This window comes from Streptomyces lomondensis, from assembly GCF_014651035.1.
GTDB classification, from domain to species: Bacteria; Actinomycetota; Actinomycetes; order Streptomycetales; family Streptomycetaceae; genus Streptomyces; species Streptomyces lomondensis.
This window is the reverse complement of sequence record NZ_BMWC01000002.1, coordinates 55,381-284,852: the sequence shown is the minus strand read 5'-3', so window position 1 is coordinate 284,852 and position 229,472 is coordinate 55,381. Positions and strand designations below refer to the sequence as shown.

At 71.3% G+C, this 229,472-nt stretch carries 213 protein-coding genes, 2 tRNA genes and 4 pseudogenes (2 of these 219 only partly in view); 149 read left to right on the top strand and 70 right to left on the bottom strand.

All coding sequences use genetic code 11. The annotated features are described in order from the left end of the window. A protein-coding gene (locus IE255_RS08720) for an Nramp family divalent metal transporter (RefSeq protein WP_190049607.1) crosses the window boundary here: on the top strand, window positions 1-1,181 show its 3' portion. Its footprint begins 136 nt before the window's first position; the window shows 1,181 of its 1,317 coding nt (coding positions 137-1,317); its start codon lies beyond the left edge, outside the window; the stop codon is at window positions 1,179-1,181. Window positions 1,182-1,194: 13 nt separating this feature from the next. Here the strand turns inward: IE255_RS08720 and IE255_RS08715 are convergent, their stop codons facing one another. After that, window positions 1,195-1,521: a hypothetical protein gene (locus tag IE255_RS08715; RefSeq protein ID WP_229906326.1), complete on the bottom strand. Its 327-nt coding sequence runs from the start codon at window positions 1,519-1,521 to the stop codon at window positions 1,195-1,197. Beyond that, complete coding sequence (locus IE255_RS39880; RefSeq protein ID WP_267974151.1) at window positions 1,518-1,649, bottom strand: hypothetical protein; 132 nt, start codon at window positions 1,647-1,649, stop codon at window positions 1,518-1,520. Before IE255_RS39880 ends, IE255_RS08715 begins: the two co-directional genes overlap by 4 nt. Window positions 1,650-2,342: 693 nt before the next feature. Between IE255_RS39880 and IE255_RS08705 the strand changes: the two genes are divergently transcribed. The 19 genes from IE255_RS08705 to IE255_RS39075 all read left to right on the top strand — a co-directional run bounded on the left by IE255_RS08705 (window position 2,343) and on the right by IE255_RS39075 (window position 20,975). Then, window positions 2,343-3,176, top strand: coding sequence for a hypothetical protein (locus IE255_RS08705; RefSeq protein ID WP_190050084.1), 834 nt, complete (start codon window positions 2,343-2,345; stop codon window positions 3,174-3,176). A 79-nt stretch (window positions 3,177-3,255) separates the two neighbouring features. Then, window positions 3,256-3,963, top strand: coding sequence for a Flp pilus assembly protein CpaB (gene cpaB / locus IE255_RS08700; protein WP_190049606.1), 708 nt, complete (start codon window positions 3,256-3,258; stop codon window positions 3,961-3,963). Window positions 3,964-3,972: 9 nt separating this feature from the next. Then, complete coding sequence (locus IE255_RS08695) at window positions 3,973-5,223, top strand: CpaE/TadZ family protein (RefSeq protein ID WP_190049605.1); 1,251 nt, start codon at window positions 3,973-3,975, stop codon at window positions 5,221-5,223. Window positions 5,224-5,288: 65 nt separating this feature from the next. Next, window positions 5,289-5,612 (top strand): pilus assembly protein, encoded by a 324-nt coding sequence (locus tag IE255_RS08690; protein WP_229906364.1) that lies wholly within the window; start codon window positions 5,289-5,291, stop codon window positions 5,610-5,612. Continuing rightward, window positions 5,584-5,967: a TadE/TadG family type IV pilus assembly protein gene (locus IE255_RS08685; RefSeq protein ID WP_190049603.1), complete on the top strand. Its 384-nt coding sequence runs from the start codon at window positions 5,584-5,586 to the stop codon at window positions 5,965-5,967. The genes IE255_RS08690 and IE255_RS08685 overlap by 29 nt, the downstream gene beginning before the upstream one ends. Before the next feature lie 25 nt (window positions 5,968-5,992). Next, a complete protein-coding gene (locus tag IE255_RS08680; RefSeq protein WP_190049602.1) occupies window positions 5,993-7,330 on the top strand; it encodes a TadA family conjugal transfer-associated ATPase in 1,338 nt (445 codons plus the stop codon). A 9-nt stretch (window positions 7,331-7,339) separates the two neighbouring features. Next, window positions 7,340-8,284 carry a type II secretion system F family protein gene (locus tag IE255_RS08675; protein ID WP_190049601.1) on the top strand — a complete coding sequence of 315 codons (945 nt, stop codon included), beginning with the start codon at window positions 7,340-7,342 and terminating at the stop codon, window positions 8,282-8,284. A gap of 18 nt (window positions 8,285-8,302) precedes the next feature. Then, the gene (locus IE255_RS08670) at window positions 8,303-9,190 is read left to right on the top strand and encodes a DUF5936 domain-containing protein (RefSeq protein WP_190049600.1); all 888 of its coding nucleotides are present in this window, start codon (window positions 8,303-8,305) and stop codon (window positions 9,188-9,190) included. Window positions 9,191-9,847: 657 nt separating this feature from the next. Next, window positions 9,848-11,044, top strand: coding sequence for a sensor histidine kinase (locus tag IE255_RS08660; protein WP_190050083.1), 1,197 nt, complete (start codon window positions 9,848-9,850; stop codon window positions 11,042-11,044). Between the two features lie 27 nt (window positions 11,045-11,071). Beyond that, the gene (locus tag IE255_RS08655; protein ID WP_190049599.1) at window positions 11,072-12,046 is read left to right on the top strand and encodes a response regulator transcription factor; all 975 of its coding nucleotides are present in this window, start codon (window positions 11,072-11,074) and stop codon (window positions 12,044-12,046) included. 145 nt (window positions 12,047-12,191) lie between these two features. Further along, entirely contained in the window at window positions 12,192-12,425 is a 234-nt protein-coding gene (locus IE255_RS08650; RefSeq protein WP_190049598.1) for a hypothetical protein, read from the top strand. Next, a complete protein-coding gene (locus IE255_RS08645; protein ID WP_190049597.1) occupies window positions 12,425-13,042 on the top strand; it encodes a pilus assembly protein TadG-related protein in 618 nt (205 codons plus the stop codon). Before IE255_RS08650 ends, IE255_RS08645 begins: the two co-directional genes overlap by 1 nt. Window positions 13,043-13,058: 16 nt before the next feature. After that, entirely contained in the window at window positions 13,059-13,643 is a 585-nt protein-coding gene (locus IE255_RS08640) for a hypothetical protein (protein ID WP_190049596.1), read from the top strand. Between the two features lie 7 nt (window positions 13,644-13,650). Then, window positions 13,651-14,298 carry an OmpA family protein gene (locus tag IE255_RS08635; protein WP_190049595.1) on the top strand — a complete coding sequence of 216 codons (648 nt, stop codon included), beginning with the start codon at window positions 13,651-13,653 and terminating at the stop codon, window positions 14,296-14,298. A 50-nt stretch (window positions 14,299-14,348) separates the two neighbouring features. Continuing rightward, window positions 14,349-15,425: a hypothetical protein gene (locus IE255_RS08630; RefSeq protein ID WP_190049594.1), complete on the top strand. Its 1,077-nt coding sequence runs from the start codon at window positions 14,349-14,351 to the stop codon at window positions 15,423-15,425. A 170-nt stretch (window positions 15,426-15,595) separates the two neighbouring features. Next, complete coding sequence (locus tag IE255_RS08625) at window positions 15,596-16,843, top strand: hypothetical protein (RefSeq protein ID WP_190049593.1); 1,248 nt, start codon at window positions 15,596-15,598, stop codon at window positions 16,841-16,843. A gap of 158 nt (window positions 16,844-17,001) precedes the next feature. After that, window positions 17,002-19,458, top strand: coding sequence for a Flp family type IVb pilin (locus tag IE255_RS08620; RefSeq protein ID WP_190049592.1), 2,457 nt, complete (start codon window positions 17,002-17,004; stop codon window positions 19,456-19,458). Window positions 19,459-19,496: 38 nt separating this feature from the next. Then, complete coding sequence (locus IE255_RS08615) at window positions 19,497-20,219, top strand: hypothetical protein (protein ID WP_190049591.1); 723 nt, start codon at window positions 19,497-19,499, stop codon at window positions 20,217-20,219. A 471-nt stretch (window positions 20,220-20,690) separates the two neighbouring features. Beyond that, window positions 20,691-20,975: a hypothetical protein gene (locus tag IE255_RS39075; RefSeq protein WP_229906324.1), complete on the top strand. Its 285-nt coding sequence runs from the start codon at window positions 20,691-20,693 to the stop codon at window positions 20,973-20,975. A gap of 143 nt (window positions 20,976-21,118) precedes the next feature. Here the strand turns inward: IE255_RS39075 and IE255_RS08605 are convergent, their stop codons facing one another. Beyond that, on the bottom strand, window positions 21,119-21,496 hold the full coding sequence (locus tag IE255_RS08605; RefSeq protein ID WP_190049590.1) for a DUF192 domain-containing protein: 378 nt from the start codon (window positions 21,494-21,496) through the stop codon (window positions 21,119-21,121). A gap of 309 nt (window positions 21,497-21,805) precedes the next feature. Here IE255_RS08605 and IE255_RS08600 point away from each other — a divergent pair, with 309 nt between their 5' ends. From IE255_RS08600 to IE255_RS08555, 10 genes are all read left to right on the top strand, one after another. Then, window positions 21,806-22,462, top strand: coding sequence for a hypothetical protein (locus tag IE255_RS08600; protein WP_190049589.1), 657 nt, complete (start codon window positions 21,806-21,808; stop codon window positions 22,460-22,462). Next, on the top strand, window positions 22,450-23,478 hold the full coding sequence (locus IE255_RS08595) for a hypothetical protein (protein WP_372487520.1): 1,029 nt from the start codon (window positions 22,450-22,452) through the stop codon (window positions 23,476-23,478). The genes IE255_RS08600 and IE255_RS08595 overlap by 13 nt, the downstream gene beginning before the upstream one ends. A gap of 111 nt (window positions 23,479-23,589) precedes the next feature. Next, window positions 23,590-23,907, top strand: coding sequence for a hypothetical protein (locus IE255_RS08590; RefSeq protein WP_190049588.1), 318 nt, complete (start codon window positions 23,590-23,592; stop codon window positions 23,905-23,907). Next, window positions 23,904-25,259, top strand: coding sequence for a putative T7SS-secreted protein (locus tag IE255_RS08585; RefSeq protein ID WP_190049587.1), 1,356 nt, complete (start codon window positions 23,904-23,906; stop codon window positions 25,257-25,259). Before IE255_RS08590 ends, IE255_RS08585 begins: the two co-directional genes overlap by 4 nt. Window positions 25,260-25,353: 94 nt before the next feature. Then, window positions 25,354-25,950, top strand: a complete 597-nt coding sequence (locus tag IE255_RS08580) for a hypothetical protein (protein WP_190049586.1) — start codon at window positions 25,354-25,356, stop codon at window positions 25,948-25,950. A gap of 21 nt (window positions 25,951-25,971) precedes the next feature. Beyond that, window positions 25,972-26,661 carry a hypothetical protein gene (locus tag IE255_RS08575; protein WP_190049585.1) on the top strand — a complete coding sequence of 230 codons (690 nt, stop codon included), beginning with the start codon at window positions 25,972-25,974 and terminating at the stop codon, window positions 26,659-26,661. 196 nt (window positions 26,662-26,857) lie between these two features. Further along, entirely contained in the window at window positions 26,858-27,736 is an 879-nt protein-coding gene (locus tag IE255_RS08570) for an LLM class flavin-dependent oxidoreductase (protein ID WP_190049584.1), read from the top strand. A 37-nt stretch (window positions 27,737-27,773) separates the two neighbouring features. Then, entirely contained in the window at window positions 27,774-28,235 is a 462-nt protein-coding gene (locus IE255_RS08565; RefSeq protein ID WP_190049583.1) for a GNAT family N-acetyltransferase, read from the top strand. 18 nt (window positions 28,236-28,253) lie between these two features. After that, window positions 28,254-28,823 (top strand): nucleoside deaminase, encoded by a 570-nt coding sequence (locus tag IE255_RS08560; RefSeq protein ID WP_190049582.1) that lies wholly within the window; start codon window positions 28,254-28,256, stop codon window positions 28,821-28,823. 47 nt (window positions 28,824-28,870) lie between these two features. Then, window positions 28,871-29,686: a class I SAM-dependent methyltransferase gene (locus tag IE255_RS08555; protein WP_190049581.1), complete on the top strand. Its 816-nt coding sequence runs from the start codon at window positions 28,871-28,873 to the stop codon at window positions 29,684-29,686. 30 nt (window positions 29,687-29,716) lie between these two features. On the opposite strand, the pseudogene IE255_RS08550 reads toward IE255_RS08555, so the two are convergent. Then, window positions 29,717-30,623, bottom strand: a pseudogene (locus IE255_RS08550) (DNA glycosylase AlkZ-like family protein). A 714-nt stretch (window positions 30,624-31,337) separates the two neighbouring features. Here IE255_RS08550 and IE255_RS08545 point away from each other — a divergent pair. From IE255_RS08545 to IE255_RS08530, 4 genes are all read left to right on the top strand, one after another. Continuing rightward, window positions 31,338-32,111 carry an isoprenyl transferase gene (locus tag IE255_RS08545; RefSeq protein ID WP_190049580.1) on the top strand — a complete coding sequence of 258 codons (774 nt, stop codon included), beginning with the start codon at window positions 31,338-31,340 and terminating at the stop codon, window positions 32,109-32,111. A gap of 381 nt (window positions 32,112-32,492) precedes the next feature. Further along, a complete protein-coding gene (phoH2, locus tag IE255_RS08540) occupies window positions 32,493-33,818 on the top strand; it encodes an RNA 5'-3' helicase PhoH2 (RefSeq protein WP_190049579.1) in 1,326 nt (441 codons plus the stop codon). 418 nt (window positions 33,819-34,236) lie between these two features. Further along, a complete protein-coding gene (locus IE255_RS08535; protein ID WP_505016473.1) occupies window positions 34,237-34,938 on the top strand; it encodes an aggregation-promoting factor C-terminal-like domain-containing protein in 702 nt (233 codons plus the stop codon). Between the two features lie 135 nt (window positions 34,939-35,073). Further along, entirely contained in the window at window positions 35,074-36,381 is a 1,308-nt protein-coding gene (locus tag IE255_RS08530) for an AI-2E family transporter (protein ID WP_190049577.1), read from the top strand. A gap of 79 nt (window positions 36,382-36,460) precedes the next feature. Here the strand turns inward: IE255_RS08530 and IE255_RS08525 are convergent, their stop codons facing one another. After that, complete coding sequence (locus IE255_RS08525) at window positions 36,461-36,994, bottom strand: alkyl hydroperoxide reductase (RefSeq protein WP_190049576.1); 534 nt, start codon at window positions 36,992-36,994, stop codon at window positions 36,461-36,463. Between the two features lie 6 nt (window positions 36,995-37,000). Further along, window positions 37,001-37,555 carry a peroxiredoxin gene (locus IE255_RS08520; RefSeq protein ID WP_190049575.1) on the bottom strand — a complete coding sequence of 185 codons (555 nt, stop codon included), beginning with the start codon at window positions 37,553-37,555 and terminating at the stop codon, window positions 37,001-37,003. A gap of 139 nt (window positions 37,556-37,694) precedes the next feature. Between IE255_RS08520 and IE255_RS08515 the strand changes: the two genes are divergently transcribed. Continuing rightward, window positions 37,695-38,639 (top strand): LysR substrate-binding domain-containing protein, encoded by a 945-nt coding sequence (locus IE255_RS08515; protein ID WP_372487522.1) that lies wholly within the window; start codon window positions 37,695-37,697, stop codon window positions 38,637-38,639. A 786-nt stretch (window positions 38,640-39,425) separates the two neighbouring features. Here IE255_RS08515 and IE255_RS08510 read toward each other — a convergent pair. The 5 genes from IE255_RS08510 to IE255_RS08490 all read right to left on the bottom strand — a co-directional run bounded on the left by IE255_RS08510 (window position 39,426) and on the right by IE255_RS08490 (window position 44,299). Further along, the gene (locus tag IE255_RS08510; RefSeq protein ID WP_190049573.1) at window positions 39,426-41,762 is read right to left on the bottom strand and encodes an ABC transporter permease; all 2,337 of its coding nucleotides are present in this window, start codon (window positions 41,760-41,762) and stop codon (window positions 39,426-39,428) included. Next, window positions 41,759-42,448 (bottom strand): ABC transporter ATP-binding protein, encoded by a 690-nt coding sequence (locus IE255_RS08505; protein WP_190049572.1) that lies wholly within the window; start codon window positions 42,446-42,448, stop codon window positions 41,759-41,761. The genes IE255_RS08510 and IE255_RS08505 overlap by 4 nt, the downstream gene beginning before the upstream one ends. After that, entirely contained in the window at window positions 42,445-42,969 is a 525-nt protein-coding gene (locus IE255_RS08500) for a PadR family transcriptional regulator (protein ID WP_190049571.1), read from the bottom strand. The genes IE255_RS08505 and IE255_RS08500 overlap by 4 nt, the downstream gene beginning before the upstream one ends. 128 nt (window positions 42,970-43,097) lie before the next feature. Then, entirely contained in the window at window positions 43,098-43,367 is a 270-nt protein-coding gene (locus IE255_RS08495; protein ID WP_190049570.1) for a type II toxin-antitoxin system antitoxin, read from the bottom strand. After that, window positions 43,364-44,299 carry an SPFH domain-containing protein gene (locus IE255_RS08490; protein ID WP_190049569.1) on the bottom strand — a complete coding sequence of 312 codons (936 nt, stop codon included), beginning with the start codon at window positions 44,297-44,299 and terminating at the stop codon, window positions 43,364-43,366. Before IE255_RS08490 ends, IE255_RS08495 begins: the two co-directional genes overlap by 4 nt. A gap of 261 nt (window positions 44,300-44,560) precedes the next feature. Here IE255_RS08490 and IE255_RS08485 point away from each other — a divergent pair, with 261 nt between their 5' ends. Continuing rightward, window positions 44,561-46,864, top strand: coding sequence for a transglycosylase domain-containing protein (locus IE255_RS08485; protein WP_190049568.1), 2,304 nt, complete (start codon window positions 44,561-44,563; stop codon window positions 46,862-46,864). Window positions 46,865-46,929: 65 nt separating this feature from the next. Here the strand turns inward: IE255_RS08485 and IE255_RS08480 are convergent, their stop codons facing one another. The 4 genes from IE255_RS08480 to IE255_RS08465 form a co-directional block, all read right to left on the bottom strand. Beyond that, a complete protein-coding gene (locus tag IE255_RS08480; protein WP_190049567.1) occupies window positions 46,930-49,050 on the bottom strand; it encodes a SpoIIE family protein phosphatase in 2,121 nt (706 codons plus the stop codon). Between the two features lie 301 nt (window positions 49,051-49,351). Next, the gene (gene fomD / locus IE255_RS08475) at window positions 49,352-50,044 is read right to left on the bottom strand and encodes a cytidylyl-2-hydroxypropylphosphonate hydrolase (RefSeq protein ID WP_190049566.1); all 693 of its coding nucleotides are present in this window, start codon (window positions 50,042-50,044) and stop codon (window positions 49,352-49,354) included. A gap of 83 nt (window positions 50,045-50,127) precedes the next feature. After that, window positions 50,128-51,531 (bottom strand): class II fumarate hydratase, encoded by a 1,404-nt coding sequence (locus IE255_RS08470; RefSeq protein WP_190049565.1) that lies wholly within the window; start codon window positions 51,529-51,531, stop codon window positions 50,128-50,130. Window positions 51,532-51,608: 77 nt separating this feature from the next. Next, window positions 51,609-53,279 (bottom strand): fumarate hydratase, encoded by a 1,671-nt coding sequence (locus IE255_RS08465; protein WP_190049564.1) that lies wholly within the window; start codon window positions 53,277-53,279, stop codon window positions 51,609-51,611. 167 nt (window positions 53,280-53,446) lie between these two features. On the opposite strand from IE255_RS08465, the gene IE255_RS08460 reads away from it, so the two are divergent. Continuing rightward, on the top strand, window positions 53,447-54,142 hold the full coding sequence (locus IE255_RS08460; protein ID WP_190049563.1) for a DUF1707 SHOCT-like domain-containing protein: 696 nt from the start codon (window positions 53,447-53,449) through the stop codon (window positions 54,140-54,142). 174 nt (window positions 54,143-54,316) lie between these two features. Continuing rightward, window positions 54,317-54,694, top strand: a complete 378-nt coding sequence (locus IE255_RS08455; RefSeq protein WP_190049562.1) for a WhiB family transcriptional regulator — start codon at window positions 54,317-54,319, stop codon at window positions 54,692-54,694. A 185-nt stretch (window positions 54,695-54,879) separates the two neighbouring features. Here IE255_RS08455 and glpX read toward each other — a convergent pair whose 3' ends face one another. Beyond that, window positions 54,880-55,914, bottom strand: coding sequence for a class II fructose-bisphosphatase (gene glpX / locus IE255_RS08450; RefSeq protein ID WP_190049561.1), 1,035 nt, complete (start codon window positions 55,912-55,914; stop codon window positions 54,880-54,882). Between the two features lie 128 nt (window positions 55,915-56,042). On the opposite strand from glpX, the gene IE255_RS08445 reads away from it, so the two are divergent. Beyond that, window positions 56,043-56,567: a DUF4245 domain-containing protein gene (locus tag IE255_RS08445; protein WP_190049560.1), complete on the top strand. Its 525-nt coding sequence runs from the start codon at window positions 56,043-56,045 to the stop codon at window positions 56,565-56,567. A 91-nt stretch (window positions 56,568-56,658) separates the two neighbouring features. On the opposite strand, the gene IE255_RS08440 is transcribed toward IE255_RS08445, so the two are convergent. The 3 genes from IE255_RS08440 to xseA all read right to left on the bottom strand — a co-directional run bounded on the left by IE255_RS08440 (window position 56,659) and on the right by xseA (window position 58,837). After that, on the bottom strand, window positions 56,659-57,249 hold the full coding sequence (locus IE255_RS08440; RefSeq protein ID WP_190049559.1) for a malonic semialdehyde reductase: 591 nt from the start codon (window positions 57,247-57,249) through the stop codon (window positions 56,659-56,661). 112 nt (window positions 57,250-57,361) lie between these two features. Continuing rightward, complete coding sequence (locus IE255_RS08435) at window positions 57,362-57,619, bottom strand: exodeoxyribonuclease VII small subunit (RefSeq protein WP_190049558.1); 258 nt, start codon at window positions 57,617-57,619, stop codon at window positions 57,362-57,364. A 9-nt stretch (window positions 57,620-57,628) separates the two neighbouring features. Then, window positions 57,629-58,837 (bottom strand): exodeoxyribonuclease VII large subunit, encoded by a 1,209-nt coding sequence (gene xseA / locus IE255_RS08430; RefSeq protein ID WP_190049557.1) that lies wholly within the window; start codon window positions 58,835-58,837, stop codon window positions 57,629-57,631. Between the two features lie 160 nt (window positions 58,838-58,997). Here xseA and IE255_RS08425 point away from each other — a divergent pair, with 160 nt between their 5' ends. Both IE255_RS08425 and ppgK read left to right on the top strand, forming a co-directional pair. After that, entirely contained in the window at window positions 58,998-60,023 is a 1,026-nt protein-coding gene (locus IE255_RS08425) for a 4-hydroxy-3-methylbut-2-enyl diphosphate reductase (protein ID WP_190049556.1), read from the top strand. A gap of 47 nt (window positions 60,024-60,070) precedes the next feature. After that, window positions 60,071-60,817, top strand: coding sequence for a polyphosphate--glucose phosphotransferase (ppgK, locus tag IE255_RS08420; protein WP_190049555.1), 747 nt, complete (start codon window positions 60,071-60,073; stop codon window positions 60,815-60,817). Between the two features lie 65 nt (window positions 60,818-60,882). On the opposite strand, the gene IE255_RS08415 is transcribed toward ppgK, so the two are convergent. After that, on the bottom strand, window positions 60,883-61,467 hold the full coding sequence (locus tag IE255_RS08415) for a DUF6542 domain-containing protein (RefSeq protein ID WP_190049554.1): 585 nt from the start codon (window positions 61,465-61,467) through the stop codon (window positions 60,883-60,885). A gap of 170 nt (window positions 61,468-61,637) precedes the next feature. Between IE255_RS08415 and ychF the strand changes: the two genes are divergently transcribed. Next, window positions 61,638-62,726 carry a redox-regulated ATPase YchF gene (gene ychF, locus IE255_RS08410; RefSeq protein WP_190049553.1) on the top strand — a complete coding sequence of 363 codons (1,089 nt, stop codon included), beginning with the start codon at window positions 61,638-61,640 and terminating at the stop codon, window positions 62,724-62,726. A 112-nt stretch (window positions 62,727-62,838) separates the two neighbouring features. On the opposite strand, the gene IE255_RS08405 is transcribed toward ychF, so the two are convergent. After that, on the bottom strand, window positions 62,839-64,059 hold the full coding sequence (locus tag IE255_RS08405; RefSeq protein WP_190049552.1) for an MFS transporter: 1,221 nt from the start codon (window positions 64,057-64,059) through the stop codon (window positions 62,839-62,841). A gap of 137 nt (window positions 64,060-64,196) precedes the next feature. Then, a complete protein-coding gene (locus IE255_RS08400) occupies window positions 64,197-65,441 on the bottom strand; it encodes a cytochrome P450 (RefSeq protein WP_190049551.1) in 1,245 nt (414 codons plus the stop codon). 635 nt (window positions 65,442-66,076) lie between these two features. Between IE255_RS08400 and IE255_RS08395 the strand changes: the two genes are divergently transcribed. The 16 genes and pseudogenes from IE255_RS08395 (at window position 66,077) to IE255_RS08325 (ending at window position 81,713) form a co-directional block, all read left to right on the top strand. Then, on the top strand, window positions 66,077-67,030 hold the full coding sequence (locus IE255_RS08395; RefSeq protein WP_190049550.1) for an ACP S-malonyltransferase: 954 nt from the start codon (window positions 66,077-66,079) through the stop codon (window positions 67,028-67,030). Window positions 67,031-67,072: 42 nt separating this feature from the next. Then, on the top strand, window positions 67,073-68,374 hold the full coding sequence (locus IE255_RS08390; protein ID WP_190049549.1) for an NAD(P)/FAD-dependent oxidoreductase: 1,302 nt from the start codon (window positions 67,073-67,075) through the stop codon (window positions 68,372-68,374). Next, entirely contained in the window at window positions 68,371-69,444 is a 1,074-nt protein-coding gene (locus IE255_RS08385; protein WP_190049548.1) for an amidohydrolase family protein, read from the top strand. Before IE255_RS08390 ends, IE255_RS08385 begins: the two co-directional genes overlap by 4 nt. Continuing rightward, window positions 69,441-69,770, top strand: coding sequence for a Dabb family protein (locus IE255_RS08380; RefSeq protein ID WP_190049547.1), 330 nt, complete (start codon window positions 69,441-69,443; stop codon window positions 69,768-69,770). Before IE255_RS08385 ends, IE255_RS08380 begins: the two co-directional genes overlap by 4 nt. Beyond that, window positions 69,767-70,510 carry an SDR family NAD(P)-dependent oxidoreductase gene (locus IE255_RS08375; RefSeq protein WP_190049546.1) on the top strand — a complete coding sequence of 248 codons (744 nt, stop codon included), beginning with the start codon at window positions 69,767-69,769 and terminating at the stop codon, window positions 70,508-70,510. Before IE255_RS08380 ends, IE255_RS08375 begins: the two co-directional genes overlap by 4 nt. Beyond that, a complete protein-coding gene (locus IE255_RS08370; protein ID WP_190049545.1) occupies window positions 70,503-71,516 on the top strand; it encodes a class I SAM-dependent methyltransferase in 1,014 nt (337 codons plus the stop codon). The genes IE255_RS08375 and IE255_RS08370 overlap by 8 nt, the downstream gene beginning before the upstream one ends. Before the next feature lie 11 nt (window positions 71,517-71,527). Beyond that, window positions 71,528-72,787 (top strand): beta-ketoacyl-[acyl-carrier-protein] synthase family protein, encoded by a 1,260-nt coding sequence (locus tag IE255_RS08365; protein WP_229906323.1) that lies wholly within the window; start codon window positions 71,528-71,530, stop codon window positions 72,785-72,787. Then, window positions 72,784-73,980: a beta-ketoacyl-[acyl-carrier-protein] synthase family protein gene (locus tag IE255_RS08360; protein ID WP_190049543.1), complete on the top strand. Its 1,197-nt coding sequence runs from the start codon at window positions 72,784-72,786 to the stop codon at window positions 73,978-73,980. Before IE255_RS08365 ends, IE255_RS08360 begins: the two co-directional genes overlap by 4 nt. A 26-nt stretch (window positions 73,981-74,006) precedes the next feature. Beyond that, entirely contained in the window at window positions 74,007-74,237 is a 231-nt protein-coding gene (locus tag IE255_RS08355; RefSeq protein ID WP_190049542.1) for an acyl carrier protein, read from the top strand. Between the two features lie 29 nt (window positions 74,238-74,266). Then, window positions 74,267-74,764: an aromatase/cyclase gene (locus IE255_RS08350; protein ID WP_190049541.1), complete on the top strand. Its 498-nt coding sequence runs from the start codon at window positions 74,267-74,269 to the stop codon at window positions 74,762-74,764. Further along, window positions 74,764-75,531, top strand: a complete 768-nt coding sequence (locus tag IE255_RS08345) for a cyclase family protein (protein WP_190049540.1) — start codon at window positions 74,764-74,766, stop codon at window positions 75,529-75,531. The genes IE255_RS08350 and IE255_RS08345 overlap by 1 nt, the downstream gene beginning before the upstream one ends. 28 nt (window positions 75,532-75,559) lie before the next feature. Further along, window positions 75,560-76,189 (top strand): annotated as a pseudogene (locus IE255_RS39070) (TIGR03086 family metal-binding protein); the annotation flags it as partial. Between the two features lie 132 nt (window positions 76,190-76,321). Then, window positions 76,322-77,605, top strand: coding sequence for an adenosylmethionine--8-amino-7-oxononanoate transaminase (locus tag IE255_RS39065; RefSeq protein WP_229906363.1), 1,284 nt, complete (start codon window positions 76,322-76,324; stop codon window positions 77,603-77,605). A 178-nt stretch (window positions 77,606-77,783) separates the two neighbouring features. Beyond that, window positions 77,784-79,346, top strand: coding sequence for a phytoene desaturase family protein (locus tag IE255_RS08335; protein ID WP_190049538.1), 1,563 nt, complete (start codon window positions 77,784-77,786; stop codon window positions 79,344-79,346). A gap of 58 nt (window positions 79,347-79,404) precedes the next feature. After that, the gene (locus IE255_RS08330; RefSeq protein WP_190049537.1) at window positions 79,405-80,064 is read left to right on the top strand and encodes a class I SAM-dependent methyltransferase; all 660 of its coding nucleotides are present in this window, start codon (window positions 79,405-79,407) and stop codon (window positions 80,062-80,064) included. A gap of 317 nt (window positions 80,065-80,381) precedes the next feature. Next, window positions 80,382-81,713: a cation:proton antiporter gene (locus IE255_RS08325; protein WP_190049536.1), complete on the top strand. Its 1,332-nt coding sequence runs from the start codon at window positions 80,382-80,384 to the stop codon at window positions 81,711-81,713. Between the two features lie 195 nt (window positions 81,714-81,908). Here IE255_RS08325 and IE255_RS08320 read toward each other — a convergent pair whose 3' ends face one another. Continuing rightward, window positions 81,909-82,397: a MarR family winged helix-turn-helix transcriptional regulator gene (locus IE255_RS08320; protein WP_190049535.1), complete on the bottom strand. Its 489-nt coding sequence runs from the start codon at window positions 82,395-82,397 to the stop codon at window positions 81,909-81,911. Between the two features lie 620 nt (window positions 82,398-83,017). Between IE255_RS08320 and IE255_RS08315 the strand changes: the two genes are divergently transcribed. Next, window positions 83,018-83,356 (top strand): VOC family protein, encoded by a 339-nt coding sequence (locus IE255_RS08315; protein WP_190049534.1) that lies wholly within the window; start codon window positions 83,018-83,020, stop codon window positions 83,354-83,356. Window positions 83,357-83,578: 222 nt separating this feature from the next. Continuing rightward, complete coding sequence (locus IE255_RS08310; RefSeq protein ID WP_190049533.1) at window positions 83,579-85,156, top strand: S8 family peptidase; 1,578 nt, start codon at window positions 83,579-83,581, stop codon at window positions 85,154-85,156. Window positions 85,157-85,175: 19 nt separating this feature from the next. Here IE255_RS08310 and IE255_RS08305 read toward each other — a convergent pair whose 3' ends face one another. Further along, complete coding sequence (locus tag IE255_RS08305; protein ID WP_190049532.1) at window positions 85,176-86,393, bottom strand: serpin family protein; 1,218 nt, start codon at window positions 86,391-86,393, stop codon at window positions 85,176-85,178. 95 nt (window positions 86,394-86,488) lie between these two features. On the opposite strand from IE255_RS08305, the gene IE255_RS08300 reads away from it, so the two are divergent. The 6 genes from IE255_RS08300 (at window position 86,489) to IE255_RS08275 (ending at window position 93,076) form a co-directional block, all read left to right on the top strand. Beyond that, window positions 86,489-87,637 (top strand): DUF4190 domain-containing protein, encoded by a 1,149-nt coding sequence (locus IE255_RS08300; RefSeq protein ID WP_190049531.1) that lies wholly within the window; start codon window positions 86,489-86,491, stop codon window positions 87,635-87,637. Window positions 87,638-87,784: 147 nt separating this feature from the next. Continuing rightward, on the top strand, window positions 87,785-88,537 hold the full coding sequence (locus tag IE255_RS08295; RefSeq protein ID WP_190049530.1) for a GntR family transcriptional regulator: 753 nt from the start codon (window positions 87,785-87,787) through the stop codon (window positions 88,535-88,537). Window positions 88,538-88,878: 341 nt separating this feature from the next. Next, entirely contained in the window at window positions 88,879-89,076 is a 198-nt protein-coding gene (locus IE255_RS08290; protein ID WP_190049529.1) for an SPOR domain-containing protein, read from the top strand. Window positions 89,077-89,172: 96 nt separating this feature from the next. Beyond that, a complete protein-coding gene (locus IE255_RS08285; protein WP_190049528.1) occupies window positions 89,173-89,607 on the top strand; it encodes a (deoxy)nucleoside triphosphate pyrophosphohydrolase in 435 nt (144 codons plus the stop codon). 136 nt (window positions 89,608-89,743) lie between these two features. Further along, window positions 89,744-90,175 (top strand): ATP-binding protein, encoded by a 432-nt coding sequence (locus IE255_RS08280; protein WP_229906322.1) that lies wholly within the window; start codon window positions 89,744-89,746, stop codon window positions 90,173-90,175. A 252-nt stretch (window positions 90,176-90,427) separates the two neighbouring features. Continuing rightward, complete coding sequence (locus tag IE255_RS08275; protein WP_190049526.1) at window positions 90,428-93,076, top strand: SpoIIE family protein phosphatase; 2,649 nt, start codon at window positions 90,428-90,430, stop codon at window positions 93,074-93,076. A gap of 4 nt (window positions 93,077-93,080) precedes the next feature. Here the strand turns inward: IE255_RS08275 and IE255_RS08270 are convergent, their stop codons facing one another. After that, the gene (locus IE255_RS08270; RefSeq protein WP_190049525.1) at window positions 93,081-94,052 is read right to left on the bottom strand and encodes an ArsR/SmtB family transcription factor; all 972 of its coding nucleotides are present in this window, start codon (window positions 94,050-94,052) and stop codon (window positions 93,081-93,083) included. A 136-nt stretch (window positions 94,053-94,188) separates the two neighbouring features. Between IE255_RS08270 and IE255_RS08265 the strand changes: the two genes are divergently transcribed. The 3 genes from IE255_RS08265 (at window position 94,189) to IE255_RS08255 (ending at window position 96,783) form a co-directional block, all read left to right on the top strand. Then, window positions 94,189-94,569 carry a hypothetical protein gene (locus tag IE255_RS08265; protein ID WP_190049524.1) on the top strand — a complete coding sequence of 127 codons (381 nt, stop codon included), beginning with the start codon at window positions 94,189-94,191 and terminating at the stop codon, window positions 94,567-94,569. 115 nt (window positions 94,570-94,684) lie between these two features. After that, the gene (locus IE255_RS08260; RefSeq protein WP_190049523.1) at window positions 94,685-95,791 is read left to right on the top strand and encodes a glycoside hydrolase family 18 protein; all 1,107 of its coding nucleotides are present in this window, start codon (window positions 94,685-94,687) and stop codon (window positions 95,789-95,791) included. Continuing rightward, entirely contained in the window at window positions 95,788-96,783 is a 996-nt protein-coding gene (locus tag IE255_RS08255) for a phosphotransferase family protein (RefSeq protein ID WP_190049522.1), read from the top strand. Before IE255_RS08260 ends, IE255_RS08255 begins: the two co-directional genes overlap by 4 nt. Here the strand turns inward: IE255_RS08255 and IE255_RS08250 are convergent. From IE255_RS08250 to IE255_RS08235, 4 genes are read right to left on the bottom strand one after another with little or no spacing between them, the layout of a single operon-like run. Next, window positions 96,758-97,534 (bottom strand): succinate dehydrogenase/fumarate reductase iron-sulfur subunit, encoded by a 777-nt coding sequence (locus tag IE255_RS08250; protein ID WP_190049521.1) that lies wholly within the window; start codon window positions 97,532-97,534, stop codon window positions 96,758-96,760. The two genes, IE255_RS08255 and IE255_RS08250, sit on opposite strands and share 26 nt — an antisense overlap. Next, window positions 97,531-99,471: a fumarate reductase/succinate dehydrogenase flavoprotein subunit gene (locus IE255_RS08245; protein ID WP_190049520.1), complete on the bottom strand. Its 1,941-nt coding sequence runs from the start codon at window positions 99,469-99,471 to the stop codon at window positions 97,531-97,533. The genes IE255_RS08250 and IE255_RS08245 overlap by 4 nt, the downstream gene beginning before the upstream one ends. Further along, window positions 99,471-100,307 (bottom strand): succinate dehydrogenase subunit SdhC, encoded by an 837-nt coding sequence (sdhC, locus tag IE255_RS08240; RefSeq protein ID WP_190049519.1) that lies wholly within the window; start codon window positions 100,305-100,307, stop codon window positions 99,471-99,473. The genes IE255_RS08245 and sdhC overlap by 1 nt, the downstream gene beginning before the upstream one ends. A 57-nt stretch (window positions 100,308-100,364) precedes the next feature. Continuing rightward, a complete protein-coding gene (locus IE255_RS08235) occupies window positions 100,365-100,655 on the bottom strand; it encodes an Rv0250c family protein (RefSeq protein WP_190049518.1) in 291 nt (96 codons plus the stop codon). Window positions 100,656-100,943: 288 nt separating this feature from the next. Here IE255_RS08235 and IE255_RS08230 point away from each other — a divergent pair, with 288 nt between their 5' ends. The 9 genes from IE255_RS08230 (at window position 100,944) to IE255_RS08190 (ending at window position 112,997) form a co-directional block, all read left to right on the top strand. After that, the gene (locus tag IE255_RS08230; protein WP_190049517.1) at window positions 100,944-103,133 is read left to right on the top strand and encodes an ABC transporter family substrate-binding protein; all 2,190 of its coding nucleotides are present in this window, start codon (window positions 100,944-100,946) and stop codon (window positions 103,131-103,133) included. Between the two features lie 98 nt (window positions 103,134-103,231). Further along, window positions 103,232-103,906, top strand: coding sequence for a hypothetical protein (locus IE255_RS08225; protein WP_190049516.1), 675 nt, complete (start codon window positions 103,232-103,234; stop codon window positions 103,904-103,906). A 235-nt stretch (window positions 103,907-104,141) separates the two neighbouring features. Further along, window positions 104,142-106,049, top strand: a complete 1,908-nt coding sequence (gene typA / locus IE255_RS08220) for a translational GTPase TypA (protein WP_190049515.1) — start codon at window positions 104,142-104,144, stop codon at window positions 106,047-106,049. 589 nt (window positions 106,050-106,638) lie between these two features. After that, the gene (locus IE255_RS08215; protein ID WP_190049514.1) at window positions 106,639-108,279 is read left to right on the top strand and encodes a peptide ABC transporter substrate-binding protein; all 1,641 of its coding nucleotides are present in this window, start codon (window positions 106,639-106,641) and stop codon (window positions 108,277-108,279) included. A gap of 142 nt (window positions 108,280-108,421) precedes the next feature. Beyond that, window positions 108,422-109,348, top strand: a complete 927-nt coding sequence (locus IE255_RS08210) for an ABC transporter permease (protein WP_190049513.1) — start codon at window positions 108,422-108,424, stop codon at window positions 109,346-109,348. Beyond that, window positions 109,341-110,309 (top strand): ABC transporter permease, encoded by a 969-nt coding sequence (locus IE255_RS08205; protein ID WP_190049512.1) that lies wholly within the window; start codon window positions 109,341-109,343, stop codon window positions 110,307-110,309. The genes IE255_RS08210 and IE255_RS08205 overlap by 8 nt, the downstream gene beginning before the upstream one ends. Before the next feature lie 11 nt (window positions 110,310-110,320). Then, the gene (locus tag IE255_RS08200; RefSeq protein WP_190049511.1) at window positions 110,321-111,379 is read left to right on the top strand and encodes an ABC transporter ATP-binding protein; all 1,059 of its coding nucleotides are present in this window, start codon (window positions 110,321-110,323) and stop codon (window positions 111,377-111,379) included. Continuing rightward, window positions 111,372-112,520, top strand: coding sequence for an ABC transporter ATP-binding protein (locus IE255_RS08195; RefSeq protein ID WP_190049510.1), 1,149 nt, complete (start codon window positions 111,372-111,374; stop codon window positions 112,518-112,520). Before IE255_RS08200 ends, IE255_RS08195 begins: the two co-directional genes overlap by 8 nt. Window positions 112,521-112,586: 66 nt before the next feature. Next, window positions 112,587-112,997: a VOC family protein gene (locus IE255_RS08190; protein ID WP_190049509.1), complete on the top strand. Its 411-nt coding sequence runs from the start codon at window positions 112,587-112,589 to the stop codon at window positions 112,995-112,997. Window positions 112,998-113,119: 122 nt separating this feature from the next. Here IE255_RS08190 and IE255_RS08185 read toward each other — a convergent pair whose 3' ends face one another. Next, the gene (locus tag IE255_RS08185) at window positions 113,120-115,243 is read right to left on the bottom strand and encodes a S9 family peptidase (protein ID WP_190049508.1); all 2,124 of its coding nucleotides are present in this window, start codon (window positions 115,241-115,243) and stop codon (window positions 113,120-113,122) included. 179 nt (window positions 115,244-115,422) lie between these two features. On the opposite strand from IE255_RS08185, the gene IE255_RS08180 reads away from it, so the two are divergent. Continuing rightward, window positions 115,423-115,617, top strand: a complete 195-nt coding sequence (locus IE255_RS08180; protein WP_030842840.1) for a hypothetical protein — start codon at window positions 115,423-115,425, stop codon at window positions 115,615-115,617. 143 nt (window positions 115,618-115,760) lie between these two features. Then, window positions 115,761-115,904, top strand: a complete 144-nt coding sequence (locus IE255_RS08175) for a hypothetical protein (RefSeq protein ID WP_190050125.1) — start codon at window positions 115,761-115,763, stop codon at window positions 115,902-115,904. 10 nt (window positions 115,905-115,914) lie between these two features. Here the strand turns inward: IE255_RS08175 and IE255_RS08170 are convergent, their stop codons facing one another. Genes IE255_RS08170 through IE255_RS40320 form a run of 3 tightly spaced genes read right to left on the bottom strand, consistent with a single transcriptional unit; the run spans window position 115,915 to window position 116,821 of the window. Beyond that, window positions 115,915-116,124, bottom strand: a complete 210-nt coding sequence (locus IE255_RS08170) for a DUF397 domain-containing protein (RefSeq protein WP_190049507.1) — start codon at window positions 116,122-116,124, stop codon at window positions 115,915-115,917. Window positions 116,125-116,160: 36 nt separating this feature from the next. Next, window positions 116,161-116,346: a Scr1 family TA system antitoxin-like transcriptional regulator gene (locus IE255_RS40325; RefSeq protein WP_373309566.1), complete on the bottom strand. Its 186-nt coding sequence runs from the start codon at window positions 116,344-116,346 to the stop codon at window positions 116,161-116,163. Continuing rightward, a complete protein-coding gene (locus IE255_RS40320; protein ID WP_373309574.1) occupies window positions 116,321-116,821 on the bottom strand; it encodes a Scr1 family TA system antitoxin-like transcriptional regulator in 501 nt (166 codons plus the stop codon). The genes IE255_RS40325 and IE255_RS40320 overlap by 26 nt, the downstream gene beginning before the upstream one ends. Here IE255_RS40320 and IE255_RS40315 point away from each other — a divergent pair. The 10 genes from IE255_RS40315 to IE255_RS08120 all read left to right on the top strand — a co-directional run bounded on the left by IE255_RS40315 (window position 116,777) and on the right by IE255_RS08120 (window position 126,756). Beyond that, window positions 116,777-117,178, top strand: a complete 402-nt coding sequence (locus IE255_RS40315; RefSeq protein WP_372487523.1) for an ATP-binding protein — start codon at window positions 116,777-116,779, stop codon at window positions 117,176-117,178. The genes IE255_RS40320 and IE255_RS40315 overlap by 45 nt on opposite strands. A gap of 226 nt (window positions 117,179-117,404) precedes the next feature. Next, window positions 117,405-118,358, top strand: coding sequence for a helix-turn-helix domain-containing protein (locus tag IE255_RS08160; RefSeq protein ID WP_190049506.1), 954 nt, complete (start codon window positions 117,405-117,407; stop codon window positions 118,356-118,358). 52 nt (window positions 118,359-118,410) lie between these two features. Then, on the top strand, window positions 118,411-119,028 hold the full coding sequence (locus IE255_RS08155; RefSeq protein ID WP_190049505.1) for a Uma2 family endonuclease: 618 nt from the start codon (window positions 118,411-118,413) through the stop codon (window positions 119,026-119,028). Between the two features lie 119 nt (window positions 119,029-119,147). Then, entirely contained in the window at window positions 119,148-120,008 is an 861-nt protein-coding gene (mshB, locus tag IE255_RS08150) for an N-acetyl-1-D-myo-inositol-2-amino-2-deoxy-alpha-D-glucopyranoside deacetylase (protein WP_190049504.1), read from the top strand. After that, window positions 120,005-120,415, top strand: coding sequence for a DUF6113 family protein (locus tag IE255_RS08145; protein WP_190049503.1), 411 nt, complete (start codon window positions 120,005-120,007; stop codon window positions 120,413-120,415). The genes mshB and IE255_RS08145 overlap by 4 nt, the downstream gene beginning before the upstream one ends. Window positions 120,416-120,571: 156 nt before the next feature. After that, window positions 120,572-123,184: a hypothetical protein gene (locus tag IE255_RS08140; protein WP_190049502.1), complete on the top strand. Its 2,613-nt coding sequence runs from the start codon at window positions 120,572-120,574 to the stop codon at window positions 123,182-123,184. 149 nt (window positions 123,185-123,333) lie between these two features. Continuing rightward, window positions 123,334-124,245 carry an ABC transporter ATP-binding protein gene (locus IE255_RS08135; protein ID WP_190049501.1) on the top strand — a complete coding sequence of 304 codons (912 nt, stop codon included), beginning with the start codon at window positions 123,334-123,336 and terminating at the stop codon, window positions 124,243-124,245. Continuing rightward, window positions 124,242-124,982, top strand: coding sequence for an ABC transporter permease (locus tag IE255_RS08130; protein WP_190049500.1), 741 nt, complete (start codon window positions 124,242-124,244; stop codon window positions 124,980-124,982). Before IE255_RS08135 ends, IE255_RS08130 begins: the two co-directional genes overlap by 4 nt. After that, window positions 124,979-126,145 carry a sensor histidine kinase gene (locus IE255_RS08125; protein ID WP_190049499.1) on the top strand — a complete coding sequence of 389 codons (1,167 nt, stop codon included), beginning with the start codon at window positions 124,979-124,981 and terminating at the stop codon, window positions 126,143-126,145. Before IE255_RS08130 ends, IE255_RS08125 begins: the two co-directional genes overlap by 4 nt. Continuing rightward, window positions 126,142-126,756 (top strand): response regulator transcription factor, encoded by a 615-nt coding sequence (locus tag IE255_RS08120; RefSeq protein ID WP_190049498.1) that lies wholly within the window; start codon window positions 126,142-126,144, stop codon window positions 126,754-126,756. The genes IE255_RS08125 and IE255_RS08120 overlap by 4 nt, the downstream gene beginning before the upstream one ends. A 112-nt stretch (window positions 126,757-126,868) precedes the next feature. Here IE255_RS08120 and IE255_RS08115 read toward each other — a convergent pair whose 3' ends face one another. After that, window positions 126,869-127,720 (bottom strand): transglutaminase family protein, encoded by an 852-nt coding sequence (locus IE255_RS08115; protein ID WP_190049497.1) that lies wholly within the window; start codon window positions 127,718-127,720, stop codon window positions 126,869-126,871. A gap of 30 nt (window positions 127,721-127,750) precedes the next feature. Continuing rightward, window positions 127,751-128,767, bottom strand: coding sequence for a GNAT family N-acetyltransferase (locus tag IE255_RS08110; RefSeq protein ID WP_190049496.1), 1,017 nt, complete (start codon window positions 128,765-128,767; stop codon window positions 127,751-127,753). A 140-nt stretch (window positions 128,768-128,907) separates the two neighbouring features. Here IE255_RS08110 and fdxA point away from each other — a divergent pair, with 140 nt between their 5' ends. Continuing rightward, window positions 128,908-129,228, top strand: coding sequence for a ferredoxin (gene fdxA, locus IE255_RS08105; protein WP_018089397.1), 321 nt, complete (start codon window positions 128,908-128,910; stop codon window positions 129,226-129,228). Window positions 129,229-129,349: 121 nt separating this feature from the next. Next, window positions 129,350-130,441: a bifunctional succinyldiaminopimelate transaminase/glutamate-prephenate aminotransferase gene (locus IE255_RS08100; RefSeq protein WP_190049495.1), complete on the top strand. Its 1,092-nt coding sequence runs from the start codon at window positions 129,350-129,352 to the stop codon at window positions 130,439-130,441. Between the two features lie 76 nt (window positions 130,442-130,517). On the opposite strand, the gene IE255_RS08095 is transcribed toward IE255_RS08100, so the two are convergent. Beyond that, a complete protein-coding gene (locus tag IE255_RS08095; RefSeq protein WP_190049494.1) occupies window positions 130,518-130,964 on the bottom strand; it encodes an ATP-binding protein in 447 nt (148 codons plus the stop codon). Between the two features lie 347 nt (window positions 130,965-131,311). After that, window positions 131,312-132,295 carry a heavy metal transporter gene (locus tag IE255_RS08090; protein ID WP_190049493.1) on the bottom strand — a complete coding sequence of 328 codons (984 nt, stop codon included), beginning with the start codon at window positions 132,293-132,295 and terminating at the stop codon, window positions 131,312-131,314. A gap of 85 nt (window positions 132,296-132,380) precedes the next feature. Between IE255_RS08090 and dapE the strand changes: the two genes are divergently transcribed. Beyond that, the gene (dapE, locus tag IE255_RS08085) at window positions 132,381-133,460 is read left to right on the top strand and encodes a succinyl-diaminopimelate desuccinylase (protein ID WP_190049492.1); all 1,080 of its coding nucleotides are present in this window, start codon (window positions 132,381-132,383) and stop codon (window positions 133,458-133,460) included. Between the two features lie 118 nt (window positions 133,461-133,578). After that, window positions 133,579-134,337, top strand: coding sequence for an LOG family protein (locus IE255_RS08080; protein ID WP_190049491.1), 759 nt, complete (start codon window positions 133,579-133,581; stop codon window positions 134,335-134,337). A gap of 47 nt (window positions 134,338-134,384) precedes the next feature. On the opposite strand, the gene folP is transcribed toward IE255_RS08080, so the two are convergent. Then, the gene (folP, locus tag IE255_RS08075; RefSeq protein WP_190049490.1) at window positions 134,385-135,245 is read right to left on the bottom strand and encodes a dihydropteroate synthase; all 861 of its coding nucleotides are present in this window, start codon (window positions 135,243-135,245) and stop codon (window positions 134,385-134,387) included. Between the two features lie 144 nt (window positions 135,246-135,389). Between folP and IE255_RS08070 the strand changes: the two genes are divergently transcribed. Together IE255_RS08070 and IE255_RS08065 are read left to right on the top strand one after the other, a co-directional pair. Continuing rightward, entirely contained in the window at window positions 135,390-135,779 is a 390-nt protein-coding gene (locus IE255_RS08070) for a DivIVA domain-containing protein (RefSeq protein ID WP_190049489.1), read from the top strand. Next, entirely contained in the window at window positions 135,776-136,360 is a 585-nt protein-coding gene (locus IE255_RS08065; RefSeq protein ID WP_190049488.1) for a DNA-3-methyladenine glycosylase I, read from the top strand. Before IE255_RS08070 ends, IE255_RS08065 begins: the two co-directional genes overlap by 4 nt. Before the next feature lie 67 nt (window positions 136,361-136,427). Here the strand turns inward: IE255_RS08065 and chcB are convergent, their stop codons facing one another. After that, a complete protein-coding gene (gene chcB, locus IE255_RS08060; protein ID WP_190049487.1) occupies window positions 136,428-137,231 on the bottom strand; it encodes a 2-cyclohexenylcarbonyl CoA isomerase in 804 nt (267 codons plus the stop codon). Window positions 137,232-137,616: 385 nt separating this feature from the next. On the opposite strand from chcB, the gene IE255_RS08055 reads away from it, so the two are divergent. Continuing rightward, window positions 137,617-137,784, top strand: a complete 168-nt coding sequence (locus tag IE255_RS08055; RefSeq protein ID WP_003966491.1) for a DUF3117 domain-containing protein — start codon at window positions 137,617-137,619, stop codon at window positions 137,782-137,784. A 118-nt stretch (window positions 137,785-137,902) separates the two neighbouring features. Here IE255_RS08055 and IE255_RS08050 read toward each other — a convergent pair whose 3' ends face one another. Next, on the bottom strand, window positions 137,903-138,601 hold the full coding sequence (locus IE255_RS08050; protein ID WP_308280866.1) for an O-methyltransferase: 699 nt from the start codon (window positions 138,599-138,601) through the stop codon (window positions 137,903-137,905). A 234-nt stretch (window positions 138,602-138,835) separates the two neighbouring features. On the opposite strand from IE255_RS08050, the gene sigE reads away from it, so the two are divergent. The 5 genes from sigE (at window position 138,836) to IE255_RS08025 (ending at window position 144,237) form a co-directional block, all read left to right on the top strand. After that, a complete protein-coding gene (sigE, locus tag IE255_RS08045; protein WP_190050080.1) occupies window positions 138,836-139,534 on the top strand; it encodes an RNA polymerase sigma factor SigE in 699 nt (232 codons plus the stop codon). Beyond that, a complete protein-coding gene (locus IE255_RS08040; RefSeq protein ID WP_190049486.1) occupies window positions 139,531-140,580 on the top strand; it encodes an anti-sigma factor family protein in 1,050 nt (349 codons plus the stop codon). Before sigE ends, IE255_RS08040 begins: the two co-directional genes overlap by 4 nt. A 134-nt stretch (window positions 140,581-140,714) precedes the next feature. After that, entirely contained in the window at window positions 140,715-142,706 is a 1,992-nt protein-coding gene (locus IE255_RS08035; protein ID WP_190049485.1) for a trypsin-like peptidase domain-containing protein, read from the top strand. 194 nt (window positions 142,707-142,900) lie between these two features. Beyond that, complete coding sequence (locus tag IE255_RS08030; RefSeq protein ID WP_190049484.1) at window positions 142,901-143,341, top strand: sec-independent translocase; 441 nt, start codon at window positions 142,901-142,903, stop codon at window positions 143,339-143,341. A 227-nt stretch (window positions 143,342-143,568) separates the two neighbouring features. Further along, window positions 143,569-144,237, top strand: a complete 669-nt coding sequence (locus IE255_RS08025) for a hypothetical protein (protein ID WP_190049483.1) — start codon at window positions 143,569-143,571, stop codon at window positions 144,235-144,237. A gap of 132 nt (window positions 144,238-144,369) precedes the next feature. Here the strand turns inward: IE255_RS08025 and IE255_RS08020 are convergent, their stop codons facing one another. From IE255_RS08020 to IE255_RS08010, 3 genes are read right to left on the bottom strand one after another with little or no spacing between them, the layout of a single operon-like run. After that, entirely contained in the window at window positions 144,370-145,503 is a 1,134-nt protein-coding gene (locus IE255_RS08020) for an Mrp/NBP35 family ATP-binding protein (protein ID WP_190049482.1), read from the bottom strand. A 43-nt stretch (window positions 145,504-145,546) separates the two neighbouring features. Then, window positions 145,547-146,131: a DUF1003 domain-containing protein gene (locus IE255_RS08015; protein ID WP_190049481.1), complete on the bottom strand. Its 585-nt coding sequence runs from the start codon at window positions 146,129-146,131 to the stop codon at window positions 145,547-145,549. Beyond that, a complete protein-coding gene (locus tag IE255_RS08010) occupies window positions 146,121-147,407 on the bottom strand; it encodes a magnesium transporter MgtE N-terminal domain-containing protein (protein ID WP_190049480.1) in 1,287 nt (428 codons plus the stop codon). The genes IE255_RS08015 and IE255_RS08010 overlap by 11 nt, the downstream gene beginning before the upstream one ends. Window positions 147,408-147,608: 201 nt before the next feature. Between IE255_RS08010 and IE255_RS08005 the strand changes: the two genes are divergently transcribed. Next, window positions 147,609-148,364 (top strand): hypothetical protein, encoded by a 756-nt coding sequence (locus tag IE255_RS08005; protein ID WP_190049479.1) that lies wholly within the window; start codon window positions 147,609-147,611, stop codon window positions 148,362-148,364. Between the two features lie 4 nt (window positions 148,365-148,368). On the opposite strand, the gene IE255_RS08000 is transcribed toward IE255_RS08005, so the two are convergent. Further along, the gene (locus IE255_RS08000) at window positions 148,369-148,881 is read right to left on the bottom strand and encodes a hypothetical protein (RefSeq protein WP_190049478.1); all 513 of its coding nucleotides are present in this window, start codon (window positions 148,879-148,881) and stop codon (window positions 148,369-148,371) included. A 23-nt stretch (window positions 148,882-148,904) separates the two neighbouring features. Next, complete coding sequence (locus IE255_RS07995; protein ID WP_190049477.1) at window positions 148,905-150,020, bottom strand: magnesium and cobalt transport protein CorA; 1,116 nt, start codon at window positions 150,018-150,020, stop codon at window positions 148,905-148,907. A gap of 459 nt (window positions 150,021-150,479) precedes the next feature. Here IE255_RS07995 and IE255_RS07990 point away from each other — a divergent pair, with 459 nt between their 5' ends. Further along, entirely contained in the window at window positions 150,480-151,064 is a 585-nt protein-coding gene (locus IE255_RS07990) for a suppressor of fused domain protein (protein ID WP_190049476.1), read from the top strand. Between the two features lie 30 nt (window positions 151,065-151,094). On the opposite strand, the pseudogene IE255_RS07985 reads toward IE255_RS07990, so the two are convergent. Beyond that, window positions 151,095-152,110, bottom strand: a pseudogene (locus IE255_RS07985) (MFS transporter); the annotation flags it as partial. Between the two features lie 93 nt (window positions 152,111-152,203). Here IE255_RS07985 and IE255_RS07980 point away from each other — a divergent pair. The 3 genes from IE255_RS07980 (at window position 152,204) to IE255_RS07970 (ending at window position 154,561) form a co-directional block, all read left to right on the top strand. After that, window positions 152,204-152,845: a DUF6758 family protein gene (locus IE255_RS07980; RefSeq protein ID WP_190049475.1), complete on the top strand. Its 642-nt coding sequence runs from the start codon at window positions 152,204-152,206 to the stop codon at window positions 152,843-152,845. A 174-nt stretch (window positions 152,846-153,019) separates the two neighbouring features. After that, entirely contained in the window at window positions 153,020-153,880 is an 861-nt protein-coding gene (locus IE255_RS07975; RefSeq protein ID WP_190049474.1) for a PHP domain-containing protein, read from the top strand. Between the two features lie 75 nt (window positions 153,881-153,955). After that, the gene (locus IE255_RS07970) at window positions 153,956-154,561 is read left to right on the top strand and encodes a MarC family protein (RefSeq protein ID WP_150482878.1); all 606 of its coding nucleotides are present in this window, start codon (window positions 153,956-153,958) and stop codon (window positions 154,559-154,561) included. Window positions 154,562-154,570: 9 nt separating this feature from the next. Here IE255_RS07970 and IE255_RS07965 read toward each other — a convergent pair whose 3' ends face one another. Continuing rightward, window positions 154,571-156,688, bottom strand: a complete 2,118-nt coding sequence (locus IE255_RS07965; RefSeq protein WP_190049473.1) for a trypsin-like serine peptidase — start codon at window positions 156,686-156,688, stop codon at window positions 154,571-154,573. Between the two features lie 138 nt (window positions 156,689-156,826). Further along, a complete protein-coding gene (locus tag IE255_RS07960) occupies window positions 156,827-156,979 on the bottom strand; it encodes a DUF8834 family protein (protein ID WP_094057445.1) in 153 nt (50 codons plus the stop codon). A 228-nt stretch (window positions 156,980-157,207) separates the two neighbouring features. Between IE255_RS07960 and IE255_RS07955 the strand changes: the two genes are divergently transcribed. Further along, the gene (locus IE255_RS07955; RefSeq protein ID WP_190050079.1) at window positions 157,208-158,101 is read left to right on the top strand and encodes an NYN domain-containing protein; all 894 of its coding nucleotides are present in this window, start codon (window positions 157,208-157,210) and stop codon (window positions 158,099-158,101) included. Here IE255_RS07955 and IE255_RS07950 read toward each other — a convergent pair. Continuing rightward, a complete protein-coding gene (locus IE255_RS07950; protein ID WP_190049472.1) occupies window positions 158,098-158,970 on the bottom strand; it encodes an alpha/beta fold hydrolase in 873 nt (290 codons plus the stop codon). The genes IE255_RS07955 and IE255_RS07950 overlap by 4 nt on opposite strands. Before the next feature lie 102 nt (window positions 158,971-159,072). Next, on the bottom strand, window positions 159,073-161,793 hold the full coding sequence (locus tag IE255_RS07945) for a DEAD/DEAH box helicase (RefSeq protein ID WP_190050078.1): 2,721 nt from the start codon (window positions 161,791-161,793) through the stop codon (window positions 159,073-159,075). Window positions 161,794-162,270: 477 nt separating this feature from the next. On the opposite strand from IE255_RS07945, the gene IE255_RS07940 reads away from it, so the two are divergent. Continuing rightward, window positions 162,271-163,023 carry a ferritin-like fold-containing protein gene (locus IE255_RS07940; protein WP_190049471.1) on the top strand — a complete coding sequence of 251 codons (753 nt, stop codon included), beginning with the start codon at window positions 162,271-162,273 and terminating at the stop codon, window positions 163,021-163,023. Between the two features lie 274 nt (window positions 163,024-163,297). Here IE255_RS07940 and IE255_RS07935 read toward each other — a convergent pair whose 3' ends face one another. The 4 genes from IE255_RS07935 to IE255_RS07920 form a co-directional block, all read right to left on the bottom strand. Continuing rightward, window positions 163,298-163,567, bottom strand: coding sequence for a hypothetical protein (locus tag IE255_RS07935; protein ID WP_190049470.1), 270 nt, complete (start codon window positions 163,565-163,567; stop codon window positions 163,298-163,300). Window positions 163,568-163,761: 194 nt separating this feature from the next. Continuing rightward, window positions 163,762-163,989 (bottom strand): DUF3107 domain-containing protein, encoded by a 228-nt coding sequence (locus tag IE255_RS07930; RefSeq protein WP_031114311.1) that lies wholly within the window; start codon window positions 163,987-163,989, stop codon window positions 163,762-163,764. 134 nt (window positions 163,990-164,123) lie between these two features. Continuing rightward, complete coding sequence (locus IE255_RS07925) at window positions 164,124-164,771, bottom strand: TetR/AcrR family transcriptional regulator (RefSeq protein WP_190049469.1); 648 nt, start codon at window positions 164,769-164,771, stop codon at window positions 164,124-164,126. Between the two features lie 207 nt (window positions 164,772-164,978). After that, window positions 164,979-165,203, bottom strand: coding sequence for an Rv3202a family protein (locus IE255_RS07920; protein WP_190049468.1), 225 nt, complete (start codon window positions 165,201-165,203; stop codon window positions 164,979-164,981). Window positions 165,204-165,465: 262 nt separating this feature from the next. Between IE255_RS07920 and IE255_RS07915 the strand changes: the two genes are divergently transcribed. The 7 genes from IE255_RS07915 (at window position 165,466) to moeZ (ending at window position 174,860) form a co-directional block, all read left to right on the top strand. Next, window positions 165,466-166,659: an alpha/beta fold hydrolase gene (locus IE255_RS07915; protein ID WP_190049467.1), complete on the top strand. Its 1,194-nt coding sequence runs from the start codon at window positions 165,466-165,468 to the stop codon at window positions 166,657-166,659. An 8-nt stretch (window positions 166,660-166,667) separates the two neighbouring features. Continuing rightward, complete coding sequence (locus IE255_RS07910) at window positions 166,668-168,467, top strand: DUF3152 domain-containing protein (RefSeq protein ID WP_190049466.1); 1,800 nt, start codon at window positions 166,668-166,670, stop codon at window positions 168,465-168,467. A 248-nt stretch (window positions 168,468-168,715) separates the two neighbouring features. Beyond that, window positions 168,716-170,476, top strand: a complete 1,761-nt coding sequence (locus tag IE255_RS07905; RefSeq protein WP_190049465.1) for a DUF3492 domain-containing protein — start codon at window positions 168,716-168,718, stop codon at window positions 170,474-170,476. After that, on the top strand, window positions 170,473-171,801 hold the full coding sequence (locus IE255_RS07900) for a hypothetical protein (RefSeq protein ID WP_190049464.1): 1,329 nt from the start codon (window positions 170,473-170,475) through the stop codon (window positions 171,799-171,801). Before IE255_RS07905 ends, IE255_RS07900 begins: the two co-directional genes overlap by 4 nt. 120 nt (window positions 171,802-171,921) lie before the next feature. Continuing rightward, window positions 171,922-172,881, top strand: a complete 960-nt coding sequence (locus IE255_RS07895) for an NAD-dependent epimerase/dehydratase family protein (RefSeq protein WP_086560583.1) — start codon at window positions 171,922-171,924, stop codon at window positions 172,879-172,881. Next, on the top strand, window positions 172,869-173,618 hold the full coding sequence (locus IE255_RS07890) for a spherulation-specific family 4 protein (RefSeq protein ID WP_190049463.1): 750 nt from the start codon (window positions 172,869-172,871) through the stop codon (window positions 173,616-173,618). The genes IE255_RS07895 and IE255_RS07890 overlap by 13 nt, the downstream gene beginning before the upstream one ends. Window positions 173,619-173,681: 63 nt before the next feature. Further along, on the top strand, window positions 173,682-174,860 hold the full coding sequence (gene moeZ / locus IE255_RS07885) for an adenylyltransferase/sulfurtransferase MoeZ (protein WP_190049462.1): 1,179 nt from the start codon (window positions 173,682-173,684) through the stop codon (window positions 174,858-174,860). Between the two features lie 71 nt (window positions 174,861-174,931). On the opposite strand, the gene IE255_RS07880 is transcribed toward moeZ, so the two are convergent. From IE255_RS07880 to IE255_RS07870, 3 genes are all read right to left on the bottom strand, one after another. Then, complete coding sequence (locus IE255_RS07880) at window positions 174,932-176,401, bottom strand: alpha/beta hydrolase (protein ID WP_190049461.1); 1,470 nt, start codon at window positions 176,399-176,401, stop codon at window positions 174,932-174,934. 135 nt (window positions 176,402-176,536) lie between these two features. Further along, on the bottom strand, window positions 176,537-178,081 hold the full coding sequence (locus tag IE255_RS07875; protein ID WP_190049460.1) for an alpha/beta hydrolase: 1,545 nt from the start codon (window positions 178,079-178,081) through the stop codon (window positions 176,537-176,539). A 97-nt stretch (window positions 178,082-178,178) separates the two neighbouring features. Continuing rightward, window positions 178,179-180,908 (bottom strand): lysylphosphatidylglycerol synthase domain-containing protein, encoded by a 2,730-nt coding sequence (locus IE255_RS07870; RefSeq protein ID WP_190049459.1) that lies wholly within the window; start codon window positions 180,906-180,908, stop codon window positions 178,179-178,181. A 186-nt stretch (window positions 180,909-181,094) separates the two neighbouring features. Here IE255_RS07870 and IE255_RS07865 point away from each other — a divergent pair, with 186 nt between their 5' ends. From IE255_RS07865 to IE255_RS07840, 6 genes are all read left to right on the top strand, one after another. Then, window positions 181,095-181,484, top strand: coding sequence for an MGMT family protein (locus IE255_RS07865; protein WP_229906321.1), 390 nt, complete (start codon window positions 181,095-181,097; stop codon window positions 181,482-181,484). A 266-nt stretch (window positions 181,485-181,750) separates the two neighbouring features. Further along, window positions 181,751-185,068, top strand: coding sequence for an ATP-dependent helicase (locus IE255_RS07860; RefSeq protein WP_190049457.1), 3,318 nt, complete (start codon window positions 181,751-181,753; stop codon window positions 185,066-185,068). Window positions 185,069-185,159: 91 nt separating this feature from the next. Beyond that, a complete protein-coding gene (locus IE255_RS07855; RefSeq protein WP_190049456.1) occupies window positions 185,160-188,768 on the top strand; it encodes an ATP-dependent DNA helicase in 3,609 nt (1,202 codons plus the stop codon). Window positions 188,769-188,778: 10 nt separating this feature from the next. Further along, window positions 188,779-190,182, top strand: coding sequence for a dipeptidase (locus tag IE255_RS07850; RefSeq protein ID WP_190049455.1), 1,404 nt, complete (start codon window positions 188,779-188,781; stop codon window positions 190,180-190,182). A 156-nt stretch (window positions 190,183-190,338) separates the two neighbouring features. Next, entirely contained in the window at window positions 190,339-191,283 is a 945-nt protein-coding gene (gene nudC, locus IE255_RS07845; RefSeq protein WP_190049454.1) for an NAD(+) diphosphatase, read from the top strand. A 15-nt stretch (window positions 191,284-191,298) separates the two neighbouring features. After that, a complete protein-coding gene (locus tag IE255_RS07840) occupies window positions 191,299-191,916 on the top strand; it encodes a class I SAM-dependent methyltransferase (RefSeq protein ID WP_190049453.1) in 618 nt (205 codons plus the stop codon). Between the two features lie 227 nt (window positions 191,917-192,143). Here IE255_RS07840 and IE255_RS07835 read toward each other — a convergent pair whose 3' ends face one another. Next, complete coding sequence (locus tag IE255_RS07835) at window positions 192,144-192,386, bottom strand: mycoredoxin (RefSeq protein WP_003992805.1); 243 nt, start codon at window positions 192,384-192,386, stop codon at window positions 192,144-192,146. Between the two features lie 127 nt (window positions 192,387-192,513). On the opposite strand from IE255_RS07835, the gene IE255_RS07830 reads away from it, so the two are divergent. From IE255_RS07830 to IE255_RS07810, 5 genes are all read left to right on the top strand, one after another. Further along, complete coding sequence (locus tag IE255_RS07830; protein WP_229906320.1) at window positions 192,514-194,766, top strand: ATP-dependent DNA helicase UvrD2; 2,253 nt, start codon at window positions 192,514-192,516, stop codon at window positions 194,764-194,766. Window positions 194,767-194,930: 164 nt separating this feature from the next. After that, window positions 194,931-195,257 carry a hypothetical protein gene (locus IE255_RS07825; protein ID WP_190049451.1) on the top strand — a complete coding sequence of 109 codons (327 nt, stop codon included), beginning with the start codon at window positions 194,931-194,933 and terminating at the stop codon, window positions 195,255-195,257. Between the two features lie 173 nt (window positions 195,258-195,430). Then, window positions 195,431-195,799, top strand: coding sequence for a WhiB family transcriptional regulator (locus IE255_RS07820; protein WP_190049450.1), 369 nt, complete (start codon window positions 195,431-195,433; stop codon window positions 195,797-195,799). Next, window positions 195,796-196,119 (top strand): putative WhiB-interacting protein, encoded by a 324-nt coding sequence (locus tag IE255_RS07815; RefSeq protein WP_190049449.1) that lies wholly within the window; start codon window positions 195,796-195,798, stop codon window positions 196,117-196,119. Before IE255_RS07820 ends, IE255_RS07815 begins: the two co-directional genes overlap by 4 nt. 195 nt (window positions 196,120-196,314) lie before the next feature. Further along, the gene (locus IE255_RS07810; RefSeq protein ID WP_190049448.1) at window positions 196,315-196,533 is read left to right on the top strand and encodes a hypothetical protein; all 219 of its coding nucleotides are present in this window, start codon (window positions 196,315-196,317) and stop codon (window positions 196,531-196,533) included. A gap of 74 nt (window positions 196,534-196,607) precedes the next feature. Here the strand turns inward: IE255_RS07810 and IE255_RS07805 are convergent, their stop codons facing one another. Together IE255_RS07805 and IE255_RS07800 are read right to left on the bottom strand one after the other, a co-directional pair. Beyond that, window positions 196,608-197,978: an ABC1 kinase family protein gene (locus IE255_RS07805; RefSeq protein ID WP_190049447.1), complete on the bottom strand. Its 1,371-nt coding sequence runs from the start codon at window positions 197,976-197,978 to the stop codon at window positions 196,608-196,610. Next, window positions 197,971-199,185: a TOMM precursor leader peptide-binding protein gene (locus IE255_RS07800; protein WP_190049446.1), complete on the bottom strand. Its 1,215-nt coding sequence runs from the start codon at window positions 199,183-199,185 to the stop codon at window positions 197,971-197,973. The genes IE255_RS07805 and IE255_RS07800 overlap by 8 nt, the downstream gene beginning before the upstream one ends. A gap of 270 nt (window positions 199,186-199,455) precedes the next feature. Here IE255_RS07800 and IE255_RS07795 point away from each other — a divergent pair, with 270 nt between their 5' ends. The 4 genes from IE255_RS07795 (at window position 199,456) to IE255_RS07780 (ending at window position 203,438) form a co-directional block, all read left to right on the top strand. Further along, complete coding sequence (locus tag IE255_RS07795; protein ID WP_190049445.1) at window positions 199,456-200,064, top strand: M48 metallopeptidase family protein; 609 nt, start codon at window positions 199,456-199,458, stop codon at window positions 200,062-200,064. Window positions 200,065-200,206: 142 nt separating this feature from the next. After that, window positions 200,207-201,973: a TerD family protein gene (locus IE255_RS07790; RefSeq protein WP_190049444.1), complete on the top strand. Its 1,767-nt coding sequence runs from the start codon at window positions 200,207-200,209 to the stop codon at window positions 201,971-201,973. Between the two features lie 11 nt (window positions 201,974-201,984). Then, window positions 201,985-202,665 (top strand): AIM24 family protein, encoded by a 681-nt coding sequence (locus IE255_RS07785; protein ID WP_190049443.1) that lies wholly within the window; start codon window positions 201,985-201,987, stop codon window positions 202,663-202,665. A 17-nt stretch (window positions 202,666-202,682) separates the two neighbouring features. After that, entirely contained in the window at window positions 202,683-203,438 is a 756-nt protein-coding gene (locus tag IE255_RS07780; protein ID WP_190049442.1) for an AIM24 family protein, read from the top strand. 168 nt (window positions 203,439-203,606) lie between these two features. Here IE255_RS07780 and IE255_RS07775 read toward each other — a convergent pair whose 3' ends face one another. Further along, on the bottom strand, window positions 203,607-204,134 hold the full coding sequence (locus tag IE255_RS07775) for an NUDIX hydrolase (RefSeq protein WP_190049441.1): 528 nt from the start codon (window positions 204,132-204,134) through the stop codon (window positions 203,607-203,609). Further along, window positions 204,131-205,582 (bottom strand): zinc-dependent metalloprotease, encoded by a 1,452-nt coding sequence (locus tag IE255_RS07770; RefSeq protein WP_190049440.1) that lies wholly within the window; start codon window positions 205,580-205,582, stop codon window positions 204,131-204,133. Before IE255_RS07770 ends, IE255_RS07775 begins: the two co-directional genes overlap by 4 nt. A 192-nt stretch (window positions 205,583-205,774) precedes the next feature. Here IE255_RS07770 and IE255_RS07765 point away from each other — a divergent pair, with 192 nt between their 5' ends. From IE255_RS07765 to IE255_RS07750, 4 genes are all read left to right on the top strand, one after another. Next, the gene (locus IE255_RS07765; RefSeq protein ID WP_190049439.1) at window positions 205,775-206,896 is read left to right on the top strand and encodes an SDR family oxidoreductase; all 1,122 of its coding nucleotides are present in this window, start codon (window positions 205,775-205,777) and stop codon (window positions 206,894-206,896) included. A 94-nt stretch (window positions 206,897-206,990) separates the two neighbouring features. Next, a complete protein-coding gene (locus tag IE255_RS07760; protein ID WP_190049438.1) occupies window positions 206,991-207,452 on the top strand; it encodes a molybdenum cofactor biosynthesis protein MoaE in 462 nt (153 codons plus the stop codon). 140 nt (window positions 207,453-207,592) lie between these two features. Beyond that, window positions 207,593-207,757: a hypothetical protein gene (locus IE255_RS07755; protein ID WP_190049437.1), complete on the top strand. Its 165-nt coding sequence runs from the start codon at window positions 207,593-207,595 to the stop codon at window positions 207,755-207,757. A gap of 101 nt (window positions 207,758-207,858) precedes the next feature. Then, window positions 207,859-208,944, top strand: coding sequence for a YlbL family protein (locus IE255_RS07750; RefSeq protein ID WP_190049436.1), 1,086 nt, complete (start codon window positions 207,859-207,861; stop codon window positions 208,942-208,944). Window positions 208,945-208,959: 15 nt separating this feature from the next. Here IE255_RS07750 and IE255_RS07745 read toward each other — a convergent pair whose 3' ends face one another. After that, the gene (locus IE255_RS07745; RefSeq protein WP_190049435.1) at window positions 208,960-209,502 is read right to left on the bottom strand and encodes a PPA1309 family protein; all 543 of its coding nucleotides are present in this window, start codon (window positions 209,500-209,502) and stop codon (window positions 208,960-208,962) included. A gap of 163 nt (window positions 209,503-209,665) precedes the next feature. On the opposite strand from IE255_RS07745, the gene IE255_RS07740 reads away from it, so the two are divergent. From IE255_RS07740 to IE255_RS07725, 4 genes are all read left to right on the top strand, one after another. Then, window positions 209,666-212,614, top strand: a complete 2,949-nt coding sequence (locus tag IE255_RS07740) for a UPF0182 family membrane protein (protein ID WP_229906361.1) — start codon at window positions 209,666-209,668, stop codon at window positions 212,612-212,614. Window positions 212,615-212,670: 56 nt separating this feature from the next. Continuing rightward, window positions 212,671-212,744 (top strand) — tRNA-Met (locus IE255_RS07735). Window positions 212,745-212,978: 234 nt separating this feature from the next. Next, the gene (locus tag IE255_RS07730) at window positions 212,979-214,802 is read left to right on the top strand and encodes a tetratricopeptide repeat protein (protein WP_190049433.1); all 1,824 of its coding nucleotides are present in this window, start codon (window positions 212,979-212,981) and stop codon (window positions 214,800-214,802) included. 142 nt (window positions 214,803-214,944) lie between these two features. Further along, a tRNA-Met gene (locus IE255_RS07725) sits at window positions 214,945-215,018 on the top strand. Window positions 215,019-215,143: 125 nt separating this feature from the next. Here the strand turns inward: IE255_RS07725 and IE255_RS07720 are convergent. Continuing rightward, window positions 215,144-215,560 carry a Fur family transcriptional regulator gene (locus tag IE255_RS07720; protein WP_031114367.1) on the bottom strand — a complete coding sequence of 139 codons (417 nt, stop codon included), beginning with the start codon at window positions 215,558-215,560 and terminating at the stop codon, window positions 215,144-215,146. 96 nt (window positions 215,561-215,656) lie between these two features. Between IE255_RS07720 and IE255_RS07715 the strand changes: the two are divergent. Further along, a pseudogene (locus tag IE255_RS07715) lies at window positions 215,657-216,806 on the top strand (catalase). 73 nt (window positions 216,807-216,879) lie between these two features. Here IE255_RS07715 and IE255_RS07710 read toward each other — a convergent pair. Next, the gene (locus tag IE255_RS07710) at window positions 216,880-217,272 is read right to left on the bottom strand and encodes a CBS domain-containing protein (RefSeq protein WP_190049432.1); all 393 of its coding nucleotides are present in this window, start codon (window positions 217,270-217,272) and stop codon (window positions 216,880-216,882) included. Between the two features lie 111 nt (window positions 217,273-217,383). Then, the gene (gene hisN, locus IE255_RS07705; protein ID WP_190049431.1) at window positions 217,384-218,184 is read right to left on the bottom strand and encodes a histidinol-phosphatase; all 801 of its coding nucleotides are present in this window, start codon (window positions 218,182-218,184) and stop codon (window positions 217,384-217,386) included. A gap of 262 nt (window positions 218,185-218,446) precedes the next feature. On the opposite strand from hisN, the gene IE255_RS07700 reads away from it, so the two are divergent. Continuing rightward, window positions 218,447-219,055 (top strand): TetR/AcrR family transcriptional regulator, encoded by a 609-nt coding sequence (locus tag IE255_RS07700; protein ID WP_190049430.1) that lies wholly within the window; start codon window positions 218,447-218,449, stop codon window positions 219,053-219,055. A gap of 7 nt (window positions 219,056-219,062) precedes the next feature. Here IE255_RS07700 and IE255_RS07695 read toward each other — a convergent pair whose 3' ends face one another. From IE255_RS07695 to IE255_RS07680, 4 genes are all read right to left on the bottom strand, one after another. Further along, entirely contained in the window at window positions 219,063-219,386 is a 324-nt protein-coding gene (locus tag IE255_RS07695; RefSeq protein WP_031114375.1) for a DMT family transporter, read from the bottom strand. A gap of 119 nt (window positions 219,387-219,505) precedes the next feature. Further along, complete coding sequence (gene rsgA / locus IE255_RS07690) at window positions 219,506-220,516, bottom strand: ribosome small subunit-dependent GTPase A (RefSeq protein WP_190049429.1); 1,011 nt, start codon at window positions 220,514-220,516, stop codon at window positions 219,506-219,508. 17 nt (window positions 220,517-220,533) lie between these two features. Then, a complete protein-coding gene (aroA, locus tag IE255_RS07685; protein ID WP_190049428.1) occupies window positions 220,534-221,850 on the bottom strand; it encodes a 3-phosphoshikimate 1-carboxyvinyltransferase in 1,317 nt (438 codons plus the stop codon). A gap of 119 nt (window positions 221,851-221,969) precedes the next feature. Further along, on the bottom strand, window positions 221,970-222,692 hold the full coding sequence (locus IE255_RS07680; RefSeq protein ID WP_190049427.1) for a M50 family metallopeptidase: 723 nt from the start codon (window positions 222,690-222,692) through the stop codon (window positions 221,970-221,972). Window positions 222,693-222,742: 50 nt separating this feature from the next. Here IE255_RS07680 and IE255_RS07675 point away from each other — a divergent pair, with 50 nt between their 5' ends. From IE255_RS07675 to def, 8 genes are all read left to right on the top strand, one after another. Beyond that, window positions 222,743-223,558, top strand: a complete 816-nt coding sequence (locus IE255_RS07675) for an SOS response-associated peptidase (RefSeq protein WP_190049426.1) — start codon at window positions 222,743-222,745, stop codon at window positions 223,556-223,558. Between the two features lie 22 nt (window positions 223,559-223,580). Continuing rightward, window positions 223,581-224,225, top strand: coding sequence for an alpha/beta hydrolase family protein (locus IE255_RS07670; protein ID WP_190050077.1), 645 nt, complete (start codon window positions 223,581-223,583; stop codon window positions 224,223-224,225). Between the two features lie 256 nt (window positions 224,226-224,481). Continuing rightward, window positions 224,482-225,168 carry an RNA polymerase sigma factor SigR gene (sigR, locus tag IE255_RS07665; protein WP_031114384.1) on the top strand — a complete coding sequence of 229 codons (687 nt, stop codon included), beginning with the start codon at window positions 224,482-224,484 and terminating at the stop codon, window positions 225,166-225,168. Then, on the top strand, window positions 225,165-225,476 hold the full coding sequence (gene rsrA / locus IE255_RS07660) for a mycothiol system anti-sigma-R factor (RefSeq protein WP_059416550.1): 312 nt from the start codon (window positions 225,165-225,167) through the stop codon (window positions 225,474-225,476). The genes sigR and rsrA overlap by 4 nt, the downstream gene beginning before the upstream one ends. 153 nt (window positions 225,477-225,629) lie before the next feature. Continuing rightward, on the top strand, window positions 225,630-226,997 hold the full coding sequence (locus IE255_RS07655) for an HD-GYP domain-containing protein (RefSeq protein WP_190049425.1): 1,368 nt from the start codon (window positions 225,630-225,632) through the stop codon (window positions 226,995-226,997). Further along, entirely contained in the window at window positions 226,994-228,241 is a 1,248-nt protein-coding gene (locus IE255_RS07650) for an HD-GYP domain-containing protein (protein WP_190049424.1), read from the top strand. The genes IE255_RS07655 and IE255_RS07650 overlap by 4 nt, the downstream gene beginning before the upstream one ends. Before the next feature lie 114 nt (window positions 228,242-228,355). Then, window positions 228,356-229,336 (top strand): tetratricopeptide repeat protein, encoded by a 981-nt coding sequence (locus IE255_RS07645; RefSeq protein ID WP_190050076.1) that lies wholly within the window; start codon window positions 228,356-228,358, stop codon window positions 229,334-229,336. 133 nt (window positions 229,337-229,469) lie between these two features. After that, window positions 229,470-229,472, top strand: the 5' end (the start) of a protein-coding gene (def, locus tag IE255_RS07640) for a peptide deformylase (protein WP_190049423.1). The gene runs 648 nt beyond the window's last position; only the first 3 of its 651 coding nucleotides appear in the window; the start codon lies at window positions 229,470-229,472; the stop codon falls past the right edge of the window.

The window sequence follows — 229,472 nt, the reverse complement described above, 5'->3', positions numbered from 1 at the left end:
CGCTCATCGCGGGCAGCAACTTCGGCTACACCCTCCTGTGGGCCGCGATCATCGGCTGCCTGGTGAAGATCTCGCTGGCCGAGGCGGCGGGCCGCTGGCATCTGTCCACGGGCCGCACCCTGTTCGACGGCTGGGCGAGCCTCGGCCGTTGGACGACGTGGTTCTTCGCGGTCTACGTCGTCGTCTGGGGCTTCGTCTACGGCGCCGCGGCGATGTCGTCGAGCGCGCTGCCGCTCCAGGCGCTGTTCCCGGACGTGATGGACCTGAAGTGGTGGGGCATCGCCTGCGGTCTGGTCGGGCTGGTCTTCGTCTGGTTCAACAAGTACGCGGTGTTCGAGAAGGTCATGACGGTCCTGGTGGGCGTCATGTTCGTGGTGACGGTGTACCTGGCGATCCGGGTCACGCCGAACATCCCCGACGCCTTCGCCGGGCTCCTGCCGGTCCTGCCGGACGAGAAGGACTCGATCCTCAACACACTGGGCCTGATCGGCGGCGTGGGCGGCACGATCACGCTCGCGGCGTACGGCTACTGGGTCAACGCCAAGGGCTGGACCGACACCGGCTGGATGAAGGTCATGCGCCTGGACAACCGCGTCGCCTACGCCACCACCGGCATCTTCGTGATCGCCATGCTGTTCGTCGGCGCGGAGCTGCTGCACTCGGCGAACGTCGCGATCGCCAGCGGCGACAAGGGCCTGATCCAGCTGGGCGACATCCTGGAGGAGGAGTACGGCACGGCGACGGCGAAGTTCTTCCTGATCGGCTTCTTCGCCACGTCCTTCACCTCGCTGATCGGCGTCTGGCACGGCGTGAGCCTGATGTTCGCCGACTTCGTGGCCCGGCTGTCGGGCCGGGGCCAGGCCAAGGGCGAGGAGGTCGCCTCGGGCGAGCGCGAACGCTCCTGGCCGTTCCGCGGGTATCTGCTCTGGCTGACCTTCCCGCCCATGATCCTGCTCTTCGAGGGCCAGCCCTTCCGTCTGATCATCATCTACGGCGTGCTCGGCGCGGCCTTCTTGCCCTTCCTCGCCGGCACGCTGATCTGGCTCCTGAACTCCCCCCGCACGCCCCGCGAGTGGCGCAACGGCCCGGTGAGCAACGTGATGCTCGCCGTCGCGGGGCTCCTGTTCCTGATCCTGTGCGTGAAGCAGATCTGGGATCAGCCGTGGGCGGAGTTCTTCTAGGACGCCCTGGGGGTTAGGGCAACCCGTGCACGTGCGGGCCCACCGCGTTGGACCACGCGTTGCCCGCCGTCGCGTCCTCGCGCCGGCCTGTGCCGACGACGCACGCCGCCGCCAGGTGCCGCACCGGCATCTCCCGCCACGGCTCCGGATGCACCCGCGCCGCCGCCCAGGTCGCGAGCACGACACACGCCAGGTTCGGCAGATGCACCAGCGCCAGCGCGGCCCCGAACGACCCGACTCCCTCCGGGCCGACCAGGGGGTCGTACACCAGTGTCATCTGGACGTACTCGGCGACGACCAGCACCACGATGCCGACGGCCCAGCAGCGGAAGAGCGTCATCCATGGCCCCCGGTGATCTGGAAGCAGAGCAGGACCGCGAAGCCCAGCGCGGCCATGCCGCAGCCCGCGACCAGGGCCGGCGACTGGAGCACCGGAGACCAGCTGCCCCGGCCCGCCACCGTCGCCATGCCCCCAGGGTCGCCTTGGGGCCCGCCTTGTCGGTGACGGAGGAGACCTGGCACAGCGCCGGCTCGAAGTCGGCGTCGGTGAGCGGCTTGCCCCGGCCGGTCCCGCCCGGGCCGCAGTCCCCGCCGCCGGCGACCTCGCAGATCTGCGCGGCGAGCTTGTCGTGGACCAACTGGCCGACGCCGGTGGCCGAGACGGCCGGCACGATCGCCGCGCTGACGACGACCATGCCGAGGTACTCGGTGCCCGTCGCGCCCCGGTCGTCGAAGACCGGTCTGTGTCCGTACGTCCGTATGCCGCCCCCGCCAGCCATACGGCACCCTCCTCGCCCGAGCCCTGTGCCTGTGGACGGCGAGCGTAGGGACGCGGCGCTCCGGGGCGCGTGGGCCTCAGGACCCAAACGGGGGCCCACCGTCAACACCGGGCCCTCTGGGCCCACCGCCCGGGACCGCCCAAGCCCCCGCCGACGACCGGCAAGATGCTCAACCTGCCCCGATTTGGCGCATCTTGTGCAACGACAGTTGCTCCTCAGCTACACAAACGCTGTTCTCCGGTCACAGAGCCGTGGATACAGTGCTGAGGTAGTCACGCAGTGAAGTCGACACGGCGCGCCGGAGTGACACCCGGCGTTCCGACGGGCATGGGGAAACGGGGAGCTGCGCGTGCCAACTGCCATTGCCGTGACCAGCGCCGACATGGCGCTGCCGCCACAGGACGAACGCACCCTGCCCGCGGTCGTGCTCCGGGACGTCGAACGGCGCCCCCTGGAGCAGGTGCTGGCCGACATGCAGGCCCTGGTCGAGCACCACGGACATGTGATCGTGGTCTGCTCACAGGCCGCGCCCACCGCCGTGCAGCGACGGCTGCACACCCTGCGCTCCCTCATGGAGACCGACCGGATCGCCCTGTTCCGGCCGGATCTGCCGCCCCTCGGACTGGCCGTCCTGGCCCGCCAGTTGCGGCAGCTCGCCTCCTGCGACATCAGCCCCGGCGTGCTCGCCTCGGCCGGCCGCCTCCTCGTCCACTACATCCACGCCGGGGCGCTGCTCAACTCCGTCGCCCGGCTCGACCGCGTCCCCGTCGGCCTGAGGTCGCACGCCAAGTCCTGGGTGCCCGGCAGCCAGTTCGGCGTCCTCGCCCATCCCGAGCCCCAGCTCGTCCGCATCACGCCCGAGGCCGCCCTGCCCGGCCCCGAGTTCGGCACCTGGATGCTGATCGCCAAGGGGCAGCTCCAGTCCGACTGGGTCACCGGCACCCTCGCCCCCTCCTGGAAGGTGCAGGGACTGCGCGAGACCCCGCTCCCGGCCGAGTCGGCCCGCTGGTGGGGCACCGGCAAGCTGATCGAGTTCTGCAGCTACCTGCCCGACCTGTCGGTCCTCTACCAACTGGTCACCTCCGTACGGCGCAGCCGCTGCCACTGGTGCGGCATCGACGTCATCGGCGACCGCTGCGTGTTCTGCTCGGCCACACCACCCGTCTACGACAGCCCGCCCCTCAGGCAGCTGGAGAACCGAACGGCCGTCGGGTGAGCCCTGACAGCCCTGACACCGCTCGTCAGCACTGCTCCGATCCCGCTCGACCGATATCCCCAACGAGGTTGTACGGTTCATGAACTCCCGTCAGCGCCGCGGCGTGATTCTCCTGCTCCTGTCGGTCGTCTGCGCCCTGGGCGCCTTCACCGGTGTGCTGTCCGTCATCAGCGACGTGAAGTCCAAGGTCGGCCCCGAGGTCACCGCCTACCGGCTCAAGTCCGACGTGCCGCCCTACACCACCCTCAGCACGGGCCAGTTCGAGAAGATCAAGATGCCCGAACGGTGGCTGTCGGACAACGCGGTCACCGACCTGCGCGAGATCCAGGGCAAGATCGCCGTCACGACGCTGCAGGCGGGCTCCCTGCTGCAGTCCGACATGATCGTCCAGCAGCCGGCCCTGCGGCCCGGGCAGCAGGAGGTCGCCATCATGGTCGACGCGGCGACCGGCGTGGCCGGCAAGATCACCCCGGGCGCCTCGGTCAACGTGTACGCCACCTTCGAGGGCGAGCGCGAGGGCGACCCCGACCAGTCGAAGATCATCGTGACCAACGCCAAGGTCCTCGACATCGGCGACATCGCCGCGCTGAAGCCGGACGAGAGCAACCGCACCCAGCAGCCCACCGACGCCGTCCCGATCACCTTCGCGCTGTCCGCCCTGGACGCCCAGCGCATCACCTACGCCGAGTCGTTCGCCAAGCGCGTCCGCCTCGCCCTCGTCGCGCCCGGCAGCGACACCACCGTCCCGGAGCAGGACCGGACGTACGAACTCGCGAAGGACAAGTGAGAGGCTCGCATGCCCACGAGGATCCTCCCGGCAGTCGGTGACGCGGACGCCGTCCGGTCCGTCACGACGCTGCTCAGCCAGCTCCCGGACGCCGAGCCGGTCGCCCCGGTGGTCGACTCCACCCAGCTCATCGACACCCTCGCACGCCTGGCCGCCGAGTCCGTCGACGAACTGCCCGAGGTCGTGGTCGTGCACGAGCGGATCGGCCCCGTCCCCGCCCTGGAGCTGATCCGCGAAGTGGCCCTGCGCTTCCCGGCCGTCGGGGTCATCCTCGTCACCTCCGACGCGAGCCCCGGCCTCTTCCAGGCCGCCATGGACTACGGCGCCCGCGGCCTGGTCGCCCTGCCCCTCAGCTACGAGGAACTCGCCAGCCGCGTCCAGGCCGTCGCCCAGTGGTCCGTCGGCGTACGACGGCACCTGGGCGCCGGCGGCGACGTCTTCACCGGCGTCGGCGGCACCGTCGTCACGGTCAGCGGCGCCAAGGGCGGTGCCGGCGCCACCCTGACCGCGATCCAGCTGGCCCTGGCCGCCCAGGCCTCCGGCCGCGGCACGGCCCTGGTCGACATGGACCTCCAGACCGGCGACATCGCCTCCTACCTGGACGTCCAGTTCCGCCGCTCCGTCGTCGACCTGGCCGCCATCACCGACATCTCCCCGCGCGTCCTGGCCGACGCGGTGTTCCGCCACGACACCGGCCTCGCCCTGCTGCTCGCCCCGGCCGAAGGGGAACGCGGCGAGGACGTCACCGACCGCGCCGCCCGGCAGATCGTCAGCGCCCTGCGCTCCCGCTACGAGGTCGTCGTCATCGACTGCGGCGCCCAGCTGAACGGAGCCGGGGCGGCGGCTGTGGAGATGGCGGACCGGGCCCTGCTGGTCACCACCCCGGACGTGGTCGCCGTACGGGGCGCCAAACGGGCGGTGCGGATGTGGGACCGGCTCCAGATCCGCAAGGCCGAGGAGACCACCGTCGTCGTCAACCGGCACTCCCGCGCCACGGAGATCCAGCCGCCCCTGATCCAGAAGATCACCGGCACGCCGGTCGCGGCCACCGCGATCCCCGCCAACTTCAAGGAACTCCAGAGCGTCGTGGACGCGGGCCGCATCCACGAGCTGGAGAACAAGAGCTCGGTGAAGCAGGCCCTGTGGGGTCTGGCGGGGGAGCTGGGCCTCGTCAAGGTCCCCGAGGGCGCCCAGAAGGGGGGCCGGTTCCGGGGCGGTGACCGGGGATCGGTGAGCTTCCGGCGGCGGAGGGAGGGATGAGCGTGTCCTTGAGCGAGCCTTTGAGCGAGCGAGACCGGGGCCAGGTCACCATCGAGTTCCTCGGCATGACCCCGACGATCCTCGTGACGCTGATCGCGCTGTGGCAGGTCGTCCTCGTCGGCTACACCTTCACGCTCGCGGGGAACGCCGCGGACGAGGCGGTACGGGCGGGCACGGCGGCCGAGCCGGGGGCGCGGCAGGCCGCGTGCGCGGAGGCAGGGCTCAGGCACCTGTCGGAGGCGTGGCGCTCCGGTGCCGACGTGACCTGCGGCGGCTCCGGCTATGTGACGGCCGACGTCAGGCTGGAGGTCCCGATCCTCTTCCCGGGCACGCTGTCCTTCCCCTACGCCGTCAAGGGCCATGCCGGCGCAGTCGAGGAGGCGGACTGAGATGGGTCGTCCCCGCAAGGGCCGCGACCGCGGCCAGGTCGCCATCGAGTACATCGGCTTCCTGCCGATCCTGCTGCTCGTCGCCCTGGCGGCCGTGCAGCTCGGCCTGATCGCCTACACGGCCCAGCAGGCGGGCACGGCGGCCCGGACGGGGGCGCGCAGCGCGTCGCTGGAGGGGCCGTACGAGGCGGACTGCCGGGCGGCGGTGAGCGACTGGCTGGATGTCACGGGTTGCCCTGCCTCCTACGGCGGGGACGAGGTCACGGTCACGGCCACCGTGCGGATCCCGTCCCTCGTGCCGGGCTGGACGTTCGACCCGGCGGTCAAGACCGCGACGATGCCGCTCGACCACTGAGCGACGAGCTAGGAGCACCGGACTCATGAGCCTGCGAGCACGCATCAACACCCCCGAGGAGAACGGCAACCGGGGCGAGGACGGCCACATGGTCGCCTCCTACCGGGCCAAGCTCCTGGAGGAGATCGACCTCGCGGAGATGAGTTCGCTGGCCGCCGCCGAGCGCAGGGCCCGGCTGGAGCGGGTGCTCGGGCACATCATCAGCCGCGAGGGCCCGGTCCTGTCGACGGTGGAGCGCTCGCAGCTGATCCGCCGGGTGGTCGACGAGGCACTCGGCCTCGGCATCCTGGAACCGCTCCTGGAGGACGCGTCCATCACCGAGATCATGGTGAACGGCCCGGACGCGATCTTCGTGGAGCGCGGCGGCCGGGTCGAGCAACTGCCGTTGCGCTTCGCCTCCAACGACCAGCTGATGCAGACGATCGAGCGGATCGTCTCCACGGTCAACCGCCGCGTGGACGAGTCGAACCCGATGGTCGACGCCCGCCTGCCCTCCGGCGAGCGCGTCAACGTCATCATCCCGCCGCTGTCCCTGACGGGCGCGACCCTCACGATCCGCCGCTTCCCGCGCTCCTTCACGCTCCAGGAGCTGATCGGCCTCGGCTCGCTCGACGAGCACATGCTGTACCTGCTGGCGGGCCTGGTGCAGGCCAAGTTCAACATCATCGTCTCGGGCGCCACGGGCACCGGAAAGACGACCCTTCTGAACGCGCTCTCCGGCCTCATCCCCGAGGGCGAACGCATCATCACCATCGAGGACTCCGCCGAACTCCAGCTCCAGCAGCCGCACGTGATCCGCCTGGAGTCGCGGCCCCCCAACGTCGAGGGCAAGGGCCAGGTCACGATCCGCGACCTGGTCCGCAACTCCCTGCGCATGCGCCCCGACCGGATCGTCGTGGGCGAGGTCCGCGGCGGCGAGTCCCTCGACATGCTCCAGGCGATGTCCACGGGCCACGACGGCTCCCTGGCCACCGTCCACGCCAACAGCGCCGAGGACGCGCTGATGCGGCTCCAGACCCTGGCGTCCATGTCGGACGTGGAGATCCCCTTCGTGGCGCTGCACGACCAGATCAACAGCGCGGTGGACGTCATCGTGCAGCTGACGAGGTTCGCGGACGGCGCCCGCCGCATCACCGAGATCGCGCTGATGGACAGCCACGGCAGCGACCCGTACCGGCTGGTCACCGTCGCCCGCTTCAACGCGCAGCCGATGACCTCCGACGGCCGTATCCACGGCGCCTTCGAGTACTTCCCCCTCCCACGCCGCACCGCCGACCGCCTCTACATGGCGAGCCAGCCCCTCCCGCAGGCCTTCGGCATCGCCCGGTCCGTGGACCAGCTAGCCACCCGAGAAGCCAGGTAGGACCGACCGATGGAACTGCACACGCTCATCACGCTCACCACCGGCATCACCCTGCTGACGTGCGTCCTCGCGGTCGCCGGCCTGCACTCCTACGCCACGGGCAAGGCCCAGCGGCAGGCGCTCGTCGACCGGCTGTCCGCCACCGGCCAGATCCCGGCCGGCGGCCGGCGCCGCCACTTCCGGGGGATCGACCGCCGCCTGCGGCGCACCAAGCTCGGCAGGAAACTGGAACTCCGCCTGGCGGCGACCGGCCTGGACATCACGCCGGGTGAGTTCTTCGTCTACATGCTGGCCACGGTCGCGGGCCTGTGGCTGATCGGGCAGGCGGCCCTGGCACCTTTCTTCGGCCCGCTGGCGGGCCTGCTGGGCATCGGTGTCGCCGTCCAGTTCCTGAACTGGCAACGCCAGAAACGCATCGAGAAGTTCATCAACCAGCTCCCCGAAATGTCCAGGATCCTCGCCAACGCGACCCAGGCGGGACTCGCCCTGCGGACGGCGATCGGCATGGCGGCGGAGGAGATGGAGGCCCCTGCGGGCGAGGAACTGGGCAAGGTCTCCGCCCAGCTGGCCGTCGGCGCGTCGATGGACGACGCGCTGAGCGAACTGGCGGACCGCCTCCCGTCCCGCGAACTGGTCGTCCTGGTCACGACGCTGGTGTTGTCGAATCGGGCGGGTGGGCAGGTGGTGAGCGCGCTGCGGAATCTGACGGAGACGCTGGAGGAGCGGAAGGAGACGCGGCGGGAGGTCCGGACGCAGTTGTCGCAGGTGAACATGACGTCATACGCGGTGCCGGTGCTGGGCGTGGGCTCCCTGTTCCTGATGAACGGGGTGAAGGACGGCGCCCTGGACCGCATGACCGGCTCCCCCTTCGGCCAGGCGGCGGTCATCATCGCCTTCTCCCTCTACGCCGTCGGCTTCGTCCTCATCCGCCGCCTGTCCCGCATCGACGTCTGAGAAGCACGGAGGCAAACCATGGGACTGCTTCTCGCCCTGCTGATGGGCCTCGGCGTCTGGGGCATCTTCGCCGGCATCCGCATGTACCGCGCCGAGGCCAAACTGCCCGGCGACCTCGCGCTGGCCCTGGAGGTCGGCTCCACCCGCACCGGCGCGGTCGACTCCCTCATCGACCGCATGGGCATGCGGTACGCCCCCGCCGTGCTGCGCCTGATGGGCCCCAAGCAGGTGGCGAAGTACCGCCGCAAGATCGACCTGGCGGGCAACCCGGGCGGCCTGACGATCGACCGCTACGCGGCGCGGCGGGCGGTGTACGGGGCCCTGGGCGGCGTCGGCTTCCTGGTCTTCCTGATGCGGGGCCAGCTCCTGGTCGCCCTGCTCCTGCTGGCCTTCGGCGCGTTCTGGACCGAGGTCGGCATCTGGTCCGCGATCCGCATCCGCAAGGACGTCATCGAGCGGACCCTGCCGGACTTCCTGGACGTCCTGGCGGTCGTGGTGAGCGCGGGCCTCGGCTTCCGCCAGGCGCTGGACCGGGTCGCGTCCAAGTACGAGGGCCCCTGGGCCGACGAACTGCGCATCACCCTGCGCCAGATGGACCTCGGCATGAGCCGCCGCCAGGCCTTCGCGGAACTGCGGCGCCGCAACGACTCGGAGCAGGTGGCGATGTTCGTGACGGCGTTGCAGCAGGGGGAGGAACTGGGCGCGCCGATCGTCGACACGCTGGTGGCCCTCGCCAAGGACATGCGGCGTACGGACGCCCAGAACGCCCGCCGCAAGGCCGCCCGGGCCGTCCCCAAGGCCACGATGATGATCACGACCTTCATGGTCCCGGCCACGATGCTCCTCCTCGGCGCCGGCCTCATCCTCGGCTCGGGCACGGACTTCGGCTCGGTGACGGGCAAGTAGGGGGAGGGGGCGACCACAGTGTCGATGACAGGGGAGCGGAGCGGGCTGCTGGGCCGTCGCCGCCGCCGCGTGGAGAAGCCGCCGGAGATCACGACGCCGCCGGCGGGGACGGTGCTGCCGGCGCATGTCCGCACCGGTGCGCCGGATGTGCCGGTGACGTCGGTGACGCCTGCGCTGCCGCCGGGGTGGGAGGCGGTGGGCGGTGAGGCGACGCTGCGGATCAAGGGCGGCGGGCGTCAGGAGGTGGTGCCTTGGGAGACCGCGGCCGATGCCCCTCCTCAGGGCCCGACGCCGACGGCCGCGAGCAGCGAGCCGGCGGGGGACGTGACACATGGTTGGGAAGGGCCTGCGAACGTGGGTCCGACGCCGACGGCCGCGAGCAGCGAGCCGGCGGGGGACGTGACACATGGTTCGGAAGGGCCTGCGAACGTGGGTCCGACGTCGACGGCCGCGAGCAGCGAGCCGGCGGGGCACGCGACACACGGCCCGGAAGGCCACGCGAACGGCCGGTCGGCCGCCGACGGCGCTCAGCCCCCGCAGGGGCCACCACCCGCACCCGACGACGAGAGCCACCCGGCCGGTACGGGCGGGAACCCCATCCCCGCCGAAGGCCGGGCGAACCCCGCCATCGACATCCAGGTCAACGCCCTCCAGGCCATGTGCCGCCAGGTCTTCGGCTTCCGCCTGGCCATGATCGCCCTCGCCACCCCCGCCGCCCTGGTCAACGCCAACGAGGGCCTCCCGACCCGCCTGGTCGGCGCAGCCGTGGTCGTCACCTTCATGACCTCCTACGTCCTGTTCAGAGACTGGGAACGCTTCGGCCCCCTCCTCCTCCGCCACCCCACCCTCCTCGCCGCGGACACCCTCTTCGGCGCCCTGCTCCTCATCTCCGCGGGCCCGGACAGCACCCTCGCCTACGTCAGCGTCTGCACCCCCCTCCTGGCCGGCCTCGTCTACGGCTGGCGCGGCGCGGCCGTCTTCGCCTCCCTCCAGGCCCTGCTGCTCCTCCTCATCCACGCGGCTCAGGAGAACCCGAACCCCGGCGGCCTCGCCGAGTCGACCCTCCTGCCCGGCCTCTGCGTCATCGCCGGAGCCGTCGGCTCCAGCCTGCGCAACCTCATGCTCCGCTTCGGCGCGGCCACCCAGGCCCTCACCACCGTCCAGGCCCGCCTCGCCGTGACGGAAGCGGTCAGCGCCGAACGCGCCCGCCTGGCCCGCGAGATGCACGACTCGGTGGCCAAGACCCTGCACGGCGTCGCCCTGGCCGCCGACGGCCTGGCCGGCTCGGCCGGCGCGGACCGGGTGGACGCGGCCCTGGTCAGACAGCAGGCCGCGCTGGTCGCCCGGTCAGCCCGCCGAGCCGCCGCGGAGTCCCGTGAACTCCTGGCCGACCTGCGCCGTGAATCGGACCCCTCCCAGGCCACGGACGTCCTGGTCGAACTGGCAGCCCGCACACGCGACTTCAGCGCCCGCACCGGCCTGCCCGCCGTCTACCGCCCCACCGGCGACCACGCCGTCCCGCCCGTCCCGCCGGCCGTGGCCCGCCAGCTCCTCACCATCGCCTCGGAAGCCATGGAGAACGCCCACCGCCACGCGAGACCGACCCGCGTCGACGTCCACGCAGGCGTCCACGGGGACCTGCTCCGCATCAGCGTGTACGACGACGGCCGCGGCCTCCCCGCGGGCACCACCCTCGAACAACTCCGCCGCGCCGGCCACTTCGGCCTGGTCGGCATGGTCGAGCGGGCCGCGTCGGTGGGCGCCCGCATCCGCATCGGCCGCGGCGGCCACCCCAAGGGCACGGAAGTCCGCCTGGAACTCCCCCTCGCGGCCCTGACCACACCCACCGCCTGACCCCCACGACCGGAGAGGAGGCACCCGATGCCGGACCCGACGCCCCACCACACCGGCGCACCACAGCCGCCGCCACCACCGCCCCAGAACCCGTTCGCCGACCTCCCGCACCCCGCCGCACCGAGCCGCGGCCTCCGGGTCGTCGTGGCGGACGACAACCCCGTGGTCCGGGCGGGCCTCACCGCCCTGCTCTCCGGCCGCGCCGACATCACGGTCGTAGCGGAGGCCGCCGACGGCCGCCAGGCCTACGAGGCCGCCCACCAGCACCGTCCGGACGTCGTCCTCCTCGACGTCCGCATGCCCGGGGTCGACGGCATCTCGGCACTGCCGTACCTGGTCCAGATCGCCCCGGTCGTGATGCTGACCTACAGCAGGGAGTCGGAGATAGTCCAGGAGGCCCTGCGCCGAGGAGCGGGCGGCTACCTGGTCCACGGCGAGTTCACGGCCGACCAGCTGGTCGATGCCGTACGGGACATCAAGGAGGGCCGGGCCCACTTCACTCCCTCGGCGGCGGGCGCCCTGCTGGCCCAGCTCCGCCAGAGCCAGGGCTCGGCGCCTGTGTCCCTGCCTGAGGGGCTTGGGCAGTCATCGAGTGCGACTGCATACGGAATTTCCGCCTCCGAGCAATCGCATATCGAACCCCAACGGACGTCGCCATCAGCGAATTTCACCCTCCCGCACATCCTGCCGCCATCTACTTCTTCGGAAAACCTTTCGCAAGTGCAACCGGATGTGGGACAGTCTTCGTCTGGGTGGACGAGTGGCCGACCGGCCGCTCCCGACAGGTCGCGGTTCCAACTGAGCACGAGGGAGGCGGAGATCATGGACCTCATCGCGTCCGGCATGAACAACCAGCAGATCGCCGCCACGTGCTTCATCAGCGAGAAGACCGTCAAGAACCACATCAACCGCATCTTCGCCAAGCTCCACAGCACCAGCCGCTCCGAGGCCGCCGCGAAGTGGATCGGCACGGCACCGGACTCACACCGAGGACTGGGGTGAGCATCGGTGACGGTCTGGGGGGACAGCCGGTTGGGCCCGTGCGATTGGGCCCGGAATTGGGCCCTGGGGCCCTCTGGCGGACAGCAGGTTCCGCCGTACGTTCCTCGTGTCGAAAGCGCCACAGCCGCAACCGGAGGGGAACACCATGAGCGACCTGATGCTGAAGACCGCCGTCGCGACCAAGGTCCGCGTGAACGGCTGGAAGAACACGACGGTCGAGGCGATGCAGCGCCGCGCGGGCGACAGGGGTCAGACGGCGGTCGAGTACCTGGGCATCATCGCGGTGGTGGTGGCGATCGTGCTGGCGATCACCGGCACGAACATCGGCCAGACGATTCTCAACAAGATCCAGGCGCAGATCGCCAAGGTCGCTCCTTGATGCGACGTCGCCGCTACGGCGACGCTGGGCAGGCCTTCCCCATCTACATCACGGTGGTGGGGGGCCTGCTCTTTCTCGCGTTCGCCTACTTCGCGGTCGGCCAGGCCGCGGCGAACAGGAACGGCGCCCAGACAGCCGCTGACGCGGCGGCTCTCGCGGCGGCTCAGGACAAGCGGGACCAACTCGCGGGCGCGTGGGTGAAGGACGTACTCGACCCCACCAAGTGGCAGGCCATCTTCGAGGGCACTGCCGAAGGGATCACTCCTTCGTGCTGGCGCGCGCACGAACTCGCCGCTCGGAACGACGCCCGAGTGAACATCTGCGACCCGCAAAGTCCGCTGCGTTTCACGGTCGAAGTCGAAACCAACAAGTCCGTCGGCGAGTCCATCGTGCCGGGCTCGGAAGCCCACCAGTCCAATGCGTCCGCCACCGCCGTCATCGAGGCGCGCTGCGACTTCGAGCCCTTGGCCGAGGACGCCGGTCCCGACGTATTGCCGAAGCTTTCGTGCGGCGAGGGCGGGGACTGGGAACTGGACCCGGACGACCTCGATGTTCTGCCGGAACCCGAGGACCTCTTCGACGTCCACCTGGCCGACCCACAAGCGAACGACGAGTGATGAAGGAAGCGGAGAGATGAGCATTCGGTTCACTGCGAAGGCCCGCAGGGGGATGGTCGCGCTGACCCTCGCGGCCGGACTGGCCCTCGGCGTGGCCGGCTGTGGCGGCGGTGGCGACGGCGAGGATAAGAAGCCGAACTCTTCGACGTCGCCTTCAGAGGGGCGCGGATCCCAGCCGAGTGCTCAGGAAGGACAGTCCGACACACCCCTGGCCGAAGTCAAAGGCACTGAAGGGCTCCTTCTTCAGATCACCTCTGCCACGAGGGATGCTGGTGGGTTCGTCACTGTGAGCGGCAACCTCAAGAATGATGGGGCGAAGTCGGTAGTCATTCCCTCCCAGATGAGCGGCGACGAAACCGAAGTCATCAAGCATGGACCCTCACTGGGTGGCGCCACCCTCGTGGACTCCAAGGGGAAGAAGCGCTATTACGTGCTGCGTGACACGGATGGACGGCCATTGACCACAACCGGCTTCGGAACCCTTGATGCCGGCCAGACTCTCCCGGTCTTCATGCAGTTCCCTGCCCCACCCGCGAGCACCACTGACGTCACCCTGCAAGTACCGACGTTCTCCAGCGGCACCATCAAGATCTCCGGGTGAGGCCACCATGACCCCTACCCACACCCGGACGGCGACTCCACGCCTCGCCCTGGTCCTCGCCGCCGCCACCCTCATGGTCGCCACGAACATCTACGGCGCCGTGTCGGCCCACGCCGACGAAACCCCCGGCGTCCCCCCTGGCACCGAACCCTCCGCCTCCGCCCCCGTCGAAGTCGACCCCAACGACCCCGACCTGAAACTCCCCGAAGGCGCCACCCTGGCCACCCCCAAAGTCCTCGACATCAAACAGGTCGTAGAAGACCAAAGCGGCGACGAACGCCGAGAAGACACCAACGCCGACGTCAAGTTCGCTCTCCAGGCCGAAGTCCTCTTCGGCAAGGACAGCGCGAAACTCAGCGCCGAGGCGAAGGCCCGTATCTCCGCGATCGCCGAGGAGATCAAGACGCAGAACGCGACGAAGATCCGCGTCTTCGGCTTCACGGACAACCTCGGTTCCTCCGCCCACGGCGACGTCCTCTCCAAGCAGCGCGCCGACGCCGTACAGAACGTCCTGGACCAGGAACTGAACGACTCCGGCGTCACCTACGAGGTACGCGGCTACGGCGAGCAGTACCCGATCGCCGACAACTCCACGGAATCCGGCCGCAAGAAGAACCGCCGGGTCGAGGTCTCCTTCCCCCGCTCGGAGAGCTGAGGAACGAGACCTCGACGCGACGAGGACGCGACGAGGACCTGGAGGAACCCGTGGGCGAGTGGCGCCTGACACGCTCACTGCCGGGTCCGGCCGCCGAGGCCGGACTCGGCGCGGTCCGGCGCGTGCACCACGCGCGCTGGTCCTGGCGAGCCCTCCTGATCGCCAAGCTCGTGCTCGACGCCGCGATGGTCCCGCTCATCGTCCGGTCCCTGTCCGAACTGGACGCCGACCCGGGCGCCAGACCCTTCGCCGTGTTCGGCTGGCTGCTGGCCTCCTGGGCCGCCCTGGCCTACTGGATCCTGGTCCGCGGCGGCAGACGCAGCTACGCGGTCTGCGACGGCGGCCTGCTGATCCTCGAAGACGGAACGGGCACGACCCGGACGATCGCCATCCCCTGGCACGCGGTGGAGAGCGTCAGCCCGCACCCACACCGCCTCCACTGGCTCGACGGCGGCAAACAGCGGTACGTGACCCTCCGCACCGTCACCGCCCGCGACGCCCTGATCGAGTCCGTCGAGTCCCGGCACCCGGTACCGGCACCGCCCGCCCAGCGCCTCCTCACCGGCGCCGGGTTCACGGCCGTCGCGGCGATCCTGATCTGGGCGCTCACTCTGTCACCGTTCGCCGGCATCGTCATGGCCGACCGCGCCTACTACCTCAAGGACTTCGCCAGCCTCTGCGCGAACACCGGCACCTCGTACCCCGAGTCGGCACCGCACACCACGACCGGCCCCCACCCCGCAGCCCTCTTCGCCGAGGAACACGGCACCGACCCGGTGGTCACATCCACGGGCGACGGCAAGGCCACGGCCGCGCCGGACCCGGACGACGTCCAACTCGTGGCGTGCAGCCGTGTCGTCCGGCGCCAGGTCGACATGATCTGCACCTACGACGGGGGCGAAGCGAGTCTGACCTTCTACCGGGCCCGCTACCGCATCGACGTGTACGAAGCGCGCACCGGCCGCAGGATCGGCGCCGGCCACACCGTGGACGCCGACGACACCGACTCCTGCCCGAACTGGCTGGTGCTCAACGGGAAACGCGGCCGCGAGGAGGAACTCGCCGCTCCGGCCGAGGAGGAGTACCAGAGCATCATCGACGGCGTCGCCGCCGGCCGGCCCGCGTAGCCGGCGGGGGCGGCGGGGGCGGCGTCCGAGCGGCCGAGAACGTTCCCCGACGACCCACCCGACCCCCGTCCCCCGTCCCCCGTCCCCCGTCCCCCGGCCCCCGGCCCCCGGCCTCCGACCCTGGCCCCTGACCCTGACCCTGACCCCTGGCCCGACCCTGGAGGGCGACCGTGTGGCTTCCCCGTTTCCTGTTGCACGCGCTGCTGGCCCGAGCCGCCCGGGACAGCATGCGCGTCTACCCACTGCATGACCTCCTGACCCGGGCCGCACGCGACCACGGCACCCGCGACCACACGCAGACCATCCTCGACTGGTCGGCCCGGCAGGAGGAGAGGCGGCGCCACGACCGGGCGCTGACCGGCTACCGCGTGGCCGCCGGCCAGGGCCGCAACCACGTCGACCTACGGCTGACGGCGACCGAGGGCATCCACCGCGTCCTGCGCGCCATGGCCGCCGACGGCCCCGCCAAGCCCGCGCTGATCGAGAGTGAACTGTCCCGCGCCCGCCTCGACCTGGCGGAGGCGCACCTGGCACGGGCCCGCCACCTGCGCGCCCGCGGCGACCTCGCCGAGGCCCGGCGCGCCTTCCAGGCGCTGATCGACGAGCGGGTCGGCACGGTCTCCGGCAGGGCCGCGCACGAACTCGCCGAGATGATCGACGACGCCCGCGGGAACCGGCGCGAGGAGCGTTTCCCACCCGAGCCGGTCAGACCGACTCAGCCGTGGCTCGGCCAGGACCCCGTACTGGTCCGCGACCTGTCCGCCGACGACACCAAGGCCCGGCCGGACCCGAGCCGCGACCTCCCCGCCCTCGGATACACGACCGAGTCCGAGGCCCTCGCCGACGCGATCGCACTGTGCCGGACCGCGCTCCGGCTCGGCACGGCCATCACCCGCACGGGAGTGTCCGCGCTCCTCGCGCAACTCCTGGAAGACCAGGGTGACCTGGCCGGTGCGGCGGTGGCCCTCGCGCACCTGGACATCCCGGCACTGCTGAACGAGGCGGCCGACGCGTCCCGCTACTTCGGCGGCGGCCGCTTCGAGCGCGACTCCGACCACTCCCGACCCACCCTCGCCGAGCTCTGCGCGCCCCGGCTGGTCGCGAGCCTGCGCCCCACCGAAGTCGTACGCCACGTACGGCCCTCCAGCCTGCGCCGGCCTCTGGAACCGGACCACTGGCAGCGGGGCGGCTTCCTGGCCCTGACCGACGAACGCCTGCTCTTCGTCGACGGCGATACAGCACCTCCCGACGGCCCGGAACTGGCGATCGACCGCAGGTCCGTCCTCGGTGTCAGCCCGCCCCGGCAGGACGAACACGGGCGCACCTGGCTGGACATCCGGTCGAGTGAGGAGGGGGAGGTGAGTGTCGGAGTGGACGAGGTCCCCGACGCCTGGCTGACCGCCCTCCACAGCAGGTGACCGGCCTTCCCCGCATGGCGTACGGCGTGCCCCCGAGCGACGAACTCTCCGGCCTGGGCCCGGATTTGGGGCCCGTTTTGGGGCCACGGACCCATCCCGCCCCGCCTGCCCCTCCCTACCCTCGGGCCGTGTCGTAGTCCGAGGGCGAAGGAGGGGGCATGACCTCGATCGGGGGAGTGCCGGGGGCCGGCGCCGCATGGCCGCCGGGCCCCGGCGGGCGCCGGAACATGCCCGGCTCGCTCGCGACCGCGCTCGCCCTCGTCCACGCCCTCTTCGCGATCACGGTCCTGGGCGGCCTCGGCGTCCTGCTCACCGCGGCCTCGTACGACGCCGTCGACGGCGGCGTCCTCGCCCTCACCGCCTACGCGGCAGCCCCCGGCGTCCTGGGCTGGTGGCTCGCCCGGCGCACCTGGCAGGGCGGAACGAGAACCCGCGCCGGCCTGATCGCCGTACAGGCCTGGCTGATCACCGGCGCGATATCCAACATCACCGACGGATCACCCCGCGGCTACACCCAGCTCTTCCTCCCCCTCCTCATCCTCTACATCCTCACTCGCGCGGACAGCCGCGACTGGTACCGCCTTCCCGCCCTGGACCGCGCCGAACGCCGCCCGTTCTCCCTGCCCCGGATGATCCGCTGGCGCCGTGACGAAGGCCAGACGGCGGTGGAGTACGCGGGCCTGATCGCCGTCGTCGTGGCGGTCATCACCGCTCTCCTGGTCAGCGGCCTGGGCACCCAGATCCTCGGCGGCCTCCAGTCGGCGATCTGCAAGGTCACCGGCACGGCCTGCCCCGCCCCGGCCGGCGACGGCGGCGGTACGGACGTCACAGCCCGCCGCGGTACGGGAAACAGCGCGGAAACCAGGCCCGAAGCCGACGAGGTCGAGCAGCCCGAGAGCCGGCAGAAACCTGAGGACGACGGCGAGAAGGGCAAGGAGGAGGAGGACGATGGCTGCTTCTCCGGCGTCGGCGCCTTCTTCGGCTGCACCGGCGACCAGCTGAAGCAGGTCGGCGAAGGCCTCTTCGTGGACGGCATCGGCGGCGAACTCCAGGGCATCTGGGACACGGTCACCAACCCGCTCGACACCCTGGACGGCCTGAAGGACTACGGCGGCGTCATCGCCGACCAGTGGTCGCGGGACGCCAAGGACGCCGGCGGCAAATGGGCGAACGGCGACTACCTCGACGCGCTCACCGACTGGGGCGGCGCGACCCTGAACTCGGGCGGCAAGGTCCTCGACGACATGTTCATCGGGGAGGAGGTCCGCGACCAGTGGAACCAGGGCAACGAGACCCGCGCCGCCACCACGGTCGTATGGAACGTCGGCTCCCTCTTCATCCCCGGCTACGGCGAGGCCAAGCTCGTAGGAAAACTCGGCAAGCTGGGCGAACTCGGCAAGCTGGGCGATCTGGCCAAGCTCACGGACAACGCCGCCGACGCGGCCGAGGACGCCAGGAAGGCGGCCGGGGCAGGCGACGTCAAGGGCGCCGAGCAGGCAGCGAAGGAGGCCGACGAGGCGGCGGACGAGGCCGAGAGGAAGGCCCGCGAATCCGGCTGCACCCTCGCCGCCCCGGTCGGCAGGATGCCGTACGGCGACACCCCGCATGAACCGGCGCCCCTCACCGGCTCCTCCGGCACGGGTACCACGGTCCTCGCCGCCGGCCCCTCGGCCGCCCACGTCGTACGCGCCGGGGACAGGTCGTACGTGGTGCTCGCCGAGGACGGCTGCGACGAGGAGGCCAGGCAGCAGGCCGAGGAGGCCCGGAAGAAGGCGGACGAGGCGGAGCAGCAGACGCTCGAGGCCCGTGCCGAGGCGGCGAAGGCCGCCCTGCGGGAGCAGGGCTCCTCCGTGCCCGACGACCAGATCGACGGGCTCGTCGACCGGGCCAAGGACGACCCGGACCCGAGCAAGGCCGAGATCGGCAAGGAGGACGTGGCCGGCGCACTCGACGAGATCGCCGACCTGGCGCGCCGCGAGAACGTCAACGGCGACGCCGCCGCGGCACTGGAGGGCAAGGTCGCGAACGCCCCGGACGCCAACAAGCTGGCGGAAGCGCGTGCCGAGGTGAACGCCGTGCGCCGCGCCGCCGACGACGCGGCCCCCGGCACCCGGGTGGACGCCGGTGTCGGCGGCAAGATGAACCGGAAGGAGGCCGACCTGGGCAACGGGGAGAGGGTGAATCTCGACGAGATCCCCGACGCCGACGTGGTCTACAAGGACAGGAGTGGCACCGTCCACGTCAAGGAGGTCAAGAACGCCGGTTCGGCCACGCGCAAGGCGGACTTCGCCAATCAGGTCGAACGGCTCAGGAAGTGGGCGGGCAAGGAGCCCGGCCGCAAGGCCACCGTGGAGATCGAGACGACGGATCGCTGGACGTCGATCTTCAGTGAGTTCAAGCCCGCCCGGAACGGCAGGCCGGCGAAGGACACCCGGACGGCGGCCGGAGAGATGGCGAAGAACGACGTCGAGGTGAGGGTGGCGGGCCAGAGCCTGTCCGCCGGCCAGCTCGGCAGGATGCAGCGTGCCATCGACGAACGGACCGCGAACGGCACGATGGACTGGTCGAAGATGAAGGACCCGGAGAGCGCCAAGGCGTACCTGGGGATCAGCTGAGCGGACGACGGAGGCAAGACTGTGGTGGGACGGCAGGGATGAGTGAGTCGGGCACGGAGCCGAACGCCGAGGAGACGTGGGACCCGCAGGTCGCGCGGTGGCACGATCCGGAGGGTGACTACGTCCTGCCCCGCGCTCTGCGGTCCCTGCCGCAGCCCTGGGACGAGTGCGACTGGAGCCGGATCGCGGAACTGCCCCGCACCGACGAGCGGTTGGCGGAAGCCCGGCGCGTGGTGACCGTACTTCTGGAAGACCCGGAACTGGCTCCGCGTGTGCCTCAGCCGCCGTCGCCCGGCCTGCTGTGGCATGTGTGGGAGGAGTTTCACCAGGCCGTGGGGGAGAGCATGCCCCGCGCGAGCCAGGTGACATGGTCCGGTGTGGACGAGCTGGTCCGCACGTGGCGGGGCCGGCCGCATCTGGATCCGCTACGGCGGCACGTCGTGCTGCACGTCGAAGCGGCGATGCTCGCCATGATCCCGGTGCTGCGGGACGACATCACCGACTCGGTGTTCCGCTGGCTGGCTCTCGACCCCGACCCGGGTCGCTTCGCCGACTGGGCGGTGGGCCTGGCGGAGCGTTGCGTGACGGCAGACATCGGCGCAGACTCCGCCATCGAACTGCTGGGCGCGATGGGCGGCCCGGACGCCAGGGCGGCACTGGAGCGCCTGTCGGTCAAGCCGGGCGGCCCGGCACGTTGGGAGAACGCGGAAGCGGCACAGAGCACGCTCTTCGACCTGGAGAGCGAAGGCCCGAGCCACTGACAGCCCGCAGCCCTTCTGCCTGAGAACCCGAGGTGACGCGCGCAGTGCTGATCGCGAATCTCTTCATCGTCGCTGAGCTGCCCCCGGAGAGCCTGCGACGGGCCCTGGCGGACCTGCTCGCGATCCGCCCCGAGGCCGTCGACGTCGCCGACGCGGACGGCGACCAGGAAGGACGGCACTGGGACGCCCCCGTGCTCTGCACCTGGCGCCTGCTGCCGCCCGGCGACCTCTCCCTCGAACTGGACATCACCGTGGAGGACAGGACCGCTACCGACCACACGGAGAAGGACCTGGCACTGGGCCTGGCGGCCAGGACGGGAACCTCCGTCCTCCACCCCTCGGATCTGGACCTGCCGAGCGCCTACTGGGTCGCCGTACCGGACGGACGCTCCGTCAGATGCCGCCACCCCCGTCTTCGACGCCCTTCTCGCCGCCTTCCCGAGGGACAAGGCAGGGAGCGCCGAAGACCACGTGCGCTACGACCTGTACGTGTGGGAACGACTGGTCCGCCGACTGGAGACCGACTGGGCCCCTTGCGGGCGGTACAGGGAAGACCTGTTCCACCGTGACCTGAAGGCCCGTGACGCACTGGAGCAACTCATCCGAGAGGCCGGCGAGGCGTACGCCGGTGCCCTGCGGGAGGTGGTGACCCGACTGGACAGGATCTTCACCGCGTACACGGACACGAAGCCCGTACGAGACGAGGAAAAGGGACGCTGGTGGTGGAACCGGGTCCCCCGCCGGACGCCATGGTGATGACCGGATCACGGCGAGCACTGGCCACGGGGCGCCGACGTGGCCCAGCAGGGCAGGAGCGGCACCACGGCAAGGACCGACGGGTGGTCCCACCGGCGAGAGGACCTCTGACCGCGAGGGCGTCAGAGCCTGGAACGGCACGCCTAGCTTCCCTCCACGACAACCTCGAGCCGCACATTCGCCCGCACCCCCCACTCACGCATCACCCCGGCCCGCGCCTCCACCACATGCCGAGCCCGCAGCCGAGGCATCCCCAGCCGCCCCGGCGGCATGGTCCGCACGGCGATGACCCGAAGGTCGCGATCGAGATAGGCCACATCGATCGGCATGCGCATCCGAAAGGTGTGCACGCTGTTGGCGGGCGAGAGCAGAATCGCCCCCTCGACGGAATCCCGCCCCAACAGCCCTTTCGTACGGGCCCGATAGGAGGTGGCGATCTCCAACGGCACCCGCACGCCCGGCCCCCCGCCACTGCCGTGCACGACCAACTCCCCGCGCCCGTCCCGCCACCGCCGCCCCATCCAGGCCCCTCCCGCCGTGCCACCGTTTGTCCGAACCGAACGTATCCGTACGCGAGTAGTCCCCACATAGGCCCACGGGCCCATGCGCACGTCCGATGCCGCCCTTTGCTGGTTCAGGACTGAAACGCCCCCGCTCCTGACGAACCGATTGGCGTGTTACGCAACCGTTACGGCTCAAACTGGTCGGCGAATCGCCGATTCCTCCCCATACACCCCGCCGGTCGACAAGCTTCACTCTGGTGCGGCTCCACACCGCTGGATAGCTTTGGTTCGCTCAAGAGAAGCCTCGCCTCTTACCGGGAGCCGACCGTGAACCGCCGCCCCACCCTCCTCGCAGCGCTCACGCTGACCGCTGCGGCCCTGACGCTGTCCGCGTGCGGGAGCGATGACAGCTCCAAGGGCAAGGACAGCGACAAGATCGCGGGTGCCGAGACCGAGGACAAGGCATCGCCCTCGCCCAGCCCGAGCGAGGCGGACGCGGGCGGCCGGCCCAAGATCGAGCTGCCGTCGGACGTAACCTACAAGTTCGAATGGAAGAAGACCGGCGACACCGAGAAGGACGCGGTGCTCAGCGACGCCGAACAGCGCATCAAGGCTGTCGACATGGCAATCGCCAGGCAGGATCCGCTCGACAAGGCCTATCGCTTCTATTCGGAAGGCACGGCCGCGGCCGAAAGCCAGAAGTACATCCAGGAGTTCGTCGACCACAAAGCCCGCACCACTGGTCTGACCCGCTATTACAACGAGAGCGTGACCGTCAAGGACGATGGCACGGCCGCACTCGTGTACTGCGAGGACCAGAGCAAGGCGTTCAACAAGTTCCTGGAGACCGGCAAGACCGATGTCACGCCCGTGACGAAGGACAGCTACGTCGTCTACGCCGGCACCCTGCGCAAGAACGACAACGGCGTCTGGGTCACCGAGCGACTGATCTCGCAGCGGGGGAGTGCGAAGTGCCAGCCCTGATCCGTACCGGAAGACGCCTGCTCTTCACTTCGGGACTCATAGCCGTCGTCCTGGCTGCTGCCGGCCCCGCCCACGCGAAAAAGGGCTTCGGCGGCACGGACGGCGAAACACAGGAGGCCAACACCGGCAAAGACGGCACCGTCTCCGTAACCGTCGGCGGCGTCGTCTTCGACCGTTCGAAGAACGGCAGCGGCAACTCCGCCGGCGCCCTCACGTCTTCCACCTCCTGGACCCCGCCGCCCTGCTGGTACGCCCCCAAGTACACCCCGGAACAGCTCCAGAAATCGCTGGAGCCGACCTGGGAAGCCGGTTCGACGGGCTACGAGTGGGATGCCGAGCAGCGCGACCGCTACGTCAACGGGCACCCGTACAAGGACTTCAACAAGGACAAGACCGGCGAGGGCTACTTCTGGGACTCCTTCGTCAACGAGGACTTCCCGCCGGGATGGGACTCCTGTGACGAGCCCCCCTTCTGGGTGGACCTCGGAGACCCCCCGCCCGCCAACGTCGAGAACGCCGTCACGCCGGAGATCCTCGCCGAACTCGCCTACGCGGAGATCCGCGTCCCCAGCACCGAGGTGACCCTGGCCCCCGCCGCGGCGACCAAGGTCAACCTGCCGACCTGGGCCTGGCTGGACGCCGCCGACTTCAAGCCGGTCTCCGTCACCGCCTCGGTACCGGTGATCGGCATCGAGGCGACCGCGACCGCGGAACCCGTGGCGCTCAGGATCGAACCGGGCACCAAGGACGCCGTGACCTACCCGGCGTCGGGCGTCTGCGAAATCAACAACGGCCGCATCGGCGAGCCCTATGCCAAGGGCAAGGCAAACCGGACACCGCCCTGCGGAGTGAAGTACCTGCGTTCCTCGGGAGACGGCACGTACCCGCTCCAGGCCACCGTCACCTGGAAGATCGAGTGGACCGGCAGCGGCGGCGCGGGAGGCGACCTTCCCGACGGCACGTTCGGCGCCACCCAGGACGTGGTCGTACAGGAGATCCAGGCTGTGAACCGCTGAGCCCATCCACGGTGGCCACTCTTGTGGGTGGCCGCCCGTCCGTCTCGTGAGCGGAACGCTAGAGTCACTTACTCGGGAAAGCTCCAGGCAGGGGGAGGGGAACACAGTCGCATGGCGGAACGGCTTGCCGTTGACGGTGACGAGCTTGCGCACTTCATGAAGATGCTGAGGAAGTCCACGAGTTCACTCGAGGGCGTGCGCAAGGCACTGCTGGATACGAACGTGACCGGGCTCGGCACGGACGACTTGGACTCCGCATGCGAGCACTTCCAGGACGAGTGGCGATACGGGACTGAAGAGATCGGCAAGCAGACAGAGGATCTCGCCGACATCATCGGGAAGAGCAAGGACAGCTACTTCGAAGTCGACAAGGCGCTTGAGGAAGCCCTGAAGAAGGCCAGGGAAGGCAAGAGCGGGAGCAACAAGTGACCGTCACCCCTGGAACCGACCGTACAGGTGCGGCCCTGGACCCTCAGTCGCGGGCGGATTACGACAAGCCTCAGGGCCTGAAGTCGGCACCTCGCATCCCCAACCCGGACTATCCGCACCTGGGGTTCAATCCGGTGCCGGGTGATACGGAAACAGTTCGAGCGCTGCACAAGAAGCTCACTGGCTGCGCGAAGGTCCTCGAAGACACGCATGACCTGGTCACCAAGCTGCTCGACGGCAGCTACTGGAAGGGGGACGCTGCCGTCGCGTTCCGCGAGCAACTCGATGGCGGTCCGCTGCCGCTGAACCTGAAGAACGCGGCGCACTCCATACGCAAGGCAGCCAAGCAGCTTGGCCATTGGGAGGCGGAACTCGACGACTTCCAGCGCCGTGCCAAGCGTCTCGAGCAGGACGCCAAGGACGCCCAAGACGCCTTGGACGCTGCGAAGGGTCGCGCGGGTAAGGCCGAGAACGACCCTGACATGGACGAGAAGGGCGCTCGCCACGAAGAGGCGCAGAAGGCGCTGACGCGCGCGAACTCCGCCGTGGACGAAGCTCAGGCTGAACTCGACAAGGTCATCGCCAAGGCCAAGAAGCTTGCCGAGGAGCACGAGGAGAAGGCCCAGCACCGAGCCGGCAAGATCCGTGACGCGACGAAGAAGCTTGCTCCTCATGAGCCGGGATGGTTCGACGAGGCGCTCGACTGGCTCGGCGACAACCTGCCGGACATTCTCAGTTTCGTCGCAGGGGTCATCGGCGTTGTGGCGATCATCTTTGCCGGCCCCCTGGGGATCGCGATGGTGGCGGCGCTGATGCTCACGGCGTCCGCGCTGAGCGCGACCGCTCTCGGCGTGAGGCTCTTCGCCAATCCTGAGACCTTGGAGTCCTTGAAGGACGGCTTCCTGAAGGGTGAGTTCGACGCGGACTTCTGGAGCAACCTGGTGTCGGTAGGAGCAGACGCCATGGGGGCTGTCCCGGGCCTTGGAGCCACCGTCGCCGGCGTCAAGGGGACGGTGAGTGCGCTGCGGGCCGGGAGCGAAACGCTCTCCCTCGCGCAAAAGGCTGCGCTGTTCGGCACCAAGACCGTGGACAGCATGCAGGGCATCGCGAGGCTGGACAACCCATTGGTCATGCGTGCGGTTCGCGGACTCAGCAACCCGGACGCCGCTGCGAAGACAGTGGCGGTCACGTCGGGTCTGGTCGGCGTGGGCACCGGTGGCTTCGGCCTGTACAACAAGCTGGTGGACGCAGACGATGACGGAATCAAGGACGGCACCGTCGCAGGGATCGATGGTTCACGTCTGATTCTTGACAACGGTGGCATCCTCGACCTTGTCCAGTTTGTGCGCTGATGTTTTTCTGCAGGGAAAGAGGGAGCCCGTGAACCCGGCAGACCACTCCGTCGCCTGGGACCATCCACCTACTCGGCGGTCCTGGACGGCACACATGTTCATGAACGTCCTCGGATTCTTCGGATGGATCGCAGCCTGGATCGGCCTGCTGTACGTCTTGGTAGTTTTTCTGTCCCCGGGCTTCGGCTTCCTTTTCGTGTTGCCGCTCTGCTATTGCGTTTATCGGGCAGTGGTGCAGTTGCGGTACTTTCCCCCTGCGCTGCGCATGCGACGCATCATGCGGGCCTATCCATGGCAGGTTCTCCAACGAGTTCCACATGGGCTGACAAGTCATCCAGATGTCTCGGAAAAGCATCACGGATGGTTCGAGTTCCCCAATCCTGCTCGCCCCGAACAGCGGCTCGCGCTGGTCTTTGCACGGCATCTCCGTACGGAGTGGTGGCATCGTAGAATGGCTCCCCGTGCGAAGCCGAAGTTGAAGGCGCAGATCGAAAGCATCTGGTTCGCTGGAGACCCACGCTTCATCGGCCTCATCGCCGTGGGCGGGCGTGGAGGCACCGTGCCTCGTCGCCTACACGTACTTGAACAGTGGGCAGACTCGCGGAACGGCCAGCGGTTGTCTGACTGGGGCGTGACGGCAGAGGACATCGAGCGCGGTAGACGTGTGGGCGTTTATCCGGCCAGCCCCTGAACCTGTGAACGGACACTTCCTGTGGACACCCCCACGATCTCCTTCCACGACTCTTTCAAAGACCCCCACGCAGAACTCTGGTTCGGTGAACCCGCCGGCTACACAGCTCTCCCTGTCGACGCTCTGCTCCCCGCGCCGGACTCTCCGGATGCAGACAAGCTGCGTGCCTCAGTCGCTCCATTTCTCGATTCCCTGCCCGACGAGATGGTCCGTCAGCAGTTCATCGCACAATTCGCGTATGGCCAGCGACTGGTGGCGGCGCTTTGCGATATCGGCACGGTCCACTGTTCAATCGGCCTGCACCGTGACGACGTGGAGGACAGAGGGGCAGACATCGGCCCGCCCTTGCTCTCCCTCTTCACCATTTCCTGGCATGACACCAAACCTGCCCCCCGCGGTGTCACAGCTGCGCGCGCGGTCACAGCCACCGGAAACCACGCCCACATCGAATTTTTGGAACTCTCCTGTGGTCCAGCCGCTTTCAGCGAGACCATGCTGACGGCATCGGCTGACAGTGACCTTTCGCAGCAGCCTCTGCTTCAGATTCACGCCCATCTGCCGCACCCTGACTGCAAGCGCTTGGCCGTCCTCACAGTCAGCACCACAGCTGTGTCTCGCCGCGAGGAGTACCGCGAGATCCTCCGCCAGATCGCCGGGACGGTCAGCTTCACCAACCCCTTGGAAGCCGAACCAGGCGACGACATTGATTGAGTAAGCGTTGATCGCCGTTACACACGAAACGGATGAGGGAGCGCTGATGACCCCGCCGTTTCCACCGCTTCCCTGGGCGTCGCACCCCGCTGTCAACCACCCGCCAACCCGACGCGCGATTCGTCGCCCGGCTGGTCCGGCAGGCGGTCATCCTCTTCGCGGTGTGGCCCGTGCTTGTCCGGGATAGGTAGCACCCATGACCGAACTCGGCGCAGTGTTCCGCCCCCAACTCGCCCCCGAACGACTCCGATCCGTAGCCCAGCTCGCCGACCAGGCAGGGCTCGAAGAGCTCTGGCTCTGGGAGGACTGTTTCAGAGAGGGCGGTATCTCCACCGCCGCCGCGGCGCTCGCGTGGACCGAGCGTGTGCGGGTCGGAGTCGGGCTGTTGCCCGTGCCGTTGCGGAACGTCGCCATCACCGCCATGGAGGTCGCCTCGCTGCACCGGATGTTCCCGGGGCGGGCGATCGTCGGCGTGGGGCATGGTGTGCAGGACTGGATGGGGCAGGTGGGAGCCCGGGTCGAGTCGCCGGTGACGTTGTTGCGGGAGCATCTCGTCGCGCTGCGCGCTCTGCTGGGCGGGGAGCGGCTGACCACCGACGGGCGGTACGTCAAGCTCGACGACGTCGCCCTCGACTGGCCGCCGGCGGGCGGTGGGGGCGAGGTGCTGGCCGGCGCCACCGGGCCGCGCACGCTGCGGCTCACCGGGGAGGCCGCCGACGGGACCATCCTCACCGCCGCCACCAACGCCGAAGGCGTGCGGAAGGCGCGGCAGCTCATCCAGGAGGGGCGGCAGGCGGCCGGCCGCGGGGACGGGCCGCACTCCGTCGTCGTCTACCTCCTCACCGCCACCGGGACCGACGCCGACGCCCGGCTGCGTGCCGAGCTGGTCGCCGAGGGGTTGGAATCCGTTCCGGACCTCGGGGTCGCCGGGGACGCGGGTGCCGTCGCCAAGGCCGTGGAGCGGCTGGCCGAGGCCGGGGCCGACACGGTGGTGCTCCAGCCGACGGGAGACGAGCCCGACCCGGAAGGGTTCGTGCGGTTCGTTGCGGAAGAAGTGCGTCCGCTGGTTCGCTGAGGGCCCCGTTGTCAGTGGCTGCTGACACACTCCCGGCATGAGCGATGACGACCTGGACGTCCGGCTGCGCGACGTCGTGGAAGCCGACCTGGAGTTCTTCCTGGCGTACGAGCACGAGCCGGAGGCCGTCCGGCGGTCGAGGTTCACGCCCCGCCCGCGCGAGGCGTTCCTGCGGCACTGGAAAGCCAACGTCCTCGGTGACGACACCTGCTTCGTGCAGACCGTCACCGTGGACGGCGCCGTCGCCGGCAACATCGTCGCCTGGTGGGACGGGGACCGCCGCTTCCTCGGCTACTGGCTCGGACGCCCGTACTGGGGACGCGGCATCGGCAGCAGGGCCCTCGGCCTCTTCCTGGAGCGCGAGGAGAACCGGCCCCTGTACGCCGACCCCGTCAGTGGGAACACCGGCTCCGTCCGCCTCCTCGAGAAGCACGGCTTCCGTCGGACCGGCACCGTCCGGCACGGCGAGGACGAGCATGTCCTGCTCGTCCTCGCCTGAGCGGCAGAGAGAGGTTCTGTGACCGGACATCCCAGTTCACTTCCCCTTCCCTGGCACCTGCCCTTCGAGCTCGCCTGGGAAGCCCTGCGGGCCGGTAGCCGGCCTGTCGGCGCTGTCCTCGTCGATGCCGACGGGCGAGTCGTCGCCGCCGGGCGCAACCGGAGCGAGGAGGCCTCCGCCCCGCCGGGGCAACTCGCCGGTACGGCCATCGCGCACGCCGAGGTCAACGCGCTCGCCCAGCTCCCCACCGGTGCCCGTGCCGACGACGGCCTCCGGCTGTACACCACCCTCGAACCCTGCCTGCTGTGCAGCGGCGCGCTGATGCACAGCCATGTCCGCCACGTGCTGTACGCCGCGCCGGACCCGCAGTGGCGCGGCGTGGAGAACGTGCCGGGAGTGGGCGGACTCATCGCCGAGCGGTGGGCCCGCCGCGAGGGGCCCGTCGGCGGACCGCTCGCCGCCTTCAGCCGGCTCCTGATGGACAGCTGGGCGATGGCGCGTGCCTCCGCCGCCCCCGCCGCCGCCCCCGACCTCCTCGACGCCCCCACCGTCCACGCGGCGTACGCGGCGCTCCTGCCGCACCTCTGACCGACGAGCACTCACCCGCCCCGCACCCAATGAACCGGATGAACCGGATGAACCGAGCGCAACCGCACCGACCCCACCGCTCCTTCGAAGACCTCGTCACCGAAGGCGCCTCCGTCCCCACCGAAGGCTGGGACTTCTCCTGGTTCGAGGGTCGGGCGACGGAGGCGCGGCCCTCCTGGGGGTACGCCGTGTCGATGGCCGAGCGGCTGGGCCGGGCGGGAGCCGCCCTCGATGTCCAGACCGGCGGCGGGGAGGTGCTGGACTTCGCCCTCGCCAGGGCCCCGAAGCGGCCCCCGCTCACCGTCGCCACCGAGGGCTGGCCGCCGAACGTCGCCAAGGCCACCGCGCTGCTCCGCCCGCGCTCAGTCGCCGTCGTCGCCGTCCCCGAGGACGATCCGCTGCCCTTCGCCGACGGTGCCTTCGACCTGGTCGTGAGCCGTCATCCCGTCCGCCCGCACTGGGACGAGATCGCCCGCGTCCTCCAGCCCGGCGGGACGTACTTCGCCCAGCACGTGGGCCCGGGCAGCGTCTTCGAACTCGTCGAGCACTTCCTCGGGCCCCAGCCGGACGACGTGCGCGGTGCCCGCCACCCCGACCGGGAACGCGCCGACGCCGAGGCTGCCGGGCTGGACGTCGTCGATCTGCGGGCGGAGCGGCTGCGCATGGAGTTCCACGACATCGGGGCGGTCGTGCACTTCCTGCGCAAGGTGGTGTGGATGGTCCCCGGCTTCACCGTCGAGGCGTACGAGCCGCAGCTCCGCGCGCTGCACGAGCGGATCCGGGCAGCAGGGCCCTTCGTCGCCCACAGCACCCGTCACCTCTTCGAGGCACGCAAGCGGGAGACGCACGCGGACCGCGCCTGACGCACCCACAGGCCGAACACCCACGCCGGATCACGCGTGCGGCCCCACCGTCACCTCTCCCACCACCAACTCCGCCGTCGCCTCCAGCGCCTCTCCCACCCGCTCCACCTGCTCGCCCAGCTCCCGTTCCTGCCGTGCCGTCAGCCGGTCGAGCGGCTCGACCGTGACGGTCGTACGACGGCCCCGGCGCCGCTGGTGCCACACCCCGGCCACCACCCCGTCCACCAGCAGCACGGGATAGTTGCCGGCCTGCCCACCCCCGAGGGCGCGCCGGTACGCCCTCCCGGGGAACAGCCGCTCCCGGGGCTGCGCGGCGATGACGTACGCGTCGAAGTACGGCAGCAGCCGCACACCCCGCACGGGACCCTCCGGGAAGTCGGTGTCGCCCGCCGCCACCCAGGCCGGCGTCCCCTCGAAGTCGACCTCCTCGACACCGCCCGCGGCGGCCAGCTCACGGAACAGCGCCGTGGCCCAACCGGGCGGCGCCCCCAGCCACCTCGCGAAGTGCTGCGGAGTGGCCGGCCCGTACGCCTGCAGATAGCGGCGCACGAACAGCTCCAGCGCCCCGCCCAGCCCGCCCGGTGCATCACCTGCCGCCAGCGCGGCCACAGAGGTCCTGGAACGCCGGCATCACCCGGTCCCCGGCCCACGGGCCCGTACGGGCGACGACCTCCTCGGTCAGTTCGTCGAGGGTCAGGAACCTGCCGTCGAGCGCGTCGCCGATCGCCGTCACGACGTGGTCGGCCTGCTCGTCGGTGAGCCGTACCCCGGTGGGAACGGGTCCTCCCACAGCGCGGCCTACGTCCGCCCGCGTCACCCCGCTCGCCCGCATCCCGACCGACACCTCGGCCGCGGACAGCACCTGCGCGTGCGCGCCCGCCATCGCGACAGATCCCGTCCTAGCCGCCCTGAGGTGCCGTTCACTCGTATCACCCACTCACCACAGGCACCTCCTGCACCTCGCGACGAGAGTTTTCACATCGTTATCGCCGACGGCTCGCCTCCGTGCCGCCGCTCGCATAGGTTCAGACCAAGGTGATTCGCGTGAGCAAAGCGCTGCGCGGGCGGTACCGCGCAGTGGAGGGGGCTGCGCGGTGCCAGGGCCTCCTTGTCCGTCAGCATTGAGTCGTCATCGAGCCGGCCTCGGGCCGCCGCCGGGGTCAAGCGGGCGTTCGCAGTCGGGGTCACCCATCGGAGGGACGTCGGGGACAAGTCGCCGAGCGGGCCCCAAGATGCGGCAAACCCTCTGGATCCCGCCTCAGAGCCCACGATTCCCCTGCACGGCGGCCCCTTTTCGGCCAGGGAAGAGCCAGGAACGCGGGGTTCCGCAGGCACCGCCGCGTCGCCGGGCGGCTCCGGAGAGTAATTGTGGCACGCCGATGCACGCAGCATCACTTACAAAGGGTTATGGTGGAAGCCCCCCCTCGGGCCGGTCCGTCTCCCCCCCACGGACCGGCCCGTTTTCTTTTGTGCGCCGGGGGCGCGTCGGGCCCCGGCCGGAACCCTTCGTTCCGCACCCGTTGGCGGGCCCACGGCGGTACCGGGGGTAGGCTTCGCCCCTGGGGACTTCCAACGGGCAGGGACCGCCCGCGGCCACGACCGGGCCGCATGCCGCGGCCTGTCCGATCCGTACGGAGGGGCTGACAATCTCGTGAACCTGCGCGACAAGCTGCGTGGCCTGCTGGTCAGGCTGTACGCACGCCGGGTGGAAGGCCACCTGGACCACGCTCAGGTGCCCAAGCACATCGGCGTCATCATGGACGGCAACCGGCGCTGGGCGAAGGCCGCCGGTTCCAGCACCGTCCACGGACATCGGGCAGGTGCCGAGAAGATCGAGGAGTTCCTCGGCTGGTGCACCGAGACCGATGTCGAGGTCGTCACCCTCTGGCTGCTGTCCACGGACAACTTCGACCGGCCGCAGGAGGAGCTCGTCCCGCTGCTCGGCATCATCGAGGACGTCGTGCGCACCCTGGCCGCCGACGGCCGCTGGCGCGTGCACCACGTGGGCACGCCCGACCTGCTGCCGTCCGGGATGCAGACGGTCCTGAAGGAGGCCGAGGAGACCACCGCGCACGTCGACGGGATACTGGTCAACGTCGCCATCGGCTACGGCGGCCGCCAGGAGATCGCCGACGCCGTGCGCTCGATGCTGCTCGACGCCCAGGACAAGGGCACCTCGCTGGAGGAGCTCGCCGAGGCCGTCGACATCGACATGATCGGGCGTCACCTCTACACCAGCGACCAGCCCGACCCCGATCTGGTCATCCGCACCAGCGGCGAGCAGCGGCTGTCCGGATTCATGCTCTGGCAGACCGCGCACTCCGAGTACTACTTCTGCGACGTGTTCTGGCCGGCCTTCCGCAAGGTCGACTTCCTGCGCGCCATGCGCGACTACGCGGCCCGCCACCGGCGCTACGGCGGCTGAGGCGCACCTCGCCGCACACCGCGGACGTGCGACGTCCCACGTCGCAACACCTCCTGGTACCCCTCCGAAGACGCGTGTAACACGGAGTTCACCGGCCCGCCGTCATATGCCGTGGCATGGCGACGCTCGTTCGAGGGCATAAGCCAGTCAGGTCGACGCCCGAACCACGGGTGTCGGATCTCAGCGGACGGCACGGGGCCGTCCGCCCGGGAGGCCCTTTGCACCAGCCCGATCGTGCGGTCACAGCACGGACGAAGAGGCGGAGGGCCGGTTCTCGGCCCGCGCAGGGCGGCCGACGACCGGTCGGGATTTTTCCCACCCCTCCCGGCCCAGCTTCCACTCCGTCGCTCCCCGACCTCATCCGAGGGGGTACGTCCTTCCGTGGTGACCAGCACAAAGCGCCACAAGCCCGACCGGCGCACCTACGTACTCGACACCAGCGTCCTGCTGGCCGACCCGAACGCCCTGAGCCGCTTCGACGAGCACGAGGTCGTGCTTCCCATCGTCGTGGTGACGGAACTGGAGGCCAAGCGGAACCATCCCGAACTCGGCTACTTCGCCCGGCAGGCCCTGCGCCTGCTCGACGACTTCCGGGTGCGGTACGGCCGCCTCGATGCCCCCATCCCGACCGGGGACCTCGGCGGAACCGTCCGTGTCGAGCTCAATCACTCGGACCCCAGCGTGCTGCCCAGCGGTTACCGCCTGGGCGACAACGACTCCCGCATCCTCGCGGTCGCCCGCAACCTCCAGGCCGAGGGGTTCGACGTCACCGTCGTGTCGAAGGACCTCCCGCTCAGGATCAAGGCGTCCTCCGTCGGACTCCTCGCCGAGGAGTACCGCGCGGAACTCGCCATCACGGACTCCTCCGGCTGGACCGGAATGTCCGAACTGACCCTGGCCGGCGAGCAGGTGGACATCCTCTTCGAGGAAGGGCACGTCTACGTCCCCGAGGCCGCCGACCTGCCGGTGCACACGGGCCTGATGATCCAGTCGGAGCGCGGCAAGGCGCTCGGGCGGGTCACGCCCGAGGGCAACGTCCGTGTCGTACGCGGGGATGGTGAGGCGTTCGGCATCAAGGGCCGCAGCGCCGAGCAGCGGATCGCGCTGGACCTGCTCCTCGACCCGGACATCGGGATCGTGTCGATGGGCGGCCGGGCCGGCACCGGCAAGTCGGCGCTGGCGCTGTGCGCGGGTCTGGAGGCGGTGCTGGAACGCCGTCAGCACCAGAAGGTGATGGTCTTCCGTCCGCTGTACGCGGTGGGCGGGCAGGAGCTCGGCTATCTGCCCGGTACCGAGGCGGAGAAGATGAGCCCCTGGGCGCAGGCGGTGTTCGACACGCTGTCGGCGGTCACCAGCCGGGAGGTCATCGAGGAGGTCACCGCGCGCGGGATGCTGGAGGTGCTGCCGCTCACGCACATCCGCGGCCGCTCGCTGCACGACGCGTTCGTCATCGTCGACGAGGCCCAGTCGCTGGAACGGAACGTACTTCTTACCGTTCTGTCCCGGATCGGGGCCAATTCACGGGTGGTCCTCACCCACGACGTGGCCCAGCGGGACAACCTCAGGGTCGGTCGCTACGACGGTGTCGTCGCCGTCGTCGAGAAGCTGAAGGGGCATCCGCTGTTCGCGCACGTGACCCTGACCCGATCCGAGAGGTCCCAGATCGCTGCCCTTGTGACCGAAATGCTCGAAGACGGGCAGATCTGACCACCCTGCCCCAAGCAGGGGTGGTTACGCGCTAGTTGGCGCCGTCCGGAAAGGCGAAGAGCCTAGCCGGGCGGCGCCTTCGTGTGTGGGTGTTTCTGTGAATCTCCGACGTCAAACGGGATGTGAGCTTTCACACGCAACGTGGAATTGCCTTGCCCCGTCGGGTTACGGCAGAGTCTCACTCCTGTCAGGCCCCGCATACGACACACCTGTACCCCCAGCGGTACGGCACCACAAAAGCAACAGCGTCAACTGCATAGCGATGTCGTATGCCGCCCGAGCACCACGCGGCACTCCCCCCGGGGAGTTGCCCACCGGGCCCGTGCCTCCCGTGACCCCGCAGTTGGGGAGGCCAGTGCCAGGGGCACGATTGCGTCCGCGAGGGTCACCGAAGCGGGCGATGCTGGAAGGAAACCGTGTGAGCCGGATCTCGGTCCGGGGATTCGCAGTGGCCTCGGCCACGGCGGTCACCGCTGTCGGAAGCGTCGTCGGCGTTGCCTCGGGCAGCACCGCGCAGAACAACGACGCGGAGGCGACGGCAAGCGGCGCCACGCTGCTCGCGGACATCCCCGCGGGCCAGCAGGCCCAGGTGCAGACGGCGTCGCTGACGCAGCAGGCCGACGCACAGGCCATCGCGGCGGACGTGAGCGCGAAGAAGGACGCCGAGGAGGCCGCCCGCAAGGCTGCCGCCGAGACGGCCATCGCCAAGAAGAAAGCCGCCGAGAAGGCTGCCGAGGCAGCCGCCAAGGAGGCCAAGGAGCGCGCGGAGGCCAAGGAGGCCGCCAGCCGCTCCAAGGACATCTCCGACTTCCCCGTCGCGACCTCCTACACCATCGCCCAGATCCAGGCGATGGCGCGGCAGATGGTGCCGGCGGGTCAGTTCCAGTGCTTCAGCAACATCGTGGACCACGAGTCCGACTGGAACTACAAGGCGGTCAACCCCTCCTCCGGCGCTTACGGCATGTTCCAGGCCCTGCCCGGTTCCAAGATGTCGTCCGTCGGCGCCGACTGGCGGACCAACCCGGCCACCCAGATCAAGTGGGGCCTGAACTACATGAACGACCGCTACGGCAGCCCCTGTGACGCCTGGTCTTTCTGGCAGGCCAACCACTGGTACTGAGCCGACCGGCCCACGGCCGATCACATCCTTCGCGAGCCCCGCACCGTTCCACGGCGCGGGGCTCGCGCCATGTACGGTCGGACGCGGACGACTTCGGGGGAAGTGGTGCGCGGAGACGGGGGAAAAGGACGGATCATGTCGCGAGTGCCAGGGTGGCTCGGCCGGCTCGGTGCCGGACTGACCGAGATGAGCGAGCGGTGGAACGAACGCCGCGCCGAGGCCGAACGGGAGCGGGACGACACCGAGTCGAGGACGCGGTCCGACGAGCACGTGCCGCCGCCCCCGGACTACGCGCCCGACGTCCCGGCGCGGCCCGATCCCGCGCTCGCCGTGCCGTGGGGGGTGCGGGTCGCGGCCGAGGCGGGCTGGCGGCTGCTGGTCCTCGCGGGCACGCTGTGGGTGCTGATGCGGGTCATCAGCGCCGTCCAGCTGGTGGTGCTCTCGTTCGTCATCGCGCTGCTCATCACGGCGCTGCTCCAGCCGACCGTGGCGCGGCTGCGGCGGCACGGGGTGCCGCGCGGGCCGGCCACGGTGCTGACGGCGATCCTCGGGTTCGTCGTGATGGGCCTGATCGGCTGGTTCGTGACCTGGCAGGTCATGGAGAACATCGACGACCTCTCGGGCCAGATCCAGGACGGCATCGACGAGTTGCGGAACTGGCTGCTGAACAGCCCGTTCCACGTCACGGACAAGCAGATCAACGAGATCGCCAAGAACCTGCGCGAGGCGGTCGGCGCGAACACCGACCAGATCACCTCGGCGGGGCTCGAGGGCGTCACGGTCGTCGTGGAGGCCCTGACCGGGATCCTGCTGGCCGTGTTCTGCACGCTGTTCCTGCTCTACGACGGCAAGCGGATCTGGCAGTGGACGCTGAAGCTGGTGCCGGCGGCGGCGCGGCCGGGGGTGGCGGGGGCCGGGCCGGCGGCGTGGCGGACGCTGACGGCGTATGTGCGGGGCACGGTGATCGTCGCGCTGATCGACGCGATCTTCATCGGGCTCGGGATCTACTTCCTCGATGTGCCGATGGCCGTGCCGCTGGCGGTGTTCATCTTCCTGGGCGCGTTCATCCCGCTGGTGGGTGCGGTGGTGTCCGGGGCGCTGGCGGTGGTCGTCGCGCTTGTCACCCAGGGGGTGTTCACGGCTGTCATGACGCTGGTGGTCGTGCTGGCGGTGCAGCAGATCGAGGGGCACATCCTCCAGCCGTTCATTCTGGGGCGGGCCGTGCGGGTGCATCCGCTGGCGGTGGTGCTGTCCGTGGCCTGCGGGGGAATGGTGGCCGGGATCGGGGGCGCGGTGGTCGCCGTGCCGCTGGTGGCTGTGACGAACACGGTGGCCGGGTATCTGCGGGCGTATTCGCGGCAGTCCGCGTATCGCCATGCGGTGCGGCCGCGGGGGGTTACGGCGGTGAGTGGGGAGCCTGCTGCGGAAGTGCCCTCGGAGTAGGTGGGAGAAAAGGCGAACAGCAGGGCCCCGCCCACCTGTTGGTGGACGGGGCCCTGCTCGGTGAGGCCGGTGTCGAGGGTTACTCGGACAGGACCGCCTCGGCGTCCAGCGTCACGCCGACCGCCTGGATCACGGACGCGATCTTGAACGCCTCCTGGATGACCTCGCGGTCGAGGCCGGCCTTGCGCAGGACCTGCTCGTGGGAGTCGAGGCACATGCCGCAGCCGTTGATCGCGGAGACCGCGAAGGACCACAGCTCGAAGTCGACCTTGTCGACGCCCGGGTTGCCGATGACGTTCATCCGCAGGCCCGCGCGCAGGGTGCCGTACTCGTGGTCCGACAGCAGGTGGCGCGTGCGGTAGAAGACGTTGTTCATCGCCATCACCGCGGCGGCGGACTTGGCGGCCGTGTACGCCTCCGGCGACAGGTTCGCCTTCGCCTCCGGCTCCAGCTCGCGCAGCACGATCGGGGAGCGCGAGGCGATCGCCGTCGCCAGGACCGTGCCCCACAGCTGCTGGGCCGGCAGGTCCGAGTTGCCGATGACCGAGCCCAGATTGAGCTTCAGGTCCTTGGCGTAGTCCGGTATCGCGGACTTGAGCGCGTCGAGGGACATGTCAGATCACTCTCCGGAGAGCAGCGCGACCGGGTCCAGGGTCTCGTCGCCCTTCGACCAGTTGCAGGGGCACAGCTCGTCCGTCTGGAGCGCGTCCAGGACCCGCAGGACCTCCTTCGGGTTACGGCCGACCGAACCCGCGGTCACCATCGAGAACTGGATCTCGTTGTTCTGGTCCACGATGAAGACCGCGCGCTTGGCGAAGCCGTCCTCGTCCTCGATGCCCAGCTCGCGCATCAGCTCGTGCTTGGAGTCGGCCATCATCGGGAAGGGCAGGTCGCGCAGGTCGTCGTGGTCCTTGCGCCAGGCGTGGTGGACGAACTCGGAGTCGCCGGAGAAGCCGAGGACCTGGGCGTCGCGGTCGGCGAACTCCTCGTTCAGCTTGCCGAAGGCGGCGATCTCGGTCGGGCACACGAAGGTGAAGTCCTTGGGCCAGGCGAAGATCACCTTCCACTTACCCTCGTAGGTCTTGTGGTTGATCTTCTCGAACTCCTTGCCCTTTTCCAGCGAGACGCAGGCGGTCAGTTCGAACTCGGGGAACTTGTCACCGACAGTGAGCACACGCTCTCCTTGCAGCGAAGAAATACCCGGATTGCGGGCGTTTCCCATGGGTTGGACGGTGTTGATGTTGGCACAGGCTCGATTGATTACGGAAATAGCTACACTCGGTCGAGTTGATCGGAGGTAGTTATCAGTGACTGTGGGTAGTAAGCGCAGGCAGCCCAGCCTCGCCCAGCTGCGGGCCTTCGCGGCCGTCGCCGAGCACCTGCATTTCCGGGACGCCGCGGGGGCGATCGGCATGAGCCAGCCCGCCCTCTCGGGTGCCGTCTCGGCGCTGGAGGAGACACTCGGAGTGACGCTCCTGGAGCGTACGACGCGCAAGGTGCTGCTCTCGCCCGAGGGTGAGCGGATCGCCGTACGGGCCAAGGCGGTGCTGGCCGAGGTGGGTGCGCTCATGGAGGAGGCCGAGGCGGTCCGGGCCCCGTTCACGGGGGTGCTGCGGCTGGGGGTCATTCCGACCGTGGCGCCCTATCTGCTGCCCACCGTGCTGCGGCTCGTGCACGACCGGTATCCGCACCTCGACCTCCAGGTGCACGAGGAGCAGACCGCCAACCTGCTCGACGGCCTGGCCGGCGGGCGGCTCGACCTGCTGCTGCTCGCCGTGCCGCTGGGTGTGCCGGGCGTGGCCGAACTGCCGCTGTTCGACGAGGACTTCGTGCTCGTCACGCCGCTCGACCACTGGCTCGGCGGCCGCGAGGGCATTCCGCGCGAGGCGCTGCGCGAGCTGAACCTGCTGCTGCTGGACGAGGGGCACTGCCTGCGCGACCAGGCCCTCGACATCTGCCGGGAGGCCGGCCGCGACGACGTGCCGGTCACCACGACCGCCGCCGGGCTGTCCACGCTGGTGCAGCTCGTCGCGGGCGGCCTCGGCGTCACGCTGCTGCCGCGCACCGCCGTCAAGGTCGAGACCTCCCGCAGCAACCAGCTCCTCACCGGGTACTTCGCCGACCCGGCCCCCACCCGCCGCATCGCCCTGGCGATGCGGGCGGGGGCCGCACGCGGCGCCGAGTACGAGGAACTCGCAACGGCCCTGCGCCAGGCACTCCGCCCCCTGCCCGTACGGGTCCTGGACCGGGACGCCTGACGCGGTCCGGCCACGCGGCCGTGGCATGTATGGGTCTTGGACCGGGGCGTCTGGCGCGGTCCGCCCGCGCTGTCGTGGCCCGTACGGTCTTGGGTCAGGTCCCTGACGTGGTCCTGGCCGGGGGCCCATGAGTCTTGGGCCTGGTGCGGACGTCGGAGCGGGGTCGCCTCCGACGCCTGCACCACCCGGTCGGCAGGTCCCCGCCGGAGGCGTCGGCCGCCGCCTCGGCCGCGGCCTGCACGCGGCGAGCCGCTTCGGGGCCCGGCTGAACCGGGGACGCCTGACGCGGCCCGCTCATGCGGCCGCAGCCTGTATGGATCTTGGGCCGAGACGCCGACGGGCCCCGTTCACGCGGCGTTGCCCGTACGGGTCTCGGGCCAGGCGCCTGACAGGGCCCTGACCGGGGCCCACGCGGAGGCAGGCCATACGGGTCCTGGCCCCCAGGTCCCTGACGCGGTCCGACCAGGGGCTCACGCGGCCGCAGGCCGTACCGGTCCTGGACCAGGACACCTGACGCGGCCAATCCCGGAGGCCCACGCGGCCGGTGCCCGTATGGGTCCTGACCCAGGTCCCTGACGGAGTCCCTGACCGGGGCCTACACGGTCGCAGGCCCGTACGGGTCTTGACCCAGGTCCCTGACGGAGCCCTGACCCGGGCCCACGCGGTCGCTTGCCCGTACGGGTCCTGGCCCAGGTCCCTGACGTGGTCCTGGCCGGGGCCCACGCGGACGCAGGTCGTACGGGTCCTGGCCCAAGCCCCCATCGCAGTCCTGGCCGGGCCGTCGTCCTACTCGGTCCGTAGGCCGTCCGGTCGTGCCATCTTCAGTAGCGGTGGCAGGCTCAGGAGGGTCACCGCCAGGACGACCCCCGCGCCGATGCCGGTCATCGACAGCACGCTCGGCCAGACGACCCGGACGGACGTGTTCGCCATCCGCAGCAGGACCGCGCCCAGGGTCATGCCCACCGCCGCGGCGAGCAGCAGGCCCAGCCCGATCGGGATCGCCGTCTGCCACAGCACCGACAGGCTGAGGGTGCGGCGCCGGGTGCCGAAGGCGACCAGCGACGACAGCAGCTTGCGGCGCTCGCGCAGCTGCTCCAACTGCGAGACCAGCAGGCTCGCCCCGATCAGCGCCAGCACGCACGCGGCACCGACGGACAGGCCCGTGCGGATGGTGTCGTAGCGGTCGTTGCGCTCGCTGACTTGCCAGGTCATCGGCTGGGACGTCGGGTCCAGCCGGGCGGCCGTGTTGCGCACGTACTCGTGCGCGTCCGGCACGGAGGGGTCCAGGCTCAGGAAGAGCCGCGTGGCGGTGAACGCCCCGAGCTTCTCCGGCAGTGCGCCGGGGGTGATCAGGAGGCCGCCGCGCTCGTACCCGGTGGGGTCCTCGCGGGACCGGGCCTGCCGGACGTCCTGCGGCACCGTCCAGGAGACCCACCGGCCGCCGGAGCCCGGGTGGCCGTCCGGGTCGGCCCACAGGGTCGTGCCGGGCTTGGCCAGATGGGCGGTCTCGCTCTCGTACTGCGAGCCCCGGACGGCGAAGACGTCCCCGTCGCGGCAGGACCGCAGCGTGGCCACCTCGCCCAGCGACGCGCAGTCGGCCACGGTGATCTGGACGTACGTGTCCGCCTCGCCGCGCCGGTCGCCGAGGTGGACGTCGGACAACGCGGTGGCCTCGCGCACGCCCTCGGTGTCGCGGTACTCCGCGACGGTGGACGCGGTGTCGGCGCCGTCCGCCACGTCCACGCTCATCTGCGCCCGGGAGACGTCGTACGGCGAGGCCGCGGTGTAGTCGTCCTCCACCCCGGCGAACAGCATCTGGAGCGCGATCGCCCCGGCCACCGCCACCGCGATGCCGTTGACCATGCGGGCCGCCGCACCGCTGCTCAACTGGAGTCTGCGCACGGCAAGTTGCCAGGCGATCCCGCCGGAGCCGAGCCGGGACACGACGGCCTCCACGACCCAGGGCAGCAGCGCCGTGACGCCGACGAGCAGGAGCATGACACCGCCGACGACGAGGTACTGGTTGAAGGTCCCGTCGTCGTTGCCCTGCCCGACCATCGGGAACAGCAGCGCGAGGCCGCCCAGCGGCAGCAGCAGCCGCCACCACAGCCGGCGCCGCGCGGGCTTGGCCGTGCGCACCACGCCGAGCGGCTCGATGACCACCCCGCGCAGGGCGAGGAGCGTCACCAGCACCGCGGCCGTCGGCACCGCCACCGCGACCAGGGCGGCCAGCAGGGGAGAGGGGTTCAGGTAGCTCGGGAACACGCTGACGCGGAACACCTCGAAGGAGGCCGCCAGCTGACGTCCGAGCAGGAAGAACCCGGTGCCGAGGACCAGCCCCAGGACGGAGCCGGCCAGCGCCTCGCCGGCGGCGATCCGCCGGGTCATCCGGCTGTCGGAGCCGACCAGCCGCAGCGCCGCGAGCCTGCGGTCGCGCCGCTCGCCGCCGAACCGCACGGCCGCGGCGATGAACACGGCGACCGGCATCAGCAGCACCACGAAGACGACCAGGACCAGCAGGAGCAGCACCGGGTCCCAGGGGTCGGACCTCCCCAGGTCTGGGTTGCCGAAGCTGTCGATGCGCGCCCCGGAAGCGGAATCCAGCCGGTCGGCGAGCCCCTTGCCGCCCGCGAAGTAGGCGAGTTCCTGGGAGCCGACGAGCCCCTGCTCGCCGACGGTGCCCGTGACCCGGTAAGGCAGCCGCTCGCGCAGCAGCCTGCTGTCGTCGGAGGCGAGCAGTTCCTTCAGGGCGGGGGAGACGACCATCTCGCCGGGCCCCGGGAACGCCGAGACCCCCGGCGGCAGCGGAGCCTTCGGGCCCTCCGCCTCCAACAGGCGCCCGCGGATGTCCCGGTCGCGGAAGGCGGTGTCGGCGTCCAGGACGATCAGGGTGTCGTCGGCCTTCGGTATCTTCTGCTGGCTGAAGGTGTGGTCGCTGCGCGCCTGCTCGCGCCGGTGCCGTTCCGCCAGCGCGTTCGGGATGGCGGTGGTGAGCAGCAGCAGCACCACCCCGAGCCCCACGCCGACGGCCGTGAGCAGCGCCCGGATCCATCCCTCGCGCCCGCCCGCGAAGGCGAACCGCGTTCCCATCGCCAGATCCCTGCGCCACTGCCGGGCACTCATACGACGCGCTCCATGTCCCGGGACTTCCCGTCCCGTACGACGATCTCGCGGTCGGAGTAGGCGGCCACCCGGGCCTCGTGCGTGACGAGCACCACGGCGGCGTTGGCGGACCGGGCGGCGTCCGTGAGCAGCTCCATCACGCGCTCGCCGTTGAGCGAGTCGAGCGCGCCGGTCGGCTCGTCGGCGAACACCACACGCGGGTTGGTGACCAGCGCCCGCGCGACGGCGACCCGCTGCCCCTGACCGCCGGACACCTCCCCGGGCCGCTTCCCGCGCAGCTCGTCGACCTCCAGCCGCTCCATCCACGCCAGGGCGGTCCGCTCGGCCTCCTTGCGGGACGATCCGCTCAGCCGCAGCGGGAGCGCGACGTTCTCCACGCAGGTGAGTTCCGGCACGAGCTGCCCGAACTGGAAGACGAACCCGAACTCGGAGCGCCGCAGCGCGCTGCGCGCGGCGTCGCTCATCGAGGTCACCTCCCGCCCGTCGTACGTGATCGAGCCCGAGTCGGGCGTGATGATCCCGGCGAGGCAGTGCAGCAGCGTCGACTTGCCCGACCCGGAGGGGCCCATCACGGCGACGACCTCACCCGGGTGGATGGAGAACTCGGCGCCGTCGAGCGCGGTGGTCGGCCCGTACGCCTTGCGCAGGTCCCGGGCGGTGAGCAGCGAACCAGCGGGAAACGTCACCGGGTCACCGCCTCGCGGAGCTTGTCCAGGCGCGCCGCGGTCAGTTCCAGCCAGCGCAGGTCCGCCTCCAGGTGGAACAGGGCGTGGTCGCAGACGAGCTGGTCGGCCAGGTCGCCCTTGCGCTTGCGGTCGGTGAGGATCCGCATGCTGCGCAGGTGCTCGGAGCGCTGGGTGTCGAGGATGTCGGCGGCGTCCCGGTGCGTGAGCAGTGCGAGGACGACCTTGGTGTAGAGGGTGGACTGGAGGTACGGCTCCGGCTTCTCGGGCGTGGCGAGCCAGCGCTCGACGTCGGTGATGCCGGCCTCGGTGATCGCGTACCGCTTGCGCTCGGGCCCGCCGCCCGCCTCGATGCCGTCGACCTCGACGAGCCCGTGCTTCAGCAGCCGGGACATCGTCGAGTAGACCTGGCCGTAGTGGAGCGGCCGGTCGTGACCGAACTTCTCGTCGAAGGCCCGCTTCAGGTCGTAACCGTGCCGCGGGCCGGACTCCAGGAGCCCCAGGAGAGTGTGACCGATGGACATGACCAGGACTGTACACGTGGTGTATACGCGGCATGTATACGCCGAGTGTGTAGATCATGGCGGGGGGCGTGGGAGCGCAGGTCGGGCGTGGTTGTCACAGTTCTGCAACGCCCCGGCCCGCCGGTACATCAGGCCGACGGGGGTCCCGGGGCGGAGCCCCCGGTAGACCCGGGAGGCCGCCCCCGCCGAGGCAGCGGCCCCGCATCCCGCGGCAACCGCCCCGCCTCCGCCAGCGCCCGCCGCAGCAGGAACTCGATCTGCGCGTTGGCGGACCGCAACTCGTCCCCGGCCCACCGCGCCAGCGCCTCGTACACCGCCGGGTCCAGCCGCAGCAGCACCTGCTTGCGCTGCTGCTGCGGCCGGCGCTGCGGGCCCGGACCGTCGGAAGGGGCGGTCACTGGTAGAGGGACCCGGTGTTGAGGACCGGCTGCGCGGCGCGGTCTCCGCACAGCACCACCATCAGGTTGGAGACCATCGCCGCCTTGCGCTCGGAGTCCAGTTCCACGATGTCCCGCTCGGTGATCCGGGCGATCGCGGCCTCGACCATCCCGACCGCCCCGTCCACGATCTGCCGCCGCGCGGCGACCACCGCTCCGGCCTGCTGCCGCTGGAGCATCGCCGAGGCGATCTCGGGGGCGTAGGCGAGGTGCGTGAAGCGTGACTCGATGATCTGCACCCCGGCCGCCTCCACGCGCGCGTGCAGTTCGACCGCGAGCTTCTCGGTGATCTCCTCGGCGTTGCCGCGCAGCGAGAGGCCGTCCTCCTCGTGGGCGTCGTAGGGGTACTCGATGGCGATGTGCCGCACGGCCGCCTCGGTCTGGGTGGAGACGAACTCGATGTAGTCGTCCACCTCGAAGACCGCCTGGGCGGTGTCCTCGACGCGCCACACCACGACCGCGGCGAGCTCGATCGGGTTGCCGTAGGCGTCGTTGACCTTCAGGACGGCGGTCTCGTGGTTGCGGACGCGCGTCGAGATCTTCGTGCGCGAGGTGAGCGGGTTCACCCAGCGCAGGCCGTCCTGCCGGATCGTGCCCCGGTACCGGCCGAAGAGCTGGACGACCCGGGCCTCGCCCGGCGCCACCATGTTCAGTCCGCACATGGCGAGGAACGCCGCGAGCGCGACCAGGATGCCGCCGATGATCAGGCCGGCCTTCGCGCCGGTCGCGTCCACCGAGGTGGCGGCCGCGATCAGGCCGGCGCCGGCCAGCAGTCCGAGCAGGCCGAGCAGCAGGGCGAGCCCGCCGCCGATGCTGTGCGCGGTGAACTCCCGCACGCGTGGCACCGGCATCTCGGGCACGTCGGCCGTGACCTGCGTGTCTTGTGTGGTCATGGGTGATCCCCCGTTCTCGATGGGAAGCCGCTCCTGCCTAGCTTCCTTCTATCTAAGTGATATCACTTTACGGCGTCCTGGCAACCCTCCGCGTGTCTCGTACGTCGGTTCCGTTGGGATGGGTGCTGATTGTCACGTCCGCAAAGGGCCGGATCGGCAGCCCTTTCTCTTATCTCCCGGTGTTAGCTTTCTGAGCTGACCTGAGCGGCGAACCTGTGTGACATGTGAGCACACACGAACGAAGCGGAGCGGATCGGACCGATGGGACGAGCGGAAGAGAGACGCGCCCGACAGCGCGGTGGGCGCCGGGCGGCGCCCAAGCGCCGCCGTTCGTCGGGCGCGGCCGGGAAGAGCGGCATACGCAGGCTCTTCACCTTCAAGAAGATCCTCGGCACCTTCTTCGGCCTGTGCCTGCTCGGCATGGGGGCCTTCATCGTGCTGTACATGGTGATCGACATCCCCGAGGGGAACGCCGACGCCAAGCGGCAGAGCAACATCTACAAGTACAGCGACGGCGCGATCATGGCCCGCGATGGCAAGGTCAACCGCGAGGTCGTCGACCTGTCCAGGGTCCCCAAGGACGTGCGGCTGACCTTCGTCGCGGCCGAGAACAAGACCTTCTACAAGGACGCCGGCGTCGACCTCAAGGGCACCGCGCGCGGCCTGTTCAACACACTCGCCGGCCGGGGCGCGCAGGGCGGTTCGACGATCACCCAGCAGTACGTCAAGAACTACTACCTGACGCAGGAACAGACCGTCTCGCGCAAGCTGAAGGAACTGGTCATCTCGCTGAAGCTGGACCGGGAGAAGTCCAAGGACTACATCCTCGCCGGCTACATCAACACCAGTTACTACGGCCGCAACGCCTACGGCATCCAGGCCGCCGCCCAGGCCTACTACCGCACCGACGCCGAGAACCTCACGGTCGCGCAGGGCGCCTACCTCGCCGCGCTGCTCCAGGCCCCGAGCCAGTACGACTGGGCCGTGGCGTCGGAGACCGGCAAGAAGCTGGTGCAGGCGCGCTGGAACTACGTCCTGAAGAACATGGTCGAGGAGGGCTGGCTGAGTCAGTCCGAGCGCGACTCCATGAAGTTCCCGGTGCCGAAGGAGCCCAAGCCGGCCCCCGGCATGGAGGGCCAGAAGGGCTACCTGGTCAACGCGGCCAACGCGGCCCTGGAGAGGCAGCTCGTCGCCGAGGGCATCGCCGGCAGCACCAAGGAAGCCGAGGCGTTGGTCAACGCCGGCGGCTGGACCATCACGCTCAACATCGACAAGAAGAAGCAGGCGGCGCTGGAGAAGTCCGTCCGGCAGCAGCTCACCAGCAAGCTCGACCCGGAGAAGCGCGAGGTCGACCGGGACGTCCAGGCCGGTGCCGCGTCCGTGAACCCGAAGACGGGCGCCGTGGTCGCGATGTACGGCGGCGTGGACTACTTCAAGCACTACACCAACAACGCCACCCGCTCCGACTACCAGCCCGCCTCCACGTTCAAGCCGGTCATCCTGGCCGCCGCCCTGGAGGAGCAGGCCGAGACGCAGGACGGCAAGCCGATCACCGCGAACACGATCTACGACGGCACGAGCAAGCGCCAGGTCGTGGACAACGGCAGCAAGGTCGGCTTCGCCCCCGAGAACGAGGACGACGAGGACTACGGGAAGATCACCGTCCAGACGGCGATGAACAAGTCCGTCAACTCCGTCTTCGCGCAGATGGGCGTCGACGTCGGCATGTCCAAGGTGGTGGAGGTCGCCGGCAAGCTGGGCATGGACACCGAGAACATGGAGGCCGTACCCGCCCAGACCCTGGGCAGCATGGGCGCGAGCCCCCTGGAGATGGCCGGTGTCTACGCGACCCTCGCCAACCACGGCAAGAAGGTCACCCCGGCCCTCGTGAAGTCCGCGGAGCACCTGAACAAGACGGTCACCATGCCCGACCCGGTCGGCGAGCAGGCCATCGGCCGCGAGGCCGCCGACTCGGTGACCTCGGTGCTGACCGGCGTGGTCGACGACGGCACCGCCCAGGCATCCGTACGCAACAACCCCAAGCGCGACGGCCAGCAGGTCGCGGGCAAGACCGGCACGTCCGACAACAACAAGTCGGCCTGGTTCACCGGCTACACGCCGAACCTGGTCACCTCGGTGGGCCTGTTCGGCGAGGACGACAAGACCCACGCCCAGGTACCGATGTACAAGGCGGGCGGGGAACCCCGGGTCAACGGCGGTGGCTTCCCGGCGCAGATCTGGGCGGCGTACACCTTCGGCGTGATGGGCGACGTCACCAAGTTCGACCTGGAGACCCAGCAGGGCGCGGCCGTCCAGCCGACGTGGACGCCGACGCCCACGAAGGAGCCGACCAGGGAGCCCACGCAGGAGCCAACGACCAAGGAGCCGTCGTCGTCCCCGCCGCCGACGTCGGAGAAGCCCTCGTCGTCCCCGCCGCCGACCCCGACGACGTCACCGCCCACCTTCACACCGCCCACGGCCCCGGAGACGACACCGCCGGCCGACGGCGGCGGCGGTGGAGGAGGAGGACCGATCGACCCGATCCAGCCGGGCGACGAGGAGTAGGAGCGCGCAGGCGCCCGGTGAACACCGGGCGCCCTGCGGCTTGTTCGTACGTGTGCGTACGGCTCTCAGCTGCGGTTGAGCTCGAACCAGACGACCTTGCCCGTGCTGAGCCGGGTCGCGCCCCAGCGCCGGGCCAGCCGGTTCACCAGGTACAGCCCGCGTCCGCCCTCGTCCGTGGCGCGCGCCTGCCGCAGCCGCGGCAGCTGCGGGACGTCGTCGCCCACCTCGCACCGCAGGACGTCCGTCCGCAGCAGTCGGAGCGTGACCGGCCGGGAGGCGTACCGCACGGCGTTCGTCACGACCTCGCTGACCAGCAGCTCGACCGAGTCGCTGAGCTCCTCAAGGCCCCAGCGCTGCAGGGCGCGCCGGGCCAGGCGGCGGGCCCGGCCGGGGGCCGCGTCCTCCGGCTCCAGGAACCAGTACGCCACGTCACTCGGCGCGATGCCGTCGAAGCGGGCGGCGAGCAGCGCGATGTCGTCGTCCCGGTCGCCCGGGCCGAGCATGTCGAGCACCTCGTCGCACAGCGCCTCCAGGGGCGGCGGATGGTCCGGCCCGGTGAGCTGCGCGGTCGCGGCGAGCTTCTCCCGCAGCTGCTCGATGCCGGTCCACACGTCCCTGAGGCGGGACTCGACCAGGCCGTCGGTGTACAGCAGCAGGGTCGCCCCGGCGGGCGCGTCCAGCTCGACGGCCTCGAAGTCGACGCCGCCGACCCCGATGGGGGCACCGGCCGGCACGCGCAGCACCTCCGCGCGGCCGCCCAGGTGGAGCAGGACGGGCGGCGGATGGCCGGCGTTGGCGATGGTGATGCGGTGCGAGACCGGGTCGTAGACCGCGTAGAGGCAGGTCGCCATGCGGTCCACGCCGAGGCGCTGGGCCTGCTCGTCGAGGTGGTGCAGCACCTCCTGCGGCGGCAGGTCGAGACCGGCGAGGGTCTGGGCGGTCGTGCGCAGCTGGCCCATGATGGCGGCCGACGTCATGGAGTGGCCCATGACGTCACCGACGACCAGGGCGACCCGGCTGCCGGGCAGCGGGATCGCGTCGTACCAGTCGCCGCCGACCCGGGCGGTCTCCGCGGCCGGCAGATAGCGGGAGGCGAGCCGCACGCCCGTGGGGCGGGGCAGCGTCTCGGGCAGCATGGTGCGCTGCAGCTCGTCCGCGATGTAGGCCTCGCGGCCGTACAGCACGGCCTTGTCGATGCCCAGGGCGCTGTGCGTGGCGAGCTGTGCGGCCACCAGCAGGTCGTCCGGCTCGAACGCGATGCGCTCGGGACGGCGCAGGAACAGGGCGGCACCGATCACCCGGCGCCGGCCGCGCAGCGGCGCGAGGATCGCGCGCTGTCCGTCCGGTACGGCGAACTCGCCGCCCTCGCCGAGCAGTTCGGGAAGTGCCGCGCGGGCCGCGGGCGCGTCGGTGAAAACCGGGCGCACGCCCCGCAGGACCTCGGCGAGCGCGCTGCCGGGCCGTACCTCGCACAGCTCGGCGCCGACCGTGTCCAGCTCGTTCGGCTCGGGCTGCGCGGCCGGCAGGAAGCCGTTCTCCGTGTCGCGCTCCGCCGGTATCCGGTCGGTGCGGCGCAGCCGCAGCACCAGCGGGCCGGTGGGCCGCTCGTCGCCGACCGGCAGCGGGTCGCGCAGATAGACCAGGATCGCGTCGGAGAAGGTGGGCACGGTGGCCCGGCACAGCCCCATCACGATCTCGTCGAGGTCGATGCCGCGGGCGATCCGCCGGGTGGCGGCACCGACGAACCTGAGCCGGTCGCCATCCCGCCGCATCGGCGTGGGCCGGCCCGGCGGCAGGGCCTGGCCGGAACGGCGCTCCTGCCCGTCGGCGCCCGCCGCCGGCCGGTCCTGTTCGTCGGCCGGCTGCAGCGGAATGTGCTCGGGGGCCGGGCGCGGCCGAGGGGTCTCGCGCTCGGCGGTCTGCTCGGCACCCGGCTGGGAGTGCTCGGAGGCGGGGTCGCTCACGGTGTCCTTGCCCTTGCCGAACGGCGTGGAGGTGCCCGGCTCCGACGTGCCCGGGGCGTTGACTTCGCCGCCGGAGCGGCTCTGTGCCGGTAAGGCGCCCGCGCCGGGCGCACGTGCCGGTGTCGAGGTATGCACGAGCGCCCCGCGGGGGTCCGCGGGGTCGACGCCCGGCTGCGGGCGCTCGAAGGAGGTCGGCTGCTCCGTCACGCGTGTCGAATCCATCCGTCCGGGGCTGCGCGCCGCGCGCGCAGTTGGTCCCGCCGAAACTCCGATACCCGGAATGCGTGCCCCAGGAACGGAATTCCCGCGTGGTCAGAGGTTGTTCCTGTGCCACCGGCGGACCGTCTGCGGCCCGCGGAGCCTGTACCGCAGGCCCTGCCGGTGTTGCCCTCGTACCCCTCGCTCACGTCCTGCCGCCCCTCGGTGACGATCGGTCAAGCTCAGCGCGTGCTCCGGTAGTTGCCGCCGCGCGCCCTTGCGGAGGACGATCCTACGTTTCTTGCCCGGGGTCGCATCAAGGGTCTCATGAGGACAGATGCGCGGGCGTACGGTCCCAGTCCTCCGGCAGTGACGGTACCCCCCAGGACGGATCCGGGCGCCAGTGCTGCCAGCCTTCCGAGAACGGCGGCCTCCAGGCGCGGATCACCTCCACCGCGGCCCGCCCCGCCGCCCGTACCTTTTCGACCTGTTGGTCGTCCATCAGCCCGTCCCTCCGGGCCTGGGCGAACTCGTCCTCGTCGCGCCAGTGCCAACTGCGGTCGGGATGCACGGAGATGTCCAGGAAATGGTCCTCCGAGTCGACGCCGCCCGCCCAACGGGACAGCGGCGCCTCCAGGTTCACGTACCAGTTCTTGAACTGCCAGCCCGGCTCCCAGAACAGCCACACCGACCAGGGCTCGCCGGGCCGGGCGAGCTTGAGGACCCCCGTGCCGAACCAGCGGTCGCGCTGCACGGTCCGCGGCTTGGTGTAACGCGTCTGAAGCGGCTCCAGGTGCACGGGGGTGCCGTCGGCGAGCACCGGCTTCACGCACTCGGTGCCGGGCGCCAGCCACACGGCGAGCAGCTCCGCGTCGTCCCGTACGACGGTGACGGGGCGCGCGATGTGGACGTGCGCGCCGCCGTTCTCCCGGTACCGCCACAGGATCCGGCTCCCGGGGGCCCAGAAGCCCGCCGCACCACCCGTTTCCACGCGTCTCACCGCTCCGCCCTCTGCCATGCACAGATATTAGGTGCCGTAGGCATACGACGCTGCGGCGCGTGTCACGGTTCACGCGCCGGGCGTACGTGCTCCGCGAAACGTCACGGGTGCGTCATCCGCAGGACATCCAGCGCCTCGTCGAGCTGCTCCAGGGTCAGGTCGCCGCGCTCCACGTACCCGCTGTCCAGGACGACCTGACGGATCGTCTTCCGCTCGGCCAGCGCCTTCTTGGCGACCTTCGCGGCCTCCTCGTACCCGATGTACTTGTTGAGCGGCGTCACGACGGAGGGGGAGGACTCGGCGTACTCCCGCGCCCGCTCGCGGTTGGCGGTGATGCCGTCGACGGTGCGGTCGGCGAGCAGCCGCGTCGCGTTGGCGAGCAGCCGGATCGACTCCAGCACGTTCTTCGCGATGACCGGCAGCATCACGTTGAGCTCGAAGTTCCCGGCGGCGCCGGCGGTGGCGACGGTGGCGTCGTTGCCGACGACCTGCGCGCACACCATGAGCACGGCCTCCGGAATGACCGGATTCACCTTGCCCGGCATGATCGAGGAGCCGGGCTGGAGGTCGGGCAGGGCGATCTCGGCGAGCCCCGTGCGCGGCCCGGAGGACATCCAGCGCAGGTCGTTGGCGATCTTCGTCAGCCCGACCGCGATGGTCCGCAGCTGCCCGCTGGTCTCGACGACGCCGTCCCGGGCGCCCTGCGCCTCGAAGTGGTTCCGCGCCTCGGTCAGCGGCAGCCCGGTCGTCCGGGCGACCTCCTCGATCACGGCGGCCGAGAAACCGGGCGGGGTGTTGATGCCGGTGCCGACGGCCGTGCCGCCGAGGGGCAGTTCGGCGAGCCGGGGAAGGGACGCCTCCAGCCGCTCGATGCCGTACCGCACCTGGGCCGCGTACCCGCCGAACTCCTGCCCCAGCGTCACGGGCGTGGCGTCCATCAGGTGCGTCCGCCCGGACTTCACGACGTCGGCGAACTCCTCGGCCTTGCGCTCCAGGGAGCCGGCGAGATGGTCCAGGGCCGGGATCAGGTCGCGCGTCACGGCGGCGGTGGCGGCGATGTGGAGGGAGGAGGGGAAGACGTCGTTGGACGACTGGGAGGCGTTGACGTGGTCGTTCGGGTGCACGGGGCGCCCGAGCCGCTCACTGGCCAGGGTGGCGATGACCTCGTTGGTGTTCATGTTGGACGAGGTCCCGGACCCCGTCTGGAACACGTCGACGGGGAAGTGCTCGTCCCACCTGCCCGCGGCGACCTCCCCGGCCGCCTCCTGGATCGCCCCGGCGATGTCCTTGTCCAGGACCCCCAGCTCGGCGTTGACCTTGGCCGCCGCGCCCTTGATCCGGGCCAGCGCCTCGATGTGCGCGCGCTCGATGCGCTGCCCGGAGACCGGGAAGTTCTCCACCGCGCGCTGGGTCTGAGCACGCCACTTGGCGTGGGCGGGCACCCGCACCTCGCCCATGGAGTCGTGCTCGGTGCGGTACTCGGTCCTGTCCTGCTCGTCGGTCATCGACGATCACCTCCACGTGTCACAGCGTCCGCGCCGCGACCACTGTTCCCCGTGGAGGCGATTCGTCACCGCCCTCGTCAGGCGAGTCCGGGACCCCGTACCGGAATGGAGGTGAACGTGGGGGCCGGGGCCGGGTCCTGGAAGAAGTCGTTGCCCTTGTCGTCGACGACGATGAACGCCGGGAAGTCCTCGACCTCGATCTCCCAGACGGCCTCCATGCCGAGCTCCTCGTACTCGACGACCTCGACCTTCTTGATGCAGTCCTGGGCGAGACGCGCGGCCGGGCCGCCGATGGAGCCCAGGTAGAAGCCGCCGTGCGCGGCGCACGCGTCCGTGACCTGCTTGCTGCGGTTGCCCTTGGCCAGCATCACCTTGGAGCCGCCCGCCGCCTGGAACTGCTCGACGTAGGAGTCCATCCGGCCGGCCGTCGTCGGGCCGAAGGAGCCGGACGCGTAGCCCTCGGGCGTCTTGGCCGGACCGGCGTAGTACACCGGGTGGTCCTTCAGGTACTGCGGCATCTCCTCGCCCGCGTCCAGCCGCTCCTTGATCTTGGCGTGCGCGATGTCGCGGGCGACGACCAGCGGGCCGGTCAGCGAGAGGCGGGTCTTCACGGGGTACTTGGTGAGCTCGGCGAGGATCGTCTCCATCGGCTGGTTCAGGTCGATCTTCACGACGTCCGAGGACTCGTCGAGGTGCTCGTCCGTGGTCTCCGGCAGGAACCGCGCCGGGTCCGTCTCCAGCTGCTCCAGGAAGACGCCCTCGGCGGTGATCTTCGCGACGGCCTGGCGGTCCGCGGAGCAGGAGACGGCGATGGCGACGGGGCAGGAGGCGCCGTGCCGGGGCAGGCGCACCACGCGCACGTCGTGGCAGAAGTACTTGCCCCCGAACTGCGCGCCGATGCCGATCTTCTGCGTCAGCTCGAAGACCTTCTGCTCCAGCTCCTTGTCCCGGAAGCCGTGCCCGAGCTCCGAGCCCTCGGCCGGGATCTCGTCCAGGTAGTGCGCGGAGGCGTACTTGGCGGTCTTCAGCGCGTACTCGGCGGACGTACCGCCGACCACGATCGCCAGGTGGTACGGCGGGCAGGCCGCCGTACCCAGCGAACGGATCTTCTCCTCCAGGAACTTCATCATGGAGGCCTCGTTCAGGACGGCCTTCGTCTCCTGGTACAGGAACGACTTGTTGGCCGAGCCGCCGCCCTTCGCCATGAACAGGAACTTGTAGGCGCCGCCGTCGGTCGCGTACAGCTCGATCTGCGCGGGGAGGTTGGAGCCGGTGTTCTTCTCCTCCCACATGGTGAGCGGAGCCATCTGCGAGTAGCGCAGGTTCAGGTTCTGGTACGCGTCGTAGATGCCGCGGCTCAGCGCCTCCTCGTCGCGGCCCTGGGTCAGCACGTTCTGCCCGCGCTTGCCCATCACGATGGCCGTGCCCGTGTCCTGGCACATGGGGAGGACGCCCGCGGCCGCGATGTTGGCGTTCTTCAGCAGGTCCAGCGCCACGAACTTGTCGTTGGACGACGCCTCGGGGTCGTCGATGATCCGGCGCAGCTGCGCGAGGTGGGCCGGGCGCAGGTAGTGCTGGATGTCGTGGATGGCCTCCTCGGCGAGCTTGCGCAGCGCCTCCGGCTCCACCTTGAGGAAGGTCCGTCCGTCCGGGCCCTCGACCGTGGAGACACCCTCGGAGGTCACCAGCCGGTAGGGCGTGGTGTCCTCTCCCTGGGGGAGCAGATCGGTGTACGCGAACTCAGGCATCTCAGCCCATTCCTCACTCGGCAGACGGCGGCCCGCCTCCTTCGGCGAGCGCCCACCAGACTAGAACCTGCCGCTGACGGCGACCTTGTGAGGTAAGGCTCAGTTCGTCACGGTCGGCCGCGACACAGGGGGTGTCGCGATCTATCGTGTTTGGGTACGCTGCTGTCGTGGACCTTCAGAAGCAGGACCTTCACCCGCAGGCCGCGCCCGCCGTCTCCGAGTTCCGCGCCTCCGACGCCGAGCGCGACCGCATCGCCGACCTCCTGCACGACGCCCTCGCCGAGGGCCGTCTCACCGCCGACGAGCACGCCGAGCGCGTCGAGGGGGTGCTGCGCGCGAAGACGGTCGGCGAACTGGAGGTCTTCATACGGGACCTGCCCGCCGCCCACCGCCAGGGCCCCGGCCCGGCTCCGGCCCCGTACCGCCCCACGGCCGGCGCCATCCCGATCGACCCGGACGACAACGTGGTCGCGATCTTCAGCAGCGCCGTCCGCAAGGGCCGCTGGCGCGCGGGCCGCCGGATCCACGCGTACGCGATCTTCGGCAGCGTCGAGATCGACCTCAGCGAGGCGCTCTTCGACCACCAGCAGGTCGTCGTCAAGTCGTTCGCGCTCTTCGGCAGCGTCGAGATCCGCGTCCCGGAGAACGTGTCGCTGCGCGGCATGGGCGGCGGCGTGCTCGGCAGCTTCGAGGTGGACACCCTCGACTCGGGCGAACCGGAGGCCCCGGTCGTCTACATCGACGGATGGGCCCTCCTGGGCAGCATCGAGGCGCGGCCCCGGCGCGGCAAGGTCGTCGCGGACATCCTGGACCGGGTGCAACGCAAGGTCGACAAGGGTTTGCGCAAACACCTGGGCCATTGACAGTCGCGAATCCGGCCGAGGCCCGGGGCAAATCGGTCTCCGGTGACGCCACCCCACGGACCCCGAAAACGGGGGCGAAACCAGCGGTTCGGAACTCAGTGCATAGGCGCGCGCACAGCGGGTAGGCCTTGCTGCATCGTCTCTCGCTCGCGAAGCCGTCGTCAGGAGTAGACCGTGCTGCAACCGCCGCATTCGTCCCTGCAGGTAGCTGCCGTTCCGGCCCCGCGGGTGCCAGCGCGAGACAGGGACCAAGACGCCCCGTGGCACACCGAGGCGGTGTGCCGTCGTGACGAGGCCGGCCTGTTCTTCGCCCCCTCCAAGGAGCCCACCGCCGCGCGGCTCTCCCGCGAGGAGGCGGCGAAACGGGTCTGCGCCCGCTGCCCGGTCATGGTCGAATGCCGCGAACACGCCCTGCTCCAGCCCGAGCCCTACGGCGTCTGGGGCGGCCTCACCGCCGCCGAACGCCGCGTGGTCCTGGCCCGACGCCGCCGCCGCGACCTGGAACTGAAGAAGGCGGCCCGAGCGACAGACCGCATAGCAGCAGCGGGCTGACAGCCGAGCAGCACGAAAGGGCGTCCCCACCGCACCGGGGACGCCCTTTACTTTTCAGCAGACTTCAGGGGCCGCACCTTCAGGGGCGCGGGACTGTGTTGGATTTGCGGCTCCGCCGCGTGGGCGCGACCAGCCACATCGTGCCCGCAGCCGCCCGACAACCCGCACCCCCCGCCCGACAGGCGCTACTTCCCCTTGTCGAAGTCGATCGCGCTGTAAGCCCGCAGCTTGCTCAGCCGATGCTCGGAATCGATCCTCCGCACCGTGCCCGACCGGGACCGCATCACGATCGAGTCGGTCGTAGCGGTCTCGGCCCGGTACCGGACCCCCCGCAGCAACTCCCCGTCCGTGATCCCCGTCGCCACGAAGAACACGTTCTCCCCGGTGACCAGGTCCTCCGTCGTCAGCACCCGGTCGAGATCATGCCCCGCGTCGATCGCCCGCTGCCGCTCCTCGTCGTCCTTGGGCCACAGCTTGCCCTGGATCGTGCCGCCCAGGCACTTCACCGCACAGGCCGAGATGATGCCCTCCGGCGTACCGCCGATGCCGAGCAGCAGATCGACACCCGTGCCCTCGCGCAGCGCCAGGATCGAGCCGGCCACATCGCCGTCGGAGATCAGCTTGATGCGCGCACCGGTCTCCCGGATCTCGTTGATGATGCCCTCGTGCCGCGGCCGGTCGAGGATCACCACCGTCACGTCCTCCGGCGCGGACCGCTTGGCCTTGGCGACCCGGCGGATGTTCACCGACACCGGCGCGTTGATGTCGACGAAGTCGGCCGCCTCGGGCCCGGTGACGAGCTTGTCCATGTAGAACACGGCGGACGGGTCGAACATGGACCCACGCTCGGCGGCGGCCAGCACCGCGATCGCGTTGGTCATGCCCTTCGCGGTCAGCGTGGTGCCGTCGATCGGGTCGACGGCGATGTCGCACTCGGGCCCGGTCCCGTCGCCCACGCGCTCCCCGTTGAACAGCATCGGGGCCTCGTCCTTCTCGCCCTCGCCGATGACGACGACGCCGTTCATCGAGACGGTGGAGACGAGGGTCCGCATGGCACGCACCGCGGCACCGTCGGCGCCGTTCTTGTCACCGCGTCCGACCCAGCGGCCCGCGGCCATCGCCGCCGCCTCGGTCACCCGGACCAGTTCCAGGGCGAGGTTGCGGTCGGGGGCCTCGGAGGGCACATCGAGTTCGGACGGCAAGTGATGATGCTCGGTCATCGGAGCGCACCTTTCTGTACGACGACGGCCGGATGAGGGTGTTGTTCGACCGACTCTATCGCCGAGGCGGCAAAATGAGCAGGGGCCCCCACGGATGAGCGCGGCGGAGACCTGCGACGATAGGGGGCGTGGCAGGTACGAACGGCAAGCAGAAGACGGCGCGGGACATGATCCTCTCGATGGGGGTCATCGTCCTCGTGGCGGGCGTCATATACCTCTTCATCCCGCACGACGACAGCCCGCCCGACCTCAAGCGCGTCGACTACCGGGTCGAGCTGCTCACGGCACGCCGCGCCGCCTCGTACCCCATCGCCGCGCCCCAGGGCCTGCCCGACACCTGGAAGGCCACCTCCGTCCGCTTCCAGGGCGACGACTTCGACGCCTGGCACCTCGGCTTCCACGACCCCGAGGGGGAGTACGTGGCGGTCGAGCAGTCCACTCAGCGGCGCCCGGTCTTCATCGACGAGGCCACACAGGGCGCGCGGGAGACCGGGAAGACCGAGAAGATCGACGGCAGGACGTGGACCCGCTGGGAGGGCGGCCGGTACGACGCGCTGGTCCTGGAGGGCACCGAGGGCTCGACGACGGTCGTCACGGGCACCGCGTCGTTCGCGCAGCTGACGAAGATGGCGGACGCGCTGAAGACGGAGTGAGACCCCGTACCCATGGAGGTACCCATGGAGAAGGCCCCCGGCGTGTACCGGGGGCCTTTCTCGTGCGCGTCGGTCAGACCGTGCGCGTCGGTCAGACGGTCGTGACGACCTGGTCGAACTCCAGGCGCGGGGAGCGCGGGAACCAGGCGTCCGGGCCCGGCCGGCCGATGTTGACGACCATCAGCGGGGTGTGGTCGTCGTCCAGGAACTCCTTGCGGATGCCCTCCAGGTCGGCGCCCGTCATGGGACCGGCGGCCAGACCGGCCGCGCGGACGCCGATGATGAAGTAGGCGGCCTGGAGGGTGGCGTTCAGCGCGGCGCTGTTCTCGCGGACGGCCCGCTCGCCGAAGAAGGCGTCCTTGGCCTGCGGGAAGTGCGGGAAGAGCGCGGGCAGCTCCTCGTGGAACTCGTTGTCCGCGGAGAGGATCGCGACCAGCGGGGCGGCGGCGGTCTTGGCCTGGTTGCCCTCGGCCAGGTGCTGCACCAGGCGCTCGCGGGCCTCGGCGGAGCGGACCAGCGTGACGCGCAGCGGCGACTGGTTCATCGAGGTCGGGCCGTACTTGACCAGGTCGTAGATCGCCTGCACCTGCTCGTCGGTCACCGGCTCGTCGGTGAACGTGTTGGCGGTGCGGGCCTCGCGGAAGAGCAGGTCCTGGGCGGCGGGGTCAAGGACGAGAGACATGAAGGAACCTTCTCGAGCGGGTACGGCTGATGTCTTCGACCGTACGGGAATGAAGTTCAACGTTCAATCAAATCTGGCGTGTCGTGTCGCACCTCACAGTGAACCGTCCGTGCTACTCCGCGTCCGCTCGGTCCCCGGACTCCTCCGCGGCCTCCTCCGCCAGCGCCGCGTCGAGCCGCGCCCGGGCCCCCTCCAGCCAGCGCCGGCACACCTTGGCCAGCTCCTCGCCCCGCTCCCAGAGCGCCAGCGACTCCTCCAGCGTCGTACCGCCCGCCTCCAGGTGCCGGACGACCTCGATCAGCTCGTCCCGCGCCTGCTCGTACCCGAGCGCCTCGGTCCGGCCCGGCGTCTCATCAACCTCGCTGGTCATCCACTCACCCTATGTGTCCACTCGTACGGAGAACTCACCCTCGGAGACCCGGGCGCGCAGGGCCTCGCCGGCCGTCACCTCGCCGGGGTCGCGGACGGCGTGCCCGTCCGCCTTCTGGAGCACGGCGTACCCGCGCTTCAGGGTCGCGGCGGGGGAGAGGGCCACCACGCGCGCGTGTGTGTGCGTCAGCTCGGAGTCGGCCCGGTCGAGCTGGTGCCGCAGACAGCGCCGGCCCCGGTCGAGCAGGTCCGCCACCTGGTCGGCGCGCTCGTCGATCATCCGGTGCGGATCCTCTATCGAGGGCCGGGCGAGCGCGTGGGCCAGCCCGCGCTCCTCCCGCTCGACCAGCGCCGCCACGCACCGCCGCGCCCGGTCCCGCAGCAGCCGCACCCGCTCGTACTCCTCGCCGACGTCCGGCACGACCTTCTTGGCGGCGTCGGTCGGCGTGGAGGCGCGCAGGTCGGCGACATGGTCCAGCAGCGGGTTGTCGGGCTCGTGCCCGATCGCGGACACCACGGGCGTACGGCACTGGGCGACCGTGCGGATCAGCTGCTCGTCGGAGAACGGCAGCAGGTCCTCCACACTGCCGCCGCCCCGGGCGACGATGATCACGTCCACGTCGTCGATCGCGTCGAGCTCCTTCACGGCCTGCACGACCTGCGGCACGGCGTGCACGCCCTGCACCGCGACGTTGCGCACCTCGAAGCGGACGGCGGGCCAGCGGTGCCGGGCGTTCTCCAGCACGTCCCGCTCGGCGGCCGAGGCCCGCCCGCAGACCAGGCCGATCAACTGCGGCAGGAACGGCAGCGGCTTCTTGCGCTCCGGCGCGAACAGGCCCTCCCGCGCCAGGGCCTTCTTCAGCTGCTCCAGGCGCGCGAGCAGCTCACCGACGCCGACCGGCCTTATCTCGGCGGCCCGCAGCGACAGCTGCCCGCGCGGGGCGTACCACTCGGGCTTCGCGAGGACGACGACCCGGGCGCCCTCGCTCACCACGTCCGCGACGGCGTCGAACACCTGCCGGTAGCAGGTGACGCTGACGGAGATGTCGTACGACGGGTCCCGCAGCGTCAGGAACACGACACCCGCGCCCGGCCGCCGCGACAACTGCGTGATCTGCCCCTCGACCCACACGGCCCCGAGCCGGTCGATCCACCCCCCGATGAGCCGCGACACCTCACCGACGGGCAGCGGGGATTCCGCGGACGTGTTCACAGCCATGCCCGCGAGCGTAGTGGGCGCCGCCGACATCGGGGGCCGCCGTCCCGGCCCTGGCCGTCGCGCCTCCGCTCCCGCGTCCCGTCACTCACGTCACGCCCTGTCAGTCTTCCCAGGGACTCCACAGCGGCGTGATCTCCGACCCGCCGAACGCGGCCTTACGATGGGACGCATGTCTGCTTCGCCTGGCCGCCGTGTCCTGCTCGCCGCCCCCCGTGGCTACTGCGCGGGTGTGGACCGCGCCGTGATCGCCGTCGAGAAAGCGCTGGAGCAGTACGGCGCTCCGGTCTACGTCCGCCACGAGATCGTCCACAACAAGTACGTCGTGCAGACCCTGGAGAAGAAGGGCGCGATCTTCGTCGAGCAGACGGAAGAGGTCCCTCCGGGCAACATCGTCATGTTCTCGGCGCACGGGGTCGCCCCCGTCGTCCACGAGGAGGCCGAGCGCGGCCGCCTCGCCACCATCGACGCCACCTGCCCGCTGGTCACCAAGGTCCACAAGGAAGCCGTCCGCTTCGCGAACGACGACTACGACATCCTCCTGATCGGCCACGAGGGCCACGAGGAGGTCATCGGCACCTCCGGCGAGGCCCCCGACCACATCCAGCTCGTCGACGGGCCGGGCGACGTCGAGAAGGTCGAGGTCCGCGACCCGTCCAAGGTCGTCTGGCTCTCCCAGACCACGCTGTCCGTCGACGAGACCATGGAGACCGTCGACGCACTGAAGGAGAAGTTCCCGCAGCTCATCTCCCCGCCCAGCGACGACATCTGCTACGCCACGCAGAACCGCCAGCTGGCCGTGAAGCAGATGGGCGCCGAGTCGGACCTGGTGATCGTGGTCGGCTCCCGCAACTCCTCCAACTCCAAGCGGCTCGTGGAGGTCGCCAAGCTCGCGGGCGCCCGCGCGGCCTACCTCGTGGACTTCGCCGACGAGATCGACGAGGCCTGGCTGGAGGGCGTGACCACCGTCGGCGTCACCTCGGGCGCCTCCGTCCCGGAGGTCCTGGTCGAGCAGGTCCTGGAGTGGCTCTCCCAGCGCGGCTTCGAGGACGTCGAGATCGTCAAGGCGGCCGAGGAGTCCATCACGTTCTCCCTGCCCAAGGAGCTGCGCCGCGACCTGCGCGAGGAGGCGGCGGCGCTGGTCGCCGAGCGTGGCGGGGCCGGGACCGGTGAGGATTCCGGGGAGTGACCTCCCGGCAGGCTATGACTGTCAGTCGTACGTCGTAACGTAGGGCCATGCAGATCTTCGGCGTGGACATCGGCGGATCCGGGATCAAGGGCGCCCCGGTCGACCTGGACAAGGGCGACCTCGCGCAGGAGCGCCACAAGGTCCTCACCCCGCACCCGGCCACGCCCGACGGGGTGGCCGACGGCGTCAGGCAGGTCGTCGACCACTTCGGCTGGACGGGCCCGGTCGGGGTCACGTTCCCGGGCGTGGTCACCGACGGAGCCATGATCCGTACGGCGGCGAACGTCGACGACAGCTGGATCGACACCGACGCGCGCGCCCTGCTCGGCGAGCGGCTGGGCGGGCTGCCCGTGACGGTGGTGAACGACGCGGACGCGGCGGGCGTCGCCGAGATGCACTTCGGCGCCGGCCGCGGCCGCCGGGGCACGGTCATCGTGCTGACGTTCGGCACGGGCATCGGCAGCGCGGTCTTCACCGACGGCGTCCTCGTCCCCAACACCGAGCTGGGCCACCTGGAGCTGGACGGGCACGACGCGGAGAAGCGGGCCTCCAGCAAGGCCCGCGAGGACCACGAGATGACGTGGGAGCACTGGGCGGCGCACCGCGTGCGCAGGTACCTCGCCCATGTCGAGATGCTGTTCTCGCCTGACCTGTTCATCATCGGCGGCGGCGTCAGCCGCAAGTCCCACAAGTTCCTGCCCCACATCGAGGGCATCAAGGCGGAGATCGTCCCGGCGCAGCTCCAGAACAACGCGGGCATCGTGGGCGCGGCGATGCGGGCGGCCGGACACTAGGGGGTGTCTGCCGGCGCCCCGAGGGCCCAGCGCGTGTTACACCGGCGTGCGGGCCCCGGTGCCTGTCACGCCGGCGTGCGGGCTCCTGCCGTGCGCCGCCGGTGCACCAGCCTGATCCGCCGGACGATCACGATCAGCCCGGCGATCAGGGTCCCGCCGTACAGCCACCCGGCCTGCGTGGCGAGCGCGGTCACCAGCCCCATCAGCTTGCCGCCGACCCCTCCGTCGCCCTCGGCCACCGGCAGCAGACCCACGGCGAAGGCGATCGGCACGACCACGGGCGCGGTCATCAGGTCGCCCCGGCGCACCCAGAGGGCGGTCAGCACGCACACCGGCAGGAACAGCACGCCGTACGCCGTCAGCGACGCCCCGAACAGCGCCGCGCACAGCGCGCCGAGCAGAAACATCACCACCGCGCAGAACAGCCCGCTGCCCAGCCCGGTCAGCCGCGGGTTCGGCAGCCGCCCCGCGGTGGGCGCCGGCACGGGCGCGGGCCGCCGGACCGGCGCCGGACGGCGCTGCGGCCCCGGCGGCCGGGCCGTCCGTACGGGCCCGCCGCCCGCTCCCCGTTTCGCCTGGGGCGGCAGGGGCGGCCTCGGCCGGTCGCGTCGCGGTGCGTACTGGGCAGGTCGCGTCCTGTATTGCTCCACTGCACCAACTTAGGTCGTTCAATATGCAGAATCGCCCCTCAGACACGCCGTGGGCCGAGGCTTGGCCAAGCGTTCGATATGCCGCCGGGGCGATCGGGGGCACGCCGTAGACTGGTGGATCGGCCGGTCTCCTGGCCCCCTGGCCCTCTCCACTCACGGGAAGTCGCAACGTGTCGCTCACGATCGGAATCGTCGGTCTGCCGAATGTCGGCAAGTCGACCCTGTTCAACGCCCTGACCAAGAACGACGTGCTGGCGGCCAACTACCCGTTCGCCACCATCGAGCCGAACGTCGGCGTCGTCGGCGTCCCCGACCCGCGCCTGGCCAAGCTGGCCGAGATCTTCCATTCGGAGCGGGTCCTGCCGGCGACGGTCGACTTCGTCGACATCGCGGGCATCGTGCGCGGCGCGTCCGAGGGTGAGGGCCTGGGCAACAAGTTCCTGGCGAACATCCGCGAGTCCGACGCGATCTGCCAGGTCATCCGCGCCTTCAAGGACGAGAACGTCGTGCACGTCGACGGCAAGGTCTCGCCCAAGGACGACATCGAGACGATCAACACCGAGCTGATCCTCGCCGACCTCCAGACGATCGAGAAGGTCCTGCCGCGCCTCCAGAAGGAGTCGAGGATCAAGAAGGACATCGCGCTGAAGGTGAAGGCCGTCGAGGAGGCCAAGGAGATCCTGGAGAAGGGCGACACGCTCTTCGCGCACGGCATCGTCCAGGACAGCGAGCGCGCGGAGCTGCTGCACGACCTGCACCTGCTGACGACCAAGCCCTTCCTCTACGTCTTCAACGTCGACGAGGACGAACTGGTCGACGAGGACTTCAAGAACGAGCAGCGCGCCCTGGTCGCCCCCGCCGAGGCGATCTTCCTCAACGCCAAGCTGGAGGCGGACCTCGCCGAGCTGGACGAGGACGAGGCCCTCGAACTCCTCCAGTCCGTCGGCCAGGAAGAGCCCGGCCTCGCCACGCTCGCCCACGTCGGCTTCAACACCCTCGGCCTCCAGACCTATCTGACGGCCGGCCCCAAGGAATCCCGCGCCTGGACCATCAAGAAGGGCGCCACCGCCCCCGAGGCCGCCGGTGTCATCCACACGGACTTCCAGAAGGGCTTCATCAAGGCGGAGGTCATCTCCTTCGACGACCTGGTCGAGACCGGGTCGGTGGCGGAGGCCCGCGCCAAGGGGAAGGCCCGGATGGAGGGCAAGGACTATGTGATGCAGGACGGGGACGTGGTGGAGTTCCGCTTCAATGTATGAGGCCGGCGGCGCCGGGTTGGTTCAGCGGGCGCCGGCCGATCACTGTCGCCTCTGCGGCGGCCTCGAGAACGAGGCCGCCCCCCTGGCCCCCTGACGTCGCATCAACGTCGGGTCATCGGCCGGCCGGTGCTGCTTCCGGCGAGGTTTCCGTCCTGGCCCTCTTCCCGTGGACGACGGTGAGCGTGGTGGCGACCAGAGCCAGGACGGCTGCGGGAAGACCGAGCGACGTCACCGGCAGCCAGTCCTGTGCGATGCCGCCGAGTCCGCCGCCCAGAGCCACGCCCAGGAAGACTGCGGAGGAGTTGAGGCCGAACAGGACTGGCGCTGAGGCGGGAGCAAAGCTGACCAGCCGATATTGTTGGATCACTGATGGGGCTCCGTCTGTTACGCCCCAGATTGCGGCCCACACGATGACGACGGCCAGGTTGTTGACCGCGAGAGGGCTGATGGCGAGCAGGACTGTCGCGGCAGCGAGTGCCGCAACCGCGACGCGAATCGTGGGAAGACTGTCCACGAGGTAACCGGCGAGCAGATTGCCGACCACCGCGCCGATACCCCACGCCAGCAGAATCAGGGTCAGTGCCTGGGTGAACGTCCCGGCGGTGGCATCCGCCGTCACCGCTCCGATGTAGGTGTAGACCATATAGTGTCCGCCCATCACCAGCAGGGTCGCCAACAAGGTGACGATCATCCTGGGCTGACGGAGCGGCGCCAGGCGCGCGCCGAGGCTCGTGGCGGGCAGCGTGATTTTGGGCAGACCCACCGATGTCCCGATTGCTGCGATGACTCCGAGAGCAGCCACTGCCCAGAGCGTAAGGCGCCAGTCGACATGGCCGATCATGTTGCCGAACGGCATACCCAGTGCTGTGGAGACGGTGAGTCCGCCGATGACAAACGCCATCGCACGCCCTCGCCGTTCCTCCGGCGTGACCGCCACCGCGGCGCTGGAAGCCGTGGCCGTAATGGTGGCTGCCCCGACAGCTGTGAGGACACGGGAGAACAACGCCAGTTCGTAGTTGGGACTCAGCGCGGTAACCGCGTTGCCCACGGTGAACACGACCAGTGCCAGCTGAAGTGCTGTGCGACGGTCCAGCGGGCTCAGTAACCAACCAAGAACCGGTGCGGTAACAGCGAACGTCAGGGCAAATGCTGTCACTAACTGGCCGGCAGCCGCGATGCTGACGTCGAAATCGGCAGCAATGGCGGGTAGCAGGCCGGCGATGACGAACGCGTCGGTGCCGACCGCGAAGGTGGCCAGGGCAAGGGGAAGTAGGGGCTTCATGAACTGGCCGGAAGCCTTCCGTCCGGGTTCACTGACCTCTGTGGGATTCACTCTTGTCCTCGTTCCTGTGTGGCGATCAGACTGAACTTCGCGCGCCGTGGTCTGGTGTGATGCGCCGGAAGTCCCGGTCTTGAGTCTCTCGGTGGCTGTCGGTGTCTGCTGGAGCGTTCTTTTTCGTGCGCGTCACACTAGGCAGGCGTCAGGTGGACTCGAAGCCCCTGGAGCCCGTGCAGGGTCAAGGACTGCTTCCACACCGGTTCCGCGGCGAGTTCGATTCGGGAGAACTTGCGTGTCAGTCCCTGTAGGGCAAAACGACCTTCGAGCCGGGCAAGGGCTGCTCCCAGGCAGAAATGTATGCCGCCCCCGAAGGAAACCGGCTTGACATCGGTCCGGCGCACGTCCAGGCGATCGGGGTCGCGGTATCGGCTCGGATCACGATTCGCTGCGCCGAGCAACGCCACGATCGATTCGCCGGCCGGGATCGTGACGTCGCCGAGCTGGAGATCGTTGCGCGCTGTCCGGGGACTGAGCTGCACTGAGGCGTCATACCTCAAGAGCTCCTCCACGGCCCCTGCCGCCAGGTCCGGTTCGCGACGCAGGGCGAGCATCTGATCGGGGTTGCGAAGCAGGGCCAGGAGGCCGTTGCCGATCAGGTTCGTCGTGCTTTCGAAGCCGGCACCGAACAGGAACTGAACCAAGCTCATGAGCTCACGGTGACTCAACTGTTCACCATCGTCCTCCGCCGCGAGCAGTGTCGAGACGAGGTCGTCCTCCGGGCGCTTGCGCCGCTTGGCGATCAACTCTTCGAAGTAGTCGTCGATCGCTATTGCCGCGCTGTCTGCGGTGGCCAGCTGCGCCGGGCTCGGACGCGGCTCCATCGCGAGCGTCACGTCCCGGAAGAGCTGCTGGAATCGAGGCCAGTCTTCCCGGGGCACTCCGATGATCTCGCTGATCACCGAGGCCGGCAGCGGGAAGGCGAACTCACGGAGAATGTCCACCTCTCCCGCGTTCTCGGCGAGAGGCGTCAAGAGCTCGTCGACCAGTTGCTCGATCTTCGGCTCCAGCTTGGCGATGGAGTGAGCTGTAAAACCCTTGCTGATCAGCTTTCGCTGCCGCGTGTGCTTCGGGGGATTCGACCATATGAGGTGCTCTAGTACGCGTGTGTAAGACGGGTGGTCCGCCCAGTCCTCGACGCCTTGAGCGCGGATGAAACTCTGCACGTCTTTGCCGACCTCGGTCGATCGAAGAACATCGACGACCTGGGCGTACCCGCTCAAGACCCAGTGACCAGCTTGGCTGCGAGCCACCGGCGCGACTTCGCGCAGGCGATGATAGGTCGGATACGGGTCGGCGGCGCACGCCGGGTTCGTGAACAACTCGCCGAGTATGCTGTCGACTTCGGCCGCCGACGCCTGCTGGGTGTAGGAACTCATCATTTCCTCATGACTCGTGAACCAAGCCGCACGATCACGTACTCACCACGTGGCGGTTCAGTTCCGACGGATCGAGAAACGCCCTCAAGCCCTCGTCCCGCCCCGGTGACCGCGAGCAACTCGATGAAGTCCGCTCGACCGGTACAGCCGGGTCTTTGACGTTGGCGTCGCGCGGCTAGGTCACACCGGGCCCTCCTGCGTCGTCCGAACACCTCGGGGGCGCGGCATTGCCGCTTAGTCAGTATGACTGATGATTTGCGTTGTTGTCAATCTTGGATGGCGATGATGGATCCGGCGGAAGGTGATGGTGTGTGCAGCGCCCCGGCGGCGTGCAGCAGCTCGCGGGCCCGGGCTGGAAATCGTCCTCGAGCGGGCTGAGTCCGAGGCTCCGATCCCGGACCGGGTCGGTCCGTTCAGGTGTCGGGTTCATCAGGAAGACCAGGTCAGGCGGCGTCCGGCAGTCCGAGGCCTCCGGCCGGCGCGCCGGTGCCGGCTCCCCGCGGGGGCGGCCGCCGCGGCGGCGGCGGGCTGGCTCAATCGTATCTGCCACTGATCATCAGTAATGCCTATTGACAGGATAAAAGATAATCTGTAAAGATGATCGACGCATCAGGAGTTAACGGGGGAGAACTCAGATGTCGATCCAGACCGCATTCGTCTATCCCGGCCAGGGGAGTCAGGTCGTCGGGATGGGGGCCGACCTGATGCACGACCGGCCTCGGATGACAGAGGTGTTCGAGCACGTCGAGGCCGTCACGGGTCGTCCTGTGATCGAGCCGATGGTGCACGGTCCGGAGGACCGGCTACGCGAGACGGGGACGGCCCAGCTCGTCCTGTTCACCTTCGGTGTCGCAATGACCCGGGCCCTCACCGAGGAAGGCGTCGTACCCCAGCTGGTCGCGGGTCACAGCCTCGGCGAGTTCACCGCCCTCGTCGCCGGCGGCTGGCTCGATCTGGACGAGGCCGCCGCGACCGTGGTGCGGCGCGCTCACGCCATGGCCCGCTGCTGCCAGGAGCGGCCCGGTGCGATGGCGGCGGTGCTGGGCATCGACTCGGACGAGGTCGCCCGGGTCCTGGCGCAGCACCCCGGGCGACGCGACGACGGGCGCCCGGGCACCGCCGTCATCGCCAACTACAACTCTCCTCGGCAGACCGTCATCTCCGGCGACGCCGCGACCGTCGAGGAGATCAGGGAGGCGATCCGTGCGGAGTCGATCGCCGTCTCTCGGCCCCTGCCCGTAGCAGGCGCGTTCCACTCGCCGCTCATGCGGCCCGCCGAGGACGAGCTCAGGGCCACGATCGCCGCCCTGCCGCTGCGCCGTGGTCACACGCCGATGATCAGCAGCGTCACCGGCGAGCTGGTCACCGACCTCGAGCGCTACCGCGACGTCCTGGCCCACCAGATCACCGCACCCGTGCACTGGACGCGGACGGCCCGTCGGATCGTCGCCCACCGGCCGAGCCGGATCGTCGAGGTCGGCCCCGGAACCACATTGCGCAGCTTGATCCGCAAGGTCGATCGCGGACAGGAGATCCATCCCTGCGGCGACACGACCCACCTGCGTGCCCTCACCGGCACGCGCGGCTGAGACACGACCGGAAGTTCCACGGAACAGAAGGAGACGTCCGACATGACCCGTACTTACGACGCCATCGTCATCGGTGGAGGCCCCTCCGGAGCCACCACGGCCGGACTGTTGGCCAAGGCCGGGCACGACGTGCTGGTCCTGGAGAAGGAACAGTTCCCCCGCTACCACATAGGTGAGTCGCTCATACCTGGCCTGAACACCGTCATCGACGAGCTCGGCGTCCGGGACGCCGTCGATGCCGCCGGTTTCACCCGCAAGGCGGGTATCTCGCTGCTCTGGGGAGCCGAGGGCAAGCTGTGGAGCATCGCGTTCGGGGAGAGCGGCCCCTACGACTACACGTGGCAGGTCAAGCGCGCTGATTTCGACCTCATATTACTTGAGCACGCACGCAAGCTCGGAGCCATGGTCGTCGAGCATGCGTCGGTGCGCGAGGTACTGACCAGCGATGGCCGGGCCACCGGCGTGACGTACACGGTCGGCCGCGGGACGGAGCCGATCCGGGCGGAGGCCCGCTACATCGTCGACGCCTCCGGCCAGGCCAAGATTCTCGGCCGGGAGTTCGGGCTGGTCGAAATGCACGACGACCTGAAGAACCTGGCCGTGTGGACCTACTACCAGGGTGGCCGGCGGCTTCCGGACGAGCTGTCCGGCAACATCCTCGTCGAGAACCACCCGGACGGCTGGCTCTGGGTCATCCCGCTGTCCGACGGCACCCAGAGCGTGGGATTCGTAGGCCCGAACGACCAGATCGCCGAGGACACACGGCCGAATCTGGAGCTGCTCGAAAGCAAGATCGCCACGTCGCGCGAGGCCAAGCAGCTGCTGCGGGACGCCACCCAGGTGGCGGGATGCCGCACGGCGAAGGACTGGTCCTACACCTGCTCCCGGTTCTACGGACCCGGCTACCTGATGGTCGGCGACGCCGCGGCCTTCATCGACCCGCTGTTCTCCACCGGGGTCACGCTCGCGATGAAGGGCGCCAGCTCGGCCGCGGCCACCATCTCCGCGATGCTGCACGAGCCTGCCCGCGAGGACGAGTTCGCGCAGGCCTACGACGAGGGCCTGCGCGACTTCCTCGGCACCGTGCTGTCCTTCGTGCGCTTCTTCTACGACGCCAGCAAGGACGTCGAGGCGTACTGGGCCAAGGCGAAGGATCTGATCGACCCGATCGGCCGGATGACCGCCCGGGACGACTTCATCATCATGGTCTCCGGCCTCAACGCCGAGCTGGCCGTGATGCAGCCGCACCACGACGCGGCACCGGACGGCGTCGCGGAGGGCCGCCTGGCCACGAGCCGCAACATGGGCATGCCGTGGGCCCACGTCGAGACAGTGAAACGATGACGGTCGTCGACGCGCACGCGCACGGGTTACCACCGTGGGTCCAGTCGGCGTTCCTGGAGTGGCTCGCCGAGTCGGGTTCGACGGCCGAAGGGCCCCCGGGGCTCTGGTCGTCCCCGGCGTTCGACGGCCCGGAGCGGCAGGTGGCCGACGCCGATCTGCACGGGATCGAGACCACCGTACTGACGCACAGCTCGAACGCCGTGGCAGCGCTGCACGCGGCCGCACTGCGCGGCGAGCGGCGGCGAGGGCCGGCCGACACCATCGCCACGGTCAACGACGAGATGCGGGCGTGGGCCACGCGGACCGGTGGGCGTCTGCAGGCCGCGCGTTGGGTGGACCCCCGGTTCGTCGACTCGGCCGAGACCGAGATCGAGCGGGCGGCCACGGACGGAGGCATCCCCGCGATCTCGATGAACAGCGCTTACCTGGAGCCCTCGACCGGCCGGCTGCGGTTCCTCGACGACCCGGCGTTCGCCCCGGTGCTGGCCGCCGCCGAGGCGAGCGGCGTCGTCCTGTTCGTCCATCCCTCGGCGAAGTTCCACCTCGGGTCCGAGCCGCCGCTGCCCGGACGCGCCGAACATCTGCTGACCGGCGCCCTGTCCATGCTGGTCGAGACGACCCTCTGCATCACCCGCCTGGTGCTGAGTGGCAGGCTCGAGCAGCACTCCGGGCTGCGGCTGGTGTTCGGCCAGCTCGGTGGTGTGCTGCCGATCGCGCTCGGCCGGTTCGACCTGATCCACCGGCTCCTCGCCGGTGCGGACGCTGACGCCGCGCGGGCCTCCGGCGCGTTGCGCCACCTGCGCGACTACGCCGGCAACATCTACGCGGACACGCACTCCGCCGACGCCACCGGGCTGCGGTGCGCCCTCGAGGCGCTCGGGGAGGAGCGGATCCTGTTCGGCAGCGACTTCCCGGTGACGCCCGGCGAGCTCGGGCGCGCCGGCGCGCTGGAGGTGCTGCGGGGGGCCTCACTCCCGACGGCGACGCTCCACGCCATCGAATCCGGCAACGCCCGGGCGTTACTCGGGCTGGGTGAGCCGCTGACCGTCCGCGACAAGGGAGCAGCATGATCGCGCATGTCGTCCTCTACCGATATCCGGAATCGATGTCCGAGACGGATCGGGCCCGGTTCCGCGACGAGCTCGCCGAGGCCACCCGGAGGACGGGCGTGGTCGAACGGTTCACGGCGGGTCGGCACGTCCCGCTGCCGGCCGACGACGCGGCGACCGAGTCGCTGTACTCGGTGGCCGCACGGTGGGAGTTCACCGATCTCGAGCAGTTGCGCGCCTTCTCCGTGCACCCCGCCATGAGCGACGTGGTGGACGTCTGGGTCCGCCGTCTCGGCATCGGCGTCGCTTTCGCCAACACCGCAGACGAACAGGAAATACGAACATGACAGTCTTAACAGACAGGGTCTGCCTCGTCACCGGCGCCGCATCCGGGATCGGCCGGGCGACCGCCCGCGTTCTCGCGGACGCCGGAGCGTCGGTGATGGCCCTCGACGTGGACGACGTGGGCCTGAAGTCCCTCGCCGAGGAGACCACCCTTCTCGGCGTCCGCCATCTCGACGTGGCCGACTCCGACGCGGTGCGCGACGCGGTCTCCGAGGTCGTCGCGCGGGCCGGCCGGATCCACGCGTGCCTGACGTTCGCCGCCGTCGTCGACAACTGGGGACCACCGGCCGAGCTCGACGACGAGCTGTGGACGAGGGTGCTCGACGTCAACCTACGAGGGACCACGGGCGTGTGCCGCGCGGTACTGCCCTCGATGTCCGCGGGCGGATCGATCGTGACCTGCTCAAGCATCGCGGGCGGGCTCAAGCCGAGCCCGTCCCGGGCGCCGTACACCGCGGCCAAGGCCGGGATCGTCGCGCACACCCGGGATCTCGCCGTCGCCTACGGTCCGGCGGGGATCCGGGTCAACACGATCATCCCGGGATTCATCGACACCCCGATGTCCCGGAAGCTGGTGCGGGGACACGAGGAGCAGGCCGAGGCGGAGCGGGGACGCATTCCGCTGCGCCGACTCGGCACCGCGCACGAGGTCGCGGACGTCGCCCGCTTCCTCGTGTCCGACGCGTCCTCCTACGTAACCGGCGCCACGCTCGTCGTGGACGGAGGGCTGAGCCTTGTCTGAGCAGTCCGTCACCACACCCACACCAGCCCGTATCCACGATTTCGCCTGGGGGCTGGGGCGTACGGCCACCCTGGTCACGGCGCTCGACCTGGACGTCTTCACGGCCATCGCCGAGGGCAACGACACGCTGGAGGATCTGGGCCGCCGCACCGGTGCGAGCAGGCGGGGCCTGCACGCGCTGCTCACCGCGCTGCACGCGTCGGAGTTCGTGCATCGCGAGGGCGACCGCTACCGACTGGCCGACGACGTCGCGACGTACCTGGTCCGCGGCTCGCGTGCCTACCTCGGGGACATGCGGCACATCCACCGGGAGCTGAACTACCGGATCTGGCCCCAGCTCACCGAAGCGGTGCGCAGCGGCATTCCGTGCAAGGAGATCTTCGCCGACCGGGCGGACGATGTCTGGGGCAAGATCACGCCCTATCTGGACGCACTCGGGGTGGGCGCCGGGCGATGGATCGCCGGCGCCGTCGAGGGCCTGGTCCGGCCCCGGCCCCGGATCCTCGACGTGGGGTGCGGGTACGGCGGCACCGGCCGCGCTCTGACGGAGAGCTGGGGTGGCACGGTCGTCGGCATCGACCGGGAGATCTCGGTGTCCGAGGCCCGTAGGCTCGCCCGTGACGCGGGGTTGGGGGACCGGGCCGAGTACCGGTCCGGGGACCTGTTCACCGAGCCCTGGGGCGGGCCCTACGACGTGGTGCTGCTGGGCAATCTGCTGCACGGGTACCCGCCCGCGCAGGTGCGCGAGATTCTGCGGCTGTCCGCGGCGGCGCTGGCGGACGACGGCGTGCTGCTGCTCTACGAGATCGTCCCGGACGACACGGAGACCGATCCCGTCGGCGCGTTCTTCTCCCTCCAGATGCTGATGACGAGTGAGGGCTCGGCACACAGCCTCGACGACTACGGCCAGTGGCTCGCCGAGGCGGGCCTGCCGGTCCGCCGACAGCTACGGTCGCCGACCGGGCCGGGCACGCTCGTGGCCGCTACGCGTGGGGCTGTGTCGTGAGGCGGGTCGCCGTGACCGGGCTCGGAGTCCTGTCCCCCAACGGCATCGGGACCAAGGACTTCATGGCCGGGCTCTGCGCCGGCCGCTCCGGGGTGATCGCCGCCCGCGAGTTCGACACGTCCGGGCTGGCCTCCCGGATCTACGGGACGCTGCCCGAGTGCGATCTGCCCGGCCTCTCCGTCGATCACAGCGCCGGCGACGACCGGGTCGTCCGGATCGCCATGCGAGCTGCCCAGGAGGCCATCGCCTCGGCCGGCCTGCTCGACGACGACATCGCCCCGGAACGGGTCGGTGTCGTCATGGCCAACGCGATCGGCGGAACGAAGTTCATGACCGAGCACTTCCCGCGGATCACCGGCGGCGGCACGTCCGCGATCGACGTGGCCGCGGCCCACCCACGCCTGCACGTCGCGGCCACGTTCAACCGGCCCGCGGCGGCGATCGCCGACGCGCACGGGATGCGCGGCCCGGTGACGACCCCGGCCACCGGATGCACCGGGGGCAACGACGCGGTCGGTTTCGCGCTCGACACGATCCGCCGCGGCGAGGCGGACGTGATGGTCACCGGCGCCGCCGAAGCTCCGCTGACCCCGTTCGTCGTCGCCTGCTTCGACGTGATCGGTGCCCTGTCCACGCGCAACGACGATCCGGAGGGCGCCTCCCGGCCGTTCGACGCCGATCGGGACGGGTTCGTACTCGGCGAGGGTGCCGGTGTGGCCGTGCTCGAGGAATGGGAGCACGCCCGCCGCCGAGGGGCGCCGATCCTCGCCGAGGTCCTCGGCTTCGGGAGCACGTCGAACGCGTTCCACATGACCGATCTGGCCAGTGACGGAACGCACCTCGCCCGTTCCTTCCAGCTCGCGCTGGACGACGCCCGGCTTCCCGCCACGAGCGTCGACTACGTCAACGCACACGGCAGCTCGACACCGCAGAACGACGTGTGCGAGACCAACGCGATCAAGACGGTGCTCGGGGCACACGCCTACCGGGTCCCGGTCAGCTCGATCAAGTCGATGGTCGGCCACGCGCTGGCAGCGGCGAACGCGCTGGAGCTCGTGGCGTGCGTGCTGGCCCTGGGCGACGGCGTGATCCCACCGACGATCAACCACCACACTCCCGGCGATGCCTGCGACCTCGACTACGTGCCCAATGAGGCACGGGAAGAACCGGTAGAGGTCATCGCCAGCCTGTCCAGCGGCTTCGGGGGAATCCACTCCACGGTCGTACTCGGCAGCCCGCGCAGGACCGGCTCCGGGGAGAGCGGACGATGACCGGCACGGTGATCACCGGAATCGGGCTCGCCCTGCCCGGTGCCTCGGACGCCGACCAGCTCTGGCGTTCGGTGACCGAGGGCCGGAGCGCCGTGCGGCCCATCGAGCGATTCGCCACGGACTCCTACCCCTGCCCGAACGCCGGCTTCCTGGCCGAGGAGACCGAGCGGGAGACCATCGGCACGTTCACCCCCAGGGTGCGCAAGCGGATGGACCGCTTCTGCCAGCTGGCGCTCTCCGCCGCCCGATCCGCCAAGGGCGACGCCGGGCTCGCCCCGAGCGCGGACGCCGATCGGACCGGCGTGTACATGGGCAACATGTTCGGTGGCTGGGAGATCACCGAACCGAGCCTGCGAGGCTTGCAGCAGCGGGGCTACACCGCGGTCAGCCCGCACATAGCGTCGGCGTGGTTCCCGACGGCGCCGCAGGGTCAGATCACCATCGGAAACGGTCTGACCGGCTTCAGCAAGACCCTCGTGGCGGACAGCGCGAGTGCCGCGCTGGCCATCGGCTACGGGGCCCGGGCGGTGGCGGAAGGGCGGGCCGACGTGCTGCTCGCGGGCGGCGCCGAGGCGCCCGTCACGCCGTACACGTACACGTTCTGTACCACCTCGGGCCGGCTGTCGCCCACCGGGACCTACCGCCCGGGGGACGATCAGGCGGACGGGTTCTGCGTCGGTGAGGGTGCCGTGATGCTCGTCCTCGAGCGCGACGAGACGGCCCGGGCACGCGGCGCGGTCCCGCTGGCCCGGCTGGCCGGCTTCGCCGTCCGGCACGTACCGGAGGACGAGGTGTTCGGGCCGTCCGGCTCGTCGGCGCTCGCCGCGGTCCTCACGGCAGCGCTCGACGAGGCCGGCACCGACCGCGTCGACTGCGTTGCTCTCGATGCACAGGGAACCTCCGACGCGGACGAATCCGAGCTGTCCGCGATCCGCTCGGTGCTCGGGCCGGTACCGCTCACCACGGCCAAGCCGGTGACCGGCAACCTGCTCGGCGCGGCGCCCGCGGTGGACGCGGCGGTCGCCCTGCTGTGCCTGCGACACGGAACGATCCCGCCGGTGGCGGGCTGCCGGCACCCGCGGGACGCGGACATCGTCGTCAGCACGCCCCTGGAGACGCCCGTCCGCACCGTCGCCCTGCTCGCCAGGGGCGCCGACGGCACGATCGCCGCGAGCGTGCTGCGGGCCATCTGATCCATTCGCCGTTTGAAGAAGGTGTCATGGCCACCACCAAGAGCACATACGACCAGGTGTTCGACGTCCTTGTCGAGGTCGGCCTGGAGCCGTCGGAGATCACCAGCGGGGCTGTGCTCCGCGGCGACCTGGGTGTGGACTCGGCCGAGCTCGTCGAGATCGTCAACCAGCTCGCCCCGGGCAAGGCGGACGGAAAGGCGCTGAAGTCCGTGGAGACCGTCGCCGACCTGGTCGCCTTCCTGGAAAACCTGGCCTGAACGAGCCGAACATCTCACGAGGGAGCCCCATGGAGCACACCGAGCACACCGTGACCGCGCAGGCGCCGCAGAGTGTCGTCTGGGAGGTGCTGGCCGACATCGAGAACTACCCGAACCTCTTCGAGGCCACCAAGTCCGCCGTCATCACAGAGCGAGGGGACGGCTACGAGATCGCACGGCTCGAGGTGGACGTCAGCGGGCAGCTCCAGGCGTGGACCACCCGCCGCGACCTGGACCCGGAACTGGGCGTCGTCGCTTACCGCCAGCTGGAGACCGCGCCGATCGTGGAACACATGAGCGGGGAATGGCGGGCGCTGCCGTACGGACCGGACCGCACCCAGATCGTGCTGACCCATGACTTCGCCGCCCGCGCGGAGGGGGCGGACGGAAAGGTGGCCGGCCAGTACACCCATGCCGAGGCCCACGAGATGCTCGCCGGGGCCATCGAGCGCAACAGTACGGCGCATCTGGCCGCCGTCCGCGACGAGGCGGAGCGCCGTGCCGCGAAGGCCAAGAGGGTCGTGTGATGGCCACGTTGATCGACCTCAGCGTGCCGACCGGCCCGGCCGCGAGCGAAGCGACTCCGGTGCACATCGACACCCTCACGCACGAGGAGGGGCCGAAGGTCCTCGGACTGAGCCCGTCCGACTTCCCGGACGGCATCGCCATTTCGAACGAGACGATCACGCTGACGACGCACACAGGGACCCACATGGACGCGCCGTTGCACTACGGCCCGCTCAGTGGCGGCAAACCGGCCCGGAGCATCGACAAGGTTCCCCTGGAGTGGTGCATCGGTCCGGGTGTCCGGCTCGATCTGCGACACGTCGGAGCCGGTGAGGAGATCAGCGAGGACGATGTGACCGAGGCACTGGGCGTCGCCGAACACACGCTCGGCGACGGGGACATCGTGCTGCTGTGGACCGGCGCCGACCGGTTGTGGGGAAGCAGCGAGTACCTGACCACCTATCCCGGCCTGTCGGGTGGCGCCACGCGGTTCCTGGTGGAGCGGGGCGTCCGGGTGATCGGCATCGACGCGTGGGGGCTGGACCGGCCGATGGCGAGCATGATCGCGGACTACCGGCGCAACGGGGACCCGCGAACGCTCTGGCCGGCGCACGTGTATGGGCGGGAGCGCGAGTACCTGCAGCTGGAGAAGCTGGCCAACCTCGACCGGCTGCCCGGTCCGACGGGATTCACCGTCATGTGCTTCCCGATACCGGTGGCGAACGCCGGGGCCGGGTGGACCCGGGTCGTGGCGGTGACCGGCAGGTTCGTCGAGTCCGACCGGTGACGGCCCGGCCCCGGGCCGCCCGATTCGTATGACGCCACGTAAGGGTTGCGCACCACGAGAAGGAGTCGAATCCATGAGCAACGCCGCAGCTTCCGCGCCCGTCCGGACCGGTGCGCCGCCAGACATCGTCACGGCACTCGCAGAGGCGGTGAGTCTGTTCGACGCGACGCTGACGGGAGTTCCGGACGACGCATGGGACACCGAGTCCCCGTGCTCCGACTGGTCCGTCCGGGACGTCGTGGGACACGTGATCGGCACCCTGGGCAAGATCGTCCTGATCGCGCGTGGCGAGCCCACGCCCCCCGCGCCGTCACAGCCCGGTGATGCGGCCGCGGTTGATCCGGCGACGGCGTGGCGGGACGCGGCGGCGGCGGCGCGCACGGCCGTCTCCGCGGCCGATCCGGATCTGAAGGTCGACACGCCGACCGGGCGCCAGAACCTGGCCAGGGCGCTGGCGTTCCCGGTCGCGGATGTCGCCGTACACGCCTGGGACATCGCGGCCGCGACCGGCCGGCAGATCCGGCTGCCAGACACCCTGCTCGCCCACATCGCGCACACCTGCGCGCAGGTACCGGAGGCGGCGCTGCGCGGTCCAGGGCGGATCGGTGAGGCGCTGCCGCCGGCGGCCGGAGCCGAGGACACCACGCGGATGATGGCCTGGCTCGGCCGGGACACCCAACGGTGGGCGACTCCGGGCGACGCCAGGACTCACGCGAGCCGGGCCGCGGGAACGGACTCCGCCGACCTGCTCGCCCTGGACCGCGCCCACGTGTGGCATCCCTTGCGCCCCATGCCGGGCGTGGACGAACCGCTGCTGGTCGCCGGAGCTGAAGGTGTCCGGCTGACACTCGCCGACGGCCGGGAACTCATCGACGGGATGTCGTCGTTCTGGGCTGCCATCCATGGCTACCGCAACCCGGTGCTGGACAAGGCACTGGCCGATCAGGCGAGTCGATTCGCGCACGTGATGTTCGGTGGCCTGACCCACGAGCCGGCGATCCGGCTCGCGAGGACGCTGGTGGAGCTGACGCCTGACGGCCTGGAGCACGTGTTCTTCTGCGACTCCGGGGCGGTGTCGGTCGAGGTCGCGCTGAAGATGTGCCTCCAGTACTGGAGTGCGTCAGGCCGCAGCGAGAAACGACGGATACTGACCTGGCGCCGTGGGTACCACGGCGCTACTTTCCACGCGATGAGCGTGTGCGACCCGGACGACGGGAGGCACGCGTCGTGGCGGGGCCTCCTGCCCGAGCAGGTATTCCTTCCGGCGCCGCCCGCGTCGTCGTCCACGAGCCTGCTGAACGCCACCGACCCGGCAGGGACCGACAACGAGCAGCTCGACTCGGCCTATGTCGACACCATGGCGCGGGCCATCGCGGAGCATGCCGACGAGCTGGCGGCAATCATCGTGGAACCGGTCGTGCAGAGCGCCGGGGGGATGCGCTTCCACGATCCCGGATACCTGCGGGTGCTCCGCGACCTTGCCGACGAGCACGACGTGCTTCTGGTCTTCGACGAGATGGCCACCGGATTCGGCCACACCGGTGCCATGTTCGCCGCCGACCACGTCGGCGTCACGCCCGACGTGATGTGCCTCGGCAAAGCGCTCACCGGCGGCTACATGTCCATGGCCGCGACGCTGTGCACGCCGCGCGTCGCGGCCGGGATCCGCCAGGGGGATCCGCCGGTGCTGGCGCACAGCCAGACCTTCATGGGCAACCCGCTGACGGCGGCCGTGGCCAACGCCTCGTTGGGTCTGCTCGCCGCCGGCGACTGGCGGAGTGACGTGACCCGGATCGAGAGGGCGCTTCGCCAGGGACTGCGGGCGGCAGTCAATGTCGACGGTGTCGCCGACGTCCGGGTTCTCGGCGCCATCGGGGTGATCGAACTCGACCACCCCGTCGACCCGCGGACGGCCGACGCGGCAATCAGCGAAGGCGTGTGGCTGCGTCCCTTCCGGAACCTGATCTACTGCCTGCCGCCCTACCTCTGCACGGACGATGACATCGCCCAGATCTGCGCCGCGATGGTCGCCGCCGCAAGCGTCGGGGCGGACCCGAAACAGCCACAGCACTAGGTATGTCCGACGAACACGCGGTTCCGCCGTTGCGCCCGCGTTCGGCGGTGGCCTGCGCGGCCGGCCGCCGGGATGCCGACGCCGTCCCCGCTCGTCGCCGGAGATGTCGAACCCCGCGCTGCTGGACCGGGATCCCGTCGGTCCGGCCGGAACGACCCCACTCGAGAAGGAGCGATCGATGCCAGACCATGATGTGATCGTCGTCGGCGGCGGCCACAACGGGCTGACGGCCGGTGCCTACCTGGCCAAGGCCGGGCTCGACGTCGTCGTGCTGGAGGCGACCGACGAGGTCGGCGGAGGGGTGGTGACCAAGGAGGTCACCCTGCCCGGGTTCAAGCACGACCTGCACGCCATCGCCCATGTGTTCGTGCAGCTCAACCCGCTGATCCGGGACGACGAACTGGGCCTGCGCTCGCGGTACGGACTCGAGTACGTCTTCCCGGACCCGGCCATCGCCGTGGCCTTCCCGGACGGCGACCACATCGCGTTCTACCGGGACCCCGCCCGGACCGCGGAGACCATCGCCACGATCTCGCCCGCCGACGCGGAGAACTACCTGCGCTTCCACAAGTTCGCCGACAGCCTGCTGGACATGCTGGTCGACGCGATGTTCTCGCCACCGCTGCCGATGGGCGAGTTCTTCGCCCTGCTGGGCCGGACGGAGGCCGGGCGGGAGATGACGCGCCTGCTGATGATGAGCTACCTCGACGTCATCGACGAGTGGTTCGAACACCCGAAGATCAAGGCCGCGCTCGCGCGGTGGGTGTCCGAGCTCATCTGCGCTCCGGAGGAGGGCGGCACGGGCGCGTTCCTGCTGGCGATGGTGCCGACGTTGCACCGTCACGGCGTGGGGTTCCCGGTCGGTGGGTCCGGCGCCCTCTCCTCGGTTCTGGCCAGGGCCTTCGTCGACCTGGGCGGGACGATCCGCACCGGCGTCCCGGTGGACCGCTTCCTGTTCGACGGCGAGCGGGTGACCGGCGTGCGGTTGGACACGGGCAAGGAGGTCACCGCGGCCCGGGCCGTCGTGGCGGACCTCAACATCAGCCAGATCCCGGCGATGGTCGACCACAGGTTCGGACGCGAGTGGGACGCGAAGGCCTTGCGCGGCAAACGGACCGCCTTCAGCTGTCTGGTCGGCCACCTCGCGCTGAGCGAGGCTCCGGTGTTCGCCGCCGGCGAGGAGGTGACCCGCGCCGGGATCCAGGAGTTCGCGCTGCCGCTTCCGGAGCTGCGCCAGGCGTTCGACGGGCTGAAGTACGGCACGCCGGCGGTCGGCATGCCGAGCGCCGTCGTCGCGAGCGTCTGGGACCCGACACGTGCCCCCGACGGCCGGCACACCCTGTACCTCCTCGGGTACGCCCCCATGGAGTTGGACGGGCAGAGCTGGGACGACCGCAAGGAAGAGATCTTTGACGAGATCTTCAAGACGTTCTGCGAGCTGACCACGAATATGGACTCGACGAAGGTTCTGTCCCGCAGCATCGAGTCACCGCTCGACGCGGCCCGGTTCAACGCGTCCTGGCCCAGCGGCGATGCGAGCCACCTCGGGCAGCAGATCCACCAGTACCTGGGGAACCGGCCGATGCCGAACATGGGGTACCGGCTGCCGGCCGACGGTTTCTTCCTCGTCGGACCGTCGACCCACCCGGGCGGCGGGGCGAACTGCGGAGCACGCGCCGGGGTCCAGGCGATCCTCGCCGACCTCGGCATCGACCCGGGCCCGGTGCTCCGACCGAGCTGATCGACGCCCCACCCACGTCCGAGGCGACTCGCGCCGACAACCGACAGGAGAATCCGTCATGCAGCACAAGACCAACTTCGACGCCGTCTACCAGGGCCGGGAGTCCGCACAGAACGTGCCCTGGGTGCCGTGGAACATCGGGGAGCCCCAGCCCAAGCTCGCCGAGCTCGAGCCGCAGGGGGTGTTCCGCAGCGATGTCCTGGACGCCGGCTGCGGCATCGGGGACACGAGCCTGTTCCTGGCCCGGCGGGGGTACACGGTCGTCGGGCTCGACTCGGCGCCGTCGGCCATCGCGACTGCGAAACAAGCGGCGGCGGACCACGACCTTCCGGTCACGTTCGACGTGGCCGACCTGACCACGCTGCAGGGCTACGAGCGGCGCTTCCGCGCGGTCGTCGACTCGGGGACGATACCGGCCATCTCGGACGACAAGCGTGCGGACTACCTGGCGTGCCTCGCCCGATCCACCACCGACGACGCGACGCTCTCGATCCTCACCTTCTCCCGGGACGCGCGGTCGGTGATGCCGAAGGGGCCGACCCTCTTCAGCGCCGACGAACTGGGGACGCTCGTGGAGAAGGACTGGGCGATCGACCGGCTGGAGGCGTCCACCATTTCGGCGCGGCTGGCCCCGGAACTCAGCGAGGCGGCTCTCGGGACCGATGAGAAGGGCCGGGTACTGGTCCCGGCGCTGCTGCTCGTCGCACACAAGCGGTAGTCGGGTCGTTCCCGCACCGGCCTCGCACAGGTGGCGTGGGCCGGTGCGGGGAGGACAGTCCCGTCCGCGCCGTCCCGCGCGACCGGGCCCGGTTCGCCGCACTCGGTGGTAGGTGGTGAGATCCGCACCGCGGGTCAGGAACGGCGCATCCGGGCGCAGGCCGCGTGCCGGGGGAACACGCGGCGCTGTCCTTCGCCAAGAAACTCTCCGTTCTTCGCGCGCCGCACTCGACCGATGACCAGGACGCGGTGCCCGGCTGCCGGAGCTGCTCTTTTCTCGCCCACGCGAAGGACGGCACCTGTGCAGAAGGAGTGCCCATGACCACCCACCAAACAGCCATGATCATGGTCGGTTTGGCGTCGATACTCGCGCTCGCGCATGTGCTCGGGCGCCTCGCGCGGTGGTGCGGTCAGCCGGCGGTCATCGGCGAGATCCTCGCCGGCATCCTGCTCGGTCCGACCCTGTTCCACGGCGCCCTGTCCGAAACGCTCTTACCTCTGGACATCCGGCCGATGCTCACCACGCTCGGCAACCTCGGAGTCGCGCTCTTCATGTTCCTCGTCGGCCTCGAACTCGACTACCGGCTCCTGCGCGGGAACGGGCGTGCCACGGCCGGGGTGTCCATCGGGTCGATCGTCTGCGCGTTCGGACTCGGTGTCCTGCTCGCGCTGCACCTGTGGAATGACCACCCGGTCGGACACCGGCTCGGCTTCCTGCTGTTCATCGGCGCGGCCATGTCCATCACCGCGTTCCCGGTACTGGCCCGCATCCTCACCGACCGGGGTATCCAGCACACCAGGATCGGCGCGCTGGCTATGGCGAGTGCGGCCGTCGGGGACGTCGCCGCCTGGCTCCTGCTCGCCGCCGTGCTCACCTTCACCGGGAGCCAGAACTCCTGGCAGGTCCTGCTGGTCGTGCCGTACGCCCTGGCCATGGTGGCGGTGGTACGGCCGTTGCTCGGCAGGCTCCTGGCCGCGTCGGCGCGGGCCCGAGGAGACCTCGAACGTGGGGCTGGGGAGCACGGGAACGGAACCAGGGCGCTCGGTGCGCTGACGGTGCTGCTGCTTGTCTCCGGCGCGCTGAGTGAGTGGTTGGGACTGCACTTCATCTTCGGTGCGTTCCTCGCCGGCGCGATCGTGCCACGGCGTGGCACGGAGAGGCTGCGCGCGGCGATCAGGGACCGGTTTGCGACGATCACCTGGATGCTGCTGCCGGCGTATTTCGCCGTGGCAGGGCTGAAGGTGGACCTGTCCACGGTGGGCGGCGACGGACTCGGCGAGCTGGGGCTGATCCTTCTCGTGGCGATCGGCGGCAAGTTCGGCGGCGCCTATCTCGGAGCACGGGTCGCCGGCCAGTCCGGGCGATCGGCCACGACGCTGGGCATCCTCATGAACACCCGCGGCCTCACCGAACTGATCATCCTTGGCATCGGCCTGCAACTGGGGCTGCTCGACACGGACCTGTACTCGCTGATGGTGGTCATGGCCCTCGTCACCACGGCCATGACCGCACCGCTGCTGCGCTGGGCCTATCCGAGCCAGATGATCGACGCGGATCTGCGCGAGCTGGCCGAGGAGTGGATGGGGGAGCCGAAGCACACCAAGCTCGCCCGGCCCGTGGGCCCGAAGCCGCCTGAGACGAGGCGATGACACGCTGTGCGTCACCGTGCGCGCATCGCCGTCCGAAGTGTCCCGGCGGACCGACATCGCTGCGCTCGCCGTCGATGCTTGAGGCGGTGCGATGGGCGGGGCTTTCCCGCGCCGGCGGCCTGCCTGACTGGCTCGCCGCAACCCCGGGCGCCGGTGGCTGAGCCCGCGTCGGGCGTGCCGACGCGGATCGGTCCGTCAGCCGGCGCCCGGCGGCGTGATGCCGTCAGGTGCGACCAATGAGATCAAGATCGAGACCAAGCGCTCGCGGTCCTGTTCGCTGATGCGTTCGAGGAACCGGTCCGTCACCTTGTCCTCCACCGAGTCGAGGCCACTGCGGAGCTGGCGCCGCCCGTACTCGGTCAGCGTCACGGCGTAGCGCCGGCGGTCGTGCGGGTCGCGCAGCCTGACGACGTAGCCCATCCGCTCCAGCTCGTCGACCAGGTTCACCATCGTCGACCGGTCGATACGCAACTGCTCACCGATGGACTGCTGCGACTGGTTGCCGTTGACGTCGATGAACCGGAGGACTCCCCAGTTCCGCGCGCTGAGGCCGTACGGAGCGAGCTCGCTCTCGAACTGCGCCGTGAGCAGCTGCCCGGCCTTGTTCAGCAGAAATCCGATGGATTTCGCGAAGTTCGGAGGCAAGGTCGGAGATCCGTCGGGGTTGGTGTCCGGTCGGTTCATGTCACCCATCGTCAGCTCTGTCTACGCTCAGTTGCTTGATTGTGGTAGGCCGCGACTTTCAGCCACCGGAACGAGCGTAGCGTCTACCTGCTTTGACGAGCCCGTTGCGTCCCTCGCTTGGTCTTGGGTCGTCCGGGCCGCGGTGCCGCGACTGGCCATGACCGGCTTGATCCCGACTCCCTCAGTATGCGTCGGCACTTGTCAGAGTCGTAACCCCCGCGAACAGCTCACGTGGTCCTCTGGCATGGCCGCTAATCGTCTATAGTCCTGATTGACAAGACGCCTGATCAACTACAGTATGGATAGTGGAAGCCAGCGACCGTCAGCATATATGAGGATATTGTTCGATGTCGAGCACCCGCGCCCCCGGGGCCGAGGTTCCACGCCGGCCGGGCCGGGGCGAGTCGCTGTTCCGATGCGCGTGATGTCGGACGCCCGTCCGGTCGCGTTGCCGCATTGCGGGCGTGCGCCATCGACGTTCCCGAGGACTTCCCGACGACGGTGGCCCGATTCGTGCCGGCCGTCGAAGCCGACCGCGCCAGGTCGAGGCCCCGTTGTGAAGTGACGCAACCGTCGGCCGATCCATATCAGTGCACATCACCACGTATGAGGAGAGCGCCATGAGTGGAGACATCGTCTTCTTCGACCTGCCTGGAAAGGACGCCGAGGCGACGGCGAAGTTCTGGCAGTCGCTGTTCGGGTGGGAGTTCAAGGAGGGGAACTTCCCGGGCTACTCGATGATTCACGGCCCGAACCCGATGGGCGGCACCTCGCACGGGGACACGTCGCAGTTCCCGCGCGTCTACTTCAGCGTCGACGACGTGAACGCGGCCATTGAGCGCGTCCGTGAACTCGGCGGCACGGCGGGGGAGCCGGTGACCATCCCCGCTGGAGTGTTCGCCAACTGCGTCGATGACCAGGGGGTCGAGTTCAGCATCTTCCAGACGGTCAACGAGTAGGCATCCGGGGCGACCGGGGGGCGAGGGACGTGGCGTCCCTCGCCCCCCTGTGTTGCCCCGGCCCGTGCGTGCAGGGCCCTTGTGCAATTCCTGTGGAGGCCTCAATCTTTCGGCTGACGCACAGGAGTCACCCAAGGTTGACATGACCATGACTCCACGGGTGGCTTCGACGGGCGTGCACCACACCCCACAGCGCACCACCGATTGAGGAGGACCCCTCAGATGGCAGTGATGCGTACTCCCCAGAGACCGACCCGGCGAAGACTGGCCGCGCTCGGCGCGACGGCCACCGCGGCGCTCGTCGCGAGCCTCGTCTCCGCCCTCCCCGCCGGCGCGGCCCCGGCCGCCGAAGGGCGCATCCAGTACCAGGGCGCCGCGAACGCCGTCGCCGGCAGCTACGTCGTCACCCTGAAGACCGAGAAGGCGGGTTCCGCCGAGGGCCGTGCCCTCGCGCACAAGTACGGCGCCGACATCGAGCGGACGTACACCAAGGCCCTGAACGGCTACGAGGTCGAGGCCTCCGAGGCCGAGGCGAAACGTCTCGCCGCCGACCCGGCCGTCGCGTCCGTCGTCCAGAACCGGACGTTCTCCATCACCGCGACGCAGCCCAGCCCGCCGTCCTGGGGCCTGGACCGCATCGACCAGAAGAACCTGCCGCTGAACAGCTCGTACACCTATCCGGACAAGGCGGGTGAGGGCGTCACCGCGTACGTCATCGACACCGGCGTCCGCATCACGCACAGCGACTTCGGCGGCCGCGCCTCCTACGGCTACGACGCCGTCGACAACGACAACACCGCCCAGGACGGCCACGGCCACGGCACGCACGTCGCCGGCACCGTCGCCGGGAGCGCCTACGGCGTCGCCAAGAAGGCCAAGGTCGTCGGCGTCCGCGTGCTCAACAACTCCGGCCAGGGCACCACCGCCCAGGTCGTCGCCGGCATCGACTGGGTCGCCCGGAACGCCGCCAAGCCGGCCGTCGCCAACATGTCCCTCGGCGGGCCCGGTGACACGGCCATCGACACGGCCGTGCGCAACGCCATCACCTCCGGCGTCACTTTCGTCGTCGCGGCCGGCAACGAGACCACCAACGCCTCCACCCGGTCCCCGGCCCGCGTCACCGAGGCCGTCACGGTCGGCGCCACGACGTCGAGCGACGCCAAGGCGAGCTACTCAAACTACGGTTCGGTCCTGGACGTGTTCGCGCCCGGCTCGTCCATCACCTCGGCCTGGAGCACGAGCGACTCGGCGACCAACACCATCTCCGGTACGTCGATGGCGAGCCCGCACGTCGCCGGAGCCGCCGCCCTGCACCTGGCCGACAACCCCGCGGCCACCCCGGCGCAGGTCTCCGCCGCGCTGACGGCCGCCGCCACCACCGGCGTCGTCACCAGCCCCGGCACCGGCTCGCCCAACCGCCTCCTGAACGTCGGCGGCGGTACCACCACCCCGCCCGGCCCGCGCTTCGAGAACACCGCCGACCAGGCCATCGCCGACAACGCCACCGCCGAGTCCCCGGTGACGGTCTCCGGCGTCTCCGGCAACGCGCCCTCGACCCTGGGCGTCGAGGTCCACATCGTCCACACCTACATCGGCGACCTCCAGGTCCAGCTGATCGCCCCCGACGGTACGGCGTACACGCTGAAGGCGTACGGCACCGGGGGCAGCGCGGACAACATCGACACCACGTACTCCGTGAACGCCTCCTCGGAGGCGGCGAACGGCACATGGAAGCTGCGCGTGAGCGACAACGCCCGCTACGACACCGGGCGGATCGACGCCTGGGCGCTCCAGTTCTGACCTGGCCCCTGACCGACCGTCAGTCTCCTGACGTGTCCAGCACGTAGGCGTCCTCGTCCTCCGGGAAGGGCTTCGGGTCGGTGACCCAGCCCGCCGCGAGGACGAGGCGCGTCTCACGGTGAACGGCGAGAAACCCGAAGGGGCGGTCGAAGACCGCCATCGCCCTGGTCGTCTCGTACGGCGGCTCCTCCGGCGACTTGCCCTGGTAGACCGCGCTCAGCGTGGTCACCGCCGTCGCCTTGAAGCCCTGCGCGCCGAACGTGGCCGTCATGTCCTGGCGTGCGGAGTGCAGGGCGACCGGCGCGGGGCTCATGCCCGGGAAGGGAACGGCACCCCGGGTGCGGCGGGCGGCCGTGGTCAGGCCGAAGAGCGCGCGCGACGCCAGCAGGTCGTGCGCGGCCCGCAGCGTGAACTCCACGGTGAACAGCGTGAGGGACGGCGGCTCGGGAGTGTGGGTGCGCCGCTTGAAGACGGACAGGCCCGGACCGACGGCGCCCTCCGGGAGGCGGCTCCCGGGCACCGCGTCGAGCGTGCCCGCCAGCAGGTCCGTCCCGGCGCCCAGCACCTGACCCGGCGCCATCCCCTGCGCGCCGAGCAGCAGATGGACGTCGACTCCCGTGACTCCGCGCACGACCACCAGCGTGACGGCTCCCGCGCCGGTCCGCGCCAGCGCGACGCCGTCGAGGTCCGGCACCTCCCGCACCAGCCCCGCCCGGTCGTGGCGGCCCAGCCAGCCGCCGAAGTGCCCCTCGAACGGCACCTCCCAGTCCGTCCGCAGCTCCAGCGCACTGGCCAGCACCAACTCCGTGAGCGGCGTGAGCTCGACGGGCATTCGCCCGATGGCCCCGCCCGTCCGCCGCGCGGCCCACGCGTCCAGCGCCCGCCCGTCGGCCAGCGGATCCCCCGTGAGCACGCCGTGCGCCGCCACGGGCAGCCCCGCCGCCCACTCCGGGCGCAGTTCCACCGTCCGTGCCGTCCACAGCCCCAGCGCGGAGGCCAGCCCGTCGATTTCCGCCAGCACCGCGAGCACCTCCCGCCCCGCCGCCCCCGCCCGGTCCGCCGGCAGCCCGAGCGCCTCGGACAACTCCTCGCGCGCCGCGCCCGCCGCACCGTCCGCGAGGAGAGCCAGCAGCGGCCAGACCCCCGCCGCCGAGAACACCGTGCCGTCGCCGGTCTCCGGCGCCCAGCGTGCCGTGAGGCCGTTCACCGCCCGTATCGCCGTGTTCGCCGCCCGCATTCCGCCCCCGTCCCTCCGCCGCTTACGATGCGCGCAGCCGTACGACGGACCCCCGCGCACCCCCGCCCACCGCCCCAGCCAGGAGCACCGTACCCGTGTCGATACCCCCGCCCCCTGGGAACCAGCAGCCCCCGGACCCGTACGGCCCGCCGTCGGCGAACTGGCCCCAGGGGCCCCAGGGTTACGGGCCGTACGGCCCTGGCGGGCGCCCGTACGGCGCCCCGGTCTCCGTCAACGCCCTCGCCGTCGCCGCCCTCGTGCTCGGCGTGCTCTGCTTCCTGCCCGCCGCGGGGCTCGTCCTGGGCCTGATCGCGCTGCGGCAGATCAGGCGGTCCGGCCAGAGCGGCCGGGGCCTGGCGATCGCCGGGTCGGTGCTGTCCACCGTCGGGATCGTGCTGTGGACGGCGGTCCTGGCCACGGGCGCCGCGTCCGACGCCTGGGAGAAGTTCAAGGACGGCGCGCAGGGCAACGAGAGCCTGGTGCTGCGCAAGGGCGACTGCTTCGACGCGCCGGGCGGCCTGGAGGGCGACACCTACGACGTCGACAGGGTGCCGTGCGAGGGCAGGCACGACGGCGAGGTCTTCGCGGTCGTCACGCTGCCGGGCGGCGCCTTCCCGGGCGATGCCGAGATCACCGACATCGCCGACGAGCGGTGCTACGCGCTCCAGGACCAGTACGCGATGGACACCTGGGCGATGCCCGCCGACGTCGACGTGTACTACCTCATGCCGTCCCGGGACAGCTGGCGCTACGGCGACCGCGTGATCAGCTGCGTCTTCGGCAACACCGACGCGAAGGCCAAGCTCACCGGCTCCCTGCGCGGCGACCGCACGACGCTCGACACCGACCAGGCGGCGTTCCTGTCGGCGGCCAACGCCGTCGACGCGGCGCTGTACGAGGAGCCGGAGGACACCCCCGAGGACGACCTCGCCGGCCATCGGGCCTGGGCCACCCAGGTGCACGACGTGCTCGGCGAGCAGATCGGGGCGCTGCGGCGGCACTCCTGGCCCGCGGGAGCCCGAAAGCCGGTCGCCGCCCTGGTCGGGGACCTGGAGGACGCCCGGGACGAGTGGGCGCGGGCGAGCAGGGCCGACGACCCCGACTCGTACTACGCGCACTACGACAAGGCCTACACGTACGTGGACGGCCCGGCGACCGTCACGGCGCGCAAGGCCCTCGGGCTCGCCACCACCCCGCCGTCGTACGAGGAGAGCGGGAGCGGGGACTCCGCAGCCGAGGTGTGACGGCGGCTATAGCGGGGAGAAAGTGCCTGCGTAAAGCCCTCAGGGCCACTACGTCATCACATCGAGTGATTCTCTGGCCTTTGCTTGCGCGGCACAACCTACGGTTGCCACGCTGTCGCTGTCTGTACAACCTGATGGGAGCGGCCAGTGACATTCGGTGAGCAGCCGGCGTACTTGCGTGTCGCGGGTGATCTCCGCAAGAAGATCGTCGACGGTCAGCTGCCACCGCACACCCGCCTCCCCTCCCAGGCCAGAATCCGCCAGGAGTACGGCGTCTCGGACACCGTCGCCCTGGAGGCCCGCAAGGTGCTCATGGCGGAGGGCCTGGTCGAGGGCCGCTCCGGCTCGGGGACGTATGTGCGGGAGCGGCCCGTGCCCCGGCGCATCTCCCGCTCCGGCTACCGCCCGACCGGCGGGGCCACGCCGTTCCGCCAGGAGCAGGCCGACGGCGAGGGGTGCGGGACCTGGGAGTCCAGCAGCGAGCAGTCCGAGGCGAGTGTCGCGGTCGCCGAGCGGCTGGGCATCGACCCGGGCGACCGGGTGATGTGCACGAAGTACCTCTACCGCGAGAGCGGCGAGCCGATGATGCTCTCCACGTCCTGGGAGCCGCTCGCCGTGACGGGCCGGACGCCCGTGATGCTGCCCGAAGAGGGCCCGCTCGGCGGCATGGGCGTCGTCGAGCGCATGCGCGCCATCGACGTGATCGTGGACAACGTCACGGAGGAGGTCGGCGCCCGCCCCGGCCTCGCCGAGGAACTGCTCGTCCTGGGCGGCGTCCCGGGCCATGTCGTCCTGGTTATCCAGCGCACGTTCTACGCCTCCGGCCGCCCGGTCGAGACGGCCGACGTGGTCATCCCGGCCGATCGGTACCGGGTCGCCTACCACCTTCCGGTCAAGTAGCGAACGCTCACATCCGCCCCGCGGCGCGCCCCCCGCGCGCCCCGCTCACACGATCGTGGTGCGGACCGTCGCCCCCCGAGGCGGTCCGTGGTCCGTGGCCGGTCGCCGTCCCCGCAGGTCGCCCGTGGCGTCTGCGGTATGCCCGCGGCCGGATGCGCGGGGGTGCGCGGACGGCGCGTTCTGTGTCGTGCGCCCCCTGCGTTCTGGCTGGTTGCGTACCTCTTTGTGAAAAGCCGTATTCGCTGCGTGAAGGTTAGGCGTAGGCTCGGGCATATGCGCATTGCGGTTTCCTTATCGGGTGGGGCACGGCACAGGCCGCGGGTGGGAAGTGGAGGGGCGCGATGAACGACAGCACGGTCACTCTGCCCTGGCTCGTGATACGCGAGGACGACAACGGCAACCGGTACCGAGTGGGCCGGTACGCGACCCGGGCCGAGGCCCAGAAGATCGCGGACAGTCTCGACGGCCGCGGCCACAAGCAGCTGTACTGGGTCGAGCGGCTCGGCCAGAACGGACCGGCCGCGGCGGCGCACGACTGACCGTCCGACCGTCGTGAGGAGCTGGGGGTGGGGCCCCGGGGCCGGTGTACCCGCGGACGGAGCCGTCCTCCGGCCGCGCTCCCGTAGGCTCCCCGCATGAGTGAGCGGATCGTCGTCGTGGGTGCCGCGCTGGTCGACGGCGGGCGGTTGCTGGCCGCCCGGCGCAGCGCGCCCGTCGAGCTGGCCGGGCGCTGGGAGTTGCCCGGCGGCAAGGTCGAGCCGGGCGAGGCCGTCGACGCGGCGCTCGTGCGGGAACTGCGCGAGGAGCTCGGCGTCGACGCCGAGGCCGGCGGGCGGGTCCCGGGGGAGTGGCCGCTGAAGCCCCCGTACGTCCTCCAGGTGTGGACCGCACGGCTGCGGCCCGGCTCCCCGGCCCCCAAGGCCCTGGAGGACCACGACGACCTGCGCTGGCTCGGCCCCGGCGAGATCTGGGACGTGGACTGGCTCGACCAGGACGTCCCGGCCGTGCGGCAGACCCTCGCACACCTGGGAGACCTTGGAGCCGACGCGGGGGAAGTGCCCGGCGCCTGAGGCATGCCGAGGGCGCGCAGAGCGGCGTGACCGCAGTGCGGGCGCCGCGTACGCCTTTCGTGCCACAGTGCGCCGCGCCGCGCGGTACCCCGCCCCGGATATCGGGTATGTGCCCATTAACCCCATGAAACCGGACATGGGCGGGCCCGCTGGCTGGGAAGTGATCGGCGTGATCGACACCGCAGGTGACCGCGCCGAGTGGACCTTTCCCGCCGAGCCGGGCGCCGTGCGCACCGCCCGCCAGGCCGTCCGCGGCCAACTCCGCGGCTGGGACCTCGACATCCTCGCCGACCTCGCGGCGCTGCTGGTCAGCGAGTTGGTCACCAACGCCCTCCGGCACGCCACGGGCCCCATCGGCGTCCGCCTGGTCCGCCCCTCCGACCTGGACGGCGTCCTGCGGGTCGAGGTCTCCGACCCGCTCCCGGACCCGCCCCGCGAACGCGCCGCCCGGCCCGAGGACGAGAGCGGCCGCGGACTCCACCTCGTGGCCTCCGCCAGCCGCCGCTGGGGCACCCGGCCCGGCGCCGCGGGCAAGACCGTGTGGTTCGAACTCGCGGTCCCGGAGTGAAAAATCGGTGTACGTACGCCTTACCGCTGTCGAGCGATTGGTTCAGGCCAGTGGCGGTTGCCCGCACATGTGATTCGACGACGTGTCCCCTGGTTAGAAGACTGGAAGTGTTCTCACGGTACGGTCCAAAAACCATCGGGACCGTGCTGTGATCGTGAACACCGTGTTGTGCGGCACCGTAGTGCTGGATACTGCGGGCAGCCGCCCCCGGTGACCGGTGCCGGACGCGGTGAGCTGGAGGGGACGGTTCGCGTGAGCGAGATACCAGCGAAGGCCACGGAGTCCGAGGACCCGTCGGAGGGCGCGAGGGCGAGGGCCGCGGACGGCCTGGCCTCCGCGGTGGGAGGTGCGCTCGCGGCCGACGGGGTGCAGCCCGGGGACGCCATGTGGCAGAGCAGTCCCCCGGGATCCATCTACGACTACATCAAGGTCGCCTCCTTCTCCATCGGCCCCGACGGGCTCGTCGACCAGTGGAGCCTGCGCGCCGAGCACCTCTTCGGCATCCCCGCCGGCCGCGCCGTCGGCATGGACCCCATCGAGACCTTCATCGACCCGCGCCATCGCGAGCGGGGCATGCGCAAGATGGCCGAGATCCTCGACGGCCGCGAGTGGACCGGCGTGGTGCCCTTCCGGATGCCGAAGGACGCGGGCGAGGGGGAGTGCGGCCACGAAGGGCTCGCCGAGGTCTACGTCATGCCGACGCGCACCGAGGACGGCGAGAAGGCCGCCGTCTGCATCGTCGTCGACGTCCGCACGCTGCGCAGCATCGAGACCGACCTCGCCGCCTCACAGGCGATATTCAGTCAATCCCCGTTCGGCTTCCTGCTGATCGACCCGGACCTGCGGGTCCGCCGCGCCAACCAGCGGTTCGCGTCCATCTTCGGCGGCGCGCCCGACGACCACCGCGGCAAGGGCGTCCACGACTACCTCCAGCGCGGCGAGGCCGAGCGGGTCGCCGCGACGCTGCGCCGCGTGCTGGAGACCGGCAACTCCATCACCGACATGCATGTCACGGGCTTCGTGCCCGGCTCCGACGAGCGCCGCCACTGGTCCGTCAACCTCTACCGCGTGCACAGCGGTTCGGGCCGCCCCATCGGCATCGCCTGGCTCGGCACGGACATCACCTCGCGCCGCGCCGCCGCCCGCGAGGCCGCGGCCGCCCGGCGCAACCTCGCCCTGCTGAACGAGGCCGGCGCCCGCATCGGCAACTCCCTGGACCTGGAGACCACGGCCCGCCAGCTCCTCGACGTGGTCGTGCCCGGCTTCTGCGACCTGGCCACCGTCGACCTCTACCAGGGCCTGCTGGTCGGCGACGAGACCCCGCCCGGGCTCGCCGACGGCAGCGCGGAGCTGCGCCGCGTGGCCTTCGCCAGTGCCGTCTCCGACGCGCCCTTCGCCGGCACCGGCGTGCCCGTCGCGGTCGGCGCGGTCCACCATTACCCGTTCAACTCGCCCTGCGCGGACGCCCTGCGCACGGCCCGTCCGCAGACCGTCCCGGGCGAGGACGGCGGCCTCGTGCAGTCCACGCTGGCCGTGCCGATGGTCGCCCACGACACCGTCGTCGGGCTCGTGCAGTTCGCCCGGACGAAGGGCAGCGAGCCCTTCGGCGACCGGGACCGCGATCTCGCGGTGGAGCTGGCGGCCCGCGCCGCCGTCTGCATCGACAACGCCCGCCTGTACCGGCGCGAGCACGAGCGCGCGTTGATACTGCAACGGTCCCTGCTCCCGCCCGGCGACCCGGAGGCCTCCGGCCTCGACATCGCCTGCCGCTACCTGCCCGGCAACGCCAACACGGGCCGGCCCAGCGAGGTCGGCGGCGACTGGTTCGACGTCATCGAACTCCCCGGGCACCGCACGGCGCTCGTCGTCGGCGACGTCATGGGGCGCGGCCTGCGTGCCGCCGTCGCCATGGGCGAACTCCGCACGGCGGTCCGGACCCTGGCGCAGCTCGACCTCGAACCGGCCGAGGTGCTCTCCCAGTTGGACGAGATCGCCCGCGGCCTCGGCGCCCCCGGCGCCCCCGGCGGGGTCCAGCAGGCGACCCGGGCGGCCCGCCGGCCCCGCGAGGCCGACCTGTCGGAGGTGTACCTCGCCACCTGCGTCTACGCCGTCTACGACTCCGTCACCCGGCGCTGCACCTTCGCCAACGCGGGTCATCTGCCGCCCGTGCTGGTCGAACCGGGCGAGGCGGCCCTGATGCTGGACGTGCCGCCGGGCATGCCGCTCGGCGTCGGCGGCGAGCCCTTCGAGGAGGTCGAGGTCGAACTGCCCGAGGGCGCCCTGCTCGCGCTCTACACGGACGGCCTGGTCGAGAGCCGCGACCACCCTCTCGACGAGGGCCTCCAGGCCTTCGTCAGCGCCCTCGCCGACCCCTCCCAGCCGCTGGAGGACGTCTGCGACCACGTCCTCAACACGCTCGACACCCATCACGGCGAGGACGACATCGCGCTGCTGATGGCACGTGTCCAGGGCCTGCCCACCGAGTCCGTCGGCGACTGGACCCTGCCCCGGGAGCCGCGCAGCGTGGGCCGGGCCCGCGAGTACGCGCGCGCCCAGCTGCTCAGCTGGGACCTGGAGCCCCTGGTCGACACCACGGAGCTGCTGGTCAGTGAGCTGGTCACCAACGCCCTGCGCTACGGCGAGGGCGAGATCCGGCTCCGTCTCCTGCTCGACCGCACCCTGGTGTGCGAGGTGTGGGACTCCGGCCTGGTCCAGCCGCGTCGCCGCCGCGCCCGCGACACCGACGAGGGCGGCCGCGGCCTCCAGCTCGTCGGCCTCCTCAGCGCGGCGTGGGGCTCCCGCCGCACGCCCCGGGGGAAGACGGTCTGGTTCGAACTGCCCCTGCCGGGCGGCGAAACGGGCCTGACGGATCCGGCGGAGGCGCTGCTGAGCCTGTTCTGAGCAGTCAACGCCTGCGGCCCCCGAGCAGTTCGCGGCCGAGCGGTGTCAGGGCGTGCAGCACGGTGTGACCCCTCCGCGTACTGGTGATGAGCCCTGTGCCGCGCAGAACGGACGCGTGCTTGCTCGCGGTGCCGATGGACACGCCTATGCGCAGCGCCAGTTCCCCCGTGGAACACGGGGTGGTGAGTGCGGAGAGTGCCATGGCTCGTGTCCGCCCCAGTAGTTCGGGCAGAGACGCAGGTGTGTCCAGCGGGCCGGGGTGGCGGGCAGCGGGGTGGACGAGCACCGGGGGGAGGCCTGGATCGATGAGGGTGACCGGGCGGCTCGTGCAGAAGAAGGACGGGACCAGGGAAATGCCCCGGCCGCGTAAATGGAGATCCCGGTCGCGCGGATAGTCGGCGGTCAGCGTCGGGTACTCCCAGGTGATCGACGGCGACACGGTGTTCAAGAGCCGTTCGGTTCCACCGTCCAGAACGTCCCGGCTGTAATGGGCGCGATCAGTGTGGACCGAATCGTTGATCAGGGACAGTTGCGGTGCGAGCAATTCCCGGAAGTACGTGCCGACGGCGTTGTCGAGCTCCTGTCGGGCGGCGCGGTCACCCTCCGCGAGCCGACGGAACCACGGGGGAGGCGTGCGCGGCCCGAAGTGCCTGTCGAGCTCGGTGCGAAGCCGGGCCGCCGGGGTGGCGCGGATGAGGTCGAGCGAGGTGCCGATGCTGTCCCCTCCGGGTGGGGTGAGGAAGTCGGGGAAGCCTCCCTTGGGCGGGACGAGAGCGGTCAGCAGCCGCACCGGCCCTCTGAGATCCCGCCTGGTGAACCGGTCCCGGACATGGCGCAGCCACGGCGCGTACTCGGAAGCGGCTCGCCGGGACTGCAGGACATGGAGGCTGTTGACCAGCTCCCACATGATGTCGGGGCCGACGGCCACCGTCGTGCGTGCCAAGTCGTCCGCTGTGAAGTGGATGCGCAGTGCCATGCCGGCAATCCCCCGAGTGGCAGTGATGCGGTGTGTTTTCCCTCTGCTGCAAACTCTTGGCCCCGCGGTCGAGGGCGCCCCCATCATCTGAGTAGCTCATAAACGAGCGCTCAACGAGACCAAGGGGGAACGGAAAATGCGCCAGATTCGAAGCACGATCACCAAGACGGCGACGGTGGCCACCGCGCTCGCCGCAGGCCTGGTCCTCTCGATCGGCGGTTCCGCCAACGCGACGCAGGCGGCGGCAACGATCCACGGCTGCCCGAGCGGTGCCGTCTGCCTGTATCCGGACGACAGCTGGAGCGGCGACAAGCCCACCTACAAGTTCTACAGTTACGGCGCCCACAAGATCTACAACCAGTACGGCATGAAGAGGATCTTCAACAACCAGACCGGCGGCGCCATCGCGCGCAACTGCTACGACTCCGCCGGCAAGGACTGCGGCGGGATCCAGCGCGCCGGTACGTACGCCGACTACAACTACACGCCGTACAACTCCATCCTCCTCGCCCCCTGACAGACCGGCCCGGCCGCAACCGAGGTATCCCTACTGATCGTCATCCCTGGCACCACCTGCCCTGCGGGCCCCTGGCGGCCCGCGGGGCAGACCGATGTGTGAGGGAGACCCGGACATGGACCACAGGGAACGCACGGAGCCGAAAGAACCCGCGGTCGCAGACGGCGAGGACACCCCGGGTGGGAACAACCCGGCCGAAGGCGAAGCCGAGGCCGGACGCCCCCGCCGCCGCTGGCTCAGACGCGCGGCCTTAACCCTGCTCATCGCCCTCCTTCCCCTCCTGACCGCCGAAACAGCCCTCTACATCAACTACCAGGGCGACCCCGCAGAGGGCACCCACACCCGCGACCGCGACGCCCTCTGGCTCGGCCACGCCTGGGTCGACGGCCGTAAGAAGGACGCCGACGTCACCGCCCTGGCCCGCCGCCTCCAGGACACCGGCATCCGTGATCTGTATGTGCACTCGGGGCCGCTGGAACACGACGGCACGCTCCCTAAGTCGGTCTATCCGAGGGCCCGTTGGTTCATAGACGCCGTGCACGAGAAACTCCCCGGCGTCCGCGTCCAGGCCTTCCTGGGCGACGTCCTCGCCACCGAGGGCCCGGACGGCATGCGTCTGGAGAACCCGGACACCCGAGCCGCCGTCGTCCGCTCCGCCCGCCAGGTCCTGGACACCGGCTACGACGGCATCCACCTCGACCTGGAGCCCCTGCACTCCGGCGACCGCGACTACCTCGGCCTCCTCGACGCCCTGCGCCGCGAGACCCGCTCCCGGGACGCCCTCCTCTCCGTCGCCGCCCACCAGATCGACCCGCTCCCGGCTCTTCACTCCGTCGCCGGGACGTTCACCGAGCACCCCAAGTGGTGGTCCCAGGAGTTCTTCGGCCAGGTCGCCCGCCGCGTCGACCAGATCGCCGTCATGTCGTACGACACCGCGCAGCCACTGGAGAGCACCTACGGCGGCTACGTCGCCCAGCAGACCTCCCTCGCCCTGGAGGTCACCCCGCCCTCCACCGACCTGCTGATGGGCCTGCCCTTCTACTGGGAGAGCAACTTCGACCACTGGGGCCACGCCGAGACCGTGCCCGCCGCCGTCCGGGGCGTCCGCCTGGGCCTGTCCCGCACGGACGCGGACCGGGCCCGCTTCGGCGTCGCGCTGTACATCGACTTCGCCGCGAGCGAGGCGGACTGGCGGGCGTACAAGGAAGACTGGGTGCGGTGACGACGACCCGACGCCCCCTCACCCGCACCGACCTCGCCCCCCTCACCCGCGCCGCCCTGGGCCCCGGCCGAACCCTCACCGGCGTCGAGCGGCTGCGCGGCGGCAGCAAGAAGGGCGCCTACCGGCTCTTCCTCGACGACGACTCCACGGCCGTCGCCTACGTCTGGTCGGCCGACGAGGACTACTGGGACCAGCCGGACCCCGACCCCCGCGACCCCTTCTCCCACGGCACCGGCCTCGACCTGTTCACGGCGGCCCACGACCGCCTGGCCGCCGCCGGCGTCCGCACCACCCGCCTCCTGTACGCCGACGCCACGCACACGCACCTCCCGGCCGACGCGGCCGTCGTGGAGGACCTGACCGGCGGCAGCCTGGAGGAGGCCCTCGCCCGGGACCCCCGAGAGGCACCTCGGCTCATGGACCGGATGGCCGAACTGCTCGCCACCCTGCACGCCCACGGCGGCCCCCGCCTGGGCAAGGTCGCCCTGGTCGACGCCGGCGGCTCCTCCCACGCCCGGTCGTGCGAACAGCGCGTCACCGAGGGGGCGTTGCGCTCCATCGCCGAAGCCGCCGCCCGCGACCCCCGCGCCGCCGCCGCACGCCGGGAGCTGGAGGACACCGTCCACGCCCTGGCCGCCGAGGTCCGCCCCAGGAGCCGCCACACCCTCGTCCACGGCGAACTCGGCCCGGACCACGTCCTGCTCACGCCCGACGGGCAGCCGGCCCTCATCGACATCGAAGGCCTGATGTACTTCGACGTGGAGCAGGAGCACGTCTTCCTCCGGCTCCGCTTCGGCCCCCACTACGACGCCCTGCGCGCCCCGGGTCTGGACGAGACACGCCTGCGCCTGTACCGCCTGGCGATGCACCTCGGCCTGGTCTCGGGCCCGCTGACGCTGATCGAGGGCGACTTCCCGTACCCGGAGCGGATGCGGGAGATCGCGGAACACAACCTCCGGGAGGCGCTCAGCCTGCTGAAGAGCGCCTCCTGATCTTCGAGCCGAGCCACACCAGGGGGTCGTACTTGCGGTCGATCGCCCGCTCCTTCAGCGGGATCAGCGCGTTGTCCGTGATCTTGATGCCCTCGGGGCAGACCTCCGTGCAGCACTTGGTGATGTTGCAGTAGCCCAGGCCGTGCTCGTCCTGGGCGGTGGTCTTGCGGTCGAGGCCCGTCTCCGCCGCCGCGTCCAGCGGGTGCATGTCCAGCTCCGCGATCCGCATCAGGAACCGGGGCCCGGCGAACGCCTGCTTGTTCTCCTCGTGGTCGCGGACCACATGGCAGGTGTCCTGGCACAGGAAGCACTCGATGCACTTGCGGAACTCCTGCGGCCGGTCCACGTCCTCCTGCATCATGCGGTACTCGCCGGGGGCGAGACCGGCCGGCGGCACGAAGGCCGGGACCTCCCTCGCCTTCTCGTAGTTGAAGCCGACGTCGGTGACGAGATCGCGGACGACCGGGAACGCCCGCAGCGGCGTCACCGTGATCGTCTCCTCCCGGCCGAACACCGACATGCGCGTCATGCACATCAGCCGCGGCCGGCCGTTGATCTCCGCCGAGCAGGAACCGCACTTGCCCGCCTTGCAGTTCCAGCGCACGGCGAGATCAGGGGCCTGGGTGGCCTGGAGGCGGTGGATGATGTCGAGCACCACCTCGCCCTCGTTGACCTCGACCTCGAAGTCCTCCAGGCCGCCGCCGCTCACGTCCCCGCGCCACACCTTGAAGTGGGCCGTGTAGCCGCTCATTCGTACAGCTCCTCTTCGGCGAGGTACTTGACCAGCTCCTCCTTGTCGAACAGGGCGAGCAGGTCGGCACGGACGGGTTCGGTGGTCTCGCGGGTGAGGGTGATCTGGCCGCGGACCGGGTCCGTCGCCGCCAGCCCGCCCGTCGGGTCGGTGAGCGCGCACAGCAGGTTGATCCGCCGCCACTTGCGGTCCATGCCCGGGTGGTCCTCCCGCGTGTGACCGCCGCGCGACTCGGTGCGCTCCAGCGCGGCCCGCGCCACGCACTCGCTGACCAGCAGCATGTTCCTGAGGTCCAGCGCGAGGTGCCAGCCGGGGTTGAACTGCCGGTGCCCCTCGACCCCGGCCCGGCGCGCCCGGCCCCGCAGCTCGGCCAGCTTCTCCAGGGCCTGCTTCATCTCCGTCTCGCGGCGGATGATGCCGACCAGGTCGTTCATGGTCTGCTGGAGTTCCTGGTGCAGGGTGTACGGGTTCTCCGGCGGGCCCCCGGCCGGTTCCTCGATCTCGGCCTCGGCGGAGAAGGGCCGCAGGGCCTCGGCGGCGGCGGAGTCGATCTGGACCTCGTCCACGACGGGCCGCCCCCCGCTCAGCCCCGCCGCGTACTCGGCCGCGTGCCAGCCCGCCCGGCGGCCGAACACCAGCAGGTCGGACAGCGAGTTGCCGCCGAGCCGGTTGGAGCCGTGCATGCCGCCGGCCACCTCACCGGCCGCGTACAGACCGGGCACCCCGCGCGCCGCCGCCGTGTCGGACGCGACCGCGATCCCGCCCATCACGTAGTGGCAGGTGGGCCCGACCTCCATCGCCTCGGCCGTGATGTCGACGTCCGCCAGCTCCTTGAACTGGTGGTACATCGACGGCAGCCGCCGCTTGATGACCTCGGCGGGCATCCGGGTCGACACGTCGAGGAACACGCCTCCGTGCGGGGAGCCGCGCCCCTCCTTCACCTCGGCGTTGATCGCCCGCGCGACCTCGTCCCGGGGGAGCAGCTCGGGGGGACGCCGGTTGTGGTCCGGGTCGTCGTACCAGCGGTCGGCCTCGTCCTCGGTCTCGGCGTACTTGTCCTTGAAGACGTCGGGGATGTAGTCGAACATGAACCGCTTGCCCTCGGAGTTGCGCAGCACCCCGCCGTCGCCGCGCACCGACTCGGTGACGAGGATGCCCTTCACCGACGGCGGCCAGACCATGCCGGTCGGGTGGAACTGCACGAACTCCATGTTCAGCAGGGGAGCGCCCGCGAGGAGCGCCAGCGCGTGGCCGTCGCCGGTGTACTCCCACGAGTTCGACGTCACCTTGAAGGACTTGCCGATGCCGCCGGTCGCGATCACGACGGCGGGTGCCTCCAGGACGAAGAAGCGGCCCGACTCGCGCTCGTAGCCGAAGACGCCCGAGACCCGGTCGCCCTCCTTCAGCACGCGCGTGACCGTGCACTCCTGGAAGACCTTCAGCCGGGACTCGTAGTCGCCGGTCTCCCTGAAGTCCTCCTGCTGGAGGGCGACGATCTTCTGCTGGAGGGTGCGGATCAGCTCCAGGCCCGTGCGGTCGCCGACGTGGGCGAGGCGCGGGTACTCGTGGCCGCCGAAGTTGCGCTGGGAGATCCGGCCGTCCTTGGTGCGGTCGAACAGCGCGCCCCAGGTCTCCAGCTCCCACACCCGCTGCGGCGCCTCCTGCGCGTGCAGCTCGGCCATCCGCCACTGGTTGAGGAACTTGCCGCCGCGCATGGTGTCGCGGAAGTGGACCCGCCAGTTGTCGTTCTCGTTGGCGTTGGCCATCGCCGCCGCGATGCCGCCCTCGGCCATCACCGTGTGCGCCTTGCCGAACAGCGACTTGCAGATCACGGCCGTACGGGCGCCCCGCTCGCGGGCCTCGATGGCGGCGCGCAGCCCGGCACCGCCCGCGCCCACCACGACGACGTCCCATTCCTGCCGGTCGACCACGGACATCAGAAGAACCTCGGATCGTCGAAGGCGCCGGAGGCGACGAGATAGACGTAGAAGTCGGCGAGCGCCACGCTCACCAGCGACGCCCAGGCGAGCAGCATGTGCCGGGCGTTGAGCTTCCCGACCCACTGCCACATCCGGTAGCGCACGGGATGCCTGGAGAAGTGCTTGAGCTTGCCGCCGACGATGTGCCGGCACGAGTGGCAGGACAGCGTGTACGCCCAGATCAGCACGATGTTGACCAGGAACACGAGCGTGCCGAGGCCCATGTGGCCCCACTCGTAGTTCTCGTCGCGGAAGGCGAGCACGGTGTCGTAGGTGAGGATGCCGGCGACGAGGAGCGCGGCGTAGAAGAAGTACCGGTGGATGTTCTGGAGGATCAGCGGGAAGCGGGTCTCACCGGTGTACTTCTTGTGCGGCTCGGCGACCGCGCAGGCCGGCGGGGACGCCCAGAAGCCGCGGTAGTAGGCCTTGCGGTAGTAGTAGCAGGTCAGGCGGAAGCCGAGCGGGAAGATCAGGATGATGATCGCGGGGGAGATCCCCCACCAGCCGCCGAAGATCTCCCAGTTCGGGCCGGCCTTCATCGGCTCGCAGTTCTCCGCCAGACAGGGGGAGTAGAAGGGCGAGACGTACGGCGCCGCGTAGTAGTCGGCGTTCGCGAAGGCCCGCCAGGTCGAGTAGACGATGAAGGCAAGCAGGCCGGCGGCCGTGCCGGCCGGGGCCAGCCACCAGCGGTCGGTGCGCAGGTGCGGGGCGGCGATCGCGGCGCGCGTACCCGCCCGTACGCCGCCGCTTCTCGGATGGGGTTCGGTGGCGGGGGGTTCCGTACCAGTGGCCACTTTGACGACTCCGGTCGGGTTTCTGGGGGAGATGCCGGTCGCTCGACGCCCTCCCGGTCAGGGAGCGCGCCGGTCCCGGGCGCCGAGCCCCTCGTCGTCCGAGTCGACCCACAGCGAGGGGTCGTACGGCGCGTCCGAGATGGTGACGAGGTCGGGGCGCTTGGGTGCGGTCGGCGTGGCGGCGGCGTCGCGCAGCAGGGCGACGCTCTCGCGCAGGTGGTTGGCGTCGGCCCGGACGCGGCGCATCTCCAGGCCGCCGGTGCCGAGCTGCTTCTCCAGGCGCCCCAGCGAGCGGAACAGTTCGTCGAGACTGCGCTGGACTGACGTCAGTTCGTCGTGAACGGACATGACTTGCCCTCACTTCCGCGGGTCCTTCGAGGCCCAAGGCGGCAACGTTCATGCGCCTGCGAGTGTTGCGCGTCACACCTTGTGCTGTGAAGGGATGTGCATCGATTGGCCGAGGCGTGTCGGCGCACCCTGCGGTGCGTTGCGCCGCACGGGTGGCTTCCCGCCCGTGACCGCCGTGTCGCCCTGTGTTGCCGAACCCTTTCCTCTTCAGTGGCCGCATACATCAGATGAACTCCAAATACCGCCAAAAGTGATCATAACGCCCGCGGCTTCCCGGAGGTAGCACAGATGTCCCAGCACGGCGTCGGCCCGCGTGCGGTCACGCGCTCGGTCGCCTTCCTCACCGCGGGCGTGCTCGCGGTGCCCGCGCTCGCCGGATGCGGCTCCGAGGACCCGGCCGGCAAGCCGCACGCCGCCCCGGACATCCAGCCCGCCGCCCGCGACAAGATCGCCGACGGCGGCACCCTGCGCTGGGCCGTGGACTCCGTGCCCGACACCCTGAACACCTTCCAGTCGGACGCCGACGCCACCACCACCCGCGTCGCCCAGGCCGTCCTGCCGTCGATGTTCCGGATGAACGCCTCCGGCCGCCCCGAGCGCAACCCCGCCTACCTGGAGTCCGCCGAGGTCGTCGAGACCGAGCCCAAGCAGGTCGTCCTGTACAAGCTCAACCAGCAGGCCGTCTGGAGCGACGGCCGGGAGATCGGCGCCGCCGACTTCGCCGCCCAGTGGCGCGCCCTGTCCGGCAGGGACACCGCTTACTGGACCGCCCGCAACGCCGGCTACGACCGCATCCAGAAGATCGAGCGCGGCGACAGCGCCCTGGAGGTCCGGGTCACCTTCGGCCGCCCCTACGCCGACTGGCGCTCGCTGTTCTCGCCGCTGTACCCGAAGGACGTCATGGGCACCCCGGACTCCTTCAACGACGGGGCCCGCAAGAAGCTCAAGGTCACCGCCGGTCCCTTCACGGTGCAGAAGGTCGACCGCGACGACGAGGAGATCACCCTCGTCCGCAACCCGCGCTGGTGGGGCGAGCCCGCCAAGCTCTCCGAGATCGTGCTGCGCACCGTCCCGCGCGACAAGCGGGCCACCGAGCTGGCCGCCGGCACCCTCGACCTGGCCGAGATCGACCCGGTCGCGGCCCGCCGCATCACCGTCGCCGCCCGCCCCCAGAGCTCCAGCAGCCCGCTGATGGGCCCGGGCGCCGACCGGTCCGCCGCGGACGCCCTGCACTCCTGGGCCGTCGCCAACGGCTCCGACGAGGACGCCGCCGACGAGGAGACCGTCGCCCGCAAGAAGCTGCGCAAGGCCGCCGCGAAGTACGCCCGGCAGCAACAGGCCCTGCGCGGCTTCGAGGTCCGCAAGTCGCTGGAGCCCGCCTTCACCCAGCTCGCCCTGAACGGCGCCGAGGGCCCGCTCGCCGACGAGCGCGTCCGCAGGGCCGTCGCCCGCGCCCTGGACCGCAAGGAGCTGGCCGAGGTCGTCCTCAAGCCGCTCGGCCTGCCCGCCGTCCCGGTCGGCAGCCATCTGGCCCTGTCCGGCCAGGCCGCCTACGCCGACAACAGCGGCGCCCTCGGCGGCCAGGACACCAAGGAGGCGCAGGCCCTGCTCGCCGACGCCGGCTGGGTACGCGGCGGCCCCGTCAAGGAGCAGAAGAAGAAAGAGGAGAAGGCGGCAGGCGCCGAGGGCGAGAAGGCCTCCGGCTCCTCGCAGGACGAGTCGGACGACGACGGCACCTACATCGTCGGCGAGGACAACAAGGCCCACCGCGGTCCGGACCCCGCCGACCACCTCGCCCAGGACGGCAAGCAGTACAAGCACCCGCACCAGGGCGGCGCCCCCGGCGCGTACGCCCCCAAGGGCACCGCCGCCCCGGCGAACCAGGAGGCGGCCCGGTTCGCCAAGAACGGCAAGGCGCTCACCCTCCGCTTCGTGCTCCCCTCCGGGCCCGGCTCCCGGACGCTGCGCACGGTCGCCGACCGCATCTCCCGCATGCTGGAGCGCGTCGGCATCGGCACGGAGATCTCCAAGGTCTCCGACGAGTCCTACTTCAAGGACCACATCGCCTCCGGCCAGTACGACCTCGCCCTGTACTCCTGGCCCGCGACGGCCTTCCCCGCCACCGACGCCCGCCCCGTCTACGCCAAGCCCGTCCCGGCCGCCGACGGCTCCCTGAGCGTCGAGCAGAACTACACCCGGGTCGGCACCGACCAGGTCGACCAGCTCTTCGACCAGGCCGTGGCCACCCTCGACGAGGGCGAGTCCCGCTCCCTGATCCGCAAGGCCGACTCCCGCATCTGGGCGGCCGCCGGCTCCATCCCCCTCTTCCAGCGCCCCCAGCTCCTCGCGGCCCGCAAGAACCTCGTGAACACCGGCGCGTTCGGCTTCGGCACACCGGTCTACGAGGACATGGGCTTCCTGAAGAAGGGCGCGAAGCCGGCGTCGGGCCCCTCCGCGAAGGAGTCCGCGAACCGGTAGCTCCCTTGCCGTTCCCGCCCGGCGCCCGCATCATGAACGCAACAGTGATCATGGTGCGGGCGCCGGGCGTCCGCCCACGGGGGGACAGGAGCCGGCGGATGCGCGGCAGGGTACGGCCGGCCCGCGCGGCCGGACTGGTCATCGGGGTGCTGGCGACGGGCCTGGCGGCGTGCACGGGCGGGGGCGGGGCTGCCCGGGACCACGAGACCGACAGACCCACCGCGGCGGCCTGCGCGAACGGCACCTTCACCTGGTCCCACGTCAACAAGCGGGACCGGCTGACCGGCGTCTCCGAACCGGAACGGCTCGAAGCGGACGGCGGCCCGACGCGGAACGCGCTGCGCCGGGTCCACACACCGCGCCCGTCCGTCAGGGCCGACGGACCGGTCCCGTCCGCCGCCGAGGTCCTTTTCTCCCTCGGCAAGAAGACCGGCGAGATCGACTCCGACGCGCCCACCCTGTCCGAGGCCGGCGGAGACACCTGGGCGTTCACCGATGTCAGGCAACCGGCCCCGGAGCTCGACACGGACCGCGTCACGCCGCACGCGGCGGGCGAGTTCTACCAGTACGCCGGCGTGCGGGAGGTGTCGGCGGACTTCCGCTACACCTGCCCGGACGGCAGGACCGCCTCCGGCCACGCCCGGAACTGGACGGTCGATCTCGCGGGACTGGCCGACTGCGGCGAGCGCCCGGACTCGGCTCTGGCGCGAGAGGCCGCCCAGCACGCTTGCGGACAGGCCAGGTCCGGCACCCCCAGCCCGTCCGGCGCTTGAGGACGAGGCCGTCCAGGCCGAAGCGGGGGACCGGGGGCGGCAGCCCCCAGGCCAGGGCATCGGCGCCGAGTACCTCGAAAAACAGGGCCTGACCTGCACCGACCCATCCCGGCTAACCCCAGCAGGCGCGGACCCGTACCATGGGGTGAGGCCGTGGCATGTTGAGCCCGGCAGGGCCCGCGCACCACCGACGTACGCGCAGGGCATTCCTCACCACTCCGGGAGTACGCCTTTTATGGCCACGCGCCACGACATCCGCAACGTCGCCATCGTCGCCCACGTCGACCACGGCAAGACCACCATCGTCGACGGCATGCTGAAGCAGGCCGGTGCCTTCGCCGCCCACCAGCTCGACTCGGTCGACGATCGCATGATGGACTCGAACGACCTGGAGCGTGAGAAGGGCATCACGATCCTCGCCAAGAACACGGCGGTGAAGTATCACCCCAAGGACGGCGGGGACCCGATCACCATCAACATCATCGACACCCCCGGCCACGCCGACTTCGGCGGCGAGGTCGAGCGCGGTCTGTCGATGGTCGACGGCGTCGTCCTGCTCGTGGACGCCTCCGAGGGCCCGCTCCCGCAGACCCGCTTCGTGCTGCGCAAGGCGCTCCAGGCCCGGCTGCCCGTCATCCTGTGCATCAACAAGACGGACCGGCCGGACGCCCGTATCGACGAGGTCGTGAACGAGGCGTACGACCTGTTCCTGGACCTGGACGCCGACGAGGACCAGATCGAGTTCCCGATCGTCTACGCCTGCGGCCGCGACGGCATCGCGTCCCTCACCAAGCCGCAGGACGGCACCGTCCCGGGCGACTCCACCAGCCTGGAGCCGTTCTTCAACACGATCCTGGAGCACATCCCGGCCCCGACCTACGACGAGTCGGCCCCCCTCCAGGCGCACGTCACGAACCTGGACGCCGACAACTTCCTCGGCCGTATCGCGCTGCTGCGCGTCCAGCAGGGCGAGCTGAAGAAGGGCCAGACGGTCGCGTGGATGAAGCGCGACGGCTCCGTCCAGAACGTGCGCATCTCCGAGCTGATGATGACCGAGGCGCTCACCCGCAAGCCGGCCGAGAAGGCCGGCCCGGGTGACATCTGTGCCGTCGCCGGTATCCCGGACATCATGATCGGCGAGACCCTGGCCGACCCGGAGAACCCGGTCGCGCTGCCGCTGATCACCGTCGACGAGCCCGCGATCTCGATGGTCATCGGCACCAACACCTCCCCGCTGGTCGGCCGCGGCGCCACCGGCAAGGGCGCCGACAACAAGGCGGCCGTCAAGGACCGCAAGGTCACCGCCCGCCAGGTCAAGGACCGCCTCGACCGCGAGCTGATCGGTAACGTCAGCCTCCGCGTGCTCGACACCGAGCGGCCGGACGCCTGGGAGGTGCAGGGCCGCGGCGAGCTGGCGCTGGCCATCCTCGTCGAGACCATGCGCCGCGAGGGCTACGAGCTGACCGTCGGCAAGCCGCAGGTCGTCACCAAGGACGTCGACGGCAAGGTCTACGAGCCGGTCGAGCGCATGACGATCGACGTGCCCGAGGAGCACATGGGCGCGGTGACGCAGCTCATGGGCGTCCGCAAGGGCCGGATGGACAACATGTCCAACCACGGCTCCGGCTGGGTCCGCATGGAGTTCGTCGTGCCCTCCCGCGGTCTCATCGGCTTCCGGACCGAATTCCTGACGCAGACCCGCGGCACGGGCATCGCCCACTCCATCCACGAGGGCTTCGAGCCCTGGTTCGGCGCGCTCCAGACCCGTAACAACGGCTCCCTGGTCGCCGACCGCGCCGGTGCGGTCACCGCGTTCGCGATGACCAACCTCCAGGAGCGCGGCGTGCTCTTCGTGGAGCCGGGCACCGAGGTGTACGAGGGCATGATCGTCGGCGAGAACTCCCGCGCCGACGACATGGACGTCAACATCACCAAGGAGAAGAAGCTCACCAACATGCGGTCCTCGACGGCCGACGTGACCGAGTCGATCGTCCCGCCGCGCAAGCTGTCGCTGGAGCAGTCCCTGGAGTTCTGCCGCGACGACGAGTGCGTCGAGGTCACCCCGGAGGCCGTGCGCATCCGCAAGGTGAACCTGGACGCCCGCGAGCGCGCCCGCGCCGCCAGCCGCGCCAAGCACGGCTGACGCCTGCCGTTCGACGACATCGGGCACCCCGCGAGGCGGGGTGCCCGATGCTGTCGTAAAGCGGAGGGAACGCGAAGGGAAGGGTTAGGGAAAACCCTCGATTTGCCGGGGGCAGCCGCCCGAAGCGCCTCATGCGCACTACCCTGCTGCGGAAGTGCCGCGCCCTGCCCGGACAACGTCCTTGTGGCGGAGGCTCCTTGAGCGCGCGACGACCACCGTCGGCACCTTGCACGGCAGCCACGGCAGCCGCAAGCGGTTTATCTCACTCGCGTCCGGAATGCGGACACCCACCACCGATAGATGTGTAACAAGTCCGTTTCGCAGGGATCTTTCACCAAACCCTTTGTCCGGATTTTGGAAGATGTAGGCGCGAGCTGTGATCGAACCGAGACCTCGAGAGTGTGGTTCGCTCCTGGCGTTTGGCAGATAGTTAGGCGCGTAGAGCTCGGATGAACGGGTCACTCGCTGGAGGCGGCGCCGACTCACGAGCGCGGGGGCACCTGACGATTTCCGGCACCGGCGACGGGCGGTGGCGGTGGTCTGTCTGTGCTCCCTTTGCGGTGAACCAATGACTTCATAGGAGGAACCCATGCGCGGTGCCAAGAGCGCCAAGTGGGTCGCGGGGGCGATAGTCGTCGCCCTGGCCGCCACCGCCTGCGGCGGCGGCGACGACAGTGCCGGCGACGACATGAACAAGGGGAAGGCCGACCCGAACGGCATCGTCACTGCGCAGCTGAGCGAACCTCAGAACCCGCTCCAGCCGGCCAACGCCAAGGAGAGCCAGGGCAGCCGCGTGCTGCGCACGATCTTCGCCGGCCTGGTCGACTACGAGCCGGGCACCGGCAAGCTCGAGTACGTCAACGCCGAGTCGGTCACGCCGAACGACGACTCGTCCGAGTGGACCGTCAAGCTCAAGCCGGGCTGGAAGTTCCACGACGGCACGCCGGTCACCGCCAAGTCCTACGTGGACTCCTGGAACTGGTCGGCCAACATCAAGAACAACCAGACCAACTCCAGCTGGTTCTCCGACATCGTCGGCTTCGAGGACGTGCACCCGGAGAAGGGTGAGCCGAAGACCGACAAGATGTCCGGCCTGAAGGTCGTCGACGACAACACCTTCACCATCAAGCTGACGCAGCCGGTCTCGTACTTCGCGTACAAGCTGGGCTACGACGTGTGGGCGCCGCTGCCCGAGTCCTTCTTCAAGGACCCGAAGGCGTTCGGCGAGAAGCCGGTCGGCAACGGCCCGTACAAGTTCGTCTCCTGGGAGCACAACAAGCTCATCAAGGTCCGCAAGTTCGCGGACTACCAGGGCCCGAACAAGGCCAAGAACGGCGGCATCGACTTCAAGAACTACACGACCGCCGACGCCGCCTACTCCGACCTGCGCTCCAACAACGTGGACTGGATCGAGCAGGTCCCGACCACCGCGCTGACGAGCTACAAGACGGACCTCGGCGACCGCGCCATCGACCAGCCGTACTCGGCCGTCCAGTCGATCGTCCCGGCGTTCTACACCAAGCAGTTCAAGGACATCGACCCCAAGGTCATCCAGGGTCTGTCCATGGCGATCGACCGCCAGACGATCACCAAGACCGTCCTCCAGGGCACGCGTACCCCGGCCGACTCCTACGTCGCCCCGGGCGTCCTCGGCTACAAGAAGGGCGCGCTCGGCGACATCGTCAAGTTCGACCCGGCCCAGGCCAAGAAGCTCATCCAGGAGGGTGGCGGCGTCCCGGGCAACAAGATCCAGATCCAGTACAACGCCGACCAGGACCACAAGCCCTGGGTCGACGCGGTCTGCAACTCGATCCGCAAGTCCACCGGTGTGGAGTGCACCGGCGACCCGAAGCCGACCTTCCAGGCCGACCTCGACGCCCGTGACAACGAGCAGGTCAAGTCCATGTACCGCGGTGGCTGGGTGCTCGACTACCCGGTCAACTCGAACTTCATGCGCGACCTGTACGGCTCCACGGCGGCCGGCAACACCAGCGGCTACTCCAACAAGGAGTTCGACAAGCTGAGCTCCGAGGCGGACAAGGCCAGCTCGATCGAGGAGACCGTGGCCAAGTACCAGGAGGCGGAGCAGCTCCTCGCCAAGGACATGCCGGCGATTCCGCTCTGGTTCTACAAGGTCAACAGCGGTCAGTCCACCAACATCCTGGGCAAGATCGAGTACGGCCAGGACGGTGACCCGATCTTCGACACCATCCAGGTCAAGCAGAAGTAAGAAACACGACCGCAGACCGGTGCCGCCCCTCCCGACAGGGGAGCGGCGGCGCCGGTCCGTAGGCACAGGCCTCCACCTCACGCCCCACCCTGCGGTATGAGTGCGCAGGCCTCGCCGACCCCTCACGGCATGGAGGCGCAAGATGGGGCGCTACGCCGCCAGGCGACTGCTCCAGATGATCCCGATCTTCATCGGGACAACTCTGTTGATCTTCCTGATGGTCCACATCCTGCCGGGCGACCCGGTCCGGGCCATCTACGGGGACAAGGCTCCCGATCCCGCACAGATCGCGCAGATCAAGCGCGAGTACGGCTTCGACAAGCCCGTCCTCGAACAGTACGTCCACTACATGTGGAATCTCCTCCAGGGAGACTTCGGCAAGAACCTGGCCGGACGCCCGGTCACGGAGCTGATGGCCGAGGCGTTCCCGGTGACGCTGCGGCTGACGCTGCTGGCCATCACCATCGAGATCATCATCGGTGTGGGCCTCGGCGCGTGGGCCGGTCTGCGGGCCGGCAAGGCCGCCGACACCGGTGTGCTGGTCTTCACCCTGACGGTGATCTCCATCCCGGTGTTCGTCCTCGGCTTCATCGCCCGGTTCATCTTCGCGGACGAACTCGGCTGGCTGCCGCCCAACGTCCAGGACTCCACGGACTTCTCGCAGTTGTTCCTGCCGGCCTTCGTCCTCGCCATGCTGTCCATGGCATACGTGGCACGGCTGACGAGGACGACCTTCGCCGAGAACCTGCGGGCCGACTACATGCGCACCGCCCTCGCCAAGGGCCTGCCCCGGCGCCGCATCATCGGTGTCCACCTGCTGCGCAACTCGCTGATCCCGGTCGTCACCTTCGTCGGCACCGACGTCGGCGGCTTCATCGGCGGCGCGGTCATCACCGAGGGCATCTTCAACATCCAGGGTGTCGGCAACCTCCTCTACAGGGCGATCCAGACGAGCGAGGGCTCGACGGTCACGGGTGTGGTGACGGTGCTCGTCCTCGTCATCCTCCTGATCAACCTGCTCATCGACCTGCTGTACGCGGTCCTGGACCCGAGGATCCGGTATGCCTGACGTGACCAAGGCCCAGACCACCGACGCCGCGGCCGTGGACGCCGTGGCCCCGCCGGCCGTCGACGCCCCCGCCAAGGACAGCGGCAAGAAGAGCGACAAGCCGCGCTCCCTGTGGGGCGACGCCTGGTACGACCTGCGGCACCGTCCCATGTTCTGGGTGTCCTCGGTGCTGCTGGTCCTGCTGCTGGTGATCGCCGCCTTCCCGGGCTGGTTCACCAGCGTCGACCCGCGCGACGGCGACCTCGTCAACCACTACCTGGGCAAGCCGCAGCTGGGGCACTTCTTCCAGCCCGACTGGTTCGGCTACGACCAGCAGGGCCGCTCCATCTACTCGCGTGTCATCCACGGCACCCGCGCCTCGATCCTCGTCGGCGTCGGTGTGACCGCCCTGGTCACCCTGCTCGGCGGTCTGCTCGGCATGCTCGCGGGCTACTTCGGCGGCTGGATCGACTCGATGATCTCCCGGGTCGTCGACATCTTCTTCGGCCTGCCGTTCCTGCTCGGCACGATGGTCGTCCTGAACGCCTTCACCGAGCGCAAGGTGTACGTGGTGATCCTGGCCCTGGCCTGCCTGGGCTGGACCTCGATCGCCCGGGTCACGCGCAGCTCGGTCATCACGGCCAAGCAGGCGGACTACGTGACGGCGGCCCGGGCGCTCGGCGCGAGCACCACGCGGATCCTGTTCCGCCACGTGATGCCGAACGCCATCGCGCCGACCATCGTCGTGGCCACGATCGCCCTCGGCGGTTACATCTCCGCGGAGGCCACGCTGTCGTTCCTCGGCCTCGGCCTCAGCGACCCGACGATCTCGTGGGGCATCGACATCTCCGAGGGCAGCAAGGTGATCCGGGACAACCCGCACACGCTGCTGTTCCCGGCCGGCATGCTCAGCCTCACGGTCTTCGCGTTCATCATGCTCGGCGACGCGGTGCGCGACGCCCTTGACCCGAAGCTGCGCTGAGGAGGGCGTACGTGACCACCATCGAAGAGACCCGGAACGTCCCCGAGCCGCGCGGTGCGGCCGGGGGTGACGTTCCCCTGCTCGAAGTGCGCGATCTGCACGTCGAGTTCCACACCCGTGACGGCGTCGCCAAGGCCGTCAACGGCGTCAACTACACCGTGCGCTCCGGCGAGACCCTCGCCGTGCTCGGCGAGTCCGGCTCCGGCAAGTCCGTGACCGCGCAGGCGATCATGGGCATCCTCGACATGCCGCCCGGGCGGATCCCCCAGGGCCAGATCCTGTACCGGGGGGAGGACATGCTCACCATGTCCAACGACGCCCGGCGCAAGATCCGCGGCAGCAAGATCGCGATGATCTTCCAGGACGCGCTCTCCGCGCTGAACCCGGTGCTGTCCGTCGGCTACCAGCTCGGCGAGATGTTCCGCGTCCACCAGGGCCTGAGCAAGAAGGACGCCAAGGCCAAGGCCATCGAGCTGATGGACCGCGTGAAGATCCCGGCCGCCAGGGAGCGCGTCGGCGACTACCCGCACCAGTTCTCCGGCGGTATGCGCCAGCGCATCATGATCGCCATGGCGCTGGCCCTGGAGCCGGACCTGATCATCGCCGACGAGCCCACCACGGCCCTCGACGTGACGGTCCAGGCCCAGGTCATGGACCTGCTCGCGGAACTCCAGCGCGAGTACAACATGGGCCTGATCCTGATCACCCACGACCTCGGCGTGGTCGCCGACGTCGCGGACAAGATCGCGGTGATGTACGCGGGCCGGATCGTGGAGACCGCCCCGGTGCACGAGCTGTACAAGCGGCCCGCGCACCCCTACACCAAGGGTCTGCTCGAGTCGATCCCGCGCCTGGACCAGAAGGGCCAGGACCTCTACGCGATCAAGGGCCTGCCGCCCAACCTGACGCGGATCCCGTCCGGCTGCGCCTTCAACCCGCGCTGTCCCATGGCGCAGGACATCTGCCGTACGGACGTCCCGCCGCTGCACCCGGTCACCGAGCGGGACGGCGGCGAGCTGGTCGGCCGCGGCAGCGCGTGCCACTTCTGGAAGGAGACGATCCATGGCTGAGCTGGAGAAGACGGACGAGTCCATGGACGCCACCCCCAACGTCACCGAGGTGGAGACGGTCGACGCCGCCACCGACGAGGAGGCCGTGGCCGCCATCGAGGCGCCGGTCGAGCGCGGGGAGCCGATCCTCCAGGTGCGCAACCTGGTCAAGCACTTCCCGCTGACCCAGGGCGTCCTGTTCAAGCGTCAGATCGGCGCGGTCAAGGCCGTGGACGGGGTCTCCTTCGACCTCTACCAGGGCGAGACGCTCGGCATCGTGGGCGAGTCAGGCTGCGGCAAGTCCACCGTCGCCAAGCTGCTGATGATGCTGGAGAAGGCGACCGCGGGCGAGATCTTCTACAAGGGCCAGGACATCACCAAGCTGTCCGGGCGTGCGCTGAAGGCGGTCCGCCGGAACATCCAGATGGTGTTCCAGGACCCGTACACCTCGCTCAACCCCCGTATGACGGTGGGCGACATCATCGGGGAGACATTCGAAATCCACCCCGAGGTGGCCCCGAAGGGCGACCGCCGCCGCAAGGTCCAGGACCTGCTGGACGTGGTCGGCCTCAACCCGGAGTACATCCACCGCTACCCGCACCAGTTCTCGGGCGGTCAGCGCCAGCGCATCGGCATCGCCCGCGGCCTCGCGCTCAACCCCGAGATCATCATCTGCGACGAGCCGGTCTCCGCGCTGGACGTGTCGGTGCAGGCGCAGGTCATCAACCTGATGGAGAAGCTGCAGAACGAGTTCAACCTCTCGTATCTCTTCATCGCGCACGACCTGTCGATCGTCCGGCACATCTCGGACCGGGTGGGCGTGATGTACCTGGGCAAGATGGCCGAGATCGGCACGGACACGGAGATCTACGACCACCCGACGCACCCCTACACCCAGGCGCTGCTGTCGGCCGTCCCGGTCCCCGACCCGGAGTCCCGCGAGGGGCGCGAGCGGATCATCCTCACCGGCGACGTCCCGTCCCCGGCCAACCCGCCCTCGGGCTGCCGCTTCCGCACCCGCTGCTGGAAGGCCCAGGACAAGTGCGCCCAGCAGGTCCCCCTCCTGGCCATCCCGGAGCGGTTCCAGGGCTCGGACACCCCGGCGGCCCACGAGTCGGCGTGCCACTTCGCCGAGGAGAAGGACGTGGTCCACGCGGCCTGACCCACCGCTCCCGGTTCCCGGCCCTTCTCGTCGAAGGCGCCGGGAACCGGCGTTCGAGGATCTGGATTGCTGCATCACATCGAACTCTGGGTTCCCGACCTTCCCCGGGCGACCCGCGCATGGGGCTGGCTCCTCGGCCGCCTCGGCTACGAGCCGTACCAGGAGTGGGAGCACGGCCGCAGCTGGCGGCTCGGTCCGACGTACCTCGTCGTCGAGCGGTCCCCGGCTCTGCGAGGCGGCGAGCACGATCGCATGAGGCCGGGTCTCAACCACCTCGCGTTCCACGCCGGGACGCCGGCCGACGTCGACGGGCTGGCTCGCGACGCCCCGGCGCACGGCTGGGAGCCCCTCTTCCCCGACCGCTACCCGCACGCGGGAGGCCCCGGGCACTACGCCGCGTACCTCGCCGACACGGACGGGTTCGAGGTCGAGCTGGTAGCTGCCGAAGTGCCCGCAAACCCCCGCGAACTGCGTTAACACGCAAGCAACTTCGCCGACCCGATCCCGATATACGGACGCGTCAGGCTGAACAGCGTACGGCCGTGCGGGTGCCGTAAACGGGCCGGGGCGCGCCATGTCGCCCCGGCCCGTTGCCATGCTCAGCCGCCGGTGATCCCCAGGGACCGCTTCAGGAAGTCGACCTGGAGCAGCAGCAGGTTCTCCGCGACCTGCTCCTGCGGGGTGATGTGGGTGACGCCGGACAGCGGCAGCACCTCGTGCGGACGGCCGGCGGCCAGGAGGGCCGAGGACAGGCGCAGGGCGTGGGCGACGACCACGTTGTCGTCGGCGAGGCCGTGCACGATCATCAGCGGCCGGTGCGGCTCCGCGGGGGCGGACAGGCCGTCCGCGGTGACCAGGGAGCTCTTCGCGTACGACTCCGGGTGCTCGGCCGGCGTGCCCAGGTAGCGCTCCGTGTAGTGCGTGTCGTAGAGGCGCCAGTCCGTCACCGGCGCGCCCGCGATGCCCGCGTGGAAGACGTCCGGGCGGCGCAGCACCGCGAGGCCCGCCAGCCAGCCGCCGTAGGACCAGCCGCGGATCGCCACCCGGGACAGGTCCAGGGGGTAGCGCTTCGCGAGGTCCTCCAGCGCCTCCACCTGGTCGTCCAGCGACACCGTGAAGTCGTGGCGGACCGCCTTCTCCCACGCGGGGGAGCGGCCCGGCGTGCCCCGGCCGTCCGCGACGACCACCGCGAAGCCCTGGTCCGCGAACCACTGCGAGGTGAGATGCGGGTTGTGGGCCGCGACCACCCGCTGGCCGTGCGGGCCGCCATAGGGGTCCATGAGCACCGGCAGGGGGGTGTCACCGGCGTAGTCCCGAGGCATAAGCACGGCGCACGGGATGCGGCGTGCGCCCCCCTCGGTGAGCGTCACGCGGGGGGACATACCAGGATCTTCGGCATACGAGCGGACAGTCATGGTCGGTTTTCCGTCGCGCAGCACCCGCACCCGCGCACCCGGCCGGTCGAGCGTCGCCGAGACCAGGACCGTCACGCCCCCGGCCCGCACCGCCGCGTGCACACCCGGCTCCTGCGACACCCGCTCCACGCCCAGCTCGTTCACCCGGTACACATGCACCTGGCCCGTCTCCGCCTCGGCCGCCTCCTCGCCGGCCGACGCCGAGACCAGCACGTCGTCGTCGGAGACGTCCAGCACGGCCCGGACATGCAACTGCGCTCCCGTGAGCGGCCGTTCCCCGACCGCCAGCACCCGCGCACCGCCCTCGTCCGCGATCCGGACCAACTGCCCGGACGGGCTCCAGCACGGCACCCCGGGGAAAAGATCAAGCCATGTTGGATCTTCGTCGGCGTGCACCATCCGCGTCGCGCCCGAGTCGGGATCCACGGCCAGGATCAGCTGGCTCCGCTGGTCCCGCGCCTGTACGAGCAGCAGCGGCGCACCCGCCCCTGACCAGTGCACACGCGCCAGATACGGATACCGCGCCCGGTCCCAGGCCACCTCCGTGCGCGACCCCTCCAGACCGATCACGAACAGCCGCACCTCCGCGTTGCCGGTGCCCGCCGCCGGATACGCCACCCGCTGCGGCTCCCGTTCCGGATGCGCCGGGTCCGAGATCCACCACCGCTCCACCGGCGTGTCGTCCACGCGCGCCACGAGCAGCCGGTCCGACTCCGGAGCCCACCAGAAACCGCGCGAGCGCCCCATCTCCTCGGCCGCGATGAACTCGGCCAGTCCATATGAGACATTCTCCGACTCCGGCTCGGCGAGCGCCCGGTCGTCCTCACCCTCGGCGCCCACCACGCGCAGGGCGCCCCGGGCGACGTAGGCGACATGCCGCCCGTCGGGCGACGGGCGTGGGTCGATCACCGGCCCGGGCGTGCGCAGTTCACGCGCCGTCCCGGCCCGCAGCTCGGCCGCGAAGAGCCGCCCTGACAAGGCGAAAGAGGCCAACTCGACGGCCGTGTCGGTGGCGTACCCGACGATGCCGGCCCCGCCCTCGCGACTGCGTTCCCGCCGGGCCCGCTCCTCCGGCGAGAGGTCCTCCGAGGCGCCGCCCAGCAGGGCGCGCGGGTCGGCCGCCACGCGCTCCCCGCCCTCCTCCGTGTCGAGGACCCACAGCGCACTCGCCCGGTCCGTGCCGGAACCGGAGCGCAGGAACACGACCCGTGAACCGTCGGGCGCCACGGTGAACGAACGCGGCGCGCCGAGCGTGAAGCGCTGGGTGCGGGCGTGCCGTCGGGGGAAGGAGTCAGCCTCGGTCGTCATGCCCTGACCATATTGGCCATGCGCCCCCTTGTGCGGCCGTGCGCCGATCGATGCGCACGGACGGATAGTTATGATCAATGTCGCATAGTGGGTATGAACCTGCTGGCTGCTGTACGGATTTGATGCCCCCATAGTCCGACCCCCCCCGCGCCCCTGTGGATCTTTGGAGGTGAGCCGCCGTGGCACTCTCGATTTCGGCGGTGGTGCTGCTGGCGATCATCGTCTTCCTGCTCATCAAGAAGTCAGGACTGAAGGCCGGGCATGCGATCGTCTGCATGCTGCTCGGCTTCTACCTCGCCTCCTCGACCGTCGCTCCCACGATCAACGAGCTGACGACCAACATCGCGGGCATGATCGGCAGCATCAAGTTCTGACCGCGCGCATGCCGGCGGGGGCCGAGGGAAGGTCCGGGCCCCGGCTGGAGTCCATGCCTCGTCCGTCGCGATGCCCGCCTGCCCCAAGTCGGGTTCCGTAAGCTTGGCGGGCCGGGCACGAACGAGGGACGAGGGGACGGCGCGTGGACTACGAGAGCGTGGACAGCGGTCTGCCGCCCGAGGTGATCGCCGAGGAGATCGTCCGCGACCTCCCGTCCGCCCTGAACGAGTTCACGGCCATCGCCCGCTCCCTGAGCGGCGAAGTGGACGTACCGGAGGTCGAGTAGGAGTCGCCGGTCAGCCCCCGACCGCGTACGGCACGAAGTCGGCCCACGCGCCGGGGGCGAAGGCCAGCCGGGGACCCTCGACGTCCTTGGAGTCACGGACGTGGACGGTGCCGGGTTCGGTGGCGACCTCGAGGCAGGAGTCAGTCTCCGCGCCGCTGCTGTAGCTGCTCTTGAACCACGCCAGGTCCGAGTCGGCCCTGGACGAGGTCTTGCGGATCATGTCTCCCCCAGCAGTTGCTCGATGAAGGCAGTCGACTCACGCGGCGTGAGAGCGGAGTTGCCTGGGATCGGTAACCGGTCGGCCGTTGGCGACTCCTGGCGAGCGGCCCACGGCCGTTCCGTCGTCGAACTTCAGCACCTCGATCCCACCGTCCACCCCGGCGTGCTCTTCGCGGTCCATCGGCATGACCTGGATTTCAACGTTCGGCAACTGTCCGACCACAAGCAGATGTTCGAGCTGCTGACGCACCACCTTCGTCCCCCCCCCCGAGGCGTCGCCGGAGCGTCCACTCGTCCTGGATGAAGCTGAGTTCGGGCGCCGAGTTGCGGGCGAAGACCGCCTTACGGGCCATGCGAGCAGCTACGCCCCGTTCGACCTCCTCTTCGGCGTATCGAGGCCGCCGCATCCGGAACAGCGCTTGTGCGTATTCCGACGTCTGCAGGAGCCCGTGGGTGTTCACGGGATCGTAGAGCTGAAGCTCCACCGCCCGCGCCTCCATCTGCGCCAGGTCCCGCACCTTCTTCGGGTACCGGACCTTCTTCACGTCCTCTTTCATCGCCGCGACAAGACCCCCGGCACCCAAGACCTCGTCCGCCGTGTCCAGATAGTCCGACCGGGGGATCCGCTTGCCACCCTCAACCTTGTAGACGAGATCCTCGCCGTACCTGACCGCCACTGCGAACTCGCCGACCCGCATCCCGGCCGCTTCCCGACGGAGCCTCAACTGCCGTCCCACCGTGGCGACCACCGCGAGTGCCCATTCGTCGTCCGGGTCCACCTCCCAGCCCGGCTCGTCCGTCTGCTCCGCCTCGGCCCGTACGTGGTCGGCGCCACGATCCGCATTGAGGTCACCGACACGCGCGGCGACCGGCTCCCCGCGCTTCGAGCGCCCGATGCCGTGGCCGAGTCGGGCCGGGGTCTGCTGCTCGTCGAGGCGCTGGCCGACCGCTGGGGAGTGACCGAAGGGCGGTTCCCGCGCAAAACCGTCTGGGCCGAACTCGGCTTCAGGGCACCGGAACCCGCATCCGCGCGCTCCGGTGCCGTCGGCGACTGAAAGACAGAGAACTTCGGGAGAAAGAACCCTGCCAAGCCCCACCCCTCCCGCCCGTGGTCGCGCTCACTCGGGCGGGTGAACATCCCGAAACCGGCTGGCTTTCGCGGCCATCGAGGCCCGACGCTCAGCGCAACGCACCACCACAACCGCAGACATGAAACGGCCCCCGCCGGGACTGCAATCCCAGTGCGAGGGCCTGACCACCGAGGAAGACAGGACCTTCCTGATGGATACGCAGAACCCTAGCGTGCCCCCGCACGCCCAGGCCCGCGTTGCGGGCAACAAGCACCCGAACCGGCGGCCTCATGCCGGCGGCGGCCTCACTCACGACAACACCCGCCACACCACCCGCTTCACGGTGATCGGCAACCACCTCACCCAGCACCCGGAGCTTTCTCTCCTCGCGATCGGCCTGGCCTGCCACATCCAGTCGCTGCCCAAGGGCGCCCGCGTCGACATCAAGACCCTCGCCGCCCGGTTCCTGGAGGGAGCCACCCGGATCGCCGCCGCCCTACGCGAGCTGGAGGCCCACGGCTACCTGCGCCGTGAACGCCACCGCACGCCCACCGGCCGCATCGTCACCCGCACCATCTCCTGCAACCAGCCGGCGGCGGCCCGCCACCGTCCCGAGGCCCACGACCACTCGGAGGCCCGAACCGCGGCGGCGTCAGAGCAGGCGCCGCCACAGCAACGGGAGGCGTGCGAGGAAAGCAGGACGCATCCCACGCGGGCGGCGAGCGGGGAACGACCACCCCGCAAGCCCCTCCCGGACGTACCGCGCCCCGCCTACCCCGCCCCCGCTCTCCTCCAAGCCGCCACCGACCTCCTCGCGGACCTCCACCGCCACGACCCCCGGCTGCTTCTCTCCGCCTGCGACACGGCCCACCTGGCCCCCGGCGTCGCCGCCTGGCTGGAGAGGGACGTCGCCCCCACCGCTGTACGCCGCGCCCTGACCGCCGACCTGCCGCCCGAGGGCGTACGACGGCCCGCCGCCTTCCTGGCCCACCGTCTCGCCGCCCAGCTCCCGCCCCAGGCTCCGTTCCGCGCACCGGCCGCCGCCCCGCCGCCGGCCGTACGGCACCCGATGCGGAACTGCGACGGCTGCGACCGCGGCTTCCGCTCGCCCGACCCCACAGCCCGCTGCCGCGACTGCCGCTCCGACCTCCAGGAGGCCGCCTAGCATGAACGTGACGACCCTTGCCCCTGGGCACAGACGACGAGGAGCGAGCGCCATGACCATCGCACCCGACGACGCGCGTCAGGGCGCCTCCCACCTGTACCGGGCCATGCGTGACTTTGTTCAGTCCTCGGACGACACCCTGCCGGGCAAGTTCGAGATCACCAAGGAAGGGATCGTCCACGACATGATGTCGCCCAGCGGTCGGCATGAGCTGACCACACTGCGACTCCGGAAGCGCCTGGAGAAGGTGATGCCGGAAGAGCTCGTGGCACATACGGGTGAGCCCGATGTGGAGAACGAACCCGAGGGCGTCATGCGCCGCCCCGACATCATGGTGATCGCCGAAGAGGACATGGACGTAGAAGGGTCCTTCGACGCCCGTACGCTCATCGCCGCCATCGAGGTCGTCTCCCGCTCCAACCCGCGCAACGACTGGGTGGGCAAGATGCGCGACTACCCGCTGCTAGGCATCCCGGTCTACGCGATCTTCGACCCTCGTACTGGCACCGGTGCCGTCCTCACCGATATCCATCGGACCCCGGACGGGCCCCGCTACGCCACCCGCAAGGATTTCGTCTACGGCGAAGACGTCACCATCGGGGAGTGGACCATTCCGACGAGCGGCCTGCCGCGCTACCAGGACGACGATGCGGAAGAGATCGAGTCCTGAGGGACTCGATCCGGAAACGGGAGAACCGGTTTCGGCCACCTTCGTTCGGACGACCCTCTCCAGGGGTGACGGGCCGGGGCGCGACGAACAGCGGTCCGGCGCCTCGTAGGGTGGGATCCATGACGGATCTGCCCTCCCGGCGTCTGCTGCTGGTGCACGCGCACCCGGACGACGAGTCGATCAACAACGGCGCGACCATGGCCAGGTACGCGGCCGAGGGTGCCCACGTCACCCTGGTCACCTGCACCCTCGGCGAGCGCGGCGAGGTCATCCCGCCCGAGCTCGCGCACCTGACCGGCGCCGCCCTGGGGCAGCACCGCCGCCGCGAGCTCGCCGCCGCCATGGCCGAGCTCGGCGTCCAGGACTTCCGTCTCCTCGGCGGCGCCGGACGCTACAGCGACTCCGGGATGATGGGCCTGCCCGACAACGACGACCCCGCCTGCTTCTGGCAGGCCGACGTCGACGAGGCCGCCGCCCACCTCGCCGAGGTGATCCGCGAGGTACGCCCCCAGGTCCTCGTCACCTACGACGACCACGGCGGCTACGGCCACCCCGACCACATCCAGGCCCACCGCGTCGCCATGCGCGCCGCCGAGCTGTCCGCCAAGACCGGCTGGACGATCCCCAAGGTCTACTGGAACCGGGTCCCCCGGCCCGTTGTGGAGGAGTCCTTCGCCCGGCTCCGCGAGGACCTGCCCGGCACCCCCTTCAGCAAGGCCGCCGAGGTCGACGACGTGCCCGGTGTCGTGCCCGAGGAGCGGATCACCGCGGTGGTCGACGGCACCGCGCACGCAGCCGCCAAGGCCGCCGCGATGCGCGCCCACGCCACCCAGATCACCGTGGCCGAGCCGTACTTCGTGCTGTCCAACGAACTCGCCCAGCCGATCCTCACGACCGAGTACTACGAGCTGGTGCGCGGCGAGCGGGGCCCCGGCGCGCGGGAGACGGACCTGTTCGCCGGGATCGAGGAGACCTCATGAGCGACCGGAGCTCCATGCTCGCCCAGCCGATGCGGCCGCCCTCCGCCGGACGGGCCGCCGCCTGCTTCGCGTTCTTCCTGCTCGGGGCCGTGGTCGGGGCGGCCGGGGCGCTCGTGCAGCCCGGGTGGTTCCCGGGCGGGCTGATCCTCGCCCTGGCCGGTGAGGCCGGGCTCGTCCTCGGCGCCGCCCGTGTCACGCGCGGCCGGGCCGGGGCCGTCGCGGCCGCCGCCGGCTGGATGCTCGCCGTCATCCTGCTCACCGCCAGCCGCCCGGAGGGCGACTTCCTCTTCGCCGCGGGGGGCGGCTCCTACGTCTTCCTGCTCGGGGGCATCGGCGTGGCTGTGATGTGCGCCACCATTGCCCCGGGGCGGCAACCTGACGGCGATCCCGTCCGACTTGGCAAGTGACGTACCACTTCGCCAGGACGCGCCCGTGGGGGTCCGGTGTGAGTTTCCCCAGCGGTCCTGGGATACGGGTGAGAAGTGGCCAGTATGGTGGTGCGCGCCGCCGAGCTGCCCGCGTGAGGTTGTGTCGGGCGGCGGAGCCAACCGGGAGAACCTGCCTTGAGTCGTGAAACTGACACTCCGTCCTCCGGGCCCAACGGGCGCGGCGGAGCCGCCTACCCGTCGGGTACGCCGCCGTACGGGACCCCGACGGTCTCCGACGGCGGTACGGGCGCGGGCCGTTCGGCCACGCGGCCGGAGGAACGCAAGACCGAGACCACGCTGACGACCCGGATCCGGATCAACATCCCCGGGTCGCGGCCCATTCCGCCGGTCGTCGTGCGCAAGCCCGTCACGGAGGCGGAGAGCCCCGCCGACACCGACACGCACGGTGAGACGTCTTCGGCGCCGAGCGCCGCGACGCCCCGGGGTGCGGGCACGGGCGAGCCTTCCGCCGAGGACAAGCCGACCAGCGACTGGTTCGCGCCCCGCAAGTCCGGCACGGGCCCGGGCGGTCAGGGCGGCGGCTCCACCAACGGGGCCGGTCTGCCGGGCGGTTCCGCTCCGGCGGCCGGCGGTTCCGGTACGGGCGGCCCCGGTTCGGGCGGCCCCGGCGCGTCCGGGCCGGCCGCGGCCGGTGGGGCGCGGCCGGGTGCCGGGCGGCCCGGCGGCGTGGTCGGCTCCATGGGCGCGCCGGGCGGCTCCCGGTCCGGCGGCACGAACGGCGCGGGGCTCCCGGGCGGCGCGACCGGCGGGCCCGTCGCGCCCGGGCACGGCGGCGGCACCGGCTCCTTCGACGTCACCGAGGCACTGGCGGCGGGCCCGCTCGGCAACGGTTCGCGTCCCGCCCCGGGCGGTGGCGACGAGCCGCGCCGCGACGAGCTGCCGTACTTCTCGGAGAACGGCGGCAGCCAGAACGGGCAGAACGGGCAGAACGGCTACGGCGGTCCGAACGCCTCCCACAACTTCGCCGAGAACGGCGTGCCCGGCGGTCCCGGCACCCAGGGGCCGGCCGGCCCGACCGGCGGCCCGGTCACCGGGGACGGCCCGATGGTGCCCCCGGCCGGTGGCCCCGGAGCGGCGGGCGGCTTCAATGAGCGGAGCGGGCCGGGCGGTTACAACGAGCCGGGCGGTCCCGGCGGGCCTGGCGGTTTCAACGAGCCGGGCGGTCCCGGCGGTCCCGGCGGCCCGGGTTCCTACAGCGGGCCCGGGGGGCCCGGCGGCTTCGGTGAACCGGGTGGCCCCGGCGGCCCCGGCGCCTTCGACGAGACCGGTGTCCCCGGCACGCCCGGTGTCCCCGGCGCGCCCGGTGTCCCTGGCAGGCCCGGCGGCCCCGGCGCCCCCGGCGCCTTCAACGACCCCGGCCGACCGGGAGGACCCGGCGCGCCCGCAGGCCCCGGCGCCATAGGCGCCCCCGGCGCCCCTGGTGGCCCGGGCACACCCGGCGGCCCCGCCGGTGCGGGAGCCCCTGGCGGCCCCGCCGGCCCCGGGGTCGGCACCCCCACCGGCCAAGGCGCCGCAGGCTCCGGCTCCGGCGGCATGAGCGACGACACCGCCATCCTCACCCCGCAGAAGCCGGCCCCCGAGCCCCCGGACGGCCAGGGCTACGCCCCCCGCCACGACAACGTCTCCGGACACACTGTCACCAGCGGCATCCCCGTCGTACCGCCCGGCGCGGCCTCGCCGTTCGGCCCGGGCGCGCCCGGCGACGGCCCGGTCCCGCACACGGCCCCGAAGCTGCCCGAGCCGGTCTCGCCGCCCCCGGCGAGCTCCGCCAAGGCGCCCAAGAAGAAGGGCCGCAACAAGCTCGTGCTGCTCGCCGCGGCCGTGGTCGTCGCCGCCGGCGGCCTCTACGGGGCCGGTTTGCTGATGAACCGCACCGACGTGCCCAAGGGCACCACCGTGCTCGGCGTCGACATCGGCGGCACCACCCGCGACGGCGCGGTCAAGAAGCTCGACGAGGCCTTCGACGACCGCGTCGGCAAGGAGCTGAAGCTGTCCGTGGGCGGCAGGACCGTCGCCCTGGACCCGGACAACGCGGGCCTGCAGTTCGACATGGACGCCACGGCCGACGCGGCGGCCAAGAGCGACTACAACCCGGTCTCCGTGATCGGCTCGCTGTTCGGCAACCACCGCGTCGTCGCCCCGGACATGCCCGTCGACGAGGAGAAGCTGCACGCCGCCCTGGAGAGCGCGGCCGGCGGCTCCGGTTCGGTCACCGAGGGTACGATCAAGTTCCAGCCGGGGAAGGCCGTCGCCGTCTACGGCAAGGCGGGCAAGGGCATCGACCTCGCCAAGTCGACGACGGCTGTCGAGAAGGCGTACCGCACCCAGGTGGAGACCGGTACGGCCACCACGGTGACGCTCCCGACCACCACCAGGCAGCCGACCGTCTCGAACGCCGAGGTCGACCGGGTCCTGAAGGAGTTCGCGCAGCCCGCGATGTCCGACCTGGTCACCGTCGAGACCGACGCGGCCCACCGCATCCAGTTCGGCAAGCTGTCCCTGCCGAAGATCCTCGGCTTCAAGGCCGTGGACGGCAAGCTCGTGGAGACGTACGACCTCAAGGCGCTCCAGGAGGCGTACGGCACGACCTTCGAGGGCGTGCAGATCGAGGGCGCGAGCGGCAAGCGCGACGTCACGCCGCAGGACGTCGTCGCCGCGCTGCGCAAGGCCCTGCGCGGCAAGACACCGGCGGAGCGCGTCGGCGTCATCGACACCAAGCCGAACTGACCTCGCACCGTCCGGCCGGCCCCACAGCCCCTGCCCGCACCGGGCAGGGGCTGTCCGTCGTCGTCACCCGGGAGACATGACATCTGTCATCCGGCACTCCGGACGCCCGACACTGCCCTCGCCGACCGCCCCGAAGCCACCATGGCCGTATGACAACGACAGCCTCGGTGGTCGCCTTCGACCAGGTGAGCAAGGCATACGACGCCGTCCGGGCCGTGGACGCACTGACCCTGGCCCTGCGCCCGGGGGAGACCGTGGCGCTGCTGGGCCCCAACGGCGCCGGCAAGTCGACCGCCCTCGACCTGCTCCTCGGCCTGAAGAAGCCAGACAGCGGCACGGTCCGCCTCTTCGGCACCGGCCCCCGGGAGGCCATCGTGGCCGGGCGCGTGGGCGCCATGCTGCAGAGCGGCGGGCTGATGGACGGGGTGACGGTCGCCGAACTCGTGCGGCTCGCCTGCGCCCTGCACCCGAAGCCGTACCGGCCGTCCGAGGTCCTGGCCCGCGCGGGCATTGCGCAGCTCGCCGACCGCAGGGTCGACAAGCTCTCCGGCGGCCAGGCGCAGCGCGTCCGCTTCGCCCTGGCCACCGCAGGTGAGAGCGACCTCATCGTCCTGGACGAGCCCACCACCGGCATGGACGTCACCACCCGCCAGGCCTTCTGGGCCACCATGCGCGAGCAGGCCGGCCAGGGCCGGACCGTCCTCTTCGCCACCCACTACCTCGAAGAGGCCGACGCCGCCGCCGACCGGGTCCTCGTCCTGCACCGCGGCCGGCTCCTCGCCGACGGCACGGCCGCCGAGATCAAGGCCAGGGCGGGCGCCCGCCGCATCTCCTTCGATCTGGAGGGCGCCATCGACCGACCCGCCCTGCGTGCCCTGCCCTTCCTGACCGCGCTCGACGTCTCCGGCCGGACCGTCCGCATCCGGTCCTCCGACGCCGACGCCACCGTCCACGCCCTGTACGGCCTCGGCGTCTACCCCCGCAATCTGGAAGTCGCCGGGCTCGGCCTGGAGCAGGCCTTCGTCGCCCTCACCACCGCCGAGGAGGCGAAGTCCAGGTGAACAGCCTGATCAAGCTGGAACTCACCCGCGCCCTGCGCAACCGCAAGTTCCTGTTCTTCTCGGTGATCTACCCGTCGGTCCTGTTCCTGATCATCGCCGGCAACGCCGACAGCACCGCGCAGGTCCCCGGCACCGGCCTGACCCTCCCGACCTACATGATGGTCTCCATGGCCTCCTTCGGCGCTCTCACGGCCGTCCTCATGGGCAACAGCGAGCGCATCGCCAAGGAGCGCGAGGGCGGCTGGGTACGGCAGCTGCGCCTGACCACGCTGCCGGGCCGCGGCTACGTCCTCGCCAAGACCGCGAGCGCGGCCGTCGTCAGCCTGCCGTCCCTCGTCATCGTCTTCGTGATCGCGGCGGCCGTGAAGGACGTACGCCTGGACGCCTGGCAGTGGCTCGCCCTGACCGGCGCGATCTGGGCCGGCAGCCTCGTCTTCGCCGCGCTCGGCGTCGCCATCGGCTACCTGGCCAGTGGGGACGCCGTCCGCCCGATCACCATGATCACCTACTTCGGCCTGTCGCTGCTGGGCGGCCTGTGGATGCCCACGACGACCTTCCCGGCCTGGCTCCAGGACATCGCGAAGTGGCTGCCCACGCACGCGTACGCTGCCCTGGGGCAGGCCATCGAACAGAGCCGCGCCCCGCACGTCCAGGACGTCGCCGTCCTCGTGGTGTCCTTCGCCCTGTTCGCGGGCGGCGCGGCTTGGCTGTACCGGAAGGACACCTTGAAGGCGTGAGCGGCGTCGGGGTCGGCATCGGGCAGCGCCCGGTGAACCGCAGGCAGCGGATCGTGAAGTCGCTGTGGACCGGCGTCTGGCTGGTCTACCTGAGCGCGCCCGTGAGCGACCTGCTGCACGGCGGGCACGGCACGGGCGTCCGCGTCCTCGGCTGGATCGGCCTGGCCGCGTTCGTCACCTGGTACATGGTGCTGCTCTTCCGCACCGGCCGCGGCGAGCGCAACGCCCTGGTGCTCGGCTCGCTCGGGGTGCTCGCCGCCCAGTCCACGCTGCTCGCGCTCACCCTGGGCCGCGAGTGGCTGGTGCTGTTCGTCTACGTCTCGATCGCGTCCGGGGCGGCCCTGCCCCTGCGCCTGGCCCGCTGGACCATCCCGGCCGCGTGCGCGCTGCTGACCGCCGTCGGGCTCGCGGCCCGGGACGGCCACGCGTACCTGGCCGGCCTCCTCGTCCCGGCGCTGCTCGGCGGCTTCGCGATGACCGGCGTACGCGAACTCGTCCGGACGACCGTCGCGCTGCGCGAGGCCCGCGCCACCGTCGCCCAGCTCGCCGCCAACGAGGAGCGCCTGCGGCTGGCCAGGGACCTGCACGACCTGCTCGGCCACTCGCTCTCCCTGATCACGCTCAAGAGCGAGCTGGCCGGCCGGATGCTGCCCGCCCACCCCGACGAGGCGGCCCGGCAGATCGCCGACATCGAGCAGGTCAGCCGCCAGGCCCTCGTCGACGTGCGCGAGGCCGTCACCGGCTACCGCCGACCCCGCCTGAGCGCCGAACTCGCCGGTGCCCGGGTCGCCCTGGCCGCGGCCGGCGTCCTGCCCGAACTGCCCGCCGACCCCGACCTCGCGGACGTCCCCGAGGAGAGCGAGACCGCCCTCGCCTGGGCGCTGCGCGAGGCGGTCACCAACGTCGTACGGCACAGCGGCGCCCGCCGCTGCACGGTCGAGCTGCTGCACCGCCGGACCCTCGACGGCCCGCTGCTGGAACTCACCGTCGAGGACAACGGCTCGGGCGGCCCGGGCCGCGGCCACGGCAACGGCCTCACGGGCCTCACCGAACGCCTCGCCAAGGCGGGCGGCACCCTGGAGGCGGGCCCGCTCAAGGGCGGTTTCCGCCTGGTCGCCCGCGTGCCCGCGGCCGGTGCGGCGGACGTAGGATCCCCGGCATGAGCCGCACGATCAGGGTCCTGCTGGCCGAGGACCAGTCGATGGTCCGCGAGGCCCTGGCCGCCCTGCTCGGCCTGGATGAGGACATCGAGGTCGTCGCCCAGGTGGCCCGCGGCGACGAGGTCCTGCCGGCGGCCCGCGCACACGCCGTCGACGTGGCCCTCCTGGACATCGAGATGCCCGGCGCGACGGGCATCGAGGCCGCGGCCCGCCTGCACGCGGAACTCCCGGCCGTGAAGCTGGTCATCCTCACCACCTTCGGCCGCCCCGGCCACCTCCGCAGCGCCATGGAGTCCGGCGCCGACGCCTTCCTGGTCAAGGACGCCCCCGCCGCCCAGCTGGCCGAGGCGATCCGCAAGGTCCTGACCGGCGAACGCGTCATCGACCCGACGCTCGCGGCGGCGGCCCTGGCGGAGGGCGCGAACCCTCTGACGGACCGCGAGCGCGAGGTCCTCCGCGCAGCGGCCGACGGCTCCACCAACGCCGAACTGGCCACCACCCTGCACCTCTCCCAGGGCACGGTCCGGAACTACCTCTCCACGGCGATCCAGAAACTTGCGGTGCGCAACCGAGCGGAGGCGGTCCGGGTGGCACGAGACAAGGGCTGGTTGTAGAGGCTCTTTTGGGGGCGCGGGGCTGTGCCGATATGCGGCTCCGCCGCGTGGGCGCGAACAACCACGACGAACCCGCAGCGCCGGAGAACACGAAGCCCCACGGCGAGAACGCTCAGTTCAACATCGCCCGGGCCGCCAAAGCCTCCCCCCGCACCCGCTCGGCCGCAGCCTCATCCACGACCTCCACCACCTCCGCGTAGGCCTCCAGCTCCAAGGCCCCACCCAGGAAATCCCCCCGCTGCACCAGCAGCCGCGCCCGCTCGTACCGCAACCGAGCCGGATGCGACGGCAGCAGCAACGACAGCTCGACCGCCCACAACGCCACGTCCGACCGCTCGGGCCGGGCCGCCGCCCACGCCCGCACGTTGTTCAGGATCCGCAGCACCACATCCAGCGGATCGGCCGGCCGCAGCATCGCCGCGTCCAGCTGCGCCCCCGTCGCCCCGGCCACCAGCAACTCCGCGTCCGGCCCGCTCAGCACCCGCCCCCCGTCGAACGGGTCCGCCAGCACCTGGCCCTCCTCGGGCCCGAACCCGACCACGAAATGCCCCGGCAGCGCCACGCCGTACACCGGCGCCCCGGCCCGCCGGGCCACCTCCATCCACACCACGGACAACAGGATCGGCAACCCCCTGCGCCGCACCAGCACCTCATGCAACAGCGAGGACTCCAGCCGCCGGTAGTCGGCCGGGGTGCCGTGAAAGCCCATCCGGTCACCGAGCAGCTCCCGCAGGGCGACCGCCCACTCCCGCGGCCCGCCGGGCCGGTACGGCAGCAGCCCGGCCAGCCGGTCCAGCTCGACCTGGGCGGCGTCGATGCCCGCCTCGTCCAGCGCCCCGTCCGCCTCCGCGCCCACCAGCAGGCACAGCGCCGACAGATCGGGCCGCTCGGACCGGGCCTCTTCGGCGAACCGCCGCCGCAGCTCGGCGGAACGCTCCGGGGGCGGTGGATACGGGGGACGCATAGCTGGCTGGTGCCCTCTCACGACGATCGATTACCGGCCGGTGCCGCCGGCGTCCGGCGCCCGGTAGTGGTGGTAGGCGTGGTGCGCGGCGAAGCCCATCCCGGCGTACAGCGCCCGCGCCTCCGCGTTCTCGGCCTCCACCTGGAGCCACGCGGCCGACGCGCCCTCGTCGAGGGCCCGGCGGGCCAGCGCCGCCATCACGGCCGTCCCCAGCCCCTGCCGTCGCAGCTCCGGATCGACCTCGACCGCGGCGAACCCGGCCCACCGCCCGTCGACGACACACCGCCCGATGGCGGCCGGAGGCGCCCCCTCCACGGCACCGGGCACGGTCGCGAACCACACCGACGGCCCACTCCCGAGCACCCGCAGCGCCACCTCGCTCAGGCCCTTGCGCTGATACCGGGCCAGCCACCCCTCGCCGGCCTCCCGGGACAGCACGACCCCCGCCGGGTCGCCCCGGTCGGCCACCGGCGCCAGCGCCCCGACCCACAGCTCGGCCGTCACCTCCGGCACCCAGCCCCGCTCCTCCAGCTCGGCGCAGAGCAGCTCCTGCGTGCCCTCGGCACCGGTCGCGGTCTGCACGTAGGCGGGCAGTCCGCGCTCGCGGTACCACCGCCGGACCACGCCGAGCGCCTCATCCAGGGGCAGGCCCGGGTCGCCCAGCGGCAGCACCGAATTGGCCCGTCGCGTGAACCCGGACGCGGCCCGCAGCTCCCAGTCCCCGAGCCGCTCGCTCTCCACGGGCCGCCAGGCCCGCGCGGCGACCCGGGCCAGTTCGTCGTAGGAGGCGGCCGGGCCACGGCGACGCGCCGGGGCGGCGGGCACCACCTTGCCCGCGACCAGCGCGGATTCCGCTATACGGACGCGCTCGCCGTCCTTCCGTGTGATCAGCAGCACACCCTTGTCCCATGATGTGAGAACACCCACCGTGTCAGTGAACTTCTCACCCGGAGCCGCATGTTCGATCATGGTCCGTACGGAGACCCGTTTGCCCACGTCAGCAGCGGTGATGCGGACCTCGAGTCGCCCGGCGGCAGAGATTTCCACAGGTCAGTTCACCCCTCCTGTTCGGATCATGCCCAGGAACGGAGATACTAGGGGCGGGCATCGACGACGCCGCGCTCCCGCGCGCCAGGCGGCGGAGCCTGAGGAGGCCCGCCAGCGCCCTATCGAGGAGGAACGACAGCGTGACCTACGTCATCGCGCAGCCTTGTGTCGACGTCAAGGACAAGGCGTGCATCGAGGAGTGCCCGGTCGACTGCATCTACGAGGGCTCCAGGTCCTTGTACATCCACCCGGACGAATGCGTCGACTGTGGTGCCTGTGAGCCGGTCTGCCCGGTCGAGGCGATCTTCTACGAGGACGACACTCCGGAGGAGTGGAAGGACTACTACAAGGCGAACGTCGAGTTCTTCGACGAGCTCGGCTCGCCCGGCGGCGCCAGCAAGCTGGGGCTGATCGAGCGCGACCACCCCTTCATCGCCGCGCTGCCGCCGCAGAACCAGTAAGAGCGGCCCGCAGCAGCGCCGCCTCGGTCCCGTACGGCCCGATCAGCCCGCTGATCGCCGTACGGGGCCGAGGCGTTTGCCGTAGCCCGGCTCGTCCGTACCAGAAAGTGAGCCAGCACCCGTGTCCGCAGTCTCCGACCGTCTCCCCACCTTCCCCTGGGACAAGCTGACGCCGTACAAGGCCACGGCCGCCGCCCACCCGGACGGCATCGTCGACCTGTCCGTCGGCACCCCGGTCGACCCGGTCCCCGAGCTGATCCAGAAGGCGCTGGTCGCCGCGGCGGACTCCCCGGGCTATCCGACCGTCTGGGGCACGCCCGAGCTGCGCGACGCGATCACCGGCTGGGTGGAGCGCCGCCTCGGCGCCCGGGACGTCACCCACCGCCACGTTCTGCCGATCGTCGGCTCCAAGGAACTCGTCGCCTGGCTCCCGACCCAGCTGGGCCTCGGCCCCGGCGACCGGGTGGCCTACCCGCGCCTGGCCTACCCGACGTACGAGGTCGGCGCCCGCCTGGCCCGCGCCGACTACGAGGCCTACGACGACCCGACCGAGCTGGACCCGGCCGGCCTGAAGCTCCTCTGGCTGAACTCCCCGTCCAACCCGACGGGCAAGGTCCTGTCGAAGGCGGAACTCACCCGGATCGTCGCGTGGGCCCGCGAGCACGGCATCCTGCTCTTCTCCGACGAGTGCTACCTGGAGCTGGGCTGGGAGGCCGACCCCGTCTCGGTGCTGCACCCGGACGTCAACGGCGGCTCGTACGACGGCATCGTGTCCGTGCACTCCCTCTCCAAGCGCTCGAACCTTGCCGGCTACCGCGCGGCCTTCCTGGCCGGCGACCCGGCGGTGCTCGGCCCGCTCCTGGAGATCCGCAAGCACGGCGGCATGATGACGTCCGCGCCGACCCAGGCGGCGGTGGTCGCGGCCCTCGGCGACGACGAGCACGTGCGCGTCCAGCGCGAGCGCTACGCGTCCCGCCGCGAGCTCCTGCGCGAGGCCCTGCTCGCCCACGGCTTCCGCATCGAGCACAGCGAGGCCAGCCTCTACCTGTGGGCCACCCGGGGCGAGTCCTGCTGGGACACGGTCGCCCACCTGGCGGAGCGCGGCATCCTCGTGGCCCCGGGCGACTTCTACGGCCCCGCGGGCGCCGAGTTCGTCCGCGTGGCGCTGACGGCGACGGACGAGAGGGTGGCGGCTGCCGTACGGCGCCTGTGACGAGCTGCCGCGGTGCCGCGCATGCCGAAGGGGCCCAGGGAAGCTCCCTGGACCCCTTCGGTCGTCCGGACCCGGGTCAGCCGACCGGCAGGCCCTGCACCGGCAGCGAGTCGGCGGACGGCACGCCACCCTTCGTCAGGGAGTCCGTCGGCAGCCCGCCCTGGGCCGAACCGGCCGCGTCACCGACGAGCTGACCGGCGGAACCGGCCGCGTCACCGGCCGCCTTCTGCGCCACGGGGGTGGTCTTCTTGACGGCCTTGCCGCCGGTCTTGCCCGCGGCCGGAACGGCCTTCTTGACGGTCTTGCCGCCGGTGTCACCCGCGGACTTGGTGACGTTCTGGGCCGCGCCGTCGACGGTGTTGCCGACGTTCGCCCCGTCCACGGCGGTCAGCCCGCTGAGGTTCGGGGTGGCCGGCAGCTCGGGGGCCGCGCTGGCGGAGCCGGCCGCACCGACCCCGGCAGCCGCTCCCGCAGCGACGATCAGCGCGGCACGGGCGATCCGGCGGGTCAGGGGGAGGGACATGGTGCTCCTTCGACGGGAGAGAACAGTGAGGTTCGTGAAGTGTCCGTCCGCGTCCAGGAGTTGATCGACTGGCTGTTGATCGCCCCGGCTCGGACGCAGTGACTACCGCTCGAAGCTCGCGAAGGTTGCGGCGCCGCAACGTAAAGAGTTGGTAATGCGTCGCATTATCGGCTGCGGATAAAAACGGGCAAAGAGGCCTCCGCCGGAAAGCCCGCCGAATCCTTCCAGCCCTTTGTTCCCAAGGGTTCTCATGGATGGCCGGGTAGGGGCGCGAAAACCCGCGCCCGCCGCCCCCGGCGCGTCCCTCGGGTAACCCTCAAGAGTGAGCCCCCGCACCCCTGCGCGAGCTAGCCCATCGTGACGATACGGACCGCGTCCGCGCCCCGCTGCGCCCCCGCGGTGCCCTTCACCGGGGCGTCCCGCCACTCGCTGGCGGTGTTCCCGGCGACCCACTCCCGCCCCGCGTACGTGACCCGCGCGATGTGCAGCTCGGAGGCGTTGGCCACGGCCCAGTGCGCCAGCTGCCAGCCGCGCTGCTCCAGGCTCCGCCCGCCGGCCGCACTCGTGTCGGCGGCCACCGGCAGCGTCACGGTCCGGTCGCCGTCCCCGTCCGTGGCGCTCGGGGACGGCGTCGGCGTGGCCGCCGAGGAGGCGCCCACCTGGGCACCGGCCGGCTCCAGCACATCGCGCCCGAAGTCCCGCGCGAGCGCGGCCCGCACCCCGTCCGGGCCTGTCGCCCGGGTCGCGGCCGGGCGGCCCTCGCAGGTCAGCGTGGCCGCGGACTGCCCGGTGAGGGCCGCGGCGAGCAGCGCGGCGTCCGGCTCGTGCTTGGCGTAGGCCTGCGGGAAACCGCTGCGCTGCACGCGCTGCGCGGCGACCGTGAGCGGCAGCCGCGTGTAGCCGGGCACCTTGACCAGATGGTCGTAGAACTCGCCCGCCGCGTACGTCGGGTCCATGATCTCCTTCGGCGTGCCCCAGCCCTGCGAGGGCCGCTGCTGGAACAGGCCGAGGGAGTCCCGGTCGCCGTGGCTGATGTTGCGCAGGCTCGACTCCTGGAGCGCGGTCGCGAGGGCGATGGTCACGGCCCGCTCCGGCAGGCCGCGCGCGGTGCCCACGGCGGTGATCGTCGCCGCGTTCACGGCCTGCTCGGGCGTGAACTCGTACGACGCCCCGTCTCCCTTGCCGGAGACGACGGTGCAGCCCGGCCCGCCTGTGCCCCCGGTGACGTACTGGACGACGAGGTAACCGGCGATCGCGAGCAGGATCACGAACGCGGACCCGCATCGGAAGAGGCGGCCGCGACGCTTGGGAGGAGAGGACGGCTCTGGCACGCCGTACAAGGTACTGGAGAGTACGGAGTGCCATGTGCCGGGTGGGGACAGTGCGCACAGAGGCTGGCGCGTTAGGGTCGACGGCATGGCCGACACCTCGCTTGACCTCACGCTGGACGCCGCGGAGCTCACCGCCCGGCTCGTCGACTTCCGCTCCGAGAGCGGCACCGAGAAGCCGCTCGCGGACGCGATCGAGACCGCGCTGCGCGCGCTGCCCCACCTGACGGTCGAGCGGTTCGGCAACAACGTCGTGGCGCGGACGAACCTGGGCCGTCCGGAGCGGGTGATCCTGGCCGGCCACATCGACACCGTCCCGATCGCCGGCAACGTCCCCTCCCGGCTCGACGAGGACGGCGTCCTGTGGGGCTGCGGCACCTGCGACATGAAGTCCGGCGTCGCCGTGCAGCTGCGCATCGCGGCCACGGTCCCGGCCCCCAACCGCGACCTGACCTTCGTCTTCTACGACAACGAGGAGGTCGCCGCGGAGCTGAACGGCCTCAAGCACGTCTCCGAGGCGCACCCCGAGTGGCTGGAGGGCGACTTCGCGGTGCTGCTGGAACCGTCGGACGGCCAGGTCGAGGGCGGCTGCCAGGGCACGCTGCGGGTGCTGCTGAAGACGAGGGGCGAGCGGGCCCACTCGGCACGCGGCTGGATGGGCTCCAACGCGATCCACGCGGCGGCCCCGATCCTCGCCCGCCTCGCCTCCTACGAGCCGCGCTGGCCGGTCATCGACGGCCTGGAGTACCGCGAGGGCCTGAACGCGGTGGGCATCACCGGGGGAGTGGCCGGCAACGTGATCCCCGACGAGTGCGTCGTCACCGTCAACTTCCGCTACGCGCCCGACCGTACGCCCGAGGAGGCCGTGGCCCACGTCCGTGAGGTCTTCGCGGACTGCGGCGTCGAGGAGTTCGAGGTCGTCGACCACAGCGGCGCGGCGATGCCGGGCCTGTCCCATCCGGCGGCGAAGGCGTTCATCGAGGCGGTGGGCGGCACCCCGATGCCGAAGTACGGCTGGACGGACGTCTCCCGCTTCTCGGCCCTGGGCGTCCCGGCGGTCAACTACGGCCCGGGCAACCCCCACTTGGCGCACAAGCGGGACGAGCGCGTGGAGGTCGCGAAGATCCTCGCGGGCGAGGAGCGGCTGAGGAACTGGCTGACCGCCTGACCGGCCGGGACACCATCGTGTTTACGGCGCTTCATCGCGGACATGCTCACGTCCCTCGTTCGTAACCCGCGTAGATCTACGCTGAGGCGGAACGACAGGCACGACGGAGGGAGCGCACATGGCGACCGGCAACCCCGAGGGGAAGAAGCAGCCGCCGGAGGAACAGCGCCTGGGCCCGGTCCTCCGCAGGCGGGGTCAGGTGCAGGCCAGCACCACCGACCAGCGGCTGCTGGACGCGGGCGGGCCCTCGGACTGGGTCCACACGGACCCCTGGCGCGTGCTGCGCATCCAGTCGGAGTTCATCGAGGGCTTCGGCACGCTCGCGGAGCTCCCCCCGGCGATCAGCGTGTTCGGCTCGGCCCGGACCCCGGCGGACTCCCCCGAGTACGAGGCCGGCGTCCGGCTCGGCCGGGGCCTGGTGGACGCGGGCTTCGCGGTCATCACGGGCGGCGGCCCGGGCGCGATGGAGGCGGCCAACAAGGGCGCCGTCGAGGCGAGCGGCATCTCGGTCGGCCTGGGCATCGAGCTGCCCTTCGAGCAGGGACTGAACCCGTACGTCGACATCGGCCTGAACTTCCGCTACTTCTTCGTGCGGAAGATGATGTTCGTCAAGTACGCCCAGGGCTTCGTCGTCCTGCCCGGCGGCCTCGGCACCCTCGACGAACTCTTCGAGGCCCTCACCCTCGTCCAGACCCAGAAGGTCACCCGCTTCCCCATCGTCCTCTTCGGCACGGAGTACTGGGGCGGCCTGGTGGACTGGCTCCGCGAGACGGTCATCGCCCAGGGCAAGGCGGCGGAGAAGGACCTGCTCCTGTTCCACGTGACGGACGACGTGGACGAGGCGGTGGCACTGGTGTCGAAGGAGGCGGGGCGGTAGGGGCACAGCTCCGGGGGTCCAGGGGGCGGAGCCCCCTGGTACTTCGGCTAGGCCAACCCGCGTCGGGCGACGGACGGCTCCCGATGCCCCGCGATCGCCGAGACCATGTCCAACACCTGCCGCGTCTCGGCGACCTCGTGCACCCGGTACACCTGCGCCCCCAGCCACGCGGACACGGCCGTCGTCGCCAACGTACCGACCACCCGCTCCTTCACGGGCCGGTCCAAGGTCTCCCCGACGAAGTCCTTGTTGGACAACGACACCAGCACCGGCCACCCCGTGGCGACCATCTCGTCCAGCCTCCGCGTCGCCTCCAGACTGTGCCGCGTGTTCTTCCCGAAGTCATGACCAGGGTCGATCATGATCGACTCCCGCGGCACCCCCAGCGACACGGCCCGCTCGGCCAGCCCGACCGTCACCTCGAGAATGTCGGCCATGACATCGCCGTACTCCACCCGATGCGGACGGGTCCGCGGCTCCGCACCGCCCGCGTGCGTACACACCAGCCCCACCCGATACCGCGCGGCCACCTCCGCCAGCCGGGGATCGACTCCGCCCCACGCGTCGTTCAGCAGGTCCGCCCCGGCCTCGCACACGGCCTCCCCGACCTCGGCCCGCCAGGTGTCCACGCTGATGATCACGTCCGGGAACCGCCGCCGCACCTCCGCCACGAACCCGACCGTCCGCCGGGCCTCCTCCGCGGCCGTGACCTCCTCGCCCGGCCCGGCCTTGACCCCGCCGACGTCGATGATCGCGGCCCCCTCGGCCACCGCCTGCTCCACGCGCGCGAGGGCCGGCTCGTCGCGGAAGGTGGCGCCCTGGTCGTAGAAGGAGTCCGGGGTCCGGTTCACGATCGCCATGATCACCGGCTCGTGCGGCCCGAATTCCCGCCTGCCCAGCCTGAGCATCCGCTGTGACCTTTCCTGGTACGTCCCCGTCTTACGCCGCCTGCGACCCTAACTGTCAGACTCGCATGGCACGATCGGAGCCTGACAACATCCGACTCGGAGGACTCCGAAGAGTCCGATCCATCCGACCGTGGGGGCCCCGCGATGGTTATGTTCCTGTTCCTGGTCGTCGCGCTCGCCGTCGTGGTCGCCGCGGTGACCCTCGCCGTGGTGGGCGGCGGCGAGAACGGCCCGCTGCCCGAGGCCGCCCCCGAGCGGCTGCGGGACCCGCTGCCCCCGGACCGCCCGGTCGACCGCGCGGACGTGGAGAGCCTCCGCTTCCCGCTGGCCGCCCGCGGCTACCGCATGGCGGACGTGGACGACGCGCTCAGCCGCCTGGGCGCCGAGCTCGCCGAACGCGACGCCCGCATCGCCGACCTGGAATCGGCCCTGGCGGGCGCGCGGACGGCCTCCGCGCACGGCCCGATGCACACGCCCGGGGAGCACCACGTCTCCATGGACAAGCCCGCCCCGGGGCAGGAGGACCGGCCGTGAGCGGCGCCGCCGTCGCCGGCCCGGACGGCGCGCCGCGCTGCCCCTGGGCCCTGTTCGCCCCGGAGTACGTGGCGTACCACGACGAGGAGTGGGGCCGCGCGGTCCACGGCGACGACGCGCTCTTCGAGCGCCTCAGCCTGGAGGCCTTCCAGTCCGGCCTGTCCTGGATCACGATCCTGCGCCGCCGCCCCGGCTTCCGCGCCGCCTTCGCCGACTTCAAGATCGCCTCGGTGGCCGCCTTCACCGACGAGGACCGCGAGCGTCTCCTGGCCGACGCCGGCATCATCCGCAACCGCGCCAAGATCGACGCGACCCTCGCCAACGCGCGCGTGCTGGCCGACTGGTCCCCGGGCGAACTGGACGCGCTGATCTGGTCCCACGCCCCCGACCCGGCGACGCGCCCGGCCCCCAAGACGCTCTCCGACGTCCCGCCCGTCACCCCCGAGTCGACGGCCCTGTCCAAGGCGTTGAAGAAGCAGGGCCTGCGCTTCGTCGGCCCGACGACGGCATACGCCCTGATGCAGGCGTGTGGCTTGGTGGACGACCACCTGGAAACCTGCGTCGCCAGAAGCGCCCCCTAGGGGGGCGGGGAACTGCGCGAGCAACCACAGCGCACCCGCACCCGCCGACGGCGCTTCCGCCCCGAACTCACCGGCCCAAATACTTCGGCTTCTCCTTGCTCACAAAAGCCTGCACCGCAATCGCGTGATCCTCAGACGCCCCGGCCCGAGTCTGAAGCTCGTCCTCCTTCTCCAGCGCCTCCTCCAAGGAGTGCGTCAACCCGAACGCCACCGACTCCTTCAACGCCGCGTACGCCACCGTCGGCCCCTCGGCCAACGCCCGCGCCACCTTCTCGGCCTCCGCCCGCAGCTCCCCGCCCGGCACCACCCGGTTGGCGATACCCAGCTCGTACGCCTCCTGCGCGCCGATGCTCCGAGGGAAAAGCAGCAGGTCAGCAGCCCGCCCCGGCCCGACAACCCGCGGCAGCGTCCAGGAGATCCCCGAGTCCGCGGTCAGGGCGACCCCCGCGAACGACGTGTTGAACGCCGCCGTGTCCGCCACGATCCGATAGTCCGCGGCGAGCGCGAAACCGAAGCCCGCCCCGGCCGCCACCCCGTTCACCGCGGCCACGACCGGCTTCGCCGCCCCGGCCAGCGCCCGCACGATCGGGTTGTAGTGCTCCCGCACCGTGCTCATGGTCTGCCCCGAACCGGCCTCCCGGTCCGCGGCCAGCAGCCCGATGTGCTCCTTGAGGTCCTGCCCGACGCAGAACGCCCGGTCACCGGCGGCGGTCAGCAGCACCGCCCGCACGGCGGCGTCGTCCGCCGCCGACCGGACCGCCTCCCGCAGGGCGACCTTGGTCTCCACGTTCAGCGCGTTCATCGCCTCGGGGCGGTTCAGCGTGATCGTCGCGAGTCCGTCGCTCACCTCGTAGAGCACGGTGTCGGCCATGGCGTATCCCCTCCGTGTCGCGGATCGGGGACGTACCGGCTGGTACGTCCCGGGTCGTCAGGACAGCATGACGGAGATCGCCGACCGGGGACCGGACCGGACGTGTGACCTGCGTCAAAGAATTCTCGCCCGGATCCGTTCGGCGGAAGTGTGTGCGGTGGCGGAGTATCGCAGTCTCATCCCCGAATTGAGTGGTTTTGCTCGCGTGCGTTGCCCAAGCGATGCCGACTGATGTTGGTCATCGGGTCCTGAGATGCGGGATAATGGCTTGGAAGCAATGTGTTCGATGCCGGTGTCGCGGGTCCTGTCTCAAGGACCGCACGTGTGCCCTTCTTCAGGGCCGTCGGCTTTGACGATGAGCTGGGTTTCAGGAAGGGGAACGAGCATGGCGGCCATGAAGCCGCGGACGGGTGATGGCCCGCTCGAGGTGACCAAGGAGGGGCGGGGCATCGTCATGCGCGTTCCGCTCGAAGGCGGCGGTCGGCTCGTCGTCGAGCTGACCCCGGACGAGGCCGACGCGCTCGGCGACGCCCTCAAGAAGGTCGTCGGCTGACGCGCAAGCGACCATACCCTTTCAGCTGCCCCGGCATCACATGAGGTGCCGGGGCGGCTGTTTTCTCACCGATGACTTTCGCCTGCCCCGGCTTTCGCCCCACTAACGCGCCAGTCGGCTAGCGTTTCACCGCGCACAGCAGCCCGTCGCCCACCGGCAGCAGCGATGGCACCAGCTCCTGGCTCTCGCGCACCGCGCGCAGCAGCTCCCGCAGCCGCAGCACCTCGGTGGGCTGCGGGCCGGAGTCCACCGTCCGGCCGTTGGCGAAGGCGCCCTCGAAGGCGACCAGCCCGCCGGGGCGCAGCAGACGCAACGATTCAGCGAGGTAGTCCATGACCTCCAGCCGATCGCCGTCGCAGAAGACCAGGTCGTAGCCGGCGTCCGCGAGGCGGGGCAGCACGTCCAGGGCGCGCCCGGGGATGAAGCGGGCCCGGTTGCTGGCGAAGCCGGAGGCGCGGAAGGCCTGGCGGGCGAACTGCTGGTGCTCCGGCTCGGGATCCACCGTCGTCAGCACACCGTCGGGCCGCATACCGTGCAGGAGGTGGATCCCGGAGACGCCGCAGCCGGTCCCGATCTCCGCGACGGCCTTCGCGTCGACGGAGGCGGCCAGCAACCGCAGCGCGGCGCCCGTGCCGGGCGACACCGAGCGCAGCCCTGCCTCGCGGGCCCGGTCCCGGGCCCAGTGCAGCGCTTCGTCCTCGGCGACATAGGCGTCGGCGAACGCCCAGCTCGTCTGCCGGTTGGCGGTAATGACCCTCTCCTGTCCCCGTGAATGCCTGGGCGTGACTGTATCCGTTGGGCGCGGGAACCCGCAGATGGGACCGGTCGTTTAAAGGGAGAAGCGAGTGGCAGCGGCCGGGACGGGGGGCAGGCAGTGGATGAGGACGCCGAGCAAGTGCCGACGCAGCAGTACGAGGCGTATCAGCCCAGATCAAATTCTCGTAAAACCGCTTATCCGGTCCTAACGGGCGAGGTGGCTATGGTAGGGGCTCCACTGGACACCACCAGAGCTGACAGGGGAGGTGCGGCTGCGCCTATGGATCGCGGAGGAGTGCTTCGGCGCTTCCTGGGATCGGCGGGCAGGCCGACATCCGTGAACGACACCGCTGCTGACCACCACGCCGCCGGCTTCGCCCAGACCGCGACCTTCACCACCGACGCGGACGGGCAGGCGTGGACTCCGCCCACGTGGGAGGAGATCGTCAGCACGCACAGCGGCCGGGTCTACCGGCTCGCCTACCGCCTGACCGGCAACCAGCACGACGCGGAGGACCTCACGCAGGAGGTCTTCGTCCGAGTCTTCCGCTCCCTGTCGACGTACACGCCGGGCACCTTCGAGGGCTGGCTGCACCGCATCACCACGAACCTGTTCCTGGACATGGTCCGCCGCAAGCAGCGCATCCGCTTCGACGCGCTCGGCGAGGACGCGGCCGAGCGGCTGCCCAGCAAGGAGCCCTCGCCGCAGCAGGTCTTCAACGACGCGCACTTCGACGCGGACGTCCAGCAGGCCCTCGACACCCTCGCCCCCGAGTTCCGCGCCGCGGTCGTCCTGTGCGACATCGAAGGACTGTCGTACGAGGAGATCGCCGCGACCCTCGGCGTCAAGCTCGGCACCGTTCGCTCGCGGATCCACCGGGGCCGCTCCCAGCTGCGCAAGGCCCTCGCGCACCGCTCCCCGGAGGCGCGCGCCGAGCGCCGCTCCTTCGTGCCCCGTGTTCCCGCCCTGGGAGGAGGGGGCGCGAGCGCGTGAGCGGATCACGGCCGAAAGCTTCCGAGGGACACCTCGCAGAGCAGCACCTGGGAGACCGACTCTCCGCCCTGGTGGACGGAGAGCTCGGTCATGACGCGCGTGAGCGCGTGCTGGCGCATGTGGCCACCTGCCCGAAGTGCAAGGCGGAGGTGGACGCCCAGCGCCGGCTGAAGAACGTCTTCGCGGAGGCCGCCCCGCCGCCTCCCTCCGAGAGCTTCCTGGCCCGCCTGCAGGGACTACCCGCGGGCGGCGGCCCGGACGGTGATGCCACACCGCCGGGCGGGGGAGGGCTGCCCGGCGGGCTGTCCGGACGGTTCGGATCGCCCGGGGCCTTCGGGGTGAAGCGCGGCGAGCGGTTCGAGTTCGGGTACGCCCCGTCCCGGCCGCACCTCCCCGTACTGCCGTCCTCCGCCGGGGACGGGCGTCTTCCCGCGGTCGACCGCGGCCTCCCCGCCGACCACCGCGGCCTGCCTCCGGGAAGCCGGGGCTTCCGCATCCACGACGTCGGCCGGCACGAGACGGACAGGTCCTCCTCACGGCTGCGGTTCGCCTTCGTGGCCGCCGGGGCCGTGTCCCTGGCCGCGATCGCGCTGGGCGGCGTCACCACCGGCAGCCCGACCGACAGCGAGGCCCGCGGCGGCTCCGGCACGGGAAGCAACGTGACACCGATGCGCACGCAGGGCACAGGCCCCGCGACGGCACCCGACTCCCAGCGGCGCCGGACCACGGGTCCGCTGCTCGGGCAGGTGCACGGCCAGAGCCTGCTCGGCGACACCCCGGCCGCCCCGACCGAGGTCTCCGCACCGCTGCTGCCCGGAGTGCCGCACCCCGCCGCGCGGCACCAGGTGGTGCACGCGCTGACCGCCCCGGTGATGGCCGGCGCGGCCGTCATGTCCCCGCTGATACGTCCGCTCGAGGCGGCCCCGCCGGCTCCCCTGACCTCGTGGTCGGCGGTCCCCGAGATCACGGCGCCCCTCCTCACCGTGCCCCTCCCGGACACCACCTCGTCCCCCTCACCGCCCTCCTCCTCACGTACGGCCCGCTGACCGGCCTCTGCGCACCGGCCCGCGAACCTGATTGAATCCGGGGGTGGCGCGCGGCCGGAGCACGGCCGGGCGCCGATTCGACGAACTGCGGCCACCGCCGACGAGCCGTGCCGCGGCTGTGCTGTGGGGAGAGCATGAACGAGGGGAAGCCCACGAAAGCGAAGTGGTGGAGCCGTCCACGGCCGCAGGACCCTTCGGGGGAGCCGGAGGGCGCGGGCGGGCCCGTGGGGGCGGAGCCGGGCGCCGACGAGGCTCGGGGGCGCATCACGCCCCCGGCGGCCCCGGTCGACACCGACGGGGACTTCGAACTGGCGCGGCCCGCCGTGCGGCAGCAGGACGACGCGGGCGACTACGAGCTGAGGCGTCCCGAGGCGCCGGCGGCCGATCAGGCGCCCGCCGGGGCTCCCGCCGCGAGCGCCGCGGAGTCCACGGAGGCGGTCTTCACCGCCGCGGAGGCCGGGGGCGGCGTTCCCGTCCAGCCCGCCGTGCCGGTGGAGCCGGTCTCCACCGCCGCGGAGGCCGGGGGCGGCACTCCCGTCCAGCCCGCCGCGCCGGTGGACGCGGTCTCCACCGCCGCGGAGGCCGGGGGCGGCGTTCCCGCCCAGCCCGCCGTGCCGGTCGACACCGCTCCCAAGCCCCTGCACGACCCCGACCCGTACAGCACCCCGCCCTACGGCGAACCCGGCCCCTGGGCGCCCGCGCCGCCGGTCCAGCACCCGGCCGCGACACCGACGCACGGGGTGGCGGTACCGGGCCAGGCGAGCATGCCGGGCTCACCCGTTCCGCCGCCGGTGCCGGCACAGCTCTCCCACGTCCCCGCGGCACCGGAGCAGACGCAGGCGCACAGTGCCCCCGTGCCGGTGCCGCCCGTCCCGGTCCACGCCGACGCCCCGCCTCCGGGACCCGCCCCCGGCCCCTGGCAGCGCTACGACCCCTGGGCCGCTCCCGCGGCACCCGGGCCCGTCGGCCCGCTCCAGCAGAACGGGGCCGCCGTGCCCAGCACGGAGCAGCGCCGCAAGCGGGGCAGGAAGGCGCTGGTGAGCGGGGCCGTGCTGCTCGCGCTCGCGTCCGGGGGCATCGGCGGCGTCGTAGGGACGTACCTGGAGCGGAACGGGGGCGTCGGGACCGTCGAGTTGCCGCAGGCCGGGAAGGAGTCCACCGGGCGGGCCGCCGGCAGTGTCGCCGCGATCGCCGGGCGGGCCCTGCCGAGCGTGGTCACCCTGCATGTGAGCGGCGCCGGTGAGCAGGGCACGGGCACCGGCTTCGTGCTCGACACCCGCGGGCACATCCTCACCAACAACCACGTCGTGCAGCCCGCCGGATCCGGCGGCGAGATCACCGTGACCTTCAACGGCGGGGAGACCGCCCAGGCCGAACTCGTCGGCCGGGACAGCGGCTACGACCTCGCCGTCGTGAAGGTGAAGGGCGTACGCGGCCTCGCCCCCCTGCCCCTCGGCAACTCGGACAACGTGCAGGTCGGCGACCCGGTCGTGGCCATCGGCGCGCCCTTCGACCTGGCCGGCACCGTCACCTCCGGCATCATCAGCGCCAAGGAGCGACCCATCACGGCCGGCGGCCAGAAGGGCGACGGCAGCGACGTGTCGTACGTCGACGCGCTCCAGACCGACGCGCCCATCAACCCCGGCAACTCCGGTGGGCCCCTGCTCGACGCCCGGGCCCGGGTCATCGGCATCAACTCGGCCATCCGCTCGGCGGACAGCGGCTCCCACCTGGACAGCGGCCAGTCGGGCTCGATAGGCCTCGGGTTCGCCATCCCCATCAACCAGGGCAAGCGCGTCGCCGAGGAGCTGATCAACACCGGTAAGGCGACCCACCCGGTGATCGGCATCACCCTGGACATGGACTACAGCGGCGACGGCGCCCGGGTCGCCACCGAGGGCAGCGAGGGCGGTCCGCCGGTCACCGCGGGCGGCCCGGGCGCCGAGGCCGGGATCAAGGCGGGCGACGTCATCACCGAGGTCGACGGCCAGCGCGTCCACTCCGGCGAGGAACTGATCGTCAAGACCCGCGCGCACCGCCCCGGCGACCGGCTGGAGCTGACCCTGGAGCGAGGCGGCAAGGAGCGGACGGTGTCGCTCGTCCTCGGATCCTCCGGCGGGGAATGAGACGTGATGACCCAGACGTACGGGGAGCAACAAGGCAAACAATCGGGAAAGCGCTCCCACTGGCCGCACTCGGAGTTCTCGGGACGGTACCGGTCGGACAGGATCGCCGGGTACCGTGGATCCGGCCCGGACCACGGCAAGACCCGCACCGACCACCGAGGGCCGAGGACCGAGGACATCGCAAGGAGCTTCAGGTGTTCAATGACATAGGACCACTCGAGCTGGTGACGCTCATCGTCCTTGCCGTGCTCGTCTTCGGTCCGGACAAGCTCCCCAAGGTCATCCAGGACGTGACGCGCACGATCCGGAAGATCCGTGAGTTCTCGGAGAGCGCCAAGAACGACATCCGGGAGGAGCTCGGCCCGGAGTTCAAGGACTTCGAGTTCGAGGACCTCAACCCCAAGACGTTCATCCGCAAGCAACTGGACAACGACGACCTGGGGCTCAAGGAGATCCGCAACGGCTTCGACCTGAAGAAGGAGATGGCCGAGGTCACCGACGCCGTCCACAGCCGTGACTCCGAGACGTCGTCCTCCTCGTCCTCCGGCTCCTCCGGCGGCCGGATCGACATGACCAAGAAGCCCGAGACCCCTGACCGGGACGACCGCCCGCCCTTCGACGCGGACGCCACCTGAGCGACACCTCCGGGGGCGTGCGCCCCCGGCGCGCGTGACGCGTCTCATACTCCGGTCGGGCTGTGTACGGCCTGAACCGGGCGCCCGTGCGGCCCACGCGCCGGGCGGTTTCCCTGCTGCTCGCGGCGGTGTGGCTATGCTGCCGAGTTGTTGTGCGGACCGGACGAGTACGCCCGATGGGGGGCGGGCCGCGCCGGTCCGACTAGAGCGAGGAGGCGTCCGGGCACATGGAGACGACGAGTCGGGCAGTCGCGCAGGCGCCGGCCGCGGAGGGCGGACAACAGGTCCCCTCCGCCCGGCGTACGGTCGACGGCTACCTGCGCGCGCCCTTCCCGTGGTACGGCCTCGACGAGGCCTTCACGGGGCCGCGCTGGCTGATGCAGGTCGGGACGACGGCCGATGGAGCCGTGGAGCACGGGTCGATCGGGCATGGTGACGAGCCCACGGTGCGCAACGAGCATGCCGGGGGTGATCAGGAAGCCAAGGAGAAGTTCGCGGTCGTGGTGACCGTGGCGGCGAACCCGTCACGGCGCAGTGCCGACGGGACGGGGCTGCTGGAGGCCACGTCCGTGTCGTCCGCCGCGTGGCTGGCGGGTGTGGGGCTGCTGTCCTTCACCTGGCCCGGGCAGATGGACCACTCGCTGCGGGACGACTGGCTGGAGCAGCAGACGGAGACGGCGTGGGTGCTGGCGGATGACCTCGACGGGCCCGACTGGTCGACGCTGTCGCTTCCCGTGGACGGGGTGCCGACGGCGTTCCACTACCGGGAGTCCGAGTTCGGGTGGGTGCTCGCAGGGTCCACCTCGGCCGGGGTGCATGTCGGGGCGTACGGCAGGGGCATGAGTGCGTATGGGCTCGGCTTCGCCGTGGTCAAGGACATCGCCTCGTACGCGTGAGGTGTGGGGCGCCGGTTGGTTTCGGCGCCCCTTCGCCGTGGGGGTGCTTGTGAGTGGGCGGCTGCGGGTGGTGTGTGGCTGGTCGCGCAGTTCCCCGCGCCCCTTGGGGCGCTGCCCCTGAGGGCGTTTGGATCAGAACTTGTTCCTCGGAGTGATGCCGAGGGACAGGCCCGCCAGGCCCCGCTGTCGGCCGCCCAGCTTTCCGGCGATCGCTCGGAGGGCCGAGCCCGCCGGGGAGTCCGGGTCGGTCAGGACGACCGGCTTGCCGTCGTCGCCGCCCTCGCGGAGGCGGACGTCGATGGGGATGTTGCCGAGGACCGGGACGTTCGTGCCGGTCGTGCGGGTCAGGCCGTCGGCGACCGCCTGGCCGCCGCCCGTGCCGAAGACGTCGACCATCTCGCCGCAGTGCGGGCAGGGCAGGCCGGACATGTTCTCGACCACGCCGACGATCTTCTGGTGGGTCTGGACGGCGATGGAGCCGGCGCGCTCGGCCACCTCGGCGGCGGCCTGCTGCGGGGTCGTCACGACCAGGATCTCGGCGTTCGGGACGAGCTGGGCGACGGAGATCGCGATGTCGCCGGTGCCGGGCGGCAGGTCCAGGAGGAGGACGTCCAGGTCGCCCCAGTACACGTCCGCCAGGAACTGCTGGAGGGCGCGGTGGAGCATCGGGCCGCGCCACACGACCGGGGCGTTGCCCTGAATGAACATGCCGATGGAGATGACCTTCACGCCGTTGGCGGAAGGCGGCATGATCATGTTCTCGACCTGGGTCGGACGGCCGTCGGCGCCGAGCATGCGCGGCACGGAGTGGCCGTAGATGTCGGCGTCCACGACACCGACCTTCAGGCCGTCGGCCGCCATCGCCGCGGCCAGGTTGACCGTCACCGACGACTTGCCGACACCGCCCTTGCCGGAGGCGACCGCGTAGACGCGGGTCAGGCTGCCCGGCTTGGCGAAGGGGACCTCGCGCTCGGTCTGGCCGCCGCGCAGGGCGGTCGCCAGCTCGCGGCGCTGCTCGTCGCTCATCACGTCGAGCGTGACGTCGACGCGGGTCACGCCCTCCACGCGGGAGACCGCCTCGGTCACGCGCTGCGTGATCGTGTCCCGCATCGGGCAGCCCGAGACCGTGAGGTACACGGTGACCGCGACCGCCCCGTCCGCACCGATCTCCACGGATTTGACCATCCCGAGTTCGGTGATGGGCTTGTGGATCTCGGGGTCGTTCACCGTCGCCAGTGCCTCGCGCACCGCGTCTTCCGTAGCCATAAGGACGATGGTACGGCGCCGTACCGGGGCGTAGGAAAGCCTGTCAGCGGTCGTCTGCGTCACGTCCCCGTGACCGTTCCGCCGGGAATACGACGGGGTCGTGACGGTGGCCGTTCTGCCGTTCCTCCAGTTCCTTGACGACGTCCTGGAGTTCCGAGCGGATCCAGTCGCGGGTGGCGACCTCGCCCAGGCCGATGCGCAGGGCGGCGACCTCGCGGGTCAGGTACTCGGTGTCCGCGATCGACCGCTCGTTCTGCTTGCGGTCCTGCTCCAGGTTGACCCGGTCGCGGTCGTCCTGCCGGTTCTGCGCGAGCAGGATGAGCGGGGCCGCGTACGAGGCCTGCAGGGACAGCGCGAGCGTCAGGAAGATGAACGGGAACTCGTCGAACCGCAGGTGCCGCGGCATCAGGGTGTTCCAGGCGATCCACACGGTGACGACGACCGTCATCCAGACCAGGAACCGCCCGGTGCCGATGAAGCGGGCGATCCGCTCCGACATGCGCCCGAAGGCCTCCGGGTCGTACTCCGGCAGCAGCCGCGGCCGCCGCGGGAGCGGCTGGTCCAGCCGGGTGCGGTGACGGGGCGCTGCCGTGGCCCCGGCCGGCATGCGATCACGCTCAGGCACCATCGGTAGCCACCTCCTCCTCGTCCAGGTGGAACTCCTGCTCCCGCCAGTCCTCCGGGAGCATGTGGTCGAGTACGTCGTCCACGGTCACCGCGCCCAGCAGCGACCCGGCCTCGTCGACCACCGGCGCCGCGACCATGTCGTACGTGGCGAAGAACCCGGCGATGGCGTGCAGGTCCGCCTCCGGGTCGAGCGGTTGCAGGTCGCTGTCCACGATCGAGCTGACCAGGGCGGGTGGTGGCTCCCGCAGCAGGCGCTGGAAGTGGACCGTGCCCAGGTACTTGCCGGTCGGGGTCTCGTCCGGCGGCCGGCAGACGTACACCTGGGCGGCCAGGGCCGGGGAGAGGTCGGGGTTGCGGACGCGGGCGAGGGCGTCGGCGACGGTGGCGTCCGGGCGCAGCACGATCGGCTCGGTGGTCATCAGACCGCCCGCGGTGCGCTCCTCGTACGACATCAGGCGCCGCATGTCGGCCGCGTCGGCGGGCTGCATCAGGCTCAGCAGCCGCTCCTGCTCGTCCGTCGGCAGCTCGCCCAGCAGGTCGGCCGCGTCGTCCGGGTCCATGGCCTCCAGGACGTCGGCGGCGCGCTCCTCCTGCAGCTTGCCGAGGATCTCGATCTGGTCGTCCTCCGGGAGCTCCTCCAGCACGTCGGCCAGCCGGTCGTCGTCCAGGGCGGCGGCGACCTCGGCGCGGCGCTTGGGGGAGAGGTGGTGCAGGACGTTGGCCAGGTCGGCGGGGCGCAACTGCTCGAAGGTGGCGAGCAGGCTCTCGGCGCCCTGCCCCTGCTCCTCCAGCGAGAAGCCCGTGACGGCGGTCCACTCGACGGTCAGCGCCTCGCCCTTGGCGCGCCGGAAGGCACTTCCCTTCCTGCCCTTGCGGACGAAGACGCGGTCGATCTCCCACTCCCGCCGGGCCGGCAGCTGATGCACCGACAGGTCGAGGACGGTGACCTCCTCGCCGGTCTCGGTGAGCGTGACACGCCGGTCCAGCAACTCCCCGAAGACCAGCCGCTCGGTGGGCCGCTGCTCGAAGCGCCGGACGTTGAGCACGCCGGTGGTGATGACCTGGCCGGACTGGATGGCGGTGACCCGGGTCATGGGCAGGAAGATGCGGCGGCGGGTGGCGAGTTCGACGACGAGGCCGAGCAGCCTCGGCGGCTTCTGGCCGACCCGCAGCATGACGACCAGATCGCGCACCCGCCCCACCTGGTCGCCGGCGGGGTCGAAGACGGCGACACCGGAGAGGTGCGATACGAAGATCCGGGGGGCGCCCGCTGCCATGGCCGCGGCTCCTTTTCGTGCGGGGTCTTTCCTGGTGCCTGTGTTTTCCGAATTGCCCGCTCGGGTGGGCTTCAGGCTAGCCCGTCCCGATCGGGGGTGCGTCGGCGGCCGGTCCGGACGGACTGGCTCCGACCTGCCCGCATGTCCCCGGTACCCTGCGGTACGCCGTTCAGGTCTCCCGTCAGAGAGGCAGCCCCACCTGTGACTCCGATTCGCCAGGGCCGTAGCCGCAGTGCCGCACGCGCGAGCGCGATGTGCGCCCTGCTCGTGACGGGAACGGTGCTCGCGGGCTGCGCGGAGGATCCGAACGAGGGCACGAACGGCGTGGGCCGGCTGCCCGCCGAGAAGATCCAGAGCAGGACCCGGGCGGCGGCCGAGTCCGCCGGGGCGGTCCGCGTGCACGGCAGCGTCGTCAGCGGCGGGCGGACGTACGCGCTCGACATGCGGCTGAAGGCCGACGGCGGCACCGGGTCGGTCACCACGCAGGGGGCGACCTTCCGGCTGCTGCGCGTCGGGGAGCAGCTCTTCGTCAAGGCCGACGCCGAGTTCTGGAGTCACGGCAGCGGCCAGGGCGAGGACGGCAAGGGGGACGCGGCGGCGGCCTCCAAGCTCGGCGGCAAGTTCGTGAAGGTGCCGCAGGGCGACCCTTCGTACAAGAAGTTCAGCGGTTTCACGGACAAGGCGGTCCTCCTCGACGGTCTGCTGACCCTGCACGGCGCACTCGCGACGGACGGCCACGACGAGCAGGCGGGCGTCCGCACCATCCGCGTCACCGGCGACAAGGGCTCCGGCGGCACCCTGGAGGTCTCCCTCGAAGGCAAGCCGTATCCGCTGCGCCTGGAGCGGGCCGGTGGGGCGGGCACCCTCACGTTCTCCGCATGGGGGCAGGACTTCGCCCTCAAGGAGCCGGAGAAGAGCGAGACGGTGGACTACGGCAAGCAGCTGCCGACGTCCTAGGCGGTCACTTCCGTTTGCGCTTTTTCAGCAGCAGGCGGGGCAGACCCGCCGGGATCGGCCGGCGCGTGATCGCCGGGGTCGGTAGCGGCGGCTCGGACAGCGAGCCGTCGGGCAGCGGGGCCGTCGCCCCGGTCGGCTCCAGGCGCAGCACCCGGCACTCGCGGGCCCAGCGGTCGGTCATGGCCTCGCCGTCGGGCGCGTTCAGCCGCTTGCCCTTCAGCTCGGCGACCGCCGCGTCCCAGGCCTCGGAGCCCGGCGCGAGCTGCGTGACCCGCGCCGTCCAGGAGACCAGCCGGCCGCCCTTGTCCTTGCTGCGGACCGTCACCCGGGCCTCGGCCCCGTCGGCGAGCCCGGGCAGCGGCTGCTCGCCCGGCCCGTCGCCGACCAGGCACGCGGCACCCTCGTGCCACACGTGCCACAGCGCACGCGCCGGGCCGTCGGGACCCTGGACCCAGACGAGGCCGGACTTCTTCGTGGCCTCCTCGACGAGGGCCTGGCCGAGCAGCTCGCTTGTCATGGGCACCAGCCTATCCGCGCTGCTCACAGCCAGCCGTTCCGCTTCAGCGTGCGGTGGATGCCCACGCAGATGGCCACCGTGAAGCCCATGATCGCCGGATAGCCGTACCGCCAGTGCAGCTCCGGCATGTGGTCGAAGTTCATGCCGTACACCCCGCACACCATCGTCGGTACGGCGATGATCGCGGCCCATGAGGTGATCTTCCGCATGTCCTCGTTCTGCGCCACGGACGCCTGCGCGAGGTTGGCCTGGAGGATGGAGTTGAGCAGCTCGTCGAAGCCGAGGACCTGCTCCTGGACGCGGGCCAGGTGGTCGGCGACGTCCCGGAAGTACTTCTGGATGTCCGGGTCGATCAGCCGCATCGGCCGCTCGCTCAGCAGCTGCATGGGCCGCAGCAGCGGCGACACGGCCCGCTTGAACTCCAGCACCTCGCGCTTGAGTTGGTAGATCCGGCCGGCGTCCGTGCCGCGCGGCGCGCCCTTGCGCCCCGGGGAGAACACCTCGGTCTCGACCTCGTCGATGTCGTCCTGCACGGCGTCGGCGACCGCGATGTAGCCGTCGACGACGTGGTCCGCGATGGCGTGCAGTACGGCCGAGGGGCCCTTGGACAGCAGCTCCGGGTCGTCCTGGAGGCGGTGCCTGAGGGCCCGCAGGGAGCCCTGCCCGCCGTGCCGGACAGTGATGAAGAAGTCCCGTCCGGTGAAGCACATGACCTCGCCGGACTCGACGACCTCGCTGTTGGCGTCGAGCTGGTCGTGCTCCACGTAGTGGATGGTCTTGAAGACCGTGAAGAGGGAGTCGTCGTAGCGCTCCAGCTTGGGCCGCTGGTGGGCCTGGACGGCGTCCTCCACGGCCAGCGGATGCAGCCCGAACTCACTGGCGATGCCGGAGAATTCGGCCTCCGTCGGCTCGTGCAGGCCGATCCACACGAAGCCGCCGTCGCGGCGCACCAGGCGCACCGCCTCGTGCGGGGTCAGCGGGGTCTCGGTCTCGATGCGGCGGCCGTCGCGGTAGACGGCGCAGTCGACGACGGCGGAGGCCGTCGCCGGGCTGCGGGTGGCGTCGTACGTCCCGCCGTCCTTGCGCAGCGACACGCGGGACGGGCGGACGACGGCGCGCAGGTCGCGGATCATCGACATGGCGGGCTCCTTCGCGACAGGCAACGAAAGGCGCCGGACCCGACAGGTGGAACTACCCGGAATGGGGACGTTGGGACCGATGATGTTTGGCACGTCCACAAAGCGGGGAGCACCGCACCGTCGCGGTGGCGAGTCTCGTTACTGATTCAGCTACTGAGGCAGATCAGGCAAAGCGAAACGAAGCGCTCTTCCGCGTGAAGCGAGTGCGAGAGGTGGCGACCAGCCAGAGCCAGAACAGCTACGTCAGCGGCGGGAAGAGCGTGGTGCTACTGCACGGTCGACTTCGGTCCATTGCAGTCCCACCTCCTCCGGCCGGTCCCTCGTAAGGGAGTTCCTTCGGCGTCGGGGCTTGATCGCGACGCTTCTGCGTGCTGCCCCGAACCACCGGGCAAGAGTATCAGTCGCCCGACGTGTCAAGGCGCTTGTTTGCCCGCTACTGACGAGTTCTATGCTCGCCGCATGGCAGATGTTCTTCCTCTGGTCGAAGCCCGGTTGCGTACCGCGCTGGGCGAACCGGACGCGCGCGCGGCCGTCACCTTCCTGGGCACGGACCGCATCGAGGTGCTCCGCTTCCAGGAGGGCGACATCGTCCGCTACGCCACGCTCGGCATGTCCGCGCACCCCATGACGGACCCCACGGCGGTGGTCGCCGACCCGGTCGAGGGCCCGCGCGCCGAGCTGGTCCTCTCCGTGCGTTCCGGGCTCGCCGACACCGACAAGGTGCTCCGGCCGCTCGCCGTGCTGGCCGCGTCTCCGCAGGTGGAGGGGTTGGTCGTGGCGCCCGGCGCCTCCCTGGACGTCGGTGAGCCGCTGTGGCCCGGCGCCCCCTTCACCTCGGTCCTGGTCGCGGAGCCGGGCGGCCTGGTCGAGGACCTGGAGCTCGACGAGCCCCTCGACCCCGTACGGTTCCTGCCGCTGCTGCCGATGACGCCGAACGAGGCCGCCTGGAAGCGGGTGCACGGCGCGCAGGCGCTTCAGGAGAGGTGGCTGAACCAGGGGGCGGACCTCCGGGATCCGTCCCGGAAGTCCGTCCCGCTGGAGTGAGGAAGCTCACCAACCCCTCGCCGGAAAGCGTCAGTTGGCGTAGACGGCGACACTGTCCTCGGTCGCGTGCCGCGTCTCCAGCTCCTCCGCTTCGTGAGTGAGCGCCTTCCGTCGTACGACGACCACGAGCGCGCCCGCCACGGCTGTGACGGCCGCCACCACGAACGGGAGGTGGACGTCGGTCCACTCCTCGATCTTCGGCGCGAAGTAGGGGGCGGCGGCAGCGGCGAACCAGCGCACGAAGTTGTAGCCCGCGCCCGCCACCGGCCGGGGCGCGTCCGAGACGCCGAGAGCCAGCTCGGTGTAGACGGTGTAGTTCACGCCGATGAAGGCGCCCGTCGGGGCGCCACGATCACCGAGAAGACGGCGAGCAGCACGCCCCAGGCGAAGAACACCGCCCCCGACCGGTACGGGCTCATGTTCAGCACGAACGGCGTGAAGGCCGGCACGGTGAAGAACGTGTAGTTGTAGAAGAACGCCGAGATCGCCGCGGAGGCGAGGCCGCCGTGGCCGAGGGCCTTGAGCGGGGCCAGCAGCGAGGTCTTGCGGGCCGGCCTGGGCTGCTCCTTCAGGAACGCCGCGATGCACAGGAAGCCGACGGCCATCAGGAACGCCGTACCGAAGAACGGGTAGCGCCAGCCGGCGTCGCCGAGCAGGGCGCCCAGCAGCGGGCCGCACGCCATGCCGAGGCCGAGGGCCGACTCGTACAGCAGGATCACCGCCGCGCTGCCGCCGGCCGCCGCGCCGACGATGACCGCGAGGGCGGTGGAGACGAAGAGCACGTTGCCGAGGCCCCAGCCCGTCCGGAACCCGACCAGTTCGCCGACCGATCCCGACGTGCCGGAGAGTCCGGCGAAGACGACCACGAACGCCAGGCCCGGCAGCAGGGTCTTCCGGCCGCCGATCCGGCTGGAGACGAAGCCGGTCACCAGCATCGCGACGGCGGTGATGAGGAAGTACGAGGTGAAGAGCAGGGAGACCTGGCCGGCCGTGGCGTCGAGGCCCCGGGCGATGGACGGCAGGATCGGGTCGACGAGTCCGATGCCCGCAATCTGCATCTAGTGTGCTTGGTGAAGGGTTCCGTCCGGATGGGTGATCGTCCTTGACGCGGCGGGGCGGGGGTAGGACCGTGGGGCCCTATGAGGGGCGAACCCAGTTGCCCGAAGTGCGGTGGCCGGGTCAGGGCTCCCGGCCTCTTCTCCGACTCGTGGCAGTGCGATGTGCACGGCACCGTCCATCCGGTGCAGCCCGTGATACCGCCCAGCGTCGACGCCCTCAACGTCGTGGTGCACCGCACGCAGGTGCCGGTGTGGATGCCGTGGCCGCTGCCGGTGGGCTGGCTGTTCACGGGGGTGGCCTGTGCGGGGGACGACCGTACCGGCGGTCGCGCCACGGCCGTGGCCTGCACGGGGCCCGGGCCGCTCGGCGGGATGGGTGAGCTGATCCTGGTCGCCGAGGAGCTGGGGGTCGGCCTCGGGGCGCGGTACGCGGGGATGGAGGGTCCTGATCCCGGGCCGTACATGGACGTGGACAAGCCGGCGCAGGCGAAGGTGCTGGCCGCGGGGCGGCCCACGCCGCTGTGGCATGTGGGCGGGGCGCCGGCCGACCGGGCCGTCTTCGCCGGCGAGGCTCTGGGGATGTGGCTGTGGGCCGTGGTGTGGCCCGAGCAGTCCGGGCTGCTGATGTATGACGAGCTGGTGCTCACGGATCTGCGGGACGCGGGGGCGGAGGTCGAGCTGGTGCCTTGTGGCGCGCTGTCGCCGCGCTTGCTCGGGCCGTAGGGGCGGGGTTTGCCGGGGGCGGCTGCGGGTTGTCTGTGGCTGGGCGCGCAGTTCCCCGCGCCCCTTTGGGGGCGTTGATGTAGGGGGTGTTTCTCGGGTTCGGGTGTGACAGGGGCCTGAAAAGTACGGTTATCCTTGAGCAGCCCTGTTCGTGTCGTGTCTGGAGTCCGTGTCGTGCGTATCGATCTGCACACCCACTCCACCGCTTCCGACGGCACGGACACCCCGGCCGAGCTGGTGCGCAAGGCTGCCGCGGCCGGGCTGGACGTCGTCGCGCTCACCGATCACGACACCACCCGCGGACACGCCGAGGCGGTCGCCGCGCTGCCCGAGCGGCTGACGCTGGTCACCGGGGCCGAGCTGTCCTGCCGGATCGACGGCGTCAGCATGCACATGCTGGCCTACCTGTTCGATGCCGAGGAGCCGGCGCTGCTCGCCGAGCGGGAGCTGGTCCGGGACGACCGGGTGCCCCGGGCCCAGGGCATGGTCGCCAAGCTTCGCGAGCTGGGCGTGCCGGTGACCTGGGAGCAGGTGCTGCGGATCGCCGGTGACGGGTCCGTCGGGCGTCCGCACGTGGCGACCGCGCTCGTCGAGCTGGGTGTGGTGCCGACCGTGAGCGACGCCTTCACCCAGGACTGGCTGGCCGACGGCGGCCGGGCCTTCGTGGAGAAGCACGAGACCGACCCCTTCGAGGCCATCCGGCTGATCAAGGGCGCGGGCGGGGTCGCGGTGTTCGCGCATCCCGGGGCGAGCAAGCGGGGGCGTACGGTGCCGGAGGCCGCGATCGCCGAGATGGCCGCGGCCGGGCTGGACGGCATCGAGGTCGACCACATGGACCACGACGCGGATACGCGGGCGCGGCTGCGGGGGCTGGCGAAGGAGCTGGGGCTTCTGGTGACCGGGTCCTCGGACTACCACGGCAGCCGGAAGACGTGCGTGCTCGGGGAGTACACGACGGATCCCGAGGTGTACGGGGAGATCACGCGGCGGGCCTTCGGGGCGTTTCCGGTGCCGGGGGCCGGCGGAGCGGCCTGAGGTTTCTCTCCCGTAGGTCCGTTCATCGGCACAGCGGTAGCGCTGCCGACTCATACCCGCAAGGCCATCACGCTCATGTTCGACCTCGCCGTTTTCGGCTCCCTGTTCCTGACCCTCTTCGTCATCATGGATCCGCCGGGGATCACCCCGATCTTCCTCGCGCTCACCGCCGGCCGGCCCGGCAAGGTGCAGAAGCGGATGGCCTTCCAGGCCGTCTGTGTCGCCGGGGGTGTGATCACCGTGTTCGGGCTCCTGGGGCACCAGATCCTCAACTACCTGCACGTCTCCGTGCCCGCGCTGATGATCGCGGGCGGGCTGCTGCTTCTGCTGATCGCGCTCGACCTGCTCACCGGGAAGACCGACGAGCCGAAGCAGACCAAGGACGTCAACGTCGCTCTCGTGCCGCTGGGCATGCCGCTGCTGGCGGGGCCCGGTGCGATCGTGTCGGTCATCCTCGCCGTGCAGAAGGCCCACACCGTCGCCACGCAGGTGTCGGTGTGGACGGCGATCCTCGCCATCCACGTCGTGCTGTGGCTGGTGATGCGCTACTCGCTGGTGATCATCCGGATCATCAAGGACGGCGGCGTGGTGCTGGTGACACGGCTCGCGGGCATGATGCTCTCCGCGATCGCCGTGCAGCAGATCATCAACGGCGTCACCCAGGTGATCCAGGGGAGCTGAGCGGGCCTGTCAGGCCCGGCCGGTGAGGACCGAGCCGATCTCGCCGGCCGCCCCCGGGTGGGCGAGGTACTCGTCGATGTCGTGCGCGCGGTCGCGGCCGTTGGCGACGGCCAGCTGGGTGAGCTTCCCCCACCGCTCGTCCGACAGCGGGCAGCCGATGGCCACCGCGTCGGTGGGGCACCAGACGTTGACCCAGTCCCGCACCCGGGGCGGCCGGTGCGGGCCGTGGGCGAGGAGCCGTCCGTTGACGCCGTCCATCCCGAGCGGACTGCCCGCTGTCACCAGCAGGACGGGTTCGAGCCCGTCGGGGAGCCGGGTCAGCAGGTCCATGCCCACGACCGTGCCCAGGCTGTGCGTGACCAGCACCAGTTCGCCGTCGGCGGGCATCGTCTCCAGGACGCTGTCCAGCACCGCCTGCCGCACGGCACCGTCGCCGAGGTACAGGTCGACGTCCCGCAGGAACGTGGCGATGGTCCACTCGTCCAGGTCGGACCTGGCGGCGAGCCAGCTCAGCGGCCGGTGCAGGGCCCCGACCAGCCCCGCCCCGAAGCCCTCCGTGGCCGCCGGGCCGTCCTGCGGCATGCCGGCCCGGGCAGCCGCCTCGTAGAGCAGCTGCTCGTAGGAGCCCGAGGGTGATTCCGCGGCGAACGCCTCGGCGGCGACGGCGGCGCTCAGCTGGTCGAGGCCGATGGCCTCGGCCGTGCTCTCCCTGCCGCCGACGAGGTCGTGCAGTCTCGTGCCGTAGAACGGGAACCACACGTCCTCCGGGTCGAGCGGGGGCAGCGCCGCGAGGGTGAGTCCGCGGTTCAGGCCGGCCGTCCAGTTCCGGCGGAGGTCGACCGGCTCCTTGCTCTGCTGGTCCCTGCCGTGCAGGAAGACCAGATGCCGCCGGCCGCCGAAGGCGGTGCCGCGGGCCGGGAGTCCGGCCTTGGGGCCGACCGTCCGGGACTCGCTCGCGGCCGTCACAGGGCCCTGCGGGGCCGGGACGCCGGGCAGCGTTGTCGTCGTCCGCTCCGGTGGTGTCGTCCGCTCCGGTGGTGTTCCGGGGCCCGCCGGGGAGGGGAGCACCGGCGCGGTGCCCATGCTCTGGTCCAGGCCGGAGTCCGGGCCCATCTCGGCCAGCAGGGCGCGCCGCCCGGGGTCGAGGTCCAGCCGGGCCAGGTGCTTGAGGACCGAGCTGATGCGGACGCCCTCGTTGGCGACCCAGTCGATCGCGTCGTCGCCGTCGCCCCGCTTCCAGGGCCGGCCGTCCTTGCGCAGGACGCGTCCCTGGGCGTCCTTCTTCGGCACGCCGCTGTGGTGCAGGGCCACGACCTCCCACTGGTCGTTGAAGACGGGGGAGCCCGAGTTCCCGGGTTCCGTGTCGGTCGTGTAGTGGACGAAGTCGTCGAGCCGCACCAGCACCGCGTTGTCGCGCAGGGCGATCTCCTTCAAACGCCCCTGCGGGTGGCCGATGATGTTCACCTTCTCGCCCAGCACCAGCTTGCCGAGCTGGACGCTCAGCCGGTTCCAGCCGAAGATCTCGCCCGGCGGACGGCCGTCCAGGACGGGCGCGACCGCCACGAGGGCGAAGTCGAGCCGTCTGTCCGCGGCGAAGAAGGACCCGGGGTCCAGCTCCACCCGGACGACGGTGTCGGGGAGGTTGTCGGCCGTGATCTGGGCGTTGAACTCCGCGAAGCAGTGGCGCGCGAAACCCTCGTCGGGCAGGACGTGGTGGTTGGTCATCATCAGCCGCGGCGACACCAGGAAGCCGGTGCCGTGCGGCAGCTCGCGGCCGTCGCGGCGCAGGGTGATCCGGGCGACCGTGGCCCCGGCCCTGACCCCGCGGGGCAGGAAGCTCCAGGCCTGAAGCTCGTTGGACAGGTTGATGATGCGTTCGTTGGCGTCGGGCAGGTCCATCGCCTCGCCGTGGAGGTCCGCCACCACCGCCGAGGGCGAGAGCCCGCCCCGGTCGAGGATCCGGTCGGCGCGCACCGCGAGCGCCTCCGGGTCGTCCGGGAACCGCACGCCGGCCGCCAGCCGGCCCTCGACCCGCTCGCGCTCCTCGGTGGATTCCTCGTACCGCCGCGCGGCCTCGGCGGCGGCCTGCTCGTGCAACTCCCCGTTCGACCGGCCCGTCACCGACATGCGGTCCACCGTCCCGTTCTCGCTCCGACTGCGCCTCTTCCGCCAGTACGCCCCCGACCAGGCCGGTCCGCAACAGCGGAGCCCCCGCACGGCCGATGCCGGGCGGGGGCTCCGAGGTGTGTGTGGGAGAGCCGCGCGTTATGAGGCCGTGGTCTCGGCCGGGCGGATCCACAGGCGCTGCCCGATGGCGGCGGCCTGCTGAACGATGCGGTTGACGGAGGCGGCGTCCACGACGGTCGTGTCCACAGGCGTGCCGTCGACATCGTCGAGTCGCATGATTTCGAAGCGCAAGGGCTTCTCCCTTCGTCTGGTCATCCTCCTGAGGAGAACTACTTGGTGGTCGGCCCACCAGGCTGCGGTGCGCGGTGTGCCATATGAGTCAACAGGGATGCATGCCTCAAACATTCCCTACGCTAAGGAAATTTTTCGAACGGCTAATTACCGAGCCGTAAGACTGTCGTAACGGGACCGACCGGGACCAGTTGTGTTCGCAGCGTGACCGCCAGGACAATGGAGGCGATGAACGACGACCTCGCGGCCCTCAGTGCCCGCATCGACCGCACCAACGAGCTGCTCCAGCGCATGCTCGCCGAGGTGGCGAAGACGCCCTCCACCCACGCGATCTTCGTCGATGCCGGGTACCTGTACGCGGCCGCGGGACGCCTCGTCGCCGGTACGGAGGACCGCCGCGCGTTCGACCTGGACGCCGAGGGCCTGATCGACGCCCTCATCGACCGGGCGCGCACGATCTTCGCGGACAGCAGGCTGCTGCGGGTCTACTGGTACGACGGCGCCCGCCGCCGCATCCACACGGCGGAGCAGCAGACCATCGCGGAGCTGCCGGACGTGAAGGTGCGGCTGGGCAACCTCAACGCCAACAACCAGCAGAAGGGCGTCGACTCCCTCATCCGTTCCGACCTGGAGTCCCTCGCCCGCCACCGCGCCATCAGCGACGCGGCCCTGCTCGGCGGCGACGAGGACCTGGTGTCGGCGGTGGAGGCCGCCCAGGGTTACGGCGCCCGGGTCCACCTCTGGGGCATCGAGGCGCCGGAGGGCCGCAACCAGGCGGAGCCCCTCCTGTGGGAGGTCGACAGCCAGCGCACCTTCGACCTCGACTTCTTCAAGCCGTACGTCTCCCGCCGCACGGCCCCCGCCTACGAGAGCGCGGCGGGCCGGCCCGCCCGTGAGGACGTGCGGTTCGTGGGCGCGCAGATCGCGGCGAAATGGCTCGCGGCCCGCGGCCGGGACACGCTCGTCGAGCTGCTGCCCGGCCACCCCTACCTGCCCGGCTCGGTGGACCAGGACCTGCTGGTGGAGGCGGAGAACCTGCTCCAGTACTCCCTCCGGGGCCACGCCGACCTGCGGCGTGCGCTGCGCGACGGCTTCTGGGAGCACCTGCGGACGCTGTACTAGCCCTTCCTGACGCTGTCCCAGAAGTCGGCGAGGGCCCGGGCTGTCGGCAGGGGACGGTCGGCGTTGGGGGAGTGCTCGGCTCCCGTGACGACCGTGCGGTGCGCGGACAGCCGTACGGCCATGTCGTCGAGGAGCGCCACCGGCCAGGTGTCGTCGTGCGCGCCCGACAGGACGTGCAACGGCAGGAGTACGGCGGCGAGTTCGGCGACGCGGTCCGGCTCCGTGCACAACTGGCGTCCGGTCGCGAGGAGCTGGGCGCGGCTGTTGCCCAGCCAGCGGCGGCGCAACTGCTCCTGGTCGCCGATGCCGCGGGCGGGTCCGCCGACCTCCTCCGGCGGTCCCATGGCCTGGATGGCCTCCCACACCTCCGCCATCGACAGCACGGCGAGCGCGTCCCGCAGCAGCTTCACGCGCTGCTGCTGCGAGACGGAGATCTCCCCCGGGCCGGACGAGATCAGGGTGAGGGAGAGGAACGGGGAGGGATCCAGCAGCACGGCGGCCCGGGCGATCTGCCCCCCGAGCGAGTGCCCGACGAGGTGCACCGGAGCGCCGAGCGCCGCGGCCTGCGCGAGCACGTCCCGGGCCAGTTCCCGCTGGGCGTAGGCGGATTCGTCGTCCCGGGGCCCGTCCGACTCGTGCTGCCCCCGGCCGTCCACCGCGACGACCCGGTACCCACGCGCTACCAGCGGCTCGTGCAGCAGGCTGAAGTCCTCCTTGCTGCCGGTGAATCCGGGCAGCAGCAGGGCGACGCCCCTGACCTCCGCGCCCGCCCCCGGCGACGAGTCGACGACGGCGAACTCACCGCGGGAGGTGCGCAGGTGGTATGCGCGGGCGCCCGGGGGCGGGGTGAAGGTGGCGTGCCTGGTCACGGGGTGAGGGTAGCGGGTCGGGGGTTCCGGGAGTCGGCGGTCGCCCCGGGAACGCCGACGGCCCGGCCCCACGCGGGTGGGACCGGGCCGTCGGGTGGAGCGTCAGCTCTCCGCGGACTCCGCAGTGGCCGTGGCCTTGCGGGTGCGGCGGCGGGGCTGGGCCTCAGCCGCGTCCTGTGAGCCCTCGGCGGAGGCGGCGGCCGTCTTGGACGCCGTGGTCTTCCGCGTTCGGCGCGGCTTGGCCTCAGCTGTCTCGGCGGCCTCCGGTTCCTGGCCGGCCTGCGCCGGGATAGCGACGGGCTCGGCGGCCTTGCGGGTGCGGCGGGCCTTCGGCTTGGCCTCCGCGCCCTCGGCCGTGTCGACGGCGGCTTCGGCCGCTGCGGCGGTCTTCCGCGTCCGGCGGGGCTTGGCCTCGGCGGCCTCGCCGTCCGGAGCGGCGGCAGCCGCCTTGCGCGTCCGGCGCGGCTTGGCCTCGGCCGTGTCGGCACTCGCCTCGGCCTTGGCCGTGGCCTTGCGGGCACGCCGCGGCGCGGCCTCGGCGGCCTCCGGCTCCTGAGCCGTCTGGGCCGGGATCCCGGCGGCGACGGCCTCGGGCTCGGCGGCCTTGCGGGTGCGGCGGGCCTTGGGCTTGGCCTCCGCGCCCTCGGCCGAGTCGACGGCGTCCTCCGCCGTGGCCGCGGCCTTGCGCGTGCGGCGCGGCTTCGCCTCCGCGGCTTCGGGAGCCTCGGTGGTGACGGCGGTCGCGGCGGCCTTGCGGGTACGGCGGCGCGGCGCGGCCTCGGTGGCCTCCGCCGTGTCGACGGCGTCCTCGGCCTTGACCGTGGCCTTGCGCGTCCGACGGGGCTTGGCCTCGGCGGCCTCGGCGGTGTCGACCGCGTCCTCCGCCGCTGCGGCCGTCTTGCGCGTGCGGCGCGGCGCGGCCTCCGTGGCCTCCACCGGGGCGGCGGGGGCCTCGGCCTGCGCGGCCGTCTTGCGCGTGCGCCGCGGTTTCGTCTCCGTCGGCTCCGGGGCGGACTCGGTGATGCCCTCGGCCGTGTCGAGCGCCGACTCGGCCGGCGATGCCGCCACGGCCTTGCGGGTACGGCGGCGCGGCTGGGTGGCGGGAGCCTCGGGCTCCGCGGTCACCGTTGCCTCCGCGGCGGTCGGGGCATCGGCAGTGGTCGCGGGCTCCGTGGCCGACGGCGTCAGCGCGGCCTCGGTCTCCACCGCCTGCGTCTCCACCGGCGTCTCCGACCGGCGCGTACGGCGCCGGCGCGGCTTGGCCGCCTCGGGCGCATCCGTGCTCGTGCCCTCCGCCGTCGCGACGGCGTGCTCCGCCGGCGCGGACGCGGCCGACTCGACGGCCGTGGCCGGCGCCGACTCGGCCGGGGCACCGCCGCGCGTGCGGCGACGGCGACGCGGGGTGCGCGGAGCCGTGACGGCCTCCGCCTCGGCGGTGCCGCCGGCGGCCGTGGCCTCCGGCGCGGTGGTGCCGGCGGTCTCCGGCGCCCCGTCCAGCGGTGCCCCGTCCAGCGGTGCCCCGTTGCGCGTACGGCGGCGGCGCCGCGGCGTACGCTCGCGGTCGGCCGAACGGGACTCGTCCCGGTCGCCGCGGCCACTGCGGCCGCCACGCCCGCGCGGCCCGCGGCCGCCCGGCTCGCCCAGGTCCTCCAGCTCCTCCGCGTCCAGCCCGGCGCGCTTGCGCTCCGAGCGCGGCAGGACGCCCTTGGTGCCCTCGGGGATGCCGAGGTCGGAGAAGAGGTGCGGGGACGTGGAGTACGTCTCCGGCGGGTCGTTGAAGCCCAGGTCCAGCGCCTTGTTGATCAGCTGCCAGCGCGGGATGTCGTCCCAGTCGACGAGCGTGATCGCGATGCCCTTGGCGCCCGCGCGGCCCGTACGGCCGATGCGGTGCAGGTACGTCTTCTCCTCTTCCGGCGACTGGTAGTTGATGACGTGGGTCACACCCTCGACGTCGATACCGCGGGCGGCGACGTCGGTGCAGACGAGCACGTCCACCTTGCCGTTGCGGAAGGCGCGCAGCGCCTGCTCGCGGGCGCCCTGGCCGAGGTCGCCGTGGACCGCGCCGGAGGCGAAGCCGCGCTGCTTGAGCTGGTCGGCGAGGTCGGCCGCGGTGCGCTTGGTGCGGCAGAAGACCATGGCCAGTCCCCGGCCCTCGGCCTGGAGGATCCGCGCGACCATCTCGGGCTTGTCCATGTTGTGCGCGCGGTAGATGTACTGCTTGGTGTTCGCGACCGTCTTGCCGGCGTCGTCCGGCGCCGTGGCGCTGATGTGCGTGGGCTGCGACATGTAGCGGCGGGCCAGTCCGATGACCGCGCCCGGCATGGTCGCCGAGAACAGCATCGTCTGACGCCGGACCGGCAGCATGTTGATGATCTTCTCGACGTCGGGCAGGAAGCCCAGGTCGAGCATCTCGTCGGCCTCGTCGAGGACCAGGCACCTGACGTGCTTCAGGTTCAGTTTCTTCTGCCCGGCGAGGTCGAGCAGCCGGCCCGGGGTGCCGACGACCACGTCGACGCCCTTCTTGAGGGCCTCGACCTGGGGCTCGTAGGCCCGGCCGCCGTAGATCGCGAGGACGCGCACATTGCGCACCTTGCCCGCGGTCAGCAGGTCGTTGGTGACCTGCGTGCACAGCTCGCGCGTGGGGACGACGACGAGTGCCTGCGGGGCGTCGGTGAGGTCCTCGGGCTTGGCGCGTCCGGCCTCGACGTCGGCGGGGACGGTGACGCGCTCGAGGAGCGGGAGGCCGAAGCCCAGCGTCTTGCCGGTGCCGGTCTTGGCCTGGCCGATGACGTCCGAGCCCGAAAGGGCCACGGGGAGCGTCATCTCCTGGATGGGGAAGGCGGTGATGATGCCGACGGCCTCCAGGGCCTCGGCGGTCTCGGGAAGGATCCCGAGCTCTCGGAACGTCGTAGTCAGGGTGCTGCCTCTTCTGTGTGGGCGGCGCGAGGCGAGCGCGGGGGTCTTGTCGGACCGTGCCGGGGACGTCGGCTGCCTACGGGCGGGCCGAAGAGCACGGGACCGCGCCGACGCTCTAGCGCTCATGCCGCTGAGGGTGTCCCCTCCGGGACTCGTACGCGGAGTGCCGTACGCCGGGGAGGGCTGTCGGGTCGGAGCCGATCGGGCCTCCGACCGGGCATCCTCATACGTGCGGCCTGTCGAGGTACGTCGACGTACCAGCAGGCGCATTACCACCATACCCCGGAATCCCGCACATGCGATGGCCGATTTGGTCACGTAGTCGTCGTCACAGTGATTGACCAGGGCCTTACGCCTCCCGGCGGGCGGGCTATTGTGCGCTTCATGACGAGCTCTGACAAGCCTGAGAACGCCTCGGACACCGACGTCGCCGCCGAACCCACCTCAGTCGCCGCCCGGGACTGGGCGACGGCCTCCGCCGACCCGCAGTACCGCGCCGCCGTCGTGGACCTGCTCGGCGCGCTCGCGTACGGGGAGCTGGCGGCGTTCGAGCGGCTCGCGGAGGACGCCAAGCTGGCGCCGACGCTGGAGGACAAGGCGGAGCTGGCGAAGATGGCGTCGGCCGAGTTCCACCACTTCGAGAGGCTGCGCGACCGGCTCGCCGAGATCGGGGAGGAGCCGACCCTGGCGATGGAGCCGTTCGTCGCCGCGTACGACGGGTTCCACAAGCAGACGGCCCCCTCGGACTGGCTGGAAGGACTCGTCAAGGCCTACGTCGGCGACTCCATCGCCAGCGACTTCTACCGAGAGGTCGCCGCCCGGCTGGACTCCGACACCCGCTCCCTGGTGCTGGCCGTGCTCGACGACACCGGGCACGGCGGCTTCGCCGTGGAGAAGGTGCGCGCCGCGATCGACGCGGACCCCCGGGTGGGCGGACGGCTCGCCCTGTGGGCCCGGCGGCTGATGGGCGAGGCCCTGTCGCAGTCCCAGCGGGTCGTCGCCGACCGGGACGCGCTGTCGACGATGCTCGTCGGCGGCGTCGCGGACGGCTTCGACCTCGCCGAGGTCGGCAAGATGTTCTCCCGGATCACCGAGGCGCACACCAAGCGGATGGCTGCGCTGGGCCTGGCTGCCTAGGGGCTGTCGTTTGGATCACGCCGCAGACGCGGGGTCTGGCACGCGCATCTGCCGCGTTGTCGTCGGTTGCCGACGCTCCGCGTCGACGCCCTCCTCCGCCTTGCAGCTGCACGCACCAGACCCCGCTCACCGGCGCTGAAAAGTACCGTCACTTCCCTGCGCCCTGATCCAAACGACAGCCCCTAGCGCTCTGGACGGGGTGGTTCCGGCTGAGTCGCGGCTGCGGGCCGTAGCTGGCTGGGCGCGCGGTTCCCCGCGCCCCTGGCGGCTTCGGCTACGCCGTCGCCGATCGTCGGCGCAGGCGCCGCGCGGGGCGCAGCAGCAGCGACAGCGAGGCCACGGAGACGATCACCGCGCCGAGCAGGACCAGCAGCAGGTGCCCGGCGTCCAGCGCGCTGTGCATGACGAAGGCCCCGAACAGGGCGCCCGCGACACCCGTCGACAGGACCAGCGGCCGGGCCGGGAGCCGGTGCGACAGGCGATGCGTGGCCGCCCACGCCAGAGCGAGGCCGAGGATCGCGGAGCTCAGCGCTTCCAGGAGCATGTCGGGGGTCCCTCCCACATGGCCGGCCTGCCCAAATCGGTCGTAGCCCGTCTTACCCCTGACCTGCGGAATCCAATCCACCTCCGGGGGCGACTCGTGCTCCATCCGTGGCAAAACCCCTGTGCCGCACGGGGAGGAGAACGCGAACGGGGCGGGTCGGCCGACAGCCGCCCCGCCCCGCTCCACGCATGCGCCTACAGCGCGCCGAAGCCCACCTTGCGCGGGGCCGGCTCACCGATCTCGACGTAGGCGAGACGGTCTGCCGGGACCAGGACCTTGCGGCCGTGCTCGTCCACGAGGGTCAGCAGCGGCGACTTCCCGGCCAGCGCCTCGGACACCGCCCGCTCGACCTCCTCGGCACTCTGACCGCTCTCCAGAACGATCTCGCGGGGCGCGTGCTGCACGCCGATCTTGACCTCCACGGCTATGTCCCTCCGACGGTCAGTGATTGCGCGACCTTCCGCGCCGTACGCAGCACACATTAGCCCGGTGAGGGGACGTACAGGCTCCGCCCGAGAACGCCACGAGCGAACAACGGGCGGGAACAACGCGCCCGTCAGTGGTGCTGCTGGTCCGTCCCGTGCAGCGGGAAGCCCGCGATGCCGCGCCACGCCAGTGAGGTGAGCAGCTGCACCGCCTGGTCGCGGGGCACGCTGCGGTCGCTGTGCAGCCAGGACCGCGCCACCACCTGGGCGAGGCCGCCCAGGCCCGAGGCGAGCAGCATCGACTCCGCGCGCGACAGGCCGGTGTCCTCGGCGATGACGTCGCAGATCGCCTCGGCGCACTCGTTGGTGACCTTGTCGACGCGCTCGCGCACGGCGGGCTCGTTCGTCAGGTCCGACTCGAAGACCAGGCGGAAGGCGCCGCCGTCGTCCTCGACGTAGGCGAAGTAGGCGTCCATCGTCGCCCGGACGCGCTGCTTGTTGTCGGTCGTCGACGCAAGCGCGTTCCGCACGGCCTGGATGAGTGACTCGCAGTGCTGGTCCAGCAGCGCGAGATAGAGGTCGAGCTTGCCCGGGAAGTGCTGGTAGAGCACCGGCTTGCTCACGCCGGCGCGCTCGGCGATGTCGTCCATCGCGGCCGCGTGGTAGCCCTGGGCCACGAAGACCTCCTGGGCCGCGCCCAGGAGCTGGTTGCGTCGGGCACGGCGCGGCAGGCGTGTGCCCCGCGGGCGAACCGCCTCTGTCTGCTCGATGGCTGTCACGCCGCCTCCCATATTCGTCCACGTGCGGATCTGGCCGCGTCGCCATCGTACTTTTCGGTAACCGTGGTGTGCGCGGTGAGAGCGCAGAATTTCACGGACCGGACGGTTATGAAAGCGGTTGAGAAGGTTTCAAACAGGGTCAGAGCGGGCAAGATACGGCCTCTTTCCTGCTCGATGGTGCTCTCCGTCGCCCGCCGGCGACGTGCGTCACCGGTAGTCGTCCTCGTCGAGCGAGACGATCCGGGTCTGCTCCACCAGGTCGGCCTCGTTGGCGCGGTCCGGGTCGACGCCGGTCAGCGGGTCGTCGCGGTTCGGCGCGATGTCCGCGTGCTGCTCGGCCGCGTCGACCTCGGGGGCCTCGACGTCGTACTCCTGCGCCTCCGGCACGTCCTCGTCCTCGAACGTCTCCGGGTCGGTGGGGTCTACAGCCATGCTGGGCTCCCTTCCTACGAACGTCCCTGGGAATACAGGGGTCACACGCGGGTGCCCTCTGTACGAGCCTAGGAGACACCCGTTCCGGACGCTATGCGATCCGCGTCCGGAACGTGACGCAGTGCGCATCCCGTCGACTGCTTCCCATGGTGCTTCTCATGTGCCTTTCTCATCCGCCCTTCTCATCTGCCCCTCCCGTATGGCCGATTCCTGTGACGCCGAACACATGAGCCACTACGTGATCGTCTCGTAACATTGCCGCATGTCTTCGACCGAGCTGCCGTTCGTGCCGCCCGCCAATGTGCTGCCGAAGGTGGGGGCCGTCAGGGTCGCCGAGGGCGAGCGGCTCAGGTCGGTCGAGCTGCCCGGGGTCACGCTCACGGTGCGGTCGAGACCACCCGCGCGCGAGGGGCTGCCTCCCGCGTTGTACGTCCACGGGCTCGGGGGCTCCTCGCAGAACTGGTCGGCGCTGATGCAGCTGCTGGAGGACGCCGTCGACAGCGAGGCCGTCGACCTGCCGGGCTTCGGCGACTCCCCGCCCCCGGACGACGGCGACTACTCCGTCACGGGGCACGCGCGCGCGGTCATCCGTTACCTCGACGCGACCGGGCGCGGCCCCGTGCACCTGTTCGGGAACTCGCTCGGCGGCGCCATCACCACCCGTGTCGCCGCGGTCCGGCCCGATCTGGTCCGTACGCTCACGCTTGTGTCGCCTGCCCTGCCGGAGATCCGAGTGCAGCGCTCCGCCGTGCCGACGGGGCTGCTCGCCGTGCCCGGGGTCGCGCCGCTCTTCACGCGCCTCACCCGGGAGTGGACCGCGGAGCAGCGCGTCCGTGGCGTGATGGCGCTGTGCTACGGGGACCCGGGGCGGGTCACGCCGGAAGGATTCCGCAACGCGGTGCAGGAGATGGAGCGGCGGCTGAAGCTGCCCTACTTCTGGGACGCGATGGCGCGCTCCGCGCGCGGGATCGTCAACGCGTACACCCTGGGCGGCCAGCACGGACTGTGGCGCCAGGCCGAGCGCGTCCTCGCGCCGACCCTCCTCGTCTACGGCGGCCGGGACCAGCTCGTCGGCTTCCGCATGGCCCAGAAGGCGGCCCGGGCGTTCCGCGACTCGCGGTTGGTGACATTGCCGGACGCGGGGCACGTGGCCATGATGGAGTACCCGGAGACGGTTGCTCTGGCGTTTCGTGAACTCCTCGAGGATTTTGGCGAGTTGGGCACGCAGCGCGCGCGGCGTGCCCGGGGCGGAACGGGCCCGGGCGAGTCGGGCGCGGGCCGGCCGGATGCCGAGGACGAGGGCGACTCCGGTGCGGTTTCCGGTGCGGTTTCCGGTGCGGTGGACGGGCGCAAGTCGGTTGCCGCGGGTACGGTCGCCTCGGGTGCGCGCGAGCCGGGCGCCCGCAGGGACGACGCCGTCGACGGAGAAAGCACCGACGAGAGCATGGGGGGCTGAGGCGCGACGTGGGACGCCACAGCCGCCGCGGGCCCGTCGCCAAGGGCGACACCGCGGACACAACCGCAGTACGGGACGGCCGGTCCGGGCCGGCGCAGGGACCCCGGCCGGGCCAGGGCCAGGCGCCGGACACCAGCCGCGGCGGTCGGCCGGTGCCGCCTCGCCCGGAGACGGGTCGGGGAGACCGGCCGGTGCCGCTTCGCCCGGACGCGGGTCGGGGAGACCGGCCTGCGCCGGGAGACCGGTCTACGCCGCCCGGCGTCGGGCAGGGCGGCTGGCCGCCGCCGGGTGCGGGTCCCCGCCGCATGCCGGGGCCACGGCCGGCACCGGCCTCCGGGACGCCGCCGCACGGAATGCCGCGTCTGCCCGAGGGTTGGATTCCGGACGGCACGCCCGCGCATGGCGTGCCGCGTGTTGCCGACGGGACGCCGCCGGGCGGTGTTCCGCGGCTGCCCGACGGGACTCCCGCGCAGGGGGTTCCGCGGTGGCCGGACGGGACGCCCGCCCATGGGGTGCCACGCTTCTCGGACGGGACGCCGGCGCGCGGGGTGCCGCGTATTGCCGACGGGACGCCGCCGCGTGGTGTTCCGCGGCTGCCGGACGGGACTCCCGGGCACGGCGTTCCTCGGCTGCCGGACGGGACTCCCGCGCAGGGCGTTCCGAGGTTGCCCGACGGCACGCCCGGGCACGGCTTCCCGCAGGCCCGTGGAGGCCATCCCGAGCAGCGGGAAGCCGGGGGCGGCTGGGGTGAGTTGAGGGGGAACGGCGGGGGCGGTGCTCCGATACCGCGGCAGCGACGGGCCTCTGTGCCCGGGCCGCGGCAGGAGTATCTCGACGCCTTCGAAGAGGAGGACGACGTCTTCGCCCCCCGTACGCCCGCCTCCGCGCACGCGGCGGACGCCTACGCCTCCGTCACGGACTGGAGTGCCGGCACCCCGGCAGACCCGCGCTTCGCCGACCACGACGACGCGGCGCCCACCGGCGCGCCCGCGCCGGGCAAGGGCGCCAAGAGCCGTACCTTCACCGGCATCGCGGCCGCCGCCGTCACCACGGTGCTGGCCGTCGTCGTCGCGGGCCAGGTCGCCGACGACCCCGCCGGTGCCGACGTGCAGTCGCAGTCCGCCACCGACCAGGCCCGCGATGTCCGCGACTCCGCGTCCCGCGCGGCCGGCCGGGTGCCGCCCGCCCCGGCGCCCGGCGTGACGCCGCTGACGTACGACGAGAAGATGGCCCGGAGGTACCCGCTCGGCGCCGCGCTCAAGGGCTCGGGGAAGTTCGACGCCGTGCCCGGCATCGCCAAGGCGCCGGGCGCGGGGCAGAAGTTCACCTACCGCGTGGACGTGGAGCAGGGACTCGGTCTCGACGGCGGGCTCTTCGCCGACGCCGTGCAGAAGACGCTCAACGACCAGCGCAGCTGGGCCCACAACGGCGCGCGTACGTTCGAGCGCATCTACTCCGGCAGGCCCGACTTCGTCATCACGCTCGCCAGCCCCGGCACGACCGCCGACTGGTGCGCCAAGTCCGGCCTTGACACCACCGTGGACAACGTCTCCTGCGACTCGGCCGCGACCGAGCGCGTGATGATCAACGCCTACCGGTGGGCCCAGGGCTCGGAGACGTACGGCGACGAGATCCACGCCTACCGGCAGATGCTGATCAATCATGAGGTCGGACACCGCCTCGGCTACGGCCACGTCACCTGCGACAAGGACGGCGACCTCGCCCCGGTCATGCAGCAGCAGACCAAGTTCCTCGACCACGACGGCATCCGCTGCCGCGCCAACCCCTGGCCGCATCCCAAGAGCTGACCGGCATCCCGGGGGGCCGGCCCACGTCACGGGCCGCCGGGAGCCGCTGCCACATATGACGATCCGTGTCCGGCTGATCTCCTAGCGCGACGGAACGCGGTCCGCAGGGGAAAGTTACGACCGTTCACCCCTTTTGGTGGTGCGACGGACAACCGTCCGTCGCACCACCGCCTTGTCCGCATACGTTCTTCCCGCTGCGAGCCGCCGGGCAACGGCGGCTCCCCATACGGGAGATCGGGGGTGCACTCGTGCGCATCGGACTACTTACGGAGGGTGGCTATCCGTATGTGAGCGGTGACGCCAGGCTCTGGTGCGACCGGCTGGTGCGCGGGCTCGGACAGCACGAGTTCGACGTCTACGCACTCAGCCGCAGCCAACGCCAGGAGGACGAGGGCTGGATCCCGCTGCCGCCGAACGTCCGCAGGGTGCGCACCGCGCCCCTCTGGCCGGCCGAGGACGACGACGTGGTGCTGGGCCGCCGGGCACGCCGGCGCTTCACCGAGTGCTTCGGGGAACTGGCGGCCGTGCTGTGCGGGGCGTCCGGGGGTCCGTCGGCATCCGGGAGCGGGCCGGTCTCCGGGGGCGGGCCGGTCTCCGGGGGCGGGCCGGTCTCCGGAGGGACGTCGATCCCTGAGGCGGACCGTTTCGCCAACGCTCTGTACGGACTCGCCGAACTCGCCCGCGAGGAGGGCGGCCTGTCCGGAGCACTCCGTTCCGAGGCCGCCGTACGCACACTGGAACGCGCCTGTCGTGCGCCCGGCGCCCAACGCGCGGCACGCGAGGCGCGCGTACCCGATCTGCTCACCGTGGCCGCGTACCTGGAACGCGCCCTGCGCCCCCTCTCCCTCGACTGGTACGAGGACAACGGCCTCGGTGCGGTCGACCTCTGCCACGCCGCGTCCGGCGGCCCGGCCGTCCTGCCGGGCCTGCTGGCCCGCCATTTCACCGGCGTGCCCCTGCTGGTGACCGAGTACGGCGTGCGCCTGCGCACGCACTACCTCACCGCTCCCGAGGCCCCACCCGCCGTACGGTCCCTGCTGGCCGCCTTCCACGGCAGGCTCGCGGCCGAGGCCTACGCACGGGCCGAGACCGTCACCGCCGGCAACACGCACGCCCGCCGCTGGCAGGAGCGCTGCGGTGCCGACCGGGAGAAGCTCCGCACGGTCTACCCCGGCATGGACGCCCGGCCCTTCGCGGAGGTCGGCGAGTCCCCGGAGTGCGCGGACCCGGACACCCTCGTCTGGGTCGGCCGCGTCGAGCCCGCCAAGGACCTGGTCTCGCTGCTGCACGCCTTCGCGGAGGTCCGCAAGCGGCAGCCGAGGACGCGCCTGCGCATCGTCGGCGCCCCCGCCGGCGCCGAGGGCGCCGCCTACCTCGGCCATTGCAGGACACTGGCCGCCCAGCTCTTCCCCGACGAGGCCGACGGCCCGCACACCGCCGGCGACAACCCGGTGTCCTTCGAGGAGATCGGCGGGCCGGACCTCCCGGCCGCCGCCGACGCCTACGCCTCGGGCGCCGTGACCGTCCTGTCCAGCGTCGTCGAAGGCTTCCCGATCAGCCTCGTCGAAGCCATGCTCTGCGGGCGCGCGACGGTGTCGACCGACGTCGGCGCCGTGGTGGAGGTGATCGGCGGTACGGGCCTCGTCGTACCGCCGCGCAACCCGCGGGCCCTCGCCGAGGCGTGCGTGACGCTGCTGCGCGACCCCGAGCGCCGCGAGCGCCTGGGGGCCGCCGCTCGCGCCCGTGCCCTCGAACTGTTCACGGTCGAGCAGAACATCGAGGCATTTCACGGCATTTACCTGGAGATCGTCTCGCGCACGCCGATCCGCCGTGTCGTCCTCGACGAAGCGGGAGAACCGCTGCCCTTCGCCTATCCGGCCGAGGCCCACGTCCCGGTCCGCTGGGCCGACCCGGCGACCCGCCTCGTCGCCCGCGGTGGCCCCGGCTGGGCGACGGACGGCCCCGTACGAGCCGCCACTCCCGTCCCCGCCCCGGAGGGAGCACGATGAACGACCTGGGCGAACGGGACCGGCCGGGAACCCCGACCAGCCCCGGGGCATGGGACGCCCGCTCGGAGCGAACCCTGAACACCGCGAGCACGACCTCTCCCGCCCCGGAGACAGCAACGGACAGCGAGCAGCCCGCGAAACCGGAGACGGCCACCAGCAGCGAGCCGCCCGCGGAAACGGTCACTGGCCGGACACCGTCCACTCGGGAGACGGGCACCGACCGCAAGGCCGCCGCCCCGCGCCGCGGCGCCGCCGACCCCGTGAAGGCGCTGATGCATCGTCACCGGGAGCTGTGCGAACGCGCGGTCGACCCCCTGGAGATCGCGGCGGGGCTGGAAGCACACGGCATCACCGACCGGACCGCCGCCCGCTTCCGCCACCGGGACGTCTTCTCCCTCGCGGAGGAGATGTACGCACGGGCCTCGCGAGACGGGGACGGACCCCCGCCCGCCGCACCCGCCGCCCCCCGGGCATGCGCCGACTGGGCCCTCCTGACCCTCCTGCCGGGCGCGCTGTGCGCCGCCGCCGTGGCGGCCGTGCACCTCACCCACGGCCGGTCGCGTCTGTTCGCGGCCGCCGCCGGCGCCCTCGCCGTCGCCCTGGCCCTCCACGCGGCCCTGCGCCGGGGACCCCTGAGCGCGGCCGACCGCACCACCCCCGGCAGAACCACCACGTGGACCGCCTGGCTCATCGGCTACTCCCTCCTGGGCAACGGACTGCTCGACAGCGCCGTCGCCGGGGGCCCCGACGGCCTGCCCACCGGCACGGCCGACGGCCCCTGGCCCCTGACCGCCGCCCCCGTCCTGGCCCTCGCCCTGGCCTGCGCGCCCGCGGCCTGGATCGCCCACCTCTTCACCGGGCGCGCCCGCCGCAGACTCGCCGCGAGCCGCGGCCTGGACGACTTCGCCGCCGCCGTACGACCGCTCCTGCTCGGCGCCTTCGCCCTGTTCCTGGGCACCCTGGCGGCCCTGCTCGTCCTCTGCACAGCGGCCCTCGACGAGCCCGCGGCCTACGCGGAGGCCCTCACCCTGGGCGCCCTCCTCTTCCTGGCCCGCCTCCTCACCACCCACGGTTTCAGCTACGCCCCGGCCGTGGTCCTCACCGCGACGGCCACCGTCCAGGCGGCCGCCCTCGCCACGGTCTTCGCCGCCCGCCTCCCCGGCTGCGGCCTCCTGGCCACGCCCGTCGACATCCTCGTCACGACCTGGGGCGCCGGCAGCGTCCCCACGCTCGCCTGCGGTGCCGCGGCCCTGGCCCTCCTGATCCACGCGACCCGCAAGCTGACCCGGGCCTCGGCCCACGCACCGCCGGAGCCCGCACGGTGACCGCCGCGGGCACCGGCCCCACCGGCGCCCGCCGCACCCGTCACACCCCTCCCTTCCGCCCTCAAGGAGAACCCGCATGACCACCCACCCAGGAGCCCCGGCCACGACGGGAGCCGCGCGATGAGAGTCCTGCTGATCGGAGCCAACGGCTACATCGGGCGCTTCGTCGCCGACCGTCTGCTCGCCGACCCGGCCGTGCAGCTCACCGCGCTCGGCCGCGGCGACGACGCCGACGTCCGCTTCGACCTCGCCTCCGGCAGCCCCGGCGCCCTCACCCGCTTCCTCGACGCGGTCCACCCCGGTGTCGTCGTCAACTGCGCCGGAGCCACCCGCGGCGGCGCCCGCGAGCTCACCCGGCACAACACCGTCGCCGTGGCCACCGTCTGCGAGGCCCTGCGCCGCAGCGGCTGCGGCGCCCGTCTCGTGCAGATCGGGTGCAGCGCGGAGTACGGCCCGAGCCAGCCCGGCTCCTCCACGGCGGAGGACGCCGTGCCCCGGCCCGGCGGACCGTACGGCGTCAGCAAACTCGCCGCCACCGAACTGGTCCTCGGCTCCGGCCTGGACGCCGTCGTCCTGCGGGTCTTCTCCCCGGCCGGACCCGGCACCCCCGCCGGCTCCCCGCTGGGCCGTCTCGCCGAGGCCATGCGCCGTGCCATGCAGTCCGGCGACGGCGAGCTGAAACTCGGCGGCCTCGGCGCGCAGCGCGACTTCGTCGACGTCCGCGACGTGGCGCGCGCCGTGCACGCCGCCTCGCTCTCCGCCGCGCAGGGTGTCATCAACATCGGCTCCGGCCGCGCCGTGCGGCTGCGCGACGCCGCAGCGGTCCTCGCCCGCGTGGCCGGATACGGCGGCGCCCTCCACGAGCTCGACGGCCCGCCCGGCGCCCTGCGCCCGGCCATCGGCCACCCCCGCCCCGACCCGGACCACGCGCCCCCGGTCGCGTACCCGTACCCGGACGGCTGCGGCAGCTGGCAGCAGGCCGATGTGCGCACCGCGCGCGACCGGCTCGGCTGGCGCCCCCGGATCGGCCTCGAGGAGTCCCTCGCGGACATCTGGATGGAGGCGGCATGCCGCATCTGACCAGCACGCGTCCCCGCACCTCCAGCACGGAGCTCCGCCCCGGCGTCGGCGTCCCCGGCTACGCGCACCCCCTCCTCGCCCTCACCGAGTGGGGCGAACTGACCCGTCCCGGCACCCCGCTGCACTGGGTCGTCCTCAACGTGGCGGACGGTCCCGGCGCCCGTCCCGACCCGCACTGCCTGGACGCGGCCGGCCGGCTGCGCAACGCGGACGTCCGCGTCCTCGGCCGGCTCGACACCCGGTACGGTTCCCGGGCCTTCGGCGAACTGGTCTCGGACGCCCACCGGTTCGTCGACTGGTACCAGGTCGACGGCTTCCTGCTGGACCGCTGCCCGGCGGACCACGCCGGGCTGCCCGAGGTCCGCCGCACGGTCGCCACGCTCCGCGTGATCCGTGACGACGCCCACATCGTCCTCGGCCACGGCATCCACCCGAACCCCGGCTACGCCGAGCTCGCCGACCAGCTGGTCACCTTCTCCGGCCCCTGGAGCGACTACCGCTGGTCGCAGGCGGCCGAGTGGACCGCCGGCCACCCGCCGGAGCGCTTCTGCCACTTCGTCCACGGCCTGCCCCGCCCCCACCTGGACGAGGCTCTGCGCATCGCCCGCCGGCAGGGCGCCGCGACGATCTGGTTCACCGACCGCACGGACCGCGGCGGCCGCACCGACCCCTGGGGGTCCCTGCCCGGCTACTGGGACGCATTCGTCTCGCGTATCGGAACAGGTGTCTCGGAATGAAAAAGCGCGTGGCACTGTTACGGGGAGAACAACCGTAGTGATTGACCGACCAACGGAGTCCCCGTGTCGTTGCCACCCCTGGTCGAGCCAGCTTCCGAGCTCACCGTAGACGAGGTTCGCAGGTACTCCCGCCACCTGATCATCCCCGACGTCGGGATGGACGGGCAGAAGCGGCTGAAGAACGCCAAGGTGCTGTGTGTGGGCGCCGGCGGCCTGGGCTCGCCGGCGCTGATGTACCTGGCCGCCGCGGGCGTCGGCACCCTCGGCATCGTGGAGTTCGACGAGGTCGACGAGTCGAACCTCCAGCGTCAGATCATCCACAGCCAGTCCGACATCGGCCGCTCCAAGGCCGAGTCCGCCCGCGACAGCGTCAAGGGCATCAACCCGTACGTGAACGTGATCCTTCACGAAGAGCGGCTCGAGGCCGACAACGTGATGGACATCTTCAGCCAGTACGACCTGATCGTCGACGGCACGGACAACTTCGCGACCCGCTACCTGGTCAACGACGCCTGCGTGCTGCTGAACAAGCCGTACGTGTGGGGCTCGATCTACCGCTTCGACGGGCAGGCCTCCGTCTTCTGGTCCGAGCACGGTCCCTGCTACCGCTGCCTGTACCCGGAGCCCCCGCCCCCCGGCATGGTCCCCTCCTGCGCCGAGGGCGGCGTCCTGGGCGTGCTGTGCGCGTCCATCGGATCCATCCAGGTCAACGAGGCCATCAAGCTCCTCGCCGGCATCGGCGAGCCGCTGGTCGGCCGGCTGATGATCTACGACGCCCTGGAGATGCAGTACCGCCAGGTCAAGGTCCGCAAGGACCCGAACTGCGCGGTCTGCGGCGAGAACCCGACCGTCACCGAGCTCATCGACTACGAGGCCTTCTGCGGCGTCGTGTCCGAGGAGGCCCAGGCGGCGGCCGCCGACTCCACGATCACTCCCAAGCAGCTCAAGGAGTGGATCGACGACGGCGAGAGCATCGACATCATCGATGTCCGCGAGCCGAACGAGTACGAGATCGTCTCCATCCCGGGCGCCCGGCTGATCCCGAAGAACGAGTTCCTCATGGGCACCGCCCTGGAGAGCCTCCCGCAGGACAAGAAGATCGTCTTGCACTGCAAGACGGGTGTCCGCAGTGCGGAAGTCCTCGCGGTGCTGAAGTCCGCGGGCTTCTCGGACGCGGTCCACGTCGGCGGCGGCGTCATCGGCTGGGTCAACCAGATCGAGCCGGACAAGCCGGTGTACTGAGCCGTATCCGGCCTGCCTTTGCGAGCGGCGGGGGCTTCGGGCGCCACGGGTGCCCGAAGCCCCCGCCGTCGTCATGAGCAGACCTTGCCGTCCTCGGGCACCGACCCGTCCAGCAGATACGCGTTCACCGTGGAGTCGACGCAGTCGCTCCCACTGCCGTACGCACCGTGTCCCTCGCCCCGCCAGGTGAGCATCACTCCGACACCCTTGCCCAGTTCGTCGGCCATCCTGCGCGCACCCTCGTACGGCGTGGCCGGGTCGCCGGTGTTGCCGACGACCAGGATCGGCGCCGCGCCCGGCGCGCTCACCTCCGGCGTGTCGTGCTGCCCGGGCACCGGCCAGTCGTGGCACCAGCCGGCCATGTCCCAGCCGAGGAACCTCCCGAAGACCGGCGAGATCTTCTCGAACTGAGGCAGCAACTGCTTCGTCCGGGCCACGGTCGGCCGCTGCCTGTCGTCCAGGCACGATATGACCCGCTGGGAGTGCGTCGTCGTGCCGTAGCGGCCCGACGGGTCGCGTTCGTTGTAGCCGTCGGCCAGGGCCAGCAGCTCCGAGCCGTCGCCCCGCTCCGCCGCGTCGAGGGCGCTGGTCAGCGTGGGCCAGCTGTCCTTGCTGTACAGGGGCAGGACGATGCCGGTGACCGCGAGCGTCTGGGTCAGCTTCCGCCCGGGTGTGGCCGTCGGCAGGGGCCGGGCGTCGATCCGTCGCAGCAGGTCCGCGATCTTCCGGGAGCCCTGGCCCGGGTCCTGGCCGGTGGATTCGAGGTAGCCGTTCAGCGCGCGCTGGAAGCCCCTGGCCTGGTTCTGGGCATGGCCCACCGTGTCGGCGCCGGGGTCGACCACCGCGTCCAGCGTCATCCGCCCCACCTTCTTCGGGAACAGGTGGGCATAGGTGCCGCCCAGTTCGGTGCCGTAGGAGATGCCGAAGTAGTTCATCCTGTCGTCGCCGAGGGCCTCGCGGATGCGGTCCATGTCGCGGGCCGAGTCGGCGGTCGAGACATGCGCCAGCAGCTTCCCGGCGTCCTTCCGGCAGCCCTGGGCGAAGTCGGCGGCGTCCGCGAAGTAGGCCTGCTCCTCGGCGGGGGTGTCCGGCGTGACGTCCACCGACTCGGCCGCCTGGATCTCCTTGTCGCCGCGGCAGCGCACGCCCTCGCTGGCGCCCACCCCGCGCGGGTCCCAGCTCACCAGGTCGTACCGCTCGCGGAGCTGGGAGACCGTCGGAGCGTACGACGGCATCATCGACAGGCCCGAGGCGCCGGGGCCGCCGAAGTTGAACAGGAGCGAGCCGACGCGGTCGTCGCCGCGGGCCTTGGCGCGGATCAGCCCCAGGCCGATCGTCTCGCCGTCCGGCTCCGACCAGTCCAGCGGCACCTTGAGCGTCGCGCACTGCCACTCGCTGCTCGGCGCCGGGGCGTCGGCCGTGGCCTTGCAGCGACTCCAGGAGAGCCCGCCCTTGTCGTCCTCGGACGAGCCGCCGGCGCAGCCCGCTGCCAGCAGGGCCGAGGCGACCGCCAGAGCGGTCCACCGTACGAAGCGCGTCATGTGCCCATCCCCCCTCGCAGGCCGTCCGCTCCGTGCCGCGGATGGCGATCAGGCCATGGTAGGCAGATCCCGCGTCGGCCGTTCCGGCCTGTGGATAACCTTCTGACCTGCGCCTTTGTCAGGGCTGGTCCGGGATCAGGTGCAGACGGTCCCCGCCCGCGGCACCTTTCCGTCCAGCAGATAGCCGTTCACGGCGTCCTGCACGCACTTGTTCTCGCTGTCGTAGGCGCCGTGCCCCTGCCCCCGGTACGTCAGCTCGACCCCGACGCCCTCGCCCAGCGCGTCCACCATCTTCCGCGCGCCCTCGTACGGGGTGGCCGGGTCGCCGGTGTTGCCGACGACCAGGATCGGCGCCGCGCCCGGTGCGCTCACGTCGGGGTGGTCGGCGGCGCCCGGCACGGCCCAGTCGATGCAGCTGATCATGCCCCAGGCCAGGTAGTCGCCGAACAGGTCGGACGCGGCCCGGAACTCGGGCAGCTTCCGCTCGACGTAGGCGGTGTCGTAGCGGGGTTTGTCGTCGGCGCAGTTGATGGCGGAGTTGGCGGCGGCGAGGTTGCTGTACTCGCCGTTCTCCTTGCGTCCGTTCATCGAGTCGGACAGCAGCAGCAGGATCCTGCCGTCACCGTCGTACGCCTGCTGGAGGCCCTCGGTGAGGTACTCCCAGAAGTCCTGCGAGTACAGCGCCTGCGCGATGCCGCTGGTCGCCGCGGTCTGGGTCAGTTCGCGGGGGAAGACGCCCGGGATGGGCCGGCTGTCGAGGTCCCTCAGCAGCCTGGCGATACGGTCCTTCACGTCCTGCGCGCTGGTGCCGATGGGGCACTCCTCGGTCTGCGACACGCAGTGCTCGGCGAAGTTGTCGAGCGCGAGCTGGAAGCCCTTCACCTGCCCGAGCGAGCCCTGTTCGGCGTTCTGCGTGGGATCGACGACGGCGTCGAACACGGCACGGCCGACCCTCCTGGGGAACAGGTGGGCGTAGACGCCGCCGAGTTCGGTGCCGTATGAGATGCCGAAGTAGTGCAGCTTGCCGTCGCCGAGGACCTGGCGCATCAGGTCCAGGTCCCGGGCCGCGTCGGTGGTGCGCACATGCGGCAGCATCCTCTTCGAGTTCTGCTCGCAGGCCTCGTTGAACTCCTTGGTGCTGTCCAGGAGTTCGGTGCGCTCGGCCGCGTCGTCGGGCGTGCCGTCCTGCTGGAAGTACGCGTCGAGCTCCTGATCGTTCTCGCAGATCACGGGGGCGCTGCGGCCGACGCCGCGGGGATCGAAGCTGACCAGGTCGTAGCGGGTGCGCAGGGTCTCGTAGCCCTCCGCGAAGGCGGGCAGCGAGGTGATGCCCGAGCCGCCGGGGCCGCCGAAGTTGAAGATGAGCGAGCCGATGCGCCGGCTCGCGTCACCGGCCCTGGCGCGGATCAGCGCGAGGTCGATCGTGTCGCCCTCGGGGTCGTCCCAGTCGAGGGGCGCCTTTATCGTGGCGCACTGCCACTCGCCGCCGTCCGGCAGGGGCGAGGGCGGAGCGCCTCCGCCCTGGGCCTCGGAGGGGGCCGGGCACTCCTCCCAGTCCAGCTCCTGCCGCGTGAGGTCCTCGTCCTCGGCGTCGTCCTCCCCGCAGCCCGCCAGCACGGCGGACAGCAGCACGGCGGTGGCGGTCAGGGCGGCGGCGCGCAGCCGGAGGAGGGTTGGCATGGTTCCATCCTGCGGCGGCGCGGTGCGGGGCGCGCGGGACGCGTGCCGTAGGAGGGAGGAGGCGCCGATGGTGCTGAAGGGCCGTCGCGGGGGCGTCTCAGAGCGCCTGTTTGCGGGTGAGGTGGTTGAAGGCCAGCCAGCCCGGCAGCACGGGCAGCCACAGCGTCAGCAGGCGGAACAGCAGGACCGCCGGGGCCGCGACCTCCTTGGGGAGACCGACGGCGATCAGACCGACCGTCAGGGTCGCCTCGACCGCGCCCACACCGCCCGGTGTCGGCGCCGCGGACCCCAGGGCGTTGCCCGCGAGGAAGACGACGGCCACGCTGGCGATGCTGATCGAGGTGGACTCGTCGCCGAACGCGCGGATCGACGCGTCCAGACACATCACGAAGCAGGCGGTCAGCAGCAGCATGCCGCCGATGCCGGTGATCAGCTTCTGCGGCCGCTGGAGCACGTCCAGCATGCGCGGCACGACACCCGCGAACAGCGACCTCACGCGCGTGACGACGAACTTCCGCAGGAACGGCACCGAGGTCACCACGAGGACGAGCACCGCCACCGTCAGCAGACCGGCGATGACCGTCCGGGACGGCGACAGCGACGGCGTCTTCTCCGTACCGGTCAGATAGCCGAAGGACAGCAGCATCAGGATGTGGCAGCCGAGCCCGAACAGTTGCGATGCGCCCACGCTCGCCACCGCCAGCCCCGGCCGCACTCCCGCGCGCTGGAGGAAGCGCGTGTTCAGGGCGACACCGCCCACCGCCGCCGGGGCGACGATCTTCACGAACGACCCGGCGACCTGCGCCGCCACGGTCCGCAGGAACGGCACCCGCTCCGGCACGAACCCCAGCAGCGCCATCGCCGCCGCGACGTAGCTGAACATCGAGAACAGCACGGCGGCGGCGACCCAGCCCCACTCGGCGTTCGCGATGAGCGGCCCGAACTCGATGTGCGTGAGCTGCGTCAGCAGGAAGTACGCGCCGATCGCGCCGGCGATGAAGCTGATCAGCGTGCGCGGCCGCACCCGCTCCAGCCGGGCCGGCTCGACCGGGGCCTGCGGCCTGATCCGCAGCACCTCGTGCCGGATCTGCGTGAGCAGGTCCTCCTCGCGCGCCTCCTCCAACGCCTCGTCGATGGCCCGCTTCTCGGCCCGCTGCTCCGCCCGTACGGCCTTCTTGTCGGGCTTCTCCAGGACGGGCACGGCCTCGGCCGACTCCTCCTCCAGGCGCGTCTGCTTGGCCTGCCGGGAGGCCTCCAGGACCGCATCGCGCTCGCGCTGGGCCCGCTCCCGGGCCAGTCTGCGCAGCGTCGCGCGCGTGGAGCGGCTGAGCGCGATGGGCTGGAGCATCGGCAGGCAGTCCGCCACCGCGTCCGGGCCGAGCACACCCACCGCCGAGGCCACCGCCCGCTCGGCACCCACCCGGAGGCCCAGAGTGACGAGCAGCTGGGAGGTGTCCATGCGCAGCAGCAGGTCGCCGGCCGCGATCTCGCCGACGCGCAGGTCGGTGAGGATCACCGTGCCGGAACGATCCACCAGAATCGCGTCGCCCACCAGCCTGCGGTGCGCGATGCGCCGGGACTGGAGCGCCTTCACCTGGTGCCAGGTGTCGCTCAGCAGGTCGTCGGTGATCTCCTCGTCCGGCAGCGAGTCGAGGGTGCGGCCGCCGCTGTGCTCGTAGACGAGCATCACGGCGTCGGGGCCGAGTTCGGACGTGGCGATCAGCTTGGGCGCGTTGGCGCCCGCGGCGATGGCCGCGTACGCCAGCAGCGCCTCCTGCTCCAGGGCCTGGCGCAGCGACTGGAGGCTGCTGCGGGTGGCGAAGCCGCGCAGGGTCAGGTTCCGCCAGGCGCGGTAGAAGAAGCCCTGCGCCTGCTGCTCCCGGTCGACCACCGTCACGTCCAGCGGCGGGCCGTCCTCGAGCGTGACGAAGTAGCGGCGGCCCCGGTCGCCGGCGTCCGGGTTGTCCGAGATGTCCTCGCGAGAGGCGCTGACCGGGCGGAAGCCGACGGTCCGCAGACCCGCCATCAGTGTCTGCCCGGTGGGCCGGACATTGGGCGAGCCGACCGCGTACAGCGTGCCGTAGGCCACGGTCCAGCCGATCAGCACGGTCAGGATGATCGAGAACGGTGTCGTGTACCCGGTGACGAGCATCGAGAAGGCGTCCAGGAGCAGCACGACCCACAGCACCGCGCGCCATCTCGGCCGACGGGACATGCCGACGGCCGTCATGTACGCGATGACCGGCGCCAGATAGCCGTGCACGGGGTCGGTCAGCGCGTGGATGTCGCCCGGGGAGGGCTGGGTGAGCGCCTCCTGGATGGAGTCGGGGGCGGCCCGGGCGACCCACAGGTCCGTGGCAAGCGTCACTCCGTGCGCCAGGACGGCCGCGAGCACGCCGTCGGCGATCCTGAGGCCGTCCCGTTTGATCAGCCGCTCGATGGCGAAGGCGACCGGCACCAGCAGGATCGCGATGCTGGAGGCCAGTCCCGCGATCTTGATGAGCAGGTCGGGCGCCTGCCCGGTGCCCTTGTTGATGTCCTGTTCGAGTCCCGAGGTGGTGCCGTGCGCGAACGCGGCGATCCCGATCAGCAGAGCGACGGCGAGCACGCCCACCAGGAGCCGCATCAGGTCGGACGGGCGGTGCACGCGCGCGGGGAGCAGCGGTTCGTCGCCCTCCACCTCGTCGATGTGCGCGGTGTCGGCCTCCTCGGCGTCCTTCCGGGCCTGCTTCCCGGCGGCCTTCGGGTCGTCGTCCGGAGTGCCCGGGCGCGACGAAGCGTCAGAGGTGCCCTCCGGGTCCTCGGGGTGCGCACCCTGCTGCTTCATCGTCTCTTCTTGGTCTCGTATCACCGGTCACCGCCCGCACGATGGTGGCATGCCGCACCGACACACGGGGGCATCAGGGTGCACATGCGGGGGCGGACAGTCTGCCCGACGCGCTCCTGCCGGGCGAGGGAAACGCTCGGGACCACGCGCCTTTCGTTGTCGGTGGGGTGGGGCAGGATGGGGCGGATGAGCGAGCAGAGCCCTGAGGGGGGCCGGTACGAGGACGAGGGCGCGCAGGCGCTGCCCGAGTACGCCGAGCGGGTCCTCGACGTCGCCGAACGCATTCCGCCGGGCCGTGTCATGACCTACGGCGATGTCGCCGAGTGGCTGGAGGAGGGCGGACCCCGCCAGGTGGGCCGGGTGATGGCGCTCTACGGGGGAGCCGTTCCCTGGTGGCGCGTCGTCCGGGCGGACGGCGTGCTGCTCCCGGGGCACGAGCAGCGGGCGCTCGGCCACTACCGGGCGGAGGGCACGCCTTTGAAGGAGGCGAGCCGCGCCGCCGAGGGCCACCTGCCGCACATCGACATGAGACGGGCGCGGTGGGACGGCGGTGAACGCGCGGAGGGTCACACCTGACAGCTTCCGCCATCGGACCGCCTCGCGTGTGACCCCTGATCCGAACGAGGGAATCGGGGCACACCGGCGGCATGACGTACGTTCGTGAGATGAGGGGCATGCGTGCCTTGAGTGCGTAGAGCGGCAGACGGGAAGAAGGGGAAGCCCTGCTTCCGCCCCACCCGTCGGCGTAGCGTCGCCTGCACGCGTCCCCGTCACCCCTCGGTCACCGCCCGCCACACGCGGTGGCCCGCCCACCAGCACTTCCACCAGGACCGGCGAACCACGTGAGCTCCTCTTCCTCCACCAGCGGCCTGTCGCACCCCCGGGTGCGGCAGGGGAGCCGTGGCGCTTACCGATTGGTACGTACCCCTCCTGTCCGGGTGGACCCCCCTCTTTTGGACGCCTCGCAGCGCTCCGTGGTTGACCACGCGGCGGGCCCGCTGCTCGTCCTCGCGGGTCCGGGCACCGGAAAGACGACCACGCTCGTGGAGTCGGTGGCCGAGCGTGTCGCCCGGGGCGGGGACCCCGAGCGCGTCCTGGTGCTCACGTTCAGCCGCAGGGCGGCCGTCGAACTGCGCGACCGCATGGCCCTGCGCACCGGGGCGGCCCGCGCTCCCCAGGCGACCACCTTCCACTCGTTCTGCTACGCCCTGGTCCGCGCCCACCAGGACAGCGACCTGTTCGTGGAGCCGCTGCGCCTGCTGTCCGGTCCCGAGCAGGACGTCTCGGTGCGGGAACTGCTCGCGGGCCAGGTGGACCTGGAGCGGCTCGGTCTCGCGCACGTGCGCTGGCCGGACGAACTGCGCGCCTGCCTGACCACGCGCGGCTTCGCCGACGAGGTCCGCGCGGTCCTCGCCCGCACCCGTGAACTCGGCCTCGGGCCCGACGCCCTGGACGCCTTCGCCCGCCGCACGGGCCGCCCCGACTGGCGCGCCGCGGCGGCCTTCCTCGCCGAGTACCTCGACGTGCTCGACCTCCAGGGCGTGATCGACTACGCGGAACTCGTCCACCGCGCGGTGCTCCTCGCCCGCCGCCCCGAGGTCGCCGCGTGGCTCGCCGCCCGGTACGACGCCGTCTACGTCGACGAGTACCAGGACACCGATCCCGCACAGGTACGGCTGCTGCACGCACTGGCCGGCGGCGGCCGCACCCTCGTCGCCTTCGGCGACCCCGACCAGTCGATCTACGCGTTCCGCGGGGCGGACGTGAACGGCATCCTGGACTTCCCGCACGCGTTCCCGCGCGCGGACGGCCGCCCGGCCCCCGTCGCGGTGCTGCGCACGTCCCGGCGCTCCGGCGCCGCCCTGCTGGCCGCCACCCGGCTGCTGACCCAGCGCATGCCGCTGACCCGCCTGCCCGCCGAGAAGGTGCGCGCCCATCGCGAGCTGGCACCCGTCCGGGACGGCGGCCGGGTCGAGGTGTACACGTACCCGACGTCCGGGACGGAACTGGACAACATCGCCGACATCCTCCGCAGGGCCCACCTGGAGGACGGCGTCCCGTGGAGCGAGATGGCCGTCCTGGTCCGCGCCGGCTCCCGGACCATCCCGGCGGTCCGCCGCGCCCTGTCGGCGGCGGGCGTGCCCGTGGACGTCGACGGCGACGACGTCCCCCTGCGCCACGAACCGGCGGTCGCACCGCTGCTGACGGCACTTCGGGCGGTGGCCACGGCCGAGGTGTCGGGGGCCGGTGCGCTCGAAGACCCGCCCTCCGGCGAGTCCGGGCCCGGCTGGCTCGACACCGAGACCGCTCTCACCCTCCTCACCTCCCCCCTCGCGAGCATGGACGCCGCAGACCTGCGCCGTCTCGGCCGGGCCCTGCGGGACGAGGAGCGGGCCGCGGGCAATCCGCTGCCACCGCCTTCCGACGTCCTGCTCGCGCAGGCCCTCGCGGAGCCGGAGCGCCTCGCCGTGCACGACCCCGCGTACGCGCGCGGTGCCCAGCGCCTCGGCGCGCTGCTGCGCAAGGCCCGGGAGCGGCTGGCGGGCGGCGGTACGGCCGAGGAGGCGCTGTGGGACCTGTGGGAAGGCACGCCGTGGCCCGGCCGCCTGGAACGGGCCGCCCGCCGGGGCGGCGCCGCCGGGCGCAACGCGGACCGTGACCTGGACGCGGTCTGCGCGCTGTTCGCGACCGCCGCCCGCGCCGAGGAGCGCTCCGGCGGCCGGGGCGCGCTGAACTTCCTGGAGGAGATCGACGCCGAGGACATCGCCGCCGACACCCTCACCCGGCGGGCCGTACGCCCCGACGCGGTCCGCCTGATGACCGCGCACCGCTCCAAGGGCCTCCAATGGCGCCTGGTGGTCGTCGCGGGCGTCCAGGAGGGTCTGTGGCCGGACCTGCGCCGCCGCGGCTCCCTCCTGGAGGCCGACCGCATCGGCCGCGACGGACTCGCCGAGCCCCTCACCCCCGGCGCGCTGCTCGCCGAGGAGCGCCGCCTGTTCTACGTGGCCGCCACACGCGCGCGTGAACGGCTCGTCGTCACGGCGGTCAAGGCCCCCGCGGACGACGGCGACCAGCCCTCCCGCTTCCTGACCGAACTCGGCGTCGAACCCAAGGACGTCACCGGGCGCCCGCGCCGGCCCCTGTCCGTCGCGGCCCTGGTCGCCGAACTGCGGGCCACCACGGTCGACCCGCGGGTCTCCGACGCCCTGAGGGAGGCCGCCGCCCGCCGCCTGGCCCGGCTCGCCGCCCTCGCCGACGAGGACGGCCGCCCCCTGGTGCCGTCCGCCCATCCATACCGCTGGTGGGGCATGTTCGAGCCGACCGAGTCCAAGGTGCCGCTGCGCGACCGAGACCAGCCCGTCGTCCTCTCCGGCAGCGCCCTCGACCAGCTCGCCAACACCTGCGCCCTCCAGTGGTTCCTGGGCCGCGAGGTGAAGGCCGACGCGCCCGCGACGGCCGCCCAGGGCTTCGGCAACGTGGTGCACGTCCTCGCCGACGAGGTCGCCTCCGGGCGCACCCCGGCCGACCTCTCCGTCCTCATGGAACGCCTCGACTCGGTGTGGAACGCCCTCGCCTTCGACGCGCCCTGGAAGTCGGAGCAGGAGAAGGACAACGCGCGCGTGGCGCTCGAACGCTTCCTGAAGTGGCACGTCATGGACCGCACCGGGCGCACCCCGGTGGCCAGCGAGCACGACTTCGACGTCACCCTCGAAGCGGGCGACTACCAGGTGCGCATCCGCGGCCAGATGGACCGCGTGGAGGCCGACGGCGACGGCCGCGCTTACGTGGTCGACTTCAAGACCGGCAAACAGGCGCCCACCGGCAAGGAGGTGGAGCGCCACCCGCAGCTCGCCGTCTACCAGCTGGCCGTCCGCGAGGGCGCCGTCGACGACGTCTTCGACGGCGTGCGCCCCGACCCGGGCGGCGCCGAACTCGTCCACCTCCGGCAGGGCGCCGCCCAGCGCGACGGCGGCGAGGCCCTGCCCAAGGTGCAGGCCCAGGAGCCGCTGGAGGGGGAGTGGGTCGGCGAGCTGCTGGCCACGGCCGCCGGTAAGGTCCTCGACGAACGGTTCACGCCGACCGCCGGGCAGCACTGCACGCACTGCGCGTTCCGGGCCTCGTGCAGCGCGCGCCAGGAAGGGCGCCAGGTCATCGAGTGATCTAACGCACCACTGAGCTGACCTGCGTTTCTTCGTTCCCGCAGGTCGCTCCCGGGCTCCACTGTCAGTGGCCGCCGCTAGCCTCTCCGATGTGCCCGCCCGTATCACCGATCCCGAACAGCTCAAGGAGCTCCTCGGCATCCCGTTCACCCCGGAGCAGACGGCCTGCATCACCGCGCCGCCCGCCCCGCAGGTGATCGTGGCCGGAGCCGGCTCGGGCAAGACGACGGTGATGGCGGCACGCGTGGTGTGGCTGGTCGGCACCGGCCAGGTCGCCCCCGAGCAGGTGCTCGGCCTCACCTTCACCAACAAGGCCGCCGCCGAACTCGCCGAGCGCGTCCGGAAGGCGCTGGTCAAGGCCGGCGTCACCGACCCGGACGTCATCGACCCCGACAACCCGCCGGGCGAGCCGGTGATCTCCACGTACCACGCCTTCGCGGGCCGCCTGCTCGCCGACCACGGCCTGCGCATCGGGCTGGAGCCCACGTCCCGGCTGCTCGCCGACGCCACCCGCTTCCAGCTCGCCGCGCGCGTGCTGCGCGAGTCCCCCGGGCCTTACCCGGCCCTGACCCGCTCCTTCGCGGATCTGGTCGGTGACCTCCTCGCCCTCGACGCCGAACTCGCCGAGCACCTCGTCCGCCCGGAAGCCCTGCGCGCCTATGACGCCGAGCTGCTGCTGACCCTGCGCGGCGCCAAGCTCACCAACGCCGACCTGCGCAAGGTCCCCGAGGCGGCCGCAGCCCGGCGCGAACTCGCGGAGCTGGTGACCCGCTACCGGGCCGCCAAGCGCCAGCGGGACCTGCTCGACTTCGGCGACCAGATCGCGCTGTCGGCACAGCTCGCGAAGATCCCCGAGGTGGGCCGCGCCCTGCGCGACGAGTTCCGGGTGGTGCTGCTCGACGAGTACCAGGACACGTCGGTCGCCCAACGCGTCCTCCTGGCGGGCCTGTTCGGCGAGGGCACCGGCCACCCGGTCACCGCCGTCGGCGACCCCTGCCAGGCGATCTACGGCTGGCGGGGCGCCTCCGTCGCCAACCTCGACGACTTCCCCGAGCACTTCGCCCACGCCGACGGCCGCCCCGCGACCCGCCAGGCGCTCAGCGAGAACCGCCGCAGCGGCGGCCGCCTCCTCGACCTCGCCAACGGCCTCGCGGAGCCCCTGCGCGCCCTCCACGCGGGCGTGGAGGCCCTCCGCCCGGCCCCCGGCGCCGAACGCGACGGCATGGTCCGCTGCGCCCTGCTGAACACCCACGCCGAGGAGATCGACTGGGCCGCCGACTCCGTCGCCCACCTCGTCCGGACCGGGACGGCACCCGGCGAGATCGCCGTCCTGTGCCGCACGGCGACCGACTTCGCCGAGATCCAGGGCGCCCTGGTGGCCCGGGACATCCCGGTCGAGGTCGTCGGCCTGTCCGGACTGCTGCACCTGCCCGAGATCGCCGACCTCGTCGCCGTCTGTGAGGTCCTCCAGGACCCCGGCGCCAACGCCTCCCTGGTGCGCCTGCTGACCGGCCCGCGCTGGCGCATCGGCCCGCGCGACCTCGCCCTCCTGGGGCGCCGCGCCCGGCTCTTGGTGGCCCACGCGCGTGTGGCGGACGACGACGACCCGGACCGCCGCCTCGCCGAGGCCGTCGAGGGCGTCGACCCCTCCGAGGTGATCTCGCTCGCGGACGCCCTCGACACGTTCCTGGAGACGCCGCTCGACGGCCACGGGGACGACGACGGGCTGCCCTTCTCGCCGGACGCGCGCGTGCGCTTCGCCCGGCTGGCCACCGAGCTGCGCGAGCTGCGCCGCTCCCTTGCCGACCCGCTGATGGACGTCCTGCACCGCGTCCTCGCCGTCACCGGCCTGGAGGTCGAGCTGTCGGCGTCCCCGCACGCCCTGGCCGCCCGCCGCCGCGAGACCCTGTCCAACTTCCTCGACATCGCCGCCTCCTTCGCCGCCGGCGACAACGAGGCGACCCTGCTGGCCTTCCTCGGCTTCCTGCGCACCGCCGCCCAGTACGAGAAGGGCCTCGACAACGCCCTCCCCGGCGGCGAGAACACGGTCAAGGTGCTCACCGCCCACAAGTCCAAGGGCCTGGAGTGGGACGTCGTGGTCGTCCCCGGCCTGGTCACCGGCACCTTCCCCAGCAGCCAGGGCCGCGAGAAGTGGACCTCCCAGGGCAAGGTCCTGCCGCACGAACTGCGCGGCGACGCCGACACCCTGCCCGACGTCGCCTCCTGGGACGCCAGGGGCCTGAAGGCCTTCCACGAAGCCATGAAGGACCACCAGCACACCGAGGAACTCCGCCTCGGCTACGTCACCTTCACCCGCCCCCGCTCCCTCCTCCTGGGCTCCGGCCACTGGTGGGGGCCCACCCAGAAGAAGCGCCGCGGACCGTCCGCGTTCCTCCAGGCCCTCTACGAGCACTGCGAGGCCGGCCACGGCGAGATCGAGGTCTGGGCGGACGAACCCGCCGAGGACGCGGAGAACCCGGCCCTCCACCAGGACACGGCCGACCAGGTGTGGCCCCTGCCCCTGGACGAGACGGCCATGGCCCGGCGCCGCGCCGCCGCCCAGACGGTCCTGGCCCACCTGGAGGACCTCGCGTCCCACGAGGACGGGCACCCCGCAGCCGTGCACGACCCCGACGCCCTCGACGACCCGGAGTGGCCCCCGCCGCCCGAGGACGACGAGCCTCCGTACGGCGAGCCGGATCCGTTCGACGACGACCCCTTCGACGACCCCTTCGATGACTTCGAAGAGACTTTCGAGGAACCCCCGGCGGTCGGGACCGCCCGGCCCACGGACCGCCGCCCCACCGTCCCTCACCAGGCGGCCCCGCCGGAACCCCCGCACCCCGGGGAGCACCCGTACCCCGGGGAGCCCCCACACCCCGGGGAGCACCCACACCTCACCCCCGGGGAGCCCCCACACCTCACCCCCGAGGAGGCCCGCACCATCGCCTCCTGGGACCGCGACCTCGACGCCCTCACCGGCGAACTCCTGCGCGCCCGCGACAGCGTCACCGAAGTGCCCCTGCCCGCTTCCCTCACGGCGTCCCAGCTGCTGCGCCTGGCCGCCGACCCGGACGGCTTCGCGCAGGAGCTGGCCCGCCCCATGCCCCGCCCGCCCCAGCCCGCCGCCCGCCGCGGCACCCGCTTCCACGCCTGGGTCGAGGCCCGCTTCGAAGAACTGACGCTGCCCATGCTGGAGCCGGAGGAACTGCCCGGCAGCGAGGCCGAGATCGCGGACGAACGGGACCTGGAGGCCCTCAAGGACGCCTTCGAGCGCACCGAGTACGCGCACCGCACGCCCTACCGCGTGGAGACCCCCTTCCAGCTCGCGATCGCCGGCCGCGTCGTCCGGGGCCGTATCGACGCGGTCTACAAGGAGGGCGAGGGCCAGGACGCGACGTACGAGATCGTCGACTGGAAGACCAACCGCTCCCGCACCGCGGACCCGCTCCAGCTCGCCGTCTACCGCCTCGCCTGGGCCGAGCAGCAGGGCGTGCCCCCGGAGTCGGTCACGGCCGCCTTCCTGTACGTACGCACCGGTGAGGTCGTACGCCCGCAGGAGCTGCCAGACCGCGCCGACCTGGAGCGGCTGCTCCAGGAGGAGCCGTCCGACGGGGAGCCCCGGGGAGAATCCGGTGCGGAATCCGCCGGAGAGCCCGGTGAGGAACCGCACTCCGAGGACGTCAGTGCGGGCCGATAGGCTCGTGACCATGAGCCAGACCCCGGACAGTGTCGTCCGTACGTACATCGAGCAGCACCGCGCCGCCTTCCTCGACGACCTCGCCGAGTGGCTGCGCATCCCGTCGGTGTCGGCCCAGCCGGACCACGCGCCCGACGTACGACGCAGCGCCGACTGGCTCGCCGCCAAGCTGAAGGAGACCGGCTTCCCGACGACCGAGGTCTGGCCGACCCCCGGCGCGCCCGCCGTCTACGCCGAGTGGCCCTGTGACGACCCCCAGGCGCCCACCGTGCTGGTCTACGGCCACCACGACGTCCAGCCCGCCGCCCGCGAGGACGGCTGGGACAGCGAACCCTTCGAGCCGGTCGTGCGCGAGAACCGCCTCTACGCGCGCGGCGCGGCCGACGACAAGGGCCAGGTCTTCTTCCACACCCTCGGCGTCCGCGCCCACATCGCCGCCACCGGCCGCACGGCCCCGGCGGTGCACCTCAAGCTGCTGGTCGAGGGCGAGGAGGAGTCCGGCTCGCCGCACTTCAGAGCCCTGGTCGAGCAGCACGCCGAGCGGCTCGCCGCCGACGCCGTGATCGTCTCCGACACCGGCATGTGGTCCGAGGACACCCCCACGGTGTGCACGGGCATGCGCGGCCTCGCCGAGTGCGAGATACGGCTGCACGGCCCCGACCAGGACATCCACTCCGGCTCCTTCGGCGGCGCGGTGCCCAACCCGGCGACCGTAGCCGCCCGGCTCGTCGCCGCCCTGCACGACGAGCACGCGCGCGTGGCGATCCCGGGCTTCTACGACGGGGTGATCGAGCTCACCGACCGCGAGCGCGAGCTCTTCGCCGAGCTGCCCTTCGACGAGCGGCAGTGGCTGCGCGCGGCCAAGTCGTACGCCACCCAGGGGGAGGCCGGGTACACCACCCTGGAGCGCGTCTGGGCCCGCCCCACCGCCGAGGTCAACGGCATCGGGGGCGGCTACCAGGGCCCCGGCAGCAAGACGGTCGTCCCGTCCTCCGCCATGGTGAAGCTGTCCTTCCGGCTGGTGGCGGGCCAGGATCCCGGCCATGTGGAGAAGGCCGTCCGGGCGTGGGCCGAGCAGCAGGTGCCCGCCGGGATCCGCTGCGAGATCACGTTCAGCGGGGCCACGCGCCCGTGCCTGACGCCGCTGGACCACCCGGCCCTCCAGTCGGTCGCCCGCGCGATGGGCCGGGCCTTCGAAAAGCCGGTCCGCTTCACGCGCGAGGGCGGCTCCGGACCGGCGGCGGACCTCCAGGACGTCCTCGGCGCACCCGTGCTCTTCCTCGGCATCTCCGTCCCGTCCGACGGCTGGCACGCCCCGAACGAGAAAGTCGAGCTCGATCTGCTCCTCAAGGGCGTCGAGACCACCGCCTACCTGTGGGGTGACCTCGCCGAGCACTGGCGCCCTGTGCCCTGAGCGTTCCGCGCCGTCCGGAGCGGCAGCGCGCGCGGGGCACACTGGAAGGGCCGCCCCGCACCGCCCGAGCCCGCCGGACCCGGTCGCCTCCCGCCGTACGTCCCGCTGAACAGTCCGCCGAACCCAACCGTTCCACCGGGGGAGTTGGAAGCACCCGTGACCACCTGGACCGACCACAACGCCGACCGACCCATCTCGCTCACCGCCCCGAGCGGCATCGACCGGGCCGCGCACCACCGGCTCGACGAGGCCTGGCTCGCGGCGGCGTGGAGCCACCCCTCCACGCGCTGCTTCGTGGTCTCCGGCGGCCAGGTCCTCATCGACGAGACGGCGGACGGGCGCACCGAACTCGTCATGACCCCCTCCTTCGAGGCCCCCCTCACCGAGGCCCACCGCTACTTCCTCGGCATCGACGAGGACGGCGTCAGCTACTTCGCCCTCCAGAAGGACTCCCTGCCCGGCCGTATGGACCAGTCCGCGCGCCCGGCGGGGCTGCGGGAGGCGGGCCTGCTGCTGTCGGCGCGTGACGTGGGCCTGATGGTGCACGCGGTGGGCCTGGAGAACTGGCAGCGCACGCACCGTTTCTGCTCCCGCTGCGGCGAGCGCACGGTCATCGCCGCGGCCGGCCACATCCGCCGCTGCCCGGCCTGCGGCGCCGAGCACTACCCGCGCACGGACCCCGCCGTGATCATGGCCGTGACCGACGAGGACGACCGCATCCTGCTCGGCCGCCAGGTCCACTGGCCCGAGGGACGCTTCTCGACGCTCGCGGGTTTCGTCGAGCCCGGCGAGGCCATCGAGCAGTCGGTGCGCCGCGAGGTCCACGAGGAGGTCGGCATCACCGTCGGCCAGGTCGAGTACGTCGCCAGCCAGCCCTGGCCCTTCCCGTCCAGCCTCATGCTGGGCTTCCTGGCCCGCGCCACCACGACGGAGATAGACGTCGACGGCGACGAGATCCACGAGGCCCGCTGGTTCTCCCGCGACGAACTGCGCGCCGCCTTCGAGTCCGGCGAGGTGCTCCCGCCCTACGGCATCTCGATCGCGGCCCGGCTGATCGAGCTCTGGTACGGCAAGCCGCTCCCGACGAGAAGCGTCGCCTGACGGGGCCGGCCCCGCATGACCGACCCGTACTGGAACCACAACGTCCACCACCACCCGGCGGTGCTCGCCGCCGTGCCGGACGGCTGCGGCACGGCTCTGGACGCCGGCTGCGGCGACGGGCTGCTCGCCCGCAAGCTCGCGGCACGGGCGGCATCCGTCACGGGCGTGGACCGGTCACCGGAGATGATCAGGCTCGCGCGCGAGCACGCGCACGTGCCGGGCAACGTCACCTACCTGGAGGCGGACTACCTCACCGACCCGTCCCTGCGTGAGGGCGCGTACGACTTCGTCAGCGCGGTCGCCGTGGTCCACCACGCACCGTTCGAGGAGGCGGTCACCCGCCTCGCCCGGCTCACCGCGCCCGGCGGCCGTCTGGTGATCGTCGGCATGGCCGCCAACCGGACGCTCCTGGACTGGCTCATCAGCGCGAGCGGCGTGCCCGCGAGCCTGCTGCTCGCCCGTCGGCACGGCGGCAAGCGGGGCCCGGCCGGCATGCCCATGGAAGACGCGCACCTGTCCTGGGCAGAGATCCGGAAGGCCGCCCACCGGCTCCTGCCCGGCTGCCACTTCCGCCGCACACTGCTGTGGCGCTACGTCGTCGTGTGGGACAAACCACGAGAAGGCGGCCCCTGAGCCGCCTCAGGAACCGCCTTCCCCGCACAACCGCACGGCGACTAGGGCCTGTCGTTTGGATCAGGTCGCAGGGAAGCGACGGTGGCGTTCGGCGCCGGTGAGGGGGGTCTGGTGCGTGCAGCTGCAAGGCGGAGGAGGGCGTCGACGCGGAGCGTCGGCAACCGACGACAACGCGGCAGATGTGCGTGCCAGACCCCGCGTCTGCGGCGTGATCAAAACGACAGGCCCTAGGCGCCGATCTTCTGCTTCACCTGAGCCAGCGACGGGTTGGTGAGAGTCGAGCCGTCCGGGAACAGGACGGTGGGCACCGTCTGGTTTCCGCCATTCGCCTTCTCCACGAACGCGGCGGACTCCGGGTCCTGCTCGATGTTGATCTCGGTGTACGCGATGCCCTCGCGGTCCATCTGGCTCTTCAGCCGGCGGCAGTAGCCGCACCACGTGGTGCTGTACATCGTCACAGTGCCCAGCATGTCTCTGGTGCTCCTTCGGTGGCTCGGGGACGGTTGGTCGTGGTGATGGAACGTATGTGAAAGCTCCACCATTCCCGTCGCCCGGGCGGTGCCGGAGGTGACGCCTGCCGCACTAGTACGACTACCAATGCCTGCCTGTGGACAACCGGCGCAGGCGTCTCCCGCGACCTGGCAGCATGGCTGTGTGACAGCAGCAACGCACTCCACCCTGTTCCCGCAGGTACCGGACTCGGCCGACGCGGTGCTCGAAGGGCTCGACCCCGAGCAGCGCGAAGTGGCCACCGCCCTGCACGGTCCGGTGTGCGTCCTGGCGGGCGCCGGCACGGGCAAGACCCGGGCGATCACCCACCGCATCGCCTACGGAGTGCGCGCCGGCATCCTGCACCCCTCCAGCGTGCTCGCCGTCACCTTCACCAACCGCGCCGCCGGGGAGATGCGCGGCCGGCTGCGCCAGCTCGGCGCCGCGGGCGTCCAGGCGCGGACGTTCCACTCAGCGGCCCTGCGCCAGCTCCAGTACTTCTGGCCGAAAGCGATCGGCGGCTCCATGCCCCGGCTCGTCGACCGCAAGATCCAGCTCGTCGCCGACGCGGCCGCCGCCTGCCGCATCCGGCTCGACCGGGGCGAGCTGCGGGACGTCACCGCCGAGATCGAGTGGTCCAAGGTCACCCAGACCGTCCCCGCCGACTACGCGCCCGCCGCCGCCAAGGCCGGCCGTGAGGCCCCCCGGGACCCCGCCGAGATCGCCCAGCTCTACGCCGCCTACGAGGAGGTCAAGCGCGAGCGCTCCGTCATCGACTTCGAGGACGTCCTGCTGCTGACCGTGGCCGTCCTCCAGGACCGGCACGACATCGCCGAGCAGGTCCGCGCCCAGTACCAGCACTTCGTGGTCGACGAGTACCAGGACGTCAGCCCCCTCCAGCAGCGCCTGCTGGAACTGTGGCTGGGTGAGCGGGACAGCCTGTGCGTGGTCGGCGACGCCAGCCAGACGATCTACTCGTTCACGGGCGCAACCCCCGACTATCTGCTCGACTTCCGCACCCGCTACCCCGGCGCCACGGTCGTCAAGCTGGTCCGCGACTACCGCTCCACCCCCCAGGTCGTCCACCTCGCCAACGGCCTGCTCGCCCAGGCCAGGGGCCGGGCCGCCGACCACCGCCTGGAGCTCGTCTCCCAGCGCCCCCCGGGACCCGAGCCGGTCTACGCCGAGTACACCGACGAGCCCGCCGAGGCGGAGGGCGCGGCCCGCCGCATCCGCGAGCTCATCGACTCGGGGGTCCCGGCGGCCGAGATCGCCGTCCTGTTCCGTACGAACGCGCAGTCGGAGACCTACGAACAGGCCCTCGCCGACGCCGGAGTGCCCTACCAGCTGCGCGGCGCCGAGCGGTTCTTCGACCGCCCGGAGGTGCGCAAGGCGGGCGTCGCCCTGCGCGGCGCGGCCCGCTTCGGCGGCAACGACTCCCTCCTGGACGACGCCGTCGACCTGCCCTCCCAGGTGCGCGCCGTGCTGTCGGGGGAGGGCTGGACGCCGCAGCCCCCGGCCGGCTCCGGCGCCGTGCGCGAGCGCTGGGAGTCCCTGGCCGCCCTGGTGAACCTCGCCCAGGACTTCGCCGCCGCCAGACCGGGCGCCACCCTGGCCGACCTCGTCGCCGAACTCGACGAGCGGGCGAGCGCCCAGCACGCCCCGACCGTGCAGGGCGTCACCCTCGCCTCCCTGCACTCGGCCAAGGGTTTGGAGTGGGACGTCGTCTTCCTGGTCGGTGTCGCCGAGGGCATGATGCCGATCACCTACGCGAAGACCGACGAACAGATCGAGGAGGAGCGCCGCCTGCTGTACGTCGGCGTCACCCGCGCGCGGGAACACCTCTACGTCTCCTGGGCGCTCGCCCGTTCACCCGGCGGCCGCCCCAGCCGCCGCCCGAGCCGATTCCTCGACGGACTGCGCCCCGGTTCGACGGCCACCACCGGCCGTACGAACGCCGGCGCTGCGGGCGGTATCGAGCGCGGCATCCCCGGAACCAGGGGTTCCGCCCCGAGACGGGTCCAGCGAACACCCGCCCGTTGCCGAGTCTGCGGCCGCACCCTGACCGACGCGGGCGAGATGAAGCTGATGCGCTGCGACGACTGCCCCTCCGACATGAACGAGGGCCTCTACGAGCGGCTCCGCGAGTGGCGCGCCGACCAGGCGCGGAGCAGCGGCCAGCCCGCCTTCTGCGTGTTCACCGACAGGACGCTGATGGCGATCGCCGAGACCGCGCCCGACGACGCGCACGAGCTGGCGCGCATCCCGGGCGTCGGGACGCGCAAGCTCAACCGCTACGGGGCCGACGTACTGGCCATCTGTGCAGGCCAGTACGGCACGGAGGAGACAGATCAGGACTGACACGAACTCGTCGAAAAAATAGTTTGCGCATGCCCCAGCAATCCCCATAGGTTCTTAGGCACGAGAGCAGCGGCCTTCTCGGAGGCCCTGATTCCGTGTTGTACTTGCATATCCGTCGGACTGGTCGACCCAGTCCCCCGAGACGCCGAGAGGAGGCGAGTCCAGTGATCAGCATCAACACCAGCTCCACCAGCATCGTGAAAATGACCGATCGCTCGGCCGTCTCCGTGTGCATGCTCGGCGTTTCCAACCTGGGCACCGGTCTGTCCGGCATTCGTGCCGTGCGTCCGGCGTCCTCCTCCGTTGCTCCCGCTGGCCTTCCTGTCCGTGAGCGCAATGAGCGACCGACCAAGGCACTGGAAGCAGCAGTAGCGGCACAGGCGCAGGCCTATGCCTTTACGGCGACCGGTGCCGGATTCCGGAAGCAGACGACGCAGCACCACCAGATGTGGGCCTTCCGTGGGCCAGAACCCTGGAGTGATCCAGCCTGATCGCCGATCAGGCCGGCGCCTTCAGGGCCGCGGAACCCCATCCGGGATCCGCGGCCCTTCTGTTTGTCCCCGACCAGGGACTGCAGACCGAAGGAGCCTCGGGACAAGAAAAGAACCCGGTACCAGCCGCCCCCGGCCAACAGGCCGGAACGACCAGACGAGGAAGACGAACCGTGCAACTCGAAGCGCACGCACCGTCCGTACCGCCTTCCGACACGATCCCCAAGCCCGGCCCCACGGAGGACTCCGCCTTGACCCCGCTCACCGCGCTCACCGCGCTCGACGACGCCATCGAGAACCTCGGCGTACCCGTCCCGTGCCGCTCCTACGACCCGGAGGTCTTCTTCGCCGAGTCGCCCGCGGACGTCGAGTACGCCAAGTCCCTCTGCCGGACCTGCCCGTTGGTCGAGGCCTGCCTCGCCGGCGCCAAGGAGCGGCGTGAGCCCTGGGGCGTCTGGGGTGGCGAGCTGTTCGTCCAGGGTGTCGTCGTCGCCCGGAAGCGGCCGCGTGGCCGCCCGCGCAAGAACCCGGTCACAGCATGAACACCGCAGGAACGATCGACCGCCCCCTCACGCACGACCCCCAGAAGCAGGCCCCGATGAAGCCGTCCACTGACGAGCCCGCTGGCTCCGCGACCCAAGACTTCACCACCACCGGCGCGAAGGACTCGCGTCAGAACAGGACCCGAGAGATGCAACTCATTCCAGAAGCCATGGCTCGCGCGCATATGCGCGAGCGACTGCACGAGGCGGAGCGGGACCGACAGGCCGTGCGCCTGGCGGCCGCACGCCGGATGCAGCGCAGGGCGGAGCGCGCCTCCCGGCGTGCCCGCCGGGCGCTCGCCATGGCGGTCATGCAGTAACCGACCGCACCTGAAGCGGTGGCCTCCCGCACCGGGAGGCCGTGCTCTGCCCGCGGGGGCCGGTCCGTGCCGAACGGACCGGCCCCTGCGGTGCGTTGTGCTCACGACGCAGGTGCGCGCGCAGCTCCTGCCGTAGTCCACGGTGCCGGTGCGTGGTGTCCCCGAAGCCGTCGGACATGGCGTTATCGTCGCCGGGTGACGAGTCCTCACGGAGGCAGAGACGACGGCTCCACGGCGGAGACGCCGTGCATCGTGTGCGCCCGCTGCGGCACCTCGGCCGGTGCCCTGACCGCGGGACCGCCACCCACCTGGACCTGCTCCGTGGAGAACGGCGACCGCCGCTACTTCTGCGAGACGTGCTCGCGGGAGAACCTCAGGTCGATCGTGGGGCGCCTGGACTCGGACTGGTGGTGAAGCGCGGGCACCAGATCAGCGCTGATGGCGGGCGCGCGCCGCCTCTGCGGCGCGGCCTGCCTCCCGCCCGGAGCTCACGCCTCCGCCACCGACCGCTCGCCGTCCGCCGGGTCCTCGGGGACGAACCCCGGCAGCCACTCCTCCAACTCCTCGCGCAGCCGCACCGTGGACCCCAGCTGACACAGCACGCCGATCGTGCTCAAGGTCACCCGGTGGATCAGCAGATACGACGGAGGCAGGTTGAGCTGCTTGCCGAGCTGGTAGGCGGGGGAGCGGGGATCGGCGACACGGGCCGCCTGGCTGCGCATCCAGCCGCGGGTGAAGGTGAACTCCTCGACCTGGGCCGGCTCGATGATCGGCAGCAGGTAGTCCAGAACCGCCTCGGGATCCAGCTCTATGGTCTCCTTGACGAACCCCTCCGCGCACAGGAGCTCGTAGACCGCCTCGGCCTCGCCGTCGAGAGTCATGCGCAGGGACTCGCCGATAGTGCCCGGCAGACCGCCCGGGAGACGGTCGACCGTGCCGAAGTCCAGGACACCCAGGCGCCAGTCGTCCTCGCCGTCCGGGCCGCCGGGCAGGAGCCGGAAGTTGCCCGGGTGCGGATCGGCGTGCAGCAGGCCGGTGCGGGCGGGGCCGGAGAACAGGAAGCGGGCCAGGAGCTGGCCGGCCCGGTCGCGCTGCTCCTGGGTGCCGTCCGAGATGATCTCCGACAGCGGGACACCGTCGATCCACTCGGTGACCAGGACCTGGTCGGACTGGTGGACGACCTGCGGCACGACCACGTCCGGGTCGTCCGTGAACTCCTCGGCGTGGGCCTGCTGGGCCTGGGCCTCCAGGCCGTAGTCCAGCTCCTCCGAGACGCGGTCCTTCAGCTCCGCGATCAGCGGCTTGATGTCCATACCGGGGATCAGCGGGCCGAGCAGGCGGGAGAAGCGGCTCAGCTGGTTCAGATCGGAGAGCAGGGCCTCGCCGGCGCCCGGGTACTGCACCTTGACCGCCACCTCACGGCCGTCATGCCACACCCCTCGGTGCACCTGGCCGATCGAGGCCGCCGCGGCGGGCTTGTCCTCGAACTCCAGGAACAGCTCGTGCCAGCCCTCGCCGAGCCGCTCCTCCAGCACCGCGTGCACGGTACGCGTCGGCATCGGGGGTGCCGCCTCCTGGAGCTTGGTCAGCGCGGCGCGGTACGGGCCGGCGACCTCCTCGGGCAGCGCCGACTCGAAGACGGACAGGGCCTGCCCGAACTTCATCGCACCGCCCTTGAGCTCGCCGAGCACCTTGAACAGCTGCTCAGCGGTGCGCTGTTGGAGCTCGCGGCCGACGAGCTCCGCTGACTCGCCGACGATCCGCTTGCCGAATCCCCAGGTCGCGCGCCCGGCGATGCCGAGCGGAAGCGCGGCGAGCTTGGCGGTCCGGGTGACCGCCTTCCGGGGAAGATCAGACATGCGCCCTCCAAGTCCCAGCCGGCCGCTCCGCCTCTGCCTCACGGCACTGCTCCGACGGCCGTTGCACCGCCATTGTCTCGTGTGACGCCCCGTCCTCCGAGAGGTGCACCCCCTTTCCTCTCTCCGCCGCAGCGCAGGGGCATGCCGGATGCGGCCAGACAGGCCGCGCATGCCAGTGCAGAGCGGGGACGGAGACCTCCCAGCGGGCCCCGGCGCTCGACGGTGCCCGGCCGTCCAGGAAGGCGAGTGCGTGGGCGGCCGCCAGTCCGGCCACGGTCGTGGCCAGCGTCAGGTCGCAGGGCCGCACCTGCCGCTGCCTGCCGGAGCGCCACTGTGCGACCAGGCGCGACCAGGCCGGGTCCCGGTCGGCGCGGCTCTCGTGCAGACAGCCCGCGCAGCCCGTCTCCCCGGGCAGGACGAGAGGGCCGACCACGCCGGTTCCCTCCACGACTCCGGCGTACAGATGAGGCGTTCCTGAGGACATGAGGGGCTCGGCGGCGGACGGGTCGGGCGCGTGCACGGCGACATCGTCCCGCGGGGCGATGATCACCAGCGAGAAGCCGGGGTCGCCTTCCTCCGGGGACGCCTGGGCCGCCGTGCGGCGCGGTGGCCGGTCCGGGGCCGCCCGGCGCACGGCTCGGCGGGCCGCCTCGTCCCGGCGGTCGCCGACGGACTCCGCGGGCAGCCCGCCCGGCGCGACATCCCATGGCTCCACACGGCCGACGTCGCGCACGTCGACCTCGCCCACGCTGGCCCCCGCCAGCAGCGCGGCCAGTACGGCACCCACCCGGCCCGCACCCCGCACCTGCACGCGCTGCGAGCGCCGGGCGGCCAGCCGGCCGATCGCGTCGCCGGGTGCCGAGGTGGCCAGCGACAGGGAGGCCAGGTCGGGTCGCAGCCGGTCCAGGACCTCCTTCTTGCGCCGCAGGGCGTCGGCGGCCGGGCCGCCGCCCCTGGCGTCGTCGAGGAGTCCGGCTTCCGCGAGCCCACGCACCAGCCCGTCGACATGGCCGTCGGGCAGGTCCATGCGGCGTCCTTCCTCGCGCAGCAGCTCCAGCCCCCGTGTGCCGTTCAGCAGGTCGAGGAAACTGCCCGTCGCCATATCCATCGGACCGAGCGTCATCGCATGCGCCGGTGTCATCCCGAACTGCACGGTGTTGAGGTCGCGCCAGCCGCGCCTGAGCGCGGGTTTCACCATCGGATGCATGACAGGCCCCCCGTATGCCATAGAGCGTCCCCGTATGCCGGTCGAGCGTGTGCGCACGCCACAACTGCGGCACCCTCGGTCCCTGGTCCAGGACCGCACCCGCCCGTCGCTTCACCGGCAACAGCCAGCATGCCCAAATCCGCCGCGGGCTGCCGAAAGTTGTCCACAGGCACGGGTATTCGTCGTACAAATCGGGCGCCGAGTGGGGGCATCGGCACGGAACCGTCCCGGAATCGGGACTTCCCCGTGTGCAGCCGGTAACGTCGGGGCGTGCCCGCCGACCCACTGCACCGCGCCGGAAAGCCACAGCGCAGCACGACGAGCCAGCCGCCGAGCGGCTCGGGGGCGAGCGCGATCGAGGTCCGCAGGAGCACCCGCCGTCGCAGGACGGTCTCCGCGTACCGCGAGGGCGATCGCACCGTAGTGCTCATCCCCGCCCTGATGTCCGAGGCGGAGGAGCAGCGCTGGGTGAACGTCATGCTCGACAAGCTGGCCGCCCAGGAGAGCAGGCGGGCCCTCGGCGACGCCGAGCTGGCCGAGCGGGCCCGGCGGCTTTCGGACCAGTACTTCGACGGGCGGGCCCGGCCCGCCTCGGTGCGCTGGGTGACCAACCAGAACACGCGATGGGGGTCCTGCACCCCGGCCGAGGGCAGCATCCGCCTGTCGCACCGCCTTCAGGGCATGCCCGAGTACGTCGTCGACTACGTCCTCGTCCACGAACTCGCGCATCTGCTCGTCCCCGGGCACGGACCCCGCTTCTGGGAGCTGCTGAAGGCCTATCCGCGCACGGAGCGGGCGCGGGGTTACCTCGAAGGCGTGGTCGCCGCCGAGCGGTTGCCGCATGTGCCCAACGCGAGGGACGAGAGCCCAGCGGGGTGAGTGACCGCTTTCCGCGGTCGAGCTGCCGATACGCCTGAGCGCGGGTTCTGTACCGGGTCTGTACCGACTTCCTCCGGTGTCCGGTTTTGCCGTTAGCCTGGCGCGACGCACTCACGTTCTGGATGGGGGACGGTCGTTACGCATGGCCAGGGAATTCCAACGCGGCCACAAGGCCAGGATCAGTGACCTCACCGCGGGCACGGATCTGTACGTAGGCGTACAGATCGCCGGCCCCGGCCTGAGCTTCGACATCAGCTGCTTCGGCCTCGACGCCGACGAACGGCTCTCGGACGACCGGTACTTCATCTTCTACAACCAGCCGAAGTCCCCCGAGGAGGCCATTCAGCTCCTCGGCGCCCAGGCCGGCGACACGGAGTCCTTCCGGGTGACGCTCGACCGGATCCCGCCGCAGATCCAGAAGCTGTCCTTCACGGCGACGATCGACGGCACCGGGCAGATGTCGCAGATCGCCCCTGGCTACATCCGCATCGTCGCGGGCGGCGAGGAGGTGGCCCGCTACCCCTTCAGCGGCGCGGAGTTCTCCACCGAACGGGCCGTGATGCTGGGCGACTTCTACCTGAAGGACGTCTGGCGGTTCGCCGCCGTCGGGCAGGGCTTCGACGGCGGTCTCGACGCCCTGCTGAAGAACTTCGGCGGCGAGGTGGCCGAGGAGGAGACGCCCGCGCCCGCCCCGCAGCAGCCGCAGGCCGCCGCCCCGGGCTTCGCCCCGCCCGCGTTCGCCGCCCCCGGCACTCCGGAACCCGCCCAGGCTCCCGCACCCGCTCCGGCTCCCGCGCCGGCAGCGCCTCCGGCCTCGGCTCCCGCGCAGGGCTTCGCGCCCCCACCCGGAGCCACGCCGCCCGCGGCCGCTCCACCCGCGGCCACGCCGCCCGGCGCCACCCCGCCCCCGGCCCCGGCGCCCGCACCCCAGGTGCACGCCGCCCCGACCATCGTCGCGCCCATGAACACCCCGCCCGCCGGCTCCCCGGTGCCGCCTCCGGCCCCGGCGCCCGCTCCCTACGGCCAGCCCGGGCAGCAGCCGCCGGCGTACGGCCAGGTCCCCGGCCAGACGGCCCCGCCGCCCCCCGGCTACGGCCAGCCCCAGGCACCCCAGGCCCCTGCCCCGCCGCCCGGCTACGGCCAGCCCACCCCGCCCCCGGGCTACGGCCAGCAGCAACCGCCGTTCGGGCAGGCCCCTTACGGAGCCCCGCAGCAGGGCGCCCCCCAGGCCGCCGCCGCTCCCCAGGGCCCGGGCGTGGCCGCCGCGCTCCAGCAGTTCAAGGAGACCCCCACGGGGCAGCGCTGGACGCAGCAGAACAAGAAGCTCGTCCGGGTCGACCTCGGCATCGGCGGGCAGCCTGTGCTGGCCCGGCAGGGCAGCATGGTGCTCTACCAGGGCAAGGTCGACTTCAGCTACAAGGGCGCGGGCTTCGCCGGCCGGATCGTGGGCAACGCGACCGGCCAGGAGATGCAGCTGATGCGCTGCACCGGCCAGGGGCAGGTGTTCCTCGCCGAGAACTCGACGATGCTGCACCCCATCGAGCTCCAGGGCGACGCCGTCTGCGTCTCCGCCGAGAACGTCCTCGCGTTCGACGAGAGCCTCACCTACGAGGTCCGCCGCATCGAGGGACACGGCATCCCGGGAGGCGCGCTGTTCACGATGCAGTTCCAGGGCACCGGCACCGTGGTCGTGAAGACGCACGGCACGCCCGTGGTGCTGCCGGTCACGCCCACCACGTTCGCCGACTGCAACGCGGTGGTCGCCTGGTCGGCCGCCGCCCAGGTCGTCGTCTCCAGCCAGGTGCGGATGCGCCGCAACGCCTACCCCGGGGACACCGGGGAGAGCGTCAACCTCCAGTTCCGGGGAGCGCCCGGCAACTTCATCGTCGTCCAGCCGTACGAGGTCTGAGGGAGCCCGTCATGACACAGCAGCTCGCGGGCCACGCCCCCGCACCCGTCACCGCCCGCATGGAGAACCACGGCAACCACATGCTGAAGGTCGCCATGCAGACCGGAAACGACCTCCTCGCGCGCGTGGGGTCGATGGTCGCCTACGAAGGGTTCGTCCAGTACGAGCCCAACCCGCCGGCCGTGCGCCAGATCGCCAAGGACTGGCTCACCGGTGAGGGCGCGCCCCTGATGAAGTGCTCCGGCGACGGCCTGCTCTACCTCGCCGACTACGGCGCGAACGTCGTCGTCATCAACCTCAACGGCGACGGCATCTCCGTCAACGCCACCAACCTGCTCGCCTTCGACGCCCACCTCACCTGGGGTGTCGAGCGGGTCAAGGGCCTGGCGAAGTTCGCCGGGCAGGGCCTGTGGAACACCAAGATCTCCGGCCAGGGCTGGGTCGCGCTGACCTCCCGGGGCAAGCCCATCGTCGTCGACTGCGGAGGCGGCGAGGACGAGACCTACGTCGACCCGGACGCGCTCGTCGCCTGGTCCCCGAACCTCAAGGTGAAGGGCAAGCGCAGCTTCCGGGCCCAGTCTCTGATCGGCCGCGGCAGCGGCGAGGCCTACCAGATGGCCTTCTCCGGTCAGGGCATCGTCGTCGTCCAGCCCAGCGAGGACAGCACCGACCGCCTCCGGGCCCGGGGCTGAGGGGGAGCCAGAACGTCATGCAGAGCCCGATTTTCGCCTACAACGAGCAGCAGACCCAGGAGCGCTGGAGCCTCCAGAACAAGCAGATGCTGCGCGTCACCCTGGAGGGCCACGACGACATCCTGGCCCGCAAGGGCACCATGGTCGCCTACCAGGGCCTCGTCGAGTTCGACGCCGAGTACCAGAGCAACGACCAGGCACGCGCGCGTGCGCACACGGGTGAGGGACTCGACCTGATGCGCTGCCACGGGCAGGGCACGGTCTACCTCGCCAACCTCAAGCAGCACGTCCACGTCATGGACGTGGACCAGGACGGCCTCACCGTCGACAGCAGCTACGTACTGGCGATGGACTCCTCCCTGCACCACGAGGTCATCGCCGTGGACAGCCTGTACGGCATCTCCGGCTCCGGGAAGTACCAGCTCAACATCACCGGCCGGGGCAGGGTCGCCCTGATGACCTCGGGCATGCCGCTGCTGCTGCACGTGACGCCCGACAAGTACGTCAACTGCGACGCCGACGCGATCGTCGCCTGGTCGACGAGCCTGCGCGTGCAGATGCAGGCCCAGACGCACTCCTCAGGGGTGTGGCGGCGGCGCGGCAACACCGGCGAGGGCTGGGAGCTGAGCTTCATGGGCACCGGCTTCGCGCTGGTCCAGCCCAGCGAGCTGCTCCCGCCCCAGAACGCCCAGATCGGCTCTGGCCTCGCCGCGCAGTACGGCATGGGGCAGCAGGGAGCGCGCGGGCAGAACCAGGGCAACGTCTGGAGCTGATCGCTCCGCGGGTTCGGCCGGTTGGGTCCGGGGGCTGTGCTGTCGGGTCTTGGCTGCGGGGCCGTACGTGGCTGGTCGCGCAGTTCCCCGCGCCCTTGAGGGGGCGCAACCCCGCGGCAGGACCGAATGTAAGGGGCGGCCGACAAGGCGGTCGCCCCTTACAGATGCTCAGGCCGCGAGCCTCGCCCGCGTCGCCTCCAGCAGCCGTACGACCGACTCGTCCGCCACCTCCGGCACCTCGTCGTAGCCGAACCAGCGCACATCGAGCGACTCGTCGCTGATCGCGTGCCCCGCGTCCGGCGGTGCCACGGCCGCGTACTGGACGTCGAAGTGCCAGTGGCACGGCGGCGGGATCGGGTGCCGGTCCAGGCGCACCGGGCCGCCGGGCAGCAGCGAGAGCCCCGGGACGCCGGACTCCTCCGTCGCCTCCCGCAGGGCCGTCGCCGCGAGCGTGGCGTCGCCCGGCTCGCAGTGGCCGCCCATCTGGAGCCACATCCGCAGCTTCCGGTGCAGCGTCAGCAGCACCCGGCCGCCCTCGGGGTCGATGACCAGGGCGCTCGCCGTGATGTGGCCGGCGTGGCACGCCTTCCACAGGCCGTCCGGGTGATCCGCCAGATGGTCCAGGTAGGCCTGGCGCAGGTCGTTCTGGTCCTCGTAGTCCTTCAGTACGAGGACCGCGTCGTCGTACAGGCTCACTCGGCGTCGTCGCCCTTGTTCTTGTCCTCGCCCTTGTCCTTCTTCCTCAGGTCGGGCTTGTCCGCCGCCTCGCCGAGCATCTTGTCCAGCTCGGAGAAGTCGATCTGCTCGCGGTGCACGAAGCCGTCCGGGTCGTCCAGGTCGGTCGCCGTCGGCAGCATGTCCGGGTGCGCCCACAGGGCGTCCCGGCCGTCGACACCGCGCGCGTCCGTGAGCGAGGCCCACAGGCGGGAGGCGTCGCGCAGGCGGCGCGGGCGGAGCTCCAGGCCGATCAGCGTGGCGAACGTCTGCTCGGCCGGGCCGCCCGAGGCGCGGCGGCGGCGCAGCGTCTCGCGCAGGGCGTCGGCGGACGACAGACGGGGCTTCGCGGCGGCGTGGACCACCGCGTCCACCCAGCCCTCGACGAGCGCCAGAGCCGTCTCCAGACGGGCCAGGGCGGTCTTCTGCTCCGGCGTGTCCTCCGGCTGGAACATGCCCTGCTGGAGGGCTTCCTGAAGCTGCTCGGGGTTCTGCGGGTCGAACTGGCCGACCACGTCCTCCAGCTTGGCCGTGTCGACCTTGATCCCGCGGGCGTAGCCGTCGACCGCGCCGAACAGATGCGAGCGCAGCCACGGCACGTGCGCGAAGAGGCGCTGGTGGGCGGCCTCGCGCAGGGCGAGATACAGCCGCACTTCCTCCTGGGGGACGCTCAGGTCCTTGCCGAACGACTCGATGTTCACCGGCAGCAGCGCGGCCTTGCCGGCCGGGCCGAGCGGCAGGCCGATGTCGGACGAGCCGACGACCTCGCCGGCGAGCACGCCGACGGCCTGCCCGATCTGCGTGCCGAACATGGCGCCGCCCATCGAGCGCATCATGCCGATCAGCGGGCCGGCCATGGCCTGCATCTCCTCCGGCAGGACGTCGCCCATGGCGGTGCCGACGCGCTCGGCGACCGGGTCGACGAGCTCCTTCCAGGCGGGCAGGGTCGCCTCGACCCACTCCGCGCGGCTCCAGGCCACGGCGGAGCCGGCGCCCGACGGCATGGACGTGGCGTCGTCGAGCCAGAGGTCGGCCAGGCGGACGGCCTCCTCGACGGCACGGCGCTCGGCGGGGCCGACGCTCGTGTCCTTGGTGCCGTCAGGGCTGCCCTGGGAGACCGTCTGGCGGGCGATCTGCTTGGCCATGTCCCAGTTCACCGGGCCGCCCTCGTAGGAGAGCATCTGGCCCAGCTGCTGGAACGCGGCGCCCAGGTCGGTGGGGTTCAGTGAGCCGAACATGGCTGCGAACGGGTTGTCCGCACCGGGGCCACCGGGGCCGCCGCCGAATCCTCCGGCTCCGGGCAGGCCGCCGAAACCGAACGGATTGGCAGGTCCCTGACCACCACCGCTCTGCTGGTCCTTCTTCTTGCCCTCGTCGCCGTCGTCCGGCTCCTCCGGCGGAAGGCCGAATCCGAATGGGGTGTCACTCACGGGATTCCTCGGCTGGTAGGGCCGCCGGTTCTTTCCGGCGGCACGGCTGCCCGACAACACCACCCAGCGTAGACACCTGGGGCGGATCGGGCCTCGGTGCTTCGCCGACTGACGGCCTGCGGCAGGATGGATGCCACCTGGTACGCACGCGTCGCACGCGCTCGTACTGAAGACAACCGCTGGAGACGCCCGGTGAGTTCCCCAGATCCGCAGGTTCGCGCAGCGCGAAACCAGTCAACCAGTCCCGCGAGCCCCGCGGCGCGCGGACCCGTCGTCGCGGTCACCGGCGCCGCGTACGGCGTCGGCGCGCTGCTCACCGAGCAGCTCGCCGCGTCCGACGAGGTCAAGCAGGTCGTGGCCATCGACGAGCGGCGCGGCGAGTGCGCGGCGGCGCAGTGGCACATCCTGGACGTCCGGGATCCGGCCATCGCGGAGAAGCTGCGCGGCGCCGACGTGGTGGTGCACCTGGCCCTGGATCTCGACCTGGAGACCGACGCGGCCGCCCGAACGGCCTACAACGTACGGGGGACGCAGACCGTCCTGACGGCGGCCGCGGCGGCCGGAGTGCACCGGGTGGTGCTGTGCACCTCGGCGATGGTCTACGGAGCGCTGCCCGACAACGAGCTGCCGCTGTCGGAGGACGCGGAACTGCGGGCCACGGCGGAGGCGACGGGCGTCGGAGACCTGCTGGAGATCGAGCGGCTGGCGCGGCGGGCGCCGCGGGCGCACCCGGGGCTCAACGTCACCGTGGTGCGGCCGGCCGTCCTGGTCGGCGGCACGGACACCGCACTGACCAGGTACTTCGAGTCCCCTCGGCTGCTCGTCGTGGCCGGGTCGCGGCCCGCCTGGCAGTTCTGCCATGTCGAGGACCTGTGCAGCGCGCTGGAGTACGCCGTGCTGGAGAAGGTCGACGGGGAACTGGCCGTCGGGTGCGACGGGTGGCTGGAGCAGGAGGAGGTCGAGGAGCTCAGCGGCATCCGGCGGATGGAGCTGCCGTCGGCGGTCGCGCTGGGCGCGGCGGCACGGCTCCACCGGATCGGCCTCACGCCCTCACCGGCGGGGGATCTGGCGTACACGATGTACCCCTGGGTGGTGAGCGGGAGCCGGCTGCACGACGCCGGGTGGCGGCCGCAGTACACCAACGAGGAGGTGCTGGCCGAGCTCCTGGAGGAGGTCTCCGGCCGGCACACGGTGGCCGGGCGGCGGCTGGGCCGCAAGGACGCGACGGCCGCGGGCGCCGCCGGCGCCACGGTGGCGCTGCTGGGTGCCGCGGCGGTGGTGCGGCGGGCGAGGAAGGCCCGGCGCCGGATCTGAGAGACGCCGCTGTAGGACACTCCAAAGACGCACGCGCGCGTGCAGGGCGATAGCTCTATTCCGGGCTGTCGGTCGCGTGCGGCACGATGGAGGCATGGCATCCACGAACGATCATCCAGGCGAGCAGGGCGCGCAGGACCCGGTCAAGCTGATCGGGATTCGGGACACGGCCCTCTCCGTGGACGAGGTGTTCCGGGCGGTGGGGGACGACGCGGCCGGCGGCACCGCGCTCTTCGTGGGGACCGTGCGGAACCACGACGGCGGCGCCGACGTGGCGGAGCTGGGGTATTCCTGCCACCCGAGCGCCGAGGCCGAGATGCGGCGGATCGCCGAGAAGGTCGTCGCCGAGTTCCCGGTGCGGGCGCTGGCGGCCGTGCACCGGGTGGGGGACCTCCGGGTCGGGGACCTCGCCGTGGTCGTCGCCGTGTCCTGCCCGCATCGCGGCGAGGCCTTCGAGGCCTGCCGGAAGCTGATCGACGACCTCAAGCACGAAGTGCCCATCTGGAAGCACCAGAAGTTCTCCGACGGCACCGAGGAATGGGTGGGGGCCTGCTGACCGGAGACGGGCGGAGGCCTGCTGATTCAGGAAGCCGTCTTCCGGTTGCGTAACCGCACCCCTGGCGTGAGCGTTGTCACTGCGGATGGTTAATCTGCTGATCAGTCAGTTGCGGACGCTCAATGGGGTTGGAGGTCGGCATGGCGGCGCTCGCCTGGTTGCTGATTCCGCTTGTGGCTGCGATCGGCGCGGGCCTCTGGGGCAGTTGGGCCAACCGGACCCGCAAGGTCCGCGGGGACGGCCCGGAACTCATCGGTTACGCCCGCTTCCGCGAGGCCATGGAGAAGCCCCGGCCGGGTAGCTGACGGCCGAGAAACAGCAGGTCACAGGCGCCTGAACCCACAGGGCCGCCTCGGACGGGCGGCCCTGACGGTGCGCTGACAAAACCGTCCCGTACTGTCGAGTCATGCCACGCCGCACCGCGACGATGCTCGCCTCCACCCTGATGCTGATCGCGCTCCTGTGCGCGGGAGTGTTCATCCCCGTGCCGTATGCGGAGATGTCCCCGGGGCCGACGGTGAACACGCTCGGAGACCACGGCGGCGAGCCGGTGCTGCAGATCTCGGGCCGGAAGACCTATGCGACCAGTGGCCACCTGAACATGACCACGGTCCGCGTCACCAGCGCCGACTACCGGATGAACCTGGTCGAGGCCGTCTACGGCTGGCTCGCGCACGACAACAAGGTCGTGCCCCGCGAGACGCTCTACCCGGACGGCAAGACCGAGGAGCAGTCCACCCAGGAGAACGCCGAGGAGTTCAGCCAGTCCCAGGAGAGCGCCAAGGTCGCCGCCCTGAAGGAACTCGACGTTCCGGTGAAGTCGTGGGTGATCGTCTCGACGGTGGTCAAGGGCTCGCCGGCCGAGGGCAAGCTGCACGCGGGGGATGTGATCAAGGCCGTCGACGGTACGGCGGTGAAGGAGCCGGCCGACGTCGCCGAGCTCGTCACGAAGCACAGGCCCGGCCAGGACGTCCGCTTCACGATCGTGCCGGCCAAGGAACAGGCCGCCGCGGAGAAGGAGAAGCGGACGCCGACCAAGACGCAGGACGTCACGATCACCACCACGACCTCCGACGATACCGGCGAGAAGCGCGCGATCGTCGGGATCTCCGCGGGCACCGACCACACGTTCCCGTTCACCATCGACATCAAGCTGGCCGATGTCGGCGGGCCGAGCGCCGGTCTGATGTTCGCGCTCGGCATCTACGACAAGCTCACCCCGGGCAGCCTGACCGGCGGCAGGTTCGTCGCCGGCACGGGCACGATCGACGACCAGGGCAAGGTCGGGCCGATCGGCGGCATCGAGATGAAGACCGTAGGGGCTCGGGCCAAGGGCGCCCAGTACTTCCTGACGCCCGCCGACAACTGCGCGGCCGCCGCCAAGGACACCCCCGGGGGCCTCACCCTCATCAAGGTGAACACCATCCAGGACGCCCTCGGCGCCCTGAAGGACATCCGCAGCGGCGACACCGCCGATCTGCCGAAGTGCTGATCCGGACGACAGGCCCTAGTCCTCGAACGTCGCCGTCAGTGCCTCCGCCAGGCCGGGGACCAGGTCGGAGCCGGTGAGGACCTCCGTGGGGGAGTCCTTCTCGCGCAGGCGCAGGGCCGACTCGCGGGTGCCGTCGCGCAGGACCGCGACCGTCATCCGGACCTCCTGGCGGTCCGGGTGCTCCGCCACCCACTTCGTCAGCGCCGCCCCGCTCAGATCCTTCGGGACCTGGGCCTCGGCGGACGGCGGCAGCATCAGGCGCTCCACGGCGAGGGCACAGCCGGCCACCGCGTCGGGCCAGGCGATGGTGGCGAGGAACTCGTCGAGCGGCTTGCCCGTTGGAATCTCATCCTGCTCGATCGGGGTCAGGCCGGATTGCTCCGGCTCGTCCCCCAGACCGAGCCGGTCGGCGAGCGAGGGCTGTTCGGCCCGCAGCCGTGCGGTGTCGACGAGGGCGAAAAGGCGGGCCGGCTGGTCCCAGCCGAGGCCGGAGACGTACTCGTCGATCTCGAGCACGGCCCGGGTGAGCGGGTTCGCAGCCATGGGAGTGTTGGACATGGTCACAATCCTGCCTCGTTCCCGGCCGGAATCGGGAACCGAGTAAACGGTGAGTAAGTTGCATAGGTGGGGGCCCACGATCACGGGGGCCACGGACGGTCCGTGAAGACGCGGGCCTGACGAATCGACAGCGAACTTCGAGGTGCGCACCTTGGCTTTCCAGATGCCGGACCGCGGCGGAGGCCCGACAGGGCCGCGGATCAGAGTGGGCCGCCCGTCCCGGCGTGTCCGGACCCTGCTCATGACGCTGGGCGTCCTGGCCGTCCTCGGCATGGCGTTCACCATGTTCGCGGGCTTTTGGACGGACTGGCTCTGGTACCGGTCGGTGAGGTACTCGTCGGTCTTCACCACGACCCTGTGGACCAAGATCGGGCTCTTCTTCGTCTTCGGCCTGCTCATGGCCCTCGCGGTCGGCTTCAACATCTGGCTGGCCCACCGGATGCGGCCGCCGCTGAGCGCCATGTCGATGGAGCAGCAGAACCTCGACCGCTACCGGATGGGCATCGCGCCCTACAAGAAGTGGCTGCTGCTCGGGATCACGGCCCTGGTGGGCCTGATCGCCGGCGCCTCCGCGTCCGGCCAGTGGCGGACGTGGCTGATGTGGGTCAACGGCGTGCCCTTCGGCCAGAAGGACCCCCAGTTCAGGCTGGACGTCTCCTTCTACGCCTTCGACCTGCCCTGGTACCGGTTCCTGCTCGGCTTCGGCTTCGCCGCCGCGATCCTCTCCGTGATCGCCGCCGCGCTCACCCACTACCTCTACGGCGGGCTGCGCGTCACCAGCCCCGGAGCCCGCGCCACGGCGGCCGCCACCGGGCACCTGTCGGTGCTCATCGGGATCTTCGTGGCCCTGAAGGCGGTCGCGTACTGGCTCGACCGGTACGGACTCGCGGTGAAGTCCAGCGACTTCAGAGCGACGGACAACTGGACGGGCCTGCGGTACGTCGACGCCAACGCCTACCTGCCGGCCAAGACGATCCTGTTCTGCATCGCCGTCATCTGCGCGCTGCTGTTCTTCGCCACCCTGTGGCGGCGCACCTGGCAGCTGCCCGTGATCGGCTTCGGCCTGATGGTGCTCTCCGCGATCCTCATCGGCGGCCTCTACCCGGCCATCGTGCAGAAGTTCCAGGTCCAGCCGAACGAGCAGGCCAAGGAGGCGCCGTACGTCGCGAAGAACCTCGAGGCGACGCGCAAGGCCTACGGCATCGACGGCACCAAGGTCACCGACTACTCGGGCACGAGCAAGACCGAGGACAAGGCCACGCTCCGCGATGACGTCGACTCCACGGCGAGCATCCGGATCATGGACCCGAACATCGTCTCGCCGACCTTTCAGCAGCTCCAGCAGATCAGGAACTACTACGCGTTCCCGAACAACCTGGACGTGGACCGCTACACGAAGGACGGCAAGGACCAGGACACGGTCATCGGCCTGCGCGAGCTGAACCTCGCGGGCATCCCGAAGAAGAACTGGATCAACAACCACTTCCGTTACACGCACGGATACGGAGTGGTCGCCGCCGAGGGCACCAGCGCCGACGCCCAGGGCCGCCCGGTCTTCACCGAGTCCGACCTGCCCTCCAAGGGCCAGCTCGGCACGTACGAGCAGCGGGTCTACTACGGCGAGAAGACCACCACGTACTCGATCGTCGGCGGTCCCCAGAAGGAGATCGACTACTCCGACGACAACGGCGAGAAGACCACCAGCTACAAGGGCGACAGCGGGGTCAACCTCTCCAACCCGGTCAACCGGGCCGCGTACGCGGTGGCGCTCGGCGAGCCGCAGATCCTGTACTCCGGTGCCATCGGGGACGGTTCGCGGATCCTGTACAACCGCACGCCCAAGGAGCGCGTCGAGGCGGTCGCCCCCTGGCTGACCATCGACGGCGACGCCTACCCCGCGGTCGTGGACGGCCGTATCCAGTGGATCGTCGACGCCTACACGACGACGAACGGCTACCCGTACTCCTCGCGTACGACCCTCGGGGACACCACGGCCGACTCGCTGACCGCCACCAACGACAACCGCGCGGTGGTGGCCCAGCAGAACCAGGTCAACTACATCCGCAACTCGGTGAAGGCGACCGTCGACGCGTACACCGGCGAGGTCAAGCTCTTCCAGTGGGACACCCAGGACCCGGTCCTGAAGACCTGGATGAAGGCCTTCCCGGACACGGTGGAGCCCAAGAGCGACATCTCCAAGTCGCTGATGGACCATCTGCGTTACCCCCAGGACCTGTTCAAGGTCCAGCGGGAGCTGCTCACGCGCTACCACGTGAAGGACGCGACGACGTTCCTCAGCGGCAGCGAGGTGTGGCAGGTGCCGGACGACCCGACGAACCGGTCGGGCAGCGCGGTGCCGCCGTACTACCTGAGCATGAAGATGCCCGACCAGCAGGCGCAGGCGTTCTCGCTGACGACGACCTTCACGCCCAACGGCCGGGACAACCTCAGCGCCTTCATGGCGGTCGACGCCGAGGCCGGCACCAGTGACTACGGCAAGATCAGAATCCTGAAACTGCCGACGAACACGACGGTCAACGGACCCAAGCAGGTCCAGAGCCAGTTCAACTCCCAAGAGGACATCGCCGAGTCCATCAGGCTCCTCAGAGGCGGCGACTCCGAAGTGGAGTACGGCAACCTGCTGACGGTGCCGCTCGACGGCGGACTGCTGTACGTGGAGCCGGTCTACGTACGCGGTGGTGGACTGAAGTACCCGCTGCTGCGCAAGGTGCTGGTCACCTACGGAGGCCAGACCGCCTTCGAGAACACGCTCGAGGAGGCCCTCAACAAGGTCTTCGGGGCGGAGGGCGCGACACCGGAGCCGCCGGACGAGGGCGATACGACGACACCGCCGCCGACGTCCGACGACCCGACGGTCGCACAGGCCCTGGAAGACGCCCAGAAGGCGTTCGACGCGGGCCAGGAGGCCCTGAAGAACAACGACTGGGAGGCGTACGGCCGGGCGCAGGAGGACCTGGAGGACGCCCTCCAGCGGGCCGAGCAGGCGCAGGCCGCCGCGGACCGCGCGGGTGCCGGGGGCGGCGAGAGCAAGCCCAGTGGCAGCCCCAGCGCCAGCCCGAGCGGCAGTCCGAGCCCGAAGCCGAGCAGTTAGGGCCTGGCCTGGTCAAATGCCCACCCCGCGCCGTGATACGGTTGTGAACACAACGGCGCGGGGTGGAGCAGCTCGGTAGCTCGCTGGGCTCATAACCCAGAGGTCGCAGGTTCAAATCCTGTCCCCGCTACTGAAGTCGCGAAGTCCGAGTGACGGAGCGACACCGAAGGCCCGGATTCCACACAGGAATCCGGGCCTTCGTGATGTGTGAACGCATGTGCTGGTGCGGCCTGCGGCCGTGCCGACGGGGGGAGTTGGGAAGTCTGTGTTTGACTTGTCTCTCTGTGGGCATGTCGACAAAACGCTGTAGTGACCTCACTGGCTGCGGTATACCAGGTGTACCCAGGTTGCAGGTGGTGCGACGATGGACGTTATGGGGGACAAGGCAACTCTGTTCGAGACAGGGCGTTTTGTGCAGCCTTCCAGCCGGGAGGACACCGATACCCCGGACGAGACCGGGGAACTCGCCGACGAGGCGGCCGAAGAGCTGCGTCAGCGGCTCGCCGCCGAGGCCGGCGACGTCGAGGCGATGAGTGTCCTCGGGGCCATGCTGCTGCGCCGCGGTGATCTCGACGGTGCCGAGCCCCATCTGCGTGCCGCCACCGCCGCGGGTGACCGGGCCGCCGCCAACAACCTCGGAGTCCTCCTCCACCAGCGCGGATACGCCGACGAGGCCGCCGGATGGTGGCGGATCGCCGCCGTCGCCGGATCCGCGGCCGCCGCGCACGCCCTCGGCCGGCACCACCGCGAGCGCGGTGACGAACCCGCCGCCGAGTACTGGCTGCGCCAGTCCGCCGAACAGGGCCACACCCTGGGCGCCTACGCCCTCGCCGACCTGCTGGAGCACCGCGGTGACGCCGGTGCCGAGCAGTGGATGCGGGTCGCGGCCGAGCGCGGGCACCGGGAGGCGGCCTACCGGCTGGCGCGGGCACTGGACCGCAAGGCGGCGCGGGAGACCGGCGGTGACAACGGTGTCCAGGTGCCCGAGGAGGCCGAGCAGTGGTACCGGCAGGCCGCCGCGCGCGGCCACCGGCGTGCCGCGCTGCACCTCGGGACGCTCCTGGAGAAGCGCGGCGAGCTCAAGGAGGCCGGCCGCTGGTACCTGACGTCCGCCAAGGACGGCGAGGCGCGGGCCGCCTGCGCGCTCGGCTTCCTGCTGCGCGACGCGGGCGACACGGAGAACGCCGCCGTGTGGTGGCTGCGGGCCGCGCAGGACGGCGACGGCAACGCGGCGAACGCGCTGGGCGCGCTGCACGCCGAGCGGGGCGAGACCCAGACCGCCGAGCGGTGGTACCGGGCCGCGATGGACGCGGGCGATGTGAACGGCGCGTACAACCTCGGGCTGCTCTGCGCCGAGCAGGGGCGCACCACGCAGGCCGAGCAGTGGTACCGGCGCGCGGCCTACGCCGGGCACCGGGAGGCCGCGAACGCGCTGGCGATCCTGCTGCTGCGGGGCGGGGACGAGGCGGGCGCGGAGCCGTGGTTCTCCAAGGCCGCCGAGGCCGGGAGCGTGGACGCCGCGTTCAACCTGGGCATCCTGCACGCCGGGCGGGGCGAGGAGAAGGCCGCGCTGCGCTGGTACGAGCGGGCCGCGGCCGCCGGGCACACGGAGGCGGCGCTCCAGGTCGGCATGGCGCGGCTGCGGGACGGCGACGAGCAGGAGGCCGAGCGGCATCTGCGCTGCGCGGCCGGAGGCGGGAGCGCGGAGGCGGCGTACCGGCTGGCGACCGTGCTCGACGCGCGCCGGCCGCCGGAGCCGGCGCATGAGCTCGGGGAGCCGGTGCACCGGCGGAGCGAGTGCGAGGAGTGGTACGAGCGGGCCGCCTCGCAGGGGCACCGGCGGGCGCAGGTCCGGGTGGGCATGCTGGCGGCGGCCCGGGGCGATGTCGTCGAGGCGGCTCGGTGGTACCGGGAGGCGGCCGAGGCCGGGTCGCGCAACGGGGCGTTCAATCTCGGGCTGCTGCTCGCCCGGGAGGGGAGTGAGCCCGAGGCGGCGGTGTGGTGGACGCGGGCGGCTGATGCCGGGCACGGGCGGGCGGCGTTGCGGCTGGCCCTGGTCTACGCGCGTCGGGGAGAGCTGGCGGAGGGGCAGCGGTGGGCCGATCGGGCGGTGTCCCTGGGGCCGGCGTCCGTGGCTGAGCGGGCGGCCCGGTTGCGGGACGCGTTGCGGCAGGAGCTGTCTGCGTAGGGGCTGCCTGAGGTGGGCCGGGCTGGAGGGTGCTCGGCGTTGGGACCCACCCCTGCCGCCTGGGGGTACCCCCTGCTCGCGGGACCAGCGGTTAAGCGATTTGCATCTGTCCTCGTCGTTGACGTAACGTTGCATTCACCGACGCGGGGTGGAGCAGCTCGGTAGCTCGCTGGGCTCATAACCCAGAGGTCGCAGGTTCAAATCCTGTCCCCGCTACTGAAGGCCGAGGGCCGGAATCCGAAAGGGTTCCGGCCCTCGGTGTTTTCCCCGGGCTTCAGCGGTCCGCGTGAGCAGCGAAAAAGCCCCGGCACCCAGGGTGCCGGGGCTTACGCGTGACAGAACTAGGCGGCCGCGCAGTTCGGGCAGACGCCGCGGTAGGTCACCTCGACGTCGGAGACCGTGAAGCCGAAGCGCTCCGAGTCCGGGAGGTCCGCCAGCGGGTTGCCGACCGGGTGGACGTCGCGGATCGCGCCGCACTGGGCGCAGACCAGGTGGTGGTGCGGCCGGTGGGCGTTCGGGTCGTACCGCTTGGCGCGCTGGTCGGTGGAGACCTCCAGCACCTCGCCGAGGGAGACGAGCTCGCCGAGCGTGTTGTAGACGGTCGCCCGGGAGATCTCGGGCAGCTTGGCGACGGCCCGGGCGTGGACCTCGTCGGCCGTCAGATGGACGTGTTCGCCGTCGAGGACCTCGGCCACGACGCGCCGCTGCGCGGTCATCCGCCATCCGCGTCCGCGCAGCCGTTCCAGAAGGTCACTCATGGCCACCAGCCTAACAGCAAAGGGGACCAGGTCCCGAACAGGTGTGACTTTAGAAGCTTGCTTGCTTTAGACATTGTCTATTGTAGGATCGTGACGATGGAGGCCTGGGCTCCGGTAGCCGACAACCAGAACAGCGAGACCGCGGGCGTCGGCGGCCCGGTGCTCGTCCAGGACCAGCTCCTGCTGGAGAAGCTCGCCCACTTCAACCGCGAGCGCATCCCGGAGCGCGTGGTGCACACGCGCGGTGCGGGCGCCTACGGCACCTTCACAACACCCCGGTGTTCTTCATCAAGGACGCCATCAAGTTCCCGGACTTCATCCACACCCAGAAGCGCGACCCGTACACCGGCTCGACCGAGGCGGACAACGTCTGGGACTTTTGGAGCCTGTCGCCCGAGTCCACGCGGCCGGCGAGGCCTTCTGGGTGAAGTACCACTTCAAGACGGACCAGGGCATCAAGAACCTGACCAGCGCGGAGGCCGCCCGGCTCGCCGGTGAGGACCCCGACTCCCACCAGCGCGACCTGCGCGAGGCCATCGAGCGCGGCGAATACCCGACCTGGACGGTCGGCGTGCAGATCATGCCGGTGGCCGAGGCGGCGACGTACCGCTTCAACCCGTTCGACCTGACCAAGGTCTGGCCGCACGCGGACTACCCGGTCGTCGAGATCGGCAAGCTGGAGCTCAACCGCAACCCGGAGAACATCTTCGCCGAGGTCGAGCAGTCGATCTTCAGCCCCGCCCACTTCGTGCCGGGCATCGGCCCGTCGCCGGACAAGATGCTCCAGGGCCGCCTGTTCGCCTACGGCGACGCCCACCGCTACCGCGTCGGCATCAACGCCGACCACCTGCCGGTGAACCGCCCGCACGCCACCGTGGCGCGCACCAACTCCCGTGACGGGTATCTCTACGACGGCCGCCACAAGGGCGCGAAGAACTACGAGCCGAACAGCTTCGGCGGCCCGTTCCAGACGGACCGTCCGCTGTGGTCCGCCACGGCCGTGAGCGGCGCCACGGGCAACCACCCCGCGCCGGTCCACGCCGAGGACGACGACTTCGTGCAGGCGGGCAACCTCTACCGGCTCATGTCGCAGGACGAGAAGGAGCGCCTGATCGCCAACCTGGCGGGCTTCATCGCCAAGGTCTCGCGCGACGACATCGTCGAGCGGGCGATCGACAACTTCCGTCGGGCCGACGGGGACTACGGCAAGCGGCTGGAGGCCGCGGTCCAAGCCCTGCGCGGCTGAACTCCAGCGCTGGACCGCTTGCGGTGGTGCACGGGCCGGGTCCCCGGAAGGGGGGCCCGGCCCGTCCGTGCTGTTACGCCGGAACCTGCTGTCGCGCCGGTGCCCAGCAGCGGATGATGTCGCGGACCGAGACGATGCCGGCGGGCTCGTCGCGGTCCAGCACGATGAGGTGACGGAAACCGCCGTGCGTCATGGCGCCGGCCGCCTCCTCCAGGGTCCAGGTCGGGGCGGCGAACACGACGTCGGTGGTGGTATGGGCGTGGGCGCGCTCGGTGTCCGGGTCCTGGCCCCGGCCCACGGAGTTGAGGATGTCGCGTTCAGTGAGGATGCCGATGCCGCCGGCGTCGGGGTCGTGGACGACGGCCGCGCCCACCCGGCGGGCGGACATCAGCGCGGCGGCCTGGCGGAGCGTATGGGTCGGGCCGATGGTGAGGACGACGGTGCTCATGGCGTCACGGACGAGCATGGATGGAGCCACCTCCTGGGAGTGTCCCCGCCGTTTGTTCAGCGTTTCACAAGTTCACAAGTGGGGGGACTCCCAGAGTGGCAGGCAAAGGGAGGGTCAACAAGGGGGCGTTCAGTAGCGCTGGTTGAGGTATCCGAGCAACTCGTCGTGCAGCAGGCCGTTCGACGCGGCCGCGTTGCCGCTGTGCGGGCCCGGGCGGGAGTCGAGCCCGGTGAAGGTGCCGCCGGCCTCCGTGACGATGATCGCGTTGGCGGCCATGTCCCACAGGGACAGCTCCGGCTCGGCGCACATGTCGACGGAGCCCTCCGCGACCATCATGTAGGGCCAGAAGTCGCCGTACGCGCGCGTGCGCCACACCTCGCGGGTGAGGTCCAGGAAGCCGTCCAGACGGCCCTGCTCCTCCCAGCCGCTCAGCGAGGAGTACGCGAAGGAGGCGTCGGAGAGCTTGGAGACGCGGGAGACGTGCAGCCGGGAGGCCTTGGTGAGGCTGCGGCCGGAGAACGCGCCGTGGCCCTTCGCGGCCCACCAGCGGCGGCCGAGCGCGGGGGCGGAGACGACGCCGACGACCGGCTGGAAGCCGCCCTCGCCGGCTTCCATGAGCGAGATGAGGGTGGCCCAGACGGGGACGCCGCGTACGTAGTTCTTGGTGCCGTCGATGGGGTCGATCACCCAGCGCCGGGGGCCGGTGCCCTCGACGCCGTACTCCTCGCCGAGGATCGCGTCCCGGGGGCGGGCGCGCTGGAGCTGGCCGCGGATGAGTTCTTCCGCGGCCTTGTCCGCTTCGCTCACCGGGGTCATGTCCGGTTTGGTCTCGACCTTGAGGTCGAGGGCCTTGAACCGGTCCGTCGTCGCGGCGTCCGCGGCGTCGGCGAGGACGTGGGCGAAGCGCAGGTCGTCGAGGTAGTCGGGCATGTGACGAACCTATCTGCCGAGGTGGGGGTGGGGCTACAGGGGGTTTGTGTGGGTGGGGGAGTGGTGGGGCGCCCGCTTGAGGGGGCGAGGTGTGGGTGCCGGGGGCGGGTGGGTGCGCAACTCGGTGCGGCGAGGTGCTCCGCGCGGCCAACCGCCCGCGCGACGCGGCCGAAACGCGCCCCCGCATGCGTTCGCGAACCCTTGACAGTGGTTTCACGCGCGTCAAATCTGGGCGCAGAGCCGCTCGCCCCAAGGGGAGGCGATGATGCCAGCAGCGCGGGAATCTCTACTGGACGCCGCTTACACGGCGCTGGCGCGCCGGCCGTGGTCCGCCGTACGGATGGTGGACGTGGCCGCGGCGGCCGGAGTGTCCCGGCAGACGCTGTACAACGAGTTCGGCAGCAAGGACGGACTCGCCCGGGCGCTCGTGAGAAGGGAAGCCGACGGCTATCTCGCCGGGGTCGACCGCGCGCTCGCCGGGCCCAGCGACCCCCGCGACCGGCTCACCGCCACCGCCGAGTGGACCACCTCCGCGGCCCGCGACAACGCCCTCGTCCGCGCCATGCTCACCGGCTGCTGGAGCGAACGGCTGCCCTCCCCGACCCTGTCGGCCGTCCCCTCCACCTCCGCCGTACCCGCCCAGCGCCGCGCCGACGGCCCCCTGCCCACACCCGGTGACTTCGTCGCACTCGTCCGCGACCGCGCCGTCACCGTCCTGGCCGGACCGGGCACGCCCAAGTCCGACACCGCCGACCTGGCCCGCTCCTGCGAACTCGCCGTCCGGCTCGCCCTGTCCTGCGTGGCCGCGCCGCCCGGCGAGGGCGGCGTCGCCGACCTGGTCCGCAGCGCCCTGCACCGGCAACCCGGCTGACGGGGCGTCAGTGCGCCGAGCCCGACAACTGCAGCCCGATCACGCCGATGATGACCAGGCTGATCGACACGATCTTCAGCGTCGACACCAGGTCGCCCAGGAACACCATGCCGTAGATGGCCGTCCCCGCCGCCCCGATGCCGGTCCACACCGCATAGGCGGGCCCCACGTCGAGCCGCTTCAGAGCCAGCGTCAGCAGCCCGAAACTGCCGAGGGCGAAGACGCAGAACGCGACCGTCGGCCACAGCCGTGTGAAGCCGTGTGACAACTTCAGGCACACGGCGAAACCGGTCTCGAGCAACCCGGCCACGATGACCAGCAGCCACGCCATGTGATGTCCTCCCGCAGCCCACGTTCAGTGACCGCTTCGTCGCGTTTTGCTCAGGCTTGCATCCGGCTTGGTGCGATTATGCACTTACCGTCCGCACGCCATCACAAACAACCCGGAGGTCAGTCGCCTTCCGTGCGCTCCCGCGTGGCCAGCAGCCGCCGCAGCGAGTACAGCCGGGCCGGATCGGCGTGCCCCTCGGTCACCCACGCGTCGAGCGCGCAGTCCGGCTCGTCGTGACTGCACGCGCGCGGGCAGCCCTCGGTGCCCGGCTCCAGGTCGGGGAAGGCGTGGATGACCCGGGACGGGTCCACGTGGTTGAGCCCGAAGGACCGTACGCCCGGCGTGTCGATCACCCAGCCGTCGCCGCCGGACAGCGGTAGCGCCAGCGCGGAGGTGGTGGTGTGGCGGCCACGGCCCGTCACCGCGTTCACATGCCCGGTCGAACGCCGCCGCTCCTGCGGCACCAGCGCGTTGACCAGGGTCGTCTTGCCGACGCCGGAGTGGCCGACGAACGCGGTGATCTTGCCGTCGAGCTGCTCGCGCACCCGGTCGACGGCGACGCCGGACTCCAGCTCCGCGCGGCTGGTGACGACAAAGGGGATGTCGAGGTCGCCGTACAGCTCCAGCAGCTTGTCGGGCGGGGCGAGGTCCGACTTGGTCAGCACCAGCAGCGGGTCCAGGCCGCCGTCGTAGGCGGCGACCAGGCAGCGGTCGATCAGGCGCGGCCGGGGCTCGGGGTCGGCCAGGGCGGTGACGACGGCCAGCTGGTCGGCGTTGGCGACGACCACGCGCTCGTACGGGTCGTCGTCGTCCGCCGTGCGACGGAGCACGGAGGTCCGCTCCTCGATGCGCACGATCCGCGCGAGCGTGTCCTTCTGGCCGGACAGGTCGCCGACGAGCGCCACGCGGTCGCCGACCACCGCCGCCTTGCGGCCCAGCTCGCGGGCCTTCATCGCCATGACCACTCGGTCCTCGACGAGGCAGGTCAGACGGCCCCGGTCGACGGTGAGGACGAGGCCCTCGGCGGCGTCCTCGTGCTTGGGCCGGATGTTCGTCCGGGGACGGGTGTTCCGGCGGCCGGGACGGGTGCGGATGTCGTCCTCGTCGGTGTGCTTGCCGTAGCGGCGCATGACGTGATCCCTGCGTCCTACGCCCCGAGCATCCCGGTCCACAGGTCGGGGAAGTCGGGCAGGGTCTTGGCCGTCGTCGCCACGTTCTCGATCTGCACGCCCTCGACCGCGAGGCCGATGACCGCGCCGGCCGTGGCCATGCGGTGGTCGTCGTACGTGTGGAAGATCCCACCGTGCAGGCGGCGCGGGCGGATGTGCAGACCGTCGGCGGTCTCCGTCACGTCACCGCCGAGTTCGTTGATCTCCTTCGTCAGCGCCGCCAGCCGGTCCGTCTCGTGCAGCCGCAGGTGGGCGACGCCGCGCAGGGTCGACGGGGAGTCGGCGAGGGCCGCGACCGCCGCGATGCCCGGCGTCAGTTCGCCGACCTCGCTCAGGTCGACGTCGATGCCGTGGATCGAGCCGGAGCCGGAGAACACGAGCCCGTACTCGGTCAGTTCGCAGGAACCGCCCATCTCGGTGAAGATCTCGCGCAGCCGGTCACCGGGCTGGGTGGTGCGGGCCGGCCAGTCCGGGATGACGATCTTGCCGCCGGTCACCAGCGCCGCCGCCAGGAACGGCTGAGCGTTCGACAGGTCCGGCTCGATGACCAGGTCCCGGCCGAGCAGGGCGCCCGGCGTCACCCGCCAGACGTTCGGCTCGCCGCCCGACTCGGGCGTGTCCACCTGGGCGCCGACCGCGCGCAGCATGTCCACCGTCATGCGGATGTGCGGCATGGAGGGCAGCGTGGCGCCCGTGTGGCGGACCTCCACGCCCTGGTTGAAGCGCGGGCCGGACAGCAGCAGGGCGCTCACGAACTGCGACGAGGAGGACGCGTCGATCGCGACCGGGCCGCCGTCCAGGGCACCGCCGCCGTGCACGGTCAACGGCAGGGCGCCGCGGCCGTCGTCGTCGATCCGGGCGCCGAGCTGGCGCAGCGCGTCGATGACGCCGTTCAGGGGACGCTCGTAGGAGCGGGAGTCGCCGTCGAAGCGGACGGGGCCGTCGGCGAGCGCGGCGACCGGCGGCAGGAACCGCATCACCGTGCCGGCGTTGCCCACGTCGACCGTGGCCGGGCCGCGCAGGTCCGTGGGGAGCACCCGCCAGGCCTCGCCCGTGCCGTCGGGGCCCACGCCCTCCTCGATCTCGATGCCCATCGCGCGCAGCGCGCCGGCCATCAGCAGGGTGTCGCGGGAGCGCAGCGGGCGGCGCAGCCAGCCGGGCTCGGAGGCGAGGGAGGCGAGGACCAGGGCGCGGTTGGTGACCGACTTGGACCCGGGCACGTGGACCGTCGCGTCGACGGCTCCGCTCGCGTGCGGGGCGGGCCAGAGGGCGGTGTCTGCGGTGTTCGGGGCCATGCCTTTACTTTATAAGCAGGCCGTCGTGCGGGTGCGGCGCCGTGGGGCCGGTCGCGCCACGCGGCGGAGGCCGCACATCGACGCAGCCCCGCGCCCCCGCGCTGCCTCCCCGTGGCGCGTCACAGCGCCAGGAGCCAGCGTCCTCCGCCTATCAGCGAGCACAGCGACACCGCGTGGAACAGGAAGAACCACAACCCCGCCGGTACGTGCGTCAGCCGCGACAACTGGTCCGCGTCCGAGTCGCCCGCCCCGCCCCGCGCCCGCTTCGCCTGGAGCTCGAACGCCGGACGCACCCCGCCGAGCAGCAGGAACCACACCACCGCGTACGCGAACGCCGCCTGGACCTGGGGGCCGGCCAGCCAGGACACCAGGACGAACAGCCCGCCGGTGACGATCATGGTGAGGGCGCCGTAGGCGTTGCGGATCATCACGAGCATGGCGAGCAGCAGGGCCGTGGCCAGCCACAGCAGGAGCGTGATGCGGCCGGCGCCGAGCAGGGCCGCGCCGCCGAGGCCGAGCAGGGGCGGGGCGGTGTAGCCGGAGGCGGCGGTGAGGATCATGCCGATGCCGTACGGCTTGCCGCGGCTGACGGTCAGGCCGCTGGTGTCCGAGTGCAGCCGTATGCCCGTGAGGGTGCGGCCGCTGAGCAGGGCCACGAGCCCGTGGCCGCCCTCGTGGGCGATGGTGATGGCGTTGCGGGAGATACGCCACAGGCCGTGCGGGATCACCACGGCGAGCGCGGCGACCAGGGTCGCGATCACCACCCAGAGGTCGGGGTCGGGCTGGGTGCCGGAGACCTCGTCCCAGAGGGAGGCGAGCGAGGCGGTTGCGGTGCTGTCCATGTGCGGCGATGGCTCCCTGTGGTCGTGGGGAATCTGGCAGTGTGGCACGTATGTGCGGACGGTATGCAGCGAGTCGTAGGCCAGAGGATCTCGCAGGAATCTTTGAGGTCGAGAAGTGGGAGCCCGAGGAGACCCTCGAGCCCGACTACAACGTGGCGCCCACCAAGGAGGTCTACGCCGTCCTGGACCGCCCCCTGAAAGACGCGGACGACCCGCGGCCGGTTCGGCAGCTGCGCAAGCTGAAGTGGGGGCTCGTCCCGTCCTGGTCGAAGACCCCCGAGGGCGGCGCCCGGATGATCAACGCCCGCGCGGAGACCGTCCACGAGAAGCCGTCCTACCGCCGCGCCTTCACCTCCCGGCGCTGCATCCTGCCCGCCGACGGCTACTACGAGTGGGTCACCGGCACGCAGGAGCGCGAGCTGGAGGTCGAGGGGAAGAAGAAGCGGCCCCGCAAGCAGCCCTACTTCGTGACCCCGGCGGACGGGTCGGTCTTCGCGATGGCCGGGCTGTACGAGTTCTGGCGCGACCGGACCCTGCCGGACGACCACCCGCAGGCCTGGTGGGTGACGTGCTCCGTGATCACCACCGAGGCCGAGCAGAGCCCGCTCGCCGTCGCCCCGGCCGAGGGACCGCGGGCGCTGGCCGACATCCACCCCCGGATGCCGCTGATGCTCACGCCCGAGCGCTGGGACGCCTGGCTCGACCCCGCCCGCACGGACGCCGACGGCCTGCGCGAGCTGCTCGCCCCGCCGCCCGCCGGGCTGATGCGGGCCTACCCCGTCACCACGGCCGTCAGCAACGTCCGCAACAACGGGCCGGAGCTGCTGAAGGAGCTGGAAGGGCCCGTGGAGGGCACACTTTTCTGACGTGACGAATGTGACGGACGTGATGAGTGTGACCGACGCGACCACCGAGACGGTCGAGACCGAAGCCGGAACCGCCCGTATCACCTGGCACCAGGCGAAGAAGGCCCGGCTGGTCCTCGCCGTCAGCCACGGCGCCGGCGGGGGCATCGAAGCCCGTGACCTGAAAGCCCTGGCCGCCGTCCTGCCCGCCCACGGTGTGACCGTCGCCCGCGTGGAGCAGCCCTGGCGGGTGGCCGGGAAGAAGGTGGCGCCCGCGCCGAAGACGCTGGACGCCGGCTGGCGCGGCATCTGGCCCGCGCTGGCGAAGCCCGGACTGCCGGTGGTGTCCGGCGGGCGCAGTGCCGGGGCCCGGGTCGCCTGCCGGACCGCCCGCGAGCTGGGCGCCCACGCGGTCCTCGCCCTCAGCTTCCCGCTCCACCCGCCCGGCAAGCCCGAGAAGTCCCGCGCCGGGGAACTGCTCGGTTCCGGGGTGCCCACCCTGGTCGTCCAGGGCGGGAACGACCCGTTCGGCAGGCCCGAGGAGTTCCCGGAGGGGCCGTACGACCTCGTGGAGGTGCCGCACGGAGATCACGGCTTCGCCGTGCCGAAGCGCGCGGAGATCTCGCAGGACGAGGCCGTGGCGGTCATCACGGACGCGGTCGTGGAGTGGACCGGGTCACTCGGGTAAAGCTTCGGGAATGCCGGGGCGCCGGCCTCTGTTGTGCGGGACGTACGTGCTGGGGACCAGCACCGACGCCGTAGGAGAGGAAGTCCGCCGCATGGGTTCGATCTACTGCCCGAGCCGCAGCAGCCGTGCCGACCTGGACTGGACGGTGCTGCACGCGGCCAGGACCGCCCCTATTCGGGCGGCGGGCGGACCGGATCGTCGTCTATCCTCCGATTCGGGTGGGACCGGTCTCGGTCTCACGAGAACACTGGAGGAGGTGGGTCCGGTCACTGGGACCGACGCAGGGACCGAACACGGCCAGGCGGAGCAGCCCGAGGGCCAGGGCGGCACGGGCGCGGAGACGGCCGCGGAGCGCAGCGCGCGCTTCGAGCGGGACGCGCTGGAGTTCCTCGACCAGATGTACTCGGCCGCGCTGCGCATGACGCGCAACCCGGCCGACGCCGAGGACCTGGTGCAGGAGACGTACGCCAAGGCGTACGCGTCCTTCCACCAGTTCCGCGAGGGCACCAACCTCAAGGCGTGGCTGTACCGGATCCTCACCAACACCTTCATCAACTCGTACCGCAAGAAGCAGCGTGAACCGCAGCGCTCCGCGGCCGAGGAGATCGAGGACTGGCAGCTCGCCCGTGCCGAGTCGCACATGTCGACGGGCTTGCGCTCCGCGGAGTCGCAGGCGCTCGACCACCTGCCCGACTCGGACGTGAAGGAAGCGCTCCAGGCGATCCCCGAAGAGTTCCGCATCGCCGTGTACCTCGCGGACGTCGAGGGCTTTGCCTACAAGGAGATCGCCGACATCATGGGGACACCCATCGGTACGGTGATGTCCCGGCTGCACCGGGGCCGCCGTCAGCTGCGCGGCATGCTGGAGGACTACGCCCGTGAGCGCGGGATGGTTCCGGCCGGCGCCGGAGAGTCGAACGAAGCGAAAGGCTCGGGGTCATGAGCTGCGGAGAGCCGCACGAGACGGATTGCAGCGAAATCCTCGATCATCTCTACGAGTTCCTCGACCGTGAGATGCCGGACTCGGACTGCGTGAAGTTCGAGCACCACTTCGAGGAATGCTCGCCCTGTCTTGAGAAGTACGGGCTCGAACAGGCCGTGAAGAAGCTGGTCAAGCGCTGCTGCGGACATGACGACGTGCCCGGCGACCTGCGCGACAAGGTCATGGGGCGGATCGAGCTGATCCGCTCCGGCCAGGCCGTCCCCGACCAGGACGTCACGGCCTCGCCTGCCACGCCGCAGGAATCCTGAGACTCCTGCGCCTTTCAACTACCCCCCCTGTCGGGGGGTAGTCATTTTCGAACGCGTCACTCGAACGTGCTAATCCGCGGGTTATCGGCCCGTGGAGCCCCCTGTCCCCACCCTAGGCTCCGGGCCTGACGGACATGGCCGGGGAGGGGGCTCATGGAAGCGGTACCGGCACGAGCACGGGTGTACATCGCCTGTGTCGCCGCGGCCGCCCTGCTCTGCCTGCTGCCGCTGCCGGGCGTCCGCACGCCCTGGTGGGCGGTCGCGCTGCTCGCCGCGCTGTACGCCGGCTGCGAGCGCGTCGCCCGGTCCCGGTTCGTCGGGATCTCCCACCCGGCCGGGACCTTCTACCCCGTGCTGCTCGCCGCCGCCTTCCTGCTGCCCGCGCCCGCCGCCGCCCTGGTGGCGGTGCCCGGCGCGCTGCTCTCGCAGGTCGAGCAGCGGCCCGTGGCGCTGCGGCGGACCTGGCGGGCCGCCCAGCTCGTCGTCGGCGTGTGGGCCGCGGCCAAGGTGCACTGGCTGCTCGGCGGCCGGGACGCGGTCTGCGCGGGTGACGTCCCCTACGCGCTCGGTCCTGCCGGAGCGGCCGTGCTGGCGTTCTGCCTGGTGCTCGCGCTGCTGGACGGCGGGATCCTCGCCATGGCGGAGCGGGTGCCCATGCGGCGGGCCTGGCGGGGACTCGTGGCGCGCTCCCTCGCCCCGATCGCCGTGCACGGCCTCGCCGGGCTGATGATGGCCGTGCTGTGGCGCAGCCCGTACGGCCCCGTGGCCGCCCTGCTCGTGCTGCTGCCGATGTGCGTCTCCTGGTGGACGTTCGCCCAGTACCACCGGGAACGGGCCGCCCACCAGGCGACCATCCGGGCCCTGGTCCAGGCCGTCGACATCAAGGACGGGTACACGCGCGGGCACAGCGAGCGCGTCGGACAGGCCTCCATGATGATCGCCCGCGAGCTGGGCATGGACGACGATCGCGTCGAGGTGCTCCGGTTCGCCGGGATCCTGCACGACGTGGGCAAGCTCGGCGTGCCCACCCGGCTGCTCAGGAAGAACGGGCCGCTCACGCCCGAGGAGCGGCGGGTGATCGAGTTGCACCCCGAGTACGGGCACGAGATGGTGCGCGGCATCGGGTTCCTCGGGGAGGCCCGGGCCGCCGTGCTCCACCACCACGAGCGGCTGGACGGCACCGGCTACCCGTACGGGCTGGTGGGCAGTCAGATCCCCGAGTCCGCACGGGTGGTGGCCGTCGCGGACGCCTTCGACGCCATGACCTCCACCCGCTGCTACAGCAGGGCCCGGCCCGTCCCGGTGGCCTTGGCGGAGCTGGAGCGGTGCGCGGGCAGCCATTTCGATCCGGTGATGGTCGCGGCCCTGGTCGAGGCCGTGGGGCGGACGGGGTGGCGCCCCGCGGTGACCGCCGACGACGCCGAGGGCGCCGAGGGCGCGGAGGGCGCGGAGGGCGCACCACCGCCCCGGGTCCCCCCGCCCGGTGCGCCCGTCTCCAGCCGGCCCGGAGCGCACCGATGAGCGCCGACCGGTCGCCCCCGCTGCTCACCCTCGTCCACGCCTGCGCCGCCCTCGTCGCCGCCGGCTCCCTCGCCGCCACCCTCTCCAGCGGGCTGGAGGAACGCCGGGTCGCCCTCGCCTTCGGCGTCCTCGTCACCGTCGGGGAACTCACCCGGCGCAGCGGCGCACAGGTCAGGGAGCCCGCACCGCTCGGCGCCGCCGCGGCCCTGTCGTACGCGCTGCTCGGGGAGGCCGGCGGCCGGGCCACGCACCACGGCCTCGCCCAGGTCGTCGCCGTCGTCCTGGCCGCCTCGCTGCTCGGCAGCGTGCCGCACATCGCACGCGGCCAGGGGCCCGTGCTCGACCACCTGGCACGCCGCGTGCTCACCGTCGGCTTCGTCGCCGTGTGCTTCCAGCCCCCGTACAACCGGGGCATGTTCGACGACTGGGGCGGCCCCGCCTACGCGCTGCTGCTGCTCGCGCTGCTGTCCCTGACCGCCCTGTGCGACGCGGTGCTCGCCGCCGCCCTCGCCCACTCCCGCACCGGCTGGCCCTTCGGGCCGGTGCTGCGGGACCAGCTGCGGGCCCTGTACGGCATCGGGTCCGCCGTCATCGCGACCGGGGCGGTGATGGCGCTGGGGGTCGCGGTCGTGGGGCTGTGGGCGCTGCCCGTCTTCTCCGTGCCGCTGCTGCTCGCCCAGATGTCGTTCCGGCGGTACGCGGCCGTCCGGGCGACCTACCGGCAGACCATCGCCTCCCTCGCCCGCGCCACCGAGGTCGCGGGCTACACCCCGGCCGGACACGCCCGGCGCGTCGCCGCGCTCAGCCAGGCGGTCGGGCGGGACCTCGGCCTGACCGAGCCCGAGCTGGCCGTGCTGGAGTACGCCGCGCTCATGCACGACATCGGCCAGCTGAGCCTCGTCGACCCGGTGCCGGCGGGCGCCACCGCCGGCCTGCCCGCCGCGGAACAGCGGCGCATCGCGCTGCTCGGCGGGGCCGTCGTACGGCAGACGGGGGTGGACGAGGCGGTCGCCGTGGTGGTGGAGCGGCAGGCCGACCCCTACGCTGAGCAGCCGCTCGCCGCACGCATCGTCCGGGCCGTGAACGCGTACGAGGAGAAGTCCCGGGAAGGCGGGCCCGGCGGGCCGCTGACGGCGCTGGAGGAACTCCGGCTCGCCACCGCCGGGGAGTACGCGCCGGAGGTGGTGGAATCACTGGCCCGGGTCCTGGCAAGGAGCAGTCTGACCCTGCCCCTGGCTGGGTAACCCATGGGTAATGAGCGCCCTGGAGGCCGTACGTGGTTGGATGCGAAGGAGAAGGTGTCCGGGGGCTCGAAGCACGGCTACGGCCAGCCCACCGCACGGAACTGGCAGGGAATCGTGAGGATCTTCGGCAAGGGACGGCACCGGCCCTCCGCCTCCTGGCGGCAGGCCACAGACCGGGCGTTCACGCTCATCGGCGACGGCCGGTACGAGGACGCGGGCGCACTGCTGACACGTGCCGCCGATCTTGAGCCCTGGCTGTCCGAGTCCTGGTTCAACCTCGCCCTGCTGCACAAGTTCCGGCACGACTGGGAGCAGGCGCGGGCGGCGGGCCTGCGGGCCGTGGCGCTGCTCGACCGGGACACCGGCGCGCCCGACTGGTGGAACGTCGGCATCGCCGCGACCGCCCTCCAGGACTGGCCGCTGGCCCGGCGCGCCTGGCAGGCCTACGGGCTGCGGGTGCCGGGGGCGTCCCACGACTCCGGTGAGCCCGTCGGCATGGACCTCGGCAGCGCGGCCGTGCGGCTGTCCCCGGAGGGGGAGGCCGAGGTCGTGTGGGGGCGGCGGCTGGATCCCGCGCGGATCGAGGTGCTGTCGATTCCGCTGCCGTCGTCGGGGCGGCGCTGGGGCGAGGTCGTGCTGCACGACGGCGTGCCGCACGGGGAGCGGACCACGGCCGCCGGGCACACCTACCCGGTGTTCGACGAGATCGAGCTGTGGGCGCCGTCGCCGGTGCCGACCTGGGTCGTGCTGCTGGAAGCGGCCACCGAGGCGGATCGGGACGCGTTGGAGCAGCTGGCCGCGGACGCGGGGTTCGCCGCGGAGGACTGGTCCTCCTCGGTGCGGTTGCTGTGCCGGATGTGCTCGGAGTCCCGGATGCCGTCCGACGAGGGCGACGGGGAGCATCTGGATCCGCACGATCACAGTGAGCCGGGGCATCCCGGGCCGCTGGGGCATCGGACGGACGGGCAGCTGTGGGTGCCGGAGCGGGAGTGCGGGTTGGCTGCGCCGGCTTCGCTGGTTCGGGGGTTGCTGGACGGGTGGGTGGCCGACAGTCCGGATTCTCGGGATTGGCGGGATTTGGAAGAGGTCTGTTAGCGCCGTTGTCGAGTGCCGCGCCGTGGGGGCTGGTCGCGCAGTTCCCCGCGCCCCCAGAAATGGGCGTCCGACACCCGCGTAACCTGTATCAGCATCTCAGCCCGGTTTGTTTCAGGAAGGCGTACGTAACGTCATG

Coding starts and splice junctions, on each gene's coding strand:
- IE255_RS08000 (WP_190049478.1), bottom strand. CDS start 148,881: ATGACAAGCGAGCTGCTCGGCCAGGCCCTCGTCGAGGAGGCCACGAAG.
- IE255_RS08580 (WP_190049586.1), top strand. CDS start 25,354: ATGTTCATGAACGTCCTCGGATTCTTCGGATGGATCGCAGCCTGGATC.
- IE255_RS08685 (WP_190049603.1), top strand. CDS start 5,584: ATGCCGGCGCAGTCGAGGAGGCGGACTGAGATGGGTCGTCCCCGCAAG.
- IE255_RS08210 (WP_190049513.1), top strand. CDS start 108,422: ATGGGGCGCTACGCCGCCAGGCGACTGCTCCAGATGATCCCGATCTTC.
- dapE (WP_190049492.1), top strand. CDS start 132,381: ATGGCCGACACCTCGCTTGACCTCACGCTGGACGCCGCGGAGCTCACC.
- IE255_RS07790 (WP_190049444.1), top strand. CDS start 200,207: ATGGCCAGGGAATTCCAACGCGGCCACAAGGCCAGGATCAGTGACCTC.
- IE255_RS07935 (WP_190049470.1), bottom strand. CDS start 163,567: ATGCTCCTGGAAGCGCTGAGCTCCGCGATCCTCGGCCTCGCTCTGGCG.
- IE255_RS08195 (WP_190049510.1), top strand. CDS start 111,372: ATGGCTGAGCTGGAGAAGACGGACGAGTCCATGGACGCCACCCCCAAC.
- IE255_RS07800 (WP_190049446.1), bottom strand. CDS start 199,185: ATGCATCCGATGGTGAAACCCGCGCTCAGGCGCGGCTGGCGCGACCTC.
- IE255_RS08480 (WP_190049567.1), bottom strand. CDS start 49,050: ATGGATTCGACACGCGTGACGGAGCAGCCGACCTCCTTCGAGCGCCCG.
- IE255_RS40320 (WP_373309574.1), bottom strand. CDS start 116,821: ATGCGGGTCGGCGAGTTCGCAGTGGCGGTCAGGTACGGCGAGGATCTC.
- IE255_RS08305 (WP_190049532.1), bottom strand. CDS start 86,393: ATGCGGGCGGCGAACACGGCGATACGGGCGGTGAACGGCCTCACGGCA.
- IE255_RS08135 (WP_190049501.1), top strand. CDS start 123,334: ATGACAACGACAGCCTCGGTGGTCGCCTTCGACCAGGTGAGCAAGGCA.
- IE255_RS08015 (WP_190049481.1), bottom strand. CDS start 146,131: ATGGTGCCTGAGCGTGATCGCATGCCGGCCGGGGCCACGGCAGCGCCC.
- IE255_RS08345 (WP_190049540.1), top strand. CDS start 74,764: ATGGCCACGTTGATCGACCTCAGCGTGCCGACCGGCCCGGCCGCGAGC.
- IE255_RS08635 (WP_190049595.1), top strand. CDS start 13,651: ATGACCCCTACCCACACCCGGACGGCGACTCCACGCCTCGCCCTGGTC.
- IE255_RS07970 (WP_150482878.1), top strand. CDS start 153,956: ATGTTCGACCTCGCCGTTTTCGGCTCCCTGTTCCTGACCCTCTTCGTC.
- IE255_RS07815 (WP_190049449.1), top strand. CDS start 195,796: ATGAACACCGCAGGAACGATCGACCGCCCCCTCACGCACGACCCCCAG.
- IE255_RS07965 (WP_190049473.1), bottom strand. CDS start 156,688: ATGTCGGTGACGGGCCGGTCGAACGGGGAGTTGCACGAGCAGGCCGCC.
- IE255_RS07900 (WP_190049464.1), top strand. CDS start 170,473: ATGAACGACCTGGGCGAACGGGACCGGCCGGGAACCCCGACCAGCCCC.
- IE255_RS08270 (WP_190049525.1), bottom strand. CDS start 94,052: ATGGCACTGCGCATCCACTTCACAGCGGACGACTTGGCACGCACGACG.
- IE255_RS08245 (WP_190049520.1), bottom strand. CDS start 99,471: ATGTCCGTGGTCGACCGGCAGGAATGGGACGTCGTCGTGGTGGGCGCG.
- IE255_RS07955 (WP_190050079.1), top strand. CDS start 157,208: ATGAACGACGACCTCGCGGCCCTCAGTGCCCGCATCGACCGCACCAAC.
- IE255_RS07990 (WP_190049476.1), top strand. CDS start 150,480: ATGGCAGATGTTCTTCCTCTGGTCGAAGCCCGGTTGCGTACCGCGCTG.
- IE255_RS08440 (WP_190049559.1), bottom strand. CDS start 57,249: ATGTCTCTCGTCCTTGACCCCGCCGCCCAGGACCTGCTCTTCCGCGAG.
- IE255_RS08285 (WP_190049528.1), top strand. CDS start 89,173: ATGAGTGAGCGGATCGTCGTCGTGGGTGCCGCGCTGGTCGACGGCGGG.
- chcB (WP_190049487.1), bottom strand. CDS start 137,231: ATGGCCGACACCGTGCTCTACGAGGTGAGCGACGGACTCGCGACGATC.
- IE255_RS07760 (WP_190049438.1), top strand. CDS start 206,991: ATGGCATCCACGAACGATCATCCAGGCGAGCAGGGCGCGCAGGACCCG.
- IE255_RS08490 (WP_190049569.1), bottom strand. CDS start 44,299: ATGACCACACAAGACACGCAGGTCACGGCCGACGTGCCCGAGATGCCG.
- IE255_RS08055 (WP_003966491.1), top strand. CDS start 137,617: ATGGCGGCCATGAAGCCGCGGACGGGTGATGGCCCGCTCGAGGTGACC.
- IE255_RS07995 (WP_190049477.1), bottom strand. CDS start 150,020: ATGTCGATGATCCGCGACCTGCGCGCCGTCGTCCGCCCGTCCCGCGTG.
- IE255_RS07945 (WP_190050078.1), bottom strand. CDS start 161,793: ATGACGCTCCCCGTGGCCCTTTCGGGCTCGGACGTCATCGGCCAGGCC.
- IE255_RS08235 (WP_190049518.1), bottom strand. CDS start 100,655: ATGTCCGTTCACGACGAACTGACGTCAGTCCAGCGCAGTCTCGACGAA.
- IE255_RS08605 (WP_190049590.1), bottom strand. CDS start 21,496: ATGGGGCGGCGGTGGCGGGACGGGCGCGGGGAGTTGGTCGTGCACGGC.
- IE255_RS07650 (WP_190049424.1), top strand. CDS start 226,994: ATGAGCGCCGACCGGTCGCCCCCGCTGCTCACCCTCGTCCACGCCTGC.
- IE255_RS08355 (WP_190049542.1), top strand. CDS start 74,007: ATGGCCACCACCAAGAGCACATACGACCAGGTGTTCGACGTCCTTGTC.
- IE255_RS08205 (WP_190049512.1), top strand. CDS start 109,341: ATGCCTGACGTGACCAAGGCCCAGACCACCGACGCCGCGGCCGTGGAC.
- IE255_RS08155 (WP_190049505.1), top strand. CDS start 118,411: ATGACCATCGCACCCGACGACGCGCGTCAGGGCGCCTCCCACCTGTAC.
- IE255_RS08035 (WP_190049485.1), top strand. CDS start 140,715: ATGAACGAGGGGAAGCCCACGAAAGCGAAGTGGTGGAGCCGTCCACGG.
- IE255_RS07890 (WP_190049463.1), top strand. CDS start 172,869: ATGCCGCATCTGACCAGCACGCGTCCCCGCACCTCCAGCACGGAGCTC.
- IE255_RS08695 (WP_190049605.1), top strand. CDS start 3,973: ATGCCCACGAGGATCCTCCCGGCAGTCGGTGACGCGGACGCCGTCCGG.
- IE255_RS08680 (WP_190049602.1), top strand. CDS start 5,993: ATGAGCCTGCGAGCACGCATCAACACCCCCGAGGAGAACGGCAACCGG.
- IE255_RS08530 (WP_190049577.1), top strand. CDS start 35,074: ATGTCGCGAGTGCCAGGGTGGCTCGGCCGGCTCGGTGCCGGACTGACC.
- IE255_RS08120 (WP_190049498.1), top strand. CDS start 126,142: ATGAGCCGCACGATCAGGGTCCTGCTGGCCGAGGACCAGTCGATGGTC.
- mshB (WP_190049504.1), top strand. CDS start 119,148: ATGACGGATCTGCCCTCCCGGCGTCTGCTGCTGGTGCACGCGCACCCG.
- IE255_RS07920 (WP_190049468.1), bottom strand. CDS start 165,203: ATGGCTGTAGACCCCACCGACCCGGAGACGTTCGAGGACGAGGACGTG.
- IE255_RS08425 (WP_190049556.1), top strand. CDS start 58,998: ATGGGACGCATGTCTGCTTCGCCTGGCCGCCGTGTCCTGCTCGCCGCC.
- IE255_RS07980 (WP_190049475.1), top strand. CDS start 152,204: ATGAGGGGCGAACCCAGTTGCCCGAAGTGCGGTGGCCGGGTCAGGGCT.
- IE255_RS08645 (WP_190049597.1), top strand. CDS start 12,425: ATGCGACGTCGCCGCTACGGCGACGCTGGGCAGGCCTTCCCCATCTAC.
- IE255_RS08350 (WP_190049541.1), top strand. CDS start 74,267: ATGGAGCACACCGAGCACACCGTGACCGCGCAGGCGCCGCAGAGTGTC.
- IE255_RS08170 (WP_190049507.1), bottom strand. CDS start 116,124: ATGATCCGCAAGACCTCGTCCAGGGCCGACTCGGACCTGGCGTGGTTC.
- IE255_RS07875 (WP_190049460.1), bottom strand. CDS start 178,081: ATGCCAACCCTCCTCCGGCTGCGCGCCGCCGCCCTGACCGCCACCGCC.
- IE255_RS07695 (WP_031114375.1), bottom strand. CDS start 219,386: ATGGCGTGGCTGCTGGTCATCGTGGCCGGGTTGCTCGAGACCGGTTTC.
- IE255_RS08325 (WP_190049536.1), top strand. CDS start 80,382: ATGACCACCCACCAAACAGCCATGATCATGGTCGGTTTGGCGTCGATA.
- rsgA (WP_190049429.1), bottom strand. CDS start 220,516: ATGCGCCGCTACGGCAAGCACACCGACGAGGACGACATCCGCACCCGT.
- IE255_RS08260 (WP_190049523.1), top strand. CDS start 94,685: ATGGACCACAGGGAACGCACGGAGCCGAAAGAACCCGCGGTCGCAGAC.
- IE255_RS08095 (WP_190049494.1), bottom strand. CDS start 130,964: ATGTCCCTCCCCCTGACCCGCCGGATCGCCCGTGCCGCGCTGATCGTC.
- IE255_RS08115 (WP_190049497.1), bottom strand. CDS start 127,720: ATGCGTCCCCCGTATCCACCGCCCCCGGAGCGTTCCGCCGAGCTGCGG.
- IE255_RS08525 (WP_190049576.1), bottom strand. CDS start 36,994: ATGTCCCTCGACGCGCTCAAGTCCGCGATACCGGACTACGCCAAGGAC.
- IE255_RS08660 (WP_190050083.1), top strand. CDS start 9,848: ATGTGCCGCCAGGTCTTCGGCTTCCGCCTGGCCATGATCGCCCTCGCC.
- IE255_RS08265 (WP_190049524.1), top strand. CDS start 94,189: ATGCGCCAGATTCGAAGCACGATCACCAAGACGGCGACGGTGGCCACC.
- IE255_RS39065 (WP_229906363.1), top strand. CDS start 76,322: ATGCCGGGCGTGGACGAACCGCTGCTGGTCGCCGGAGCTGAAGGTGTC.
- IE255_RS08315 (WP_190049534.1), top strand. CDS start 83,018: ATGAGTGGAGACATCGTCTTCTTCGACCTGCCTGGAAAGGACGCCGAG.
- hisN (WP_190049431.1), bottom strand. CDS start 218,184: ATGCCCGACTACCTCGACGACCTGCGCTTCGCCCACGTCCTCGCCGAC.
- ppgK (WP_190049555.1), top strand. CDS start 60,071: ATGCAGATCTTCGGCGTGGACATCGGCGGATCCGGGATCAAGGGCGCC.
- IE255_RS07710 (WP_190049432.1), bottom strand. CDS start 217,272: ATGCTCGTCCGTGACGCCATGAGCACCGTCGTCCTCACCATCGGCCCG.
- IE255_RS08185 (WP_190049508.1), bottom strand. CDS start 115,243: ATGACGACCGAGGCTGACTCCTTCCCCCGACGGCACGCCCGCACCCAG.
- IE255_RS39880 (WP_267974151.1), bottom strand. CDS start 1,649: ATGGCGACGGTGGCGGGCCGGGGCAGCTGGTCTCCGGTGCTCCAGTCG.
- IE255_RS07830 (WP_229906320.1), top strand. CDS start 192,514: ATGCCTGCCTGTGGACAACCGGCGCAGGCGTCTCCCGCGACCTGGCAG.
- IE255_RS07805 (WP_190049447.1), bottom strand. CDS start 197,978: ATGTCTGATCTTCCCCGGAAGGCGGTCACCCGGACCGCCAAGCTCGCC.
- cpaB (WP_190049606.1), top strand. CDS start 3,256: ATGAACTCCCGTCAGCGCCGCGGCGTGATTCTCCTGCTCCTGTCGGTC.
- IE255_RS08565 (WP_190049583.1), top strand. CDS start 27,774: ATGAGCGATGACGACCTGGACGTCCGGCTGCGCGACGTCGTGGAAGCC.
- IE255_RS07745 (WP_190049435.1), bottom strand. CDS start 209,502: ATGTCCAACACTCCCATGGCTGCGAACCCGCTCACCCGGGCCGTGCTC.
- IE255_RS07720 (WP_031114367.1), bottom strand. CDS start 215,560: ATGAGTGACCTTCTGGAACGGCTGCGCGGACGCGGATGGCGGATGACC.
- IE255_RS08570 (WP_190049584.1), top strand. CDS start 26,858: ATGACCGAACTCGGCGCAGTGTTCCGCCCCCAACTCGCCCCCGAACGA.
- IE255_RS08640 (WP_190049596.1), top strand. CDS start 13,059: ATGAGCATTCGGTTCACTGCGAAGGCCCGCAGGGGGATGGTCGCGCTG.
- IE255_RS08655 (WP_190049599.1), top strand. CDS start 11,072: ATGCCGGACCCGACGCCCCACCACACCGGCGCACCACAGCCGCCGCCA.
- IE255_RS08400 (WP_190049551.1), bottom strand. CDS start 65,441: ATGAGTTCCTACACCCAGCAGGCGTCGGCGGCCGAAGTCGACAGCATA.
- IE255_RS08670 (WP_190049600.1), top strand. CDS start 8,303: ATGGGACTGCTTCTCGCCCTGCTGATGGGCCTCGGCGTCTGGGGCATC.
- IE255_RS08500 (WP_190049571.1), bottom strand. CDS start 42,969: ATGTCCATCGGTCACACTCTCCTGGGGCTCCTGGAGTCCGGCCCGCGG.
- IE255_RS07870 (WP_190049459.1), bottom strand. CDS start 180,908: ATGAAGCAGCAGGGTGCGCACCCCGAGGACCCGGAGGGCACCTCTGAC.
- IE255_RS08330 (WP_190049537.1), top strand. CDS start 79,405: ATGCAGCACAAGACCAACTTCGACGCCGTCTACCAGGGCCGGGAGTCC.
- IE255_RS08070 (WP_190049489.1), top strand. CDS start 135,390: ATGGTTATGTTCCTGTTCCTGGTCGTCGCGCTCGCCGTCGTGGTCGCC.
- IE255_RS08715 (WP_229906326.1), bottom strand. CDS start 1,521: ATGACGCTCTTCCGCTGCTGGGCCGTCGGCATCGTGGTGCTGGTCGTC.
- IE255_RS08485 (WP_190049568.1), top strand. CDS start 44,561: ATGGGACGAGCGGAAGAGAGACGCGCCCGACAGCGCGGTGGGCGCCGG.
- xseA (WP_190049557.1), bottom strand. CDS start 58,837: ATGGCTGTGAACACGTCCGCGGAATCCCCGCTGCCCGTCGGTGAGGTG.
- IE255_RS08375 (WP_190049546.1), top strand. CDS start 69,767: ATGACAGTCTTAACAGACAGGGTCTGCCTCGTCACCGGCGCCGCATCC.
- IE255_RS08620 (WP_190049592.1), top strand. CDS start 17,002: ATGACCTCGATCGGGGGAGTGCCGGGGGCCGGCGCCGCATGGCCGCCG.
- IE255_RS07780 (WP_190049442.1), top strand. CDS start 202,683: ATGCAGAGCCCGATTTTCGCCTACAACGAGCAGCAGACCCAGGAGCGC.
- IE255_RS08025 (WP_190049483.1), top strand. CDS start 143,569: ATGGAGACGACGAGTCGGGCAGTCGCGCAGGCGCCGGCCGCGGAGGGC.
- IE255_RS07740 (WP_229906361.1), top strand. CDS start 209,666: ATGCCGGACCGCGGCGGAGGCCCGACAGGGCCGCGGATCAGAGTGGGC.
- IE255_RS07940 (WP_190049471.1), top strand. CDS start 162,271: ATGACGAGCTCTGACAAGCCTGAGAACGCCTCGGACACCGACGTCGCC.
- IE255_RS08590 (WP_190049588.1), top strand. CDS start 23,590: ATGGCGGAACGGCTTGCCGTTGACGGTGACGAGCTTGCGCACTTCATG.
- IE255_RS07880 (WP_190049461.1), bottom strand. CDS start 176,401: ATGACGCGCTTCGTACGGTGGACCGCTCTGGCGGTCGCCTCGGCCCTG.
- IE255_RS08230 (WP_190049517.1), top strand. CDS start 100,944: ATGTCCCAGCACGGCGTCGGCCCGCGTGCGGTCACGCGCTCGGTCGCC.
- IE255_RS08280 (WP_229906322.1), top strand. CDS start 89,744: ATGGGCGGGCCCGCTGGCTGGGAAGTGATCGGCGTGATCGACACCGCA.
- IE255_RS07840 (WP_190049453.1), top strand. CDS start 191,299: ATGACCGACCCGTACTGGAACCACAACGTCCACCACCACCCGGCGGTG.
- IE255_RS08465 (WP_190049564.1), bottom strand. CDS start 53,279: ATGCCTGAGTTCGCGTACACCGATCTGCTCCCCCAGGGAGAGGACACC.
- IE255_RS08380 (WP_190049547.1), top strand. CDS start 69,441: ATGATCGCGCATGTCGTCCTCTACCGATATCCGGAATCGATGTCCGAG.
- IE255_RS07785 (WP_190049443.1), top strand. CDS start 201,985: ATGACACAGCAGCTCGCGGGCCACGCCCCCGCACCCGTCACCGCCCGC.
- IE255_RS07750 (WP_190049436.1), top strand. CDS start 207,859: ATGCCACGCCGCACCGCGACGATGCTCGCCTCCACCCTGATGCTGATC.
- IE255_RS08250 (WP_190049521.1), bottom strand. CDS start 97,534: ATGAGCGGCTACACGGCCCACTTCAAGGTGTGGCGCGGGGACGTGAGC.
- IE255_RS07915 (WP_190049467.1), top strand. CDS start 165,466: ATGTCTTCGACCGAGCTGCCGTTCGTGCCGCCCGCCAATGTGCTGCCG.
- IE255_RS07670 (WP_190050077.1), top strand. CDS start 223,581: ATGAGTGTGACCGACGCGACCACCGAGACGGTCGAGACCGAAGCCGGA.
- IE255_RS08650 (WP_190049598.1), top strand. CDS start 12,192: ATGAGCGACCTGATGCTGAAGACCGCCGTCGCGACCAAGGTCCGCGTG.
- IE255_RS07700 (WP_190049430.1), top strand. CDS start 218,447: ATGATGCCAGCAGCGCGGGAATCTCTACTGGACGCCGCTTACACGGCG.
- IE255_RS08335 (WP_190049538.1), top strand. CDS start 77,784: ATGCCAGACCATGATGTGATCGTCGTCGGCGGCGGCCACAACGGGCTG.
- IE255_RS08010 (WP_190049480.1), bottom strand. CDS start 147,407: ATGGCAGCGGGCGCCCCCCGGATCTTCGTATCGCACCTCTCCGGTGTC.
- IE255_RS08510 (WP_190049573.1), bottom strand. CDS start 41,762: ATGAGTGCCCGGCAGTGGCGCAGGGATCTGGCGATGGGAACGCGGTTC.
- IE255_RS07730 (WP_190049433.1), top strand. CDS start 212,979: ATGGACGTTATGGGGGACAAGGCAACTCTGTTCGAGACAGGGCGTTTT.
- folP (WP_190049490.1), bottom strand. CDS start 135,245: ATGCTCAGGCTGGGCAGGCGGGAATTCGGGCCGCACGAGCCGGTGATC.
- IE255_RS07850 (WP_190049455.1), top strand. CDS start 188,779: ATGAGCCAGACCCCGGACAGTGTCGTCCGTACGTACATCGAGCAGCAC.
- IE255_RS08395 (WP_190049550.1), top strand. CDS start 66,077: ATGTCGATCCAGACCGCATTCGTCTATCCCGGCCAGGGGAGTCAGGTC.
- IE255_RS08705 (WP_190050084.1), top strand. CDS start 2,343: ATGGCGCTGCCGCCACAGGACGAACGCACCCTGCCCGCGGTCGTGCTC.
- rsrA (WP_059416550.1), top strand. CDS start 225,165: ATGAGCTGCGGAGAGCCGCACGAGACGGATTGCAGCGAAATCCTCGAT.
- IE255_RS07655 (WP_190049425.1), top strand. CDS start 225,630: ATGGAAGCGGTACCGGCACGAGCACGGGTGTACATCGCCTGTGTCGCC.
- IE255_RS08470 (WP_190049565.1), bottom strand. CDS start 51,531: ATGACCGACGAGCAGGACAGGACCGAGTACCGCACCGAGCACGACTCC.
- IE255_RS08020 (WP_190049482.1), bottom strand. CDS start 145,503: ATGGCTACGGAAGACGCGGTGCGCGAGGCACTGGCGACGGTGAACGAC.
- IE255_RS08555 (WP_190049581.1), top strand. CDS start 28,871: ATGAACCGAGCGCAACCGCACCGACCCCACCGCTCCTTCGAAGACCTC.
- IE255_RS07865 (WP_229906321.1), top strand. CDS start 181,095: ATGAGCGAGCAGAGCCCTGAGGGGGGCCGGTACGAGGACGAGGGCGCG.
- IE255_RS08435 (WP_190049558.1), bottom strand. CDS start 57,619: ATGACCAGCGAGGTTGATGAGACGCCGGGCCGGACCGAGGCGCTCGGG.
- IE255_RS08310 (WP_190049533.1), top strand. CDS start 83,579: ATGGCAGTGATGCGTACTCCCCAGAGACCGACCCGGCGAAGACTGGCC.
- IE255_RS07895 (WP_086560583.1), top strand. CDS start 171,922: ATGAGAGTCCTGCTGATCGGAGCCAACGGCTACATCGGGCGCTTCGTC.
- IE255_RS08390 (WP_190049549.1), top strand. CDS start 67,073: ATGACCCGTACTTACGACGCCATCGTCATCGGTGGAGGCCCCTCCGGA.
- IE255_RS08320 (WP_190049535.1), bottom strand. CDS start 82,397: ATGAACCGACCGGACACCAACCCCGACGGATCTCCGACCTTGCCTCCG.
- glpX (WP_190049561.1), bottom strand. CDS start 55,914: ATGACCGAGCATCATCACTTGCCGTCCGAACTCGATGTGCCCTCCGAG.
- IE255_RS08360 (WP_190049543.1), top strand. CDS start 72,784: ATGACCGGCACGGTGATCACCGGAATCGGGCTCGCCCTGCCCGGTGCC.
- IE255_RS08225 (WP_190049516.1), top strand. CDS start 103,232: ATGCGCGGCAGGGTACGGCCGGCCCGCGCGGCCGGACTGGTCATCGGG.
- IE255_RS07675 (WP_190049426.1), top strand. CDS start 222,743: ATGTGCGGACGGTATGCAGCGAGTCGTAGGCCAGAGGATCTCGCAGGA.
- IE255_RS08690 (WP_229906364.1), top strand. CDS start 5,289: ATGACCCCGACGATCCTCGTGACGCTGATCGCGCTGTGGCAGGTCGTC.
- IE255_RS07680 (WP_190049427.1), bottom strand. CDS start 222,692: ATGGACAGCACCGCAACCGCCTCGCTCGCCTCCCTCTGGGACGAGGTC.
- IE255_RS08160 (WP_190049506.1), top strand. CDS start 117,405: ATGGATACGCAGAACCCTAGCGTGCCCCCGCACGCCCAGGCCCGCGTT.
- IE255_RS08145 (WP_190049503.1), top strand. CDS start 120,005: ATGAGCGACCGGAGCTCCATGCTCGCCCAGCCGATGCGGCCGCCCTCC.
- aroA (WP_190049428.1), bottom strand. CDS start 221,850: ATGGCCCCGAACACCGCAGACACCGCCCTCTGGCCCGCCCCGCACGCG.
- IE255_RS08385 (WP_190049548.1), top strand. CDS start 68,371: ATGACGGTCGTCGACGCGCACGCGCACGGGTTACCACCGTGGGTCCAG.
- IE255_RS08215 (WP_190049514.1), top strand. CDS start 106,639: ATGCGCGGTGCCAAGAGCGCCAAGTGGGTCGCGGGGGCGATAGTCGTC.
- IE255_RS08080 (WP_190049491.1), top strand. CDS start 133,579: ATGGCGACCGGCAACCCCGAGGGGAAGAAGCAGCCGCCGGAGGAACAG.
- IE255_RS07755 (WP_190049437.1), top strand. CDS start 207,593: ATGGCGGCGCTCGCCTGGTTGCTGATTCCGCTTGTGGCTGCGATCGGC.
- fomD (WP_190049566.1), bottom strand. CDS start 50,044: ATGGCAGAGGGCGGAGCGGTGAGACGCGTGGAAACGGGTGGTGCGGCG.
- typA (WP_190049515.1), top strand. CDS start 104,142: ATGGCCACGCGCCACGACATCCGCAACGTCGCCATCGTCGCCCACGTC.
- IE255_RS08615 (WP_190049591.1), top strand. CDS start 19,497: ATGAGTGAGTCGGGCACGGAGCCGAACGCCGAGGAGACGTGGGACCCG.
- IE255_RS08675 (WP_190049601.1), top strand. CDS start 7,340: ATGGAACTGCACACGCTCATCACGCTCACCACCGGCATCACCCTGCTG.
- IE255_RS07835 (WP_003992805.1), bottom strand. CDS start 192,386: ATGCTGGGCACTGTGACGATGTACAGCACCACGTGGTGCGGCTACTGC.
- IE255_RS08290 (WP_190049529.1), top strand. CDS start 88,879: ATGAACGACAGCACGGTCACTCTGCCCTGGCTCGTGATACGCGAGGAC.